234 protein-coding genes, 5 tRNA genes and 1 pseudogene (2 of these 240 running past the window's edge) are annotated in these 215,453 nt (G+C 67.9%); 123 read left to right on the forward strand and 117 right to left on the reverse strand.

All coding sequences use genetic code 11. From position 1 onward, the window contains the following. Positions 1–376: the start of a cryptochrome/photolyase family protein gene (locus ACSFBE_RS06750; protein WP_435489616.1), read on the reverse strand. Its footprint begins 1,115 nt before the window's first position; the window shows 376 of its 1,491 coding nt (coding positions 1–376); its start codon is at positions 374–376; its stop codon lies off the left edge, out of view. On the opposite strand from ACSFBE_RS06750, the gene ACSFBE_RS06755 reads away from it, so the two are divergent. From ACSFBE_RS06755 to ACSFBE_RS06780, 6 genes are read left to right on the forward strand one after another with little or no spacing between them, the layout of a single operon-like run. Beyond that, entirely contained in the window at positions 375–974 is a 600-nt protein-coding gene (locus ACSFBE_RS06755) for a YqgE/AlgH family protein (protein WP_435489617.1), read from the forward strand. The genes ACSFBE_RS06750 and ACSFBE_RS06755 overlap by 2 nt on opposite strands. Next, entirely contained in the window at positions 971–1,414 is a 444-nt protein-coding gene (ruvX, locus tag ACSFBE_RS06760; RefSeq protein ID WP_435489618.1) for a Holliday junction resolvase RuvX, read from the forward strand. Before ACSFBE_RS06755 ends, ruvX begins: the two co-directional genes overlap by 4 nt. Next, complete coding sequence (pyrR, locus tag ACSFBE_RS06765) at positions 1,411–1,905, forward strand: bifunctional pyr operon transcriptional regulator/uracil phosphoribosyltransferase PyrR (RefSeq protein ID WP_435489619.1); 495 nt, start codon at positions 1,411–1,413, stop codon at positions 1,903–1,905. The genes ruvX and pyrR overlap by 4 nt, the downstream gene beginning before the upstream one ends. A gap of 1 nt (position 1,906) precedes the next feature. Further along, entirely contained in the window at positions 1,907–2,869 is a 963-nt protein-coding gene (locus ACSFBE_RS06770; RefSeq protein ID WP_286649239.1) for an aspartate carbamoyltransferase catalytic subunit, read from the forward strand. After that, positions 2,866–4,152 (forward strand): dihydroorotase, encoded by a 1,287-nt coding sequence (locus ACSFBE_RS06775; protein ID WP_435489620.1) that lies wholly within the window; start codon positions 2,866–2,868, stop codon positions 4,150–4,152. Before ACSFBE_RS06770 ends, ACSFBE_RS06775 begins: the two co-directional genes overlap by 4 nt. 9 nt (positions 4,153–4,161) lie before the next feature. Then, entirely contained in the window at positions 4,162–4,908 is a 747-nt protein-coding gene (locus ACSFBE_RS06780; RefSeq protein ID WP_435489621.1) for a lysophospholipid acyltransferase family protein, read from the forward strand. A 10-nt stretch (positions 4,909–4,918) separates the two neighbouring features. On the opposite strand, the gene ACSFBE_RS06785 is transcribed toward ACSFBE_RS06780, so the two are convergent. The 5 genes from ACSFBE_RS06785 to ACSFBE_RS06805 all read right to left on the reverse strand — a co-directional run bounded on the left by ACSFBE_RS06785 (position 4,919) and on the right by ACSFBE_RS06805 (position 7,915). Beyond that, entirely contained in the window at positions 4,919–5,545 is a 627-nt protein-coding gene (locus ACSFBE_RS06785) for a chemotaxis protein CheB (RefSeq protein ID WP_435489622.1), read from the reverse strand. A 3-nt stretch (positions 5,546–5,548) separates the two neighbouring features. Beyond that, positions 5,549–5,962 (reverse strand): response regulator, encoded by a 414-nt coding sequence (locus tag ACSFBE_RS06790; protein ID WP_435489623.1) that lies wholly within the window; start codon positions 5,960–5,962, stop codon positions 5,549–5,551. Next, positions 5,959–6,258, reverse strand: coding sequence for a hypothetical protein (locus ACSFBE_RS06795; protein WP_435489624.1), 300 nt, complete (start codon positions 6,256–6,258; stop codon positions 5,959–5,961). Before ACSFBE_RS06795 ends, ACSFBE_RS06790 begins: the two co-directional genes overlap by 4 nt. Positions 6,259–6,389: 131 nt before the next feature. Then, complete coding sequence (locus tag ACSFBE_RS06800) at positions 6,390–7,082, reverse strand: Crp/Fnr family transcriptional regulator (RefSeq protein WP_435489625.1); 693 nt, start codon at positions 7,080–7,082, stop codon at positions 6,390–6,392. A gap of 113 nt (positions 7,083–7,195) precedes the next feature. Next, positions 7,196–7,915, reverse strand: coding sequence for a Crp/Fnr family transcriptional regulator (locus ACSFBE_RS06805; protein WP_435489626.1), 720 nt, complete (start codon positions 7,913–7,915; stop codon positions 7,196–7,198). A gap of 140 nt (positions 7,916–8,055) precedes the next feature. Here ACSFBE_RS06805 and ACSFBE_RS06810 point away from each other — a divergent pair, with 140 nt between their 5' ends. After that, complete coding sequence (locus tag ACSFBE_RS06810; RefSeq protein ID WP_435489627.1) at positions 8,056–9,255, forward strand: lactonase family protein; 1,200 nt, start codon at positions 8,056–8,058, stop codon at positions 9,253–9,255. A gap of 15 nt (positions 9,256–9,270) precedes the next feature. After that, positions 9,271–10,224 carry a bifunctional Delta(1)-pyrroline-2-carboxylate/Delta(1)-piperideine-2-carboxylate reductase gene (gene lhpI, locus ACSFBE_RS06815; RefSeq protein ID WP_435489628.1) on the forward strand — a complete coding sequence of 318 codons (954 nt, stop codon included), beginning with the start codon at positions 9,271–9,273 and terminating at the stop codon, positions 10,222–10,224. A gap of 30 nt (positions 10,225–10,254) precedes the next feature. Here lhpI and ACSFBE_RS06820 read toward each other — a convergent pair whose 3' ends face one another. The 3 genes from ACSFBE_RS06820 to ACSFBE_RS06830 form a co-directional block, all read right to left on the reverse strand. After that, positions 10,255–11,394 carry a DSD1 family PLP-dependent enzyme gene (locus ACSFBE_RS06820; protein ID WP_435489629.1) on the reverse strand — a complete coding sequence of 380 codons (1,140 nt, stop codon included), beginning with the start codon at positions 11,392–11,394 and terminating at the stop codon, positions 10,255–10,257. A 343-nt stretch (positions 11,395–11,737) separates the two neighbouring features. Further along, positions 11,738–12,706 (reverse strand): AraC family transcriptional regulator, encoded by a 969-nt coding sequence (locus tag ACSFBE_RS06825; RefSeq protein ID WP_435489630.1) that lies wholly within the window; start codon positions 12,704–12,706, stop codon positions 11,738–11,740. 16 nt (positions 12,707–12,722) lie between these two features. Beyond that, complete coding sequence (locus ACSFBE_RS06830; protein ID WP_435489631.1) at positions 12,723–13,253, reverse strand: OsmC family protein; 531 nt, start codon at positions 13,251–13,253, stop codon at positions 12,723–12,725. A gap of 206 nt (positions 13,254–13,459) precedes the next feature. Here ACSFBE_RS06830 and ACSFBE_RS06835 point away from each other — a divergent pair, with 206 nt between their 5' ends. Next, positions 13,460–14,320, forward strand: a complete 861-nt coding sequence (locus tag ACSFBE_RS06835; RefSeq protein WP_435489632.1) for a class I SAM-dependent methyltransferase — start codon at positions 13,460–13,462, stop codon at positions 14,318–14,320. 78 nt (positions 14,321–14,398) lie between these two features. On the opposite strand, the gene ACSFBE_RS06840 is transcribed toward ACSFBE_RS06835, so the two are convergent. Further along, positions 14,399–14,569 carry a hypothetical protein gene (locus ACSFBE_RS06840; protein ID WP_435489633.1) on the reverse strand — a complete coding sequence of 57 codons (171 nt, stop codon included), beginning with the start codon at positions 14,567–14,569 and terminating at the stop codon, positions 14,399–14,401. A 469-nt stretch (positions 14,570–15,038) separates the two neighbouring features. Here ACSFBE_RS06840 and ACSFBE_RS06845 point away from each other — a divergent pair, with 469 nt between their 5' ends. Both ACSFBE_RS06845 and ACSFBE_RS06850 read left to right on the forward strand, forming a co-directional pair. Further along, positions 15,039–15,224, forward strand: coding sequence for a DUF3606 domain-containing protein (locus ACSFBE_RS06845; RefSeq protein WP_435489634.1), 186 nt, complete (start codon positions 15,039–15,041; stop codon positions 15,222–15,224). Between the two features lies 1 nt (position 15,225). Beyond that, on the forward strand, positions 15,226–15,498 hold the full coding sequence (locus ACSFBE_RS06850) for a hypothetical protein (protein WP_435489635.1): 273 nt from the start codon (positions 15,226–15,228) through the stop codon (positions 15,496–15,498). A gap of 67 nt (positions 15,499–15,565) precedes the next feature. On the opposite strand, the gene ACSFBE_RS06855 is transcribed toward ACSFBE_RS06850, so the two are convergent. Genes ACSFBE_RS06855 through argH form a run of 7 tightly spaced genes read right to left on the reverse strand, consistent with a single transcriptional unit; the run spans position 15,566 to position 22,702 of the window. Next, entirely contained in the window at positions 15,566–16,963 is a 1,398-nt protein-coding gene (locus ACSFBE_RS06855; RefSeq protein ID WP_435489636.1) for an MmgE/PrpD family protein, read from the reverse strand. Continuing rightward, positions 16,960–17,868: a polysaccharide deacetylase family protein gene (locus tag ACSFBE_RS06860; RefSeq protein WP_435489637.1), complete on the reverse strand. Its 909-nt coding sequence runs from the start codon at positions 17,866–17,868 to the stop codon at positions 16,960–16,962. Before ACSFBE_RS06860 ends, ACSFBE_RS06855 begins: the two co-directional genes overlap by 4 nt. Continuing rightward, entirely contained in the window at positions 17,865–18,716 is an 852-nt protein-coding gene (locus ACSFBE_RS06865; RefSeq protein WP_435489638.1) for a polysaccharide deacetylase family protein, read from the reverse strand. The genes ACSFBE_RS06860 and ACSFBE_RS06865 overlap by 4 nt, the downstream gene beginning before the upstream one ends. A gap of 19 nt (positions 18,717–18,735) precedes the next feature. Continuing rightward, on the reverse strand, positions 18,736–19,575 hold the full coding sequence (locus ACSFBE_RS06870) for an ABC transporter substrate-binding protein (protein ID WP_435489639.1): 840 nt from the start codon (positions 19,573–19,575) through the stop codon (positions 18,736–18,738). 39 nt (positions 19,576–19,614) lie between these two features. Next, complete coding sequence (locus tag ACSFBE_RS06875) at positions 19,615–20,379, reverse strand: amino acid ABC transporter ATP-binding protein (protein ID WP_435489640.1); 765 nt, start codon at positions 20,377–20,379, stop codon at positions 19,615–19,617. 17 nt (positions 20,380–20,396) lie between these two features. Continuing rightward, complete coding sequence (locus ACSFBE_RS06880; protein WP_435489641.1) at positions 20,397–21,269, reverse strand: amino acid ABC transporter permease; 873 nt, start codon at positions 21,267–21,269, stop codon at positions 20,397–20,399. Beyond that, complete coding sequence (argH, locus tag ACSFBE_RS06885; protein ID WP_435489642.1) at positions 21,263–22,702, reverse strand: argininosuccinate lyase; 1,440 nt, start codon at positions 22,700–22,702, stop codon at positions 21,263–21,265. Before argH ends, ACSFBE_RS06880 begins: the two co-directional genes overlap by 7 nt. Positions 22,703–22,890: 188 nt before the next feature. Between argH and gcvA the strand changes: the two genes are divergently transcribed. Beyond that, positions 22,891–23,805, forward strand: coding sequence for a transcriptional regulator GcvA (gene gcvA, locus ACSFBE_RS06890; RefSeq protein WP_435489643.1), 915 nt, complete (start codon positions 22,891–22,893; stop codon positions 23,803–23,805). Positions 23,806–23,833: 28 nt separating this feature from the next. Here gcvA and speB read toward each other — a convergent pair whose 3' ends face one another. Further along, entirely contained in the window at positions 23,834–24,823 is a 990-nt protein-coding gene (gene speB / locus ACSFBE_RS06895) for an agmatinase (protein ID WP_435489644.1), read from the reverse strand. Positions 24,824–25,035: 212 nt separating this feature from the next. Here speB and ACSFBE_RS06900 point away from each other — a divergent pair, with 212 nt between their 5' ends. Further along, positions 25,036–25,311: a hypothetical protein gene (locus ACSFBE_RS06900; RefSeq protein ID WP_435489645.1), complete on the forward strand. Its 276-nt coding sequence runs from the start codon at positions 25,036–25,038 to the stop codon at positions 25,309–25,311. Positions 25,312–25,367: 56 nt separating this feature from the next. Here ACSFBE_RS06900 and ACSFBE_RS06905 read toward each other — a convergent pair whose 3' ends face one another. The 11 genes from ACSFBE_RS06905 to ACSFBE_RS06955 all read right to left on the reverse strand — a co-directional run bounded on the left by ACSFBE_RS06905 (position 25,368) and on the right by ACSFBE_RS06955 (position 37,399). Further along, positions 25,368–25,535 carry a hypothetical protein gene (locus ACSFBE_RS06905; RefSeq protein ID WP_435489646.1) on the reverse strand — a complete coding sequence of 56 codons (168 nt, stop codon included), beginning with the start codon at positions 25,533–25,535 and terminating at the stop codon, positions 25,368–25,370. Between the two features lie 126 nt (positions 25,536–25,661). Then, positions 25,662–26,057 (reverse strand): tautomerase family protein, encoded by a 396-nt coding sequence (locus ACSFBE_RS06910; RefSeq protein ID WP_435489647.1) that lies wholly within the window; start codon positions 26,055–26,057, stop codon positions 25,662–25,664. A 63-nt stretch (positions 26,058–26,120) separates the two neighbouring features. Further along, on the reverse strand, positions 26,121–27,233 hold the full coding sequence (locus ACSFBE_RS06915; RefSeq protein WP_435489648.1) for an ion channel: 1,113 nt from the start codon (positions 27,231–27,233) through the stop codon (positions 26,121–26,123). A 77-nt stretch (positions 27,234–27,310) separates the two neighbouring features. Next, a tRNA-Arg gene (locus ACSFBE_RS06920) sits at positions 27,311–27,385 on the reverse strand. Positions 27,386–27,415: 30 nt separating this feature from the next. Beyond that, positions 27,416–31,492: a translocation/assembly module TamB domain-containing protein gene (locus ACSFBE_RS06925; protein WP_435489649.1), complete on the reverse strand. Its 4,077-nt coding sequence runs from the start codon at positions 31,490–31,492 to the stop codon at positions 27,416–27,418. An 8-nt stretch (positions 31,493–31,500) separates the two neighbouring features. Then, the gene (locus ACSFBE_RS06930) at positions 31,501–33,399 is read right to left on the reverse strand and encodes an autotransporter assembly complex protein TamA (protein ID WP_435489650.1); all 1,899 of its coding nucleotides are present in this window, start codon (positions 33,397–33,399) and stop codon (positions 31,501–31,503) included. Between the two features lie 69 nt (positions 33,400–33,468). After that, the gene (locus tag ACSFBE_RS06935; protein WP_435489651.1) at positions 33,469–34,338 is read right to left on the reverse strand and encodes a 2OG-Fe(II) oxygenase; all 870 of its coding nucleotides are present in this window, start codon (positions 34,336–34,338) and stop codon (positions 33,469–33,471) included. 129 nt (positions 34,339–34,467) lie between these two features. Next, positions 34,468–35,655: a vWA domain-containing protein gene (locus ACSFBE_RS06940; RefSeq protein ID WP_435489652.1), complete on the reverse strand. Its 1,188-nt coding sequence runs from the start codon at positions 35,653–35,655 to the stop codon at positions 34,468–34,470. Positions 35,656–35,689: 34 nt separating this feature from the next. Further along, complete coding sequence (locus tag ACSFBE_RS06945) at positions 35,690–36,286, reverse strand: GNAT family N-acetyltransferase (protein WP_435489653.1); 597 nt, start codon at positions 36,284–36,286, stop codon at positions 35,690–35,692. A 2-nt stretch (positions 36,287–36,288) separates the two neighbouring features. Beyond that, entirely contained in the window at positions 36,289–36,531 is a 243-nt protein-coding gene (locus tag ACSFBE_RS06950; RefSeq protein WP_286539386.1) for a hypothetical protein, read from the reverse strand. 13 nt (positions 36,532–36,544) lie between these two features. Beyond that, positions 36,545–37,399 carry an AAA family ATPase gene (locus tag ACSFBE_RS06955; RefSeq protein ID WP_435489996.1) on the reverse strand — a complete coding sequence of 285 codons (855 nt, stop codon included), beginning with the start codon at positions 37,397–37,399 and terminating at the stop codon, positions 36,545–36,547. 151 nt (positions 37,400–37,550) lie between these two features. Between ACSFBE_RS06955 and ACSFBE_RS06960 the strand changes: the two genes are divergently transcribed. From ACSFBE_RS06960 to ACSFBE_RS06970, 3 genes are all read left to right on the forward strand, one after another. Then, positions 37,551–38,237, forward strand: coding sequence for a c-type cytochrome (locus ACSFBE_RS06960; protein WP_435489654.1), 687 nt, complete (start codon positions 37,551–37,553; stop codon positions 38,235–38,237). 242 nt (positions 38,238–38,479) lie between these two features. Further along, the gene (locus ACSFBE_RS06965) at positions 38,480–39,412 is read left to right on the forward strand and encodes a shikimate dehydrogenase family protein (protein WP_435489655.1); all 933 of its coding nucleotides are present in this window, start codon (positions 38,480–38,482) and stop codon (positions 39,410–39,412) included. Positions 39,413–39,451: 39 nt separating this feature from the next. Beyond that, the gene (locus ACSFBE_RS06970; RefSeq protein ID WP_435489656.1) at positions 39,452–40,285 is read left to right on the forward strand and encodes a shikimate dehydrogenase family protein; all 834 of its coding nucleotides are present in this window, start codon (positions 39,452–39,454) and stop codon (positions 40,283–40,285) included. Here the strand turns inward: ACSFBE_RS06970 and ACSFBE_RS06975 are convergent. After that, positions 40,282–41,061 carry an IclR family transcriptional regulator domain-containing protein gene (locus ACSFBE_RS06975; RefSeq protein WP_435489657.1) on the reverse strand — a complete coding sequence of 260 codons (780 nt, stop codon included), beginning with the start codon at positions 41,059–41,061 and terminating at the stop codon, positions 40,282–40,284. The genes ACSFBE_RS06970 and ACSFBE_RS06975 overlap by 4 nt on opposite strands. 139 nt (positions 41,062–41,200) lie before the next feature. Between ACSFBE_RS06975 and ACSFBE_RS06980 the strand changes: the two genes are divergently transcribed. Further along, positions 41,201–43,075 (forward strand): bifunctional sugar phosphate isomerase/epimerase/4-hydroxyphenylpyruvate dioxygenase family protein, encoded by a 1,875-nt coding sequence (locus ACSFBE_RS06980; protein ID WP_435489658.1) that lies wholly within the window; start codon positions 41,201–41,203, stop codon positions 43,073–43,075. A gap of 28 nt (positions 43,076–43,103) precedes the next feature. After that, complete coding sequence (locus ACSFBE_RS06985; protein WP_435489659.1) at positions 43,104–44,516, forward strand: MFS transporter; 1,413 nt, start codon at positions 43,104–43,106, stop codon at positions 44,514–44,516. A 74-nt stretch (positions 44,517–44,590) separates the two neighbouring features. Here the strand turns inward: ACSFBE_RS06985 and pcaG are convergent, their stop codons facing one another. Then, positions 44,591–45,196, reverse strand: coding sequence for a protocatechuate 3,4-dioxygenase subunit alpha (gene pcaG / locus ACSFBE_RS06990; protein WP_435489660.1), 606 nt, complete (start codon positions 45,194–45,196; stop codon positions 44,591–44,593). A gap of 17 nt (positions 45,197–45,213) precedes the next feature. Beyond that, a complete protein-coding gene (pcaH, locus tag ACSFBE_RS06995) occupies positions 45,214–45,945 on the reverse strand; it encodes a protocatechuate 3,4-dioxygenase subunit beta (protein WP_435489661.1) in 732 nt (243 codons plus the stop codon). 97 nt (positions 45,946–46,042) lie between these two features. On the opposite strand from pcaH, the gene ACSFBE_RS07000 reads away from it, so the two are divergent. Beyond that, positions 46,043–47,011, forward strand: a complete 969-nt coding sequence (locus ACSFBE_RS07000; RefSeq protein WP_435489662.1) for a LysR substrate-binding domain-containing protein — start codon at positions 46,043–46,045, stop codon at positions 47,009–47,011. Here ACSFBE_RS07000 and ACSFBE_RS07005 read toward each other — a convergent pair. Together ACSFBE_RS07005 and ACSFBE_RS07010 are read right to left on the reverse strand one after the other, a co-directional pair. Next, positions 46,998–47,429, reverse strand: a complete 432-nt coding sequence (locus tag ACSFBE_RS07005; protein WP_435489663.1) for a DUF1841 family protein — start codon at positions 47,427–47,429, stop codon at positions 46,998–47,000. The genes ACSFBE_RS07000 and ACSFBE_RS07005 overlap by 14 nt on opposite strands. Before the next feature lie 35 nt (positions 47,430–47,464). Next, on the reverse strand, positions 47,465–48,253 hold the full coding sequence (locus ACSFBE_RS07010; protein ID WP_435489664.1) for an IclR family transcriptional regulator domain-containing protein: 789 nt from the start codon (positions 48,251–48,253) through the stop codon (positions 47,465–47,467). 119 nt (positions 48,254–48,372) lie between these two features. Between ACSFBE_RS07010 and ACSFBE_RS07015 the strand changes: the two genes are divergently transcribed. The 6 genes from ACSFBE_RS07015 (at position 48,373) to ACSFBE_RS07040 (ending at position 53,717) form a co-directional block, all read left to right on the forward strand. Further along, positions 48,373–49,074, forward strand: a complete 702-nt coding sequence (locus ACSFBE_RS07015) for a 3-oxoacid CoA-transferase subunit A (RefSeq protein ID WP_435489665.1) — start codon at positions 48,373–48,375, stop codon at positions 49,072–49,074. Beyond that, on the forward strand, positions 49,071–49,733 hold the full coding sequence (locus tag ACSFBE_RS07020) for a 3-oxoacid CoA-transferase subunit B (RefSeq protein WP_435489666.1): 663 nt from the start codon (positions 49,071–49,073) through the stop codon (positions 49,731–49,733). The genes ACSFBE_RS07015 and ACSFBE_RS07020 overlap by 4 nt, the downstream gene beginning before the upstream one ends. Positions 49,734–49,786: 53 nt before the next feature. After that, complete coding sequence (gene pcaF / locus ACSFBE_RS07025) at positions 49,787–50,995, forward strand: 3-oxoadipyl-CoA thiolase (RefSeq protein ID WP_435489667.1); 1,209 nt, start codon at positions 49,787–49,789, stop codon at positions 50,993–50,995. Positions 50,996–51,009: 14 nt separating this feature from the next. After that, positions 51,010–51,738: an SDR family NAD(P)-dependent oxidoreductase gene (locus ACSFBE_RS07030; protein WP_435489668.1), complete on the forward strand. Its 729-nt coding sequence runs from the start codon at positions 51,010–51,012 to the stop codon at positions 51,736–51,738. Positions 51,739–51,897: 159 nt separating this feature from the next. Further along, positions 51,898–52,890, forward strand: coding sequence for a Bug family tripartite tricarboxylate transporter substrate binding protein (locus tag ACSFBE_RS07035; protein WP_435489669.1), 993 nt, complete (start codon positions 51,898–51,900; stop codon positions 52,888–52,890). A gap of 65 nt (positions 52,891–52,955) precedes the next feature. Then, complete coding sequence (locus ACSFBE_RS07040; RefSeq protein WP_435489670.1) at positions 52,956–53,717, forward strand: sulfite exporter TauE/SafE family protein; 762 nt, start codon at positions 52,956–52,958, stop codon at positions 53,715–53,717. Between the two features lie 13 nt (positions 53,718–53,730). On the opposite strand, the gene ACSFBE_RS07045 is transcribed toward ACSFBE_RS07040, so the two are convergent. From ACSFBE_RS07045 to ACSFBE_RS07080, 8 genes are all read right to left on the reverse strand, one after another. Beyond that, complete coding sequence (locus ACSFBE_RS07045) at positions 53,731–54,255, reverse strand: MarR family winged helix-turn-helix transcriptional regulator (RefSeq protein WP_435489671.1); 525 nt, start codon at positions 54,253–54,255, stop codon at positions 53,731–53,733. A gap of 11 nt (positions 54,256–54,266) precedes the next feature. Further along, positions 54,267–55,985: an acyl-CoA dehydrogenase family protein gene (locus tag ACSFBE_RS07050; RefSeq protein ID WP_435489672.1), complete on the reverse strand. Its 1,719-nt coding sequence runs from the start codon at positions 55,983–55,985 to the stop codon at positions 54,267–54,269. A 178-nt stretch (positions 55,986–56,163) separates the two neighbouring features. After that, positions 56,164–57,153 (reverse strand): tripartite tricarboxylate transporter substrate-binding protein, encoded by a 990-nt coding sequence (locus tag ACSFBE_RS07055; protein WP_435489673.1) that lies wholly within the window; start codon positions 57,151–57,153, stop codon positions 56,164–56,166. Positions 57,154–57,178: 25 nt separating this feature from the next. Next, positions 57,179–58,909, reverse strand: a complete 1,731-nt coding sequence (locus ACSFBE_RS07060; RefSeq protein WP_435489674.1) for a tannase/feruloyl esterase family alpha/beta hydrolase — start codon at positions 58,907–58,909, stop codon at positions 57,179–57,181. 27 nt (positions 58,910–58,936) lie between these two features. After that, positions 58,937–60,055: a porin gene (locus ACSFBE_RS07065; protein WP_435489675.1), complete on the reverse strand. Its 1,119-nt coding sequence runs from the start codon at positions 60,053–60,055 to the stop codon at positions 58,937–58,939. Positions 60,056–60,254: 199 nt separating this feature from the next. Beyond that, the gene (locus ACSFBE_RS07070) at positions 60,255–61,028 is read right to left on the reverse strand and encodes an SDR family NAD(P)-dependent oxidoreductase (protein ID WP_435489676.1); all 774 of its coding nucleotides are present in this window, start codon (positions 61,026–61,028) and stop codon (positions 60,255–60,257) included. 28 nt (positions 61,029–61,056) lie between these two features. After that, on the reverse strand, positions 61,057–62,937 hold the full coding sequence (locus ACSFBE_RS07075) for a feruloyl-CoA synthase (RefSeq protein ID WP_435489677.1): 1,881 nt from the start codon (positions 62,935–62,937) through the stop codon (positions 61,057–61,059). 45 nt (positions 62,938–62,982) lie between these two features. Next, positions 62,983–63,756: a crotonase/enoyl-CoA hydratase family protein gene (locus tag ACSFBE_RS07080; protein WP_435489678.1), complete on the reverse strand. Its 774-nt coding sequence runs from the start codon at positions 63,754–63,756 to the stop codon at positions 62,983–62,985. Positions 63,757–63,858: 102 nt separating this feature from the next. Here ACSFBE_RS07080 and ACSFBE_RS07085 point away from each other — a divergent pair, with 102 nt between their 5' ends. After that, positions 63,859–64,722 carry an amidohydrolase family protein gene (locus tag ACSFBE_RS07085; protein WP_435489679.1) on the forward strand — a complete coding sequence of 288 codons (864 nt, stop codon included), beginning with the start codon at positions 63,859–63,861 and terminating at the stop codon, positions 64,720–64,722. A gap of 18 nt (positions 64,723–64,740) precedes the next feature. Here the strand turns inward: ACSFBE_RS07085 and kefC are convergent, their stop codons facing one another. Continuing rightward, the gene (gene kefC, locus ACSFBE_RS07090) at positions 64,741–66,570 is read right to left on the reverse strand and encodes a glutathione-regulated potassium-efflux system protein KefC (RefSeq protein WP_435489680.1); all 1,830 of its coding nucleotides are present in this window, start codon (positions 66,568–66,570) and stop codon (positions 64,741–64,743) included. A gap of 1 nt (position 66,571) precedes the next feature. Further along, positions 66,572–67,288: a glutathione-regulated potassium-efflux system oxidoreductase KefF gene (gene kefF / locus ACSFBE_RS07095; protein ID WP_435489681.1), complete on the reverse strand. Its 717-nt coding sequence runs from the start codon at positions 67,286–67,288 to the stop codon at positions 66,572–66,574. A 100-nt stretch (positions 67,289–67,388) separates the two neighbouring features. Here kefF and ACSFBE_RS07100 point away from each other — a divergent pair, with 100 nt between their 5' ends. Continuing rightward, complete coding sequence (locus tag ACSFBE_RS07100) at positions 67,389–67,847, forward strand: MaoC family dehydratase (RefSeq protein WP_435489682.1); 459 nt, start codon at positions 67,389–67,391, stop codon at positions 67,845–67,847. A 16-nt stretch (positions 67,848–67,863) separates the two neighbouring features. Here ACSFBE_RS07100 and ACSFBE_RS07105 read toward each other — a convergent pair whose 3' ends face one another. Both ACSFBE_RS07105 and ACSFBE_RS07110 read right to left on the reverse strand, forming a co-directional pair. Then, positions 67,864–68,325 carry a tRNA (cytidine(34)-2'-O)-methyltransferase gene (locus ACSFBE_RS07105; RefSeq protein WP_435489683.1) on the reverse strand — a complete coding sequence of 154 codons (462 nt, stop codon included), beginning with the start codon at positions 68,323–68,325 and terminating at the stop codon, positions 67,864–67,866. 27 nt (positions 68,326–68,352) lie between these two features. Next, positions 68,353–69,081 carry a ComF family protein gene (locus ACSFBE_RS07110; protein WP_435489684.1) on the reverse strand — a complete coding sequence of 243 codons (729 nt, stop codon included), beginning with the start codon at positions 69,079–69,081 and terminating at the stop codon, positions 68,353–68,355. A 23-nt stretch (positions 69,082–69,104) separates the two neighbouring features. Between ACSFBE_RS07110 and ACSFBE_RS07115 the strand changes: the two genes are divergently transcribed. From ACSFBE_RS07115 to ACSFBE_RS07150, 8 genes are all read left to right on the forward strand, one after another. Beyond that, a complete protein-coding gene (locus tag ACSFBE_RS07115; RefSeq protein ID WP_435489685.1) occupies positions 69,105–70,022 on the forward strand; it encodes a methyltransferase domain-containing protein in 918 nt (305 codons plus the stop codon). A 139-nt stretch (positions 70,023–70,161) separates the two neighbouring features. Next, on the forward strand, positions 70,162–70,638 hold the full coding sequence (locus ACSFBE_RS07120) for a DUF2244 domain-containing protein (RefSeq protein ID WP_435489686.1): 477 nt from the start codon (positions 70,162–70,164) through the stop codon (positions 70,636–70,638). A 60-nt stretch (positions 70,639–70,698) separates the two neighbouring features. Further along, positions 70,699–71,883: a cytochrome c oxidase subunit II gene (coxB, locus tag ACSFBE_RS07125; RefSeq protein WP_435489687.1), complete on the forward strand. Its 1,185-nt coding sequence runs from the start codon at positions 70,699–70,701 to the stop codon at positions 71,881–71,883. 46 nt (positions 71,884–71,929) lie between these two features. Continuing rightward, positions 71,930–73,561, forward strand: a complete 1,632-nt coding sequence (ctaD, locus tag ACSFBE_RS07130; RefSeq protein WP_435489688.1) for a cytochrome c oxidase subunit I — start codon at positions 71,930–71,932, stop codon at positions 73,559–73,561. Between the two features lie 22 nt (positions 73,562–73,583). Next, positions 73,584–73,694: a cytochrome oxidase small assembly protein gene (locus tag ACSFBE_RS07135; RefSeq protein ID WP_435489689.1), complete on the forward strand. Its 111-nt coding sequence runs from the start codon at positions 73,584–73,586 to the stop codon at positions 73,692–73,694. Positions 73,695–73,701: 7 nt separating this feature from the next. Then, a complete protein-coding gene (locus ACSFBE_RS07140; RefSeq protein WP_435489690.1) occupies positions 73,702–74,328 on the forward strand; it encodes a cytochrome c oxidase assembly protein in 627 nt (208 codons plus the stop codon). Continuing rightward, positions 74,328–74,552, forward strand: coding sequence for a DUF2970 domain-containing protein (locus tag ACSFBE_RS07145; protein WP_435489997.1), 225 nt, complete (start codon positions 74,328–74,330; stop codon positions 74,550–74,552). The genes ACSFBE_RS07140 and ACSFBE_RS07145 overlap by 1 nt, the downstream gene beginning before the upstream one ends. A gap of 64 nt (positions 74,553–74,616) precedes the next feature. Beyond that, positions 74,617–75,498: a cytochrome c oxidase subunit 3 gene (locus ACSFBE_RS07150; protein ID WP_435489691.1), complete on the forward strand. Its 882-nt coding sequence runs from the start codon at positions 74,617–74,619 to the stop codon at positions 75,496–75,498. 77 nt (positions 75,499–75,575) lie between these two features. Here ACSFBE_RS07150 and ACSFBE_RS07155 read toward each other — a convergent pair whose 3' ends face one another. Next, the gene (locus ACSFBE_RS07155; protein WP_435489692.1) at positions 75,576–75,806 is read right to left on the reverse strand and encodes a twin transmembrane helix small protein; all 231 of its coding nucleotides are present in this window, start codon (positions 75,804–75,806) and stop codon (positions 75,576–75,578) included. 24 nt (positions 75,807–75,830) lie between these two features. Between ACSFBE_RS07155 and ACSFBE_RS07160 the strand changes: the two genes are divergently transcribed. Genes ACSFBE_RS07160 through ACSFBE_RS07180 form a run of 5 tightly spaced genes read left to right on the forward strand, consistent with a single transcriptional unit; the run spans position 75,831 to position 80,065 of the window. Beyond that, positions 75,831–76,661: an SURF1 family protein gene (locus ACSFBE_RS07160; RefSeq protein ID WP_435489693.1), complete on the forward strand. Its 831-nt coding sequence runs from the start codon at positions 75,831–75,833 to the stop codon at positions 76,659–76,661. Beyond that, positions 76,648–77,328, forward strand: a complete 681-nt coding sequence (locus ACSFBE_RS07165) for an SCO family protein (RefSeq protein ID WP_435489694.1) — start codon at positions 76,648–76,650, stop codon at positions 77,326–77,328. The genes ACSFBE_RS07160 and ACSFBE_RS07165 overlap by 14 nt, the downstream gene beginning before the upstream one ends. A gap of 7 nt (positions 77,329–77,335) precedes the next feature. After that, on the forward strand, positions 77,336–78,529 hold the full coding sequence (locus ACSFBE_RS07170) for a COX15/CtaA family protein (protein WP_435489695.1): 1,194 nt from the start codon (positions 77,336–77,338) through the stop codon (positions 78,527–78,529). Then, complete coding sequence (cyoE, locus tag ACSFBE_RS07175) at positions 78,526–79,443, forward strand: heme o synthase (protein WP_435489696.1); 918 nt, start codon at positions 78,526–78,528, stop codon at positions 79,441–79,443. Before ACSFBE_RS07170 ends, cyoE begins: the two co-directional genes overlap by 4 nt. Positions 79,444–79,459: 16 nt before the next feature. Then, positions 79,460–80,065, forward strand: coding sequence for an SCO family protein (locus ACSFBE_RS07180; RefSeq protein WP_435489697.1), 606 nt, complete (start codon positions 79,460–79,462; stop codon positions 80,063–80,065). A gap of 67 nt (positions 80,066–80,132) precedes the next feature. On the opposite strand, the gene rpoH is transcribed toward ACSFBE_RS07180, so the two are convergent. Together rpoH and ftsY are read right to left on the reverse strand one after the other, a co-directional pair. Next, positions 80,133–81,077: an RNA polymerase sigma factor RpoH gene (gene rpoH, locus ACSFBE_RS07185; RefSeq protein ID WP_435489698.1), complete on the reverse strand. Its 945-nt coding sequence runs from the start codon at positions 81,075–81,077 to the stop codon at positions 80,133–80,135. 165 nt (positions 81,078–81,242) lie between these two features. Continuing rightward, the gene (gene ftsY, locus ACSFBE_RS07190; RefSeq protein WP_435489699.1) at positions 81,243–82,520 is read right to left on the reverse strand and encodes a signal recognition particle-docking protein FtsY; all 1,278 of its coding nucleotides are present in this window, start codon (positions 82,518–82,520) and stop codon (positions 81,243–81,245) included. A gap of 29 nt (positions 82,521–82,549) precedes the next feature. On the opposite strand from ftsY, the gene ACSFBE_RS07195 reads away from it, so the two are divergent. The 8 genes from ACSFBE_RS07195 to ACSFBE_RS07230 all read left to right on the forward strand — a co-directional run bounded on the left by ACSFBE_RS07195 (position 82,550) and on the right by ACSFBE_RS07230 (position 89,499). Further along, complete coding sequence (locus tag ACSFBE_RS07195) at positions 82,550–84,004, forward strand: M16 family metallopeptidase (RefSeq protein ID WP_435489700.1); 1,455 nt, start codon at positions 82,550–82,552, stop codon at positions 84,002–84,004. Between the two features lie 11 nt (positions 84,005–84,015). After that, complete coding sequence (locus tag ACSFBE_RS07200; RefSeq protein ID WP_435489701.1) at positions 84,016–85,362, forward strand: M16 family metallopeptidase; 1,347 nt, start codon at positions 84,016–84,018, stop codon at positions 85,360–85,362. Between the two features lie 34 nt (positions 85,363–85,396). Further along, positions 85,397–86,071, forward strand: a complete 675-nt coding sequence (locus tag ACSFBE_RS07205) for an RsmD family RNA methyltransferase (RefSeq protein ID WP_435489702.1) — start codon at positions 85,397–85,399, stop codon at positions 86,069–86,071. Positions 86,072–86,110: 39 nt separating this feature from the next. After that, complete coding sequence (coaD, locus tag ACSFBE_RS07210) at positions 86,111–86,611, forward strand: pantetheine-phosphate adenylyltransferase (RefSeq protein WP_435489703.1); 501 nt, start codon at positions 86,111–86,113, stop codon at positions 86,609–86,611. Beyond that, complete coding sequence (gene pxpB, locus ACSFBE_RS07215) at positions 86,608–87,264, forward strand: 5-oxoprolinase subunit PxpB (protein ID WP_435489704.1); 657 nt, start codon at positions 86,608–86,610, stop codon at positions 87,262–87,264. The genes coaD and pxpB overlap by 4 nt, the downstream gene beginning before the upstream one ends. Next, positions 87,261–88,304 (forward strand): 5-oxoprolinase subunit C family protein, encoded by a 1,044-nt coding sequence (locus ACSFBE_RS07220; RefSeq protein WP_435489705.1) that lies wholly within the window; start codon positions 87,261–87,263, stop codon positions 88,302–88,304. Before pxpB ends, ACSFBE_RS07220 begins: the two co-directional genes overlap by 4 nt. Before the next feature lie 49 nt (positions 88,305–88,353). After that, positions 88,354–89,094: a 5-oxoprolinase subunit PxpA gene (pxpA, locus tag ACSFBE_RS07225; protein ID WP_435489706.1), complete on the forward strand. Its 741-nt coding sequence runs from the start codon at positions 88,354–88,356 to the stop codon at positions 89,092–89,094. A gap of 159 nt (positions 89,095–89,253) precedes the next feature. Then, positions 89,254–89,499 carry a hypothetical protein gene (locus ACSFBE_RS07230; protein WP_435489707.1) on the forward strand — a complete coding sequence of 82 codons (246 nt, stop codon included), beginning with the start codon at positions 89,254–89,256 and terminating at the stop codon, positions 89,497–89,499. 2 nt (positions 89,500–89,501) lie between these two features. Here the strand turns inward: ACSFBE_RS07230 and ACSFBE_RS07235 are convergent, their stop codons facing one another. Next, on the reverse strand, positions 89,502–90,209 hold the full coding sequence (locus ACSFBE_RS07235) for an alpha/beta fold hydrolase (RefSeq protein WP_435489708.1): 708 nt from the start codon (positions 90,207–90,209) through the stop codon (positions 89,502–89,504). Between the two features lie 59 nt (positions 90,210–90,268). Between ACSFBE_RS07235 and ACSFBE_RS07240 the strand changes: the two genes are divergently transcribed. Then, complete coding sequence (locus tag ACSFBE_RS07240; protein ID WP_435489709.1) at positions 90,269–90,958, forward strand: histidine phosphatase family protein; 690 nt, start codon at positions 90,269–90,271, stop codon at positions 90,956–90,958. Between the two features lie 8 nt (positions 90,959–90,966). Here the strand turns inward: ACSFBE_RS07240 and ACSFBE_RS07245 are convergent, their stop codons facing one another. Beyond that, positions 90,967–92,319, reverse strand: a complete 1,353-nt coding sequence (locus ACSFBE_RS07245; protein ID WP_435489710.1) for a tetratricopeptide repeat protein — start codon at positions 92,317–92,319, stop codon at positions 90,967–90,969. Positions 92,320–92,382: 63 nt separating this feature from the next. Next, positions 92,383–92,781 (reverse strand): tautomerase family protein, encoded by a 399-nt coding sequence (locus tag ACSFBE_RS07250; RefSeq protein ID WP_435489711.1) that lies wholly within the window; start codon positions 92,779–92,781, stop codon positions 92,383–92,385. 104 nt (positions 92,782–92,885) lie between these two features. Between ACSFBE_RS07250 and ACSFBE_RS07255 the strand changes: the two genes are divergently transcribed. Further along, positions 92,886–93,752: a LysR family transcriptional regulator gene (locus ACSFBE_RS07255; RefSeq protein WP_435489712.1), complete on the forward strand. Its 867-nt coding sequence runs from the start codon at positions 92,886–92,888 to the stop codon at positions 93,750–93,752. A 26-nt stretch (positions 93,753–93,778) separates the two neighbouring features. On the opposite strand, the gene ACSFBE_RS07260 is transcribed toward ACSFBE_RS07255, so the two are convergent. The 5 genes from ACSFBE_RS07260 to ACSFBE_RS07280 all read right to left on the reverse strand — a co-directional run bounded on the left by ACSFBE_RS07260 (position 93,779) and on the right by ACSFBE_RS07280 (position 99,070). Further along, complete coding sequence (locus ACSFBE_RS07260; RefSeq protein ID WP_435489713.1) at positions 93,779–95,269, reverse strand: ABC transporter substrate-binding protein; 1,491 nt, start codon at positions 95,267–95,269, stop codon at positions 93,779–93,781. 65 nt (positions 95,270–95,334) lie between these two features. Beyond that, a complete protein-coding gene (locus ACSFBE_RS07265; protein ID WP_435489714.1) occupies positions 95,335–96,162 on the reverse strand; it encodes an ATP-binding cassette domain-containing protein in 828 nt (275 codons plus the stop codon). Continuing rightward, a complete protein-coding gene (locus tag ACSFBE_RS07270) occupies positions 96,159–97,151 on the reverse strand; it encodes an ABC transporter ATP-binding protein (protein WP_435489715.1) in 993 nt (330 codons plus the stop codon). The genes ACSFBE_RS07265 and ACSFBE_RS07270 overlap by 4 nt, the downstream gene beginning before the upstream one ends. A gap of 90 nt (positions 97,152–97,241) precedes the next feature. Then, positions 97,242–98,123 carry an ABC transporter permease gene (locus ACSFBE_RS07275; protein WP_435489716.1) on the reverse strand — a complete coding sequence of 294 codons (882 nt, stop codon included), beginning with the start codon at positions 98,121–98,123 and terminating at the stop codon, positions 97,242–97,244. Then, entirely contained in the window at positions 98,120–99,070 is a 951-nt protein-coding gene (locus ACSFBE_RS07280) for an ABC transporter permease (RefSeq protein WP_435489717.1), read from the reverse strand. The genes ACSFBE_RS07275 and ACSFBE_RS07280 overlap by 4 nt, the downstream gene beginning before the upstream one ends. Before the next feature lie 62 nt (positions 99,071–99,132). Between ACSFBE_RS07280 and ACSFBE_RS07285 the strand changes: the two genes are divergently transcribed. Next, complete coding sequence (locus ACSFBE_RS07285) at positions 99,133–99,441, forward strand: YfhL family 4Fe-4S dicluster ferredoxin (RefSeq protein WP_435489718.1); 309 nt, start codon at positions 99,133–99,135, stop codon at positions 99,439–99,441. Here ACSFBE_RS07285 and ACSFBE_RS07290 read toward each other — a convergent pair. From ACSFBE_RS07290 to ACSFBE_RS07325, 8 genes are all read right to left on the reverse strand, one after another. After that, entirely contained in the window at positions 99,438–99,833 is a 396-nt protein-coding gene (locus tag ACSFBE_RS07290) for a hypothetical protein (RefSeq protein WP_435489719.1), read from the reverse strand. The genes ACSFBE_RS07285 and ACSFBE_RS07290 overlap by 4 nt on opposite strands. An 81-nt stretch (positions 99,834–99,914) precedes the next feature. Then, entirely contained in the window at positions 99,915–100,550 is a 636-nt protein-coding gene (gene pth / locus ACSFBE_RS07295; protein WP_435489720.1) for an aminoacyl-tRNA hydrolase, read from the reverse strand. 78 nt (positions 100,551–100,628) lie between these two features. After that, on the reverse strand, positions 100,629–101,324 hold the full coding sequence (locus ACSFBE_RS07300; RefSeq protein ID WP_435489721.1) for a 50S ribosomal protein L25/general stress protein Ctc: 696 nt from the start codon (positions 101,322–101,324) through the stop codon (positions 100,629–100,631). Positions 101,325–101,436: 112 nt separating this feature from the next. After that, positions 101,437–102,411 carry a ribose-phosphate pyrophosphokinase gene (locus ACSFBE_RS07305; RefSeq protein WP_435489722.1) on the reverse strand — a complete coding sequence of 325 codons (975 nt, stop codon included), beginning with the start codon at positions 102,409–102,411 and terminating at the stop codon, positions 101,437–101,439. A 185-nt stretch (positions 102,412–102,596) separates the two neighbouring features. Next, positions 102,597–102,673, reverse strand: a tRNA-Gln gene (locus tag ACSFBE_RS07310). 73 nt (positions 102,674–102,746) lie between these two features. Further along, on the reverse strand, positions 102,747–103,595 hold the full coding sequence (ispE, locus tag ACSFBE_RS07315; protein ID WP_435489723.1) for a 4-(cytidine 5'-diphospho)-2-C-methyl-D-erythritol kinase: 849 nt from the start codon (positions 103,593–103,595) through the stop codon (positions 102,747–102,749). Beyond that, the gene (locus ACSFBE_RS07320) at positions 103,592–104,068 is read right to left on the reverse strand and encodes a lipoprotein insertase outer membrane protein LolB (RefSeq protein WP_435489724.1); all 477 of its coding nucleotides are present in this window, start codon (positions 104,066–104,068) and stop codon (positions 103,592–103,594) included. Before ACSFBE_RS07320 ends, ispE begins: the two co-directional genes overlap by 4 nt. Positions 104,069–104,088: 20 nt before the next feature. Continuing rightward, positions 104,089–105,933, reverse strand: a complete 1,845-nt coding sequence (locus ACSFBE_RS07325; protein ID WP_435489725.1) for a tetratricopeptide repeat protein — start codon at positions 105,931–105,933, stop codon at positions 104,089–104,091. Positions 105,934–106,019: 86 nt separating this feature from the next. Here ACSFBE_RS07325 and mutM point away from each other — a divergent pair, with 86 nt between their 5' ends. The 3 genes from mutM to mutY all read left to right on the forward strand — a co-directional run bounded on the left by mutM (position 106,020) and on the right by mutY (position 109,944). Then, a complete protein-coding gene (mutM, locus tag ACSFBE_RS07330; protein ID WP_435489726.1) occupies positions 106,020–106,835 on the forward strand; it encodes a bifunctional DNA-formamidopyrimidine glycosylase/DNA-(apurinic or apyrimidinic site) lyase in 816 nt (271 codons plus the stop codon). A 78-nt stretch (positions 106,836–106,913) separates the two neighbouring features. Then, positions 106,914–108,875 carry a dynamin family protein gene (locus ACSFBE_RS07335; protein ID WP_435489727.1) on the forward strand — a complete coding sequence of 654 codons (1,962 nt, stop codon included), beginning with the start codon at positions 106,914–106,916 and terminating at the stop codon, positions 108,873–108,875. Beyond that, positions 108,865–109,944 carry an A/G-specific adenine glycosylase gene (gene mutY / locus ACSFBE_RS07340; RefSeq protein ID WP_435489728.1) on the forward strand — a complete coding sequence of 360 codons (1,080 nt, stop codon included), beginning with the start codon at positions 108,865–108,867 and terminating at the stop codon, positions 109,942–109,944. Before ACSFBE_RS07335 ends, mutY begins: the two co-directional genes overlap by 11 nt. Here the strand turns inward: mutY and rapZ are convergent. From rapZ to ACSFBE_RS07355, 3 genes are read right to left on the reverse strand one after another with little or no spacing between them, the layout of a single operon-like run. After that, complete coding sequence (gene rapZ / locus ACSFBE_RS07345) at positions 109,941–110,810, reverse strand: RNase adapter RapZ (RefSeq protein ID WP_435489998.1); 870 nt, start codon at positions 110,808–110,810, stop codon at positions 109,941–109,943. The two genes, mutY and rapZ, sit on opposite strands and share 4 nt — an antisense overlap. A gap of 47 nt (positions 110,811–110,857) precedes the next feature. Then, positions 110,858–112,537 carry a DNA repair protein RecN gene (recN, locus tag ACSFBE_RS07350; protein ID WP_435489729.1) on the reverse strand — a complete coding sequence of 560 codons (1,680 nt, stop codon included), beginning with the start codon at positions 112,535–112,537 and terminating at the stop codon, positions 110,858–110,860. Then, positions 112,537–113,436: an NAD kinase gene (locus tag ACSFBE_RS07355; RefSeq protein WP_435489730.1), complete on the reverse strand. Its 900-nt coding sequence runs from the start codon at positions 113,434–113,436 to the stop codon at positions 112,537–112,539. The genes recN and ACSFBE_RS07355 overlap by 1 nt, the downstream gene beginning before the upstream one ends. Positions 113,437–113,464: 28 nt before the next feature. On the opposite strand from ACSFBE_RS07355, the gene hrcA reads away from it, so the two are divergent. From hrcA to ACSFBE_RS07370, 3 genes are all read left to right on the forward strand, one after another. Beyond that, complete coding sequence (gene hrcA, locus ACSFBE_RS07360; RefSeq protein WP_435489731.1) at positions 113,465–114,472, forward strand: heat-inducible transcriptional repressor HrcA; 1,008 nt, start codon at positions 113,465–113,467, stop codon at positions 114,470–114,472. A gap of 44 nt (positions 114,473–114,516) precedes the next feature. Then, positions 114,517–114,593, forward strand: a tRNA-Ile gene (locus ACSFBE_RS07365). 59 nt (positions 114,594–114,652) lie between these two features. Continuing rightward, positions 114,653–114,729 (forward strand) — tRNA-Arg (locus ACSFBE_RS07370). A 30-nt stretch (positions 114,730–114,759) separates the two neighbouring features. Here ACSFBE_RS07370 and ACSFBE_RS07375 read toward each other — a convergent pair. Beyond that, entirely contained in the window at positions 114,760–115,941 is a 1,182-nt protein-coding gene (locus ACSFBE_RS07375; protein WP_435489732.1) for a tyrosine-type recombinase/integrase, read from the reverse strand. Positions 115,942–116,357: 416 nt separating this feature from the next. Here ACSFBE_RS07375 and ACSFBE_RS07380 point away from each other — a divergent pair, with 416 nt between their 5' ends. From ACSFBE_RS07380 to ACSFBE_RS07395, 4 genes are all read left to right on the forward strand, one after another. Further along, positions 116,358–116,519, forward strand: coding sequence for a hypothetical protein (locus ACSFBE_RS07380; protein WP_435489733.1), 162 nt, complete (start codon positions 116,358–116,360; stop codon positions 116,517–116,519). 4 nt (positions 116,520–116,523) lie between these two features. Then, the gene (locus ACSFBE_RS07385) at positions 116,524–116,757 is read left to right on the forward strand and encodes a hypothetical protein (RefSeq protein ID WP_435489734.1); all 234 of its coding nucleotides are present in this window, start codon (positions 116,524–116,526) and stop codon (positions 116,755–116,757) included. Between the two features lie 19 nt (positions 116,758–116,776). Beyond that, complete coding sequence (locus ACSFBE_RS07390) at positions 116,777–116,974, forward strand: hypothetical protein (RefSeq protein WP_435489735.1); 198 nt, start codon at positions 116,777–116,779, stop codon at positions 116,972–116,974. Between the two features lie 327 nt (positions 116,975–117,301). Next, complete coding sequence (locus ACSFBE_RS07395; RefSeq protein WP_435489736.1) at positions 117,302–117,526, forward strand: hypothetical protein; 225 nt, start codon at positions 117,302–117,304, stop codon at positions 117,524–117,526. A gap of 133 nt (positions 117,527–117,659) precedes the next feature. On the opposite strand, the gene ACSFBE_RS07400 is transcribed toward ACSFBE_RS07395, so the two are convergent. The 5 genes from ACSFBE_RS07400 to ACSFBE_RS07420 form a co-directional block, all read right to left on the reverse strand. Continuing rightward, positions 117,660–117,866 carry a hypothetical protein gene (locus tag ACSFBE_RS07400; protein ID WP_435489737.1) on the reverse strand — a complete coding sequence of 69 codons (207 nt, stop codon included), beginning with the start codon at positions 117,864–117,866 and terminating at the stop codon, positions 117,660–117,662. Then, a complete protein-coding gene (locus tag ACSFBE_RS07405) occupies positions 117,863–119,038 on the reverse strand; it encodes a hypothetical protein (RefSeq protein WP_435489738.1) in 1,176 nt (391 codons plus the stop codon). Before ACSFBE_RS07405 ends, ACSFBE_RS07400 begins: the two co-directional genes overlap by 4 nt. Next, the gene (locus tag ACSFBE_RS07410; protein WP_435489739.1) at positions 119,035–119,400 is read right to left on the reverse strand and encodes a hypothetical protein; all 366 of its coding nucleotides are present in this window, start codon (positions 119,398–119,400) and stop codon (positions 119,035–119,037) included. Before ACSFBE_RS07410 ends, ACSFBE_RS07405 begins: the two co-directional genes overlap by 4 nt. Positions 119,401–119,536: 136 nt before the next feature. Next, the gene (locus ACSFBE_RS07415; RefSeq protein WP_435489740.1) at positions 119,537–120,304 is read right to left on the reverse strand and encodes a BRO-N domain-containing protein; all 768 of its coding nucleotides are present in this window, start codon (positions 120,302–120,304) and stop codon (positions 119,537–119,539) included. After that, positions 120,301–120,477: an Arc family DNA-binding protein gene (locus tag ACSFBE_RS07420; protein ID WP_435489741.1), complete on the reverse strand. Its 177-nt coding sequence runs from the start codon at positions 120,475–120,477 to the stop codon at positions 120,301–120,303. The genes ACSFBE_RS07415 and ACSFBE_RS07420 overlap by 4 nt, the downstream gene beginning before the upstream one ends. Before the next feature lie 26 nt (positions 120,478–120,503). Between ACSFBE_RS07420 and ACSFBE_RS07425 the strand changes: the two genes are divergently transcribed. Next, entirely contained in the window at positions 120,504–121,226 is a 723-nt protein-coding gene (locus ACSFBE_RS07425) for an Arc family DNA-binding protein (RefSeq protein ID WP_435489742.1), read from the forward strand. A 357-nt stretch (positions 121,227–121,583) separates the two neighbouring features. Here ACSFBE_RS07425 and ACSFBE_RS07430 read toward each other — a convergent pair whose 3' ends face one another. From ACSFBE_RS07430 to ACSFBE_RS07455, 6 genes are all read right to left on the reverse strand, one after another. Continuing rightward, positions 121,584–122,273, reverse strand: a complete 690-nt coding sequence (locus ACSFBE_RS07430) for a hypothetical protein (protein ID WP_435489743.1) — start codon at positions 122,271–122,273, stop codon at positions 121,584–121,586. Between the two features lie 202 nt (positions 122,274–122,475). Beyond that, the gene (locus tag ACSFBE_RS07435; protein ID WP_435489744.1) at positions 122,476–123,267 is read right to left on the reverse strand and encodes a hypothetical protein; all 792 of its coding nucleotides are present in this window, start codon (positions 123,265–123,267) and stop codon (positions 122,476–122,478) included. 53 nt (positions 123,268–123,320) lie between these two features. Continuing rightward, complete coding sequence (locus tag ACSFBE_RS07440) at positions 123,321–124,262, reverse strand: hypothetical protein (protein WP_435489745.1); 942 nt, start codon at positions 124,260–124,262, stop codon at positions 123,321–123,323. Between the two features lie 236 nt (positions 124,263–124,498). Beyond that, positions 124,499–124,930, reverse strand: a complete 432-nt coding sequence (locus ACSFBE_RS07445) for a helix-turn-helix domain-containing protein (protein ID WP_435489746.1) — start codon at positions 124,928–124,930, stop codon at positions 124,499–124,501. Then, complete coding sequence (locus ACSFBE_RS07450; RefSeq protein WP_435489747.1) at positions 124,918–125,199, reverse strand: type II toxin-antitoxin system HigB family toxin; 282 nt, start codon at positions 125,197–125,199, stop codon at positions 124,918–124,920. The genes ACSFBE_RS07445 and ACSFBE_RS07450 overlap by 13 nt, the downstream gene beginning before the upstream one ends. 40 nt (positions 125,200–125,239) lie before the next feature. Then, complete coding sequence (locus tag ACSFBE_RS07455) at positions 125,240–125,653, reverse strand: helix-turn-helix domain-containing protein (protein ID WP_435489748.1); 414 nt, start codon at positions 125,651–125,653, stop codon at positions 125,240–125,242. Between the two features lie 78 nt (positions 125,654–125,731). On the opposite strand from ACSFBE_RS07455, the gene ACSFBE_RS07460 reads away from it, so the two are divergent. The 12 genes and pseudogenes from ACSFBE_RS07460 to ACSFBE_RS07515 all read left to right on the forward strand — a co-directional run bounded on the left by ACSFBE_RS07460 (position 125,732) and on the right by ACSFBE_RS07515 (position 133,193). Then, complete coding sequence (locus tag ACSFBE_RS07460; protein ID WP_435489749.1) at positions 125,732–125,971, forward strand: YdaS family helix-turn-helix protein; 240 nt, start codon at positions 125,732–125,734, stop codon at positions 125,969–125,971. A 250-nt stretch (positions 125,972–126,221) separates the two neighbouring features. Continuing rightward, positions 126,222–126,533 (forward strand): CII family transcriptional regulator, encoded by a 312-nt coding sequence (locus ACSFBE_RS07465; RefSeq protein ID WP_435489750.1) that lies wholly within the window; start codon positions 126,222–126,224, stop codon positions 126,531–126,533. Between the two features lie 109 nt (positions 126,534–126,642). Beyond that, on the forward strand, positions 126,643–127,086 hold the full coding sequence (locus ACSFBE_RS07470) for a hypothetical protein (protein ID WP_435489751.1): 444 nt from the start codon (positions 126,643–126,645) through the stop codon (positions 127,084–127,086). A gap of 78 nt (positions 127,087–127,164) precedes the next feature. Continuing rightward, a pseudogene (locus ACSFBE_RS07475) lies at positions 127,165–127,236 on the forward strand (hypothetical protein); the annotation flags it as partial. Positions 127,237–127,668: 432 nt separating this feature from the next. Then, entirely contained in the window at positions 127,669–128,043 is a 375-nt protein-coding gene (locus ACSFBE_RS07480) for a hypothetical protein (protein WP_435490011.1), read from the forward strand. After that, entirely contained in the window at positions 128,040–129,626 is a 1,587-nt protein-coding gene (locus tag ACSFBE_RS07485; RefSeq protein WP_435489752.1) for a toprim domain-containing protein, read from the forward strand. The genes ACSFBE_RS07480 and ACSFBE_RS07485 overlap by 4 nt, the downstream gene beginning before the upstream one ends. Before the next feature lie 48 nt (positions 129,627–129,674). Further along, the gene (locus tag ACSFBE_RS07490; RefSeq protein WP_435489753.1) at positions 129,675–129,881 is read left to right on the forward strand and encodes a hypothetical protein; all 207 of its coding nucleotides are present in this window, start codon (positions 129,675–129,677) and stop codon (positions 129,879–129,881) included. Continuing rightward, positions 129,859–130,170, forward strand: a complete 312-nt coding sequence (locus ACSFBE_RS07495; RefSeq protein ID WP_435489754.1) for a hypothetical protein — start codon at positions 129,859–129,861, stop codon at positions 130,168–130,170. The genes ACSFBE_RS07490 and ACSFBE_RS07495 overlap by 23 nt, the downstream gene beginning before the upstream one ends. 20 nt (positions 130,171–130,190) lie before the next feature. Then, the gene (locus ACSFBE_RS07500) at positions 130,191–130,439 is read left to right on the forward strand and encodes a hypothetical protein (RefSeq protein ID WP_435489755.1); all 249 of its coding nucleotides are present in this window, start codon (positions 130,191–130,193) and stop codon (positions 130,437–130,439) included. Further along, positions 130,436–131,131, forward strand: a complete 696-nt coding sequence (locus tag ACSFBE_RS07505) for a hypothetical protein (RefSeq protein ID WP_435489756.1) — start codon at positions 130,436–130,438, stop codon at positions 131,129–131,131. The genes ACSFBE_RS07500 and ACSFBE_RS07505 overlap by 4 nt, the downstream gene beginning before the upstream one ends. Positions 131,132–131,238: 107 nt before the next feature. Then, positions 131,239–132,360, forward strand: a complete 1,122-nt coding sequence (locus ACSFBE_RS07510; protein ID WP_435489757.1) for a hypothetical protein — start codon at positions 131,239–131,241, stop codon at positions 132,358–132,360. Between the two features lie 476 nt (positions 132,361–132,836). Beyond that, on the forward strand, positions 132,837–133,193 hold the full coding sequence (locus ACSFBE_RS07515) for a hypothetical protein (protein WP_435489758.1): 357 nt from the start codon (positions 132,837–132,839) through the stop codon (positions 133,191–133,193). Between the two features lie 118 nt (positions 133,194–133,311). Here ACSFBE_RS07515 and ACSFBE_RS07520 read toward each other — a convergent pair whose 3' ends face one another. From ACSFBE_RS07520 to ACSFBE_RS07535, 4 genes are read right to left on the reverse strand one after another with little or no spacing between them, the layout of a single operon-like run. Then, positions 133,312–133,608, reverse strand: a complete 297-nt coding sequence (locus ACSFBE_RS07520) for a type II toxin-antitoxin system HicB family antitoxin (protein ID WP_435489759.1) — start codon at positions 133,606–133,608, stop codon at positions 133,312–133,314. 3 nt (positions 133,609–133,611) lie between these two features. Continuing rightward, positions 133,612–133,803 carry a type II toxin-antitoxin system HicA family toxin gene (locus tag ACSFBE_RS07525; RefSeq protein WP_435489999.1) on the reverse strand — a complete coding sequence of 64 codons (192 nt, stop codon included), beginning with the start codon at positions 133,801–133,803 and terminating at the stop codon, positions 133,612–133,614. A 3-nt stretch (positions 133,804–133,806) separates the two neighbouring features. Next, on the reverse strand, positions 133,807–134,808 hold the full coding sequence (locus tag ACSFBE_RS07530; RefSeq protein ID WP_435489760.1) for a putative phage abortive infection protein: 1,002 nt from the start codon (positions 134,806–134,808) through the stop codon (positions 133,807–133,809). A 51-nt stretch (positions 134,809–134,859) separates the two neighbouring features. Beyond that, positions 134,860–135,513: a DUF4145 domain-containing protein gene (locus tag ACSFBE_RS07535; RefSeq protein WP_435489761.1), complete on the reverse strand. Its 654-nt coding sequence runs from the start codon at positions 135,511–135,513 to the stop codon at positions 134,860–134,862. 204 nt (positions 135,514–135,717) lie between these two features. Between ACSFBE_RS07535 and ACSFBE_RS07540 the strand changes: the two genes are divergently transcribed. Both ACSFBE_RS07540 and ACSFBE_RS07545 read left to right on the forward strand, forming a co-directional pair. After that, positions 135,718–136,023 carry an HNH endonuclease gene (locus tag ACSFBE_RS07540; RefSeq protein WP_435489762.1) on the forward strand — a complete coding sequence of 102 codons (306 nt, stop codon included), beginning with the start codon at positions 135,718–135,720 and terminating at the stop codon, positions 136,021–136,023. A gap of 103 nt (positions 136,024–136,126) precedes the next feature. Further along, the gene (locus ACSFBE_RS07545) at positions 136,127–136,540 is read left to right on the forward strand and encodes a hypothetical protein (protein WP_435489763.1); all 414 of its coding nucleotides are present in this window, start codon (positions 136,127–136,129) and stop codon (positions 136,538–136,540) included. 226 nt (positions 136,541–136,766) lie between these two features. Here the strand turns inward: ACSFBE_RS07545 and ACSFBE_RS07550 are convergent, their stop codons facing one another. Further along, the gene (locus tag ACSFBE_RS07550; RefSeq protein WP_435489764.1) at positions 136,767–137,054 is read right to left on the reverse strand and encodes a hypothetical protein; all 288 of its coding nucleotides are present in this window, start codon (positions 137,052–137,054) and stop codon (positions 136,767–136,769) included. A 107-nt stretch (positions 137,055–137,161) separates the two neighbouring features. Here ACSFBE_RS07550 and greB point away from each other — a divergent pair, with 107 nt between their 5' ends. Continuing rightward, the gene (gene greB, locus ACSFBE_RS07555; protein ID WP_435489765.1) at positions 137,162–137,728 is read left to right on the forward strand and encodes a transcription elongation factor GreB; all 567 of its coding nucleotides are present in this window, start codon (positions 137,162–137,164) and stop codon (positions 137,726–137,728) included. Here greB and ACSFBE_RS07560 read toward each other — a convergent pair whose 3' ends face one another. The 4 genes from ACSFBE_RS07560 to ACSFBE_RS07575 all read right to left on the reverse strand — a co-directional run bounded on the left by ACSFBE_RS07560 (position 137,729) and on the right by ACSFBE_RS07575 (position 141,851). Beyond that, positions 137,729–139,984 (reverse strand): RelA/SpoT family protein, encoded by a 2,256-nt coding sequence (locus tag ACSFBE_RS07560; protein ID WP_435489766.1) that lies wholly within the window; start codon positions 139,982–139,984, stop codon positions 137,729–137,731. A 92-nt stretch (positions 139,985–140,076) separates the two neighbouring features. Further along, positions 140,077–140,280, reverse strand: coding sequence for a DNA-directed RNA polymerase subunit omega (gene rpoZ / locus ACSFBE_RS07565; protein WP_435489767.1), 204 nt, complete (start codon positions 140,278–140,280; stop codon positions 140,077–140,079). Between the two features lie 30 nt (positions 140,281–140,310). After that, on the reverse strand, positions 140,311–140,931 hold the full coding sequence (gene gmk, locus ACSFBE_RS07570) for a guanylate kinase (RefSeq protein ID WP_435489768.1): 621 nt from the start codon (positions 140,929–140,931) through the stop codon (positions 140,311–140,313). Positions 140,932–140,936: 5 nt separating this feature from the next. After that, entirely contained in the window at positions 140,937–141,851 is a 915-nt protein-coding gene (locus tag ACSFBE_RS07575; protein WP_435489769.1) for a YicC/YloC family endoribonuclease, read from the reverse strand. Between the two features lie 90 nt (positions 141,852–141,941). Between ACSFBE_RS07575 and ACSFBE_RS07580 the strand changes: the two genes are divergently transcribed. The 7 genes from ACSFBE_RS07580 to ACSFBE_RS07610 all read left to right on the forward strand — a co-directional run bounded on the left by ACSFBE_RS07580 (position 141,942) and on the right by ACSFBE_RS07610 (position 149,653). After that, on the forward strand, positions 141,942–142,949 hold the full coding sequence (locus ACSFBE_RS07580) for a serine/threonine protein kinase (protein WP_286644335.1): 1,008 nt from the start codon (positions 141,942–141,944) through the stop codon (positions 142,947–142,949). Further along, entirely contained in the window at positions 142,946–143,851 is a 906-nt protein-coding gene (locus tag ACSFBE_RS07585) for a PP2C family protein-serine/threonine phosphatase (RefSeq protein WP_435489770.1), read from the forward strand. Before ACSFBE_RS07580 ends, ACSFBE_RS07585 begins: the two co-directional genes overlap by 4 nt. A gap of 30 nt (positions 143,852–143,881) precedes the next feature. Then, positions 143,882–144,610 carry a ribonuclease PH gene (gene rph, locus ACSFBE_RS07590; RefSeq protein ID WP_435489771.1) on the forward strand — a complete coding sequence of 243 codons (729 nt, stop codon included), beginning with the start codon at positions 143,882–143,884 and terminating at the stop codon, positions 144,608–144,610. A gap of 14 nt (positions 144,611–144,624) precedes the next feature. Then, on the forward strand, positions 144,625–145,224 hold the full coding sequence (gene rdgB, locus ACSFBE_RS07595; protein ID WP_435489772.1) for an RdgB/HAM1 family non-canonical purine NTP pyrophosphatase: 600 nt from the start codon (positions 144,625–144,627) through the stop codon (positions 145,222–145,224). Between the two features lie 8 nt (positions 145,225–145,232). Continuing rightward, the gene (gene hemW / locus ACSFBE_RS07600) at positions 145,233–146,468 is read left to right on the forward strand and encodes a radical SAM family heme chaperone HemW (RefSeq protein ID WP_435489773.1); all 1,236 of its coding nucleotides are present in this window, start codon (positions 145,233–145,235) and stop codon (positions 146,466–146,468) included. Positions 146,469–146,544: 76 nt separating this feature from the next. Continuing rightward, positions 146,545–146,632 (forward strand) — tRNA-Ser (locus ACSFBE_RS07605). 606 nt (positions 146,633–147,238) lie between these two features. Beyond that, on the forward strand, positions 147,239–149,653 hold the full coding sequence (locus ACSFBE_RS07610; protein ID WP_435489774.1) for a CHASE2 domain-containing protein: 2,415 nt from the start codon (positions 147,239–147,241) through the stop codon (positions 149,651–149,653). 75 nt (positions 149,654–149,728) lie between these two features. On the opposite strand, the gene ACSFBE_RS07615 is transcribed toward ACSFBE_RS07610, so the two are convergent. Next, positions 149,729–151,453 (reverse strand): EAL domain-containing protein, encoded by a 1,725-nt coding sequence (locus ACSFBE_RS07615; protein ID WP_435489775.1) that lies wholly within the window; start codon positions 151,451–151,453, stop codon positions 149,729–149,731. Positions 151,454–151,788: 335 nt separating this feature from the next. Here ACSFBE_RS07615 and ACSFBE_RS07620 point away from each other — a divergent pair, with 335 nt between their 5' ends. From ACSFBE_RS07620 to ACSFBE_RS07645, 6 genes are all read left to right on the forward strand, one after another. After that, positions 151,789–152,025, forward strand: coding sequence for a hypothetical protein (locus tag ACSFBE_RS07620; protein ID WP_435489776.1), 237 nt, complete (start codon positions 151,789–151,791; stop codon positions 152,023–152,025). Positions 152,026–152,142: 117 nt separating this feature from the next. Beyond that, the gene (locus ACSFBE_RS07625; RefSeq protein ID WP_435489777.1) at positions 152,143–152,460 is read left to right on the forward strand and encodes a hypothetical protein; all 318 of its coding nucleotides are present in this window, start codon (positions 152,143–152,145) and stop codon (positions 152,458–152,460) included. A 38-nt stretch (positions 152,461–152,498) separates the two neighbouring features. Continuing rightward, positions 152,499–153,335, forward strand: a complete 837-nt coding sequence (locus ACSFBE_RS07630) for a DUF6502 family protein (protein WP_435489778.1) — start codon at positions 152,499–152,501, stop codon at positions 153,333–153,335. Beyond that, positions 153,332–154,690 carry a DUF5666 domain-containing protein gene (locus tag ACSFBE_RS07635; RefSeq protein WP_435489779.1) on the forward strand — a complete coding sequence of 453 codons (1,359 nt, stop codon included), beginning with the start codon at positions 153,332–153,334 and terminating at the stop codon, positions 154,688–154,690. The genes ACSFBE_RS07630 and ACSFBE_RS07635 overlap by 4 nt, the downstream gene beginning before the upstream one ends. Before the next feature lie 155 nt (positions 154,691–154,845). Then, the gene (locus tag ACSFBE_RS07640) at positions 154,846–155,049 is read left to right on the forward strand and encodes a hypothetical protein (RefSeq protein WP_435489780.1); all 204 of its coding nucleotides are present in this window, start codon (positions 154,846–154,848) and stop codon (positions 155,047–155,049) included. Between the two features lie 59 nt (positions 155,050–155,108). Continuing rightward, the gene (locus ACSFBE_RS07645; RefSeq protein ID WP_435489781.1) at positions 155,109–155,357 is read left to right on the forward strand and encodes a hypothetical protein; all 249 of its coding nucleotides are present in this window, start codon (positions 155,109–155,111) and stop codon (positions 155,355–155,357) included. Here ACSFBE_RS07645 and ACSFBE_RS07650 read toward each other — a convergent pair. Together ACSFBE_RS07650 and ACSFBE_RS07655 are read right to left on the reverse strand one after the other, a co-directional pair. After that, a complete protein-coding gene (locus tag ACSFBE_RS07650) occupies positions 155,318–155,896 on the reverse strand; it encodes a chemotaxis protein CheW (protein WP_435489782.1) in 579 nt (192 codons plus the stop codon). The genes ACSFBE_RS07645 and ACSFBE_RS07650 overlap by 40 nt on opposite strands. Before the next feature lie 137 nt (positions 155,897–156,033). Then, positions 156,034–156,222 carry a hypothetical protein gene (locus tag ACSFBE_RS07655; RefSeq protein WP_435489783.1) on the reverse strand — a complete coding sequence of 63 codons (189 nt, stop codon included), beginning with the start codon at positions 156,220–156,222 and terminating at the stop codon, positions 156,034–156,036. 326 nt (positions 156,223–156,548) lie between these two features. On the opposite strand from ACSFBE_RS07655, the gene ACSFBE_RS07660 reads away from it, so the two are divergent. Continuing rightward, positions 156,549–156,674 carry a hypothetical protein gene (locus ACSFBE_RS07660; protein WP_435489784.1) on the forward strand — a complete coding sequence of 42 codons (126 nt, stop codon included), beginning with the start codon at positions 156,549–156,551 and terminating at the stop codon, positions 156,672–156,674. Positions 156,675–156,698: 24 nt separating this feature from the next. On the opposite strand, the gene flhD is transcribed toward ACSFBE_RS07660, so the two are convergent. After that, positions 156,699–157,010 carry a flagellar transcriptional regulator FlhD gene (gene flhD / locus ACSFBE_RS07665; RefSeq protein WP_435490000.1) on the reverse strand — a complete coding sequence of 104 codons (312 nt, stop codon included), beginning with the start codon at positions 157,008–157,010 and terminating at the stop codon, positions 156,699–156,701. 400 nt (positions 157,011–157,410) lie between these two features. Between flhD and ACSFBE_RS07670 the strand changes: the two genes are divergently transcribed. Continuing rightward, positions 157,411–158,058 carry a hypothetical protein gene (locus ACSFBE_RS07670; RefSeq protein ID WP_435489785.1) on the forward strand — a complete coding sequence of 216 codons (648 nt, stop codon included), beginning with the start codon at positions 157,411–157,413 and terminating at the stop codon, positions 158,056–158,058. 44 nt (positions 158,059–158,102) lie between these two features. Here ACSFBE_RS07670 and ACSFBE_RS07675 read toward each other — a convergent pair whose 3' ends face one another. The 3 genes from ACSFBE_RS07675 to nhaR all read right to left on the reverse strand — a co-directional run bounded on the left by ACSFBE_RS07675 (position 158,103) and on the right by nhaR (position 160,478). After that, on the reverse strand, positions 158,103–158,858 hold the full coding sequence (locus tag ACSFBE_RS07675) for a hypothetical protein (protein WP_435489786.1): 756 nt from the start codon (positions 158,856–158,858) through the stop codon (positions 158,103–158,105). A gap of 184 nt (positions 158,859–159,042) precedes the next feature. After that, the gene (locus ACSFBE_RS07680; RefSeq protein ID WP_435489787.1) at positions 159,043–159,546 is read right to left on the reverse strand and encodes a C40 family peptidase; all 504 of its coding nucleotides are present in this window, start codon (positions 159,544–159,546) and stop codon (positions 159,043–159,045) included. A gap of 35 nt (positions 159,547–159,581) precedes the next feature. Beyond that, positions 159,582–160,478, reverse strand: coding sequence for a transcriptional activator NhaR (gene nhaR / locus ACSFBE_RS07685; RefSeq protein WP_435489788.1), 897 nt, complete (start codon positions 160,476–160,478; stop codon positions 159,582–159,584). Positions 160,479–160,597: 119 nt separating this feature from the next. Here nhaR and ACSFBE_RS07690 point away from each other — a divergent pair, with 119 nt between their 5' ends. After that, positions 160,598–161,290 carry a Bax inhibitor-1/YccA family protein gene (locus ACSFBE_RS07690; protein WP_435489789.1) on the forward strand — a complete coding sequence of 231 codons (693 nt, stop codon included), beginning with the start codon at positions 160,598–160,600 and terminating at the stop codon, positions 161,288–161,290. A 45-nt stretch (positions 161,291–161,335) separates the two neighbouring features. Then, positions 161,336–161,878 carry an Rrf2 family transcriptional regulator gene (locus ACSFBE_RS07695; protein WP_435489790.1) on the forward strand — a complete coding sequence of 181 codons (543 nt, stop codon included), beginning with the start codon at positions 161,336–161,338 and terminating at the stop codon, positions 161,876–161,878. Here the strand turns inward: ACSFBE_RS07695 and ACSFBE_RS07700 are convergent. Next, positions 161,875–162,729: an IclR family transcriptional regulator gene (locus ACSFBE_RS07700; RefSeq protein ID WP_435489791.1), complete on the reverse strand. Its 855-nt coding sequence runs from the start codon at positions 162,727–162,729 to the stop codon at positions 161,875–161,877. The genes ACSFBE_RS07695 and ACSFBE_RS07700 overlap by 4 nt on opposite strands. A 134-nt stretch (positions 162,730–162,863) precedes the next feature. Here ACSFBE_RS07700 and ACSFBE_RS07705 point away from each other — a divergent pair, with 134 nt between their 5' ends. The 3 genes from ACSFBE_RS07705 to ACSFBE_RS07715 all read left to right on the forward strand — a co-directional run bounded on the left by ACSFBE_RS07705 (position 162,864) and on the right by ACSFBE_RS07715 (position 166,769). After that, positions 162,864–163,814, forward strand: coding sequence for a Bug family tripartite tricarboxylate transporter substrate binding protein (locus ACSFBE_RS07705; RefSeq protein ID WP_435490001.1), 951 nt, complete (start codon positions 162,864–162,866; stop codon positions 163,812–163,814). Between the two features lie 16 nt (positions 163,815–163,830). Beyond that, entirely contained in the window at positions 163,831–166,191 is a 2,361-nt protein-coding gene (locus ACSFBE_RS07710; protein ID WP_435489792.1) for a cytochrome P450/oxidoreductase, read from the forward strand. A 131-nt stretch (positions 166,192–166,322) separates the two neighbouring features. Further along, positions 166,323–166,769, forward strand: coding sequence for a hypothetical protein (locus ACSFBE_RS07715; protein ID WP_435489793.1), 447 nt, complete (start codon positions 166,323–166,325; stop codon positions 166,767–166,769). A 12-nt stretch (positions 166,770–166,781) separates the two neighbouring features. Here the strand turns inward: ACSFBE_RS07715 and ureG are convergent, their stop codons facing one another. The 8 genes from ureG to ACSFBE_RS07755 form a co-directional block, all read right to left on the reverse strand. Beyond that, positions 166,782–167,432, reverse strand: a complete 651-nt coding sequence (gene ureG, locus ACSFBE_RS07720) for an urease accessory protein UreG (protein ID WP_435489794.1) — start codon at positions 167,430–167,432, stop codon at positions 166,782–166,784. A gap of 23 nt (positions 167,433–167,455) precedes the next feature. Continuing rightward, on the reverse strand, positions 167,456–168,151 hold the full coding sequence (locus ACSFBE_RS07725) for an urease accessory protein UreF (protein WP_435489795.1): 696 nt from the start codon (positions 168,149–168,151) through the stop codon (positions 167,456–167,458). Then, positions 168,151–168,735, reverse strand: coding sequence for an urease accessory protein UreE (ureE, locus tag ACSFBE_RS07730; protein WP_435489796.1), 585 nt, complete (start codon positions 168,733–168,735; stop codon positions 168,151–168,153). Before ureE ends, ACSFBE_RS07725 begins: the two co-directional genes overlap by 1 nt. Positions 168,736–168,808: 73 nt before the next feature. Further along, entirely contained in the window at positions 168,809–169,288 is a 480-nt protein-coding gene (locus ACSFBE_RS07735; protein ID WP_435489797.1) for a GNAT family N-acetyltransferase, read from the reverse strand. Between the two features lie 4 nt (positions 169,289–169,292). Beyond that, positions 169,293–171,011, reverse strand: a complete 1,719-nt coding sequence (ureC, locus tag ACSFBE_RS07740) for an urease subunit alpha (RefSeq protein WP_435489798.1) — start codon at positions 171,009–171,011, stop codon at positions 169,293–169,295. After that, complete coding sequence (locus tag ACSFBE_RS07745; protein ID WP_435489799.1) at positions 171,012–171,317, reverse strand: urease subunit beta; 306 nt, start codon at positions 171,315–171,317, stop codon at positions 171,012–171,014. Between the two features lie 10 nt (positions 171,318–171,327). After that, on the reverse strand, positions 171,328–171,960 hold the full coding sequence (locus ACSFBE_RS07750) for a HupE/UreJ family protein (protein WP_435489800.1): 633 nt from the start codon (positions 171,958–171,960) through the stop codon (positions 171,328–171,330). A 46-nt stretch (positions 171,961–172,006) separates the two neighbouring features. Then, positions 172,007–172,309 (reverse strand): urease subunit gamma, encoded by a 303-nt coding sequence (locus tag ACSFBE_RS07755; RefSeq protein ID WP_435489801.1) that lies wholly within the window; start codon positions 172,307–172,309, stop codon positions 172,007–172,009. An 80-nt stretch (positions 172,310–172,389) separates the two neighbouring features. On the opposite strand from ACSFBE_RS07755, the gene ACSFBE_RS07760 reads away from it, so the two are divergent. From ACSFBE_RS07760 to ACSFBE_RS07770, 3 genes are all read left to right on the forward strand, one after another. Beyond that, entirely contained in the window at positions 172,390–175,980 is a 3,591-nt protein-coding gene (locus ACSFBE_RS07760) for a hybrid sensor histidine kinase/response regulator (protein ID WP_435490002.1), read from the forward strand. Continuing rightward, entirely contained in the window at positions 175,977–176,978 is a 1,002-nt protein-coding gene (locus tag ACSFBE_RS07765; RefSeq protein WP_435489802.1) for a response regulator, read from the forward strand. Before ACSFBE_RS07760 ends, ACSFBE_RS07765 begins: the two co-directional genes overlap by 4 nt. Positions 176,979–177,044: 66 nt before the next feature. Continuing rightward, the gene (locus ACSFBE_RS07770) at positions 177,045–177,746 is read left to right on the forward strand and encodes a hypothetical protein (RefSeq protein ID WP_435489803.1); all 702 of its coding nucleotides are present in this window, start codon (positions 177,045–177,047) and stop codon (positions 177,744–177,746) included. Positions 177,747–177,749: 3 nt separating this feature from the next. On the opposite strand, the gene ACSFBE_RS07775 is transcribed toward ACSFBE_RS07770, so the two are convergent. The 4 genes from ACSFBE_RS07775 to ACSFBE_RS07790 all read right to left on the reverse strand — a co-directional run bounded on the left by ACSFBE_RS07775 (position 177,750) and on the right by ACSFBE_RS07790 (position 181,941). Then, positions 177,750–178,739, reverse strand: coding sequence for a Bug family tripartite tricarboxylate transporter substrate binding protein (locus ACSFBE_RS07775; protein ID WP_435489804.1), 990 nt, complete (start codon positions 178,737–178,739; stop codon positions 177,750–177,752). Between the two features lie 44 nt (positions 178,740–178,783). Further along, positions 178,784–179,932 (reverse strand): mandelate racemase/muconate lactonizing enzyme family protein, encoded by a 1,149-nt coding sequence (locus ACSFBE_RS07780; RefSeq protein WP_435489805.1) that lies wholly within the window; start codon positions 179,930–179,932, stop codon positions 178,784–178,786. 40 nt (positions 179,933–179,972) lie between these two features. Beyond that, positions 179,973–180,968, reverse strand: coding sequence for an NAD(P)-dependent oxidoreductase (locus tag ACSFBE_RS07785; protein ID WP_435489806.1), 996 nt, complete (start codon positions 180,966–180,968; stop codon positions 179,973–179,975). A 163-nt stretch (positions 180,969–181,131) separates the two neighbouring features. Continuing rightward, positions 181,132–181,941, reverse strand: a complete 810-nt coding sequence (locus ACSFBE_RS07790) for a FadR/GntR family transcriptional regulator (protein WP_435489807.1) — start codon at positions 181,939–181,941, stop codon at positions 181,132–181,134. Between the two features lie 146 nt (positions 181,942–182,087). Here ACSFBE_RS07790 and ACSFBE_RS07795 point away from each other — a divergent pair, with 146 nt between their 5' ends. From ACSFBE_RS07795 to ACSFBE_RS07805, 3 genes are read left to right on the forward strand one after another with little or no spacing between them, the layout of a single operon-like run. Continuing rightward, the gene (locus ACSFBE_RS07795; protein WP_435489808.1) at positions 182,088–183,059 is read left to right on the forward strand and encodes a 2-hydroxyacid dehydrogenase; all 972 of its coding nucleotides are present in this window, start codon (positions 182,088–182,090) and stop codon (positions 183,057–183,059) included. A 26-nt stretch (positions 183,060–183,085) separates the two neighbouring features. Then, positions 183,086–184,555 carry an NAD-dependent succinate-semialdehyde dehydrogenase gene (locus tag ACSFBE_RS07800; protein WP_435489809.1) on the forward strand — a complete coding sequence of 490 codons (1,470 nt, stop codon included), beginning with the start codon at positions 183,086–183,088 and terminating at the stop codon, positions 184,553–184,555. A gap of 29 nt (positions 184,556–184,584) precedes the next feature. Next, on the forward strand, positions 184,585–185,469 hold the full coding sequence (locus ACSFBE_RS07805) for an NAD(P)-dependent oxidoreductase (RefSeq protein WP_435489810.1): 885 nt from the start codon (positions 184,585–184,587) through the stop codon (positions 185,467–185,469). 21 nt (positions 185,470–185,490) lie between these two features. Here the strand turns inward: ACSFBE_RS07805 and recJ are convergent, their stop codons facing one another. Then, the gene (gene recJ, locus ACSFBE_RS07810; RefSeq protein WP_435489811.1) at positions 185,491–187,224 is read right to left on the reverse strand and encodes a single-stranded-DNA-specific exonuclease RecJ; all 1,734 of its coding nucleotides are present in this window, start codon (positions 187,222–187,224) and stop codon (positions 185,491–185,493) included. Next, on the reverse strand, positions 187,221–188,189 hold the full coding sequence (locus tag ACSFBE_RS07815) for a hypothetical protein (RefSeq protein WP_435489812.1): 969 nt from the start codon (positions 188,187–188,189) through the stop codon (positions 187,221–187,223). Before ACSFBE_RS07815 ends, recJ begins: the two co-directional genes overlap by 4 nt. Positions 188,190–188,249: 60 nt before the next feature. Here ACSFBE_RS07815 and ACSFBE_RS07820 point away from each other — a divergent pair, with 60 nt between their 5' ends. The 3 genes from ACSFBE_RS07820 to ACSFBE_RS07830 all read left to right on the forward strand — a co-directional run bounded on the left by ACSFBE_RS07820 (position 188,250) and on the right by ACSFBE_RS07830 (position 190,919). Continuing rightward, a complete protein-coding gene (locus ACSFBE_RS07820; RefSeq protein ID WP_435489813.1) occupies positions 188,250–189,506 on the forward strand; it encodes a lipoprotein-releasing ABC transporter permease subunit in 1,257 nt (418 codons plus the stop codon). Beyond that, complete coding sequence (gene lolD / locus ACSFBE_RS07825) at positions 189,499–190,191, forward strand: lipoprotein-releasing ABC transporter ATP-binding protein LolD (RefSeq protein WP_435489814.1); 693 nt, start codon at positions 189,499–189,501, stop codon at positions 190,189–190,191. Before ACSFBE_RS07820 ends, lolD begins: the two co-directional genes overlap by 8 nt. A gap of 119 nt (positions 190,192–190,310) precedes the next feature. Beyond that, positions 190,311–190,919 (forward strand): ATP-dependent Clp protease proteolytic subunit, encoded by a 609-nt coding sequence (locus ACSFBE_RS07830; protein ID WP_435489815.1) that lies wholly within the window; start codon positions 190,311–190,313, stop codon positions 190,917–190,919. Here the strand turns inward: ACSFBE_RS07830 and ACSFBE_RS07835 are convergent, their stop codons facing one another. Further along, positions 190,920–191,306 (reverse strand): RidA family protein, encoded by a 387-nt coding sequence (locus tag ACSFBE_RS07835; protein WP_435489816.1) that lies wholly within the window; start codon positions 191,304–191,306, stop codon positions 190,920–190,922. A gap of 183 nt (positions 191,307–191,489) precedes the next feature. On the opposite strand from ACSFBE_RS07835, the gene ACSFBE_RS07840 reads away from it, so the two are divergent. From ACSFBE_RS07840 to ACSFBE_RS07885, 10 genes are all read left to right on the forward strand, one after another. Next, a complete protein-coding gene (locus ACSFBE_RS07840) occupies positions 191,490–193,076 on the forward strand; it encodes an ABC transporter substrate-binding protein (RefSeq protein WP_435489817.1) in 1,587 nt (528 codons plus the stop codon). Between the two features lie 20 nt (positions 193,077–193,096). Then, the gene (locus ACSFBE_RS07845; RefSeq protein ID WP_435489818.1) at positions 193,097–194,038 is read left to right on the forward strand and encodes an ABC transporter permease; all 942 of its coding nucleotides are present in this window, start codon (positions 193,097–193,099) and stop codon (positions 194,036–194,038) included. A 1-nt stretch (position 194,039) separates the two neighbouring features. Beyond that, complete coding sequence (locus ACSFBE_RS07850; RefSeq protein WP_435489819.1) at positions 194,040–194,879, forward strand: ABC transporter permease; 840 nt, start codon at positions 194,040–194,042, stop codon at positions 194,877–194,879. Continuing rightward, positions 194,879–195,919 (forward strand): ABC transporter ATP-binding protein, encoded by a 1,041-nt coding sequence (locus ACSFBE_RS07855; RefSeq protein WP_435489820.1) that lies wholly within the window; start codon positions 194,879–194,881, stop codon positions 195,917–195,919. Before ACSFBE_RS07850 ends, ACSFBE_RS07855 begins: the two co-directional genes overlap by 1 nt. A gap of 3 nt (positions 195,920–195,922) precedes the next feature. After that, on the forward strand, positions 195,923–196,930 hold the full coding sequence (locus tag ACSFBE_RS07860; RefSeq protein ID WP_435489821.1) for an ABC transporter ATP-binding protein: 1,008 nt from the start codon (positions 195,923–195,925) through the stop codon (positions 196,928–196,930). 2 nt (positions 196,931–196,932) lie between these two features. Further along, a complete protein-coding gene (locus ACSFBE_RS07865) occupies positions 196,933–198,264 on the forward strand; it encodes an alanine racemase (protein ID WP_435490003.1) in 1,332 nt (443 codons plus the stop codon). A gap of 2 nt (positions 198,265–198,266) precedes the next feature. Beyond that, positions 198,267–199,166: a MurR/RpiR family transcriptional regulator gene (locus ACSFBE_RS07870; protein ID WP_435489822.1), complete on the forward strand. Its 900-nt coding sequence runs from the start codon at positions 198,267–198,269 to the stop codon at positions 199,164–199,166. Next, entirely contained in the window at positions 199,159–200,625 is a 1,467-nt protein-coding gene (locus ACSFBE_RS07875; protein WP_435489823.1) for an N-acyl-D-amino-acid deacylase family protein, read from the forward strand. Before ACSFBE_RS07870 ends, ACSFBE_RS07875 begins: the two co-directional genes overlap by 8 nt. Before the next feature lie 151 nt (positions 200,626–200,776). Next, the gene (locus tag ACSFBE_RS07880) at positions 200,777–201,730 is read left to right on the forward strand and encodes an ABC transporter permease (protein ID WP_435489824.1); all 954 of its coding nucleotides are present in this window, start codon (positions 200,777–200,779) and stop codon (positions 201,728–201,730) included. Between the two features lie 49 nt (positions 201,731–201,779). Continuing rightward, positions 201,780–203,267, forward strand: a complete 1,488-nt coding sequence (locus ACSFBE_RS07885; protein WP_435489825.1) for a M81 family metallopeptidase — start codon at positions 201,780–201,782, stop codon at positions 203,265–203,267. A gap of 13 nt (positions 203,268–203,280) precedes the next feature. Here the strand turns inward: ACSFBE_RS07885 and ACSFBE_RS07890 are convergent, their stop codons facing one another. Continuing rightward, positions 203,281–204,390, reverse strand: coding sequence for a C45 family autoproteolytic acyltransferase/hydrolase (locus ACSFBE_RS07890; RefSeq protein WP_435489826.1), 1,110 nt, complete (start codon positions 204,388–204,390; stop codon positions 203,281–203,283). Between the two features lie 155 nt (positions 204,391–204,545). Here ACSFBE_RS07890 and ACSFBE_RS07895 point away from each other — a divergent pair, with 155 nt between their 5' ends. Genes ACSFBE_RS07895 through ACSFBE_RS07905 form a run of 3 tightly spaced genes read left to right on the forward strand, consistent with a single transcriptional unit; the run spans position 204,546 to position 208,686 of the window. Further along, positions 204,546–206,138 carry an ABC transporter substrate-binding protein gene (locus ACSFBE_RS07895; protein WP_435489827.1) on the forward strand — a complete coding sequence of 531 codons (1,593 nt, stop codon included), beginning with the start codon at positions 204,546–204,548 and terminating at the stop codon, positions 206,136–206,138. Between the two features lie 3 nt (positions 206,139–206,141). Next, positions 206,142–207,020: an ABC transporter permease gene (locus ACSFBE_RS07900; RefSeq protein ID WP_435489828.1), complete on the forward strand. Its 879-nt coding sequence runs from the start codon at positions 206,142–206,144 to the stop codon at positions 207,018–207,020. A 34-nt stretch (positions 207,021–207,054) separates the two neighbouring features. Further along, positions 207,055–208,686: a dipeptide ABC transporter ATP-binding protein gene (locus ACSFBE_RS07905; RefSeq protein ID WP_435489829.1), complete on the forward strand. Its 1,632-nt coding sequence runs from the start codon at positions 207,055–207,057 to the stop codon at positions 208,684–208,686. A 30-nt stretch (positions 208,687–208,716) separates the two neighbouring features. Here ACSFBE_RS07905 and ACSFBE_RS07910 read toward each other — a convergent pair whose 3' ends face one another. From ACSFBE_RS07910 to ACSFBE_RS07925, 4 genes are read right to left on the reverse strand one after another with little or no spacing between them, the layout of a single operon-like run. Next, positions 208,717–209,757 (reverse strand): VWA domain-containing protein, encoded by a 1,041-nt coding sequence (locus tag ACSFBE_RS07910; RefSeq protein ID WP_435489830.1) that lies wholly within the window; start codon positions 209,755–209,757, stop codon positions 208,717–208,719. A gap of 25 nt (positions 209,758–209,782) precedes the next feature. Then, entirely contained in the window at positions 209,783–210,778 is a 996-nt protein-coding gene (locus ACSFBE_RS07915; protein WP_435489831.1) for a DUF58 domain-containing protein, read from the reverse strand. Then, the gene (locus ACSFBE_RS07920; protein ID WP_435489832.1) at positions 210,759–211,772 is read right to left on the reverse strand and encodes an AAA family ATPase; all 1,014 of its coding nucleotides are present in this window, start codon (positions 211,770–211,772) and stop codon (positions 210,759–210,761) included. The genes ACSFBE_RS07915 and ACSFBE_RS07920 overlap by 20 nt, the downstream gene beginning before the upstream one ends. A 53-nt stretch (positions 211,773–211,825) precedes the next feature. Continuing rightward, the gene (locus ACSFBE_RS07925) at positions 211,826–212,809 is read right to left on the reverse strand and encodes a S1C family serine protease (RefSeq protein ID WP_435489833.1); all 984 of its coding nucleotides are present in this window, start codon (positions 212,807–212,809) and stop codon (positions 211,826–211,828) included. Positions 212,810–212,893: 84 nt separating this feature from the next. On the opposite strand from ACSFBE_RS07925, the gene ACSFBE_RS07930 reads away from it, so the two are divergent. From ACSFBE_RS07930 to ACSFBE_RS07945, 4 genes are all read left to right on the forward strand, one after another. Further along, positions 212,894–213,754 (forward strand): TatD family hydrolase, encoded by an 861-nt coding sequence (locus ACSFBE_RS07930; RefSeq protein ID WP_435489834.1) that lies wholly within the window; start codon positions 212,894–212,896, stop codon positions 213,752–213,754. 125 nt (positions 213,755–213,879) lie between these two features. After that, a complete protein-coding gene (locus ACSFBE_RS07935; protein ID WP_435489835.1) occupies positions 213,880–214,230 on the forward strand; it encodes a hypothetical protein in 351 nt (116 codons plus the stop codon). Positions 214,231–214,234: 4 nt separating this feature from the next. Beyond that, positions 214,235–214,822 (forward strand): DNA-deoxyinosine glycosylase, encoded by a 588-nt coding sequence (locus ACSFBE_RS07940; RefSeq protein WP_435489836.1) that lies wholly within the window; start codon positions 214,235–214,237, stop codon positions 214,820–214,822. Then, positions 214,822–215,453, forward strand: partial view of a class I SAM-dependent methyltransferase gene (locus ACSFBE_RS07945; protein WP_435489837.1) — the 5' portion only. 121 nt of this gene lie beyond the right edge of the window; 632 of the gene's 753 nt are visible here — the first part of the coding sequence; its start codon is at positions 214,822–214,824; its stop codon lies off the right edge, out of view. The genes ACSFBE_RS07940 and ACSFBE_RS07945 overlap by 1 nt, the downstream gene beginning before the upstream one ends.

A 215,453-nucleotide genomic window follows, 5' to 3' on the forward strand; every position in this document is an offset into this window, starting at 1 on the left:
CACCGAAGACCTTCGCGTCGCGCGCGACGGCGGTGGGTTCGTAGTCGCGGTTGGCAAACACCGCCTGCACGTCCAGCGCGTGCGCCAGATCGGGAATCTCCTCCTCTGCGTTCGCATGCCGGACGATCAACCCGCCGCCCAGCGCACGCAGGTCGGCGTCAAGCGCGACCAGCGATTCGCGGATGAACTCCACCCGCCGATCCGCCCGGGGCAGTCCGTCCAGGATGGCCGTATCGAAGACGAAGACACAGACCACCTCACGACAAGTCCGCAACGCCCGCCAGAGGGCCGCGTTGTCGTCCAGGCGGAGGTCGCGACGGAACCACATCAGGCCTTTGGGGTAGGTTTTGTCGACGGCCAGTAAAATCGGGGGCATGTCCTCCGATTCTGCCCCGATGAACCTCACGCATCATTTCCTGATCGCGATGCCGGGGCTGGCAGACCAGGTGTTCAACCGCAGCGTGGTCTACCTCTGCGAGCACAGCGAGCGCGGCGCGCTCGGGCTGGTGATCAACAAGCCCAGCGACATCAACCTCAAGGCGCTGTTCGAGAAGATCGAGCTGCACCTCTCGCGCCCCGAGCTCGGCGACGCGCCGGTTTTCCAGGGCGGCCCGATGCAGACCGAGCGCGGCTTCGTGCTGCACGAGCCGGTCTTCGCCGACGCCGACAAGCCCGAGGAATCGGTCTACGCGTCGACCATGACGATCCCCGGCGGCCTCGAGATGACCACTTCGAAGGATGTGCTGGAAGCCATGGCCACCGGCGCCGGTCCGCGCAAGGTGCTGGTGTCGCTCGGCTATTCGGCCTGGAGCGAAGGCCAGCTCGAAAGCGAACTGGCCGAGAACAGCTGGCTCACCGTCGGCGCCGACCCGGCCGTCATCTTCGACACACCGGTCGAGGAGCGCTACGACAAGGCGCTGCTGCTGCTGGGCCTGGAGGCCTGGAAGCTGTCGCCCGACGCGGGGCATGCATGAGCCGTGAAGGCTTGCCGGGCCCGTCGCCCAGCCCTTCGCAAGCGCCTGTCCCGACCCATTTCCAGAGCTTCCTGGCCTTCGACTACGGCCAGAAGCGCACCGGCGTCGCCACCGGCAACCGGCTGCTCGGCACCGCGTCCCCGCAGGCGACCATCAAGGCCGAAGGCGACGCTCGTTTCGTGCAGGTGGCTGCACGCATCCAGGAGTGGCAGCCCGACGCATTGGTGATCGGCGTGCCTTTCCACCCCGACGGCGCCGCCCACGACAACACCCGCGCCGCACAGAAGTTCGCGCGCCAGTTGCGCGGCCGCTTCAACCTGCCGGTGTACGAGGTCGACGAGCGCTACAGCACGACCGAGGCGCTCGCGTCCGGCGCCCGCGACGCCGACGCGGCCTCGGCCTGCATCATCCTCGAGCAATTCCTCAGGAGCCTTCCTTGAGTTCCATCCCTGAAGCCGAGTCGCTGTACCGCGCCCTGCTGCGCGGCGTGCAAGCGCTGAGGCGGCCCGACACGCACCTGGTCGGCATCACCTCCGGCGGCGCCTGGCTGGTCGAGCGCCTGCAGAAAGACCTGGGCCTGGCGGGCGCGCCCGGCGTGATCTCGTCGGCCATGCACCGCGACGACTTCGCGCGCCGCGGCCTGTCGTCCAGCGCGCAGACCGCGCTGCCCTTCGACGTGAACGGCGCCGACGTGCTGCTGCTCGACGACGTGCTCTACACCGGCCGCACCATCCGCGCGGTGCTCAACGAGCTGTTCGACTTCGGCCGGCCAGCCTGCGTGCGGCTGGCGGTGCTGGTCGACCGCGGCGGGCGCGAGCTGCCGGTGGCGGCCGATTTCGCGGCCGCGACACTCACGCTGCCCGATGCGCAATCGCTCGCCCTGGCACGCAGCGACGCGGGCGCCTTCAGCTTCGACGTGAAGGAGGCCTGAGATGCTCTACAAGCGCAACCCGCAACTCAACAAGAACGGCGAGCTGATCCACCTGCTGTCGATCGAAGGCCTGCCCAAGAGCATCCTCACGCATATCCTGGACACCGCCGCCAATTTCACCAGCGTGAGCGACCGCGAGGTGAAGAAGGTGCCGCTGCTGCGCGGCAAGAGCGTGTTCAACCTGTTCTTCGAGAACTCCACGCGCACCCGCACCACCTTCGAGATCGCGGCCAAGCGGTTGTCGGCCGACGTGCTCAACCTCGACATCGCGCGTTCGTCCGCGAGCAAGGGCGAGTCGCTGCTCGACACCATCGCCAACCTCTCCGCCATGGCCGCCGACATCTTCGTCGTGCGCCACAGCGAGTCGGGCGCGCCCTACCTGATCGCGCAGCACGTGGCGCCGCATGTGCACGTGGTGAACGCCGGCGACGGCCGCCATGCGCACCCGACGCAGGGGCTGCTCGACATGTTCACGATCCGGCATTACAAGAAGGACTTCGCGAACCTCACGGTCGCGATCGTCGGCGATGTGCTGCATTCGCGCGTGGCGCGCTCCGACATCCACGCGCTCACGACCCTCGGCTGTGCCGAAGTCCGGGTCGTCGGCCCCAAGACGCTGGTGCCCGGCGACATGGCCGGCATGGGCGTGCGCGTGTGCCACACGCTCGAAGAGGGCATCAAGGACTGCGACGTCGTCATCATGCTGCGCCTGCAGAACGAGCGCATGAGCGGTGCGCTGCTGCCGTCGAGCCAGGAATTCTTCAAGACCTACGGACTCACGCCCGAGAAGCTGCAGCTCGCCAAGCCCGACTGCATCGTGATGCACCCGGGCCCGATCAACCGTGGTGTCGAGATCGACTCGGCGGTGGTCGACGGCAAGCAGAGCGTGATCCTGCCGCAGGTCACTTTCGGCATCGCGGTGCGCATGGCGGTCATGAGCATCGTGGCCGGGAACGAAGCATGAACCTCCTCATCACGAATGGCCGCGTGATCGACCCGGCCTCGGGCCTCGACCGGCCATGCGACGTCGCCATCGCCGACGGCAGGATCCTGTCCATCGGCCGCACGCCGAGCGACTTCCAGGCCGAGCGCACGCTCGACGCCTCGGGCTGCATCGTCGCCCCCGGCCTGGTCGACCTGGCGGCGCGCTTGCGCGAGCCAGGCTACGAGCACGAAGGCATGCTCGACAGCGAGATGGCGGCCGCGGTGGCCGGCGGCGTGACCAGCCTGGTCTGCCCGCCCGACACCGACCCGGTGCTCGACGAGCCCGGTCTGGTCGAGATGCTCAAATTCCGCGCCGAGAAGTTGCAGCGCGCGCGCCTCTTTCCGCTGGGCGCCGTCACGCGCAATCTGGCCGGCGAGGTGCTGACCGAGATGGTCGCGCTGGCTGAAGCCGGCTGCGTCGGCTTCAGCCAGGCCGACGTGCCGCTGACCAACACGCAGGTGCTGCAGCGCGCGCTGTCGTATGCCGCCACCTTCGGCTACACGATCTGGCTGCGCCCGCAGGACCGTGATCTGGGCAAGGGCGTGGCCGCCAGCGGTGCGCTCGCCACGCGCCTGGGCCTGGCCGGTGTGCCGGTCGCGGCCGAGACCATCGCGCTCTTCACCATCTTCGAGTTGGTGAAAAGCACCGGCGCACGGGTGCACCTGTGCCGCCTGTCGAGCGCGGCCGGCGTGGCGCTGGTGCGCGCCGCCAAGGCCGAGGGCCTGCCGGTGAGCTGCGACGTCAGCATCAACTCGCTGCACCTCACCGACACCGACATCGGCTTCTTCGACAGCCGTGCGCGCCTGAACCCGCCGCTGCGCCAGCAGCGCGACCGCGATGCGCTGTCGGCGGCGCTGGCCGACGGCACCATCGACGTGCTGGTGTCCGACCACACCCCGGTCGACGCCGACGCCAAGACGCTGCCCTTCGCCGAGAGCGAACCGGGCGCCACCGGCCTCGAACTGCTGCTGCCGCTCGCGCTGCAGTGGGGCGAGCGCAGCGGCGCCGGCCTCGCGCGGGCGCTGCAGGTCGTGACCTCGGCACCGGCGAAGCTGATCGGTGCGCCCGGTGTCGGCGCGCTCACCGCAGGTGCTGCCGCCGACGTGTGCGTGATCGACCCGTCGCTCGAATGGCAGGTCGATGCCGACGCGCTGCGCAGCCAGGGCAAGCACACGCCCTTCATCGGCTATGCGATGCAGGGCCGCGCGCGCTTCACGCTGGTGGGCGGCCGTGTCGTGCACGAAGCCTTCGCTGCCGACTGACGGACACCCATGCGTTCGCTCCTCGCCTGCTGGAAGCTGCTGCGCGCCCTGGTGCACATGGTCGGCGGCTGGTGGACCATCCGCCGCCACTTCCATGCCATGCCGCAGGCCGAGCGCGATGCGCGGGTGCAGCGGTGGGCTGAAGGGATGCTCGCGATCATGGGCGTCCGCCTGGAGGTGCAGGGCACGCCACCGGCGGCCGGGCCGGCGCTGGTGGTGTGCAACCACCTCTCCTGGCTCGACATCGTGGCCGTCCACGCGGCGCGGCATGTGCGCTTCGTCTCGAAAGCCGGCGTGCACCATTGGCCGATCGTCGGCACGCTGGCCGTCGGTGCCGGCACGCTCTTCATCGAACGCGAGAGCCGGCGCGATGCGCTGCGGGTGGTGCACCACATGACCGAGGCGCTGCGCAACGGCGACCTCGTGGCGGTGTTCCCCGAAGGCACCACCAGCGACGGCCGCGGCGTGCTGCCCTTCCACGCCAACCTGCTGCAGGCGGCGATCGTCTCCGGCGCGCCGGTGCTCCCGGCCGCGCTGCGCTTCGCCGATGCGGCCACCGGCGAGACGAGCGCCGCGCCGCTCTACGTGGGCGACGACAGTCTGGTCGGTTCGCTGTGGCGCACGCTGACGGCACCGCCGCTGCTGGCGGTGGTGCGCTTCGGCGACCCGCAGGCCGCGGCCGACCGCGAACGTCGCGCCTGGGCGCAGAGCCTGCACGCCGAGGTCGTGGCCCTGCGTGCCGCGATGCTGCGCTAGCACGCCCGCGCTACCCCTCGGGCGGCGACTCGCCGGCGACCAGCTGCACCAGCAACGGCGCCATCTGCTCGAGCCGGATGCAATAGTCGGGATGGTCCCTGCGCAGCACGTTCAGCGGCATGTCGGCGTCGACCGCCTCGTCGGGATCCTGGACCACACAGACCCCGCCCGCCGCTTCGATCGCGATGGCGCCGCGTGTGCCATCGTGGGAGCCACCGGTCAGGATCACGCCGATCACACGTTTGCCGTAGACGGCAGCGGCCGTCTCGAACAGCCCGTCCACCGAGGGCCCGGCCTGGGACAGCGCCCCGCGCGCCTCGAGCGCGATGCGTCCAGGCTGCGCGATCAGCAGGTGAAACCGCAGCGGCGCCAGCACGATGCAGCCTCGAAGGAGAGGGGCGCCATGGGTCGCATAGCCTACCGGCAGCCGCGAGTAGTTGTCGAGGATCTGCAACACCGACGACGGCGGCTGAGAGGCGATGTCGAGCGCGATGAGGATCGAGGCCCCCAAGCTGCGCGGCAGCCCGCCTGCAAGCTTGCAGATCGCGCTCAAGCCGCCGAACGCTGCGCCGATCACGATGACATCGCGCAGTTCGGGCCGAAGTCCTTGCTTCAGGGGTGTCGCGAATGCCGCCATGGTTCAGGAGAGAGCGGGTGGCGGCCCGCCCCTCGCGGGTTCGAGCCACGGGGTGTCGAAAAGCAGGTTGCGCAGCGCAGCGACGAGCTCAACGGCGCCGGCCGTCTTCTCGATGTAGAGGTCGGCCCCGGCAGCCCTGCAGTCATGCGCCACGTCGGCAGCCGGAGACGCCGAATAGACGGCCAGGGGCACCTCGGGCGAGTGCTGCTTCACCTGGCGCACCCCGGCGCAGCCCGTGGTGTCGGGCAGGTTCAGGTCCAGGAGGATCAGGCGCGGCGGTGCCGCCTCATCCATTCGCTGCACCAGCTCGGCCAGAGATCCGAGTTCCACGACCGTCAGATCCGGATGCAGCCTGCGCATCACCATGGCGATCGCATCGCGCATCATGTGGTGATCGTCGACGACATAGATGCTCATCGCGGCGTGTGCAGATCAAGAGGCTGTGTCGCGACGCCTGGGCCTCTCGCTTCGAGCGAGGCGTGCAAGACAGCCAACCGGTGCGGCGTTGTGCCCGGATCTGCGTGAATGTCGGGCACTGTACCGGCCTGACCGTCGATGTCCTCGCACAGCGCGCGATCCAGTGCGGGCACGGTCCCGCGCGCCAGTCGCTTGCTGACCATCCAGACAGCGGCGGCGAACATGAATTCATCCATCGGCCTGCCGTCGAGGTAGGTGCTCACGAGGACCTGGGCTGCTGCATCGGAGGTGGTCATGGGGCAGGCTTTCGCCCCGCTGGAAGCGGGTGTCTCACCCTATCCCAGGCCCGCGCACCGCTCTGTACGCCGGCGAACAGAGCGAAGAAAGACTTTCGTCGAAACGCGCCGGTCGGTGCATGGGTCTCGGCTTAGTCGAGCAGGTCCGAGTAGCCCTTGCGGTCGGCGGCGTAACAGCCGCAGGCCGCCGCTTCGAGTCCGGCGCGGTCGAGCACCGTGAGATCGCCCCGCGAGTATTCGATCAACCCGTTCTGCTGCAGCACGCCCGCGGCCGCGGTGATGCCGACGCGGCGCACGCCGAGCATGTAGGCCAGGAATTCATGGGTGATCCGGAAGCTGTCGGCGTGCGCGCGGTCCTGGCTCATGAGCAGCCAGCGAGCCAGCCGTGGGCCGATCTCGTGGAAGCGCAGGCACGCCGCCGAGGTGGTCAGCTGGGCCATCAGCGCGCAGACGTAACGGTCCTGCACGCGCTGAAAGGCCTCGCTGGATGCCAGTTCTCTCTGAAAGGCCTGGCTGCCGATGCGCCATGACGCCCCCGGCCCCTGCACCACGGCGCGCAGCGGTGCGCTCAGCACGCCCAGCGCCACATGCGCGCCGACCATGCCTTCGCGGCCGACCATGCCGACTTCCAGATAGGCACTGCCGTCGGTCGTCGCGACCAGCGAGATGAAGCCGTCCACCGGGAAGTAGACGTAAGCCGTCGAGTCACCGGGCACGCACAGGACCTCGCCGAGGACCAGCTGAACTTCTTCGCAGGCCGAAAGAAACTTCAGTCGATCGGCATGCGGCAGCAACTCGATCAGGTGATTCTGGACACTGGCCATGTCGGCCTCCCATGTTGTTCGCGCCTCCGAATGACGGGGCGAACAGGAGCAGAACGCTGGGGCCGTTTCGAGTGGATGCGGCGAGTATGCGCCCCGGGGGGCCGCACTGCGGCTTATTTCGCCAGCGCCTCGGGAAGCAGTCGGTCGTACTCCTTCTTCACCACCGCATAGCACTCGCATGAGCGCTGCTCCAGCCGAAGGCGGTCGAGCACCGTGATGCGTCCGCGGGCGTAGCGAATCAGTCCTGCGGCCTGCAACTGCTGTGCGGCCTCCGTCACGCCTTCGCGACGCACACCCAGCATGTTGGAGATCAGCTCCTGGGTCATCACGAGCTCGTCGCCGGCCAGGCGGTCCAGGCTGAGCAGGAGCCAGCGGCATAGCTGCTGATCCAGGGAATGGTGGCGGTTGCAGACGGCCGTCTGCGACATCTGGGTGATCAGCGCCTGGGTGTACCGCAGCAGCAGGTGCAGCACGGGGCCGGCCCGGTTGAACTCGGTTTTCAGCGCATCGGCACTGAGCCGGAACCCCTGGCCGGCGCTCTGCACCACCGCGCGGTTGGGTGTCGATTCGCCGCCCATGAAAAGCGAGATGCCGACGATCCCCTCTTTGCCGACGACGGCGATCTCGGCCGAAGCGCCGTTCTCCAGCACGTACAGCAGCGAGACGATGGCCGTGGTCGGGAAGTACACGTGGCTGAGCGTCGCACCGGACTCGTACAGCACATGGCCGAGCGGCAGGTCCACAGGTTCCAGCCGGGGCAGCCAGCGCTGCAGTTCTGTCTCGGGCAACGCGGCGAGCAGACGATTGGCTACGGCATCAACGACTGCAACCATCTCTCGGACTCCACCATTCGGGCGCCGGGCCATCACCACATGGATGCCACGACGACGCCACGATTAGTATAGGTTTTGGAGGCGCCGTCTGTGCGCTAGCGAACACAGCGCGCCTCCACCGACAACAACAGGAGACACCCATGCCTATGCCTTCCCTTCGCTTCGCCCTGGCCACCGTGGTGGCGGCCAGCACCTTTCTCGCCGGCTGCGGCGGCATGCCCGCACCCGGCGGCCAGCGCCAGCTGATGCTGGTCGCCAACGACGAGAAGCAGTCGTGGACCGACGCCGGCGCCGTTGTGCTCGCGCCGCGCGGCCGCGACAGCCTGCAGGTGCTCGACATCGGCACCGACCCGCTTGCGCCGAAGCTCATCGGCACGCTGGCCATGGACAACACCATCGCCGGCCCGCCGACCAACCTGGCCATCACCGCCGACGAGACGCTGGCGCTGGTCGCGAATTCGCTCAACGTGGTGGAAGAGAACGGCGTGCGCAAGCAGGTGCCCGACAACCGGCTCTTCGTGGTCGACCTGAAGGCCAGCCCGCCCAGGCTGATCGACACGCTGGCCATCGGCAAGCAGCCATCGGGCCTGTCGATCAACAAGGCCGGCACGCTGGCGCTGGTGGCCAACCGGGCCGACAACTCGGTGAGCGTGCTGCGCATCGCCGGGCAGAAGGTGACGCTGATCGACACGGTGGTCATCGGCGAGTCGGTGGCCCATGTGCGTTTCACGCCCGATGGCCGCCGCGCGCTGGCCGCCAAGTTCCCGAGCCACAAGATCGCGCTGCTCGACGTCGACGGCGAGAAGGTCACGTACAACAAGGTCGACCTCGCAGCCGGCCTGTGGCCGTACAACGTCGACGTCACGCCCGACGGCAAGCTCGCGCTCACGGCCGACAACGGCAACTCGGGCGCGTCGGACGGCCAGGTCGATACCGTCAGCGTGATCGACCTCGAAGCCACGCCGCCGCGCGTGATCGACAAGGTGGTGGTCGGCGACGGCCCCGAAGGCCTGGCCGTGAGCCCGACCGGCAAGCTGGCGGTGGCCGTGCTCCTGCGCGGCAGCAATTCGTCGAAAAGCGCGTACTTCTACAACCGCAACGGCTCGGTGGTGGCGCTGAAGATCGACGGCAAGAAGGTCACGCGCGGCAACGAGGTCGTGGTGCGCGGCCTGCCCGAGGGCGCGGTGTTCAGTGCCGACGGCAAGTACCTCTACGTGGGCAACTTCATCGACCAGGACATCAGCATCCTGAGGGTCGACGGCGACACGCTGGTCGACACCGGCAAGACCTTCGGCCTGGCCGGGCACCCGGCGTCGATGCGCGGGCGTGTGACGCACTGACGTATCGACGTGACGATGCGCTTCGTCGACTGCGATTCCACCCGGCGAGCGCTCGGCTTCGACCGCCTGATCCCCGCGCTGCGCGCCATGTTCGTCGCCGGCTGCGAGGTGCCGTCGCGGCACACGCACACGCTGGCCGGCCCGGCTGGCAACACGGCCGGCACGCTGCTCATCATGCCGGCCTGGCAGCCTGGCGCGTACCTGGGCATCAAGACGGTCGGCATCTTCCCCGGCAACGCGCAGCGCGGGCTGCCAGGCCTGCATTCGACCTACCTGTTGTTCGATGCACAGACCGGCGTGCCGCTGGCGCAGCTCGATGGCAACGAGATCACGTCGCGCCGCACCGCGGCGGCGTCGGCGCTGGTCGCGTCGTCCCTGGCGCGGGTCGATGCGCGGCACCTGCTGGTGGTGGGCGCCGGCCGTGTCGCCAGCCTGTTGCCCGCGGCCTACCGCGCGGTGCTGCCGATCGAGCGCGTGAGCGTGTGGGCGCGCAACGCGGCGCAGGCCGAGGCGCTGGCGCAGCAGTGGCGCGGCGAGGGCATCGATGCGCATGCAGCCACCGACCTGCAAGCCGCTGCGGGCGAGGCCGACATCGTCAGCTGCGCCACGCTCGCGACCGAGCCGGTCGTGCAGGGCGCCTGGCTGCGCGCCGACAGCCACCTCGACCTGATCGGCAGCTTCACGCCGGCGATGCGCGAGGCCGACGACGCCTGCTTCGGTGGCAGCGCACGCCTGTACGTCGACACCGCCGAGGCCCTGCAGAAGAGCGGCGAGCTGCTCGGCCCGATGTCGCGCGGCGTGTTCGCGGCTGCCGACGTGGCCGGCACGCTGGCCGACTTGTGCAGCGGGCGCGTGCCGGGCCGGCGTGCTGGCGACGGCCGCACCGTTTTCAAATCGGTGGGCACGGCGCTGGAAGACCTGGCGGCGGCCGTGCTCGTGTTCGAGCAGGCCACGGCCGCGACGGCCTGAGCGGTTGGCTGGGGCCGCCGCGGCGCGCTCTCACCAGCCATGGAAGCGGCTCCAGGTCTGCACCGTGCCGTCGCCGGCGAGTGCGTGGTACTCGGGGAACTGCGCGCCGGTGGCACACGCGTGGTTCGGCAGGATGCGCAGGCGCGTGCCGATTGGGAAGCGTGTGGCGACGTCGGGCTCGGGCGTGCCTTCGTGCGACACGATGCCGTGTTCCTGGTTCGCGCCCGACAGCAGGTAGCGCGGCAGCAGCGCGCCGTCGACCGTGCAGACCTGGCCGTAGCCGAAGTCCTGCCCCATGCGCGCGGTGCCGCGGTCGCGGCTCATCGCCATCCAGCCGGCGTCGACGACGGCCCAGCCCTTCTCGGCCTGGTGGCCGATCACGGTGGTGAGCACGCTCAGCGCGATGTCGTCGGTGTGGCACACGCCGACGTTGTGCATCACCAGATCGAAGAAGACGTACACGCCGGCCCGCAGTTCGGTCACGCCGTCCAGGCGTGTCGCTTCCAGCGCGGTGGGCGTGGAGCCGACGCTGACCACCGGGCAGGGCAGCCCGGCTGCGCGCAGCCGCTCGGCGGCCTGCACGCAGCCAGCGCGTTCCTGTTCGGCCAACGCGGCCAAGGCGGCGGGCGTGTTCAGTTCGTAGCTCGAGCCCGCATGGGTCAGCACGCCGCCCAGGCGCATGCCGCCGTCGTGCAGCAGGCGGCCGATGTCGAGCAGCGCGTCTTCGCCGGGCCGGATGCCGGAGCGGTGGCCGTCGGTGTCGATCTCGATCAGCACCTCGAAGGCCTCGTCGTGGCGCCGGCCGAAGTCGGCGATGGCTCGCGCGCCGTCGAGGCTGTCGGTGATGATCTTCAGGTCGCAACCGCGCCGTCGCAGCGCCATCGCGTGCTCCAGCCGGTGCGCCGCCATACCGACCGCATAGAGGATGTCGGTCACGCCTTCGGCGAAGAACTGGTCGGCCTCCTTCAGCGTCGACACGGTAATGCCCCGCGCGCCGGCCGCGATCTGCGCGGCCGCCACCGGCGCGCACTTGGTGGTCTTCACATGCGGGCGGAAGCGCACGCCCAGCGCGTCGGCCTGCTGCTGCATGCGCGCGATGTTGCGCTGCATGCGCGGCAGCGCGATAAGGGCGGCGGGGGTGTCGAGGGTATGGAGCGTGGCGAGAGACATGGCGGAACTTTAGAGCCTTCCACCGGGTTGCTCCCAAAAAAAAGCGCCCCGAAGGGCGCTGTAGAACGACGCCTTGCGGCGCCGCGAGGAGGGATTCCCAACCGGCTCGGCTCAGAGGACGCCGAAGATCTTCAAGGCGATGATGGCGACGAGTGGTACGCCGCACAGCCAGAGAACGATGCTTTTCATGACAGCCTCCGCGTCTTGAATGAGTGAGGCTCCAGCCTAGGCGGGCGGCCGTCGTGCGGCCTGCGGGAAAAGGCATGTCGATGGCGTGGGCCGCTGCCTACAGCCAGCGGCCCGCTACAGCACCGCACAACGGGCGACGGCTTGAGCGATCCTTTCAGCGCGCCACCTGCAGCTGGCTGCGCCGCCACGCCGCCGGCGGCGCGCCGTATTCGCGACGGAAGGCGCGGCTGAAGGCGGTGTCGGTCTGGTAGCCGGCGTCTTCGGCGATGGCGGCCAGCGGTGCGTTGCTGCCGCGCAGCAGGTTGGCCGCGAGCACCATCCGCCACTGCGTGAGGTACAGCATCGGCGAGACGCCGACCAGCTGCTGAAAGCGCTCGGCCAGCACCGAGCGCGAGCTGCCGGCGGTGCGCGCCAGTTCCTCCAGGCTCCAGGGGTGGCCCGGCTGCGCATGCATCGCCTTCAGCGCGCCACCGACGATGCGGTCGTTCACGCCGGCGAGCCAACCGGTGCCGCCTTCAGCCTGCGCGTTCATGTAGAGCCGCAGCACTTCGATGAACAGGACCTCCGCCAGCTTGGCCAGAACGCCGGCCCCGCCCGGCCGGTCGGGCGCGCGCGCCTCGATCAGCGCATAGCGCAGCGAGGCTTCGAGCCAGGCCCCGCCGCTGGAGCCGCGCACGTTCACCTTGACCAGCGATGGCAGGCCAGCCAGCAGCAGCCGGGCCAGCCGCGCATCGCACGCCAGGTAGCCGCAGACCAGGCGCGTGGTGGGGCCGCCGCCGCCGTAGGCCAGGTGGCGCGGCCGGCGCGCCAGCACGGCGTCGAGCCGCGAGCCAGTGGCCGGCGGCAGCCCCGGTTCCGAGGCCATGCGGTGCGCATCGCCCTGCGGAAAGATCACCGCGTCGCCAGCCACCAGCCGGGTGGGCGGCGCGTCACCCAGCTCGACGAAGCATTCGCCTTCGGTGATGAGGTGGAAGATCACGACCCGCTCGGCGCCCGGCTCGAGAAAGGGCGCGGCCTGGTCGGCCGGCGGCGACTGGTAGCACCACGGCGCGGTGAAGCGGGCGCTGATGAAGATGGCGCCGACCAGGCGCACCACGCGCAGCGTTTCCGACAGGGCGTCCATCGGCGTGGCGCACGGCTCAGTCGGCGCCGGCGACGTGCAGCGCGAGCGGCAGGGCGGTCTGCACCGCACACGGCACCGGCGACTGGCGACAGGCGCGCTCGACCAGCGCGCGCAAGCGCTCGGGCGGCAGATCCTCGGCTTCCACGCGAACCTGCAGCTCGAGGTTCTGCGGCGTGGCCGGCACGGTGGCGCCGGTGTCGTCGGCCATGCCCAGCATGCCGCGCGTATCGGAGCGGCTGGCAGCCCGAACTTCGAGCGTGCGCAGCGCCACGCCCTCGCGGGCGGCGAGCAGTGCGATGCAGGTGGCGGCACAGCTCGCCAGTCCGGCGCGAAACAGCCAGCCCGGCGTGACCTCGCCGCCCCCGCCCCCGAATTCGCGCGGCATGTCGGTGGGCACCTCGGCGCCGTTCGGATGGCGCGCCACGCAGCGGACGCCGCCGTCCCAGCGAACGCTCGCCGGCGTGTCGTCGTGCACAGCCGCTTCGGGCCGGCGTTCCAGCACCGAAGCCACGCGCTGCAAGGCGCTGGCGATCTCGTGGGCGGGCATGGTCATCTCCATGGTCGACGACAAACGGCCATTCTGGAACGCGCGACGCAGGGCAGCTACGCGCGAAACGGCCTAGGCCGCATGGCGGATGCCCGCCGCCGCTTTGCGGACGATCGGGCAGGCTTCGCCGACGCAGGGACAGGACGCGCGCGGGCATTGCGCACACAGTGCGTTCTCGCCATCCACCCCTTTCAGGAGACCTCGCCATGAACACCGCCACTGCCACTGCCACCGTTCCCGCTGCCGCCGTCAGCACGCTGCCGGCCGCCGATCTCGATGCTCTCAAGACCCGCCAGAAGGCGGCCTGGGCCAGCGGCGACTACGCCGTCATCGGCACCACGTTGCAGATCGTCGGCGAGCAGCTCGCCGAAAGCTGCGACCTGCGTTGCGACGAGCAGGTGCTCGACGTGGCCGCCGGCAACGGCAATGCCACGCTGGCGGCCGCGCGGCGCGGCTGCCGCGTGGTATCGACCGACTATGTGCCGGCCTTGCTCGAGCGCGGGGCCGAACGGGCGCGGGCCGAGCGCCTCGAGGTGCAGTTCCAGACCGCCGATGCCGAGGCGCTGCCCTTCGACGACGCCCGCTTCGACGCGGTCGTGTCGACCTTCGGTGTGATGTTCACCCCCGACCATGCGAAGGCCGCGGCCGAGTTGGCCCGCGTCTGCCGGCCCGGCGGGCGCATCGGCCTGGCGAACTGGACGCCGGACGGCTTCGTCGGGCAGGTCTTCAAGCTGCTGGGCCGCCACCTGCCGCCGCCTGCGGGCGTGCAGCCGCCGTCGCTGTGGGGGACCGAGGCGCACCTGCAGGCACTGTTCGGCGAGCGCGCCGCGAAGATCGAGACGACGCGCCGGCTGTTCCAGTTCCGCTACCGCTCGGCCGAGCACTTTCTCGAGGTTTTCCGCACCTGGTACGGACCGGTGCACAAGGCCTTCGCCGCCTTGCCGGCCGACGGCGCCGCCACCTTGGAGCGTGAACTGCTCGAGATGCTGAACCGTCTGAACCGGGCGGGTCCCGATTCGCTGGTGGTGCCCAGCGAATACCTCGAGGTGGTGGTCAGCCGCCGCTGATGGCGCGACCGTAGCGTCGAGGCGCGTGGCGAGGGGACGGGCGGACCGGTGTGCGCGGCGCCCTTGGCCGGCAGGGCCTCAGCGGCGCAAGGCGCCTGGCAGCGTGCTCAGCAGTTCGGTCGACATTTTCAGTCGCTCGTCCACTTCGCGAGCGAGGCGGGTGGATTCGCGGTTGCGGAAGCTGGTGGCAAACCAGATCAGCCACACCAGTCCGATCAACGCCGCATAAAGATAAAGGTACTCGCCCATGGTCACTCCGAAAAATCAGCGAGAACCCTTGCACAGGCAAAGCGCTGCCGCAATAGGAGAAGGCGCCCAAATGGGTGCGGTGATGCACCGACGAGACACCTCGCCACATCGGTGACGTAACCGGCGGCCCGGGTCTGGGGGGTCTTCAGGGTGCGACGCTGACGGGCAACTCCCACTCCGCCGTCGCCGCGTCCGCAGGGATCAACAGGATGAAGACGGCCGCCGCAGCAAGCGAGGCGACAACGGTGGCGAGAAAGTACGTCATGGGTGCGATGTTGCGGCGCCTGGCCGTCGTTGCGTGTCAGCGGGCAGCGCCCCACGGTGCGCGTCGATGCCCACGCGCCTCGAAACGCGGCGGCCCGAGCCGCCGACCACCCCCCGACGAATTCCTGCAAGCGCTGTCGCCGATGTCCGTCTTCACTCACCTGCCAGCGCCCGGCATGCTGCTTTCTTTACGAAAGGAGATCCCATGGCAGACAACAAGAGCGAGCGTGGACCAGCCGACGCGGCCCGCATCAACGTGAACGAGGCGTACGAGATGCGCTACTGGACGAAAGCGCTCGGCGTCACTGAGCAGAAGCTGCGCTCCGCCGTCGCGGCCGCGGGGGTGATGGCCAAAGACGTGCGCAGTTACCTCGGGCTGGCCGAGCGCTGAGGTGAGCGGCACGCTGCGTTCGATCGCGGTGACGGTCGAGGAGCCGGCACCGGGGGAATTCGTCTGGCTGCTGCTCGAGCGGCATGCCGATTGGGTGGAAGTCGACCGCGCCCCGCGCGCGTCGGCGGGCTATGCCAAAGCCATGGCGGCCGGGCTGCGGGCCCTGCAGGGCCTGGCCGAAGACTTCGATGCCGGACCGCGTGTCGCCGACGCGCCGGAACCCGCGCCGACGCAGCGTGCGGCGCGCCCTTTCGGCTTCGGAACGCTGCGCTGAGCCGTGGCCGTCGGTCGTCGACGAAGTCCATCGTCTCGCGGCGCGCGGGGCGGTTGGGAGAAGGAAATCAACAGAGGAGTTCGTGCAGCGCTGCCTGGCCCGCCAGCAGCGGCAGCAGGGCGCGTGCGTCGGCGAGTCGGTCGAGGTGCAGCAGTGGTTCAGCGAGTGCGACCACGCCGTCGGCCGGCAGCACCACGCCCGCGAGTTCGGCGAACTTGCGCTGCAGGGCGGTGTCGTCCATTGGGTTGGCGGGCGCGCCGAGCGCCAGTGGCACGTGATGTGACACCGTCTCGCCAGTGGTCGACGTGATGGTCACGGTGGGCTCCTCGAGCGCCGGCATGGCGGCGTCTGCGTGCAGGTGCACCAGCGACATCGCGGCGGCCAGCCGCGCGTCGCGCCGGGCCGGCGCGAGGTAGCGCGCGAGGCCGGCGTCGCCGAAGACCCAGGCCAGCGCCACGGCGTAGGGCATGCTCATCTGCGCGCTCGACAGCGTCGACAGGTCGCGGCCGCCGCACATGCCCATCACGAAGCAGCTCAGTTGTACGTCGATGCGCGCAACCCGCTGCGCCAGCCCGGCCTGCGTGGCCATCAGGTGGCGCACCGCGTCGATGGTCGCGTGGTTGCTGCGGCACGAGGCGTACGGCTTGATCGAGCAGCGCATCAGCTTCCACACGCCGCCCAGGTCGGCCAGCAGCGCCTCGGGTTGGCGTGACTGCGGCGCGAAGGCGTTGAAGAAGCCGCCCCACACGTCGTCGAAGACCTGGCTCGGCCCGCTGATGCCACGCCCCGCCAGCAGCGCGGCGGTGAGGCCGCCTTCGGCCGCCCGGCCGGCGTGCAATCGCTTGGTCTGCGATGCATCGTGGATGAAGGCCCAGAGCCCGCCGCTGGCGCTGGCGGCGTGGCCGAGTGCGGCCATGGTCTGTGCCGCATCGAGCCGCAGCAGCTTGCTCGCCGCGGCAGCGGCTGCGAAGGTGCCGCAGGTGGCGGTGGAATGCCAGCCTTGCCCGTTGTGCGGCGAGTAACCACCGCAGGCCTCGAGCACGCGGCGGCCGACGTCGTAGCCGATGACGACGGCGGTGATCAGGTCGCGGCCGCTGACCGGCACGTCGCCCTGTCCCGGCGCGCTGAGCGCGGCGAGGGCCGCCGGCAGCACCACCGCGCCGGAATGGTCGCAGCCACCGGTGTCGTCGAGTTCGAGCGCGTGCGCGGCCACGCCGTTGGCGAAGGCCGCGTCGCGCATGCCCAGCCGCTCGGCAGTGCCCAAGACGGGCGCACTGCCGGCGCTGCGCTCGGCGCACAGCATGCCGAGCACCGCGCGCGGTTCGGCGGCGGCGCTGCCGGCCAGCGTGGCGCCGATGGTGTCGAGGATGTGGCGCTTGGCGCGCACCACCAGGTCGTCGGGCAGGTCGTCGAAGCGCGTCTCGACGCAGAAGCGGGCGAGCCGCAGGGCGGTGCTGTCGATCATGGAATGCTGGGCTGGTGGAGCGATGCGAGCACGTCGACCGGATGACTGGGCGCGTTGCCGGTGTGTTGGCTGCGCCACCAGGCGCAGACCTCGGTACCGGTGGCGAACCACACGTCCGGATGCGCCATCGCACCGACGAGAAATTCGCGCAGCAGGTCGATGCGGCCGGCCGTGCCGATCACCTCCGGGTGCAGGCGCAGCGGCAGGCACAGGCAGAAGCGGTGGAAGCCGGCGAAGTCCTGCTGCCAGTTGCCCAGCACTTCGCGGTACGACGCGATGCGGGGCTGGCCCACGGGGATCGGCGGGAACAGGTTGAAGGAAAAGTAGGGCTCGTCCTCGAGCTCGTAGTGCAGCGGCAGCTCGATCAACGGCGCCGCGTCGGCCTCGCCCGGTGCGGCCGGATGGAAATAGGGCAGGTCGTCCCCGCGCCACGACGACGACCAGTCGATGCCTGCGTCGCGCAGATGCTGCGTGAAGCCCGGTGTCCAGTTGCCGAAAGGCGCGCGGAAGCCCGTGGGCCGTTCGCCGGTGATGTCGGCCAGCACGGCCTGTGTGCGGGTCAGGCTGTCGCCCTGCTGCGCCAGCGTGAGCGTGTCGAAGTTCTCGCAGGCGTAGGTGGCGTTGCCGACCTCGTGCCCCGCGCGGTGGATGCGCTGCACCAGCGACGCCTGGGTCTGCGCCACGCGGCCGGGCACGAACCAGCTGGTGCGCAGCTTCAGGTCGTCGAAGAGGTCGAGCAGCCGGTCGACGCCGCGCTTGGCGCCGTACTGCCACACCGACAGGCTCTTCTCGCGGCCGGCCATGCGCGGCTCCTGCACGAGGATGGCGGCGTCGTCGAAGAAGTCGACGGTGACGACGAAGGCCATGCGCTTGCCATGCGGCCAGCGGCCATGCATCGCGCTCATGTGCGTGCTCCCGCAGGCGCGTGCGCTTCGCGCCACCACTGCGCGACCTCGCCGCAACGCGCGAACCACACGCCCTCCTGAGCCCGCATGTGCGCGAACAGACGCTCCAGCAGCAGGATGCGCCCGGGCTTGCCCGAGACCTTGGGGTGGAACAGCGTCGTCATGCACAGGCCGTCACGGTGCGAGCCGTCGAACTCGCGCCGCCAGTTGTCGAAGGTGGTGTCGTAGCTGGCGATGCGGTCGAGCCCGGCCGGGTAGTCGGGGTGGCGCTGGTAGGCCAGCGACGCGTAGTCGTCGAGCTCCCACTTGCCGGGGATCTCGACCAGGCGGCGGCCGCTGGCGGCATGCTCGATGACGTAGGGCCGGTCGTCGCCACGCATCGAGCTCGACCAGGTCACCCCGGCGTCGAGCAGCACCTGGATGGTGTCGTCGCCCCAGTCGCCCGAGGGCGTGCGAAAGCCGGTGGGCACCAAGCCCAGGTGCTTCTTGAACAGCGCGAGCGACTGCGCCATCACTTCTTGCTGGCGCTCGCGCGTGAGCTGCCAGAAGGCCTCGTGCTGGTGGCCGTGGTAGCCGACCTCGTGGCCGCGGTCGACGATCGCCCTGATCTGTGCCGGCCAGGTCTCGAGCACCCAGGTCGGCACGAAGAAGGTGGCGGGGATGCGGTGGTCGTCGAGCAGGTCCAGCAGGTAGCCGACGGCACGCCACGGACCGTAGGCACCGAGCGTGAAGAACGACGGATTGCGCCAGAGGGAGCCATCGAGCATCGCGCCGCCGGTGGGGCCGTCGACGTCGAACGCCAGCGCGACCGCCGACTGCACGCCCTGCGGCCAGAGACTGTCGTTCATCGCCGCCGCCGGGTCGGGATCAGTCGGCGCTGTCGATGATCAGCTTGGTGACCGCGAAGTCCGCCAGGCCCCACTTGGCGACGATCTTCGCGTAGGTGCCGTCGGCGATCAGCTTGGTCATGGCGGCGGAGAGCTCGGCGGCGATGGCCTCGTCCTTGCGGTTGGTCGCCAGGCCGACGTACTGGAAGGCGAAGGTCTTGCCCACGGTCATGTAGGTGTTCGGCTCCTGGCCCATGATGTAGGGCATGGTTTCGCCGCCCTGCACGGCGGCGTCGAGCCGGCCCTGGCGCAATTGCGTGCGCGCGTCGGCCGAGCCGTCGGTGCCGGTCACCACGATGGCGGGCTTGCCGGCCTTCACGCACTGCTCGTCGCTCCACTTCGTGATCTCGGTGGGGAAGGACGTGCGGCGGCTGGCGCCCACCTTCTTGCCGCACAGCGCGGCCATGTTGGGAAAGTCGGCCGCGCGTTCCTTCATCACGTAGAACTGGGGGCCGGTCTTCAGGTAGTCGATGAACTTGACGGCTTCGCGGCGCGCCGGCAGGTCGGTCATGCCCGACAGGATGATGTCGACGCGGCCGGTGGCCAGCGAGCTGAGCATCTGGTCGAAGCTGGTCTCTTCCCACTTGATCGTGGTGCCGGCCTTGGCGGCCAGCGCTTCGCCGATGTCGATGTCGAAGCCGGTGAGCTTGCCGGTGGCCGGGTCCTTGAACTCCATCGGTGGGTAGTTGGACACCACGGCCGCCGTGATGGGCGCGCCCTTGGCGCGGCCGGTCTGGGCCTGCGCCACGGGCAGGACGGCGGCCAGGGCCACGGCGAGAAGGCCGAGGCGGATCGAAGCGGGGGTGCTGCTGCAAGTCATGGTGGGGCTCCGGTGGGTCAAAGAAAGTGAAGAGATGGCTCAGCCGCGAACGGCGGAGATGAATTCGCGGGTGCGCGGGTGCTGCGGGTCGGACAGGACTTGTTCGGGAACGCCGGTCTCGACGACCTGGCCCTTGTCCATGAACATCACGCGCGTCGCGACGTCGCGAGCGAAGCCCAGCTCGTGGGTCACGACCACCATGGTCATGCCGCTGGTGGCCAGGTCGCGCATCACCGACAGCACTTCGCCGACCAGCTCGGGGTCGAGTGCCGACGTGGGCTCGTCGAACAGCATCAGCTTGGGCCGCATGGCGAGCGCGCGGGCGATGGCCACGCGTTGCTGCTGGCCGCCGGACAGGTCGATGGGGAAGCCGTCGCTCTTGTGCGCCAGGCCGACGCGCTCGAGCAGCGTGCGCGCTTCGGCGACGACCTCGTCGCGCGGGCGGCGCTGCACGCGCAACGGGCCTTCGATGACGTTCTCCAGCACCGTCAGGTGCGGAAACAGGTTGAAGCGCTGGAACACCATGCCGGTCTTCAGCCGCTGGCGGGCGATCTCGTTCTCCGACAGCGCATGCAGCTTGTTGCCTGCGCGCCGGTAGCCGACCAGTTCGCCGTCGACCCACAGCGCGCCGCCGGTGACGGTCTCCAACTGGTTGATGCAGCGCAGGAAGGTGCTCTTGCCGGAGCCGGACGGGCCGATGACGCACAGTACCTCGCCGGCGGCGATGTCCAGCGTGATGCCTTGCAGCGCGACGAAGTCGCCGAAGTTCTTGCGCAGGTCGACCGCGCGGACGATGGGGGCCATGGGGTTCTCCATCGTGTTCACTGCCGGGCCGAGGCGCGACCGGCGCCCCGTGCAAAGCGCGCTTCGACGCGCGATTGCAGCAGCGACAGCACCGTCACCACCACGATGTACCAGATGCCGGCGACGATCAGCAGCTCGATCACGCGGGCGTTGGCGTAGTAGATGTTCTGCGCGCTGTGCAGCATCTCGGCGAACTGGATCACGCTGGCCAGCGAGGTCAGCTTGATCATGCCGACGAACTCGTTGCCGATCGGCGGGATGATCACGCGCATCGCCTGCGGCAGGATGATGCGGCGCAGCGCCAGCAGGCGCGGCATGCCGATGGACTTGGCCGCTTCGTACTGGCCCACGTCGACCGAGAGCAGGCCGGCGCGCACCACCTCGGAGGTGTAGGCGCCCTGGTTGATGCCCAGGCCCAGCAGTGCGGCGAGGAAGGGTGTCATCACGTTCACCGTCTTGATTTCCCACAGGCCGGGGATGCCGAGCGTCGGGAACACCAGCGCCAGGTTGAACCACAGCAGCAGCTGCAGGATGACCGGCGTGCCGCGGAACAGCCACACGTAGCCGCGCGCTACCCAGCTGAGCACCGGGTTGCTCGACACCCGCATCACTGCGGTGATCACGCCGAGCGCGATGCCCAGTGCCATCGCCAGGATGCTCATGACGATGGTGTTGACCAGCCCGGTGAGGATCGACTGCGCCGTGAGGAACCGGCCAACGTAGGACCATTCGATCTTGCCGCGCGCGAAGGCGTTGAGCACGAACAGGATCGCGACCACGATCAGCGCGGTGGCGATGTAGCGGCCCCAGTAGCGGCGCGGCACATGCTCCAGTTGCGAGATGTCGGTGAAGGCCGCGGCGCCCGCCGGCGACTTGTCGGCGCTCAGCATCGGGGCCCCCGGTAGTCGGCGGCCCAGGCGGCCTGCTTTGCGAGCACGGCCTTGAGCCGCGCGATCTGCTCGGCCACGCGCGCCGGTGCGGTGCCGCCCTGGCCGGTGCGCGCGCCGATGGCGGCTTCGAGCGTGAGGTGCTTCAGCACTTCGGGCGTGAGGCGCGCATCGACCTCGACGAGCATCGCCGGCGACAGCTCACCCAGTTCGATGCCCTGTGCCTCGCAGAACTTCACCAGCGCACCGGTGATCTCGTGGGCCTCGCTGAAGGGCACGCCCGACAGCGCCAGCCAGTCGGCCACTTCGGTGGCGAGCGTGAAGCCCAGCGGTGCGTGGCGGCGCAGCTGGTCGACGTCGACCCGCATCGTGCGGATCATCCCGGCCATCGCGGGCAGCACCAGCGACAGCGTGTCGATGCTGTCGAAGGCCGCGCTCTTGTCTTCGGCCAGGTCGCGGTTGTAGGCCAGCGGCAGCGACTTCAGCGCCGACAGCATGCCCACCAGGTTGCCGATCAGCCGGCCGGCCTTGCCGCGGCTCAGCTCGGCAATGTCGGGGTTCTTCTTCTGCGGCATGATCGAACTGCCGGTGCAGTAGCCGTCGTCGAGCACCACCCACTGGAACTGCCGCGATGACCACAGCACCACTTCTTCGGAGAGGCGCGAAAGCTCCACCGCCAGCATGCTGGTGATGAACAGGAACTCGCACACATGGTCGCGCGCCGCCACCGCATCGATCGAGTTCTCGCAGGGCGCGTCGTAGCCCAGCTCGGCGGCTGACAGTTCCGGTGAACGGCAGATGGCCGAGCCGGCCAGAGCGGCAGCACCCAGCGGTGAACGTGCGCTGCGCCGGTCCCAGTCGATGAGCCGGTCGACGTTGCGGCCGATGGCCTGGGCATGCGCCATCAGGTGGTGGGCGAACACGATGGGCTGCGCCGGCTGCAGGTGGGTGAAGCCGGTGGACAGCGTCGCGATGTGCTCTTCGGACTGCGCCACCAGCGCGCCCTGCAGCTCGCCGATGGCTGTCGCCAGCACGCGCGCCTTGTCGCGCAGGTACAGCTTCAGGTCGTTGGCCGCCTGGTCGTTGCGCGAACGGCCGGCGCGCAGCTTGCCGCCGATGGGGCCGAGCCGCTGCGTGAGCACGCGTTCGAGAAAGGTGTGCACGTCTTCGTCGGCTTCGATCGGGTGCAGGTCGCCGGCGAGATATTCGCGCTCGACCACGTCGACACAGGCCAGCAGCTGCGCGAGCTCTTGCGCGTCGAGCACGCCGGCGCGCTGCAGTTCGCGGGCATGGGCGCGGGAGCCGGCCAGGTCGTAGGGCGCGAGGCGGAAGAAGCTCGGTTCGGACCGGGACAGCGCCTTCAGCGCTGCGGAGGGTTCCGACTTGAAGCGCGCGCCCCAGAGGCGTTTGGTGGAGCTTGCATCGTGGTTGTCCATGCGGAGCCTTCGTAGAGATGGGCGGATCGTAGTGAGGAACCCGAGGGCTGGAAACCGAGAATTAAGCGAGGATGGGCGATCAAAAATCTCAGCATCGTTCACCCCGTCGCGGGCCCGAAACGGTCGCAAAAACCGGTTGTGGCCTGAACCTTGCATGCGTGACGGCCCCCTCGAAAAAGAAGACACCGATGCATGAATCCGGGAAGCGACAGAACGGAAGGAACCGGCTGCCGCCCTTGAACGCGCTGCGCGCCTTCGACGCCACCGCGCGGCACCTGACGGTGGTGAAGGCCGCCGACGAACTCCATGTCACGCCCAGTGCGGTCAGCCATCAGCTGCGCACGCTGGAGGAAGCGCTGGGCGTGCAGCTCTTCAGCCGCAACAAGACGCGGCTCAAGCTCACGCCGCACGGCGAGGCGCTGCTGCCATCGGTGCGCTCGGCCTTCCAGATGATCGCGTCGGCCGCCGCCAAGCTGGGCGACCCGGTGATGGGCGGCAACCTGGTGGTGTCGACGCCGGTGGGCTTGAGCTCGCGCGTGCTGACGCGCCACATCGGCGAGTTCCTGGCGGCCTACCCCGACGTGCAGCTGAAGATCATCGCGTCGAATGACGACAAGGAGGTCTATTCGCCCTCCGTCGACCTGTGCATCCGCTACGGCACCGGCATCTGGCCCGACCGCGAGGTGCGCCTGCTGACGCATGTGGAGCTGTTCCCCGTGTGCAGCCCGGCCATGATCAACGGCCAGTTGGGCGTGCGCTCGGTCGACGAGCTGCGCAGCCACCCGCTGCTGTGCGAAGACGGCGGCACCGAATGGACGCGCTGGCTGCTGAGCGCCGGTGTGCCGGTCGAAGGCTTCCGCATGACCGAGATGGGCAATGCGCACATCGCGATGGAAGCGGCGGTGCACGGGCAGGGCGCCGCGCTGGGCGACAGCCTGCTGGTGGGCGACGATCTGGCCGAAGGCCGGCTGGTGCGGCTCTTCGAGCGCAGCGTGCCGGCCAAGCACGCCTACTACATCGTGTGCCGCAAGGAGGTGTGCGACAGCCCGCTGGTCGCGGCCTTCACCGAGTGGATCGCGGGCAAGGTGCGCAGCGACGCTTGACGTGCTGTGTGGTGCGCTGCGGCCGACTTCAGGCCCGGTACGCCACGCCCGGCATCACGCACAGCATCTCGTAGGCCAGGTTGGCGCCGACCAGTGCGGTCGTGCCCTGCGGGTCGTAGGGCGGCGAGATCTCGACGATGTCGGCGCCGACCAGGTTCAGGCCGCGCAGGCCGCGGATGATCTCCAGACCCTGCTGCACCGTGAGCCCGCCGATCTCCGGCGTGCCGGTGCCCGGCGCGAACGACGGGTCGAGCCCGTCGATGTCGAAGCTCAGATACACCGGACCATCGCCCGACAGACCTGCCACGCGTTCGACCACTTCCTTCATGAGCGGCACCAGGCTCTTGTGCCAGCATTCCTCGGCCTGCACCACGCGGAAGCCTTGTTGGCGGCACCAGTCGAAGTCGTCGGCGTGGTAGCCGGTGCCGCGCAGGCCGATCTGCACCACCCGGTTGCAGTCGAGCAGGCCTTCTTCCACCGCCCGGCGGAAGGGCGTGCCGTGCGCGATCTTCTCGCCGCCCATCGTGTCGTTCACGTCGGCATGCGCGTCGACGTGCACCACGCCGATCGGGCCGTAGCGCTTGTGCATCGCCCGCAGGATCGGCCAGGCGATGGTGTGGTCGCCGCCGATGGTGATCGGCCGGCAGCCGTTCGCGATGATCGCGTCGTACGCGGTCTCGATGCGGTCGATGGAATCGAAGATGTTGTACGCGTTGGTCGCCACGTCGCCGATGTCGGCCACCTGCAGCGAATCGAAGGGCGCGGCACGCGTTGCCATGTTGTAGGGGCGCAGCAGCACCGACTCGCTGCGCACCTGGCGCGGCCCGAAGCGCGCGCCCGAACGGTTCGAGGTGCCGAGGTCGAAGGGCACGCCGACAAAGCAGGCGTCGAGCCCTTTGGACGTTTCCTGGAACGGCAGCCGCATCATCGTGGCGATGCCCGCGAAGCGCGGCACGACATCGCCGCCCAACGGTTGGTTGAGGGGCTTCTTGTCGGTGGTGGGGAGGGCGTTCGACATCACGGTCATTTCGGTGGATGAGGTCGATGTTAGGGAGAACGCCAGGGGGCGCGGATCAAAAAACTCAGCATGCGGGCTTAGATTTCGTCCCCGCATCGTGGGCGCATCGCCGCGGTGTGCGGACCCGCCTACGCTGGTGCGCCGCATCCGCCGGCTCGCGCGTGACGCGGTGCCGGCGCAAGGTCATGACCCACGCAATGCAAGGACACGCCATGACGCCGACTCCCGAAAAGACCACGCCTCCCCCGCCCACGACGAAGAAAGACATGGACGAGGCGCTCGCGGGCGACCGCGGGTCCGCCTCCGGCCGGAACATCGAGCAGAACCGTGCCATCGGCCAGGACGACCCGATGAAGGGGAGCCGCCTCGGCCGCGAGCGCGACAAGGCGGACGGCTACCCCGGTGCAGGCGACCCGGGCGATGCCGAAGGCACCGATGCGGCGCAGGCCACGGAAGGGACGCCGCAGAAGCCTGAGTCCGACGGGTGATGCACTGCTGCGGATGTGCAGCCCAACGGCCATGACGGAGGCCGCCGAAACTGACGTTAGTCGTGGTCGTCGGGATGAGGCGAGTTCTGCGCCTTTTCTGACTGCACCGTGCCTTCCTCGGCGTGCAGTGCCGCGACACGTTCCTGTGCTTCGTGCCGGGCCTGCTCGAGCAGCGCTTCTTCTTCGGGGGTGGGTGTTGACTGCGGTGTCTGCAAGTTGCTCATGGAATTCCTTTGTAAGGAACCACGGTGCCACATCTTGCGGAAGCCAGCGGTAGGAGGCGAGCTAAGCGTCGCTGAAGCCAGTCCGGTGCGCGATCGGAGTGTGCCAATTGTCGGTCTGGTCCCGCTTCAGGCTTCGCCCGGCGTCCAGTCGGGGCTGAAGCCGCCAAGTGCCGGGTGGTACATCTCATCGCCGTCGTGTTGGGTGAACTCGACGTTGAGACGGTCCTCGCGGAGCCCCAATATCTCGACGCAATGTGCGCACAGGGCCTGGGCCACCGCCATGCGGAGTTCGGCAGAGCGGCCCTTGCGGATGTCCAGCATCATCACTGAGACCGGCGTTGGCTCTTCACCTTCTGCAGCAATCCGCCATAGGCCCCCATCGCCGAGTTCGCGCACGGCAACACTGATTCGTCGGATGTCGACGGACATCATTCGTGCGTACGTTTCGCTCATCGAAGCTGCAAGCCGGCGCTTGTCTGCAGTCGAGTACTGCCCGTTCACGTCGAGCTGAAGGTATGGCATCGAAACCTTTCCGAGGTTACCGGCGTTTGCGTTCTGGCCGTCTGCCGAACTCGACGGACCCATTCAGTCCGGGCGGCCGGCGGTGAGTTGCCGGACGACCGCGTCGCGACCGAAGCGCTCGGCTTCCGCCGCTGCGACGTCAATCCAGTCCGGCAGATGCAGCAGCAGATAGACAGCCAAGCCCTCGAGCCGGGGCTCGTAGGTTTGCCGTAGCTGACGGATGGCCTGCAGTGCGGCCTCGTCGTCACGCCAGTCCGGCAGGATCCGGCGGATCGTGGGTGTGAGCAGTTGCAGGGCCTCGGCGTCCATCCGGCGGGCAGACACCTGCTGCACCGGCGTCACGCCCAGCGACTCGCTCGCTTCGTCGAGGATGCGCCTCAAGGCCAGGAAGGTGGCGGTAGCCTGATGACGCCGCGCGTCGTCCGCCCCTGCAATGAGCAGCGTGCACACGTCAAGCACCACGGCCAGGGAAGCCAGCCATGAGTGACCCTCGTGCTGCGACCGATAAAACGCCAACATCGGGTAAACGGCTTGGCTCTCGATCAAATCGCTCGCCCAGATTTCCCAATCCCTCAGCCAGCGTTCGAGCGCCTCGGAGGTGCCATGCGCATGCCAGCCAAGCAATGCGGCAGCGGTCGGTGGCGAGCCGGCCCGCGCTGCGAACTCGATCAGTTGAAGGTCCCGACGGGTGAAGTGCTGATAGAGCACTGGCAGGTAGCCGATGGTCAGCGCGATGAATCCGAAGCCGGTGCCGGCCTCGAGGATCACCAGCAGGCGCGCCAACGAATGGTCCGGCACGTTGTCGCCATACCCAAGGGTGAAGAATGCGTCGCCGCTGATGATGATCTGGCTGACCAGCGTATGGGCGCCGGCTTGCGGCACGAGACTCAGCAGTGCCCAATGCATCAGTCCGAAACCGACAATAAGGCTCGTGCCCCACAAGGCGAACAGCATGACCATCGACAGCGGCCCGTAGACCCCGATGAAGTCCTCGCGCCGACGGCCGATGGGCCAAAGGTCGGCGCACCAAGCCCACACGGCCCAGGTGCACTTGAAGAAATATCGGTTCAGCCGTATCCGCCGACGCACTGGGCGCGGCAGCAGGACCACCTCGAAGGCGTCCACCAGGGTCGCCAGCACCAGGGCGGCGCCGAGCAGCAGGGCGGTTAGAGGCATTGAGGACGATGCAGGGGGAAAGAGCCCCATCATGCCTCGCCCAGACTCAGGCCACTCTGTGTTCAAGGGTGACTTGCTGGTGCCCTCGACAGGAATCGAACCTGTATCTGAGTCTTAGGAGGACCCCGTTCTATCCATTGAACTACGAGGACGCTGGGCAGCGACGACTTTAGCAGCAGTTGTCAGTCGTACTTCAGGGTGTAGATCAGGTCCACGCCGCTCTGGATGCCGGCCTGGCCGCGCAAGGTCAGGCGTTGCGTCAGGTCGTAGAAGATGTAGAGCGTGCCCAGCATGCCGGTCAGGCTGCTTTCGTAGGTGACGTAGAAATCGCTCGCCAGGCGCTTGCCGACGGTGACGGCCGACTCGCGCAGTTCGCCGCCGGGGTTGGGGCCCTTGAAGCCGATCTCGTCCAGACCCAGCCGGCTGGCCAGGCTGCCGCCGGAGCCGCCCTTGCCGAGGCCGCCGAGCAGCGCGAGCGCGGCCTGCTGCATGAGGATCGACTCGCCGCCGCTGCTGGCCGAAGCGCGGCCGAGCACCACCCACGACAGGGTTTCGACGTCCGACAGCGTCGGCTCGGAATACAGCTTCACGCGCGGCGACTGCGCGGTGCCGGTCACCTGCACGCCGGCGCGCTGCGCGATGTTCGGCCGGATCGCCAGGATGTCGAGTGACGGGTTGTCGACCGGGCCGTTGAAGCGCGCCAGCCCGCTCTCGACGTCGAGCTGCTGGCCGTAGGCACGGTACTGGCCCCTGACGGTGCGCACTTCGCCGGTCACGCGCGGCGGTGCGTTCAGCGAGCTGCTGCGGATCTCCAGCTGGCCTTCGAGCCGGGTGGTAATGCCGCGGCCCTGCACCGCGAAGTCCTTGCCAAGGTCGAAGCTCACCACCACGTCCGGTGGCTTGGCGGTCTGCGGCTTGGCCGCCTCCGCGGTGGCACGGGCCGCGTTGCGCTGTGCTGTCTCGGCGGCCTCGCGGGCCTTGGCGGCCGAGCGCACGACCACGTCGGTGCCGAGGCTCGGCGCGGTTTCGTCGGGCAGGATGATGACGGCGCGCTCGGTCTCCAGCTTGCCGCGGACGGTGAACTGCCCGTCGTCGAGCCGCGCCTGCAGATCGCCCGACAGCGTGACCTGGCGGTCGGAGCGCACCAGCAGGCGCAGGCTGCGCAGCTGGCCCTGCATCGCCATGCGGATGCCCGACGCGCTGCTGCCGGCCGGCACCGCGGCCCAGCTCATCTGGCCGGTGGCCGACAAGGTGCCGCCGTCGCGCGCGGCCTCGCTGGCGCTGGTGCTGATGTTGCCGCTCTGGCCTGCGATGCGTGCGCTGCTGCCGCGGCCGCCCTTGAGCGTGAATTCGGTGATATCGACCCGCGTGCCCGACAGCGTGGCGCGCAGGCGGCCGTCGCGCAGGTCCAGCCCCTCGACCAGCGCGCGCAGGGCCAATTGATCGGCCGCCAGGGTGCCGTTCCAGCGCGGCTCGGTGCGGTTGCCCGACAGTGTCGCGTCGGCCTCGAGCGTCCCGGCGATGCGCCAGCCCGGCGGCGCCAGCATCGACCAGACGCCCAGGCTCGGCATGCTGGCCTTCACCTGACCGGCCAGGGGGGCGTCGGCCGGCCATTGCCAGCCACCGTCGCGCTGCAGCACGCGGGTGCGGAGGTCGGCGTTGATGCTGCCGGCACGCAGGCTGTCCCATACCAACTGCGCCTGCACCGCCTCGCCCCGGGCCTCGATGCGCAGTTCGGCCTGCCGCAGGCCGGCGGGCGTGCTGGGGCCTTCGACGCCGCCACTGCCGGTGACCAGCTTGACCTCGCTCTTGGCACCGGTGCCGCGGCTCTCGATGCGGGTGACCAGCGCGGCTTCGCCGGCCTGCACCCGGATGTCACCGCTGCGCCGGGCGATGCGCAGGTCGGCGCGCAGCGCGTCGCCGGCCTCGATGTCCCAGTCGCCGTCGAAAATCAGGTCACCGCTCAGGCCGACGCTGGCGAGCGCGCCGTTGGCGTCGAAGGCCTCGACCCACGCCATCGGCAGCCCCTGCATCTTGCCCTTCGATTGCACGCGGAAGGCGCGCTGCCCGGCGGCGCCGGTCTGGCGGAAGCGCACCGGCGCCCAGTCGATGCGGACGGTGCCGGGCACCGGGCCCTCCAGGGTCGCACCACCGGCGGAGGTGTCGACCTCGAGTCCGGTGGGCGTGGTGCGCACATGGGCGTCGAGCGGCGCGCCGAGCGCGACCGTCCAGGGGCCGGGGCGCGTGCTGTCCTGCGCCCGCAGGCGCAGGCTGGCCAGGGCCGCACGCCAACGGCCGGCGCCCTCGAGGGCGCCGCTGGCGCGGGTGTCGAGCGTCATCTTCCGCGTGCCGCTCTGCGCTTCGCCCTGCAGCGACAGGGTGGCTTGCGCCAGGCTGCCGGCCAGTTCGGCGTGCAGGGCACGCAACTGCACCGGCGGCGCGGCTGGGAGCGGCACGCCGCCCGGTGGCGTCGTCGGCGGTGGCAGGCGCAGGTCAAGCCGCGGCACGGTGAGCGTGGCCTGGACGGTGGGTTCGGCGGTGCCGCGCGGCGCTGGCGTGGTCGCGTTCTGCAGCCGGCGCTGCACGGCCTCCCAGCCACCTTCCCAGCGGGCGTCCAGCCGGGCGCTGCCGTCGGCGTTCGCGCCGGCGAAAACCTTGGCAAGCCCGGGCAGCGCCTCGACCCAGCGCTGCAGCAGGGCGGCGTTGTCGATGTGCGCGTTGATCTGACCGCGACCCTGTGCCGGCGCGATGCGCCCGCTGACCTGCGCATTGCCGCCGGGCAGCACCAGCTTCAGGTCGCCGCTGCCGGCGCGTTCGGCGACGCGGGCCTGCAGCGTGCCGTCGACGCTGGCCTGCGCGGCTTCGACGCGCAGCGTGCGCAAGTCGAGCACCTCGTCTTTCCACCGGCCCTGCGCCACCACGCGGTCGAGCCGGAGGCCTTGCAGCGCGGCGCTGCCCGCGCTGCCTTGCGCCTGGAGGGCGACGTCGAACGCCAGCGCATCGTCGCGCTGCGCGACGTTGGCCCGGCCGCTCACCGGCGCGCCGGCCAGCTGCGTGTGAAGGGCGCCCGGCTGCACGTTGCGCACCGTGGCGCGCACGGCCCAGGGCATCGGGGCGGGGCTCCAGTCGCCTTCGGCGTCGATGCGGCCGCCGCCGGTGCGCACGGTGGCGCCCGGCACGGCCCAGGTGCTGCCGTCGAAGGTGGCGCGGGCCTCGACGCGTTCGACCGGCAGCTTGCCCTGGTCCCACGGGCCAGGCAGGGCGTTGCGGATGTCGGCGCTGGCCTGCCATTGCACGTCGCTGCCAGCGGCACCGGGTCCGGCCTGCACCTGGCCGCTCAGCAGCGTGGTCGGTGCGGTCGGCCACAGGCGCGCCAGGTCGACGTTGCGCAGGTCGGCGTTGGCGTCGATCACCGGCTGTGACTGCCAGGGCGCGATGTTCGCGCGCAGTTGGGCCTGCATCGGCGCGGCGGCGTCCTGTTCGGCCGGCTTCAGGTCGGCGGCGACGGCCAGTCGTGCATCGGCGCCAGCCAGCGTGCCTTCGGCCGTCGCGTTGGCCAGCACGTCGATGCTGCGGCCTTCGGCCAGCGGCGCGCGCACCCGGCCGTCGACGGCCAGGTCGAGCGCCATCGGCCCGTCGGCTTGCAGGGCGGCGCGCGCGCTGTAGTGGCCGTCGGCCAGGTCGACGCCATCGACCGCCAGCGCGTGCCTGCGCTGGGTGTAGGTGTAGTGGCCGGCCAGGTTCTTCGCCTCGACGACCGGCGGCCCGGCCCAGCGGACGGTGGCGATGCGAAAGGGCAGGTCGACGTCCACGGGCAGCACCAGTGGCTCGAGCGGCTGCAGCGGCTCGCTGGTTTCGGGCACGGGGCCGCGCCGCTCGATGAGCACATCTTTGGCGACGACTTCACCCAGTTGCACCTTGCGCTGGAACAGCGGCTTCAGCGTCCAGCCGATCGTGGCGTCGTGCACCTCGACCGACAGCGTCGGGCTCTGCCACTGCAGGTAGCCGATGCGGCCGCCGGTGCGCAGCGAGCCGCTCACCTCGCGGCTCTGCAGCGTCTGGCCGGGCGGCATGTAGCGCGCGGCCTTGGCGAGTGCATAGGCCAGCGACTGGTCGGAGCCCAGCCACCACCAGGCGCCGGCGCTGATCGCGAGCACCAGGACGACCAGCGCCGCCAGGCTCCAGCCCAGGCCGCGCAGCAGGCGGCGCGCGCGCGAGCGGCGGCGGGTGGATGCGATGGGCGGTGCGGGCGTCTGCATGCGCGCTTCTAGAAGCTGAAGCCCAGGCGGAGATGGAGCCTGAACTGCTTCACGTCGACGCCGTAGGCGACGTCGGCCTGGACCGGACCGACCGGGCTGCGCCAGCGCACGCCGGCACCGACGCCGACCTTGGCTTTCAGCGCACCGAACTTGTCGGCCACCGAGCCGGCATCCACGAAGGTGGCGGTTTCGAATTCGCTCAGCTTGCCCTTCCAGACGACCGGTCGCTGCCACTCGACGCTGGCCACGCCGAGGTAGCGGCCGGCCACGATGGCACCGTCGGACCGCTCGGTGCCGATCTGCCGGTAGCTGTAGCCGCGCACCGTGGTGTCGCCGCCGGTCAGGAACAGCAGCGTCGTGGGGATCTGCGCGTTGTCCCGGGCCACCATGGCGCCGCCCTCGGCACGGAACTGCAGACGGCTGCTGCGCGCGACACCGCCGTCCTTGCCCTGCACGGTGCCGATGGGCAGGATGCCGAGCCAGCGTGCATAGCTGCGCACGAAGGGCGCGCGTTCGCCCAGCAGCGTCTGGCCGACGCCCAGTTCCAGCGCCAGGCCCTGGCCGCGCGTGGGCGCGGCGTTGTCGTCGAAGTAGCGGCCGGTCCAGCCCCAGTTGGCGCTGATCGCCGACGCCGAGGGCGGCGCGCCGGTGCCCTCGTTGGTCGCGTAGTCGTACTGCAGGAACAGGCTGCGCTCGATGCGGTCGCCGGTGCGGCCACGGCCCGCGCGCACGCGGCCGCTGTTGGTGTCGTAGGTGCCCGCGGTCTCGTGCTTGAGCAGGCCGGAGCCGAACCAGCGCCAGCCGGTGTTGTCGGGGATGCCGTTCCAGTCGGTGCCGAGCGATTGCGTCTTCTGGTCGATCGACAGCTTCGACACCGCGCGCCAACCGAGCAGCGGCATCTGGTTGTGCACGTGGTCCAGCGACACGCGCGGGCCGCTGTCGGTGGTGAAGCCGACACCGAGTACCACCTTCTGCAGCGGGGCCTCGCGCACCTGCGCGATCACCGGTGCGGCCTGCGGGTCGGTGCCCTCGGTGTCGAGCGTGAGGAAGACCGAGTCGTAGTACCCGCTGCTCGCCAGGCGCTGCTGCGCATCGAGCAGCTTCTGCTGGTCGTAGTCGGAGCCGGTGGGAATGCGGGCGATGCGGCGCGTGCCGTCGGCGCTGTAGCGTTCGACCCCCCGCACGTCGAGCCGGCCGAAGCGGTAGGCCGGGCCGGAGTCGTAAGCGACGCCCAGCTTGGCCTCGCCCTTGTCGGCATCGATCTCGGCGCGGCTGGTCGCGACGTTGCCGGTGGCATAGCGCTTGGCGGTCAGGCTGCGCAGGCCGACGGTCTTGGCGTTGTCCCACGCCGGTTGCGTGAAGAGCTGGCCGGTGCGCAGCGTCCAGGCGGAGCGGATCGCCTCGCGCTGGGCGGCGGCGGCCGGGTCGTCGGCGATGGCACCGCGAAAGCCGATGTCCACCGGGCCGACGCGGGTGGGTTCGCCGGGGTCGACCGTGACCGTCACCTCGCGCGGTGCCTTGCCGGCCGGCGTTTCCTTCAGCTCGAGAGTGAGCGTGGGCGTGAAGTAACCGAGCGTGGCGAGCAGTTCGCGCGCGTTCGCCTCGGCCGCCACCATGAGCCGCGACAACTCGGTGGCGCCGAGGTCGGGGATCTTGCTGTAGCGCTGGATTTCCAGGTGCAGGGCGAGGTAATCGCGAACCGCGTCGGGGCCGCGCACCGCGAGCGTGAAGGCGTCACGGCCATCGCCGGGTGCATCGTCCGAGGCACCGCCGGCCACCGCAGTCCGGCCGGCTTCGGCGTCAACGTCTTTTTTCGGCAGCAGGCTGCATCCCTGCAGCAGAAGGACGATTGCAAAAAGCAACGCCGGCCATGACGCCGGCGTTCGGAAGGGAGCCACCCTGAGCATCGCTGCATTCTGACAGCAGTTGCTGCACGCACCCGCCTGGGGCGCGTCGGACGCAGGCGCGTCCTGCTTTCAGCGGCCGGTGATCTTCTTGGCGACACGCCAGAGAATCGGCGGCACCCACTGGCGAAGCGCGGCCTTGGCGGCGTCGACGCGGCGCGGCGCGATGAAGATGGAAATCGAGCGGTTCAGGTCTTCCTCCGGCACCGGGGTGCCGGTGTAGAAGTAGGCCGCCACCGAGCGGCGCGGCCGGCCGTCGACCGCGTTGAGCGGCGTCGGATGGCCGTGGAAGCTGTTCGGGCCGTGCGGCATCAGCAGCGTGCGGCCGAACTCGGGCTGCACGGTGGTGACGCACTGGCCTTCCTTCGCGTTCCACAGCTCGAGCGCCGAACCCCATTCGGGCTGCCAGTCGCGGTTCAGGTAGGTGATGAACACCATCTCGTTTTTCAGGCCGGTGTGCGGATGGCGGTCGAAGTCGCGGTGCACCGCGAAGCTGCCGCCGGTGCGGCTTTCATGCAGCCCGCCGCCGTGGCGCAGCGGATCGGGGATGAGGTAGGAGGTGCCGCTCACGTCCGACAGCCAGGCGGTGAACCAGCCGGAGTTCACCAGGTCGAAATACAGCTGCGACGCCGGGCCGAGCGCGGCGCCGAGCACCGAGCGCCGGGTGCGCTCGTAGTTGCTCTGCACGTCGTACCAGCCGGTCGCGCGGTGGGTGTCGAATTCCTCGAGGATCAGCTTGAGCAGGTCCGGGTTGAAGAGGCCATCGACCACCAGATGCGGGAAGGGCGCGGCGCCCGCCAGTTGCGCGCGCAGCCGCTGCCGGGCCTCCTGGGTGAAAAACGCCGCATCGACCAACTCGTCCAGCACGAGGGTGGTGCCGCGGATGGTGATGCAGTCCGCCCGCATGGCTCGGACGAGACCCAGGGTCGCGGTGTCATTCATGGCAAAGGGCTGGGCGGACATGGGCAATCTCACAGTGGCCCGGAAGCGAAAGCGCTTTTTTCATGAGGCCGATTGCCCTTAATGTAACCAAAAGCACTCGTATTGTTAAAAATCTTTTCTCAACTTGCGCTACTTTGACAACATCCGCATCGCTTCTTCCAGACCCTTCAGGGTGAGCGGGTACATGCGGTTGGACATCAGCTGCTGCACCACCGAGATGCTCTGGCGGTACTGCCACACGCCCTGTGGCTCGGGATTGATCCAGGCGAACTTGGGAAAGGTGTGGGTGAGCCGCTGCAGCCACTCGGCGCCGGCTTCCTCGTTGTTGTATTCGACGCTGCCGCCCGGTTGCAGGATTTCGTAGGGGCTCATGGTCGCGTCGCCGACGAAGATGAGCTTGTAGTCCTTGTTGTACTTGCGCAGGATGTCCCAGGTCGCGAACTTCTCGGAGAAGCGACGCCGGTTGTTCTTCCACATGAAGTCGTAGACGCAGTTGTGGAAGTAATAGAACTCCAGGTGCTTGAACTCGGTCTTGACGGCCGAGAACAGCTCCTCGACGCGCTGGATGTGCTCGTCCATCGTGCCGCCCACGTCCATCAGCAGCAGCACCTTGACGTTGTTGTGGCGCTCCGGCCGCATCTTGATGTCGAGGTAGCCGGCATTGGCGGCGGTCGACTGGATGGTGTGATCCAGGTCGAGCTCTTCCTCGTGGCCTTCGCGCGCGAACTTGCGCAGGCGCCGCAGCGCGACCTTGATGTTGCGCGTGCCCAGTTCCTGGCTGTCGTCGTAGTCCTTGTAGGCACGCTGGTCCCACACCTTGACCGCGCTCTTGTTCTTGCCGGCGCCGCCGATGCGCACGCCCTGCGGGTTGTAGCCGCCGTGGCCGAAGGGCGAGGTGCCGCCGGTACCGATCCACTTGCTGCCGCCTTCGTGGCGCTCTTTCTGCTCCTCGAAGCGCTTCTTCAGCGTTTCCATGAGCTCGTCCCAGCCCATCTTCTCGATCTTGGCTTTCTCTTCGGCCGTGAACTCGCGCTCGAGCGTCTTGCGCAGCCAGTCGAGCGGCACGTCCTTGGTAAAGTCCGTGAGCACGTCGACGCCCTTGAAGTAGCCCGCGAAGGCGCGGTCGAACTTGTCGTAGTGCTTCTCGTCCTTCACCAGCGCGGTGCGGCTGAGGTAGTAGAAGTCGTCGAGCCCGCAGGCATCGTCGGAATTCGGCCCCACCACGTCGGCCTGGAGGGCCTCCAGCAGCGTCAGGAATTCCTTGACCGACACCGGCAGCTTGGCGGCGCGCAGGGTGTAGAAGAAATCGATCAGCATGGCGGCTCCTTGCGCTCGTCGTCGGGCGTTGCGGTCAGTGGCGCGGCTTGTCCAGCAGGTACAGCAGCTGGGCCTTTACCTCCGGCCATTCGCCGACGCTCAGGCTGTACATCACCGTGTCGCGGATGGTGCCGTCGCGCCGCAGCGCATGGCCGCGGATCACGCCGTCCTTCTTGGCACCCAGGCGCTCGATGGCGCGCTGCGACGCGAAGTTGAAGTTGTCGGTGCGCCAGCCCACCACGTTGCAGCCGAGCGTGTCGAACGCGTGCGTGAGCATCAGCAGTTTGCAGGTGGTGTTGACGTGGGTGCGCTGGCAGCGTTTGGCATACCAGGTGTAGCCGACCTCGACCCGTTTCACTGCCGGAAGGATGTCGTGGTAGCTGGTGCTGCCGAGCACCGTGCCCGTGGCTTCATCGGTGACGGCAAAGGCGAAGCGGTTGCCGGCCTCCCGCATCTGCAGCGCGGTTTCGATGTAGCCGCGCGTGTCTTGCGGCTCGGGCACCGAGGTCACACGGATCTGCCAGAGCTCGCCATCGGCGGCTGCGGCGCGCAGGCCTTCTTCATGCGCCAGGGCCAGCGGCACCAGCGCAATGCCGCGCGAAGAGAGCGTCACGGGTTCGACAAATGCCAATCTCAACTCCTCGGGTCGCCGTATTTGCGCTTGTACAGGGCGCGTGCAATTTGCACACCGGCGCCGCCGCCGATGCCGATCAGCAGGATGCCGAAGATCGTGCTGTTGCCGTAGCCGGCGCCCAGCGCATCGAGGCCGAGCATCAGCCCCACCCAGCGGCCGAGCAGTGCGCCACCCAGGAACAGTGCGGCCTGTGCCACGCCAAGCAGCAGCAGCTGCTTCGTCGGATGCGGGGTTGCGCTCATCGTTTTGGCGGGTTCAACGGTTGTTGCGTTGCATGAACACGAGCTTTTCGAACAACGTCACATCCTGTTCGTTCTTGAGCAGCGCGCCCACCAGTGGCGGCACCGCCACCTTGTCGTCCCTGCTCTGCAGCGCTTCGAGCGGGATGTCCTCGGCGACCAGCAGCTTGAGCCAGTCGAGCAGTTCGGACGTGGAGGGCTTCTTCTTCAGGCCCGGCAGGTTGCGCACGTCGTAGAAGGTCTTCATCGCCGCGGCGAGCAGGTCCTGCTTGAGCGTGGGGAAGTGCACCGCGACGATGCTCCGCATCGTGTCCGCATCGGGGAACTTGATGTAGTGAAAGAAGCAGCGGCGCAGGAAGGCGTCGGGCAGTTCCTTCTCGTTGTTGGAGGTGATGAAGACCACCGGCCGGTGCTTGGCGCGAATCAGCTCCCGCGTCTCGTAGCAGTAGAACTCCATGCGGTCGATTTCGCGCAGCAGGTCGTTCGGGAATTCGATGTCGGCCTTGTCGATCTCGTCGATCAGCAGCGCCACCGGCTGCTCGGCGGTGAAGGCCTGCCACAGCACGCCCTTCACGATGTAGTTGTGGATGTCCTTGACGCGCTCGCCGCCGTCGACGTCGGCCAGTTGCGAATCGCGCAGGCGGCTCACCGCGTCGTATTCGTACAGGCCCTGTTGCGCCTTGGTGGTCGACTTGATGTGCCACTGCAGCAGCGGCAGACCCAGCGCGCTGGCCACTTCCTCGGCCAGCATCGTCTTGCCGGTGCCCGGCTCGCCCTTGACGAGCAGGGGGCGGGTCAGCGTGATGGACGCGTTGACCGCGAGCATCAGATCCTGGGTGGCAACGTAGTTGTCGGAGCCCTTGAATTTCATGGATGACATCGAGCGGGGGTGGGTGAATCGGCGCATTCGATCGGCGTTGCCGGCTGCCGGTGTCGCCAAGGCACGGGGCCGCCAGGACCCCCCGCATATAATCAAATGTTGATCTGAAAAAACTGTTTCTCCACGAGATTGTGCGCGCAAAATGAACAAGTTGTTGACCACGATGTTTGCCCTTGCTGTCGCTTGCGTGACGGTCTCCGCCCAGGCTCAGAAACTCACCGGCAGCGTTGAGAACGGTGCCAAGAAGACGGCCATGTGCGTCGGCTGCCACGGCATCATCGGCTACCAAGCCAGCTTCCCCGAAGTGCACAAGGTCCCCAAGATCGGCGGCCAGAGTGCCACCTACATCAGCGCGGCACTGGCGGCCTACAAGGCTGGCGACCGCAAGCACCCGACGATGCGCGCCATCGCCGACAGCCTCACCGACCAGGACATCGCCGATCTCTCCGCTTACTACGCGCAGCTCGGCATCAAGGAGGGCGAGGCACCACCCGCGACGCCCGCCCGGCAACCGAGCGAACGCGTCCAGGCGCTCATCACCCGCGACAAGGCGAACGCCTGCACCACCTGCCATGGCGCCAACTTCAACACCCCGAACGACGGCACCGTGGCCAAGCTGGCCGGCCAGCATGCCGACTACCTGTTCGTCGCCCTCAAGTCGTACAAGGTCGAGAGCCACGCCCAGCTCGGTCGTTCCAACGGCGTGATGGGCGGGCAGGCCAAGAAGTTCACCAACGCCGAGTTGAAGGAACTGGCCGGCTACATCAGCGCGCTGCCGGGCGACGTGAAGACGGTGCCCGAATCCCGCTTCCACACGGCCAGCAAGTAAGCCGCAGGCCGCTCCTTTCTGCCATTGCCAGGCCCGCCGCGTGCGGGCCTCGTCGTTTCCGGCGACCGGCGATCGGCGATCGAACAGGAGAAACCCTCGAACTGGTCGATCAGCGACCGATTGCGCGCGATGATCGATCGCGCTGTGCGCCCGCCGCCTCGACACGGCGGGACGCGGCCGCCTACAGTTCCGCCTGCGGTCGCCCGCAGCGCGGTCGGCCCTTTCATCGACGAGACGATCCCATGACCCCAGGCACCCACGGCATCCATCGCATCAACGGCAGCACGCAGGCCTACCTCATCCCGGGCGATCCGGTGCGCAACGTGCGGCTGCCGCGGATGTTCAACGCCGTGTTCGAGCGCTTCGACATCGACGCTGTGCTGCTGCCGATGCAGGTGCCGCGCCGTGACTTCGCCGTCTTCTTCGCGGCGGCCTTCCTGGCGCGCAACGTGCGCGGCATGCTGCTCGCGCCCCCGCACAAGGCGCTGGTGATCGACCTGCTCGATGGCTGCGGGCTGATCGGCCGCGTGGCCGGCTCGGTGAACGTGGTGCGTCGCACCGAAGACAACCGGATCGAGGGCGACCTGTTCGACGGCGAAGGGCTCGTCGGCGCGCTCGACTACTACCGCATTCCCTTCCGCGGCAAGCGCGTGCTGGTGCTGGGCGCCGGCGTGAGCGCAGCCGCCGTGGGCGTGGCCCTGGTCGAGGGCGGCGAGGTCAACGGGGTGGCGCACCTGGCCTTCTTCGACAGCGCCGCAGGCAAGGCGGCCGGCGTGGCGGCCAAGCTCGACGCCTTCTTCGATGCCGACGTGGCGGCCGTCGACAGCAACGCACCCGAAGGCTACGACCTGGTGGTGAACGCGACGCCGCTCGGGCTGAACGAGGGCGACGCACTGCCGCTCGACGTGGCCCGCATGGAGCGCCATGCCGCCGTCTTCGACATCCTGCTGCGCGGCCAGCCGACGCCGCTGGTGCAGGCGGCGCGCGCCCGCGGGCTGCATGCGCAGGCCGGCTTCGAGATGCTGATCCAGCAGATGCCGCACTACCTGCGCTACTTCGGCTTCGAGCAGGTGGCGCGCGCGCTCAGCAAGGACGCCGACTTCCTGCGCGAGCGCATCTATCCCGAGGCCATGCATGGCGAAATCCGCCAGCCGTTGCGCTACCACGCGCCCTGAGGCGCGGCATTCCGACTTCCTTCCGTTTCGACCCGCTCCATGATTTCTGGCAAGACCACCCTCATCGCCCACTTGGGCTACCCCACCGAAGCCTTCAAGGCGCCGATGATCTACAACCCCTGGTTCGACAAGCAGGGCATCGACGCGGTGGTGGTGCCGATGGGCGTCAAGCCCGATGCGTACGCCACGGTGCTGGCTTCGCTGTTCCAGTTGACGAACATCCGCGGCGCGCTCGTCACCATGCCGCACAAGATCGCGACCGTGGCGCTGATGGACGAGGTGACGCCGACTGCGCGCATTGCCGGCGCCTGCAACGCCATCCTGCTGCGGCCCGACGGCACGCTGCTGGGCGACCAGTTCGACGGCGCAGGCTTCGTGCGCGGCGTCGAGCGCAAGGGCCGGGCGTTCAAGGGCACGCGCGTGCTGGTGTCCGGCACCGGCGGCGTGGGCTCGGCCATCGCAGCGTCCATTGCGGCGGCCGGCGCGGCCGAGATCGCGCTGTTCGACGCCAGCGATGCCTCGGCCAAGGTTTTGGCTGGCCGCCTGCGCGAACACTACCCGGCGCTGACGGTGCGCACCGGCTCGAACGATCCAGCTGGCTTCGACGTGGTCGTCAACGCGACGCCGCTGGGCATGAAGGAGGGCGACCCGCTGCCCTTCGATGTCGACCGCATCGGCCCCGACACCTTCGTCGGCGAGGTCGTGATGAAGTCCGAGTACACGCCGCTGTTGCAGGCGGCCAAGGCCAAGGGCTGCGCGGTGCAGGTGGGCACCGACATGCTGTTCGAGATGATCCCGGCCTACCTGGAGTTCTTCGGCTTCGGTACTGCGTCTCCGGACGAACTGCGGGCCGCCGCGCAGTTGCGCTACTAAATGATCGGCCGCATCGCCTCGGCCACCTCGCGCAGCACCGGCAGCAGCTTCTTGCGTAAATCGTCGTCCGGGTAGACCTGCCGCTGCACGGTCACGCTCAGCGCGTACTGGCAGCGTCCCTTGCGGTCCTTCAATGCGACAGCGAGGCCGCTGAGGCCGACGTTGAGGTGCTGCTCGGCCTGCCAGTGGTCGAGCTGCCGCGCCGCCAGCACGCTCTCCCGGAAGCGGGTTGCATCGACCGGCGCCGCGCCGGTGAAGCTGGCGAAGTCGTGTTCGGCGATCCATTCTTCAAGCGCCGCGTCGTCGAAGGTCGACAGCAGCACGAAGCCCTGCGACACCACATGCGCTGGCACCCGCGCGCCGGGGTGGAAGCCGATCGACACCATGCGCGGTGCATTGCTGCGCGCCAGGTACACCACCTCGTGGCCGTCCAGCGCGCCGACATTGAGCGTCTCGCCGCACTGCATCGAGGCCCGCTGGATGTACGGCTGCACCAACCGCGGCACGCGGGCGCCCTCGAGGTAGGCCTGCCCCAGCCGCAGCACGCGCGGCAGCAGCCAGTAGTACTTGCCGTCGGTCGCCGCATAGCCGTAGTGCACCAGGCTCAGCAGGTAGCGGCGGGCTGCGGTGCGCGTCAGGCCCGCGTGTTCGCCGGCTTCGGTCGCCGTCAGGCGGGTGCGCTCGTCGGTGAAAGCCTCGATCACGCGCAGCCCCTTGCCCAGGCCTTCGATGAGGAGTTTGCGGTCGATCGGAGCGGCGTTGTCGGTGCGTGTCATGGCCTAGGTCTAACCCGAGTTTCGTGCGTATTTTGATCGCATGCGGTCGATCATCGATCGCGTCCGCGACGCATACCGTTGTCCGCGCCGCTGGGCCTTTCTAAAGTCGGTGCATGACCACCCGCCGCCACGCCTGACCATGCACCGCTCGATCGCCACGGTGTCGCTCAGCGGCACCCTGCGCCAGAAGCTCGAAGCCATCGCCGCGGCCGGCTTCGACGGCTTCGAGCTGTTCGAGAACGACTTCATCCACTTCAACGGCTCGGCCGCCGCGCTGGGCGCCATCGCGCGCGACCTGGGCCTGTCGCTCGACCTGTACCAGCCTTTTCGCGATTTCGAAGCCATGCCGGAGCCGCAGTTCCGCCGCAGCCTGGAGCGCGCCGAGCGCAAGTTCGACCTGATGCAGGCGATGGGCGCCCGGCTGATGCTGTGCTGCTCCAACACCTCGCCGATGGCCATCGACGACCCGTCGCGCGCCGCGGCGCAGTTGCACGCATTGGCCGAGCGCGCCGCGCAGCGCGGCCTGCGCGTCGGCTTCGAGGCGCTGGCCTGGGGCCGCTTCACGTCGCGCTACGGCCAGGCCTGGGACATCGTGCGACGGGCCGACCACCCGAACCTGGGCTTGATCCTCGACAGCTTCCACACGCTCTCGCTGAAGGACGACCCGGCCGGCATTGCCGACATGCCCGGCGAAAAGATCTTCTTCCTGCAGATGGCCGACGCGCCGCTGATGGCGATGGACGTGCTGCAGTGGGCGCGGCACCACCGCTCGTTCCCGGGCCAGGGCGACTTCGATGTCGTGACTTTTCTCGAGCAGACGCTGCGCGCCGGCTACACCGGCCCGCTGTCGCTGGAGATCTTCAACGACGTGTTCCGCGAGACGCCCAACCGGCGCACGGCGGTCGACGCGATGCGCTCGCTGCTGTACCTCGAGAGCCAGGTGCGCGAGCGCCTGGACGAGGCACGACCTGCCCCGGTCGCGCTGTTCAACCCGCCGCCGCTGCCGGCGCTCTCTGGCATTTCGTTCATCGAGTTCGCAGTCGACGAGGCGGCGGCCGCATCGCTCGGCGCCCTGCTGCAGCAACTCGGCTTCCGCCGTGTCGGGCGGCACCGGTCCAAGGCCGTGGTGCTGTACCGCCAGGGCGAGGTGCACCTGATCGTCAACGCGCAGCCCGACTCGTTCGCGCGCGAGCGCTTCGATGCGCACGGCGCCTCGGTCTGCGCGCTGGGTCTGCGCACGGACGCGCCGGAGGCCGCTGCGGAGCGCGCCGTCGCCATGCGCTCGCAGCCGCACCACAGCCCGGTCGGCCCGGGCGAAGTGCGGGTACCGGCAATCGTGGCGCCGGGGGGCAACCTGGTGCATTTCGTGGCGAGCGCGCTAGGTCGCGACGGTCTGTACGCCGCAGATTTCGTGCTGAACGACGCAGGCCCAGGCGAAACGGATGCGGGGCTCCTCGCCATCGACCATGTGGCTCTCGGCCTGGACATTGACCAGCTCGACACCTGGGTGCTGTTCTCGCGCGCGGTGCTCGGCATGGAACCCGGGGAGCGCCTCGAACTGGCCGACCCCTTCGGCCTCATCCGCAGCCGTGGCGTCGCCAATGCGGACCGCAGCGTGCGCCTGGTGCTCAACGTGTCGCTGAGCCAGCGCACGCGCACCGCGCGCACCCTGCGCAGGAGCGGCGGCGGCGCGGTGCACCACATCGCGCTGCGCTGCGACGACATCTTCGCGAGCGTGGCACGGCTGCGCGCCAATGGCGTGGCCTTCGTGCCGATCTCCGGCAACTACCATGACGACCTCGCCACCCGCATGGACCTCGACGAAGGGCTGATCGAACGCATGCGCGAGTCCGGCGTGCTGTTCGACCGCTCGCCCGACGGCGACTACCTCCACATCTACACCGAGAGCTTCGAGAACGGCCTGTTCTTCGAGGTGGTGCAACGCGTCGACGGCTACGACGCGTATGGCGCGACCAACGCGCCCGCACGCATGGCATCACAGGCCCAGTCATAACAACCCGATCACCGACCAGGAGACAACCATGAGCAGCATCCACTTACCCGGCGAGCCGCAAGGCAAGCACCAATCCCGAAAGGCCACCGCCAGCGGCTGGATCGGCTCGGCGCTGGAGTACTACGACTTCTTCATTTACGCCACCGCCGCGGCGCTGATCTTTCCGCAGATCTTCTTTCCGAAGGGCGACCCGCAGATCGCGATCATCGCGTCGCTCGCGACCTACGGCGTGGGCTATGTGGCGCGCCCGATCGGTGCGCTCGTGCTCGGCCACTGGGGCGACACCCACGGCCGCAAGCACGTGCTGATCGTCTGCATGTTCCTGATGGGCTTCTCGACCGTGGCCGTCGGCCTGCTGCCGACCTACGACCAGGTCGGCCTGTGGGCGCCCGCGCTGCTGGTGCTGATGCGCCTGATCCAGGGCTTCGCGGTGGCCGGGGAGATCTCGGGTGCCAGCTCGATGATCCTCGAGCACGCGCCTTTCGGGCGGCGCGGCTTCTTCGCCAGCTTCACGCTGCAGGGCGTTCAGGCCGGCCAGATCCTCGCAGCGGCGGTGTTCTTGCCGCTCGCGCACTACATGCCTGCGGACGCCTTCAACAGCTGGGGCTGGCGCATCCCGTTCCTGCTGAGCTTCCTGGTCATCGTCGCGGGCTACATCATCCGCCGCGAGGTCCACGAGACGCCTGCCTTCACCGAAGTCGACAAGAGCGGCCAGGTGCCGAAGGCGCCGGTGATCCAGGCCGTGACCGAAAGCTGGCGCGACATGCTGCGCGTGATGTGCTGCTCGCTGATGAACGTCATCCCGGTGGTCGCCACCATCTTCGGTGCGGCCTACGCGGTGCAGCCCGGCTACGGCATCGGCTTCGAGAAGGACGTGTACCTGTGGATCCCGGTCATGGGCAACATCCTGGCCGTGATCGTGATTCCGTTCGTCGGCAACCTGTCGGACAAGCTGGGCCGGCGTCTGCCGATCATCGTCGGCGCGCTGGGTTCGGGGCTGCTGTCCTTCGGCTACCTGTATGCCATCAGCATTCACAACGTGCCGCTGGCCATCGTCATGTCGCTGCTGATGTGGGGCGTGGTCTACCAGGGCTACAACGCGGTGTTCCCGAGCTTCTACCCGGAGATGTTCCCGACGCGCACGCGGGTGTCGGGCATGGCGATTGCGCAGAACATCGGCACCGCCATCACGGCCATGCTGCCGGCGCTGTTCGTGGCGGTGGCACCGCCCGGTGCGGTGAACATCCCGCTCATCGTCGGCTCGATCACGCTGGGCATCTGCGCGATCGCGGCCGTCTCGGCCTACACCGCGCGCGAAACCTCTCGCGTGCAGATGAAGGACCTCGGCAGCGTCGATGCGGTGCCCGTGCCGGCGCAGGAGTACGAGCGCCTGCGGGAACAGGCGATGAACGAGGGACGGTTGACGCGCGCCGCGGCCTGATCCTGGCGGGCACATGAAAAAGGGGCGCACCGTACGGTGCGCCCCTTTTTTTTGCTCGAGCCGTGCCGTGCTCTTCAGACGTCGAAGAACACCGTCTCGTCCGCGCCCTGCATGCGGATGTCGAAGCGGTAGAGCACCGCGCCGTCCTGTTCGACGCGCTGTGCGATCAGCGTCGGGCGGCGTGCGGCGGGCACGCTCTGCAGCACGGCGTCTTCCGCATTCGCCGCGGCCTCGTCGCTGAAATAGATGCGCGTGAAGGCATGCACCAGCAGGCCGCGCATCGTCACGATGACGTTGATGTGCGGCGCCTCGCCCGGCGCCTCGGCGCCCGGCTTGACGGTGTGGAACACGAAGCGCTTCTGCGCGTCGGTGCCGGTGCCGCAGCGGCCGAAGGCGCGAAAGCCGCGCGCCTGCGCGTCTTCCACCGATTGCGGATAGCGGCCTTCGCCGTCGGGCTGGCTGATCTCGATCATCGCGTCGAAGATCGCGTTGCCGTCGCCGTCGAACACGCGGCCTTCGAGCCGGATGCGCTCGCCCACGGCGGCGTCCAGCGCGACGGTCGCGTCGAAGGGCTGGTCGAAGTCGTAGCCGTACTGCGTGGCCGTGAGGCCGTAGGCGAAGTAGGGGCCGACCGTCTGCGACGGGGTCTGGCCGAAGTTGGTTTCCAGTGCGCTCATCATGGTGGGAGTCTCCTGCTTCAGCGGTTTTCGAAAGGCGTCTCGTCGGCACCGCGCAGCACGATGTCGAACTGGTAGCCCAGCGCGTAGTCGGGCTCGGTGATGTCGAGGCTGAAGTCGGCGATCAGGCGGTTGCGGTACTTCTCGGGCGTGCCGGTGACCATCGGGTCGTATTGCAGCAGCGGGTCGCCGGGGAAGTACATCTGCGTCACCAGCCGGCTCGCGAAGTGCTGGCCGAACAGCGACAGGTGGATGTGCTGCGGCCGCCACGCGTTGGGGTGGTTGCCCCACGGGTAGGCGCCCGGCTTGATGGTGAGGAAGCGGTAGCGGCCTTCGTCGTCGGTCAGGCAGCGGCCGGCACCGAGGAAGTTCGGGTCGAGCGGCGCGTCGTGCTGGTCGACCTTGTGCACATAGCGGCCCGAGGCGTTGGCCTGCCACAGCTCGACCAGCGTGTTGCGCACCGGGCGGCGACGCTCGTCGAAGACCTGCCCGGTGAGGATCATGCGTTCGCCGATCGGCTCGCCGTTGCGGCGTGCGTTGCGCGTGAGGTCGTGGTCGAACTCGCCGATGCTGCCGTGGCCGTACACCGGCTGCTGCAGTTCGCCGAGTGACGCCTTCAGCGGGATGAGCGGCTGCAGCGGGCCGCGCTTGGCCGTCGACTTGTAGCCGGGGTAGATGTACGAGGGGTGGCTCTTCCAGTCGCGCGGGTCGAGCGTGCGCAAGGCGGCGCCGGAGGTGGCGGGTGGGGTCATGGGTGTCTCCATCGTCGGGGGGAACTCGCACTCTATTCATGCGCGATGTTGATGTAAATTGACCATTCTGTGATTTCTCATAACCAGCGGTAATTCGATGACGACGCCTTCCGAGGTCTTCGCGCGCGGCGTGCAGCTGCGGCATCTGCGCTGCCTGGTGGCGGTGGCGCAGGAGCGCCACCTGGCGCGCGCGGCGGAGCGCCTGTCGCTGAGCCAGCCGGCCATGTCGAAGACCCTGGCCGAGCTCGAGGCGCTGGCCGGCATGCGCCTGGTCGAGCGCGGCGAGGCCGGGCGGCGCGGCATCCAGCGCTTCACCGTCGCAGGCGAACAGCTGCTGGCCCACGCGTTGCGCGTGCTCGAAGCCATTGACGCCGGCGCGCAGTCGCTGCGGCCGGACGGCGGCGAGCGCGTCGAGCGCCTGCGCGTCGGGGCGTTGCCGAGCGTCGCGCCGACGCTGCTCGTCGATGCGCTCCTGGCGCTGCGCGAACGCATGCCGGCGCTGCAGGTCGAGGTGCGCACCGGCGTCAACGCGGTGCTGTTCGATGCGCTGCGCGCCGGCGAGCTCGACCTGGTGTGCGGCCGCATGAGCGACCCGCAACGCATGGTGGGCCTGAGCTTCGAGCTGCTGTGCGCCGAGCCTCTGGCGCTGGTCGTGCGGCCGGGGCATCCGCTGGCCCGTGACGCGGCGCCCTCGGTGCAGGACGTGATGGTGCACCCGCTCGTTGTCTACAGCGAAGGCACGATTCCCCGGCACCACACCGAGAGCCTGCTGTCGGGCCTCGGGCTGCGGCTGCCGGCCACGCACACGCAGACGCTCGACCTCGCGGTCGCGCGGGCGCTGGTGCTGCGATCGGATGCGGTGTGGTTCACGCCGGCCGGCGCGGTCCGCGACGAACTGCTGTCGGGCGCGCTGGTGCGGCTGCGCGTGGCCACCGCCGGCACCGAGGAGCCGGTCGGCCTGCTGTTGCGCAGCGGCGTGGAACTGTCGGCGGCGCAGCGCACGCTGGCGGCCCTGCTTCGCGACGCGGCACCGGCCCACGCGGCCGCGCTGGTCAGTCGCGGGTAGCTCTGCGCTGCACGCAGTCGACGTACGCCTCGCCATCGGGCGGGCGCCCGGCGCGCTGGGCCTCCCACATCATCCGGCCGAGGCATTCCATCGCCGCGTGATGGGCGTCGAGCAGCGAGCTGCGGGCCGCCAGCAGTTCGACCGCCTGGCGGATGCCGCGGGGCTGGTCGATGGAGCATTGCTCGCTGATCGACAGGTGCATCGACAGATGCAGAAACGGGTTCTCCTGCCCGTCCTTGCCGTCGTACACGCGGGTCACCGCGGCGTCGGCATCGGCCAGGTCGGCGTGGTATTCGGGATGCGCGTCGATCCAGCCGGCGGCGATGGTCTCGAGCGCTTCCATCGGCAGGCCGTCGCGGTGCTTCGCGTAGACATTGCAGAAGAAGCGGCGCACTTCTTCCTGGGTGGGATTGAACATGATTCGCTCGAGGGTAGCACCGGCCGCGTGGTGCGTCAGAGCAGCCGCGAAATCTCCGCCGCCGCCGCACGCAGCCCCGGCAGCATCGTCTCCTGCATCACCTTCGCGCTGGTGCGGTTGGCCTGGCCGCTGACGTTGAGCGCGGCCACGGTGCGGCCGTTGCGGTCGGTCACCGGCGCGGCGATGGAGATCAGGCCTTCCTCCAGCTCCTGGTTCATCAGGCACCAGCCCTGGCGCCGCGCCTGCGCGACCTTCGCGACCAGCGTGTCGACGTCGGTGATGGTGTAGCGGGTGAGCGCGGTGCGCTCCGACGCCTCGAGCCGCTCGCGCACCGTGGCCTCGTCGAGGTCGGCCAGCAGCATGCGGCCGAGCGAGGTGCAGTAGGCCGGCAGCCGCGTGCCGACCGCGAGGTTGATGCGCATGATCTTGTGCGTCTGCACGCGCAGCACGTAGACGATGTCGGTGCCGTCGAGCACCGCGGCCGAGCACGATTCCTTCACCTGCCGCACCAGCGCTTCCATCACCGGCTCGGCGCGGTTCCAGATCGGCATCGACGACAGGTAGGCGAAGCCGAGCTCGAGGATGCGCGCCGTGAGCGCGAAGCGCTTGCCGTCGGTCTCGACATAGCCGAGCGATTGCAGCGTGAGCAGGATGCGCCGTGCGCCGGCGCGCGTGAGGCCGGTCGCGGCGGCGACCTCGCTGAGCGTCTGGCGTGGCGCGGTGGCGCTGAAGGAGCGGATCACCTGCAGCCCGCGCGCGAAGGACTGCACGTAGCTGTCGCCCGGCGACGGGGCGGTTTCCTCTTCTTGTCTCGTGTTTGCCATCAGTGGCCTTTGTTGTTTAGAATTCATTATAAGAACAAATGTTCGACATACGAACAAATAGAGAGCCCCCCTCCGAGTGTCATGCTCGGCTTCTCCATCCTTCACCGGAGACAGATTCCATGATCGACAAGATCGCGCCTTCGATCGCCGATGCCATGTCCGGCATCCAGGACGGTGCCACCGTGCTGATCGGCGGCTTCGGCACCGCCGGCATCCCCCTCGAACTCATCGACGGCCTGATCGAGCAGGGCGCCCGGGACCTCACGGTCGTCAACAACAATGCGGGCAACGGCGAGAGCGGCCTGGCGGCGCTGCTCAAGGCCGGCCGCGTGCGCAAGATCATCTGCAGCTTCCCGCGCCAGGTCGACAGCCAGATCTTCGACGGCCTGTATCGCAGCGGCAAGCTCGAACTCGAACTGGTGCCCCAGGGCAACCTGGCCGAGCGCATCCGCGCCGCCGGTGCCGGCATCGGCGCCTTCTTCTGCCCGACCGGCTACGGCACCGAACTGGCCAAGGGCCGCGAGACGCGCGAGATCGACGGCAAGCACTATGTGCTGGAGTACCCGATCTACGGTGACGTCGCACTGGTGAAGGCCGAGACGGGCGACCGTTGGGGCAATCTGACCTACCGCATGGCCGCGCGCAACTTCGGCCCGGTGATGGCGATGGCGTCGAAGAAGACCATCGCGACCGTGCATGAGATCGTCGAACTCGGCGCGCTCGACCCCGAGAGCATCGTCACCCCCGGCGTGTTCGTGAAGCACGTGGTGAAGATCGATCGCGTGGCCACCCAGGCCGGCGGTTTCAAGAAGGCGGCATGACCATGAGCACGACCACTGCAACTTACCAACGTCGCACCAAGGACCAGCTCGCCGCGCGCGTGGCGCAGGACATCTTCGACGGCGCCGTCGTCAACCTCGGCATCGGCCAGCCGACGCTGGTGGCCAACCACCTGCCGGCCGGCCGCGAGATCGTGCTGCAGAGCGAGAACGGCATCCTGGGCATGGGCCCGGCACCGGCTGCCGGCAGCGAGGACTACGACCTCATCAATGCCGGCAAGCAGCCCGTCACGCTGCTGGCGGGCGGCTCCTTCTTCCACCATGCCGACAGCTTCGCGATGATGCGCGGCGGCCACCTCGACATCTGCGTGCTCGGCGCCTTCCAGGTGTCGGCCACCGGCGACCTGGCGAACTGGAGCACCGGCGAAGAAGGCGCCATCCCCGCCGTCGGCGGCGCGATGGACCTCGCCATCGGCGCGAAACAGACCTGGGTCATGATGGACCTGCTGACCAAGGCCGGCGTGAGCAAGATCGTTCAAGCGTGCAGCTATCCGCTGACCGGCATCGGCTGCGTGAAGCGCGTCTACTCCGACCTCGCCACGCTCGAATGCACGCCCGACGGGTTGAAGCTGATCGATGTCGTCGACGGCCTCACGCACGCCGAACTCGAGACGCTGATCGGCCTGCCGATCGCCGCCTGACCGCACCACGCGGCACCCTGCGGCGCCACCCGACACCACCAAGGAAGAGACACATGAGCAACAAGCAAGCCTTCATCTGCGACGCCATCCGCACCCCCTTCGGCCGCTACGGCGGTGCGCTGTCCAGCGTGCGCACCGACGACCTCGGCGCGATCCCGCTCAAGGCGCTGATGGAACGCAACAAGAACGTCGACTGGCAGGCCGTGGGCGACGTGCTCTACGGCTGCGCCAACCAGGCCGGCGAAGACAACCGCAATGTGGCGCGCATGTCGGCGCTGCTGGCCGGCCTGCCACTGGAACTGGGCGGCGCGACCATCAACCGCCTGTGCGGCTCGGGCCTCGACGCGGTCGGTTCGGCCGCGCGCGCCATCAAGGCCGGCGAAGCGGGCCTGATGATCGCCGGCGGCGTCGAAAGCATGAGCCGCGCGCCCTTCGTGATGCCCAAGGCCGAGTCGGCCTTCAGCCGCGCCAACGCGGTGTACGACACCACCATCGGCTGGCGCTTCGTCAACAAGCTGATGAAGGCGCAGTACGGCGTCGACTCGATGCCCGAGACGGCCGAGAACGTCGCCACCGACTACAAGATCGAGCGCGAGGCGCAGGACCGCATGGCGCTCGCGTCGCAGCAGCGCGCCGTCGCTTCGCAGAAGTCCGGCTTCTTCGATGCCGAGATCGTGCCGGTGACGGTTCCGCAGAAGAAGGGTGACGCGATCATCGTCAGCAAGGACGAGCATCCGCGCGAGACCAGCATGGAGTCGCTCGCCAAGCTCAAGGGCGTGGTGCGCCCCGACGGCACCGTGACTGCCGGCAACGCCAGCGGCGTGAACGACGGTGCCTGCGCGTTGCTGCTGGCCGACGAAGCCAGCGCGGCCAAGCACGGCCTGACACCGCGCGCCCGCGTGGTCGGCATGGCGACCGCCGGCGTCGCGCCGCGCGTGATGGGCATCGGCCCGGCGCCCGCCACGCAGAAGGTGCTGGCGCTGACCGGCCTGACGATCGACCAGATGGACGTGATCGAACTCAACGAAGCCTTCGCGGCCCAGGGCCTCGCGGTGCTGCGCCTGCTCGGCCTCAAGGACGACGACGCCCGCGTGAACATCAACGGCGGCGCCATCGCGCTGGGCCACCCGCTGGGTGCCAGCGGTGCCCGCCTCGCGACCACCGCCATCAACCAGCTGCACAAGCAGGGCGGCCGCTACGCGCTGTGCACGATGTGCATCGGCGTGGGCCAGGGCATCGCCGTGATCCTCGAACGCGTCTGACAGAGAAAGAATCCATGAGTCCACAAGAAGTCGCCCTGGTCACGGGCGGCAGCTCCGGCATCGGCCGGGCTACCTGCGAGGCGCTGCTGGCGCAAGGCCGCACCGTCGTCAACCTCGACTACAACAAGCCGGACTGGAGCCATGCCAACCTGGTGTCGCTCCAGGCCGACCTGACGAAGGAAGCCGAAACCCAGGCGATTGCGCAGCAGATCACCTCGACCTATGCCGTCACGGCGCTGGTCAACAACGCGGGCGCCACGCGCCCCGGCACGATCGACACCGCGACGATGGCCGACCTCGACTATGTCGTGGGCCTGCACTTCAAGGCCAGCATGATCCTGATCCAGGCCGCGCTGCCGGCGCTGCGGGCGTCGGGCCACGGCCGCATCGTGAACGTGGCGTCGCGCGCGGCGCTGGGCAAGCCCGAGCGCATCGTCTACTCGGCCACCAAGGCCGGCCTGATCGGCCTCACGCGCACGCTGGCGATGGAATTGGGCGGCGACCAGATCACGGTGAATGCCGTGGCGCCGGGCCCGATCGCGACCGAATTGTTCCGCAAGAGCAACCCCGAAGGGGCGCCGCAGACCCAACGCATCATCGACAGCATCGTCGTGAAGCGCCTCGGCACAGCGGACGACGTGGCGCGCGCCACGATGTTCTTCCTCTCGCCCGACAACGGCTTCGTCACCGGGCAGGTGCTCTATGTGTGCGGCGGCACGACGCTGGGTGTCGCGCCGATCTGAACGGTCCGGGCTCCTGTCCCCTCCGCGGGCGAATCTTTCGCCAATTCTTTCCGGTGCAGCCCTCAAGTTCTCAGGGTAAGTGCCGATATAGAACCTGTTTCGTCCGCTTCGCTCCAGGCGCATGGCCGCCTGTGTTTCCATCTTTCCCGAGGATTTCCCATGTCTGCACTGAATCGCCGTACCTTCGCGCTTGCCACCGTGGCTGTCGCCAGCGCGTTGTCGCTGGCCCCCCTGGCCGCACAGGCACAGGCCGCCTTCCCGAGCAAGCCGATCACCATCATCGTGCCGTTCTCGGCCGGTGGTACCACCGACATCCTGGCCCGCGTGGTGGGCCAGTTCATGAGCACCGACCTCGGCCAGCCGGTGGTGGTGGACAACCGCGCCGGGGCCGGCGGCAACATCGGCGGCCAGGCTGCGGCACGCGCCACGCCCGACGGCTACACGATCTTCATGGGCACGGTGGGCACGCACGCCATCAACCAGTCGCTCTACAAGAAGATGCCTTTCGACCCGATCAAGGACTTCGCTCCGCTGTCGCGCGTTGCCATGGTGCCGAACCTGCTGGTGGCCAACCCGTCGCAGCCGTACAAGAACGTCAAGGAACTGATCGCCTACGCCAAGGCCAACCCGGGCAAAGTGAACTTCGGTTCGTCGGGCGCCGGCAGCTCCATCCACCTGTCGGGTGAACTGTTCAAGCAGATGGCCGGAGTCGACATGCAGCACGTGCCGTACCGCGGCAGCGCGCCCGCCGTGTCCGACCTGCTGGGCGGTCAGATTTCGATCATGTTCGACAACATGCCTTCGGCGATTCCCCATGTGAAGGGCGGCAAGCTGCGTCCCCTGGCCGTGACGACCGCCAAGCGCTCGCCGGCCCTGCCGGACGTGCCGACCATCGCCGAATCCGGCGTGCCCGGCTATGAAGCGACCTCGTGGTTCGGCCTGCTGGCCCCGGCCGGCACGCCGGCGCCGGTCATCGCCAAGCTCAACGCGTCGATCCTCAAGGCGCTGGCCAACCCGGAAGTGAAGAAGAAGCTGGCCGAGCAGGGCGCCGAACCCGCTGGCGAGAAGCCGGAGCAGTTCGCTGCCTTCATCGTGGCCGAGACCGCCAAGTGGGGCAAGGTCGTGAAGGAATCCGGCGCGACCGCCGACTGACCTTCTCCCTCTGAGCGTGTGAGCGGACGGGAGAGAATCCCCGGCTTTGTCCCAGAGACCGAGCCTTGACCTTTCCCGTCATCACCGACCCGTTCTTCTACGCGGTCGCCGTCCCCGCCGTGCTGCTGCTCGGGATCAGCAAGAGCGGCTTCGGCGCCGGCTTCGGTTCCCTGGCGGTGCCCATGATGGCGCTGGCCGTGACCGTGCCGCAGGCCGCGGCCATCCTGATGCCGGTGCTGCTGCTGATGGACCTGCTGGGCATCGCGGCCTTCCGCAAGGATTTCGACCGCCGCCTGCTGCGCTTTCTCATCCCCTGCAGCCTGGTCGGTGTGTTGCTCGGCGCCTTGCTGTTCCGCGTGCTGTCGGCGCACATGGTGTCCGGCATCGTCGGCGTCTTCACGCTGCTCTTCCTGGCGCAGCGCCTGGTCTTTCCACCCAAGCCCGGCGACGCGCCGCCGCCGCGCGCGGTCGGTGCCGTGCTGACCGCGCTTTCGGGCTTCACCAGCTTCATCGCGCATGCCGGCGGCCCGCCGCTCAATGCGTACCTGATTCCGCTGCGCCTCACGCCCGTGGCCTTCACCGCCACCGTGGCCTACCTGTTCTTCGTGGTGAACCTGGCCAAGTGGGTGCCGTATGCGTGGCTCGGCCTCATCGACCTGCGCAACATGGCGACCTCGCTCATGCTGCTGCCGATCGCGCCGCTGGGCGTGTGGATCGGCATCCGCATCGCACGGCGCATCGACCCGGTGTGGTTCTACCGCTTCGTCTACCTCGGCATGCTGCTGGCGGGCCTGAAGCTGCTGTGGGACGGCTTCATCGCACCCTGAGCGGCGGCGTATTTCAGAGGTAGATCTTCTGCAGCAGCCGGATCAGCGTGTCGCGTTCACGCTCGGTCAGGCGTGCGCTGGCATCCTGCTCGAGTTGGATGACGGCCTCTTCCGCCTGGGCCACCAGCTGGTGGCCGGCCGGCGTGAGGTGCAGGCCCAGTGCGCGGCGGTCGTGCGGATGGGGCCGGCGCTCGATGAGCCCGCGCCGATCCATGTCGGCGACGATGTTGACGAAGTTGGGCGGCAGGATCTCCAGCGTCGCGCACAGCTGGCGCGAGGTGGCGCCGGGGTTGTGTTCCAGCAGCGAGAGCACCGAGAAGTCCACCGGCTTCATGCCGTAGACCGCCATGCGTTCGGCGAAGGTCGCGCTGATGACGAGGTAGGCGCGGCGGGCGTTGTAGCCGACCAGGCCCTCGAGCACGCGGCTGTCGAGCGGCTCGGGCCCGGCGTTGCCGTTCGGCGCGGTGGCCGCGGGCGCTGAAGAAACGACGGAAGCTATGGAAGCGGCGCTCTTGCGCGGTCGGGGTGCGGTGGCCATCGGCCCCGAGCCTAGCGCATCGCCCCGGCCTGCAGCGCGATCGCCTCTTCGCAGGCGCGTTTGACGATGCCGGCCCGCATCTCGAACTCCGGCAGCACCCAGCGCCGGAACGCTGCGGCCGCGCGGGCATGGCCGTCGTCCGCGCCCGGCGCCTGGTCGATGCGCGCCCAGGCCCAGGCCAGCATCGCGAGCATCACCAGCCGCAGGTAGTCGTCGGCCACTTCGTAGGCCAGGCGCGGGCGGGCGTGCGCGGCCATCGCGAGCTGGGTGGTGAGGTAGCGCAACTGGGCCAGGCGGCGCTGCACGTCGGCGTCGGCGTCGCGCGAGGCGTCGAGTTCGTTGCGCAGCGCGAGCAGCGTCGCGGCCAGGCCGGCACCGGCGTCCGGCAGCACCTTGCGCACCAGCAGGTCGATGGCCTGGATCTCGTTGGTGCCCTCGTAGATCATCGTCACGCGCGCGTCGCGCACGATCTGCTCGATGCCCCACTCGCGCACGTAGCCGTGCCCGCCGAAGACCTGCAGGCAAGCGCTGGCGCCTTCGAAGGCCTGCTGCGTGCAGGCGGACTTGAGCACCGGCGTCACGTAGTCGCACCACTGCTGCGCGGCGGCGCGGAGGGTGGCGTCGGCGCCATGGCGGGCGATGTCCAGCTGCATCGCGGTGCGGTAGGCGATGAGGCGCGCGCCGTCGATCCAGGCGCGTTGCGTGTCGAGCACGCGCGCCACCGCCGGGTGTTCGCCGATCAGGCTCGGCTCGGTGCCGGTGTGTCCAGGCGCCCGCATCTGGCGCCGCTCGCGCGCATAGGCGTCGGCCTTCTGCCAGGCGGCGTCGAGCAGGCCGATGCCCTGCAGCGCCACGTGCAGCCGGGCGGCATTCATCATCACGAACATGGCGGCCAGGCCGCGGCCGGGCTCGCCGACGAGCCAGCCGGTGGCACCGTCGAAGCGCATGACGCAGGTCGGGCTGCCATGCAGGCCCATCTTGTCCTCGATGCGCTCGCAGTGCACCGCGTTGCGCGTCCCGTCGTCCAGCCGCTTGGGCACCAGCGCGAGCGACAGCCCCTTGGCGCCGGCCGGTGCATCGGGCAGGCGGCACAGCACCAGGTGCACGATGTTGTCGGTCAGGTCGTGTTCGCCGCCGGAGATGAAGATCTTGGTGCCGGCCACGCGCACGCTGCCGTCGGGTTGCGGCTCGGCGCGGGTGCGCACCTGGCCCAGGTCGCTGCCGGCCTGCGCCTCGGTCAGGCACATGGTGGCCAGCCATTCGCCGCTCGCGATCTTCGGCAGGTAGCGCTGCTTCAGCGCCTCGCTGCCGTGGTGGCGCAGGCACTCGAAGGCGCCATGCAGCAGGCCCGGCGCCATGGTGAAGCCGTGGTTGGCAGCGGCCAGCCACTCGTACAGCACGGCCTCCAGCACCGCGGGCAGGCCCTGGCCGCCGTCTTCGACCGGCACCGCGAGGCCGGGCCAGCCACCGGCGACGAGGGCGCGGTAGGCCTCGGGGAAGCCGGGCGGTGTCTGCACCGCGCCGCCTTCGAGCCGGCAGCCGACTTCGTCGCCAACGCGCTGAAGTGGCGCGACGACGTTCGCTACGAAAGTCGCGGCCTGGTCCAGCACCTGGCCCTGCAGTTCGGCGTCGAAGTCAGCGAAGGGCGGCAGCGCGGCCAGCTGGCGCGGCGCTTCCAGCACGGCTTCGAGCAGGAAGCGGGTGTCTTCGGTGCGGGGTCGGTAGGTCATCGGTGGGGGTGGTGGTGCGGTGAGTAGTGCGTGTCAGTTTTTCATGGTGCTGCGCGCCTTCCACGACGCATGAACCAGCACGGCCCATGCCAGGGCACCCGCGGAACTGGCTCTGCCAGACCGCTGGGTGCGCCCCCTTGAGGGGGGGCGCCGAAGGCGCATCGGGGGTGTTTCATTCCTAGGATTCGGCGGTGAAGCCGATCTGCTTGACCAACGGCGCCCAGCGCTCGAATTCCGCCTTCTGGTCGGCCGCCATCGCCTGGGCACTGCTGCCGTGCGCCAGCAGGCCGACCAGCGCGAGCGAGTCGATCACCGCCTTGTCCTTGAGCGCCTGGTTGATGGCGGCGTTGGCGTTGGCCAGCGTGGCCGCCGGGGTGCGTGCCGGCGCATAGAAGCCGAACCACTCTTCCGACGTGACGTCGGGGTAGCCCAGCTCGGTGAAGGTCGGCACCTCGGGCAGGTAGGGCGAGCGCTGCCTGCCCGAGGTGGCCAGCACCCGAACGCGGCCGGCCTTCATGTACTGCAGGTAGTCGCCGCTCGGGTTCATCGCGGCCGATACCTGGCCGCCGACCAGGTCGGTGATGCTGGGCACCGTGCCGCGGTAGGGCACGTGGCGCAGCGCCACGTCGGCGCGCAGGCCGAGCAGCGCGCCCAGCAGGTGCGGCATCGAGCCGGCCCCGGGCGAACCGTAGTTGGCCTTGTCCGGGTTGGCCTTGGCCCAGGCCAGGAAGTCCTTGAGCGTCTTCACTTCTGCGGGTACTGCCGGGCCCACGGCCAGGCCATGGAACATCACCGCACCGATCGAGACCTGCGTCACGTCCTCCGGCTTGTAGCTCAGCTTGGGGTAGATGTGCGGGTACACGGCTAGGGCCGACACCGGCGCCAGTGCCAGCACCGAGCCGTCTGCCGGCGAGGCCTTGAGCGTCTCGATCGCGATGCGGCCACCGGCGCCCGGCTTGTTCTCGACCACGCCGGGGTTCTTCGTGTAGGCGGTGCCGGCCAGCTTCTCGGCCACGCGGCGGGCCACGCTGTCGCCGGCGCTGCCGGGCGGGAAGCCGTAGAGGATCTTCACCTGGTCGAGCCCCTGGGCCCGCGCCGAGAACGGCGCCAGCGTGCCGAGGACGGCGGCGCTGCCGAGGGTGTGGAGGAAGTGGCGGCGGTGTGGCATGGCGTTGTCTCCTTGGATGAATGGTTCAGCGGCAGCTGAAGCTGGCGGCGTCTTCGAGGCTGCCTGCACCGTTGTAGCGGGCGACTTGCGGATAGGGGCACAGCGGCCGGCTGCGGTTGGGCGCCCAGCTCGCCGGCACGTCGGCATTGACGCCGCCGGCGTTGCCCGCACCGCGTGCGGTGGCGACGACCCGCTCTGGCGCCTGGCCCTGCTCGACCCAGTTCACCAGCGCGCTGAGCATGTCGAACTGTTCGGTGGCGGGGCCGCCACTGCAATGGTTCATGCCCGGCACCAGGTAGAGCCGCGCGAAGTTGGCGGCGTCGCCCGCGTTGTCCTGGCGCAGCTTCTGGTACCAGTCGACCGAGTCGTCGCTGGAGAAGATCGGGTCGGAGCTGCCGTGGTAGACCATGATCTTCGCGCCGCGCTGCTTCAACACCGGCAGCTTGCCGTAGTTGGGCGGCGTCATGAAGGAGAGCGCGTTCTCGGTGTAGACCGCGTTGGTCGCCTGGATCTTCGCCAGCATGCTGTCGAGATTGCCGCTGAGCGAGAAGGCCGGGCCGTTGAAGCCGGTCGGGTTTTCCGGCGGCACCTGCCACACGAACCCCACCGCACCCGAATCCAGGTTGAGCGAATTGGCGAACTTCCAACCGGCCCAGCCGCCCGTGGCCAGACCAGCGTCGTAGGGGAAGCTGGCGTAGATCGTCTTGCCGCTGCCGGTGGACGCGCCCTGGAAGAGCCCGGCGATGCTGCTCTTCTGCGCCGTGCTCAGGCAGCTGCCGTCGCGCGCGCCGCTGCATGTAGGCACGTCACGGGCCAGGTCGAAGCTCGCCTGACAGGCCGCCGTGTCCTGCACCAGCCCGTCGCTGGCGCCGTCGAGCGCATCGCACTTCGCCAGCACGGCCTGGCTCACCAGCGCGCGCTCGGGCTGCGTGAAGCCGGTGGCCAGGTCGCCGGGCGTGGTGGCGAGGCGGTTGTACGCCTGGGCACCGGCGATGTTGGCGACGGCGGCCAGCGGCAGGCGGGTGCCGGGGTTGCCCGCCAGCACGCCGTCGTACTGGTCGGCGTAGCGCGAGGCGGCGACCATCGCATGGCGTCCGCCGTTGGAACAGCCGCCGATGTAGGAGCGGTCGGGTGCCTTGCCGTAGGCCGCCTGGATCGCGCCCTTGGCCATCGGCGTGAGCGTGCCGACGGCGCGGTAGCCGTAGTCGAGGCGGGCCTGCGGGTCGAGGCCGAAGAAGGGGCCCAGCGCGCCGGCGTGGCCGGCGTCGGCGCTCAGCACCGCGAAGCCCATGTTGAGGGCGTTGTTCAGCGGGCCGCCGCCGCCGATGCCGCCACTGGCGACGCCGATGTTGCCGTCGAGTCCGCCGTTGGCCTGGTAGAAGAAGCGGCCGTTCCAGTTGCGCGGCAGGCGCATCTCGAAACCGATGGCATAACTGCGGCCGTCGACGGCGCTCACCCGATCGTTCATGCGGCCGGTCACGCGGCAATGCTCGCCGACGTCCTGGCCGGCGATCTTGAGCGTGCCGGCCGGCACCAGCGCGGCACCGGTCACGGTGGTCGCGGCGAAGCTGAACCGGCTCGCGAGCTCGGCACAGGATTGCAAGGTGGCCGGCGTGGCGGCCGACAGGCGCGGCAAGGGTGCCGCCTCTGCCGCCGAGGAGCTGCCACCGTCCGACCCGCCGCCGCAGGCGGCGAGCAGGGCGAGGGGCGACGCGAAAGCCCACTGACGCAGGCGCGAAGAAATCTCGATCGTCATGCTGTGTCTCCTTTTGGGGGTGAGCCCTTAGAAACTATGGTTGATACCGACCATGGTGCCGGTCTGGTTGCCGCCGGCGGTCGGGTTGCTGCCGGGGGCGCCACCGCTGACCGAGACCGCGGCCAGGCTCTGGTTGCGGATATGGCCGAGCTGGCCGTAGACCGTGGTGCGCTTGGACATCCTGTACAGCGCGCGTATCGCGAACAGGGTGGAGTCGAAGTTGTCCACGCTCTTGTAGGCCAGGCGGGCCACAGTGCCGTCCACCGTCCAGGCCGGGGTGATGGCGTAGGACGCGCCCGCGTACCAGAGATTGCTCTTGGGACGGGCGGCATTGCCTTCGTTGTCGCGGCGGATCAGGCCAGCGGCCAGCTTGGCATCGCCCAGCTTCATGTAGCCATTGACGGACAGGCGGGCGTCGGTCTTGTCGCTGCTGGTCAGGCCGCCGAATACGGCATCGGTGGCGCTGGTCAGGGTGCGGCCATGCTGCAGGTCATAGGCCAGGGCGGCACCCCAGGTGGGTGCGTCGTACTTGGCCAGCAGCGACCAGGCGCGGCAGGCCTGGGCGTCGCTGCCGCTTTCGCCCGGGCAATTGGTGCCGACGGGCGAGGGGCCGGCGTTCACCGTGTCGCGGCCCAGGCTGTAGCTGGCGCCGACGCTCAAAGCGTCGAATTTGCCGCGGTAGACGACGGCGTTGTCGTGGCGGGCATTGGGGATGTAGGCATCCAGCGAGCCGATGCCGAATACGCTCGGGCCCACGATGTCGGCATCCAGCAGTGACCAGAACAGCATGCTGTACTGACGGCCCGCGGTGACCGCACCCCAGTCGCCGCTCAGGCCCACATGCGACTGGCGGCCGAACAGACGGCCACCCTGGCCCAAGGCGCCGGTGTCGGGGGCAAAGCCCGATTCCAGGGTGAACACTGCGGACAGGCCACCGCCCAGGTCTTCCTTGCCGCGAATGCCCCAGCGGGAGGCCAGAATGCCGGTGTTGGATGGCATGCGGATGAGGGCGCCGTTGGCGGTGTTGCTCACCCGCTCGACGCCGGTATCGATGATGCCGTACAGGGTGACGTTCTGGGCGTGAACCGCGCTGGTAGCGGCCAGCCCGGCCACGGCGGTCAGGGTGAACAGGGATGCAATTTTCATATGTCTCTCTCCAAGGGTGGTGCTGTGGTGTCGGGGGTTACACGGCGCTTGTTTGCGCTCTGCATCAGCGTGGAGCCAGGCGCAATGCGCCGGCCGGGGTTAGGAGGACGCGGCGCCCACGCGCTTGTTGTTTCCGCCTAATTCAGTAGCTGCCAGCGCTGGTGCCATATGCGCTGACAGCCTTTTTCTTGCAGATTTATCAACGCGGCGCCATACGCAGCGCGCCGTCGAGGCGGATCACTTCGCCGTTGAGGTGGCCGTTGGTCACGATGTGGCAGGCCAGTTCGGCGAATTCCGACGGCTTGCCCAGCCGCGGCGGAAAGGGGATCGATGCCGCCAGCGACTGCTGCACCGGCTCGGGCAGCTCGAGCAGCAGCGGCGTGGCGAAGATGCCCGGGGCCACGGTGCACACGCGGATGCCGTGCTGCGCCAGGTCGCGCGCCATCGGCAGCGTCATGCCGACCAGGCCGCCCTTCGACGCGCTGTAGGCCTGCTGGCCGACCTGGCCGTCGAAGGCCGCGACCGAGGCGGTGAACATCATCACGCCGCGCCCTTCGCCATCCTTGCCGTCCAGCGCCTCGAGCTTGGCGCAGCGCGCGGCGAACAGCCGGCTCATGTTGTAGGTGCCGATCAGATTGACCGCGATCACCTTGCTGAAGTCCTCCAGCGGCGCCGCACTGCCGTCCTTGCCGACGATGCGTTTGGCGCTGCCGATGCCCGCCACGTTCATCAGGATGCGGGCCGGCCCGTGCGCTGCGGCGGCGGCTTCGAGCGCGGCCTCGACGCTCGCGGTGTCGGTGATGTCGCAGGCATGCGCGCTGCCGCCGATGTCGGCGGCCACCTGCTGCGCGCGTTCGATGTTGCGGTCGAGCACCGCCACCTTCGCGCCCAGCCGGGCCAGTTCGCGGGCTGTGGCTTCGCCCAGGCCCGAGGCGCCGCCGGTCACCAGGGCGGCTTGTCCGTCGATCTTCATGCGTTGTCTCCTTCGTCGGGTCCGTGGATCACTGCCATTGCGGCTTGAGGGTGAAGGGCAGGGCGTCGGCGTGCAGCGCCTGCACCTGCGCGTCGCGGTGCTGGAGCACGGCGCGCTGGTTGATGGAGCCCTTGTCGGTGACTTCGCCCTTGTCGATCGACGGCGGCTCGGCCACCAGCACCGCGCGGGCGATGCGGCTTGCGCTGCCGCCGGCGTCGGCCGCCAGGCGGTCGATCACCTTCTGGAAGTACAGCTGCACGGCCGGGCTTCCCACCACCGCATGCATCGGCGCATCGGCGGGCAACCCGGCAAGCTCGCGCACCGCCTGCGTGGGGAAGACCAGCGCGCCCACTTCCTTCAGGTTGATGCCGGTGAGCACCGCGTCCTGCACATAGGGCGCACCGAAGGCGATGATCTTGGCGCGCAGCGGCCCGACGCTCACGAAGGTACCGGTGGCGAGCTTGAAGTCTTCGGCGATGCGGCCGTCGAAGCGCAGGCCCAGGTGGATGTTGCCGGGGTCGATCCAGGTCACGGCGTCGCCGGTGCGAAAGAAGCCTTCCTCGTCGAAGGCCTCGTGCGTGGCGTCCGGCAGGCGCCAGTAGCCCGGCGTCACGTTGGGGCCGCGGTAGCGGATCTCGGTCTTGCCGTCCACCGGCACCAGCTTGATCTCCATGCCGGCCGTGGGCAGGCCCAGGTCGCCGGTCCGCACTTCGGGCCGGGTGATGTACAGGCCGAAGGGGCCGGACTCGGTCATGCCGAGGCCGGTGCCGATCACCAGCCGCTCGCCCAGCTCGGCCTCCTGGATGCGGTGCAGCTGGTCCCACAGGGCCTGCGGCAAGGCGGCGCCGGCGTAGAAGAACAGCCGGCAGCGCGACAACAGGTTCTTGCGCAACACGGCGTCCTCGGCCATCGCATGGGCGATGTACTCGAAGCCGGTGGGCACGTTGAAGTAGACCGTGGGGGCGATCTCGCGCAGGTTGCGCAGCGTCTCGGCGATGCCGCCGGGCGTCGGCCGGCCGTCGTCGATGTAGAGCGTGCCGCCGTTGTCCAGCACCAGGCCGACGTTGTGGTTGCCCCCGAAGGTGTGGTTCCAGGGCAGCCAGTCGACCAGCACCGGCGGCTCTTCGCCCAGCACCGGGATCGACGCGCGCAGCTGCGCCTGGTTGGCGCACCACATCCGATGGGTGTTGATGACGGCCTTCGGGTTCTTGGTGGAGCCGGAGGTGAAGAGGAACTTGGTGATGGTGCCGGGATGCGTCGCGTGCATCGCGGCCTCGACCGCCGGCGTCGGCTCGGTCGCGATCAATTCGCTCAACGGTGTGACGGCACGGCCTTCGAGCGTGCCGCTGCTCAGCACCACCTCGACCTCCGGCGCCACGGTGGCGGCAATGGCGTTCGCATAGCGCGTGTCGGTCGCGAACACCAGGCCGGGCGTCAGCGTCGCCATCACGTGGCGCAGCTTCTCGAAGTCCTTGCTCACCAGCGAGTACGGCGGCGACACCGGGCAATAGGGAATGCCGACATAGAGGCAGCCCAGCGCCAGCATCGCGTGCTCCAGGCTGTTCTCGCTCAGCAGCGCCACCGGCCGCTCGGCCGAAAGACCGCGTTGCAGCAGCGCCTGACCGATCGCGCGCGCGGTGTGCAGCGTCTCGCGGTAGCTGATGCGGACCCAGTCGCCGGTGCTGCCGTCGACGTTGCGCGCCCGGCGTGCGATGAAGGTGCGATCGGGCGCCACCGCGGCCCAGTGCACCAGGCGCTCGGTCATGCGGTGGGCATAGGCGCCGAGCGGCTGTTCGGCCTGCAGGTACTGCACGCCGCCTTCGCCTTCGCGCAGCACCCCGCGGGTGATGCCGAACGCAAGCGGCCGATAGCGGGGTGCACCAACACCGGCGGCTGCCGTGGTCGGCATTTTGGTTGTCTCCGGCATATTTTTTCTCCTGCGGGTTTTAGGCGGTCAGCCCTTGGCGACCTTGGCGGCCTTGCCGTCGAGGAAGGCCTTGACGCGGGCCTTCGCTTCGTGTGAGTCTTGTGCGATGCCGGCCATCAGCGCTTCGGTGAAGTAGCCGTGGTCGGCCGGCTGGTCGGCGATGCGCGGCAATGCGTGCATCAGCGCGTAGTTGGTGAGCGGCGCGTTGGTGGCGATGCGCTGGGCGAGTTCCACCGCCTTGTCCAGCGCCGCGCCTTCGGGCACCAGGTACTGCGCGAAGCCGACACGCTCGCCGTCCTCGGCGTTGTAGACCCGCCCGGTCATCATCATGTCGGTCATGCGGGCCACGCCGATCAGGCGCGGGATGCGCACCGAGCCGCCGCCCCCCACGAAGATGCCGCGGCTGCCTTCGGGCAGGGCGTAGAAGGTGCTCGCATCGGCCACGCGGATGTGGCAGGCGCTGGCCAGCTCGAGCCCGCCGCCGACCACCGCGCCGTGCAGCGCCGCCACCACCGGCACCGGGCCGTGCTGGATACTCTCGAGCGCGTCGTGCCACATGCGCGAATGGCGCAGGCCGGCGCCGGCGTCGCGCTCGCTCAGCTCCGACAGGTCGAGCCCGGCGCAGAAGTGCGGGCCTTCGCCGTCGATGACCGCGGCGCGCACCGTGTCCGGCAGGTTCTGGAAGGCGTCGCGCAGCGCCAGGATGAGCCCGTCGTTCAGCGCATTGCGCTTGGCAGGGCGCGTCAGGCGGATGATGGCAATGTCACCCTGGAGATCGATGCGGAGGTCTGTGTTCGTCATGATTGCGTTCCCGAGTTGCATCGATTATGGTTATGAAAAATAACCAATTCAACCGCCGTTCGCCCGCCAGCGGTCGGTGTTTACCCGAACCGGAGACACAGCATGGACATCGCCAACCTCGTCGCCATCGACACCCACACGCATGCCGAAATCAGCTGCTGGAACCCCTTCGACAACTACGGCGAGGAATACGACCGCGCGGCCGACAAGTACTTCCGCTCCAGCAAGCGGCCGACCATCCAGGAGAGCATCGACTACTACCGCGAACGCAAGATCGGCTTCGTGATGTTCGGCGTCGATGCCGAGAGCAATCTGGGCCGGCGCCGCATCCCGAACGAGGAGATCGCCGAGGCGGCGCAGAAGAACCCCGACGTGATGATCGCGTTCGGCAGCGTCGACCCGCACAAGGGAAAGATGGGCGCACGCGAGGTGCGGCGCCTGATCGAAGAGCACGGCGTGCGCGGCTTCAAGTTCCACCCGACGGTGCAGGGCTACCACCCCTACGACAAGATGGCCTGGCCGCTCTACGAAGTGATCGCCGAGCACAAGCTGCCGGCTGTCTTTCACACCGGCCACAGCGGCATCGGCTCGGGCATGCGCTGCGGCGGCGGGCTGCGGCTGGAATACAGCAACCCGATGCACCTGGACGACGTCGCCATCGACTTCCCCGACATGCAGATCATCATGGCGCACCCCAGCTTCCCCTGGCAGGACGAGGCGCTGTCGGTGGCCACGCACAAGCCGAACGTCTGGATCGACCTGTCGGGCTGGAGCCCGAAGTACTTCCCCAAGCAACTGGTGCAGTACGCCAACACGCTGCTGAAGGACCGCATCCTGTTCGGCAGCGACTACCCGCTCATCACGCCCGACCGCTGGATGAAGGACTTCCTCGAAGCCGGCTTCAAGCCCGAGGTGATGCCCGGCATCCTGAAGGACAACGCGGTCCGGCTGCTGGGGCTGAAGTAGCCGCGCCCCGGCCGCGCGTCAGTCCTCGGTGCGGTCCCAGTCGCCGCGCAGGCGTTTCTGGCGGTCTTCGCGCTCGCGGGCCATCTGCTCGGCGAATTGCTGCCGGCCTTCCTTCGACACCGCGATCAGCTTGGCGCGGTCCTTGTAGTGCGGATAGATCTCGGCCGTGAGCTTGAGGTTGCGCTGGCGGAACAGCATGGCGGATTCGCGCGCCTCGTGCGCCGGCCAGCCTAGCACCTCGAGCACCGAGCGGGCGCTGCGCAGCGACGACTCGAACAGCTCGCGTTCGATGAATTCCACCTTGCGGTCGACCAACTGGTAGAGATGCGCCACGTTGCGCGCCCGGGCCACGATGCGCGCCTGCGGGAAGTGCTCTTGCACCAGGTCGACGATCTCGAGCGACTGCTCCATGTCGTCGACCGCGACCACCACCGCCGTCGCGGCGCCGGCGCCGGCGGTGCGCAGCAGGTCGAGCCGTGTCGCGTCGCCGTAGAACACGCGAAAGCCGAACTCGCGCAGCCCGGCCACGGTGTCGGGGTCGTGGTCGAGCACCGTCACCTTCACGCCCTGCGCACTGACCATGCGGCCGACGATCTGGCCATAGCGGCCGAAGCCGCAGATCAGCACCTTGGGCGTCTGCTGCTCCGAGATCTCTTCCATCGGCGTCGCGGCCGCGCGGCTGTAGCGCGGCATCAGGTACTTGTCGACGATGAGCAGGAGCAACGGCGACACCAGCATCGACAGTGCCACCGCACCGGTGAGGAACGAGGCCACGCCCGGCGGCAGCACGTCGGGCCCGGCCGCCTGGAACACGACGAAGGCGAATTCGCCGCCCTGCGCCAACAGCAGCGTGAACACCGGCCGCTGCTGGTAGGGCAGGTCCATCGCCTTGGCCAGGCTGTAGATGACGACGAACTTCAGCACCAGGAAGCCCACCACCACCAGCGCCATCAGGCCCGGCTGCGCCATCAGCACGCCGAAGTCGATGCTCATGCCGACGGCGATGAAGAAGAGGCCGAGCAGCAGGCCCTTGAAGGGCTCGATGTCGGTCTCCAGTTCGCGCCGGTACTCGCTTTCGGCCAGCAGCACGCCGGCGAGGAAGGCGCCGAGCGCCATCGACAGGCCGACGAACTGCATCAGTGCCGCGATGGCCACCACCAGCAGCAGTGCGGTGGCGGTGAAGATCTCGGGCGTGTTGCTGCGCGCGATCCAGCGCAACAGCGGCCTCAGCAGCAGCCGGCCGCCCAGCACGATGCCGGCGATGACGCCGATGATCTTGAGCGCCTCGAAGGCCCGCGCACCGCCGCCCAGAGGCTCGTGCGCGCCGGCACCGGCGAGCAGCGGCAGCAGCGCCAGGATCGGGATCGCCGCCACGTCCTGGAACAGCAGGATCGAGAAGCCGGCCTGGCCACTGACGGTGGGCAGCAGGTTGCGCTCGCCGAAGACCTGCAGCGCGATCGCGGTGGACGACAGCGCCAGGCCGAGCGCCGCGACCAGCGCCACGCGCCAGCTCGCGCCGGCCAGGATGCCGACGGTGAACAGCACCGCGGCGCAGGCGAGCACCTGGGCGGTGCCCCAGCCGAAGATGGGTCGGCGCAGGTTCCAGAGCCGCGCCGGCTCGAGTTCCAGGCCGACCAGGAAGAGCATCAGCACCACGCCGAATTCGGCGAAGTGCAGCACCTCCTCGACGCTGGACACCAGCCCCAGGCCCCAGGGCCCGATGGCGATGCCGGCCGCCAGGTAGCCGATGATGGAGCCGAGGCCGAGCGCCTTGGACAGCGGCACCACCAGCACGGCGGCGCCCAGGTAGATCAGGCTGCTGATGAGCCAGGCGGGTGCGTGTTCCATCTCAGGCCACCTCGCTGTCGGCGGCGCGGTCGGTCGCAGGCTCGGCCAGTGCGGCGCGCAGCGCCAGGTCGAGGCGCTGGCCCTCCGCCATCGGCGGCGGCCGGTCTGCGTCCGGCACGGTGCAGGTCGGGCAGAGACCGAGTTCCTCCATCTCCGGCCAGTCGGGGTAGCTGGCCAGGCGCTGGGCGAAGACGTCGACATGCGCGGTGACCTCGGGCTCGCTGGCGCGGCGTGCGCCGTGCAGGATGAGCGGCGGCAGGAAGCGCATACCGCAGAGCACCGCCGTCTGCTCATAAGGCGGCAGGAAGGCGTCGAAGAAATAGCGGTTGTAGCTTTGCGGGTGGTAGCTGGCTTCCGAGCCGCCGGTGGTCGCGGTCAACCAGACGTCCTTGCCCTGCAGCGCGGTGCCGCCGCTGCCGTAGGCCCAGCCATAGCGCAGCACCTCGTCGAACCAGAGCTTCTGCAGCGGCGGCATCGAATACCACTGGATCGGGTGCAGCAGCACCAGCAGGTCGGCGCGGGCCAGGCGTTCCTGCTCGGCCTCGACGTCGATGGCGTAGTCGGGGTAGCTGGCGTAGAGATCGTTGACCTCGACCCCCTCCACCGCGCGTGCGGCCGCCAGCAGGCGGCGGTTCACGCGGGACTCGCGCCAGTGCGGATGGGCCGCGAGCAGGTAGATGCGCCGCGCCGGGGCGCGTGTGTTCGTCGTTGTCGGCATCCCGCGAACATAGCGCACGGCGGGCCGGGGCGCCCGCGCCCCCTGCGCTTGTCGCGGCGCGGACACGCGGCCGCCGTGGCCGCGTCGTACAGTGCCGCGCATGAAAAAGACCTTCCAGACCCTTCCGGATCTCGCCGCCTGCGTCGGCCAGGAAGTCGCGGTCAGCGACTGGCTCACCGTGACCCAGGCCCAGGTGAACCAGTTCGCCGAGGCGACCGGCGACCACCAGTGGATCCATGTCGACGTGGAGCGTGCCCAGGCCGGCCCCTTCGGCGCACCGATCGCCCACGGTTTCCTCACGCTCTCGCTGCTGCCGAAGTTCTTCGAGGAGGCCTTCGAGGTGGTCGAGTCGCGCATGGGCGTGAACTACGGGCTCAACCGGGTGCGCTTCATGACCCCGGTGCCGGTCGGCAGTCGGCTGCGCGCCCGCATGAAGCTCCTGTCGTCGGAACCGATCGCCGGCGAGGGGCTGCAGATGGTCTGGGAAACGACGATCGAGCTGGAGGGTGCGGCCAAGCCGGCCTGCGTGGCCGAATCGGTGGTGCGCCGCTACCGCTAGGGCGTGTCAACAGGCCCTAGGCGAAGCCGTTCTGGCGCCAGGCCTCGAACACCGTCACCGCGACGGCGTTCGACAGGTTCAGGCTGCGCTGGCCGTCGCGCATCGGCAGGCGCAGGCGCTGGTCGGGCTCGAAACGCTCGCGCAGTTCGGGCGCCAGGCCGCGGGTTTCCGAGCCGAACACCAGCCAGTCGCCGGGGCGGAAGGCGACCTCGTGCACCGGCCGGCTGCCGTGGGTGGTCATCGCGAACATCCGTTCGACGGCCGGCGTCTCGGCCGCCAGCAGGGCGGCCCAGTCGGCATGGCGTCGCACCTCGGCGTACTCGTGGTAGTCCAGGCCGGCCCGGCGCAGCAGCTTGTCGTCCATGGAAAAACCCAGCGGTTCGACCAGGTGCAGCGTGCAGCCCGTGTTGGCCGCCAGGCGGATGACGTTGCCGGTGTTCGGCGGAATCTCGGGCTCGACCAGGACGATGTGGAACATGGGGCGGATTGTCGCGGTCCGCGACCCTCAGGTCGGCAGTTCGGTGCGCGCGAGCACGAGCGCGGTGAGGTGCGCCGCGCCCGCGCCGCGCAACGTGGCGGCGGCGGTGAAGAGCGATGCGCCGCTGGTCATGACGTCGTCCACCAGCACGATGCGGCGTCCGCGCACCGCCTCGGCCCGCAGCGGCTCGATCGCAAAGGCGCCGCGCAGGTTGCGCAGCCGCTCGGTGCGGCTGAGCCCGCTCTGCGCCGGCGTGTCGCGCGTGCGCAGCAGCAGCGTGGCGTCGGTCTTGGCGGGCGCGAGCCGCCGCGCCAGTTCGAGCGCCTGGTTGAAGCCGCGCTGGCGCAGCCGCGCCGCCGACAGCGGCATCGGCAGCACGAGTTCGCAGCGCTCCAGGGCCGGCTCGGTCCAGGGCGCGCTGCGCATCAGGGTGGCGAAGGGCGCGGCCCAGCCCGCATGGCCCTGGAACTTGAATTCGCCGATCGGCCCGGGCCAGGGCCACGCATAGTCGCAGGCGGCCAGACAGGCGTCCAGCGGCGGCGGATGGCGCACGCACTCGCCGCAGCGCGCCAGGCCGGGCGGCACGGGCAGGGCGCAGGTGGTGCAGCGTGGCGTCGGCGGTGCGAAGCGCGCGACGCAGGCGTCGCACACCGGCTGCGAGGGCCAGGCGCGGCAGACCGCGCACTGGCTGGGCAGGCGGTCGAGGAGGGACGAGAAAAGGGAGGAAAAAGGCCGCGCGGCCAGCCCGAAACGCATCGCTCAATATACTGAGCTTCCCCATGCCTACCGATTCCGTCCAGCGCCCGCCGACCATCGATCCACCGGCGGCAGCGCGCTGGGCCGCCTTGCCGCCGGGGCCCGCCTCGCCCTGGCTGCACGAGGAGGTCGGGCGTCGCATGGAGGACCGGCTGCAGTGGATCACCGCCAAGCCCCAACGCTGGATCGACTGGTCTCCGCTGCGCGGTGGCCGCGAGGCGCATTCGCTGGTGGCGCGGCGCTACGGTCAGGCAGCGCCCTACGTGCTCGAACCCGCCGCTGCGCTGCTGGCGCCGACGGCCGAGGCGATCGGCGCGCCCTGGTGGAGCGCCCGGCGCTGGCAGGGCGCCCGTGTGCGCTTCGACGCGCCGCCCGAGGAGGGCGTCGACCTGTTGTGGGCCAACATGGCGCTGCACATGGCGGCCGACCCGCAGGCGCTGATCGCCGACTGGCACCGGCACCTGGCCACCGACGGCTTCCTCATGTTCTCCTGTCTCGGGCCGGACACCCTCGCCGAACTGCGCGCCCTGTATCAACGCCTGGGCTGGCCGCCGGCCTGCCACCAGTTCACCGACATGCACGACTGGGGCGACATGCTGGTCGGCGCCGGCTTCGCCGAGCCGATCATGGACATGGAGCGCATCGTGCTGACCTGGGCCACGCCCGAGGCCGCGCTGGCCGAGTTGCGCGGGCTGGGGCGCAACCTGCACGCCAAGCGCTTCCCGGCGCTGCGCGGCCGGGGCTGGCAGGCGGCGCTGCTCGACGGCTTGGCGGCGAGCGCGAAGCCCCCGGACCAGGCCGGCGGCGAGCGCCGCATCGCGATGACTTTCGAGATCATCTACGGGCATGCATTCAAGCCGCCGCCGCGGGTCGCTTTGTCCGGCGAAAGCGCGGTTTCGCTGCGCCAGATGCGCGAGATGCTGCAACGTGGGCGACCTTGATCCAGGTCAACGCCTGGAAGCGAACCGCTACAATCCGCCGCTGCGTGAACTCCCGGGGCTTTTCCCGCGATCGGCACCTGTCGGCTCCTGTTAAATCGGGCTCGGCGCGTGTCGATAAACCGATCTGCCGAACTCGTCCGTGTCGAATTTCGTGTTTCGTTTTGCCACCGTGTCAGGCCAGAGCATCCACTGGTTCCTGAAGCGCAACTGTTCGGTCACGCCGAGCCAGTTGGGGTGGCTCTACGCCTCGCTGTGCGTGGTCTCGCTCGGCGTCGGCACGGTGTTCTGGCTGCATGGCGCGCCGCTGGTGCTGCCGTTTGCCTGGATCGAACTCGTGGCGGTCGGCGTCGCCTTCGTGCTGTACGCCAGGCATGCGACCGACGGCGAGCGGATTGCATTGCAGGGCGGACGGCTGGTGGTCGAGTTGGAAAACGGCGGGCACTACGAGCGCACGGAATTCTTGCCGCACCAGGTGCGGATCGAGCCTCAGGCCAGCGACCGATCGCTGATCGAGGTGTCGGGACAGGGTCGGTCGGTCAAAGTGGGGCGCTATGTGCGCCCCGAATTGCGGGCGGCGCTGGCGCGTGAGATTCGAATGGCAGTGCGTGGCGCCTGAGCGGCACGGGGCCGGCGATGCAGCCGCCGGGGTTAAACGGAAATTGAAGAAGTGAACACGATGAAGAGCAATTGGCGCAACAAGTACAACAGGCCCGCGACGCTGCTGCTGGCCGCGGGCACGGCGTTCAGCGGCATCGCCCATGCTGTTCAGGACCTGCCAGGCGGCCCCATGGTGCGCCAGCTCAACATGCCGGTCGGCGTGACCAAGATCGCGCAAGAGCAGCACTTCCTGCACACGGTCATGATGATCCTGTGCACCGTGATCTTCATCGCCGTGTTCGCGGTGATGTTCTATTCCATCTGGAAGCACCGCAAGTCGGCCGGCCACAAGGCGGCCAATTTCCACGAGTCGGTGGTGGTCGAAGTCATCTGGACCATCGTCCCCTTCCTCATCGTCATCCTGATGGCGCTGCCCGCCACCAAGGTGCTGGTCGCACAGAAGGACACCACCAACGCCGACCTCACCGTCAAGGCCACCGGCTACCAGTGGAAGTGGGGCTACGACTACATCAAGGGCGAGGGCGAGGGCCTGGGCTTCATCTCGACGCTGGACAGCTCGCACCGCGCCATGTCCGATGCCGGCGCCAAGGGCGAGATCCCGGTCGACTATCTGTTCAAGGTCGACAACCCGCTGGTGGTGCCGGTCGCCAAGAAGATCCGCGTCATCACCACCGCCAACGACGTGATCCATGCCTTCGCCGTGCCGCAGTTCGGCATCAAGCAGGACGCCATCCCCGGCTTCGTGCGCGACACCTGGTTCCGCGCCGAGAAGGTCGGCGACTACTACGGCCAGTGCCAGGAACTGTGCGGCAAGGAACACGCCTACATGCCGATCCATGTGAAGGTGGTTTCGGCCGCCGACTACACCACCTGGGTCGACACCAAGCGCAAGGAAGCGGCTGCCAAGCTGGACGACCCGAACAAGGTCTGGGCGCTGCCCGAGATCATGGCGCGCGGCGAGAAGGTCTATGCCGCCAACTGCGCCGCCTGCCACCAGGCCAACGGCAAGGGCGCCGGCCCGATCAAGCCGCTCGACGGCTCGGCCAAGGTGCTCGATGCCAACCACGCGGTTCAGATCGACGTGCTGCTCAAGGGCCAGAACAATGGCGCGATGCCGGCGTGGAAGCAATTGAGCGACACCGACCTCGCGGCCGTGGCGAGCTTCACCAAGAACAGCTGGTCGAACAAGACCGGTCAACTGGTGCAGCCTGCCGAGGTCAAGGCCGAGCGGGCCAAGCTGTAAAAGAGGCCGCAGGCCCCGCGACGAAGAAATTGCAAGGAACATCGACATGAGTGCAGTCCTCGACCCCCACGGTCACGCCCCCGGCGACCACGCGCACGACGAGCATCACCACGCGCCCACTGGCTGGCGGCGCTGGCTGTATGCGACCAACCACAAGGACATCGGCACGCTGTACCTGCTGTTCTCGTTCACCATGCTGATGGTGGGCGGCGTGCTCGCGCTGCTCATTCGTGCCGAGCTGTTCCAGCCCGGCCTGCAACTGGTGAACCCGGAACTGTTCAACCAGTTCACCACCATGCACGGCCTGATCATGGTGTTCGGCGCGATCATGCCGGCCTTCGTGGGCTTCGCGAACTGGATGATCCCGCTGCAGATCGGCGCGTCCGACATGGCCTTCGCGCGGATGAACAACTTCAGCTTCTGGCTGATGATCCCGGCGGCCATCATGCTGGTCGCGTCCTTCTTCATGCCCGGCGGCGCACCGGCGGCGGGCTGGACGCTCTACGCGCCGCTCACGCTGCAGATGGGCCCCTCGATGGACGCCGGCATCTTCGCGATGCACATCCTGGGCGCCAGTTCGATCATGGGCTCGATCAACATCATCGTGACCATCCTCAACATGCGCGCCCCGGGCATGACGCTGATGAAGATGCCGATGTTCTGCTGGACCTGGCTCATCACCGCCTACCTGCTGATCGCCGTGATGCCGGTGCTTGCCGGCGCCATCACGATGACGCTGACCGACCGCCACTTCGGCACCAGCTTCTTCAACCCCGCCGGCGGCGGCGACCCGGTGATGTACCAGCACATCTTCTGGTTCTTCGGCCACCCCGAGGTGTACATCATGATCTTGCCGGCCTTCGGCATCATCAGCCAGATCGTGCCGGCCTTCGCCCGCAAGCGCCTGTTCGGCTACGCCTCGATGGTGTACGCCACCTCGTCGATCGCCATCCTGTCGTTCATCGTGTGGGCGCACCACATGTTCACCACCGGCATGCCGGTGACCGGCCAGCTGTTCTTCATGTACGCGACCATGCTGATCGCGGTGCCCACGGCGGTGAAGATCTTCAACTGGATCGCCACCATGTGGCAGGGTTCGATGACCTTCGAGACGCCGATGCTGTTCGCCGTCGGCTTCATCTTCGTGTTCACCATGGGCGGCTTCACCGGCCTGATCCTGGCCGTGGCGCCGATCGACATCCAGCTGCAGGACACCTACTACGTCGTGGCCCACTTCCACTATGTGCTGGTGGCCGGCTCGCTCTACGCGATGTTTGCCGGCTTCTACTACTGGTGCCCGAAGTGGACCGGTGTGATGTACAACGAGACGCGCGGCAAGATCCATTTCTGGTGGTCGCTGATCTCCTTCAACATCACCTTCTTCCCGATGCACTTCCTGGGTTTGGCCGGCATGCCGCGCCGCTATGCCGATTACCCGATGCAGTTCGCCGATTTCAATGCGGTGGCCTCGGTCGGCGCCTTCGGCTTTGGTTTGGCGCAGGTCTATTTCTTCTTCTTCGTCGTGCTGCCCGCGATGCGCGGCCAGGGCGAGCGGGCCTCGGCCAAGCCGTGGGAAGCCGCCGAAGGCCTGGAGTGGGAAGTGCCGTCGCCGGCCCCGTTCCACACCTTCGAAACGCCACCGCGCCTCGACCCGACCGCCACCAAGGTGATCGGCTGATCGGCCGCGCACTGGAACTGCGATGACACCGGAACAGAAGAAAAACAACCGACGCATGGGGCTCACGCTGGCCTCCATCGCGGTGCTGTTCTTCATCGGCTTCATCGTCCGCATGGTCTGGCTCGGCCACTGAGGCGCCCATGGGCATCGGTCAACGCATCCGCCGCGAGAACGTCCGCATGGTCGGCAAGCTGGCCATCGTGACGGCCGGCATGTTCGCGTTCGGCTATGCCCTGGTGCCCCTGTACCGCGCCATCTGCGAGATGACGGGCATCAACATCCTCGCGCTGTCCGAGCTCGAAGTGCCGGGCGGTGCCGCCGGCGGCAAGAACGTGCGGGTGCCCGACAACACGCAGGTCGATATGAACCGCACCATCACGGTCGAGTTCGACGCCAATGTGCGGGGCCTGTGGGACTTCAAGCCGGCGCAACGCTCGATGCAGGTGCACCCCGGCCAGCTGAACACGGTGATGTACGAGTTCCAGAACGTGCAGAACCGCCGCATGGCAGCGCAGGCGATTCCCAGCTATGCGCCGCAGCAGGCGGCACCGTACTTCAACAAGCTCGAATGCTTCTGCTTCAACCAGTACACGCTGGACGCCGGCGAGAAGAAGCAGTGGCCGGTCGCCTTCGTGATCGACCCCAAGATTTCCAAGGACGTGAAGACCATCACGCTGTCGTACACCTTCTTCGAAGTGGGCGGCAAGACACCGGCCGCGCCGACGGCGTCGATGGCCCCGCTGCATCCCGCGGAGCCGCGCTCGTGATGGCTGCCCGGACGCCCGAGACCCCGGAGTCGCCCCGCAAGGGCTCGCTGCTGCGTACCGTCAAGGCCGTGGCCTGGGGCTTCTTCGGCGTGCGCCAGAACAGCGCCTACCAGGAAGACATCGCCCGGCTCACACCGCTGCACATCGTGGTGGTCGGGCTGGTGGCCGTCGCGCTCTTCGTCGGCGCCCTGATCCTGCTGGTCAAGTACGTGGTGGCGGCCTGAGCCGACGCGCCGCATCGACATTGCCGCACCGATACGAAAACGAGAGAGAAAGCCAGGAGCTGATATGAGTTCAACCACCCACGGCACCACGCCCTACTACTTCGTGCCCGGGCCGTCACGCCATCCGATCATGGCGGCGATCGGACTGTTCTTCGTGATCCTCGGGGCCGGGCAGTGGATCAACGACCACCAGTGGGGCGCGTATTCGCTGGTCTTCGGCCTGCTGTGGTGGTGGGTGGTGCTGTTCCAGTGGTTCCGCGAAGCCGCGGGCGAGAGCGAAAGCGGGCAGTACAGCCACCGCATCGACCTGTCCTACCGCTGGAGCATGAGCTGGTTCATCTTTTCGGAGGTGATGTTCTTCGGCGCGTTCTTCACGGCTCTGTGGTGGACGCGCACGCATGCGCTGCCGGCGCTCGGCAGCCTGGACAACGCGCTGCTGTGGCCCGATTTCAAGGCGGTGTGGCCGAGCGTCGCGGCCGGTGCGACCGGTTCGCCGGCCGACATCGTCGAGCCCTTCCAGACCGTTGGCCCGTTCTGGCTGCCGACCATCAACACGGCACTGCTGCTGACCTCGGGCGTGACGCTGACCATCGCGCACCACGCGCTGCGCGCCGGCCATCGCGCCCAGTGCATCCGCTTCATGTGGCTCACCGTGCTGCTCGGCATCGTTTTCCTGAGCGTGCAGGGCTACGAGTACTACCACCTGTACACCGAACTGAACCTCAAGCTCAGTTCGGGGGCCTACGGCTCGACCTTCTTCATGCTGACCGGCTTCCACGGCCTGCACGTGTTCGTCGGCATGCTGATGCTGCTGTTCATCACGCTGCGTCTGCAGAAGGGCCACTTCACGCCGGAGCGCCACTTCGGCTTCGAGGGCGCGGCCTGGTACTGGCACTTCGTCGACGTGGTGTGGCTCGGGCTGTACTTCCTGGTCTACTGGCTTTGAGCGGACCGAACGGCACAACAAAAAAGCGCCGCAAGGCGCTTTTTTCATGGCGTTCGTGGACCTGGAACGAGCACGACCTACTTGCCGACGGGCAACCCACCCGGCTGGATGTAGCCGAGCTTCCACGCGAGCAGCACGCACAGGAACAAAAGCACCGAGAGGCCGATCCGAACGGTGAGGGCGCGCACCATGCCGCCGCTCTTGGCGCGGCCGTTCCGGCCGTCCTTCAGCATGAAGAACAGCGCGAAGCCGAGGCTGGCAAGAATGCCGGCGAAGGCCAGGGCGAGGACGTATTTCATGAACCCCATTATCGACCGCGGCAAGGCGCCGCGGTGCTGAACGACACCCGGCCCGGCGCTCGCCCGATCCGCCGCGGCCGCTTCTGGATCGTCACGCTGGCGGCCGTCTTGACGCTGGGCGCGACCGTCTCGCTGGGCCGTTGGCAGCTGTCGCGCGCCGCCCAGAAGGAAGCACTGCAGGCCGAGATCGAGGCCCAGCAGCAGCGCCCGCCACTCGAACAGCAGGCCTTCCTCGCCATCGACCGTCCGGCCGAGGCGCTGCATCGGCCCGTGCGGCTGCGCGGCCTCTGGCTGACGCCGCAGACCGTCTACCTCGACAACCGCCAGATGAACGGCGTGCCCGGCTTCTACGTGCTGACGCCCTTCGCCATCGAGGGGTCGGAGCAGGCGGTCATGATCCAGCGCGGTTGGGTGCAACGCAATTTCAACGACCGCACCCAGCTGATGCCGGTCGAGACGCCGGCCGGCCTGATCGAAGTCACGGCGCGCGTGGCCCTGCCACCGGCCCACCTGCTCGACCTCGGCAAGCCGGCGCCAGCGGCGTCGGCGGCGTCCGCGGCCGAGGGGGAGTCGGCGACCGAGGGTCGACAGCCCGCCGTGGGGTCTTCCCCCATCCGGCAAAATCTCGACCTGGAGGCGTTCCGCAGCGAAACCCGATTGCCACTGCGCACCGACCTCTCGCTCCAGCAGATCGGCGCGGCCTCCGAAGGCCTGCAGCGCGATTGGCCGGCGCCCGCGCTGGGTGTGGAAAAGCACTACGGCTATGCATTCCAGTGGTTCGGCCTCGCGGCCCTCGTCGTCATCCTCTATGTCTGGTTCCAATTCATCGCCCCCCGGCGCAAGGCAAGCCATGTCGGGCTCTGACGAGCCACTCGGCCTGACCGTGCACTCGATGCCTTCGCCGCGCCAGGCGCTCGCTGCGGGCGAGGGGCGCCGCACTGTCGTCGGCCGCTGGAAGATGATCGCGGTGATGCTGTGCTGCGCGGCGCCGGTGATCGCCTCGTACTTCACCTATTACGTGATCCGCCCGGAAGGCAAGCGCGTCTATGGCGAGCTGATCGACCCGCAACGGCCGCTGCCGGCCACGAGCGCGATCGCACGCGACGGCACGCCGACCACGCTGCGCGCGCTCAAGGGGCAATGGCTTCTGGTGACAGTCGCCGACGCCGCCTGCGACGCACTGTGCGAGCGGCAGCTCTACCTGCAGCGGCAGCTGCGCGAGAGCCTGGGCCGCGAGAAGGAGCGCATCGATCGCGTCTGGCTGGTCAGCGACGACGCGCCGGTGCCGCCGCGGCTCGACAACGGCCTGCATGGCGCCACCGTGCTGCGCGTGCCTGCGGCCCAGATCGCCCAGTGGCTCGCGCCCGCCCCTGGTCACACGCTGGCCGAGCACTTCTACGTGGTCGACCCACTGGGCAACTGGATGATGCGTTTCCCGGCCCGCATGGACACCGAAGGCGCCGGCCGCGCCAAGCGCGACCTCGACCGCCTCTTGCGCGCTTCCGCCTCCTGGGACGACCCCGGCCGCTGAGCCCGCCATGGAAAGCCAGTCCCTCTACGATCTCGGCCCCATCGCCTGGCTCATGGCCATGGGCGTGGTGATCGCGCTCGGACCGCTGCTCTGGGTCTGGCGCCGCAACGCCGGCGCTGGCCCGGCGCGCCGGCTGCATGCGCTCACCGTGCTCACGCTCTTCCTCACCTTCGACCTGACGCTCTTCGGCGCCTTCACCCGGCTCACCGATTCCGGCCTGGGCTGCCCCGACTGGCCCGGCTGCTATGGCAACGCCAGCCCGCTGGGTGCCCGCCATGAAATCGCGATGGCGCAGGCGGCGCAGCCGACCGGCCCGGTGACGCACGGCAAGGCCTGGGTCGAGATGGTCCACCGCTACCTCGCGACGGGTGTCGGCGTGCTGATCCTCACGCTGGCGATCGCGACCTGGGTGGTGCGCCGTCGGCAACGCAAGCTGCCTGCACGTGCGCAGGATGCGGGTGCCGCGCTCAGCGCCTGGTGGCCCGCCGTCACGTTGATGTGGGTGTGCCTGCAGGGCGCGTTCGGCGCGCTGACCGTCACGCTCAAGCTCTTCCCGGCGATCGTCACGCTGCACCTGCTCGGCGCCATCGTGCTGCTGGCGCTGCTGTGCATCCAGGCGGTGCGCTACCGCCAGGCCGCCGCGGCGCGCGCCCCGGTGCCGATGCCTGGTCCGATGCGCACCCTGCTCATCGCCACCACCGCGCTGCTGATGCTGCAGATCGCCCTGGGCGGCTGGGTCAGCACCAACTATGCGGTGCTGGCCTGCACGCAATTCCCGACCTGCCAGGGCAGCTGGTGGCCGCCGATGAACTTCGGCCAGGGCTTCCAGCTCTGGCGCGCGCTCGGGGTGGACGCCAGCGGCACGCCGATCGACTTTGCTGCGCTGACGGCCATCCACTATGCGCACCGGCTGATGGCCTATGTCGTGTTCGTTGCGCTGGGTCTGCTGGCCTGGCGGCTGCGCCGCATCGCCCCCTTGCGCGCGCAGGCCCGCTGGCTGGCGGGGTTGGCGCTGCTGCAGTTGGCCACCGGCCTTGGCAATGTGCTGCTGGGATGGCCGCTGGCGGCGGCGGTGCTGCACACCGGCGGCGCCGCGGCGCTGGCCGTCGTGCTGACCTGGACCTTGTGCGAAAGCCGGCGTGCGCCGCGCAGCGCGCCCGCAGGGGCGCGCCAGCCTTCAGGCACCATGGGGGCCGCATGAGCAGACCGATCCCCACCACGCCGCCGCAACAGGGCGCCACCACTGCCAGCGTGATGCGCCAGTTCTACGCGCTGACCAAGCCGCGGGTGGTGCAGCTGATCGTCTTCTGCGCGCTGATCGGCATGGTGCTGGCGGTGCCCGGCCTGCCGACACTGGCCGACCTGCAACGCGCGCTGCTGGCCTGCATCGGCATCTGGCTCGTCGCCGGTGCCGCGGCCGCCTTCAACTGCCTGGTCGAGAAGGGCATCGACGCGAAGATGAAGCGCACCGCCTGGCGTCCGACCGCGCGCGGCGAGCTGAGCGACCGGCAGGCGCTCGTCTTCTCGGCCGTGCTCTGCGCCTCCGGCTCGGCACTGCTGTGGTTCAGCGTCAACCCGCTCACCATGTGGCTCACCTTCGCCACCTTCGTCGGCTACGCGGTGGTCTACACCGTCATCCTGAAACCGCTGACGCCGCAGAACATCGTGATCGGCGGCGCCTCGGGCGCCATGCCGCCGGTGCTGGGTTGGGCCGCGATGACCGGCGACGTCGGCCCCGAGGCGTTGATCCTCTTCCTCATCATCTTCCTGTGGACGCCGCCGCACTTCTGGGCCCTGGCGCTGTACCGGGTGGAGGACTACCGCAAGGCCGGCCTGCCGATGCTGCCGGTGACGCACGGCAACGAATTCACGCGGCTGCAGGTGCTGCTCTACACCTTCATCCTGTTCGCGGCCTGCCTGATGCCCTTCATCTACGGCATGAGCGGCTGGTTGTACCTGGCGGTGGCGGTCGCGGTGAGCATCGGCTTCAGCGGCTATGCGTTTGCGTTGTGGCGAAACTATTCCGACGCGCTGGCGCGCAAGACCTTCCGCTTCTCCCTGATCCATCTCAGCGTGCTGTTCGCGGCGCTGCTGGTGGACCACTATCTTTTCTGAGCCCCCCATCGATCCCATGAACAAGCGCGATTTCCTCATGCTCGCAGGCGCCTCCGCGGTCGGGGGCGGCCTGGCCGGCCTGGCCGGATGTACCGAGGCCAAGCCCAGCTTCAACGCCGTCGACATGACCGGCGCCGACTACGCCAAGAACTTCGCCCTGAAGGACGCCGACGGCAAGGAGCGCACCCTGGCCGACTTCAAGGGCAAGGTCGTGGTGCTGTTCTTCGGCTATGCCCAGTGCCCCGACGTGTGCCCCACGACCATGACCGAGATGGCGCAGGTCAAGCAGCAACTCGGCAAGGACGGCGACAAGCTGCAGGTGCTGTTCGTCACCGTCGACCCGGAACGCGACACGCCCGAGGTCATGAAGGCGTACATGGGGGCCTTCGACCCGGCCTTCGTCGCGTTGATCCCGACGCAAGAGCAGCTCGCGGCCATGGCCAAGGATTACAAGGCCTACTACAAGAAGGTCGACGGCAGGACACCCACGAGCTATTCGATGGACCACTCGGCCGCCAGCTACATCTACGACACGCAGGGCCGACTGCGGCTGTACGCGCGCTACGGCGCCGGCGTGGCACCGATGGTGGCGGACGTGCAGGCGCTCATCAAGCAGGGCTGAGCCCGCTGTCGGCCACAAAAAAGCCCGGTGCATGCACCGGGCTTTTTCGCTGGAAGGACGCGCAGGCTCAGGCGTAGTCGGCCAGCGCCTTCTTCATCTTCTTCATCGCCGCGACTTCGATCTGGCGGATGCGCTCGGCCGAGACACCGTAGTCGGCCGCCAGCTCGTGCAGCGTCATGCCGCCCGAGCCGTCGTCGTTGACCTTGAGCCAGCGCTCTTCCACGATGCGGCGGCTGCGGTCGTCCAGCGCCTCGAGCGCGGTCGAGATGCCGTCGCTCGACAGCCGGTCGCGCTGGCGCGATTCGAGCTGAGCGGTCGGCTCCTGCGTGGCGTCGGCCAGGTAGGCGATTGGGCCGAAGGCGTCGTCGCCGTCGTCGGAAGGGCTCGGATCGAGCAGCACGTCGCCGCCCGAGAGCCGGGTTTCCATCTCGAGCACTTCCTCGCGCTTGACGTTGAGGCGGGTGGCCATCGCGCTCACCTCGTCCGGGCTCAGCGTCTCGCGGTGGGTGTCGGCATCCGCCGCCGCCGCGTCGGCCTTGAAGCTCTGCTTCATCGAGCGCAGATTGAAGAACAGCTTGCGCTGCGCCTTGGTCGTCGCGACCTTGACCATGCGCCAGTTCTTCAGGATGTACTCGTGGATCTCGGCCTTGATCCAGTGCATGGCATAGCTCACCAGCCGCACGCCCTGGTCGGGATCGAAGCGCTTCACCGCCTTCATCAGGCCGATGTTGCCTTCCTGGATCAGGTCGCCGTGCGGCAGCCCGTAGCCCAGGTACTGGCGGGAGATCGAGACGACCAGGCGCAGGTGCGACAGCACGAGCGCACCGGCGGATTCGAGGTCGTTGTGGTCGCGCAGACGGCGAGCGAAGCCCTGCTCTTCTTCGAGCGTGAGCATCGGCAGGCGGTTGGCGGCCGAAATGTAGGCGTCCAAGTTGCCCAGCGGCGGCACCATCGACCACGGATTGGTGACGGCGAGTTGATGGGTCGTAGAGGCTCCAGACAGACTTGTCATTGGGGAAACTCCTTTGTTGATCGACATATTAGCACTCGGTTAGAGGGAGTGCTAAGGCAAGGGTTCCCGGCGCGACAGGCGCGGCGATGCGTGCGGGATGGCGGAAAATGTTTGCTAAAGTGCCACTTTTGGTCGTCGGGCAGCGTACATTGGCGACACCCGAACTCAGCCCAGCAGCGCTTGCGCGAATTCGCGCGCGTCGAAGGTTTCCAGGTCTTCCAGCTTCTCGCCCACACCGATGAAGTAGACCGGGATCGGCCGCTCGCGGGCGATGGCGCAGAGCACGCCGCCCTTGGCCGTGCCGTCGAGCTTGGTGACGATCAGCCCGGTGAGGCCCAGCGTCTCGTCGAAGGCCTTGACCTGCGCCAGCGCGTTCTGGCCGGTGTTGCCGTCGATCACCAGCAGCACCTCGTGCGGCGCGGTGGCGTCGGCCTTGCTGACCACGCGCTTGATCTTCTTGAGCTCGTCCATCAGGTGCAGCTGCGTCGGCAGCCGGCCGGCGGTGTCGACCAGCACCACGTCCTTGCCGCGGGCGCGGCCGGCATTGACCGCGTCGAAGCTCACCGAGGCCGGATCGCCGCCCTCATTGCTCACGATCTCAACCGTGTTGCGGTCGGCCCAGACCAGCAGCTGCTCGCGCGCCGCCGCCCGGAAGGTGTCGGCAGCCGCCAGCAGCACCGAGGCGCCTTCGTTCGCCAAGTGCTTGGTGAGCTTGCCGATGGAGGTGGTCTTGCCGGCGCCGTTGACGCCGGCCACCATGATCACGGTCGGCGTGTACTGCCCGATGACCAGCGGCTTTTCCAGCGGACGCAGCAGGTCGGCGATGGCTTCGGCCAGCAGGCGTCGCACCTGCTGCACGTCGGTCGCCATCTGTCGCTTGACGCGGCCGCGCAGGTCCTCGAGCAGGAACTCGGTCGCCTTCACGCCGGTGTCGGCCATCAGCAGGGCGGCTTCGAGCTCTTCGTACAGCGCTTCGTCGATCTGCGCGTTGACGAACACCGCCTGGATGCCGGTGCCGGTCTTGCGCAGGCCGGTCTTGAGCTTGTCGAGCCAGCCGGTGCGCGACGGGGCGGCCGCAGCAGGCGCTGGTGCGGGAACCGGCGCGGGCATTGGCAAGGGCAACGCTGCCACCGGGGGCGGCTCGATGGCGGCGGCCGGCGGCGCGATCGGCGCGGTGGGCGCGACCACGGCCGGTGCCGGCGCGGCCATCGGGACAGCGGGCGCCGGTGCTGCCGGAGGAGGCGGGGGCGCGGGAGCGGGGGGTGGCGGCGGCGGCGGTGGTTCGCTCTTGAACCAACTCGACGGCGAGAACATCGACTTCGCGGGCGGCGGCGCGACCGGCGTCTCGACGGCTGGCGCGGCGGCGGGTGCTGCGGGTGCCGTGGGCGCTTCGGCCGGTGGCGGTGCGGCCTCGGCCGGTTTTTTCTTGAAGAAACTGAACATCAGATGGTTTTTACAATCGGACCCATTCTATGAAACACCCCTCGCCACGCCGCACAGCGTCCGGTGCGGTGCTGGCCCTGGCGCTCGTCGCGCCATGGACGCTCACCGCCCTGGCCCAAACGCCCGCCCCCTCCACCACCGACGCCCGGGCACCTGTGCCCAGTGCGTTGACCCAGGCGCGCCAGTTCACGCTATCGAATGGCATGACGCTGATCGTGCAGCCCGACCGCCGCTCGCCCACCGCGGTCCACATGCTGTGGGTGCGCGTCGGCTCGATGGACGAGGTGGACGGCACCTCCGGCGTGGCGCACGCCCTGGAGCACATGATGTTCAAGGGCACCCAGCGCATCAAGCCGGGCGAGTTCTCGCGCCAGGTCGCGGCGCTGGGCGGGCAGGAGAATGCCTTCACCACGCGCGACTACACCGGCTACTACCAGCAGATCCCCAACGGCAAGCTGGAAGACGTTATCAAGCTCGAGGCCGACCGCTTCGCCGACAACCAGTGGGCCGATGTCGAATTCCAGCGCGAGATCGAGGTGGTCAAGGAAGAGCGTCGCATGCGCACCGAAGACCAGCCGCGCGCGCTGCTGGGCGAGCAGCAGAGCGCCACCGTCTTCGTCGCGTCGCCGTACCGCCGTCCGGTGGTCGGCTGGATGAGCGACCTCGACGCCATGACGGCCGACGACGTGCGCAACTTCCATCGCCAGTGGTACGTGCCGGCCAACGCGGCGATCGTCGTGGCGGGCGATGTCGACGTCGAGCGCGTGCGCGCGCTGGCCGAGAAATACTACGGCCGCATCCCGGCCCGTGCCGTGCCGGCGCGCAAGCCGCGGACCGAGCCGGTGCAGCGCGGCATTCGTCGCATCGAGTTCAAGGCGCCGGCCGAGCAGTCCTATGTGTCGCTCGCCTTCCGCGCGCCCCGGCTGGAGAGCCTCGACGGCGAGAGCGATGTCTGGGCGCTGGTCGTGCTGTCGGCCCTGCTCGACGGCTACCCCGGCGCGCGGCTCGACCGCGCGTTGACGCAGGGGCCGGACCGCGTCGCCGACGAAGCCGGCTCCTACGCCGGCCTCACCGGTCGCGGTCCGCAGCTCTTCGAACTCGACGGCGTGCCGGCCGCCGGCAAGACGCCCGAGGCGGTCGAGGCCGCGCTGCGCGCCGAAGTCGCCCGCGTGGCCCGCGACGGCGTGGGCGCGGCCGAACTGGCCCGCGTGAAGACGCAATGGGTCGCCAGCCAGACCTACAAGCTCGATTCGGTGATGGCGCAGGGCCGCGAGCTCGGTGCCAACTGGGTGCAGGGGCTGCCGCTGGACGCCAGCGCCCGCATCGTCGCGCAGTTGCAGAAGGTCACGGCCGCGCAGGTGCAGGCTGTCGCCGCGAAGTACTTCGGCGACGACCAGCTCACGGTCGCGACGCTGCGTCCGCTGCCTCCCGAAAAGAACCCGCGCCCGCGCGGCTTCGCCACGCCCGCCGGACCGCTGCGCTGAAAGACCGCCCCATGCTGACACTGAAGAAGATCGCCGGCGGTGCCGTCATCGCGAGCACCGCCCTGTTGGCTGCGCTGAGCGCGCAGGCCGCCATCCCCATCCAGCACTGGACGCTGGCCAACGGCGCCAAGGTGTACCTCGCGTCCACCGACGCGCTGCCGATCGTCGACGTGCAGATCGACGTCGACGCCGGCAGCCGGCGCGACCCGGCGGCGCAGGCTGGCCTGGCGGGCGCCAGCGCCGGCATGGTCGAGAAGGGCGTACGTGCCAGCGACGCCGGCCCCGCGCTGGACGAGAACGCGCTGGGCGAAGCCTGGGCCGACCTGGGCGCGAGCTTCGGCGCGGGCGCGGGCGCCGAGCGCACGACCTTCTCGCTGCGCAGTCTGTCCGACCCGGCGCTGCTCGACAAGGCGGTGACGCTGGCTGCGCGCGAGATCGGCGAGCCGTCCTTCCCGGCCGATATCTGGCAGCGCGAGCGCGAGCAGATCGCGGCGGCCTTGAGGGAGGCCGACACCAAGCCCGGCACCATCAGCAGCCGCAGCTTCTCGCAGGCCGTGTACGGCACGCATCCGTACGGCCAGGAGACGACCGAGGCGACGCTCGCGAAGATCGACGTCGAGGCGATGCGCACGCGCTATGCGCAGCTGATCCTGCCGTGCCGCGCCAAGGTGAGCATCGTCGGCGCCGTCACGCGCGCGCAGGCCGACGCCATCGCCACCCGGCTGCTGGCGCGCCTGCCGGCGCAAGACGGCCGCTGCGAGCCGCTGCCGGCCGTGCCCGCCATCGCGTCCCTCACGGCGCCGAAGGAGGAGCGCGTGCCCTTCGCCTCGGCGCAGGCCCATGTCGTGATCGGTCAGCCGGGCTACCTGCGCACGGACCCGGACCACTTCGCGCTCACCCTCGGCAACTACATCCTGGGCGGGGGTGGTTTCGTCTCGCGGCTGATGAACGAGGTGCGCGAGAAGCGCGGCCTGGTCTACGGCATCTACAGCGGCTTCTCGCCCGGCCTGCACGCCGGCGCCTTCCGCGTCGGCTTCCAGACGCGGCCCGACCAGGCCGACGAGGCGGTCAAGGTGTCGCGCGAGGTGCTGGCCAAGTTCGTCGCCGAAGGCCCGAGCGAGGCCGAGCTGAAGGCCGCCAAGGACAACCTGATCGGCGGCTTTCCGTTGCTGCTCGACAGCAACCGCAAGCTGCTGGGCAACGTGTCGAACATCGCCTGGAACGACCTGCCGCTCGACTACCTCGACACCTGGACGGCGCGCATGAACGCGGTCACCGTGACCGACATCAAGGCCGCCTTCGCGCGCAAGCTGCAGCCCGAACGCATGGTGACGGTGGTGGTCGGGGCCAAGCAGTGACGACCCGGGCGCGTTCGCGGGCTATGCTCGCCCCATGAAGAAGGTTCCCACCAAGACACCTGCCAAGGTGCCGCAACACGACAAGCGCCCGCACGAAGTCCGCATCATCGGCGGCCAATGGAAGCGCACCCGCCTGGCCGTGGCCGACAAGCCGGGTCTGCGCCCCACGCCCGATCGCGTGCGCGAGACGCTGTTCAACTGGCTCGCCAGCCTGGCCGGCGTGGGTGGCGGCGAGCTGCCGGGCTGGCACTGCCTCGACGCCTTCGCCGGCACCGGGGCGCTGGGCCTCGAAGCCGCCTCGCGCGGCGCCGCCTCGGTGCTGCTGTGCGAGCAGGACGCCGATCTGATCGCGCAGCTGCAGAAGGCCAAGGCCAAGCTGTCGGCCGACGCGGTGCGCATCGAGCGCGGCAACGGCGTGACCGCGCTGGAGCGCGTGCCCGCCGGCAGCCTGCAGCTGGTGCTGCTCGACCCGCCCTTCGAGAGCCCAGCGCTGTACGAGCCCGCACTGCGTGCGGCCGCGCGCGCGCTGCATCCCGACGGCGCGGTCTACCTCGAGGCACCGCGCCTCTGGGCCGACGACGAGCTCGCCGCCTTCGGGCTGGCCGCCTTCCGCCATCTGAAGGCCGGCGCCGTGCATGCGCATCTGCTGCGGCCCCTCGCGGCCGTACCTGCTTTAGCCCCTGCAGACCCCGGACATGCCCCTGCATAATCCGCCGACCCCGGCCGCTGCGGCCGACAAGGAGTCTCTATGTCCAGCGTGATTGCGGTCTACCCCGGCACATTCGATCCCATGACGCTGGGCCACGAAGACGTGGTGCGGCGCGCCACCCAGCTCTTCTCGAAGGTCGTCGTCGCGGTCGCGGCGGGCCACCACAAGAAGACCCTCTTCACGCTGCAGGAGCGCATCGAGATGGCGCGCGAAGCCGTCGCGCCCTACAGCGACCAGGTGGTGGTCGAGAGCTTCTCCGGCCTGCTGCGCGACTTCGTCGTGGCACGTGGCGGCAAGGCCATGGTGCGCGGCCTGCGCGCCGTCACCGACTTCGACTACGAATTCCAACTGGCCGGCATGAACCGTTCGCTGATGCCCGACGTCGAAACGGTTTTCCTCACGCCGAGCGACAAGTACCAGTTCATCTCCAGCACCTTCGTGCGCGAGATCGCGATGCTCGGCGGCGAAGTCGACAAGTTCGTCTCGCCCTTCGTGCAGGACAAGCTCGTTGCCAAGGTGCGCAGCCTCGGCCGCGAATGACGCCTGCTCCCCGACTCCATTCGCTGGGCGACGCCGCCCTGCTGTGCGAGCTGCCGCCCCCCGCCACCCTGGCGCAGCAGCAACAGATCTGGGCCCTGGCGACCGAGGCGCTGCAATGGCCGGCGGTGCTGGAAGCGCTGCCGGGCATGAACAACCTGACGCTGGTGTTCGACCCGGCCCGCATCGATGCCGCCGAGATCGAGATGCAGGTGCTTGCGGCCTGGCCGCAACTCGCGGCGGCAGCCATCGAGGGCCGCACTGTCGAGATCCCCGTGGCCTATGGCGGCGAGCATGGCCCCGACCTGGCCGACGTTGCCGCCCACACCGGCTTCACGCCGGCCGAGGTGGTGCGTCGCCACGCCGCCGGGGAGTACGTGGTCTACCTGCTGGGCTTCCTGCCTGGTTTCGCCTTCATGGGTGGCCTGCCGCCCGAACTCGCCACGCCGCGCCGGGCCGAGCCACGGGTGGCGGTGCCGGCCCGTTCGGTCGGCATCGGCGGCGCGCAGACCGGCGTCTACCCGCTGGTCTCGCCCGGCGGCTGGCAACTCATTGGCCGCACGTCGCTCGAGATGTTCGACCCGACGGCTGCCGAGCCCACCCTGCTGCGGCCCGGCGACCGGGTGCGCTTCGTCGTCGAGAGCGTGCAGACATGATCGTCGTCCTCAAGCCCGGCATGCTGGCCTCGGTCCAGGACCTGGGCCGCCACGGCCATCGCGAGCGCGGCATCTGCCCCGGCGGCGCACTCGACACGCTGGCGCTCACGACGGCCAACCGCTTGGTCGGCAACCCCGACGAAGCGGCCGGCCTCGAACTCACGATGGGTGGCTGCGAACTGCGCTTCGACATCGCCACCCGCATCGCGCTGGCGGGCGACGACTTCGGTGCCCAGCTCGGCGGCGTGCCGATCTGGCCGTGCTGGAGCGTGCCGGTGCAGGCCGGCCAGACCCTGAAGCTCGTCGGCGCTAACGTGGCCGCGGGCAAGAAGGGCCTGCGCACCTGGCTGGCCGTGGCGGGCGGCATCGACGTGCCGCCGGTGCTCGGCTCGCGCAGCACCGACCTCAAGGCCGGATTCGGCGGCCATCAGGGCCGGGCGCTGAAGAAGGGCGACCGGCTGCCGCTCGGTGCGCCGGCCCTGAACAGCGCACAACTCGCACGGCGCCGCTTCGGCGTGCGCCCGCCCGACTGGGCGATCGATGGCCGCGACTTCGGCGAGGCGATCCCGCTGCGCGTCATGTTGGGCCCCGAGTCCGGCCTGTTCACCTCGGCCTCGGTGGCCGCCTTGTGGCGCGAGCCCTGGCGCGTGACGCCGCAGAGCAACCGCATGGGCAGCCGGCTCGAAGGCCCGGTGCTGGAGCGCAAGCGCGCTGGCGACATGCTGTCGTCGGGTGTCATCCCGGGCACGATCCAGGTGCCGCCCTCCGGCCAGCCGATCATCCTGATGGGCGACGCGCAGACCACCGGCGGCTATCCGCGCATCGGCGTCGTGATTCGGGCCGACCTCTGGAAGCTGGCACAGGCGCCGCTCGGCGGCATGCTGCGGCTGGTGCAGGTCGACGCGGCCGAGGCACTGCAGGCCTGGACCTTGCAGCAGCAGCACCTGGCGCAACTCACACAGGGCCTGGCCACCAGCGGCTGGCCGGTGCCCGCGGCGCGGGCGCAGGCACCGGATGCGTCCGCGGCAGCATCCGACTGAGCGGCGGGCCCATCGGGCGCAGCGCAGAATGTCATGAAGGAGTGACCCCATGCAGATCGATCTGAACGCCGACCTCGGCGAAGGCGCCGGCAGTGACGAAGAATTGCTCAAGCTGGTGAGTTCGGCCAACATCGCCTGCGGTTGGCACGCCGGGGATGCAAGCACCATGCGCCAGTGCGTGCGCTGGGCCATCGACAACCAGGTCGCGATCGGTGCGCATCCGAGCTTTCCCGACCGCGAGAACTTCGGCCGCAGCACCATGAACCTGCCGCCCGAGGACATCGTCGCCGGCGTGCTCTATCAGATCGGTGCGCTGGCGGCGATCGTCAAGGCCGAGGGCGGCACGCTGGTGCACGTCAAGCCGCACGGCGCGCTCTACAACCAGGCGGTGAAGGAGCCGGCGCTGGCTGCCGCCATCTGCGATGCGGTGCGCCATTTCGATTCCAACCTGCGCTTTTTCGGCTTGGCCGGCAGCGGCATGATCAGCGCCGCCGAGCGGGCCGGCCTGAAGCCAGTGGAAGAGGTCTTCGCCGACCGCGGCTACATGCCCGACGGCAGCCTGGTGCCACGCAGCCAGCCCGGCGCGCTGATCGAGGACGAAGAGCAGTCGCTGGCGCAGACCCTGTCGCTGGTGCGCGACCACCAGGTCACGGCCATCGATGGGAGCATCGTGTCGGTCAACGCGCAGTCGGTGTGCCTGCACGGCGACGGCGCGCATGCGCTGGCCTTCGCGCGGCGCATCCGCTCGACGCTCGAGCGCGAGGGTATTGCCGTCATGGCACATACCTGAGCCCGAAGCCGCATCCGCGGCTTTTTTTATCGCCCGCGCAGACCGCGGGTCTTCCTGATCCGATCGGCATGCGCCGCGCGAGAGCGTGACAGATGCCCTTGGTGGCGCCGTACCCAGCGGCTAAAAGTGCGCCACAAGAATCAGACAGGGAGTCGTCACATGGGTCATCTCGAATTGCGAGACCTCGCGCTGAGCGTGCGCGAGCTGCCCGACCGCAGCTTCGGCTGGGTCATCCTCGAAGGCACCGGCGAGAAGAGCGTCTTCGCCAACTACACCGTGATGCAGGGCGCCGAACAGGGCTACGCGAGCTATGCCGATGCGCTGCTGGCGGGCTTCGTCGCCCTGCGCGGGCTCACCGGGCGAAACGGGCCCCGCGGCGTGGGTCGGCTGCACCTCGACGCGTGACATCAGGCGGGCTGCAATTCGCGCAGCCAGTCGACCAGGGCCGCGTTCACCGCAGCGGGTTGCTCCATCGTGAGCATGTGGCCGGCGCGTTCGATCCACAGCAGCTTGGCGTGCGGCACCAGCGCCGCGATCTCGCTGCTGCAGTCGGGCGGCGTCAGACGGTCGGCATCGCCGCACAGCACCAGCACCGGGCAGCGGACGTGCGGCAGGTGTTGGCGTGCATCGGGCCGCTGCATCACCGCACGGTTCTGGCGGATGAGCTGCGCCGCGCCGCCGTGCAGCACCATCTCGACGTAGCGCCGCATCAGCGCCTTGTCGGCTGCCTGGTCGGGATGAAAGGCGAAGACCGCGTTGAACTCGATCAGGTCGCGGGCCTCGCCGCGTTCGAACAGCTCGATGGCCGACTCGCGCAGCTTGAACATGTCGGGCGTCTCGGGCCGCGGGTTGGTGCCGAGCAGCGCGAGGCCGACGATGCGCTCCGGCGCCTGGCGCGCGGCCTCCATCGCGATCATGCCGCCCAGCGACGCGCCGCAGAGGATCAGCGGGCCGTCGTTCTCGGCCAGCACCGCCGCGGCCATGCCTTCGATGCGGTCGTGCCGTGCATGGACATCGGCCACGCGGATGTCGAGGTGGGGTGGCAGGGCAGGCCGCTGGGCCTGCCAGAGGCGCTCGTCGCAGGCGAGGCCGGGCAAGAGGACAAGTCGGGACATGGCGCCATTGTGTTGCATGGACTGCAGCGCGGTCGATGCGGGGACAATCGGTGCCAGCCATGACCACATCCCCCTCCGCTCCTACCGAATTCATCCTCATCCGCCACGGCGAAACCGACTGGAACCGCGAACTGCGCTTTCAGGGCCACGTCGACATCCCGCTCAACGACACCGGCCACGAGCAGGCGCGCCGCCTCGGCCTGCGGCTGGCGGGCGAGGCGGTCGACCAGGTCTACAGCAGCGACTTGATGCGCGCGCAGCAGACCGCCACCCCCGCGGCGCAGCAACTCGCCCTGCCCATCGTCACGCAGGCGGCCCTGCGCGAGCAGCACTTCGGCGTCGTCGAGGGCATGAAGGCCGAAGAGATCCGCGAGTTGCATCCGCGCGCCTGGGAGCAATGGCTGGAGTTCCGCGAAGACCACGCCATGCCCGAAGGCGAGTCGCCCCTGCAGTTCCACGCGCGTATCCTGGCCGCGCTCGCTGCGCTGGCGACGGCGCACAACGGACAGCGGCTGCTGGTGGTGACGCACGGCGGCGTGCTCGACATGGTCTGGCGCACCGCCCGCGGGCTGGGCCTCAACGGACCCCGGCAGAGCGACATTCCGAACGCCGGCATCAACCGCATCCGCATCGCCGACGCCGCCGACCCGACCCGCATCGAGGTGCTCGACTGGGCCGACGCAGGGCACCTGGCCGACCTGCCGGCGCAACCGAACTACGACCAGAGCCGGCACCTGAAGAAAGACTGAATCGCGCCTCAGCCGTGAACGGCCGGCAGGTGCAGGCCGGCGTACACGCGGTCGAGCTGCCGCTTCAGCCGCAGCGATTCGGGCTGGCCGTTGACCTGCTGCTGCAGCACGCCCTGTGCCGCGCCCAGCGTGCGCTCAGTGCCGCAGCGCACCAGTGCATCCAGATGGACCTGCTCGAAAAGGTCGCGCTGCGCGTGGCTGCCCCCGATCTCGACGAGGCGCGGAAGCGCCAGGCCGAGCCCGTCGATGGCGCCTTCCATGTCGCCGCGTGCATGCGCGAGCAGCCCGTGCGCGGCCGGCACGCAGACGCGCACCCACGCATCGCGTGCGCCCACCGGTGCGGTGGGCGCGAAGGCCTCGATGCGCTGCTGCAGCACGTCGGCCTCGGGCCGGCCGGCACGGGCCAGGCCATAGAGGTACTGCAGGTCGAGGAAAGGCAGCACATGGTCGTCGAGCCGGGTGACGAGGCGGTCCGCCACATCCTGCCAGCGTGCACCGACGTCGATGCCGGCGAGCTCGAAGCGCGCCAGCAGCGACACGGCGCCGATCTGGTCCTGCGTGTAGTCGGGCACCACGCCCCAGACCTCGCGGTCGTACACGGCGAGTGCTTCTGCGTCGTGGCCGAGGTCGATGAGGAACAGCGCCACGTGCCACCAGTTGTGCGTGACCATGAAGGAGTTGAGTCCGGTCCAGGTGCCGCTCACGCTGCGCATGAAGTCCAGGCCTTCGGCAAGCCGGCCTTCGGTCAGCATGACGTGGCCCAGCGCGTGGTGCGCCCACGGTTCCTTGCGGCACATCGCGATGGCACGCCGCGCGCTGGCCTCGGCCTCGCGCATGCGGTGGCATTGTTCGTGGCCGAAGGCGACCATTCCGTGCAGGTAGGGCACGTCGGCCGTGTGCGGCAAGGCGGCCAGGGCGAGTCGCAGCATGCCGGGCCCGTCGCCACCGTTGAAGCAGTGGTACTGGCCGAGCTTCACCGACACCAGGTCGCGCGGATGGGCCCGCGCCTGCTCTTCGTGCAGGGCGATCGCACCGTGGATGTCGCCGTCGATCCAGGCGGCAACGGCGGCGATGAAGCGCTGTTCGCGCGCCGTCGCGCGTGACGCACCTTCTTTTGCGCGCGCGATGAAGGGCCGCGCGTTCGGCACACCTTCGCGCGATTCGGCGAACATGTGCAGCGCGGCGCAGTAGGCCTGCACCAGCGGGCTGGTGTCCTCGGCGGCGTGGAGCACGTTCGCAGCACGCGCCTCGCAGGCGATGAAGCCGCCGACGAAGTCGTCGACCGCTTGCAGGCTCGCCGGATCATCGAGCGTGACGGGGTTGCCGAGGCTGTCGGTCAGGGGGCGGGGCGCTGCGCTCACGGAAGGATCCTCGAAGGTAGTGGCTCCCGCCATGGTGCCACGCCCTCGCTGCACCCGTCGCCGCTACACGCCGGCCTGCTGGTGGCGGTGCTCCTGCGTCAGCCCGCCATAGCCGTAGGCCGCGGCCCGCGCGTCGATCACGTGCACGTACGACACCTCGTGAAGATCGGGCATCAACGCTGCCATCGCGGCGTGGATCTCGCGCAGGTAGCGCGCCTTCTCGGCCTTGGTGTTGGTTTCATCGGTGATGCTGATGTCGAGCTGGAAGGCGCTGCGGCCGAGCGACGCCAGTGTCTCGCCACCGATGAACCACTGGTCGGCGGCGAGGTGCTGAACCGCGACGGCGATCACCGGCAGCTTCTTGCCGAGCACCGACTGCGTGAGGCGCACCACGGCGTCGACGGCCTGGTGGGTGCGGGTGGCATCGGGTGCGCCAGAAAGGTGAAGGACGATGTGCGGCATGAGGGCTCCTGGATGTGAATGACGACGGGTGATTTTTCGTCGTTACGCATCATCGGAAAAGCGGGAAGATAAGATATATGTCATCGGATTAACGGGTGGATGCAATGGCGACCTTCGACATCGAACAGCTCCGCACCTTCGTGGCCGTTGCCGAGGCCGGGAGCCTCACGGCGGCGGCACCCCGCGTCTTCCTCTCGCAGTCGTCGGTCAGCGAGCAAGTGCGCAAGCTGGAGGAGCGCGCTGGTCGGTCGCTTTTCACCCGAAGCAAGGCGGGCGTGGCGGTGACGGAGGCCGGCGCGCGCCTCTTGGGCCATGCGCGCGCCATCCTCGCGCTCAGCGAGACGGCCTACCGGGAGATGCGCGACGAACAACTGCAGGGCGAGTTGCGCTTGGCCATCACCGACTATTTCCGGCCGGCCGAACTGACGGGCCTGCTGGCGCGGCTGGGGGAACGCTACCCGCAGGTGCGCCTGCACGTGAGCGTCATGAAGAGCGGCGACGTCGAAACCGCGTATGCGCGCGGCGACGTCGATGTCGGCGTGGCGATGCGCATCGCCCAAACCGGCACCGGTACCGGCGCCGTGGCGCGCGGCGCGTTGCTGCGCCGCGAAGCGCTGGTCTGGATGGGCACGCGGGGCCTGTCATGGCAGAAGGGCGCACCGTTGCGGCTGCTGGTGCTGCCCGACACCTGTGCGCTTCACCAGTTCACCGTGAAGCTGCTGCGGCAGCGGCGTGTGCCTTACGAGGTGGCGCATGTCGCGTCGGGTGTGGCGGGCCTGCAGTCGGCATTGGCCGCGGGCCTGGGCGTGGCCTGCCTCAATGAATCGGCGCTGTGCAACGGTGTGGTGCCGTTGCGGCTGGCCGGACTTCCGGCGCTGCCCCGCGTCGCCTTCCATGTGTTGCCGGCCCGCCAGGGCGAAAGCGACTTCGTGGCGCGGGCGCGCGAACTGCTGGTGGCGCAGTTCGCCTGAGCGTCGATTCGCCGGCGGCGGCTTGCTCAGCCCCAGGACAGGGCGGACAGGTCGTTCGCGAAGATCGGCAGTTCCTTCCACAGGCCCTTCACGTTCTTCTTCGCGATGGTCGGGAACTGCGGCTGGAACAGGAAGCCGTTGGCCGCGTCGGTGGCCAGCATCTTCTGCGCATCGCCGAGCAGCTTGTTGCGCTCTGCGATGTTGCCGGTGTTCTTGATCTTGTCGAACAGCGCCACGAACGGCTTCGACTGGTAGCCCCAGTAGTAGTCCGACTTGGCATAGTTGCCCAGGTCGAAGGGCTCGACGTGGGACACGATCGACAGATCGTAGTTCTTGTTGCCGTAGGTGCCGCTGAGCCACTGCGCCCACTCGACGTTCTGCACCTTCACCACGATGCCGATCTTGGCGAGCTGGGCCACGACCATCTCGCCGCCCTGGCGCGCGTAGGGAGGTGGCGGCAGCGTCATCGTGAGTTCCAGCGGGGTTTTCACGCCGGCTTCGGCCAGCAGTTTCTTGGCCTTCTCGATGTCGAAGGGGTTCACGGCCGTGGTGTCGACGTAACCGGGCGCGCCGGGCACGTAGTGGCTGCCAATCGGCGTGCCGAAGCCGTCGGCCGCGCCTTCGATGATCGCCTTGCGGTCGAGCGCGGCCAGGATGGCGCGGCGCACGCGCACATCGTCGAGCGGCTTCTTGGCGTTGTTGATGGACAGGATGGTCTTGCCGCGCGAGCCGGCCAGGATGGTCTGGAACTGCGGGTTGGCCTTGAACTGCGCCACGATGCGAGTGGCCGCGCGCGGGAACACGTCGACGTCGCCGGCCAGCAGCGAGGCGGCCTGCGCGGCCGGGTCGGAGATGAAGCGGAAGGTGATCTTGTTGATCTTGGCCTGCGCCGGGTTGCGAAAGCCGTCCCACTTGCTCAGGGTGAGCGATGCGCCCTTGTTGTACGCATCGAGCTTGTACGGGCCGGTGCCCACGGGCTTGGTCGCGTTCGTGTCGGCGCTCTTGGGCTCCACGATGATCGACGTGGCCTGACCGAGCACGAAGGGGAAGTCGGGATCGATCTCCTTGTTGAGCAGCACGACGGTGTAGTCGTCGATCACCTGCACGCCGATGTTGGCGAAGGTCCGCTTGTCCTTGTTGACGCTCTTCTCGCCGCCGGCGCGTTCGAAGGCGAACTTCACCGTCTGCGCATTGAAGGGCTCGCCGTTCTGGAACTTCACGCCCTTGCGCAGGCGGAAGGTATAGGTCTTCAGGTCGGGCGAGATATCCCAGCTCTCGGCCAGCAACGGCGTCACGCTGCCGTCGGCGTTGATCTTGGTCAGCGTCTCGTAGATGTTGTAGAGCGTGACTTCGCTGATCGACACGGCGGCGGAGGCCGTCGGATCGAGTCCCGTCGGCTCCAGCGTCATGCCCAGCACCATCGCGTCCTTGCGGTTCTGCGCGAGCGCGAACGACGGAAGGGCCGAGGCGACTGCGGTCGCGGCGGATGCGGTGAGAACGGTGCGGCGTTTCAACATGGTCAGGCTCCTGGAAAGGGCGTAGGGAAGACGGAGGACGTTATAGCAAGCGTGATCCGGGGTAATCAGACAGAAATCGGCTGCGCACGCGCGGGCGGCTCCGCGCGCGGCACGGCCGCGAGCAGGGCCTGCGTGTACGGGTGCTGCGCATGCGCGAAGAGTTCCTGCGGGTCGCCGCGCTCCACCACCAGCCCGCGGTGCAGCACGCAGACCGCATCGCACAGGTGGTTCACCACCGCGAGGTCGTGGCTGATGAGCAGGTAGCTGATGCCGAACTGCTGCTGCAGGTCCTGCATGAGGTTGAGCACCTGCGCCTGCACCGACACGTCGAGCGCGCTCACCGGCTCGTCGGCGACGATGAGCTTGGGGCGGGTGATCAGCGCGCGGGCGATGGCGATGCGCTGGCGCTGGCCGCCGGAGAACTCGTGCGGGTACTTGTCGAGGTCGGTGCTGCGCAGGCCGACGGCGGCGAGCGATTCGGCCGCGCGCTCGCGCTGTTCGCGGCGGCTGGTTTCGGCCAGCGCCTCCAGCGGCTCGGCCACGATGCGCGCCACCTTCTGGCGCGGGTCGAGCGAGCCGTATGGGTCTTGAAACACCATCTGCACATCGCGCCGTGCCGCACGCAGCTCGGCCCGCGGCAGCTGATGCAGGTCGCGGCCGAGCAGCTTCACGGTGCCGGAGGTCGGCGCGTCGAGCGCCATCACCAGCCGGGCGATGGTCGACTTGCCCGAACCCGATTCGCCGACGATGCCCAGGCTGCGGCCGGCCTCGATGCGAAAGCTCACGCCGTTGAGCGCCTTGACCTGCGGCGGCGGTGCCAGCAGCTTCTCGCGCGGCAGCGCGTAGTGGCGGACCAGGTCGGTCACCTCGAGCAATGGTGGGCTCGTCGTCATGCGCGGGCTCCTGCGACGGCGGCGGACACCGCGTCGAGCCGTATGCAGCGCACCTGGTGGCCGTGCGGCATCGGCGTAGCCGGGGGGCGGGTGCTGTGACAGTCGTCGATGGTGAAGGCGCAGCGGCCTGCGAAGGGGCAGCCCGGCGGCAGGTCGACCAGCTCGGGCACGCTGCCGCGGATGGTGGCGAGCCGGCCGCCGCGCCGCGCGCCCAGTGCGGGCCGCGCGGCGAACAGGCCTTGTGTGTACGGGTGCGCGCGCTCGGCGAAGACGGTGCCGGTCGGGCCGCTCTCGACCACGCTGCCGCCGTACATCACCAGCATCTTCGAGACGCTCTGCGCGATCACGCCGAGATCGTGAGAAATCAGGATGAGCGCCATGCCGCGCTCGGCCACCAAGCCCTGGATGAGGTCGAGGATCTGCTTCTGGATCGTCACGTCGAGGGCGGTGGTCGGCTCGTCGGCGATCAGCAGGTCGGGCCCGCAGGCCAGTGCCATCGCGATGCCGATGCGCTGGCGCTGCCCGCCGGAGAACTGGTGCGGGTAGGCATCGAGCCGCGAGGCCGCGTCGGGGATGCCGACACGGTCGAGCAGCGTCAGCACTTCCTTGCGAGCATCGGTCGCCGACAGCCCGCGGTGCAGCCGCAGCGGCTCGCCGACCTGGCGGGCGATGGTGTGCACCGGGTTCAGCGCCGTCATCGGCTCCTGGAAGATCATGCCGATGCGGTTGCCGCGGATATCGCACATCGCGCGCTCGTCGAGCCCGACGAGTTCGGTGCCGTCGAAGCGGATGCTTCCGTCGACCTGGGCGCTGGCCGGCAGCAGGCCCATGAGCGACATCACGGTGATCGATTTGCCGCAACCGGATTCGCCGACGATGCCCATCGTCTCGCCGCGCTCCAGCGAAAAGCCGATGCCGCGCACGGCTTCGGCCGAGCCGCGCTGGGTCTGCAGGCCGATGTGGAGGTCGTTGACTTCGAGCAATGCCATGGTTCAGCGCCCGCCCGGCCGCCCAAAGGACGCTGAGCGCCCCCTCGGGGGGCAGCGATACACGAAGTGATGAGCGTGGGGGTTCATGGTTCAGCGTGCCCTTGCCAGACGGGGGTCGAGCAGGTCGCGAAGACCATCGCCCAGGAGATTGAGGCCGAGCACCGCCAGCGCGATCGCCATGCCGGGGAACACCGCCAGCAGCGGCGCCTGGAACATCATCGTCTGCGCCTCGCTCAGCATGCGGCCCCACGAGGGCTGCGGCGGCTGCGTGCCGAGGCCGAGGTAGGAGAGGGCCGCTTCGGCCAGGATGGCGATGGCGAAGCGGATGGTGATCTGCACGATCAGCACGGCTGAGATGTTGGGCAGCACGTGCTGCATCGTGATCGCGAAGCCGCCCTTGCCGCAGGCGCGCGCGGCGGCGATGTACTCGCGCGACCAGATCGCGTTGGCCGAGGCGCGGGTGATGCGCGCGAAGGTCGGAATGTTGTAGATGCCGATCGCGATGATCGCGTTCACGATGCCTGGGCCGAACACCGCCGTCATCATGATCGCCGAGAGGATCGCGGGGAAGGCCAGCGAGAAGTCGCTGAAACGCATGATGGCTTCTTCGACCCAGCCGCGCCGCGCCGCAGCGAGCAGGCCCAGCGCGGTGCCGACGGTGAGGCCGATGCCCACCGCGATCAACCCGACCAGGATCGACGCTCGCGCACCCACCAGCAGCAGCGACGCCACGTCGCGCCCGAAGGGGTCGGTGCCCAGCCAGTGCGACCCACTCGGCTTCTGGAGCTTGATCGCCATGTCCATCTCGTAGGGCGACCAGGGCGTCCACACCAGCGACACCGTGGCGGCCAGCAGCAACAGCAGGGTGAGCACCGCGCCGATGACGAAGCTGCGGTGCTGCAAGGCGCGGCGCCAGAAGCCCGGCACCGTCAGGGCGGCGGCACTCGGCACGGCCGTGGGAAGCGCGCTCATATGTCGGACGCCTTGATGCGCGGGTCGATCACGGCATAGAGCACGTCGACCACGAAATTCACAATGACCACCAGCGCCGCCAGCAGCATCACGCAGTTGCGCACCACCACCAGGTCGCGGTTGCTGATGGCCTGGAAGATCAGCCGGCCGAGGCCGGGCAGGTAGAACACGTTCTCGACCACGATGGTGCCGGCCAGCAACTCGGCGAACTGCATGCCCATCACGGTGACTACCGGGATCATCGCGTTGCGCAGCACGTGGGTCCAGAGTACGGCGCGCTGCGACACGCCCTTGGCGCGGGCGGTGCGCACGAAGTCTTCGCGCATCACCTCGAGCACGGCCGAGCGCGTGATGCGCGCGAGGATCGCGGCCTGCACCACGGCCAGCGACAGCGCGGGCAGCAGCAGCGACTTGATGCCGGCGAACACACCTTCGCCCCAGCCGTCGAAGCCGCCGGCCGAGAACCATTGAAGCTGCACCGAGAAGACGAGGATCAACAGGATCGCGAACCAGAAGTTGGGGATGGCGATGCCCACCTGCGTGAGGCCCATCAGCCCGACGTCGCCCAGCTTGTTGTGGCGCGCCGCGGCGGTCACGCCCACCAGCAGCGCCAGCACGGCGGTGAGCGTCATCGCCATGAGGGCCAGGGGCACGGTGAGCGCCAGACGTTCGAGGATGAGGTCGAGCACCGGCGAGCCGTAGGCGTAGCTGTCGCCCAGGTTGCCGGTGAGCAGGCCGCCGATCCAGTGCCAGTAGCGTGTCCAGGCTGGCTGGTCGAGCCCGAGCTTGGTGGCGAGCGCGGCCACGGCGTCCGGCGACGCGTCGGGGCCGAGCAGCAACTGCGCGGCGTTGCCGGGCAGGATCTCGAGAACGAGGAACACGATGACCGAGGCACCGATCAGGGTGCCGATCAGCGTCGCGAAGCGCTTGAATAGAAACAGACTCATGGGGCGGGGCGCAGCATAACCCGACTGTCGCAGCAAGCATGCCTGCGGCGGATAATCGCGCCATGGCCCTCATGATCACCGACGAATGCATCAACTGCGATGTCTGCGAGCCGGAGTGCCCCAACGACGCGATCTACATGGGCGTGGACATCTACGAGATCGATCCGCGCAAGTGCACCGAATGCGTCGGCCACTTCGACGAGCCGCAATGCGTCCAGATCTGCCCGGTGGCCTGCATCCCGGTGAGCCCCGACCATGTCGAGACGCGCGAGACGCTGTGGCAGAAGTTCGAGCGACTGACGGCGGTCAAGAAAGACGCCGCCGGCCAGCCGCCAGCCGACGCGTCCGCCCCGCCGGTCGGCGTCGCCTAACTGTCGGCGTCAGTCTTCGCTGCCTTCTTTTTCTTCGACGTGCCCGGTCCGGCCGCGGTGAAGAATTCCGGCTCCTTGCGGACCTTTTTCTTTTTCGCCGTCGGATGCCCGGCTTCGGTCGGTGAGACGGCGTTCGTCGGTTTCGGAAGATGGATGAGCGGGGAGGGCGTGGCCCTTTCCTGGCGCAGTCGATCGCGTTCCATCCGCTCGGCCGCAGCCTGGGTACGCCGCGTGTTGCGCTCTGCCTCGCGTGCCTGGTCGGCGCTTGGCGCCTCGTCGAGCGCCAAGGCCTTGCCGCCGTTGCAGGGCTGGTCGGTGTAGGTGTTGCCGCAGCGCCAGGCGCCGGACGCATCCTGCGCCTGGACGGTGCCGATCCACGTGCAGAGCGCCATGCAGACGATGGCGATGCGTCGATGTCCTGTTCTTTTCATTCGTCGCTCCCTTTCGCTTCTTCCCGGTCGGCGCCGCCCTGACTAAGGGGCGGCGGGCTCGCCGCCGCCCTCGTCCGGTTCACGCCGAGGCGGTTTGGGGCGGGGCGGCTTGCTCGTGTGGATCTGCAGCGTGGCTTTCTCCATCTCGCCGGCCAGCAACGCCGGCACGGCATGCAGCGTGCGGACGATGGCGTCGTCGATGGCCTCGCGCTGCTCCTTCAGTGGTTTCTTCAGCACCCAGTTCACCACCTCGGCCTTGACGCCCGGGTGGCCGATGCCGATGCGCAGCCGCCAGTAGTCGGCGGTGCCCAGTTGCGCGTGGATGTCTCGCAGGCCGTTGTGGCCGGCGTGGCTGCCGCCGAACTTGAGCTTGACCTGACCGGGCACCACGTCGAGTTCGTCGTGCACCACCAGGATTTCCTGCGGCTCGATCTTGAAGAAGCGTGCCAGTGCCGAGACCGACTTGCCCGACAGGTTCATGAAGGTCTGTGGCTCGAGCAGCCAGACCGGTTGGCCGTGCACGTTCGCGCGTGCGGCCAGGCCGTGGTAGCTGCGCTCCGGTGCCAGCGAGACCTTGAGGTCGCGTGCCAGCGCGTCGATCCACCAGAAGCCCGCGTTGTGCCGCGTGGCTTCGTACTCCGGGCCCGGATTCCCCAGGCCGACGAACAACTTGATCATGTCTGGATTATCGAGGCGTCGGAAAAAGAAACGGCCCGCACGAGGCGGGCCGTTGGCCGGATAGCTGCGAGAAGTGAATTACTTCTTGGCGGCAGGCGTCTTGGCAGCGGGCGTCTTTGCAGCCGGGGTCTTGGCGGCGGGCTTGCCACCCTTGCCGGCTGGCGCGGCCGCGGCGGCGACTTCAGCGCCTTCGACCGGTGCATCGACTTCTTCGGCGGCCGGGGCGGTGGCCGAGGCCAGCACCAGGTTCACCTTGCCGTGGCTGACCCACTTCACGCCGCGCGGCAGCTTGATGTCCTTGAGCGTGACGGTGCCGTTCTTCTTCAGACCCGACAGATCGACCTCGATGAATTCCGGCAGCTCGGCCGGCAGGCAGTTCACTTCGAGTTCGGTGGTCACGTGGCTGACCAGGTTCAGCTCGATCTTGACGGCTTCGGACTCTTCTTCACCCTTGAAGTGCAGCGGCACCTTCATGGTCATGCGGGTCTTGGCGTCGACGCGCTGGAAGTCGATGTGCTGCACCAGCGGACGGAACGGGTGGTACTGCACGTCGCGCAGCAGCACTTTGCTCACGGCGCCGCCGAGTTCCATCTCGAGCACGGAGGCGTGGAACGCTTCCTTCTTGAGGGCGTGCCACAGGGCGTTGTGATCGATCTCGATCATTTGCGCGGCGGCTTCGCCACCGTACACGATGCCGGGCGTCTTGCCGGTGATGCGGAGACGGCGGCTCGCACCCGTGCCCTGCTTGGCGCGCTCAAAAGCGACGAATTTCATAGTTAACTCCTTGGAGCGAAGGCGCAATGCCGTTTCGCTTCTTGAGCGCCGACCGCGACCAGTGCGGCGCCGGTTTCAAAATGGCTTCCCGAAAAGGAAGCCGGCTCTTTGCTCAGAACAAGTTGTCTTGGTCCGAGAACAAACTCATCACCGACTCGCCCTTGGCAATGCGCTGGATCGTTTCGGCGATCAGCGGTGCCACGGAGAGCTGGCGGATCTTTCCGCAGCCCAGGGCGCTGTCGGAAAGGGGAATGGTGTTGGTCACGACCACCTCGTCGAGGGCCGAGCCCTGAGCGATGCGCTCGATGGCCGGGCCCGAGAAGATCGGGTGCGTGCAATAGGCGTAGACCTTTTTCGCGCCGCGTTCCTTCAGCACCTCGGCCGCTTTGACCAGCGTGCCGGCGGTGTCGATCATGTCGTCCATGATCACGCAGTTGCGGCCGTCGATCTCGCCGATGACGTTCATCACTTCGCTCACGTTCGCCTTGGGGCGGCGCTTGTCGATGATGGCGAGGTCGGTGTTCAGTTGCTTGGCCAGCGCCCGTGCGCGCACCACGCCGCCGACGTCCGGCGAGACGACGATCAGGTCGTCGTAGTTCTTCTGGCGCAGGTCGCCGAGCAACACCGGCGAGGCGTAGATGTTGTCGACCGGAATGTCGAAGAAGCCCTGGATCTGGTCGGCGTGCAGGTCCATCGTCAGAACGCGGGACACACCCACGGTCTGAAGCAGGTCGGCCACCACCTTGGCGGAGATCGGCACCCGGCTCGAACGCGGCCGGCGGTCCTGGCGGGCGTAGCCGAAATAGGGGATGACGGCACTGATGCGCTCGGCCGATGCGCGCTTGAGCGCGTCGACCATGATGAGCAGTTCCATCAGGTTCTCGTTGGTCGGTGCGCAGGTGGACTGCACCACGAACACGTCGCGGGCACGGACGTTCTGGTTGATCTCGACCGTGACCTCACCGTCGGAGAAGCGGCCCACGCGGGCGGCGCCCAAGCTGGTGCCCAGGTGCTGCGCGATCTCGGCGGCAAGGCCCGGGTTGGCATTGCCGGTGAAAACCATGAAGTCCGGGGCTTGAGCCTGCATGAGCGCGTCCAGCAATGGGAAATGGCTCTTTAGTGAGCCGCCAGTGATCTCGTGGTGTGTACAGCCGGGCAGCTGCAACGCTTGGGGTCGCGTGGCCGGCGGGCCGCGTGACCTGTTTTCAGGTCGGTATTCGGGTCGGTTTTCGCAAAAACGCACGGCCCCTTCGGGCCGCGCGTCGTGTGTTTTGGCAGGGGAGAAAGGATTCGAACCTTTGCATGCTGGAATCAAAATCCAGTGCCTTAACCAGCTTGGCGACTCCCCTACACGGGTCGGTGGCTTGCGCCCCCAACCGATATATGTCGCATCGAACCGCCGAGCGATTCGATCCATTTTCTCTAGACCGCCCAACCGCCGAGCGGATGGATGGCCAGATTGCTGCATTTCCGGAGTTGCCAACCCTCCGGGGGTTCTGGCAACACCGCTTCCTGCGGCATTGCTGCAAACACAGCACTCCCAGAACCGGTCATTCGTGCGGTGAGCCCTTGGTGACCGAGCCAGTCGATGGCTTCGGTGACGTCCGGGCAGAGCCGCTGTGCAACCGGCTGCAGGTCGTTGTGACCAAAGTCGAAGACTCCAGATCCGCGATGTGCAGCAAAGCCCGTGATTATAGCAGCGGCTGTGGCGCGTTGGAGATCAGGCGCTGCAAAAATAAGACGCGTGTCGAGCCCGCTCTGCGGTTTCAGCACCGCAAAGCGGGCTGCCGGCAGATCGATCGGCGTGATCTGCTCCCCGATGCCTTCGACCCACGCGTTGTGACCGCGCAGGAAAAAGGGCACGTCGGCGCCCAGCGAAAGTCCGACCTCTTCCAGAGTTGCAAGCGGCAGATCGAGGCCCCACAGGCGGTTGAGCGCCAGCAGGCAGGTGGCGGCGTCGGACGAGCCGCCGCCCATGCCGGCCTGCGCCGGCACGTGCTTGGCCACGCCGATGTGCGCGCCCTGCCCGGGCCCGGCGCGGGCCTGCAGGGCGCGGGCGGCGCGCAGCACCAGGTCGTCGGGCGGCAGCGCCACCGTGAGGTCTTCGCGGCTCAGCTGGCCGTCGCTGCGCAGTTCGACGTGGAGCGTGTCGCACCAGTCGATCAGCATGAACACCGACTGCAGCAGGTGATAGCCGTCCGCCCGCTGGCCGGTGATGTGCAGGAACAGGTTGAGCTTGGCCGGTGCGGGCAGGTCGTAGAGCGCCTTCATGAGCGCTCGAACACGATGCGCAGATCGCTGCGCGGCAAGGGCGATTCGCGCACCGCCTGCAGCTTGCCCGCGGACCACTGGCTCAGGTCCGGTCGCCAGCCGGTGACGGTCTCGTTGCGGCCGGCGAGCCAGCCGAACAGGGCATCGACCGGAATGGCCGCGCCGGTCGCGGCCTGGATCAGCGCGTCGACGGAGCCGTAACGCCGTGTCTCGCTGCCGTTCTTCAGAAGCGCCTCGTCGGGCGACCACTGCAGTTCGGCCAGTGTGCTGCCGATCGGCGTGGTCAGCGTGAGCGTGCCTCGCTCCGGTGTACCGCGCAGGTCGAACAGGGCGGCAAAGGTCTGCACCGGTTCGCTGTCGACGCGCAGCGACAGCCGCCCGCTCCAGCTCTGTGCGCCTGTCGCTTCCCCGCCCGACGCAAGCGACGCGGCGCAACCGGCGAGCCACAACGTGCCACCGAGGGCGACGGCCATGAGCGCCCGTCGCGGCGGATTCACAGCTTGATGCGCAGGCGCTTGAGCGTTTCCTGCAGCGTTTCGTTCTCGGCGTCGACCAGTGCGGATTCGCGCCAGATCGCGAGCGCCCGGTCGCGATCGCCGGCGGCCCACAGCACTTCGCCGAGGTGGGCGCCGATCTCTGGGTCGGGGCGTCGCTGGTAGGCCGCTTCGAGGATCTTGCGTGCCTCGGCGATTTTGCCCAGGCGGAACTCGACCCAGCCGAGGCTGTCGGCGATGAAGGGGTCCTGGGGCGCCAGATCGACGGCCTTCTGGATCAGGGTGCGGGCTTCGTCCAGGCGCACCTTGCGATCGGCGAAGGAGTAGCCCAGTGCGTTGTAGGCGTTCTGGCTCTCGGGCTTCAGGCTGATCTGGCGGCGCAGCAGGCGTTCCATCTCGTCGAGCCGGTTGAGCTTTTCGGCCATCATGGCTTGGTCGTAGATGAGGTCGGTGTCCTCGGGCGCGGCGGCACTCGCCTTGGCGAGCATGTCGTAGGCCACCTGGTATTGCTTCGCATCGCGCAGCAACTGCAGCTCGGCCTGGAACTTCTGCTTGGCATCGTCGGGCGTGCGCTCGGGCAGCGCACGCACCAATTCGCGCGCCTGCTGCACCTTGCCTTGGCGCGCCAGCAGGGCCGCGCGGCGGAAGGTGGCGGCCTGCGGTTCTTCCGCGCTGTCGATGCGCGCCAGCCAGCTTTCGGCTTCGGCGAAATCCTTGCGGCGCTCGGCCAGTTGCGACAGCAGCAGATAGGCCTGCGTCATGCCGCGTCGACCTTCGTCGTCCGCCGGCAACGCATCGGCCAGCGCCAGATAGCGCTTGACCGACGCCTCGGCCGCGGCGTCCTGCCGGCTCTGCGCCTGCAGGCTGCCGAGCAGAATCCACGGGCCGGGAAGCTCCGGCTTGTCACGCGTCAACGTGGAAAGCTCGCGGGTCGCTTCCGGATAACGGCGCGCTTCCATGAGTTCGCGCGCATAGGCGATGCGAATCTCGGGCACCGGGTTTGCTCCGGTGAGATAGCGCTTGACGAGCGGTTCGGCCAGCGGCCGGTCCGGGTCCATGAGTTCGAGCGCCAGGAGTGGTGGGCCTTCGGACGACGGGTCGAGCTGCTGCCCCTGAATGGCGGCCTCGAGCGCGCCGGTCGAATCGCCGGCCCCCAGCCGCAGCCGGCCGACCGTGCTCCAGGCGAAGCCGGCGGTGGACGGATTCTTCAGCTCATCGACCAGCGCTCGCTCCACCACCGAGGCGGCCAGCTTCTTGTCGGCGGCACGGCCATAGGTCCGCCCGATGACGGTCATGAGGAAGGGGCGCTCGGGCAGCGGGGTGGCGGCGATCTCGGCGCGCAGCGGCTCGGCGGTCTCGTCGATGCGGTTGAGCGCAATGAGGATCTGCAGCTCGAAGCGGCGTGCCTCGCGCGAATCGGGCAGGCTTTCTTTCCAGGCACGGGCGGCCGCCAATGCGGCGTCGCCCGAGCGTGCCTGCAGTGCGATCTCGACGGCGCGCTGGAACAGTTCGCCGTCTTTGGCGCGACGCGCGGCATCGAGTACCAGCGAATAGCCGCCGCCCGGATCGCCCGAGCGGGCGGTGATTTCGCCAACCAGCACTTCGTAGAACAACTCCGCGCTCAGTGCCGACGCCCTGGCTTCGGCTTCGGCGGCCGCCTTGCGGGCCGAAGGACTCGCGGGCCTTGCCGGACTGGCCGGGCGAGGCTGGATCAGGGGCGCGGGGCTGGTCGGCTCGGCGGCCGGTGGCGTGGCGGAAGGTGCCGTCTGGGCGTGGGCAACGGCAGCGACCAGGAGGGCGGAGATGGCCGCCGCAAGGCGGAGTCGGCGAGGCGGTGGGGTCATCGAACTCATAATAAAGCAAGGCTTTCGGTGTGAGTGCCTGCGGGTCATCCGGTTCCCCGCCCTTGCTTTCATGGCACGCTCGCGCCATGCCAGAACTCCCCGAAGTCGAAGTCACCCGCCGCGGTTTTGCCGACCGCATCGTCGGCGCCCGCATCGAAGCGGTGCGCGTCGGCAAGCCCTTGCGCTGGGCGCTCGGCGTCGCACCCGAGAGCCTGGTGGGCCGCACCGTGCGGGGTGTTCGACGCCGCGGCAAGTACCTGCTGGTCGACCTCGATGCGGGTCTTCTGCTTCTTCACCTGGGCATGTCGGGCAGCCTGCGTTTCGATGCGGTGCTGCCGTCGCCGGGCGCCCACGACCACTTCGATCTGGTGACCAGTCGCGGCGTTCTGCGCCTGAACGATCCGCGCCGTTTCGGCGCGGTGGTGCATGTGGACGACGAAGCATCGCCGCTGGCGATCAAGCTGCTGGGCGGCCTGGGCATGGAGCCGTTGGACGACGGCTTCGATTTCGAGGCCTTCCACGCCGGGCTGCGCCAGCGCCGCGCGGCCATCAAGCAGGTGCTGCTGGCCGGCGACGTCGTGGTGGGCGTGGGCAACATCTATGCCTCCGAGGCGCTGTTTCTTGCCGGCATTCGCCCCAGCGTCGCCGCATCGCGCATCAGCCGGCCCCGCGCGCTGCGCCTGCATGCGGCGGTGCGGGACATCCTCGCGCGAGCGGTGGAACGGGGTGGCAGCACCTTGCGCGACTTCTCCAACGTCGACGGCCAGAGCGGCTATTTCCAGCTGGATGCGACGGTGTACGGCCGCGCCGGAATGCCCTGTCGGGTCTGCGCCACACCCATCCGCCAGATCCGGCAAGGACAACGTTCCACTTACTTCTGCCCGATTTGCCAGAAATACTGACGCCCTGTCGACCGCCGGACAGGGCATGCTGTCGAGCCCGATGCTATATTTTGTAAGCTCCACTTACAGCTTCCTCTTTTGACCCCTTCCTTCAATCAGCAGTTCGATCAGCACGGCGTCTGGCGTCGCAGCTTTGCGAAGCGCCTCAAGTGGCTGTCCGGCTGGCTCGACGAGAACGAGCTGCTGGACCACGCCGTCGCCGAACGGCTCAAGGAACTCGAGGCGCAGATGCGCACGAGCAAGGTGATGGTCGCCTTCGTGGCAGAGTTCTCCCGGGGCAAGTCGGAGCTCATCAACGCCATCTTCTTTGCCGGTTATGGTCGCCGCATCATGCCGGCGAGCGCGGGCCGCACGACGATGTGCCCGACCGAGCTCGGCTACGACCCGGCCCAGCCGCCGTCGCTGCGGCTGCTGCCGATCGAGACGCGGCTGGAGCCGCATTCGCTGATGCACTGGCGCGACGAGCCGGCGCGCTGGACCGACGTGCCGGTCGACGTCGAGGACGCCGAGAGCCTGTCCGTGGCCATGGGCAAGGTGGCCGAGGTTCGCTGGGTTCCGCTCGCAGAAGCGCGGGCGCTGGGCTTCTGGAGCGATGACGCACCCGACGACAACCCGATGCCGGACGGCAACGGGCGGGTCGAGATACCGCGCTGGCGGCATGCGGTGCTCAACATGCCGCATCCGCTGCTCGAGCAGGGCCTGGTCATCCTCGACACGCCCGGCCTCAACGCGATCGGCGCCGAGCCCGAACTCACCGTGAGCCTGATCCCGCAGGCGCATGCGGTGGTCTTCATCCTCGGTGCCGACACCGGTGTGACCCGCTCCGACCTGTCGATCTGGCGCGAGCACCTGATCACCGAAGGCCCGGCCAGCGAGACCCGCATCGTGGTGCTCAACAAGATCGACACGATGTGGGACACGCTCAGCACGCCGGCCCAGATCGATGCGCAGATCGAACGCCAGCGCCAGGGCGCCGCCGAACTGCTTGGCGTGCCGTTGCCGCAGGTGTTGCCGGTGTCGGCACAGAAGGGCCTGCAGGCGAAGATCCGGCGCGACGGGCCGTTGCTGCAGGCAAGCCGCCTGCCGGGGCTCGAGGCGGTGCTGGGCGAAGGCCTGCTCGGCAAGCGCGAAACCATGCTGCGGCTGGCGGTCGATGCCAGCATCGGCGCGCTGCGCGCCGAGGCGTCGCGCATCATCAACGTGCGCCAGCGCGACCTGTCCGAGCAGGCCCTGGAACTGCAGGGCCTGCGCGGCAAGAACGTCTCGGTGATCCGCCACATGCGCTCGCGCATCGAGCAGGAGCAGACCGAATTCGAGACCAGCAACGTGCGCATCCTGGCGGTGCGCTCGGTGCAGGGCAAGCTGTTGCGCGAGGTGTATGCGGTGCTTGGCAGCACGGCGCTCAAGGCCGACATGGCCCACCTGGCCGCAGCGCTGAAGCGACCGGGCATCAAATTCAATGTCCGCAAGGTGTACGCCGAGACCTTCGATGCGCTGCGCAACAACCTGCGCGAAGTGCAGGCCACGACCGGCGAAATCCAGTCGATGCTGCACGCCACCTTCCGCCAGCTGAACGCGGAGCACGGCTTCACGCTGCAGGCACCGGCCGAGCCCGACCTGAGCGATTTCGAGCAGCAGCTCACGCAGATCGAGCAGAGCCACATCCACTACCTCGGCGTCGGCAACCTGCTGAAGCTGGCACAGGCCGACTTCTGCGACAAGCTGGTGCGGGCGCTGTCGAGTCGGCTGCGGGTCGTCAACGAAGCGGCCATGACCGAGGTCGAGCGCTGGAGCAAGGGCGCGGGCGCGCAGCTCGATGCGCAGCTCAAGGAGCGCCGTCGCAATTTCGGTCGCCGGCTGGAATCGGTCGAACGCATCCAGGGTGCGGCCGGCAACCTCGACGAGCGCCTGGCCGAGATTGCCGCGCAGGAGAGCGGACTGACCGAGCTGCAGCAGCGCCTCAACGAACTTACCTCCCTGCTCACCAGCAACGACGCCCCAGTGGCGGTGAACACGCACGGCGCTGTCAGTGCGGTCTGAGGTCGTCGGCGCCCCCAGGGCACCCGAGGCCGGCGAACGCGATGACTTCTCGGCGCAGATCGTCGCCTGGCAGCAGACGCATGGGCGCAGCACGCTGCCGTGGCAGAACACGCGCGACCCGTACCGCGTGTGGCTTTCCGAGGTGATGCTCCAGCAGACACAGGTGAGCACCGTGCTCGGCTACTTCGCCCGGTTTCTCGCGCGCTTTCCCGATGTGCGGGCGCTGGCCGAGGCCAGCGAGGACGAGGTCTTCGGCCTCTGGAGCGGCCTGGGCTATTACAGCCGCGCACGCAACATGCATCGCTGTGCGCAGGAAGTCGTGGCGCGTTTCGACGGGCTCTTTCCGCCGACGGCGACCGAGCTTGCGACGCTGCCCGGCATCGGGCGCTCCACGGCCTCGGCCATTGCGGCCTTCTGCTTCGGCGAACGCGTCGCGATCCTCGACGGCAACGCCAAGCGGGTGCTGACCCGGGTGCTCGGTTTCGCGGGCGACCTGGCATCGAGCGCCCAGGAGCGCGCGCTGTGGGACCGTGCCACCGCATGCTTGCCACCGGTGGGTCGGCATGCCGACATCGCCCGCTACACCCAAGGCCTCATGGACCTGGGCGCGACCGTCTGCCTGCCGCGCAAGCCGAGCTGCACGATCTGCCCGGTCAACCGGATGTGCGTCGCCGTGCGAGAGGGCGAGCCCGAGCGTTATCCGGTGAAGACGCGCAAGCTGCGCCGCACCTCGCAGTCCCTCTGGATGCTCCAGGCCGAAGACGGCCAGGGTCGGGTGTGGCTCGAGAAGCGGCCCGCGCGCGGCATCTGGGCCGGGCTCTATTGCCTGCCGGTGTTCGACAGTCGCGCCGCCCTGCTCGCGACCTTGCAGCCGGCCGAGCGCGAAACAGCGGTGGACGCGCCGGCGTTCCTGCATGTGCTCACGCACAAGGACCTTCATCTGCACCCGCTGCGTGTGCCGACGGCCGGGCGAAAGCTGAGCGATGCGGGTGGCTGGTTCGCGCCCGACGATTGGGCTGTGCTCGGCCTGCCTGCACCGGTGCGCAAGCTGCTGCTCGTACGCGCTTAGTTTCCGTCCAGTTCCCGATGCCGCTTGAGCGCGGCCCAGCGCGCGCCAAAGCCGCGCGCCAGCTGCTCGACCAGGAACACCGACCGGTGCTGGCCGCCGGTGCAGCCGATGGCGACCGTGACATAGCTGCGGTGGTCCTGCGCCAGCGCATCGAGCCAGCGCGCGAGGAACTGCTCGATGTCGCCGTACATGCGCGCCACGTCTTCGTGCCCGCGCAGCCAGTCGATCACTGGCTGGTCGCGCCCGGTCAGCGGCCGAAGCGTCGGCACGTAGTGGGGGTTGGGCAGCATGCGCACGTCGAACACATAGTCGGCGTCGAGCGGCACGCCGCGCTTGAAGGCGAAGGACTCGAACACCAGCGTGAGGGCGCTCTCCGGCGCCGAGATCAACGCCTTGACATAGCTCTGCAGCTGCGCCGGCCGGATGATGCTGGTGTCGATCACGTCGGCGCCGTCGCGCAAGTCGGCCAGCAGCTCGCGCTCGAGGTCGATGGACTGGATCAGCACGCGCTGCTGCTCGGGCGCGTCGGTACGGTTCTCGCCGCGCGACAGCGGATGGCGACGTCGGGTCTCCGAATAGCGCCGCACCAGCGCGTCGGTGGTCGAGTCGAGGAAGAGCGAACGCAGGGCCACGCCGCTACGTCGGAGCGCCTCCAACTGCTGTGGCACCAGCGGCAGCGACACGCCGCTGCGCACGTCCATCGCGATAGCGACGTGCGTGGCGCCCTGCTGCTGCTGCAGGGTGATGAAGGGCATGAGCAACTCGGGCGGCAGGTTGTCGACGCAGTAGTAGCCCGCGTCTTCCAGCGCGTTGAGTGCCACCGATTTGCCGGAGCCGGACATGCCGGTGATCAGCACGAGTGCCAGCCCTTCGGTCGCAGCCGTCTCGGTGGCGGTGGCTTGCGCTTCGTCGCTCACTCGGCCCCCACGCGCTGCTGGCCCAGCATTTCGCGCGCGTGCGCCAGCGAGGTGGCCGACGGGCGCTCGCCGCCGAGCATGCGCGCGATCTCCTTGGTGCGCGCATCGGCCTTCAGTGCGGACACGCCGCTTTCGGTGCGGGGCGTCGCATCGCCATCGGCTGCCGTCTGGCGCTTGGCGACCAGCAGGTGGTGGTCGGCGCAGGCCGCCACCTGCGGCAGGTGCGTCACGGCGAGCACCTGGCGGTCGCGCCCCAGCTGTTGCATCAGCCGGCCGACCGTTTCGGCCACCGCGCCACCGACGCCTGCATCCACCTCGTCGAAGATGAGCGTCTGCGCGGTGCCGAGTTCGCTGGTCGTGACCGCGATGGCCAATGCCACCCGCGAGAGCTCGCCGCCCGATGCGACCTTGCCGATCGGCCGCGGCGTGCTGCCCGGATGGCCGGCGACGAGAAACGCGATTTCTTCGAGGCCCGCGCGCCCGGGCTGCGCCAATGGCTGAAGCGTGACTTCGAAGCGACCGCCCTGCATGCCGAGGCCCTGCATCGCTTGCGTGACCGACTGCGACAGTTTCGGCGCGGCCTGCTTGCGCAACTTGCCGACCGCCTTGGCTTCTCTCTGGTAGGCCTGCTGTGCGGCCTGCTCGTTGCGTTCCAGCGCGTCGAGATCGCTTTGTGCGTCGAGCGCCTGGAGTTCGGCCTGCCAGCCGACCCACAGCGCCGGCAGCTCGGCCGGCACGCGCTTGTAGCGTCTGGCCAGCGACATCCAGAGGCCCATGCGCTCGTCGAGCTCGGCCAGGTGCTGCGGATCGGCGTCGGCATGCCGCAGATAGCCGTGCAGCGAATGGGCAGCATCGGCGGCCTGCGCAATGCTGGACGCCAGCACGTCGGCCAGCGTCTTGAATTCGGGTTCGATGTGCTCGCAGCCTTGGAGCAGGCCGAGCGCGCGGTTGAGGCCGGCGAGGGCGCCCTGGTCGTCGTCCTCGAGAGCGGCCCGCGCCCCTTCAGCGGCATCGATGAGCGCCTGGGCATTCGAGATGCGCGTGTGGTTGGTCGACAGTTCGTCCCATTCGTCCTCGCCCGGTGCGAGCTTGGCGACTTCGGCGATCTGCCACTGCAGGCGTTCGCGCTCCCGCTGCAGCGAATCCTGTGCCGACCGTGCGCTGTCGTGGGCGCTCTGGGCCCGGCGCCAGGCATGCCAGGCGGCATCCAGCGCGTCAGTGCGCACGCCGCCGTAGGCGTCGAGCAGGCCGCGCACGGCGTCGGGCCGTGTCAGGCTCTGCCAGGCATGCTGGCCATGGATGTCGAGCAGGTGGTCGCCCAGCTCGCGCAGCTGGGTGGCCGTGGCGGGGCTGCCGTTGATCCAGCCGCGGCTGCGACCTTGCAGGTCGACCGTGCGGCGCAGCAGCAATGAATCGCCGGCCTCGAAACCGCCTTCGTCGAGCCAGCTCGCCAGGGCCGGGTCGGCGTCGAACTCGGCGCTCACGTCCAGCCGCTCTGCACCTTCGCGCACGGCGCCAGCGTCGGCACGGTTGCCCAGTGCGAGCTGGAGCGCGTCGATGAGGATCGACTTGCCGGCGCCGGTTTCACCGGTGAGAACGGTGAAACCGGTCGCCAGATCGATGTCGAGCGTGCGCACGATCACGAAGTCGCGCAGCGCGATGCGTCGCAACGCCATCAGGAACCTCCTTCGTTCCAGTGCAGTTTCTTGCGCAAGGTGTCGAAGTAGCTCCAGCCTCTCGGATGCAGGAAGCGCACGCGGTAGTCGGAACGGCGCACCACCACGCGGTCGCCGATCTCGACCGACGCCAAGGACTGCATGTCGAAGTTCGCGCTGGCGTCGCGGCCCGCGACCAGCTCGATCGAGATCTCGTCGGCATCGGGCAGCAGGATGGGCCGGTTGGACAGCGTGTGCGGCGCGATCGGCACCAGCACCCAGCCCGGAATCGACGGATGCATCAGCGGCCCGCCGGCCGACAGCGAGTAGGCCGTCGAACCGGTAGGCGAGGCAATGATCAGGCCGTCGGCCCGCTGGTTCGCCACGAAGTGCCGACCGACGGAGACGCGCAGCTCGACCATGCCTGTGGTCGCGCCGCGGTTGACCACCACGTCGTTCATCGCGAGCGCATCGAACACGCAGGCGCCGTCGCGCATCACCTGCGCATGCAGCAGGCTGCGGTGGTCTTCTTCGTATTCCCCGGCCAGCATCGGGATCAGCGTGGCCTGGTAGTTGTCGAGCGGGATGTCGGTGATGAAGCCGAGCCGGCCGCGGTTGATGCCGATGAGTGGCACGCCGTACGGCGCAAGCTGCCGGCCGATGCCGAGCATGGTGCCGTCGCCGCCGACCACCAGGCCCAGATCGCAGCGTTCGCCGATCTCCTCGACCGTCAGGGCCGTGTAGCGGCTGCTGTGCAATTCGTCGGCGGTGAAGCGCTCGACGGCCACTTCGCAGCCCTCCGATTCGAGGAAGGCGCCGATCTCCGCCATGATGTGGTCGTCCGGTGCGCCGGACGACGCCCGTCGGCCGGACGCCTGGTACTTGCCAATGAGGGCGACATGCCGAAAGCGCGAGGTCATCTACAAATTACAACACTAAAATCGAACGATGCTGGACGACCGTGCCAAGTTGCTGCTCAAGACGCTGGTTGAGCGCTACATCGCCGAGGGGCAGCCTGTGGGGTCGCGCACGCTTTCGCGCGCATCGGGGCTCGAACTCTCGCCCGCCACCATCCGCAACGTCATGTCGGACCTCGAGGCGCTGGGGCTCATCACCAGCCCGCACACCTCGGCCGGGCGCATCCCAACGGCGCGCGGCTATCGTCTCTTCGTCGACACCATGCTGACGGCGCAGCGTGACCAGTTGCCCGCACCCAGCCTGCCGCCCGATCAGCCGCAGAAGGTGATCGCGAACGCGGCGAACCTGCTTTCGAGCCTCTCGCAGTTCGTCGGCGTGGTGATGGCACCGCGTCGCACCTCGGTGTTCAAGCAGATCGAGTTCCTGCGTTTGTCGGACCGGCGCCTGCTGGTCATCATCGTCTCGCCCGATGGCGACGTGCAGAACCGCGTCATCTTCCCGGAGTCGGACTACTCGCAGTCGCAACTGGTCGAGGCGGCCAACTACATCAATGCGCACTACGCCGGGCTCACCATCGAGCAGGTGCGCGACCGGCTGCAGTCCGAAGTCGAGAAGCTGCGCAGCGAGATCGCATCGCTCATGCAGGCGGCGGTGCAGGCCAGCTCGGAAGTCATGACCGAGTCGCAGGACGACGTCGTCATTTCGGGCGAACGCAACCTGCTGTCGGTGAGCGACTTTTCCAGCGACATGGGGCAACTGCGGCGCGCCTTCGACCTGTTCGAGCAGAAGGCGCAGCTCATGCGCTTGCTCGACGTCTCGAGCAAGGCCGAAGGGGTGCGCATCTTTATCGGCGGCGAGAGCCAGGTCGTGCCCTTCGAAGAGCTGTCGATCGTCAGCACCAATTACGAGGTGGATGGGCAGGTGGTGGGCACGCTCGGTGTGATCGGGCCGACTCGCATGCACTACGACCGGATGATCCAGATCGTCGACATCACGTCGCGGCTGGTGACCAACGCGCTGAGCCACCGCAAGACCTGATGCGCCGGTGGCCAGGGCGCGGCGCCACTAGAATTCCGGCGCGTGGGCCGTTAGCTCAGTTGGTTAGAGCAGCGGACTCATAATCCGTTGGTCGATGGTTCAAGCCCATCACGGCCTACCACGCGAAATTTGCGATGCATCCGGGAGAGGTCGAAAACGGATGCTATAATCGCAAGCTGTGCGGCTGTAGCTCAGTTGGATAGAGTACTTGGCTACGAACCAAGGGGTCGTGGGTTCAATTCCTGCCAGCCGCACCACTCTTCAAATGGCCTAGAGGTTTATCCCCTCTAGGCCATTTTCTTTTGGGGGACTTCTGGGGGACTCGCATCCACCCGCCGCCCCTCTTCTTGCTCCCGCCGCAGCGTCGCCAGGCTCTTGTTCCAGCGGCCGCTGTCTGCTTTTACCTTCTCCAGCGCGCCGTGCAGCTCCTGCAACTGGGCCACGCTGTAATGCCGCGTCATCGATCCCGTCGAGTGCCACAGCAGGTCGGAGATCGTTCCCTCGGCGACGCCGGCCTCGCGCAGGCGCATGCCCACGGTGTGGCGCAGGTCGTGGACGTGCAGATCTCCGAGCCCGGCTTCCTGCCGCGCACGCTGCCAGGCCGTGTTATTCATCGTCCTGATCGGCCGGTAGGCCATCAGCGGCGCCTGGTCCACGTTCTTGACGCGTTCCCGGCGGTAGACGAACACGAATTCGGCATGCTGTCCGCGCACCGCATCGACCACCGACTGCGCCACGCTGTTACAAACCACGACCCGCGACTGCTTCTTCCCTTTGACGTGCTGGCGCGGCACCTCGAAGACCGAAATCCCGAGTTCCGGCACCTTGATCTCCCACTCCCACCGCAGGCTGCAGGCCACGTCGTCACGCACACCGGTGTTCAGGACGAACAACGACATGCGGGCCAGGTGATCCGGCAGCTTCGGCAGCAGCGCGCGCTGTTCACCCCAGGTGATGGGGCGGGGCTCGCGCTGGTGACCGACGAGCGGCAGCATGGTGATCTTCGGCGCCTGCGGCAGCCAGGTCCGGCCGTCCTCATCCCGCCAGCTCGTGGCCGCCAGGTTGAGGATCCGCCGCACCACGCCCAGGGCCAGGTTCACCGTCTTGTGCGCCCGGCCGCCAGCCAGCCGCGCCGAGATGTACGGCGCGAGCGTGCTGTCGTGCACTTGGTGCAGCTCGAGTGACCCTATCGTCGGCATGACGCTCTTGAGCATGAAGATCTCAGTTTCGATCGACGCTTTGGCTTGGTGGGTCGTCAGGTAGTGCGCCGCGGTGGCTTTGAAGGTACGCACCGCGCGCGCGCCGTGTATCACGACCTCGCGCTTGGCCGCCAGCTGAGCGATCAGCCAGCGTTCCGCTTCTTCAAAACTGACGCAGCCACGCTGTCGAAATCGAGTTCCGCGCCACCACTTGTCGACCTGCCAGGTCCCGTCCTTGTCGGGGTAGATGCCCCTTGTTCTTTGGCCCATGTGAAAACTCCATTTCCGTGAGTGGGCCGTCCGTTCCGGGGGCCATTGTGGGGCAGGGCGGGCGCATCGTTGGCGGCCGGATCCTCGCCAGCGGCTTGGCGCTTGAACTCCTCGAAAAGGCGATCCAAGTCCTCGCGGTCGAAGATCACGCAACTGCCCTGCCGCATACCGACCAGGCGCGGGCGCCAGACATCGTCGAAGGTCCGGCGCTTGATGCAGACGTACTCGATCGCCTCGGCGTGGGTGAGGCCGCGCTTCATGGGCGGTGCTCCCCGACCACCACAGCGCTTCTGACTTTCGAGGCCTGCCGGGCGCCACCTGCGGCGCTGCGGCTCGCAGAGGTGCGAGGATTTCCTACATGCTGACCAAGTGCCTGCGCTGTAGGGTGTTCGAACACATCACCACGAAGGAACGCCATGAACGAACTGATCCGACCAGCTTCGAAGCCTGCGCTGGTGCCCGACCCAAACGCTCGGAAGGAAGCCGAAGAGCCGGAGCTTGACGACGGCGAGCCAGGCGTCGACGAGAACGCCGCCGGCTTCCTGAAGAACACGACCGACAAGCCAGCCAAGGAGTAGCGCGATGCGACTCTCTCACCTGGCGCTGACCGTGATCGACGATCCGGACCATGAAGGCGCGTATCTCTGGCTTCTGCTCGAAGCTCAGGGCGACGACGTCGTGCATGCGCACTCAGCGTCCGAGGAAAGCTACCCGTCGGCCCTGGAAGCATTCGATGCAGGAACAGCCCGCTGGAAACAGCAGATGCGGAAGGAAGACGAAGACGCTGACCCAGTGGGCGACAACGTAAACCCTTAGCTGAGAAAGGAAGAGCGAGATGCCCACCCCTGACAAACTGAACGAAGCCTTTGAAGCCTGGCATCGTGCGATAGATGAACACGTGGACATGATGCGCGCCGTCACGACTGGCCAGCCCCTCGATGTCCAGGCGATGACGCAAAAGGTCGGAGAGATCGACACCCTGCATGCCACCTGGATGGAGATGGTGATGCGGCGTGATGAAGAGCCTGCCTGACCATGGGACCGAGCACCCCGATGGATTCGATGGAGGAGTTTCAGCACAAGGGCTGGACGTTCCTCTGCAGTGCGGAACAGCTACCTGATGGCCTTTACCAGCCAGTGGTGAGGTATCGATGCCCGCCGAGCGATGCCATTCGCACAATATCGATCGGACGTGACTTGTTCGGCACTGCCTCAGAGGCGCTGCTGTCGGCGAAAGAGCGCGCCGCGGCTTGGTCGGATGAGCGGGAAGGGGATGGCCGCAGCACTGAATAAGTGGCGTTGACCCCTGCAAAGCGCTTCGCGCGGTTGAATACCTGAACCCACGAGAAGGACAAACCCCATGAGAGCCAAGACACACCGCGGTCGTTTCTACGACGCAAGTTCCAAGGTCGAATCGCCAGACGTATACCGCGGCGTGTTCGATATCGACAGCTCGAGCCCAGAGGTTGCGGATGGCGTCATCAACGAAGTGACGAGCGACACCTACCCGACGCGAGAGGCCGCCGAGGAGGCCGCTGATGCCGCGGCAGTGCGCTGGATCGACGCAGAGTGCAAGGATGCCTGACGGCTTGATTTCGGGGATTCCGGGTCGGGCGCTGCAGGTCACGACGGCTTTCACATCGCCCACCCGTGCGCGATCTCCATCGCGAAGATGAACACGACGGCACCGGTGCCGACGGCGTACCAGAGGTCGCGGATCATCGGCCGTTCTCCTGGGTTCGCACTGCGCTGACGATGGCGTTGCGGATTTGTACTCTCGCCGTCGTTGGCAGCACGCGCCAGATGGCCGGGAAGTTCTTGTCGATGAACTCCATGATGGTGAAGGCAACCATGTCGGCGTCGATGGTGCTGGTGGGCGTGGGCACCAGCCGCAGAAGCCGTGCCTGTGGAGTTCGCGTGTTCACGCGATGGCCTCTTGGCACTTGTCGTCAATGAGCTGCTTTGCCGTCGTGAGTAGCGATGCACCCGCATGCAGCAGCATGCAATCCAGAGCGTCGCCGTTTACCTTCTCGAGCAAGGCCAGCACCTGTTCGAGCATGGCGCTTGCGTCCTCGAGGACCTCAAGATCCGCCTGATCTGTCGAATCGAGGGTGCTCCCGATGAGCTTGGCCAAGGAATGCACCCCCCAGACCTCCGGCCGGTTCTGTTCCCGCGAGGCCGCGAGGATCACTGCCGTTGCTTCGGTCACGAGGTTGCGATGGTCCGGTCCAGCAGTCGCGGTGCGCGCACCGGTGCTCTCGGCCACAGCCACTTCCGGAAGCAATGCACCCAGCAGGGCCGAGTCGCACTCGGTTTGCGCCCAGTCCATCAGGTTGAAGATCTCCGCGACCGTCGCATAGATGACGCTGTCGACGGACAGAGCCATGACGCCTTCAAGGGCTGCCAGCAGCGGAAAGAACCCCTCGTAGGCCACCGCAGCGTCAGCCTTCGTGACGGGCTGGTGCTGCTCGTCTTCGTTGCGCAGGAGCGGCTGCCAAGCGCCGCGGGTCAGCTTGTTGTCGATCAGGTCCAACAGCACGGCGGCGGGGCTCCCGAGTTCGGCCGCCGCGCGAGCGGTCTGCAGCTTTTCGTCGGCCTCGTAGATGGCGGCGCGCAGGGTTTCGATGCGTTCGGTGGGCGACGCGTCCGTGTTGGGCTTGTATTCCTGCACTGGCCGACGGTACTGGCGCGCGGCCCACTTAGCGCGCGCCTCCTTGTCCGGCTGCAGGCAGTCGTCGGAACCCGTGAGCAAGACGAGGTTTGCGCGCGCCGCATCGATCTGCGCCGTGCGTTCCGCCGACTCGGCATCGCCGGGCACCAGGCGCGCCGCCTTGATCTGCGCCGCGATGTCGAACGCGATGAACTGGGCCGTCTCGGCGTCGCTCGTGCGTTGCGATTCGCGCTCAGCTATCGCGGCGCCGGCGCGCAGCAAACGGTTTGAATCACCCGACAAGTTGTGCGGCTCGTCAGTCATGGCTGCCGCGTGAAGCGCCACGGCCATGCTGCTGAAGGCGTTCTTGATCTCGGTCGGGCCGAACTTCTTCTCAGCGCGTGGCGATGCCTTGGCGCGCGGCCGGGTGAGCGTTGCGGCGGTCATGCGGAATACTCCGTGCCGTTCGCCACAGCGCGGGCCTGCTGGTACTGTTCCCAAAGTTGATCGCTGGCCTGGCGGGCCTCGCGTGCCAATCGCATCATCACGTCGGCGAGCAGCGGCATGGCATCGTCGATCATTTCGTAGCCGCTGACGTTGTCAGTGGCGCGCTCCATAGCTGCCAAGCACATCGAGCAGGAGGCGAGGGCCTCAATCTCCGCCGTGCGGGCGATGAGGACGTCGATTGCCGTCGAGTCAAACTCGATCGCCGGCTTCTTGTCGGCGGCATCGATGAGCCGCGGTGGGAGCGAGCGTGGCGGCTGCGCGGAATTTGCGTCCACTTGTGGGCGCGTGCTAACCTTCGTCATGATTCGTTCCTTGTAAGGGTTTCGGGTCACAGAAGCCGGTCTGCGGGTCCAAGCGCATTCCGGCTTCGCCTTTTCTGAGGCTTGATACTGCTGATGTCGGTCCGGTTCGTATATGAAAGCGCTTTACCAAACGCTTTCAAGCGGCCTCCTTCTCTGTGCCGAGCAGCGGCAGAACGCTCGGCGACCACTTGATCTGTTGGATGGGCACGCCGCTGCCATGGCGCTTGCCGGTGTCGAGGATCCGAGCGAACTCGCGGCCGGCCTCGGTCACTTCCCACACGTCGCCTCTCTTCATCTGCATCCCAGCTTCGGCGAGCAGCAGGTTTACGCCGCGCGCGCTGGCGCCGATGCGTTTGCCCAGTTCGGTGGGCGTGAAAAACTGCGTGTCCTGCTTCTCGGCTTCGAGGTGGATTTGGCCCAGCCCTGCCATGAGGTCCACGTCGGTGAGCTTGGTCACCATCTGGTTGGCGCTGATCGCCGCCGCGTTCTTGTCGCAGCCCAGCAGTCGGGCAACTCGGAACAGCGGCGGGAACGCCTTCGCAGCGTCGTAGGCCAGGCGCACGGGCGAGGGCGCAGCCTTGGGCGCGGTGTAGCTGCCGGTCTTGCGGATCGCCGACAGCACTTCTGCCGTCACCCACTTCTTGAATTTGGCCGCTTCGGGCTTGCGGCTGCTGAGGATGGCCGAATACAGGCCAGACTCGTTGATGACCGTGACGCCACGGGGACCAAAACCGACGATCTGTAGGTTTTGCTTCTCGTCATCGTCCAGCTTGCGGGTCATCGCCTCGGCGTCGGAGTAGTCGAGGATCGCGGCTATCTCCATCGCCACAAACCAAGGCGAACCCTCCAAGTCCAGCAAACGGATCGAGGATCCCTCGAAGTCGAAGGGGATGATGTTGTTCATAAGGTTCCTTTCGAGGTGGCGGGTTGCTGTGAGCGGGTTTGTTCAAGGCGATGCACGATCTCGCTCGAAAGCGACCGGTGGTTTGCCGCGGCCTCCCTCTTAAGCGCGCTCTTCAAGTCGTCGGGCATTCGGACTGGCGTGGGGGCTTGCTGATGGCGATTCGGGGTAGTCATGGTGGATTAGATTCTGAAAGAGTCGCATGAAAGAGTCAACAAGAATCTTTGAAAAAGGATCAAAAAGAGTCGATGATTCGGGGATGGAACCAAAACAGCAGCCGCCGTACCCGCTGCGTATAGCCCCGGAGCTTCGTGAGCGTCTTGAGCGAGAAGCGGCCAGTGCAAAGCGGAGCCTCAACGCTGAAATATCCGCTCGCCTTGAACGATCCTTTGAATCGAAGGACCGCGATGCTGTCGCGGTCGCCGTCAGCTTGGCCAGCGCCGAGCGACAGGCCGCCATGAACGAATTGCTGCTTAGTGGTGCCGTGTTTTCGCATGCATCCTCCGCAGCATCGCTGCTGCAACTCCTGCTTGACGCTCCTGAAGCCTGCGCGAGAGTGTTCGGAGAAGAGGAGCTTCGTGATGTTCGTGAAGAGGCAGAGGCTGCGATCGCCGCCGCTGAGGCCCAAGACAAGCAAGTGAGCATTGATGACCTGAGCCGGCGTTTTCTGGCTGCAGGAGATCGGCTCGCCGAAGCCAGACGGTCTCTCCGTCAGTCGGCAGCTTACGAGTCCGAATCGGGCGGATCGCCGATTCCCAATCGCGGCTTGAAGCCTCCCGTGCGAAAGATCTTGGTAGGGAATATTGGGGCCGACCAGGGGTCGATCTACGACAAGGGGGTCGCCCAAGCCGATCCCATGCTTGCGAAGAAGCCTGCAAATAGGGGCCCGACGCGCAGCGCGAACGCACGCAAGCCCAAGCCCTGATAGACAGTAAGTACTGAGTAACTTCAGCCGATCAGCAGTTTGTCCGCCGCATGTGTGCATAGGCGGTAGTCTGCTCGTCGACCCGAAATATTGCGACGGACTAACAAGTGCCTTTTGAGTGACTGAGAAGTCACTGTGCCCGGGGCAACGTTGGAGGCAGCTCATGCCCGCCAGTCTCCCGGCCGCGGCACCGCCCGTCATGGTGAAACGCTTCACCAAGCCCCAGCATCCCATCGCACGCCCCAACTGACCCGCCCTGCATCCGGTGTGCTGCGGTATGGGATGGATTGGACTAGACTGTCGCTATCTAATCTATAGCACTGCGCCGGGTGGATGCGCATCCTGGCCGCAGGGTAGCTACTCTGCCGGTTCAGTCGTATTCTTCTGCGCCTTCCACTGCCGGCTCCATCGCCGCGGGCTCTCGATGTTCTGAATCACTTGTTCTTCCGGCAGATCGCTCTCTGGGCCGAACTTGTTCATCATGTCCTTGGCGTATGCCTCTGGGCCGACGTACAGCCCCGGATCTTCTTGCCAGCGCAACCAGTACTGTTTGGCCTTGTCCTTCGTCCGCTGCTTGGGATCCTGCGCAACCTTTGCTAGGCCACCGCGTTGCGCGACGGAACGCACTGAGTCCTGTGAATAGGACGCACCCGCTTGTACAAACGCCATGCCGAGATGCATATGCGCACGACTGCACGAGGTAAAACAGGCCGAGACGCTGCCTCGTTGCAGGTACTGTGCCGCCAGATCTATCGATAGGATTCCAGCGAGGATCTCGAGCTGACCCAGTCGTTCAGAATGGGAATAGCAATGGCTGTGGTCGTTGCTTACCAGGTCCCATAGATCCTGTCTTAGCGCATCGGGCTTACTTTCTGGGAATTCATCCGCGTGCTCTATGCCTTGAAGGGCATCGATCTGGGCTTCGGTTTCCTCTGGTGCAAGGGGGAGGGTTTTGATGAGCCTATGGAGATCCTCCTCCTCCAGAAAGAGGATGCCCTGGGCCACCGGTGAACCCAAGTGCCAGAAGAGCTCGATCTGCTCGTCCACCAAGCATCCGACGCATACGTCGACCTGCTTATGACCGTGTTCATCGGCCGTCGTTGGTGTGAGCGCGGCAGGAGGGTGCGTGTTATTGATCACACCCGTGATAGTGCCACCAACAGGGGCGAGCGACGACGAGCAACGGTGGCAGCTCGACGGCGGCAAAAAAGCCGCCTTAGTGGCGGCTATGGGACGGTAGTGCGATCGTCTATTTCAGCGCCGCCACGAGATCTGCGGCTTCGAAAGCTGAGGCAGACTGAAGAATTTCAAGACCACTTGATTTCGCGAGGAGGGTGAGGCGGTCCAGCATCGTCCGCGCTTCGTCTTCAGCGCTCGTCGTCGGCAGGTTGTAGAGCACGTCTTCGTTAATCAGCAGGACGGGCATGATCATATTGCCCTCCATGTTCTTACGAATCACATCAATTTCGTACAGCTTGCTTTGAGATTCACGAAGAGCATGAACGGCCTGCCTGGGCGTTGCCGGAAGGCTAGTGATCTGCACCATCCAACGACGAAATGCATAGTCGACCGTAAGTTCGGGCAGTTCTTGACTGGGTTTCAAAGTCATCTCAAACCTGGACTTGATGTCGGCATCATCGCCGGCGACTTCCCGTTTGAGCGTCTTCAGGAACTCTGCCGTCCTCACGGTATGGCGAGGTGCCTCTCTCGCCTCTTCGTCGTTGACCAAGTCAGTTGCTTGCCCAAAAGCGCTAACGCTGCGGACGGCAGCATTCACCAACTGATCGAGATCGTAGCCTCTCGCCACTGAGGCCGGGCCGAGCGTGAAGCCATGAAACTGAGCTTGCAATTGCTCCATGGGTACGCCGGCTTGTTGTCGATGGGTTAGAAACTCCGCAACCTCTCGCAGGATCCCGTGTGCAGAATTGCCGCGCTGCCGCCCCAGCATGGCGCGAAGGCGCTCAATCGGCAAAATGCTGTGCGTCCCAGGAGACAGCTTGATCTCGCTGCTCGGATGACCTTCAAGGGCAACGAGCGCCACGATGCGTTCTGCCGTCCCTGGGATCGGCTCCCAGAAAATCGGGCTGTAGCGGGCTACGCAGGGCGGCGCGGCGTAGCTTTGCTGGGGACGGGTTGGCGAGGCTTGCTGTAGGAGGTCCACAATGACACTTTTTCCGGTTGCTCCAAACGCTTTTGTAAGTGCATGGCGAGTGCGGGAAGGCGCAAGTCTATGCTCCTCAGGTAAACGTGGGTCATCATTAGCACGGTGTCGACTTGGTCCATACCCGTATGCCAGTTCTGCGCCTGATCAGCAAGCCATTGCAGACGTACCCGCAGCGACGCCCAAGCAGGGGGCAGCGTGTTCATCTGATGGTCCTTGGAACGGCGCCGCACCACCTCAGCGGCCAAGACATTTTCCTTGGCTACGTGGTCGATCAGGCTTTGTCGAATGACGTGCTCGGCAAACCGCTTCATGACCTTCGCCACGCTCGGAAGCGTGTGCTCGTGGTCGATCAGCCACCATCGATGTCCATCGAACACAACGTTCTCGCAGTGCCTGTCTTCGTTCGCGACTAGTTCATCCCAGACTGCGCCGCTCGGGCCTTGCGGGGTATCACAAAGTTGCTGCCAGATGCGTTCCTCTGCTGCGTCACTATGTACTGGACGCGCAAAGGCGTCATCTGGCCATTGGAGTTCACTTGCGAAGCACATTACCAGGTCGGTGCTTGCTCCACGAACCCGATTCGGAAGGCCTGGGAGGTCGCCTTTTTCTGCCAACGCGAGAACTCCGGCGGGAACTTGAAGCTTGAGGGCTTTTCCCGCGAGTGAGCATGCCAACTCCGCGGCAAGAACCTCCTTTTTATCAGTCCATTTGAGGATATGCGGAACCGCAGCTTCCGTAGTTCCAAACCTCTGCACCATGCCACGCCACACCTTGTTCAGATGTGAGCCTTCGAGTAATAGCCCGGTGCTGAGCACTCGATGGACGGGCGGTGGTCTCCATCGCTGCAAGTCGGCGGCGCCTGAGGTGCTCATAGTTGCCATCGATGGTTGACGATTCGCCGAGTAAATCACAACCGTGATCGTTCAACTCACAATCGTTGGTGATCGACCAATTTCTCAGGTCGGATCAGCACGAATATCACAGATACCGGCGAAACCAGTGTAATTAAACTTCCGCGATCTCCGGTAGAGCGCGCCGGTCTTTAGCGCCTGCGCTTCGACGGCCAGCTTTCGGCTGGTGGCCAATTGGTTATGCCGTCAGCGAGCGCTCAAGCTCCTACGAAGGAAGCGACAGGAACAGAAAACCGCCCCGCAAGCGCGCGCATCTGCCGCAGGTTCAGCTCGCGCTTACCGTTTAGCACCTCCGAGACGATCCCCTGCGATCCGAGTTCGTCCGCTAGATCGGTTTGCTTCAGTCCATGCTGGCCCATGAGGAAGCGAAGCATCTCGCTCGGAGCCACATCCTTGCCGGGGTAGTGCACCTCGTCGTAGTCGCCGATCAGTTCCCCCAGCGTCGCAACGAGGTCGGCCAGCGGGTGCGCTTCGTCCGCGGCACCAGCGTCCAAGAGAGCATTCAAGGAGGCGACAGCCGCGTCGTATTCGCCCTCTGACCTGACGGGATGCAGGGGAACATGCTTCGAGATGGCGGCGAAGTGGCCTGCCAGTTCGTCAGCGGCTTGGCGGTCGATTACGGCTTCCATTTGTCGTACTCCTGGTGAGTGAAGACGTGGCGGATGAACACCATCTGGCGATTGAAGTGGATGGCCGAGATCACGCGGTACTTGTTCCCGCCGATATCGAACACGTAGTAGTCACCCACTTTATCGGTCGCGTTGAAGCTGTTCTTCAACTCTGCATAGTTCGAGAAAGCACCTGTCTCGATGATCTTGCGCCACGCTTGCAAGGGCGCATCCGCCTCGATGTGCTTGGCCGCGAACTCGGTCAGGGCCTTGTTTGAGATGAGGCGCATGAGCTGAATCATATCTCAATTTGAGATATTGTGCTTGCCCCTACTCCTTGAAGAACCGCTCGATGTCCGCGATCGTCTGCTCGACGACGCTCTGGTCGTCTGGATGCTCGACGAGTTCCACCAACAGGTTGCCAAGGTTCTTCCGCAGCGTCGGGCGTTGCTTCGTCGCGATGCTGGACAGGTACTCGACCAGCGCTCTCACCGTTGGCTCGGCGTCGGCTCCCACCAGCGTGAGAGACGCACGCTCTGTTCTCGGGCCCTTACCCGTTTCCAGCCACTCTGGGGAGACCCTAAGCGCTCTAGCGATTGAGACGAGTTCCCGCGGGCGCTGTCTGAAGCCTGATTCGATGTTCCCGATGGAACTCTGAGACACGCCCACCTCTTCCGCCAGTTGAACCTGGCTCCAGCCCAGTTCCTGGCGGACGGCCTTCACTCGTTCTGCGATGGTCTTCACGAACGAAATTCTCCCACAGCTTTTAAGTGCGTTCGTGTTAGCATTTGGGCTTCTATCGTGTTTGGATGTGGGGTTCTCATGCAAGGCTTCTGGCAAGCAGTGTTGGCTGCAGGTGGGATCGGGCAACTGGCGCGCCGCATCGGCGTTGCCAACAGCACGCCGAGTAATTGGATCTGGCGAGGCAGAGTGCCGGCCGAGCACTGCCCGGCGATCGAGCGCGAGACGGGTGTGCGATGCGAAGTCATTCGCCCGGACGTGCCTTGGGGCGTGCTGCGGCGCCACGATTGCCCGGCGTCCGCGAAGGCGAAGAAGAAGTGATTGCGATCGTGTTCGACGGTGTAGAGCGCTCGCGCCGAGCCGGTGTGGCGCGCGGCGTCACATCCAGCTCGTTGGCCGTGAACCGCATGACCACCTCGTCGTCGAGCACCCGAATTTCCAGCTTCGTGACCCGGAACATCACTCGATTGCGCCAGGTGGTGCCATCCCTGTTTGTGGTGAGGGTCGTCCTGGTGCTTGAGTGCAGCAGGGCGGGATCGTTGGCGGCTGTCAGGGGAGGGCGGTGAGTCATATGTCTGCAGTCTCGCCAACCCCTGCTGAAAGGGCACGCAAGGCGCACGTCACGATCTTGCGCGCGCTGCAAGAGCCTGGAAGGCAGGTAGCGCTGGCGACTGCGATGGGAATCAGCGAGAGCACGGTGTCGCGCTTCAAGACCGATCAGCTCGAGCAGCTGTGCACGTTCCTCGCGCACCTGGGCCTCAAGGTCGTTCCGACCGAATTCCAGTGCGTCGACCAGAAGACCTTCGCCGCCTTCCAGATCCTGTGGGAGCGGGCGATGAGCCAGACCTCGGCCGCGAAGCTGATCTTCGAGGACGCCGACTGATGGCGCGCCCGGTGAACCGCGTGATCTACGTCGCGCACCTCCTCTATTACCTCCGCGTGCACCGCTCCTGGTCGAGCGCGGTGTGGTGCATGCAGCACGAAGGACGAGCATGGAACTGAACGTTTTTGATATTGGCCCTATGGTCGACGGCATCAGCGTTGATCTGGGATTCATCCCAGATGCTGCCGGTACGAGGTACATGGTGCTTCTCCAGTTCGGTGGCAGGGTCCCGTCCACGATCCGCACTGCGTCGTGCGTGGATGGCTTGTGGGTGAAGAACCCACCGCCTCCACCGAGGACCCATCCCGTGGTGACGCTTGCGCCCGCGCAAGGTGGCCCGCGCGCCACGTTCGATGCCGCCGGCTTCATCGAGAACGCTCGCTGCCGGCTGGGGTTCTTGATGTGCAACCTCTGGGACGACGGCAAAGTCATCTCCTTTTCTGCGGAGGACATGGCGCACTTGGGCGCCGCCATCGAGCAAGCGATTCCAGAGCCCCTCGGTGGATTCGAGGTGCGCTGGGTGCCCGTGACCGACGACGGCCTGCCGTTCTGAAGCCGAGGCCGCGTGAGCAACATCGTGACCAACCTCTGCCGGCCTCTTCAGCTGTCGCCGGCGCAGAAGGCCGTACTGATGGCTTTGGCCGATCGTTCGGACGATGCTGGTGTCGCCTGGCCTTCCGTCGCATGGGTGTCGGAGTGGACCTGCCTGGGCCGATCGACGGTCATTCGCGCTGTCAACGCCTTGGAGGCGCAGCAGTTGATCGTCATGAGCCGGGCCGAGGGGCGTACCAGCCGGTGCACGATCATCATCGGGAACATCGTCGCAGTGACGGCCAACCCGTCCCGCATCGGGACACCTACCTGTCCCGATGCGGCACCGGGTGATGAATCTGACCCGTCCCGATGCGGCACTGGTTCGGATGGATTCAGCGATGCCCACCCGTCCCGCTCTGGCACCGGTCCCGGTGCGTCACCCGTCCCGGATCGGGATACCCCCCCGTCCCGCAGCGGTACACCTACCCGTCCCGCTCTGACACCACCCCGTCCCGCAGCGGGACCCGAGACATCAATAACCACCAATAAGACATCAGATAAGACAAAGACAGCGCGCGCAAAGAATTCAACCTTCGATCCGATGACCGTGGAACTACCGGAGTGGTTGACGGCCGAGACATGGGCGATGTGGGTCAAGTACCGCCGCGAAAGCAACAAGTCGATCACCGAGGAAGCCGCTCGACTGCAGATCGGGAAGTTGGCGAAGTTTCGAGCCGACGGCCACGACGTGCGGCTGGTCATCGAGGCGGTGATCGAAAACAGTTGGCAGGGCCTGTACCTGCCGAAGGACGGCAGCACCAAGCTGCGCGGCTCGGCGGTGAACACTGGCGACAAGACCTGGCTCGTCGAGGCCGGCTTCACGCACATCGCCGAGGCGCAGAACGCTCGCTGCCACATCGGCAACTACCGAGAGTTCCGTGATGGCAAGCGCATCCCGTCGGAGGTCACCGCTTGAACGCCGCCGAACTCAGCATGCAGCTCGCGGGTCGGGCGCAGGACGTGGCGGAGCACCTGCTGCCGCACGGCAAGCGCAAGGGTGCGGAGCTGAAGGCGGGCAACACCAGCGGCGAGCCCGGTGACAGCCTGTCGGTTCGCCTGACCGGTGCGAAGGCTGGCGTCTGGAAGGATTTTGCGAGCGGGGAGGGCGGCGATCTGATCGACCTCTGGATGGCCTGCCGCGGGCAGTCGATGAGCGAAGCGCTGAAGGACATCAAGGCGTACCTTGGCGTGCGCGACGACTCGCCGAGGCCCCCGGAGCGCGTCTACACGCGGTCGGAGAAGCCACGGTGTCACAAGCCGAAGGGCAGGGTGGCCGAGTGGTTGCAGGGCCGCGGCCTTACCCCGGCGACGCTGGAAGCGTTCCGCATTGCCGAGCAGGTGCGCGGCGAGAAGGTGTATGCGGTGTTCCCGTACCTCGACGAGGCCGGCGAACTCGTCAACGTGAAGTACCGCAATGCCGACGAAAAGAAGGACATGCGGCAGGAGGCCGGGGCCGCACCGTGCCTGTTCGGCTGGCACCTGATCGACCCGAAGGCGCGGAGGGTGACCCTCACGGAGGGCGAGATCGACGCCATGACGCTGCACCAGATGCGCATCCCTGCGCTTTCGGTCAACCAGGGCGCCGGAAACCACCAGTGGATCGAGACCGACTGGGAGCGCCTCGAGCGCTTCAGCGACATCCTCGTGTGCTTCGACAACGACGAGCCGGGCGAGAAGGGCGCCCGCGAAGTCATCAAGCGTCTGGGCATCGAACGTTGCCGCAGGGTTCGAATCCCTGCCAAGGATTCGAACCAATGGCTGCAGGATGGGGCGGAGGCTGTCGACTTCCAGCAGGCCATGGACGATGCCCGCCCGCTCGATCCCGAGGAACTGCGGAGCGCCGACGACTACACCGCTGCTGTGGAAGAGCTCTTCTATCCGCTTCCGGGTTCACCGGTGGACCCTGCGCTGCAGCTCGACAAGCAGGTGGACTGGTTCTACTTCCGACGCGGTGAGTACACCTGCTGGAGCTGGACGGGCATCAACGGGCACGGCAAGAGCTTGATGCTCGACCAGATCCTGCTGGGCCTCATGAAGCACGGCGAGCGCGTCGCGATCTTCTCCGGGGAGATGCCCCCGGCCAGGCACCTCAAGCGCATGCACAAGCAGGCCACCGGTCTCGACAGGCCGACTCGGGAATACATCCGTGCGGTTGGCGAGTGGCTGCGGGATCGCTGCTGGATCTTCGACCTGGTGGGCACGGCAAAGCTGGATCGGCTGCTGGAGGTGTTCGCTTACGCCGCTCGCCGCTATGGCGTCCGGCACTTCGTCATCGACAGCTTGATGATGATCGACGTGCCCGCGGACGGCCCGGGAGCTATCAGCAAGCAGAACGAGGCGGTTCAGAAGATCGTCGCGTTCAAGAAGACGCACGACGCACACGTCCACCTCGTGGCTCACCCGCGCAAGGGCAAGGACGAGTCCGAGGTGCCCGGGAAGATGGACGTGGCCGGTGCCGGCGGCATCGTCAACGGCGCCGACAACGTGTTCTCCATCTGACGTGCCCAGAAGGACGAGGCACCAGTCAACACCAGCGACCCGGACGCAGTGGCCGCCTGGCAGGCCCAGCAGGAAGACATCGACGCCAAGCTGGTGCTGAAGAAATGTCGCTACGGCGAGCACCAGGAATACACCTGGCGCCTCTGGTTCGACCGCGGCTCGATGCAGTACCGGTCGCAGCCCAAGCGCTACCCCTTTCACTACGTCGACTTCACCACTCAGGAGGCCCCACATGCAGACAGATCTCAAGGCTGACCGGCCGCTCATCGGCGCTCTGCCCACCTTCCGGCCTTCGAAGGTCTGGGTGCTGCTCTGGAACAAGAGCCAGAACGCGCTGCACATCGAGACCCTCGACAACACGCTGCGCTCCGACATCGACGCATTCCTGGAGAACCGCCGCATGGATTACGTGCCCTTGATCGTGGGGGACGAAGACGTGATCGACGCCATGGCCGACAGCGTCAGGGAGACGGTGCTTGTGCGTGCGTCCGAGCAGTTTCTGGGCAGGCTCGACCGCAAGCTCGTAGCAATTAACGGCCGCTAATACCGGGAGAAACTATGAGCATGCGAGAGTTCGAACAGTACTTGAAGGCCTCGGATCACTTCGCGGATGTGATCAACACGCACCGTGCTGCCACGGCGGAGATCATCGCGAGCTTTGCGGCCATGCTGCAGGACAGCGGCATCGTGTCGGAGGCGGCCATCAAGGTGCTGCTGGCACGCCTGGACGAGCCCACCGGCCGGCGGTCCATCGACGGGAGTCGCCGCGTGCTCGTCGCGCGCGTGGGTGACGCGCTGAAAGCTCGCCGATGAGCGCCGAGCACACCTCGGTCGACGAGCGCCTGGCTCGAGCAGCAAACACGTCTGATCTCTCGGTCAGGCCTGACCGTCGCGGCGATGGTTACACGCTGATCGCCGCCGGCAAGACCCCGCGCGTGGTTGGTCGGCATCTGATCGCGCTGCATGGCGAATGGGACGGCTGTGCAAAGCCGCGGCGCATCCTGGACCACGACATCGCCGCAATTGCCAAGGCCATGCCGCTCGAGCGTCCGAGGCTGGTGCTGGCCCACGCCTATCTGGACGGCTGGCCCAAGATGGAGCCGAAGCTGCGGGAGGGGAATGCCAGGGCAATCGCACGACGTTGGCATGAAGCCGAATGCCTCAATGCTTACTCCCGGCTCAAGAGCCTGCATCGCGTGCGCGACGGCTTGGTCGACGTGCTGAACGGGCGCGTCAAGGATCCAGTGCCCAAGGTGATGGCGCTGCTTGCCTGGTGGCTGGATCACATCTGCCCGACATGCAATGGCACGAGACGGGAACTGATGCCGGGGCAAAAGCGGTTGTCGGATCGTGCGTGCAGGTCTTGCGGAGGCACTGGCGAACGCGTGCTGCCCTATGGCGCGGACGGCCGGGTGATCGAGCGCGCGATCGACGACTGCATAGGAAAAGCGCGGCAGCAGATCGATCAGTTTCGGCGGAGCCTCGAGCGGCACCTGAAAGGCTAGATCCACGCCGCAATCTCTACGGCGGCGACGATCCATGGTCACTTCTGATGATTAACGGCGGGTCATCCCTCTCTACATTCAACGAACACAACAAGTCGAGGTGGAGCATGAAGAGATGGGTAGTGTGGGTGAGCTGCGTCGCCGCGGCGTTTCTGTCTGGCTGCGCAAACTTCAACAGCATCCATCGCATGCTAGACACCTCGACCGGTAAAGGTGCGTTGGTCGATGCAAAACAGCGGGCGATTCTGGTTGGCAACCGTGTTGAGGCGAGTTCGTCCGGCGTTGCAATGCAGCGGGTTATTTGCCCCGAACCAAGTCCAGATGCGCTAGCCGCTTACGCCGCGGAGATTGCTGCGACCTCCGAAAAAGTCGGGGCTCAACTTGCGGCCTCATTCCAGGAAAGCGCTGCTTCCATCGGCGTTCGCACGAGTTCAATCCAACTCCTTCGCGATCAGATCTCGTACAACTGCATCGACTACATGAATGGGGCAAGCTCGAAGGAGCAACACGATCTTCGTGCACGCCGAGCGCAAAAGCACACTGTCGCACTGATGGCGATTGAACAGCTCACTGGCGCAGTTCGTGCGCCGAGCGTCACTATTAGTACGATCGGCAGCGCTGAGACATCGCGATCGTTGACCGAAATGTCCAGCCAAGTTGCCGGAATCGACGCCTCCCTTGCAGAACTCGCTGCGAAGAAGGCGGCCACCACTGATGCGGCAGCTAGCAAGGCGATCGATGACGAAGTTGCGCGTCTCACTTCAGTGAAGGGCGCCACCCTCAAGGCGATCGAGAGCGCTCGCGGATTGCTTGCGTCGGGTAGCGCAACTTCGGTCATCAGCGCTGTTGGAATGCCCACTGCCTCCACCGCACCACAAGAGAAAGTTGTAGAGGCGGTCAGACTCATCGTTCAAGACATCATCAATGCCGATGACACGCCGCAGCTCTGCCTTTCGCGCCTTGCTGCGGGATCTGATCGGTCGGACGGGTTTGGGCGGATCTGCGTCCGATACTTCGAACAAGTTGCGGAGATGACAGATCTCAAGCTTCGAGAGGTAAGGGCGCGCATCGAGCAGAGTGCTGGGCTGAAAGCCTCGGACTCGAAGAGAAGTGCAAACGAGCTGAATACAGCCAGACAAGATCTGGACCTTCTCTTCCAGCAATCTAAGTCGGTTAGCCGAGCTGCCCCGAATTTCCCCTTGCCTCCGCTGCCAGCTCCGCCTGATTGACAGCACCTTCGCTTGAACTCTTAGATAGGGCCTGCTACCATCAGCACGCGACGCCGAGCGTCAACGTCAACCATCGAGGCTGTCAAGGCCTAATAGAACGCCCCGGGGTTCACGTCCCGACCGGCTGCCCTCAAGGGAGAGCCGACGCTAAATCCAAGCCGCCTTGCGACCACCGTCCGGCGGCTTTTTCGTTTCAAGAGTGCGCCTTCGTCTGACATCAGCGCGATCTGCGAACACTAGGCTTGTGGAATGAACGAAAGAGCCAAACAGCGTATTTCCAACCGCGCCACCCGGTGGATGCTGGTCTTCCTTCTTGTATAGGCGTCAGCGCTGCGGGCGTCCTCGCGTACTTCAAGTTTTTTCCGGAGACGGTCGTTGAGGCTCCGTCGGCGCCCAAACCCCCGATGCACAACGCTCGGAAGTAGCGCACCCAGAGCGCAGCCGCGACAGCACATCGACCCGCGACACAATGGCGCATGCTGCGCACACTTCTCCGGGTCGCCGTGCCCTTCTTAGCCAGTCTCATCGGTACATATTTTCTGGGGCAATTCCTATACCCTGCCGCGGTGCTCACGGGTTGGTTTGCAGCGATCCCGTACTGGGTGTTCGGCGCAGCGATAGGTTTCTTCTGCGGTGTGCTATTTCCGCAAGGTCACCGATGGGCCTTGAAGTCGGGAGGCTTTATCGCTTCTGTGTGGCTCGCGCTGCCGCTGATCGCAAACAGCTTGGGATTCGCCTTCTTTGTTCTTTTTCCGTTTTTCGTGGTCTATGCCGCGGTCCAAAGCGCAGCGCACCGATACGGCATGAGGTACGAAATGCGACTCATGCGTTGATGAAGGGCGCCAGTCGCGCTCTCCTTCCGCGTCCGCTTTAGTCGAGCCACGGGCAGCTGTTCCTTATAGGTCGAGCACCAACCCACGTCATCCCACCCGCTCAGCCCGTCAGCACTCGTTATGGTGATTGGGCAGGCTGATGTTGGCGCGGATCGCCTTTGCTGATCTTTGATAGATCGATGTCGACCAGCATCCAGTAGCCGCCCTGATAGCGTTCGTCATTGGTCCACTTCTCCGGTGCGCTGGGCTTCGGGATGGGCAGCTCCTCGCCGTTGAAGTGAACCTCAACCGCTTCTTGCGCTGCCTTAGGCAGATCGGCCAATTCGTCGGCCGCAGAGAAGCAACCCGGAAAGTCCGGGAAGCTCACCCCATAGGAGCTGTCGGCGTCCCTGTGGATATATGCGGGATAGAACATCTCTTACCTCCATGTCCAACCGGCTTGCCGGTAAGTGTTGCGCAAGGTGCCGATGGCTGTGTCCTTGCGCGGGTGTGGAATGACAACGTGACCTGGCTTCGTCGGGTGCTTGAAGTCGCGTTGTCGCCCTTGCCGCCCTGGGGCTGATTCCCGGGGCGCGCAGGCCCTCAGGCGATTTGGTGACCGAAGGGAGATCGGTTAGTTGGGCTCCTGCTCCAAGCCGAGGTTTGCGCGCGCGAGCTCTGGTTCGAACGCTGCGCGTTGTAGCGGCCACGGTTTAGGAGCTGGCAAACGGCCGGTGAAAGAGAGTGGAGGCCGCTCGGTGAGTTCGCTGGCGATCATGACGATCAGCGCATCGTCCGTGTCCACAGCGTGCAGCAATGAGTACTTGTTAGCGAGCGCTCCAAACCATGAAGGCGCTGATCCAAGGGCGTAATAGAGCATGTACACCTGTTCGATCCACGACAGCTGCGCGCTTACCAGGCTCACGTAGTGCCACTTCTCGGTGGTTGTCAGGGGTGATGTATCAATCCATCGGAAGAGGCGCGAGAGCGTCCTAAAAATCGGGTCGAGCCCAACGCGATTCGTGCTTGAGATCTGCGTGAACTCAGACTGCGCTTCTAGAAAGATCTGCTCCAATAGCGTCCGGTGGGATAGCTTTTCAGGCTCCAGCATCAGCTGCGTGAAACCCTCGGATGGGGTTGCCACGCGGAGGTCGGCAAGGCCCATCAACGCCTCAGGCGAATGCAGCCAGGCACTCTCGCCGGAGAAGCGCGATTCATACCAATGGACGAGCGCTTCTCTGCCTGTTCGCCCGCGTCCATCCTTGACGTTGTTTAGCAGCAGTTGGTAGTTTGCCAACCAGGCGAAAAGTGACTGCTCGAAGCTCATCCTGGAGGTGCTGGCGTTGGCTGCCTTCATCTCTTGGACGGATGCCTTGAGTTCCTTGCGTTGGATGGAGACTGACATCAAGACCAAGAAGGCGGTCACGAGGCCAACGATCGGATTGATAACCCCGCCGACGAAGTCGCCGAACTGTCCCCATACCTCTTGACTGTCGGACCAGCCGAGCTTCGCAAACCGAGCGACGTAGGCAAGAACTGCACCGCACGCCAGAAATAGTGCGAAGACGAACGTCTTGCTCAGGTAGTCGGCGAACTGCTCGTCGGTGAAGGTTTTCTCATCTTCCTTGGTTGGCATGGCACCTCCTGTCAGGAGTGCACAGCATAGCGACTGCCAAGCGATAGCAGGTCAGGAGCTGAGCCCTTCAGAACCATCTCTTCTTGCCCGCGCCGCTTGAATTTGATTGGGCAGGGTGTACAGATATATCAAAAGGAACTGAGCCAGATGGTGCATCTGCTCTGTCATTTCTTCCGTGGCATCTGCATCGCCGTGAAGGGCCTCGTTGCCATCGAGTCGGAGTTCATGGGCCCATGTCTGCATGTCCGCGGTAATGCGATGCTCCGCAGCCAGTTTGTCGATGCGTTTCTCGAGCTTCCATGCCTCTACGTCAGGCGCAAACTCCTTGAGGGACAGCTCCATCGCGCGTCTATACATGCCGCACGCGGCATTCCAAGAACGGCGATGCCGCGCCTCCGCAGCTTCTATGAAAGTCCGTGCCACCTTGTCCGGTACGGCGTCTGGAGCCGAAACAGTCACTGGCTTTGGCCAGACGGCACGTGTCTGCAGATCGCGATGGTGTAGTAGATCGCCCTCAAGCTTCGCGGCGTCCCAACCCTGCAGGTTCGGGTTCTTTAACTGCGCTACGACGGGCTTGTGACATGCATTGCACGAAGCAAGAACCATCCGCTCGTTAGGCGACGGGCTGTATTGATACTGGCCCCGGTAGGTGAAGCCCATGTTGTTCGCCAGACAATGCGGGCAGTTCAAGACTAAGGTAGGCATGAAAGATCTCCTCCATCTCATTGTCAGCGAGGACGCCACTGTGCGTGCGATCGAGTGCTCCGATGACGCCGACCGTCTCTCGAAGATATTCCGGCTCTACACCAACAGCTCGGAGCCAGATCGATTCGTCTTGTGCCTCATCTCTCGGCTGCTGTTGATGAGCGACGCGTTGCGCATGACGGGGGACTCAGGGCCCAGAGGCTAATGCAGGGCTTCGACAACACCGATGGCCGCATGCGTGGCCGCAAGCTGCAGGAACGACGCTTCCGCCTGTGGAAAAAGGCCAAGGGCTGCTGCGCTCTTTGCAGTTCCCTGACGGCATATCCCGAAGGCTTCCAGCTAGATCACAAGGTGCCACTCTTCAAGGGTGGCGAGGACGCGGACGACAACTGCCAGGTGTTATGCGTCACCGTGAAGGGCAAGGTCGGATGCCATGACCGCAAGACGGCCGACGACATGAGGCAGAGGCTGCACGTCGCAATTGGCGAGGACGGTTGGCCGGTCGGGTAGGGGGGGTGAGCGCCCAATTTGGGGCGGACCTTCTGGAAACCGGGCGTCAAGTCTCTTTTTCACGCGTGCAGTTCAGTAATTTGGTTCTTCCAAGAGGTGCCCCATGGCCAACCCAAAGAAGCCGCGAGCGCTGAAGGTTGTCTCCGGCACCGTTCAGCCGAGTCGCGACACGAAACCTGCTGTCGACCTTCCCGTGGTGGGCGAAGTGCCTGGTGCGCCCGACTGGCTGCCCAACGCACATGCGGTCAAGGAGTGGGAGCGGTTTGCCCCTATTCTGGTGGCGAACAAACTGCTGACGGAGGCGGGTACAAGTGCACTGGGCATGCTGTGTGCCCTGCATGGGAAGCTGGTCCAGTTGTGGGCCGCGGGGGAGGCGCCGGTCGCGTCGATGGTCGCGCAGTACCGGAACCTGATCAACGATTTCGGCCTGACGCCCGTGGCGCAGGGCAAGGTCAAGCCGGTGGGAGGAGAGCCGGCCGGGAACAAGTTCGCGAGCCGTGGCAAGCGAGCCGCGTGATTTCGTTGCCGTAGCGAAGGACTACGCGAAGAGGGCAGCGAACCCCAAGAACAAAAAGCACTTCGGGATCTGGATGCGCTTCGCGGCGCAGCGGTTCCTCGACGACCTCAAGCGGGCGGTGGTTAGGACGTTCACGCGTCCTAACCCTTTTTCTTTGGGGCTGTGGCGTTGACTTGTCGCTCGGATCACCGTGCCCGTGCGCTGAACCTTGGACCTGAGATGGCGTTCAGCGTAGCGCCAAAGAGATCAGCGACAGGACCAGCGCAAACATCAAGCCGATCGTCAGCAGCGCATCGCGCCAGATGGAGGATGGGCGCGACGTCGTAGCCGGCCGTGGACTGGGTCGCAAGCGCCGCGTCGGCTTTTCCGGCTTCTCGGTCCACCAGCCGAGGTTGGTGTCCCATTCGTGATCCTGATCGGCGCCGGTTTTCATGTCGCCAATTTTAATCAGGATGAATACCAAAGTTAACAATTGCGCGACGGTTTGGCCGATGCTTTCTGCGTGATATGTCACGCAAGCTGCTCTCTGCCGGAGCCGCAGGACGTCCGCTCTAGAATGATTTTTCCGGGCCCCGCGCTCATTTCCGCGCTGATCGGCCCCCGGCAGACAACGCATCCTGTATGAGCAAGGCCTTCACCAAAGAAACAGATACCGAAGACGACGACGCCTCGGACGGTGCGACGCCGCCTTTGCCTGCTGGCACCAAGAACTACATGACGCCAGGCGGCTATGCGCGGCTTCGGGACGAGTTGCTGGCGCTGATGGACGTGGAACGGCCGAAGGTGGTCGAGGCGGTCCATTGGGCCGCGAAGAACGGCGATCGGTCCGAGAACGGCGACTACCTCTATGGCAAGAAGCGCTTGCGCGAAATCGACCGGCGCATCCGTTTCCTCACCAAGCGGCTCGAGGTGGCAGAGGTCACCGACCCGTCGGTGCACCACGGCCGCGACCAGATCTTCTTTGGTGCCACCGTGCGCTACGCCGATGCCGCAGGCGCCGAACGCGCGGTGACGATTCTGGGCATCGACGAGGCCGAAAGCGCCAAGGGACAGGTGAGCTGGATCTCGCCGATCGCACGCGCGCTGCTCAAGGCACGCGAAGGCGATGTCGTGAAGCTCGCCACCCCCGGTGGACTGCAGGAACTGGAAATCCTGTCGGTCGCGTACCCGGCGCCTGCCGCGGCCTGATCAGGCCGCCGGCACGGTACGGGTCGCCAACAGGACCGATGGACTGCGTTTGACGGCGCGCAGCACGGCGTCCAGGTGTGCACGGTCGCGCACCGCGATCACGAAGCGCAGGTCCGTCGAGTCCTGCGGCGTTTCCTCGGTCATCTCGACATGCGTGATGTCCGCTTCGGCATCGGACAGGGTCGATGCCACCTTGGCCAACACACCCTTGTCGTTGCGGACCGTGACGACGATGCCGGTTTCGAAGGTGCGCACCGGGTCGTCGGCCCACTCGACGGCGAAGAAGCGCTCGCTGTCCTTGTAGCGCAAACGCTGGCCGACGCCGCAGGCCTCGGTATGAACGACCAGGCCTTCGCCGTGGCCGAGGTAGCCAACGATCGGATCGCCCGGGATCGGCCGGCAGCACAGGGCGAAACGCACCGAGGAGTTCTCGCTGCCATCGAGCGTGACCGCGCCTTGCGACACGGTTTCATGGGCGGTGAAGCGCTCGCGGCTGAGCATCAGCGCGTCGGGCTTCTCGCCGCGCTCGGCCAGCAGCGCCATCAGCCGTTTCGCGACGATGCTCGCAATGCGCTTGCCGAGGCCGATGTCCGTCAGCAGTTCGGCGCGGCTGCGGTTGCCGGTGAAGCGCAGCAGTTTTTCCCACACCGCCTGGTATTCAGCGTCGTCGGCCGGCAGCTTGCCCAGCCCTTCGGCGCGCAGTGCCTGCGCCAGCAGCTTTTCGCCCAGGCCTTCGGATTCGACATGCGCCAGGGTCTTGAGGTAGTGCCGGATCTTGGACCGGGCGCGTCCGGTCCGCACGAAGCCCAGCCAGGCCGGGTTCGGTGTGGAGACCGGCGCGGTAATCACTTCCACGACGTCGCCGTTCTTGAGTTCGGTGCGCAGCGGCACCTGGTCGCCATTGATGCGTGCGGCGGAGGTGTGGTCGCCGATGTTGCTGTGGATGGCGTAGGCGAAGTCGACCACCGTGGCGCCGCGGGGCAGTGCCATGATCTGGCTCTTCGGCGTGAACACGTAGACCGCATCGGGGAACAGGTCGACCTTGACGTGGTCCCAGAATTCAGCGGCGTCGCGGGTCTCGTCCTGGATGTCGAGCAGCGACTGCAGCCACTTGGCGCCCAGCCGTTCGCCGTTCGCCGCGCTCTGGTCGGCGGCCTTGTAGAGCCAGTGCGCCGCCACGCCGGATTCCGCCACCACGTTCATGGCCTCGGTGCGCAGCTGAAATTCGACGTTCACGCCGGCCGGGCCCACCAGGGTGGTGTGCAGCGACTGGTAGCCGTTGAGCTTGGCGATCGCGATGTGGTCCTTGAACTTGCCGGGCAACGGCTTGTACATCTGGTGCAGGATGCCCAGGCCGGTGTAGCAGGCGATCACGTTCGGCACGATGAGGCGGAAGCCGTAGATGTCGGTCACCTGCGCAAAGCTCAGATGCTTCTCGTCCATCTTGCGATAGATGGAGTAGAGCGTCTTCTCGCGTCCGGCAAGGCGCACGATCATGCCGGCTTCCCCGAAGGCGCTCTCCACCTCCTTTTGCACCTTCTGGATCAGGTCGCGGCGTCGGCCGCGCGCCTTCGACACCGCCTTCGACAAGATGGCGTAGCGCCAGGGCCGCAGGTGCCGGAAAGACAGCTCCTGCAGTTCGCGGTAGGTCTGGTTGAGCCCGAGCCGGTAGGCGATCGGTGCATAGATTTCCAGCGTCTCGCCAGCGATGCGTGCCCACTTCTCGCGTGGCGCATCGGCCAGCGTGCGCATGTTGTGGGTGCGGTCGGCCAGCTTGACGAGGATGACCCGCACGTCGCGCGCCATCGCCAGCAGCATCTTGCGGAAGGATTCGGCCTGGTTTTCTTCCCGGGTGTTGAATTGCAGCTTGTCCAGCTTGGTGAGGCCGTCCACCAGTTCCGCCACGGGCGCACCGAAGCGTTCGATCAATTCGGATTTGGTGACGCCGCAGTCCTCGATCGCGTCGTGCAGCAGCGCGGCCATCAGGGCCTGCGCATCGAGCTTCCACTCCGCGCACTGGGCGGCGACGGCGATCGGGTGGGTGATGTAGGGCTCGCCGCTGTTGCGCAGCTGGCCGAGGTGGGCCTCATCGGCGAAGCGATAGGCGCGCCGGACCAGTTCGGTGTCCTCGGCGCTGAGGTAGTCGAGCCGCGCCGTCAGCGCGGCAAAGCTCGCCGCTGCCGCGTTCAAGGCCGCCGGGCTGGGCCTTGGCGCGCCTCGAGGTGCATTGGACTTGGGCTTGACGACCGCGCTCATGAATGCCACTTTAGCGCGAGGCCCGCGACACCGCGTTCAGGCATAAAAAAAGCACCGCGCGGCGGTGCTTCTTTGTTGCAGCGCAACGTCAATCAGCCCGGGACTTTCTTGAGCATTTCGATGCCGATCTTGCCCTCGGCGATCTCGCGCAGTGCAGTCACGGCCGGCTTGTTCTTGCTTTCGATCTTGGGTGCATGGCCCTGGCTCAGCATGCGTGCGCGATAGGTCGCGGCGAGCACGAGCTGGAAGCGGTTGGGGATCTGCTGCAGGCAGTCTTCGACGGTGATGCGGGCCATGAGGATCTTTCGTTTCGGACGGTGGGCGATTCAGGGGATATTCAGAGCGGCAAAGGTGTCGGCACGGGCACGGCGCTGGGCGGAATACCGCAGCCGCTGCGCGTGGACGATGGCTTTCAAGTCGAAAAGCGCGCGCTCAAATAACTCGTTGATTATAACGAAGTCGAATTCGTTGGCGCGCGCCATCTCGTCGGCAGCGTTGCGCAGGCGCAGTTCGATGACTTCGGCGCTGTCCTCGCCGCGCCGCTCGAGGCGCGAGCGCAGTTCTTCCCAGCTCGGCGGCAGGATGAAGATCAGCACGGCGTTCGAGAAGGTCTTGCGGATCTGCACGGCGCCCTGGAAGTCGATTTCGAGGATGACGTCGACGCCTTGTGCCATGCGCTCTTCGACGGCCTTCTTCGAGGTGCCGTATCGCTGGCCGTGCACATGGGCCCACTCGATGAAGGCATCACTTTCGACCATGGCATCGAACTCGCTGGCCGACGCGAAGAAGTATTCGCGGCCGTGCTTTTCCTGGCCGCGCGGCGCACGGGTGGTGTGCGAGACCGAGGGCTGGACGGCCGAGTCGAGCTCCATCAGCGCCTTCACGAGGCTCGACTTGCCCGCGCCGCTCGGCGCTGCGACCACAAAGAGATTGCCGGGGTAGTCCATAGTACTTATTCGATGTTCTGGACCTGCTCGCGCATCTGCTCGATCAGGACCTTCATGTCGACGCCGATGCGCGTCATGTCGAGCGCGGCCGATTTCGAGCCGAGCGTGTTGGCTTCCCGATGCAGTTCCTGGATCAGGAAGTCCAGGCGTTTGCCGATCTCGCCGCCCTTCTTCAGCAGGCGCTCGATTTCGTCCAGGTGCGAGCCGAGGCGGGTGAGCTCCTCGGCCACGTCGATGCGGATGGCGAAGGCCGTGGCCTCGTTCAGGGCCCGGTCCTGGGCCGCTTCGGGCAGTGTGCCGCCGGTCAGCCCCATGGCATCCTGCCAGCGCTCGAGAAAGCGGGTGCGCTGCTGCTCGACCAGTTGCGGCACCAGCGGGACGGCCTGTGCGACCAGCTTGCGCAACTGACCAAGATGGTCTTTCAGCATCGCGGCCAGGCGGGCGCCTTCGCGTTCGCGTGCTTCGACGAGGCTGTCGAGCGCCTTCTTCGTCACGTCGGCCAAGGCGCTGCCCCAGTCGCCGGCCGAGGTCGAATCGCCGGCCGCGATGCGCAGCACGTCGGCAACGCTCAGTTCGCGCGCGCTCGGCAGCCAGGCGCGGATGCCGTCCTGCACGCCGTTGAGCCGTTGCAACAGGCGGGTGGATGGCTCGGCGACACCGGCCTGCGCCGTGCTTTCGACCGCGGCACGCAGTTCGACCTTGCCGCGCTTGAGCCGGCCGGTGAGCATTTCACGCAACACCGGCTCGTATTGCCGAAGGTCTTCCGGTAGCTTGAAAGTCAGGTCGAGGAATCGGCTGTTGACCGAGCGAATTTCGACCCCGAGCCGGCCCGTCGCCAGAGGGCGCGGGTCGGTTTCTGGCGGGGTGCCGGCAGGGCCGTTCTGGCCGCTGGCATAGCCGGTCATGCTGTAAACTGACATTGCGCCTCACTGTGGATTTGTTGCTCGCACGGAGGCGACGGCACAGCGTTCGCTTGCCGCCCCATTGCCTTCGGGCGAAACTCCCGGATTATGTCAAAGGTCAAACCTTCGCCCCTGCTGCCGGACACCGTCATCGGAGGCTATCGCGTCGTGCGCCGTCTGTCGGCGGGTGGTTTCGGCGTGGTGTACCTGGCGGTCGACCACAGCGGCCAGCAGGTCGCGATCAAGGAATACCTGCCTTCGTCGCTGGCCACGCGGGGCACCGGTGAACTCGCGCCGCAGGTGCCGCCCGAGAAGCTGTCTCTCTACCGATTGGGGCTCAAAAGCTTCTTCGAGGAAGGGCGTTCCCTGGCCCAGATCTCGCACGCCTCGGTGGTCAGCGTGCTCAACTTCTTTCGCGAGAACGAAACCGTCTACATGGTGATGAACTACCTGGAGGGGGCCACCCTGCAGGACTTCATCGTCACTGCCCGCGACCTGAAGAAGCAGAAGGTCTTCCGCGAATCGACCATCCGCTCGCTGTTCGACGAAATCCTGCGCGGCCTGCGCATCGTCCACCAGCACAAGATGCTGCACCTGGACATCAAGCCGGCCAACATCTTCGTGACCGACGACGACCGCGCCGTGATGATCGACTTCGGCGCCGCCCGCGAGGTGCTGTCGAAGGAAGGCAACTTCATCCGCCCGATGTACACCCCCGGCTTCGCGGCGCCCGAGATGTACCGCCGCGACTCGTCGATGGGCCCGTGGACCGACATCTACGCCATCGGCGCCTGCATCTACGCCTGCATGCAGGGCTACCCGCCCAACGACGCGCCGCAGCGCATCGAGAAAGACCGGCTGGGCCTGTCGCTCTCGCGCCTGCGCGGCATCTACTCGGACAACATGATCGAGGTGGTCGAGTGGTGCATGTCGCTCGACCCGCTGTCGCGCCCGCAGTCGGTGTTCGCGCTGCAGAAGGAGCTCAGCCGCGAAGGCGAGCGCCGCTACACCAAGCTCACGGTCGGGGAGAAGGTGCGCCTGTCGATCGACAACATCCGTTCCTTCGACAAGAAGGGGCTGCCCAAGGCGGCGGCGCCCACGACCCGACCGGCATGAAGTTCTCCGTTTTCCAGGTCAGCCGAAAGGGCGGTCGCCTCAAGAACGAAGACCGCATGGGCTACTGCTACACCCGCGAGTCCGGCCTGTTCGTGCTGGCCGACGGGATGGGCGGGCACCCCGAAGGCGAGGTGGCGGCGCAGATGGCGCTGCAGACCATCGCCGCGCTGTACCAGCGCGAAGCCCGCCCGGTGCTGAAGGACGTGAAGGCCTTTCTCACCTCGTCCGTGATGTCTGCGCATCAGCAGATCATGCGCTACGCCGGCACCAAGGCCATGCTCGACACGCCACGCACCACCGTCGTCGCGGCCGTGCTGCAGGGCCCGACGGCGCATTGGGTGCATTGCGGCGATTCGCGCTTGTACGTCGTGCGGGACGGCGCGTTGTTGACCCGTACCCGCGACCATTCGCACGCCGAGCGCCCGCGCCCCGGCGGCGGGCCGGAGCCCGTCAACCGCAACCTGCTGCTGACCTGCCTGGGCTCGCCCACACCGCCCCTGATCGATGTCGCCGCGCCGTTGCAGCTGCAACGCGGCGACCGCATCATGCTGTGCTCCGACGGTGTGTGGGGCGTGCTGGACGACGCGCTCATCGTGCACACGCTCTCGTCCGGCAAACCGGTCTCCGACGCCGCACCCGACCTGGCCGAAATGGCGCTGCGCAAGGGCGGCCCGCACAGCGACAACGTGACCCTCATCGCGCTCGAGTGGGAAACGCCCGATGCCCCCGGCATCGAGCGGGGCATCTCGACCGACAGCATCAGCGATGGCGTGTTCGCCTCCACCATCCAGGCCGGCATGCCGTCCGAGACCGAGCACGACGACCTGGACGAGGACGCCATCGAGCGATCCATTGCCGAAATCAACGAGGCCATCCGCCGCTCTGCGGCGCGCAAGGCCTGACCCGCTTCTCTCTTTCCTCTCTTTCCGCCCATGACCGATTTCATCCGTAGCGGCGCCCGCGCCGCCGACCAGTTGCGCCCCGTGCGCATCACCCGTGGCTTCACCATCCACGCCGAAGGCTCCGTGCTCATCGAGTTCGGCCAGACCCGCGTGCTGTGCACCGCCTCGGTCGAAGAGAAGGTGCCGCCGCACAAGAAGGGCAGCGGCGAAGGCTGGGTGACGGCCGAATACGGCATGCTGCCGCGCGCCACCCACACCCGCAGCAGCCGCGAGGCGGCCAAGGGCAAACAGACCGGCCGCACGCAGGAAATCCAGCGCCTCATCGGCCGCTCGATGCGCGCCGTCTTCGATCTGAAGGCCCTGGGCGAACGCACCATCCACCTCGACTGTGACGTGCTCCAGGCCGACGGTGGCACGCGCACCGCGGCCATCACCGGCGCTTTCGTGGCGGCGCAGGACGCGGTCGGCAAGCTGCTGGCCAGCGGCGCCATCACGGCGTCGCCGATCCGCGGCCAGGTCGCGGCGATCTCGGTGGGCATCGTGCAAGGTACGCCGCTGCTCGACCTCGAATACATCGAAGACTCGGCCTGCGACACCGACATGAACGTCGTGATGACCGGCGCCGGCCACTTCGTCGAAGTGCAGGGCACGGCCGAGGGCGCGGCCTTCTCGCGCGAAGAGATGAACCTGCTGCTCGGTCTGGCCGAGAAGGGCATCGGCGAACTGGTGCTGCTTCAGCAGCAGGCGCTGGCCGCCTGAGCGACGGGCAGGGCATGCGACTCGTTCTGGCATCGAACAACGCCGGCAAGCTGGCCGAGCTGCAGAACCTATTCGCGCCGCTCGGCGTTGAGTTGGTGCGGCAGTCCGAACTGGGCGTCGGCGAGGCGGGAGAACCCTTCCGCACCTTCGTCGAGAACGCCCTGGCGAAGGCGCGTCATGCCGCCGCAGCCACCGGCCTGCCGGCCATTGCCGACGACGCGGGCCTGTGCGTCAACGCCTTCGGCGGGCTGCCGGGCGTCGACACGGCCCACTACGCCACCCAGTTCGGCTACCCCAAGGGGGACGCCAACAACGTGCGCGCGCTGCTCGAGCAGATGGCGAACATCGACGACCGCCGCGCCGCGCTCGTCAGCACCCTTGTGGCCGTGCGCAGCGCAGACGACCCCGAACCGCTGATCGCCGTCGGCCGCGCGCCGGGCGAGATCACGCGCGAACCGATCGGCGACAACGGCTTCGGCTTCGACCCCGTGATGTTCCTGCCCCCCCTCGGCAAGACCTTCGCGCAGCTTTCGCCCGACGTGAAGAATTCGCACAGCCACCGCGGCCAGGCCGCGCGAGCCATGCTGGCGCTGATGCGCGCCCACTGGATGTGAAAGCGTCGATGCCCATCGCCGCGGCCGTCGAGCCCGGCGCGCCGCACGCCAACGACGTGCTGCACCTGATGCGCGCCGGCCCGCTGCAGCTGGCCGCGCTGCCGCCGCTGTCGCTCTACGTGCACCTGCCCTGGTGCCTGCGCAAGTGCCCGTACTGCGACTTCAACTCGCACGAGTGGCGCGCCGGTGGCGAGCCGCTGCCCGAGCAGCGCTACCTCGATGCCCTGGTGGCCGACCTCGACGCCGCACTGCCGCTGATCTGGGGCCGCACCGTCCACACCATCTTCATCGGTGGCGGCACGCCCAGCCTGTTCTCACCCGAAGCCATCGACCGCCTGATCGGTGACCTGCGTGCACGCCTCAAGCTGACGCCGGACTGCGAGATCTCGCTCGAGGCCAATCCCGGCACCTTCGAGCGCGACCGTTTCCGCGCCTACCGCGGCGCGGGCGTCACGCGCCTGTCGGTCGGCGTGCAGAGCTTCAACGACGCGCACCTGCAGGCGCTCGGCCGCGTGCACGACCGCGCCCAGGCTATTGCGGCGGTGGAAGAAGCGGCCAGCGCCTTCGATACCTTCAACCTCGACCTGATGTACGCGCTGCCCGGCCAGACGCCGGCGCAGCTCGAGGCCGACCTGGCACAGGCCCTGGCGCTCGCGCCGCCGCACCTGTCGGTCTACCACCTCACCATCGAGCCCAACACCTACTTCGCCAAGTTTCCGCCCGTTGTGCCCGAAGACGACGATGCTTACGCCATGCTCGACCGCATCACCGAGGCGACGACCGCGCTGGGCATGACGCGCTACGAGGTGTCGGCGTATGCGCGCGAGGGGCACCGCTGCGCGCACAACCTCAACTACTGGCAGTTCGGCGACTACCTGGGCATTGGCGCGGGTGCGCACACCAAGCTGAGCTTCGCGCACCGGGTGGTGCGGCAGGTGCGCTACCGCGAGCCACAACGCTACATGGCCCAGGCGCTCGCCGGCGCCGCCGTGGCGCAGAGCGACGAAGTCGCCATCGCCGAACTCCCCTTCGAATTCATGCTCAACGCGCTTCGGCTGCGCGAAGGCTTCACCCTCGCGCAATTCACCGAACGCACTGGTTTGTCGATCACCGCGATCCAGCGTGGGCTGGAAGAGGCCGAAAAGAAGGGGCTGCTGCTGCGCGACCTGTGGCATGCCTGGCCAACCGAACGCGGGCTCGACTTCCTGAGCGATCTGCAGACGCTCTTTCTGCCGGACGCGTAGATTCTTCAGGCGCCGCCCCATCCCCGGGCGAATGCCCGCATAAAATCACAGCGCTGCGTCGCAAAGACGCAGCCTTGGAGAGTTGGGTGAGTGGTTTAAACCAGCAGTCTTGAAAACTGCCGACGTGAAAGCGTCCGTGAGTTCGAATCTCACACTCTCCGCCAGAAAGACGGCTTGATCTTGAATCGCGCCCGCATCAAGGCCGTCTCGGCCGCAACCTCATCCCATCCGCTGCAATACCGCTTTCAATGATTTCGCCAAGCGCGGATCACCCACCGCTCCGACGTTGAAGCGCGACCACTTCGAGCCGTCGCTTCGGTGATGCGTTCACGCAGGCGCGCGACGTGGCGCTGGCAATTCCCCTCGCTGAGGATGGCGGCTTCCGTAGCGAAAGAGCGAGCCCCGTCCGCTCCGCACGACCTTGTGGTGGTACTTGTCCAAACGCGCGCCGGCCAGCCATTCGACCGGCGGAAAACCATCGCCCCCTCGAGCCTTCGGGCCGACGGTGCCGGTCTGGGCCTGGCCTCGTGAAGACGGTCGCGTCCCGGCGGCGGCAAGAGCCCTTTTCGACAGCACACCGGGTTCAGGCGCGTCCTGCCGCGGGCCGCCTCGCCCCGGCATGAAGTTTGCTGGCCTGACGTACAAAATTGGGATTTCTATGTTGCATACAAGATTGATGCACTGATTTGTACACGTCGCACCTCTTGAAGGTGCATCCCTGAGATGACGAGCTTCACGGCCTGCGTCTTTTGCGACGGCCCCGAACTCATATGTACGCGACTCCTCCAGCTTTCAGCAACCGCTCGTCCCCCCAGCTCTCGACCCTGAACACGTACGGCCATGACTGGTGCGCACGCTGGATCCGCTGGGCTGCACTCGCAAGCTTTGCCCTCGCGCTCGTCATCGGCCTGGATGTCTCGGGGCTGGTACTGCGGCCCAATCTCATGCTGCAAGACGCGCTGGTCAGGTCGCAAGGCCGCGACGTGCGCCAGAGCGACGTGATCGTGGTTGCCATCGACGAGCCCAGCCTTGCCGCGCTGGGCAACTGGCCGTGGCGCAAGACGACGCATGCCGCTCTGATCGATCGCCTCATGCAAGACGCGCCGCGCGTGATCGGGCTGGACATCCTGTTCGCGGAACCCGACGAGCGATTCCCCGACGACGGCAGGGTGCTCGCGGGCGCGCTCGAGCGAAGCGGCCGCGTCGTCTTGCCAACGACGATGGCGCTCCAAGGCTACGGCCACAGTCCGTTGACCCTCGGTCCGGTCTGCAGGCTCGCAGGAAGCGCGAAGCGCCTGGGCCTGGATCGCCTGCCCGTGGACCAAGACGGCGTTTTGCGCAACGTCTACCTGCGCGAGGGATTGCGCGACTTCGAACTGGATCACTTCAGCCTTGCCATGCTGCAGGTCGGGGCACCGGACCGCTTTTCCGCGGATGTGCCGGGCAGCCTTGACAAGGAGGTGCCGCCTCACACGCCGCCTTCGGGCCGGTGGCTCGACTGGCGACGCTCGCACAAGATGGTCGTGCCATTTGCCGGGCCGCCCGGGCACTTTCGCCGGATCTCGTACATCGATGTGATCACGGGCGCGGTGCCGCACGACACGTTCCGTGGCAAGTACGTGCTGGTGGGACCCACCGCCGCGGAACTGGGCAGTCTGTATGCAACACCGGCTGCCGACCGCGAGCAACCCATGGCGGGTGTCGAGGTCAACGCCAACGTGCTCGACAGCCTGCTGGGCGAGCACGAGGTGGCAATCGCGCCGCCCTGGCTGAACACAGGCCTGAACGTGTCGGTGGTAGTGCTGGCGCTGGTCGGCATGGCCTTCATCGAGCCGTTGTCCGCGTTGCTGCTGACCGTTGCACTGGCACTGGCGCTGCTGGTGATCTCCACGGTCGGCAGAACGCTGCTGCATCTTCAGTTCGGTCCGATGGCAGGGCTGCTGGGTTTGAGTGCCTCGTATGCGCTGTGGAGTTGGAGCCGCCTGAATACCGCCGCGCGCTACCTGATCGAGGCTTCCATGCATTTGCGCGAGAGCGCGAACATCGCGCCGGCGCCCTGGAAGGAAACACGCCCGTCCGGCGACTTTCTCGACCGGCGCATCAAGACGCTGTCCCGCGCCACGCGACAACTGCGCGATTTGAACCGCCTCGTGAGCGACACCCTCGACAGCCTGCCCGACGCAACACTGGTGTGCGATCGGCAAGGAAGCGTGGGCCTGGCCAACGCGGCCGCGGCGCGCTATTTCCATGCCGCATCGAGCGAGGCGATGAGCAACATGTCGGTGATCGAACTCTTGCAGCGCGTGCACTCGACCGAAAACCAGCGGCCGGTGGTCACACCCGAATCGCTGTCGCAGAGCCCTTGCGCGGGGACGGTGTCCGCCCGAGACCACGAGGGCCGCGACCTGCTGGTCAAGCATGCGCCTTCGCTCCGTGCCGACGGGTGGCACGCCGGCTGGATCCTGAGCCTTGTCGACGTGACCGAGATAAGCCAGGCCCAGCGGCAGCACGATGAAGCCATCCACTTCATGAGCCACGACATTCGCGCGCCGCAATCGGCCATCCTGACGCTGCTGGAGCTCGACCGGCACGACCCCGCAACCATGTCGCCGGCGCAGTTCAGGGAGCGGATCGGGCGGCACGCCCAGAAGGCGCTGGCATTGTCGGAGGGCTTTATCCAGCTGGCTCGGGCGCGTTCGCAGCCCTATCGCCTGGGGCGCTGCGATCTTGCGAGCATCCTGGTCGAATGCATCGACGACACCTGGGAGGCACGCCAACGCCGTCGAATCCAGGTGATCCTGGCATCGGCAAGCCTGCCAGAAGCGCACGGCCGAGTCGACAGGGATCTGGTCTCGCGAGCGATCGACAACCTCCTGGGCAATGCGCTCACCCATGCACCCATGCACTCGGCGATCATTTGCGCGGTCGAGCCGCATGAAGATGGCTGGGCGATCCGTGTGCAGGACCAGGGGCCTGGTATCAGCCCGGACAAGCAGGCGGCGATCTTCGAGCCCTTCGAGCGTGGTGCAAGCCCACCTGGCTGCACCCCAGGTGCGGGGCTCGGCCTGGCGTTCGTCAAGGCCGTTGCGGTGCGCCACGGCGGCCGAATTTCGCTTCAGAGCGCGCCGGGATGCGGCTGCACTTTCCGGCTTGTTCTGCCGAAGATGCTTGAGACCGCTGCGTGACTTTCTCCTGCTGTTCGGCGCGGGCCAGAAAGGAGAGAGCGAGCCGACCTTCAATCGATGGTGTAGCGACGATGCTTATGCAGCCGGGCCGCCGACCTCGCGCACCGTCAGTCCGGTGGCCCCCAGCTTGGCCTCATGCTTGGCGAGTGCGGCCGCGTTCGCCACGTCCTGCGCGTCTTCGAAGTCGCCCGGTGCGACCAGCAAGGCGCCGATCGACAGTGTGGTGAAGCCGAAGAATCGAAGCACGCCATGGCGGTCTTCGCCTTCGATGCCGCCGGCCTCCAGTTCGCTGTCGTCGTAGAGGCGCATCGCGGCACTTTCGAATTGGTCGATCATGCGCAGGCAGCGCTGCTTCCAGTCGTCGCTCTGGAAGAGAACCAGGAAATCGTCGCCGCCGATGTGGCCGACGAAGTCGCGCTTCGGGTCGGCGTTGCGCACCGCGATGCGGGCGAGCAGGCGGATCATCTCGTCGCCGCGCCAGTAGCCGTAGTGGTCGTTGAAGGCCTTGAAGTTGTTCAGGTCGCCGTAGCAGGCAACGAAGGCGATGTTCTCGATCAGCAGGTGCTCGATGTGGATGCTGATCGGAATGTTGCCGGGCAGAAAGGTCAGCGGGTTCGCATGCCGCGCGGCTTCCACGCGCAACTCGGTCACCGCGCGAACCAGCTGGTCGGCACGCCCCAGCCCGGCATAGCGGCCGTCCTCGGTCACGATGAAGCCTTCGGTCAGGTAGCGCTGGTCCGAGGCCATGAGCGTGGCGACCAGTTCCTGGACCTCGGCGTCGAGTTCCACGATGTGCGGTGACGGGTTGGCCAGCGCCCGGCAAGACGCGCGGCCCGCGGTGTCGCGAAAGGTCGGATGGGCATAGGCATTCATGAAGGCCAGCCGGCCGATCAGCGCGACCGGCTGCTCGCCCTCGACCACCGGCAGCGCCTGCAGGTCCATGCGCGACTCGAAGAGGGCGAAAACCTCGTCGTTGGCGGTGTGCCACTGCACCGTGGGCGCGTGCACCACCGGCAGGTTGCGCAGCACCGTCTTCAACGATTCCTGTGCCGCGGGGGAGCCGATGTCGGGCGCGGGCCCGTGCAACGCATCTTGCACCGCGGCGTCCAGGGCCGCCTTGGTGGGTCGCGACGTGGGCACGCCCAGCAGCGGCCCTTGTGCGTAAGACACACCGATGTCGCGCAGGGCGGCCAGGTCGTCGAGAGCCGCCACTTCGGTCGCGATCAGCGTGCTGCCCATCGCGTGCCCGAGCGCCACCACCGCGCGAGCGATCTCCAGGCGGCGCATGGACCGGGCCACGCCGCGCGTCAAGGCACTGTCGATCAGCAGGTAGTCGGGGCCGAGCTCCGACCACAGCCCGAGGTGGGAATGTGCGTCGCCGAGCTGCCCGACGGCCCATCGGATGCCTTGCCGCCGCAGGGCTTGAACGATTGTCCCGAGGTCGGCACCTGCGTCCGGGCGGGCGGCAGCGCTCACATCGAGGACCAGCGTGCTGTGAAGGGCGTCCAGTTCGGCGAGCAGCCGCTGGGCCCACCGCGCGGCCGGGCAGGCCGCCGCATCGTGCAGCGCCCGCGCACCGAGTGCCACGATCAGCAGCGGGGCGGTGGTCTCTGCATCGAAGGCCGGCCACCCTGCGGCGGGGCCGCCCGATGCGGCACCCGCGCGCAGGCGCTCGCCCCACCGATCCGGCAGGCGCAAATGGTGGCCCACCACCGCGACCCGATGCAGGTCGCCGATGGGTTGGAAGCGGAGCGCGAGGCGATCCGTGTCGGCCTGATGGGGCAGAGTTTCAATGGACATGGTGTGCCGGATTTCTGAAGCCAGCCCCTGCATATCGGCTGCGCGCGCCAGTTCTGAAGCGCGGAGCCTGCCCCCCGGCGGACGCGGGCATTCGCGCAGGGGTGTTCAAGCACATCACCGATGCGTGCGTTCACGGTGATTGACCGAGCGCGACGGCCATCGCCGCCGAGATGATTTGCAAAACACAACAAATGTCACACGAGTTTCAACGCGATGGCGTCCTCTCCGATTGTTGAATGTGATCTTTTCCCATAGGGTGTTTGCATGTTGAATGTCCCTTTCTTTTCCTTCGCTGTCCGACCGCGACGGTCTGCTGGCGCCCGGAGTTGTGCGCGATGAGCGTCGTTCAGACCCTGGATGAGCTGCGCCAAGCCCTGGCGCGCTGCGCTGCGTTGCTCACGGAACATCGCACCGATCTGATCGAGTCGCTCGGCGACCGGTTGTGCGGCAGCGGCGATGGGCCCAGCGCAGAGGAGGTGGATCGGCTGCACACGCTCGAGCAGATGCACGACACCCTGCGCGTGGCCTACGGCGAACGCCTCCTAACTATGGCGGTGGGCGAGCAGGTGTAGCGCCACGTGTGCGCGGCTGGGCGCCGCGGCGAGGCCTCGAATGTCATCAGATGTGAAATATTCACATAGAATCTGACAGCGAGACATTGCCGTATAAGCCACAGCCAGAAAGGCACGATGCACACCGATCAACTCACCATGGGGGCCGCCTTCAGCGAGTGGGCCCATCTGACGCACGAGTACGCGGCCGCCCTGGACGCCCTGCGCCGTCTGGAGCCCGGTGCTTCGCTGAGGCTGGTTCAGATTGGTCGCCGGATGGAGAGCTGTCGCCGAGCGGTACTCACCGGCCCCGAAGCCGTCGACGTCGAGACCGTGGCTCTGCCAGCGCAGCCCCGGCGCCTCACAGAAAAGCCTGCAACGTCCTGGTTCGCCAGCGCCTTCTCGCCCTTGCTGGCAAGCCGCTCCAAGGCCGCGCGGCACCACGCGTCGGCCTGACGCGTCGCGAGCCGCGGCTGTCTTCGCATCGGCATGGCATGACCCAGCAACGCACCCTGACGCTCGCCGCCTGCGGCCGGATCCTTCGTCCGATCGTTCGGCTGGCGCTCGCAATGGGCGTCAAGCATGCCGAACTGCAGGGCCTGCTGGTTGATCTCCTGCTCGACGAGGCGGGCCGGTCCTGGCACGCCCGGGGCATCCGCCCCAACATCAGCCAGCTCTCGGTCACCACCGGCCTCAACCGCAAGGCGGTCACCGCCCGGGTGAGGGCGCCTTCGGATGTACTGCCGGCCACCGAGTCTTCGCCGGCTGCGCGCACCCTCACCTTGTGGCTCCAGATGGTCGCCGACGACCCGGCGTTGCGCCGGCTGCCGGTGACGGTGGAGGGCAAGACACCGTCTTTCGAATCGATGGCGTGGTTGGCGAGCCGCGGCAATCTGCACCATCGCGCCATCCTGGACGAGCTGGTGCGACTGGGCATGGCCACCGAGCACGACGGCCAGGCCGAACTCCGGGCCGAGGGCTTCGTGCCGGCCAACGACCTGCGCGGCATGCTGGCCTATCTGGCTGACAACGGACGCGACCACCTCCAGAGCGCCGTGGCGAACGTGCTGCGCGAAGGGTCGCCGATGCTCGAACGTGCTGTCTACGCCGACGGGTTGAGTCTGGAAGACTGCGAAGCCATCCACCAGCTGGTGCGAAGGCGCTGGGGCCACCTGCACCATGAACTGGCCCACGAGATGCGGCAGGCGGTCGACCGTGGCGGCGACGCCGCGACCGGGCGCATCCGCGTGGGGATCTACACCTACTTCGAGGACGCGTCGCCCGATACCGCCGGCGTCGCGGTCCCCGAGCCGACGAGCGCACCGACATGAAGACCTTTCTGCAGCGGGCGTCGCTCGCCATCTCGATCGCCCTGCTCCTTTCCTGCGGCGGGGGCGGGGGCGGGGGCGGCGGCGGCGGCGACGGGGGGCTGTCGGCCACGTCGACGCAGGGAAGTGACGGCTTCTCGGGAGGCGCCACCCTCGACGGAGGTGGCTCGGGCGGCGGCGGCGGATCGTCGGCCAGCAGCAGCGCAGGCAGTAGCGACGGCGGCACGTCGACGGCGTCGGCCGGCGACAGCTCGGGCGTCGGCTCCGGCGGCACTGGCGCGTCGGCGTCGGCCGGCGATGCGGGCGATTCGGGCGATGCCGGGGTCGGCGGGGTCGGCGGCGTGGGCAGCATCATCGTGAACGGCGTGCGCTACGACACCGACAGCGCGCTGGTCCAGCTGCAGGACGCCAGCACGCTGCAGATAGGCATGACGGCGCGGGTGATCGGCCCGACCAATGCCGACTTCACGCTCGGCGTGGCCCAGCGGATCGACTCGGCGGCGGAACTGCGCGGCCGGCTGTCGGCGGTCGACCTGGGCACCGGCCGCTTCATCGTCGCCGGTCAGACCGTCCTCAGCGACGACGGGACCGTCTGGGGCGATGCGGCGGGCTTGTCGGCCGTGCCTGCCGGCACCATCGTCCAGGTCTGGGGCCTGCCGGCCGGCCCGGGCCGGCTGCGGGCGACGCGTGTCGAGCAACGGAGCACCGAGCTGCCGATCGTCACCGGAGCGCTGGAGCAGCTCGATCCGGTCCGGCGCAGCTTCGTGCTCGGCGGTCTCACGATCGACTATCGCGCGATTCCGGTGGCCCAGTTGCCCGGCGGTGTGGGCGACGGCGCGCTGGTCCGGGTGCGTGCCGCAGCGGCGCCGGCGGCCGGGGTGCTGAGCGCCACGTCGATCGAACGCTGGTATCCGGTCTCGTTGCGCGATGGCGTGCGCCGGGAGCTGGGCGGCGTGGTGACGGACTTCAGCGCGCTCGGCAGCTTCCGCTTGCTCGGTCTGCCCGTCGATGCCTCGGCCGCCCGAGTGACCGGCGGGCCGATGGCGTCGCTCGGCAACGGTGTGGAGGTCGAAGTCGCCGGCACCGTGTCGGGTGGTGTGCTGCGGGCGGCGACGCTGCGGATCAAGCAGATTCCCGGCACCGGCGGCCCATCGTCCTTCACACTGATCGGGCCTGTCGGGCGCTTCGTGTCGGTCGCCGATTTCCGCGTCAAAGGGCAACCGGTGGATGCGAGCGGTCCGACCGTCACCTTCGTGAATGGCACGGCCGCCTCGCTCCGCGAAGGCGTGTCGGTGACAGTGACCGGGGGGCAGGTAGTACGGGGTGTGCTCCTTGCAACGCGCGTTCAATTCGATTGAGAACGCCCGCCAAGTGCAGGGCCGCAAGGCGGTAAAAAGTCCCACGACGAGTCAACAATGTGTTGACCATCTTGTGACGGCAGGAAAGTGTAGGCACAATGTATTACATGACGCCTACATGCTCTCCCTCCTGGTCTTCCAAAGGACTGACTGCGGTGCTGCGCGACGCGCTGCCCGAGCACGAACTTCTGTCGGCCAACGCCTCCCAGGCACCCGCTGAAGATCTGTCCTTCGGGTTCGTCGACGACGCGACCGCCGCTGCCCACGCCAAACAGGCGCGCGTCGAACGCATGGGGCGACGCCTCAAGCAACTGGTGCAAGCGGCTGACGTGCCCTGCGCACCAGCGGTGGCAGCATAACGCTGCAAGCAGGCTCCGGAGCCTCCGGGGCAGCGCTCAACTTCCCGAGGAGCCCTCCCATGAAAACTCAAGCGGAAGCCGTTCGCGACGGCTACTCTGTCGACCTTTCCGGTCCTGGCCGTCCCCTGGGCGCGCGGGGCCAATATCCCCACTACGACTTGATCCCCCTGCTCACCGACATGGAGGCCGAACTCCTTCACACGCTGTCGCTGATCCGGGCGCTGCTCACCGAGGGCGCGGCCACCGAGGATTCGAAGCACGGGGTGGTTCAGGCCATCGACGGCCTGTTGTCCGTGGCACGCCACTGAACCGGGCCTTCGCCGCTTCTGGCTGCGTGCGCCCCTGCCAGCGAGCGGTCGGTGTCTGGCACCGTTGTGAAGGCGTCAAACGCATCGGCTGCGAGAATCCGGTCGAGGTGCAGCAGTCTGAGCGTGTCGTCGTCGGTGGTGCGAAGGTCCAGGGTGAGCGCGTCCGCGCTGGACGGGTGTTGCATCGGATCGCTCCAGCGCACCCCGAGCACACCGTCGGCAGTGAAGCACAGCAGGCGCGCATCCAGTGCCGCCACTACCACCACGGTGGGCGTCTTGTCGGCCACTGGCAGCGCCAGGGCGCGACGCAGGTCGATGCACGGCACCATCGCACCGCGCAGCTCGAGCCAGCGCTGCCGCTGTGGGGTCGGGCATCCCAGGCTCGCCACCGCGCCGTAGCCACGCAGTTCCTGCACTTGTCGCATGTCGATTCCGTAGGCCCGCTCGTCCAATCGGAACGCCAGGCATTCGGACGGCAACAGGGCGACGGCGTGTTGCCCTGGGCGGGACGCGTGCGTGGCAGGGAAGGCTGCTCTCATCAGGTTGTTGCTCCGGACAGATGAGAGGGCCGCGCCATCTCGCTTCTGTTTTATCGGCACTTCCGGCAAGAAGTTGAGCGCCGCCGGCTACTGGCCCGTGGTGACGCGTCCACGGGCGCCCGGACCGGCCCCCCCGGTCAACGCAGCAGAAAGGTGAGCACCAAGGCGCCGATCAGCACCAGTGCAATGATCGAGAGGTTGCGGCGCCAGCCGTCGCGGTACTGCTCGCGCTGCTCGAGGCGGCTGTGCAGGGTGAGGGCGTCGAGCCGCGACGGCACGGTGTCGGGTTCGTCGTCGTAGCGGCCCCGGGGAAAGAACTTGGACATTCGAATGGCTCAGCAGGCAGCCCTGCGCGCCAAAGGACACGCCGGGCAGTTCGTTGAATGCACGCCGCTTGCACGGCGCGGATAAGAATTCGATGACAAGCGTCACCGGCCCGGATTCTGTAACAACTCGGCAAGAATGTAGTTCTTAGGTTTGCATTTTCGACGGTGATTGCTCGTTTTCGTGAATTTCTGCACGTTTGAAGTGCGTGGCGACCATGAAGTGAGAGGTCTTCCAGCCGCTGATGGCGCGATGCGTCCGGCCCTCTGCGTGGGATGCTTCGAACGCGCCGCCACGCCGCATCGCTCACCCTCCGGAGTCCCGCCCCATGAACACCAGCCACGCCTCGTTGCAGCCTCAGGATCCGTTCGCCGCCAAGCTCGGCCGCTATGTGATCCGCGTGGGTGTCGCGCTGACCGTCGTGTTGGTCGCCGCGTCTTTCGTGCGAGGTTGAGGTCAGGCGCCGCCAGCGCGACGGTCAAACGAAGCGGACGGCGGTCTCGCGCATCTGGCGCGCAGCCATCAGGATTGACATGTGCGCTTGCTGCAAGCCGCTGCTCTTGTCGTCGGCGGCCACCGTCAGCATCGGCTTGTTCTCCAGCCGGAAGCTGCACAGCAGCAGGTTCGACGCCGCCAGCTTGACGATCTGCGAGAGGGACATGCTGCCCAGCAGGTCGGCCAGTTCGCGGCCGATGCCGAGCCGGAACATCGCGGCCGCCTTGTCCTGCTTCACCAGCTTCTGGGCCAGCAGCATGTAGGCCAGATTGATGTCGCCGATCTCCTTGTGCATGTCAGCCACGGCACCGTCGTTGCTCGATTCGATATCCACTTGAAAACTCCGTTGTTGGATCACTTGAAGTAAGTAGACCATGGGAGTTTTACATTTGTTAACCATCTGGTAAGCACTCCGGCAAAGCGTGCGAAACAGCACGTTCTCCGTCAGTTTGGTCCTACAAGTTCGCGCCTGGGCTGCCGAAAAGTAGTGCATACGGGTTACGTCTTCGCACAATTGTGTAACCGGTTTCAATCTTTAGCCAAGCCAGGCGCATGGTTTTATCGATGCAGAAGTAGTCGTTCGCAGTGCCGGCGCGCCAAGTTGCTGTCGACCGGTCTGCTTTGCTTGCGGCCCCGCGCGGTTGGGCCGACGTGCGGTCACTGCAAACGTCCGATAGCGAATCACAATCAAACGCATGAGGCATGACATGAGAAGCGATTTTCAATTGGTAGCAGGGCTGTGGATCTGTCCGGAGCTGTCCGAGCCGATGGCGTGGTGCGGCCGGGTGCGGCACCGCGTCGACCACGACGCCATCGACTACGGGGCGCTGGGCGACTTCCTCGAACGTCACTTCTATTGCGGTGAGCCGGTGGCGCTGCGGATGCCGAACGACACCGTCGATCACGTCACCGTGCATCCTCGGCTGCGGAGCGCACAGCCCGAGTCGGCGAAATGCAACGACTTCGCAGAGCAACTGCTCCATGCGGCAGGGGACGACCAGAGCCCGATTCCGGTGCGCCACGCCTGGGACGCCCTGCACCGCCACAAGGACCGGCGGCGCGCTCCGCCGCCGGTTCTGCTGATGTTCCTGATCGAAGGTACGTTCGAAGCCGTGACGATCTGGCACGCCCAGGCGTCGATGCGGCTGGGCATCCGCGCGGCCGATCTCAGCGTGCTCCTGTCGGGCGAGATGAAGGACAGCGACCACGCCGGGCAGCTCACCGACGAATTGGCCGCAGAGCTCGAACGCCAGTTCGGTGTGCCGTATCAGCGCGGTTGCATGCTGGCGAAGATGGTCTCCACACCGCCGCCGGCGTGGGCCACGGGGTCGGCTGAGAGCTGAGCCCTTCGGTCGCGGCGTGCGCCTGCGAGCGACTCCCGGCCCTGCTATCGCTGCGCCAGGGAGTAGGCCTTCAGCACGCTGGCAGCCGACTCCACCGCAGCGACGTGCTGTCGAACATGCTGGCTGACGGTGGTGAGCAACTCGTACTCCCCGCACACCAGCCTCCGCGCGGAGCCCGGTGCGCCGTCCGTCAGGTCCTGCGGGAAGGCGATGCTCCAGTAGGGCCAGTCCGCCGGCAGCAGGTCGATGTCGTAGGCCTCGGCCAGCGCATAGGCGGCGATGGCGGTCGCTTCCAGGAAGCCGTGATCGGGTTGCGCCAGCGGCACATCCACCCGCGCCACGAAGCTCAAGGCGAAGACGACCCGGGCCTCGATGTCGAGCCGCCGGTCGACGATCTCCATGGCCAGGGCCCGCGGTGCCGAGCACTGCGCGCCGGAGAGCCGTTGGCCGCAAATGGCGTGCACTACACCGTCCTCCTGCACGACCAGCAGCTTTTCCGGCGCGTTCCCGGGCGTCCCGGCGTATGCGGCCAGGACGTCGCCCAGTCGGCTCCGGCGGTTGGCGTCGCAGTAGAGCCGTGAGGGCGCATGGCCGAAGCGCAGCAACGCCAGGTGCGCGGCGTCCTCGATGGACGTGGGGCCGGTGCGCCGGGTGAGCCGCTTCAGTGTGCTGTCGGCGTCGCGCAGCACGCGCTCGACCGCGCTGAGCGGCTGGCCCGTCATCGCCGCGAGGGCGGCTGCGAGGGGATGGGGTTCTCCCGCAACATCACGAATGATGGGGTGAAGTGAAGGTGCGTTCATCGGGTCGAAAGTGCGAAGGCGCCGGCCATCGGGGCAGGCGGTGGACGTGCATGTCTGTGTGGCCTTGTGTCGGCATCAAGGCTAACGCGAAGAGGGTGCGTTCAAACGTCCGAATAGACAGCACATCGCCTCTGCCAACGCTCGATGGCCAAACGCCGCGCGCGGCGTCCCCGGCCCAGTCGCCTCAGGGGCGGCGCACGGCCAGCGCCTGTCGCGACCAGTACGGTCCGCTGAGCGTGTCGAGCCGCACATCGCCGCCGGACGACGGCGCGTGCACGAACTGGCCGTTGCCGACGTAGATGCCGGCATGCGTCGGGCGGCCTCCGCCGAAGAGCACCAGATCGCCGGTGCGCAGTTCGCGGGTGTCGATCGGCTGCCCGAAGCCGGCGAGCTGTGCCACCGTGCGCGGTGGCGAGACACCTGCGCTGGTGCGGTAGACGTAGCTGATGAGGCCGCTGCAATCGAAGCCGCCATCGATCGTGTTGCCGCCGTAGCGGTAGGGCGTGCCGACCAGGCCCAGTGCGTGGATCGCGATGTCCTGCGCCTGGGTGGGCGACAGCGCGCGGTAGCTGATGGGCGCCGGCTGCCGCGGCGGCGGCGGCCCGCTCGCGCAGCCGGCCAGGGCCAGGCCAGCACTGAAAATGAAGAGGCGAAGAAGCACCGACGGCGGCGTGCGGCAGGAGACCATGGGCGGATGGTAAGCCGCAGCGCCTGGCGCCGGAGTCACTTGCGCGGGAACTGCACCCGCGCCGCGCGCGTGATGGCCGCCAGGCAGGGGTGCGTGATGCGTCGTTCCACCGAGATGCCGAAGAATTCCTCGACCAGTTCCGAGGCGCGCCCCACCACCTCGACGCCGTACTGCACGCAGGTTTCCTCTTCCAGCACCGTGGGCGACATGAAGACGCCGCGGCCTTCGCCGCCGAAGGCTTTAAGCAATGCGGCATCGTCGAACTCGCCGATCAAGCGGGGGCGCAGGGCGTGCTCGGCCAGCCAGAGGTCCAGCCGCTGGCGCATGGCCGAGCCCGAGCCCTGGATCAGCATCGGCGCGCCGTCCAGGCACTGCGGAAAGGGCTGCGTCAACGTCTGGCGGAGTGCAGGCGCGGCGAAGAAGCTCATGCCGGTGATGCCCAGCGTGTGATTGAAGGCCTTCACGCTGGTCTGCTTGCCCATCGGCTCGTTGGCGATCACCAGGTCGAGCCGCTGCACCGACAGTTGGCCCAGCAGATCGCGGAAGTGGCCTTCGTGGCAGATCAGCCGCACGGGTTCCGACACGGAGAGCGCCGGCTCCAGCAGGCGGTAGGCCATCGCCTTGGGCACCGCATCCGCGATGCCGACGCGGAAGTGCAGGGTGCGCCCGCCGCCGCGCTTGTTGCCGACGGCCGCTTCGAGCTCGGCGCCGAGCGTGAAGATCTGCTCCGCATAGCTCAGCGCGGTACGGCCTTCGGCCGTGAGTTCGACGCCGCGCCCGTGCTTCTGGAACAGGTGGCAGCCCATCGATTCCTCCAGCAGCTTGATCTGGGTCGACAGGGTCTGCGGCGTGATGTGCAACTGTTCGCCGGCGCGCACGATGCCGCCCGCCTTGGCGGCCGCCCAGAAGTAATAGAGGTGCTTGAAATTCATGGTTCAGCCTTGATACTAAGCTTTAAGCGAAGTAATGATGCCGAAAATTCTACTTTTCTCGAAGGCTCGATAGGCCTACAGTCCACTTCGACTCTTTCCCTTTCCATCAAGGACATAACATGAACGAGACCCTCTCCAGCTACGGCGCCCATGGCGCCCTGGCCACCCCGGCGCAGCGCAACCAGGTGCTGCGCAACACCTACTGGCTACTCGCCCTGTCGATGGTGCCCACGGTGCTGGGCGCCTGGGTCGGCGTCGCCACGGGTATCACCCGCGCCATGTCGCCCGGCATCGGCATGGTTGTCTTCCTGGCCGGCGCCTTCGGGTTCATGTTCGCCATCGAGAAGACGAAGAACTCGGCCGCCGGCGTGCCGGTGCTGTTGGCCTTCACCTTCTTCATGGGGCTGATGCTCTCGCGTCTGGTGGGCTCGGTGCTCGGCCTGACCAACGGTGCTGGACTGATCATGACGGCCTTCGCCGGCACCGGCGCGGTGTTCCTGGGCATGGCCACGCTGTCGTCGGTGATCAAGCGCGACCTCTCGTCCATGGGCAAGTGGCTCTTCATCGGCGCCATCCTGCTGCTGGTTGCGGGCATCGCGAACTTCTTCATCCAGTCGAGCGCGCTGATGATCACGTTGTCCGTGCTGGCCATCGGCATCTTCTCGGCCTTCATCCTGCATGACCTCAAGCGCGTGAAGGACGGCTACGAAACCAACTACATCAGCGCCACGCTGGGCGTGTACCTGAGCCTCTACAACGTCTTCCAGTCGCTGTTGATGCTGCTGGGCATCGGCGGCAGCCGCGAAGAGTAAGCCGCGCTTCCATCCATCGACCCCGCGCCAGAAAGGAACAACACCATGCGCCTCAGTACCAAGGGCCGCCTTGCGGTCGTTGCCATGATCGACGTCGCCCTGCATCGCAAGATGGGCCCGATCTCTCTGGCTGTCTTGAGCCGTCGTCAGCGCATCTCGCTGTCGTACCTCGAGCAGATGTTCGCCGACCTGCGGCGCCATGGCCTGGTCTCGTCGACCCGCGGCCCGGGCGGCGGCTACGGCCTGGGCCGCGACGCCGCGTCGATCACCGTCGCCGATATCCTGTTCGCGGTCGATGGCCCGGCGGACGACGCCGGTGCCAAGAGCCGCACGAAGGCCGCAGACGACGCCCAGCGTTGCGCCACGCCCGAACTGTGGGATTCGCTCAGCCGCAAGGTCGTCGAGTTCCTGGACTCGGTGAATCTGCAGAAGCTGGTCGAGGACCAGATCGCGCTGGGCGTGCAGCTGCATTCGCAGGAAGAGCCCGCGGCCAAGCGCCCCGAGCCGCTGCGCGCGGCCGTCAAGCCATCGCGCCCCAACGCGCCCAACTCGGTGTTCGAGCTGGCGCGCTTCGGCATCGTCGGCTAGGCGCCGGCGCCCGTCGACGCCGCGGTGCCGTGCCCGAGCAGAGCACTGGCCGCCGCGGCTTCGCGCCGCACCGCCGCGGCGATCGGCCCCCCTGCCGATGGGTCGAAACCGCCGCTGGCCCCCAGCGCGGTGAGCACGGCGCAGACGCGACCGTTGTAGTCGTAAACCGGCGCGGCCACCGCGCTGATGCCGCGCAGGTAGGTGTCCTGCACCGGCGCGCACCGGGCGGCCAGGATCTCCGAACGCAGTACGCCCAGCGGGTCCTCGGGATCGAGCTGGCGGCGCAGTTCGGCGGGTGCCGCCATCAGTTCCTCTTCCGCCATCGCACGCACGCGCGATTCGTCCAGGAAGCCCAGGAACGCCCGGCCCGTGGCCGACCACAGCATCGACAGCACCGACCCGACCCGCACGTTCACCGTCACCGGCAGGCCGGGCTCCTCGAAGCGCACGATGGTCGGCCCCTTGTTGCCCATCACCGCCACGAAGCAGGTCACCTCCAGCGCTTCGCGCAGGCGGATCAGCGCTGGCTCCGCCACGCGGATCGGGTCGGCCTGCCGCATGGCGGCCAAGCCGATCTGGATCGCCTCGGCGCCGAGGTGGTAGTGCTGCGAGCCGCTGTCCTGCACGACGAGCGCCTCTTCCACCAGGCTCGCCAGGTAGCGGTGGACCTTGGCGGGGCTCTCGCCGACGTGGGCCGACAGCGCCGTCAGGCTCGCACGGCCACCGAGGCGCGCCAGACCCTTGAGCACCGCCATGCCCATTTCGGCGGATTGCACGCGCTGGCGCCTTTCGCGGTCGCGCGGGGGTGCGGGGTCGAAGGGCAGGGCGGCGGGTTTCTTCGTAGTCGGCATCGGACGAACGGGTGGCATCAGGGTTGGCACGGAGGCTCGAATTACGCACTGCGTACTACGATTACGCAAGAGTTCTTCCCCCAAGACCGTACAACGCCGAAAGAGACACGATGAAGAAATACCTCGCCTGCGCCATGCTTGCCCTGCCGCTGTGGGCGGCCACCCATGCCGTTGCTCAGCCCGCCACGTTTCCCGCCAAGCCGATCCGCTGGATCGTGCCGTACGCGGCCGGCGGTGGTTCCGACTTCCTCGCACGCACCATTGGCCAGACGCTGTCGACGCAGGTCGGCCAACCGGTGCTGGTGGACAACAAGCCGGGTGGCAACACGGCGCTGGCCGCGGCCGAAACGGCGCGCGCGCCGGCCGATGGCTACACGGTGCTGTCGGCCGACAACGGCACGATGGTGTTCAACCCCGCGCTCTACAAGTCGCTCAGCTACAGCCCGACGAAGGACCTCGCGCCGGTCGCGCTGATGGGCCGCTTCCCGATGATCCTGGTGGTGGGCGCCAACAGCGGCATCGCCAGCGCGCAGGACTTCATCGCGCAGGCGCGCGCCAAGCCCGGCAGCATGAACTACGCATCGGCCGGCGCGGGCAGCCCGCACCACCTGGCAATGGAACTGCTGAAGGTCCAGTCGAAGGTGTTCATGGTCCACGTGCCCTACCGCGGCGCAGCGCCCGCGCTGGCCGACGTGGCCGGCGGCCAGGTGCCGGCGATGATGGTCGACATGGCTGCGGGCGCCGGCTTCATCAAGGGCGGCAAGGTCAAGGCGCTGGCCGTGGCCAACGCCACGCGCCTGCCGCAGCTGCCCGACGTGCCGACCTTCGCCGAACTCGGCATCAAGAATGTCGAAGCTGCCGCGCTGGTCGGCATGGTGGTGCCGGCCGCCACGCCGCCGGACGTCATCAATGCGCTGAACAAGTCCGTGGTCGCGGCCATCAACGAGCCGGGCGTGCGCAAGCGCCTGATCGACTTCGGTGTCGAGCCCGTGGGCAACACGCCGGCGCAGTTCGCCGAACTGCTGCGCAACGAGACGACGCGCTGGCAGAAGCTGATCACCGATCTCAAGATCACCCTGGATTGAGGACGGAGCAAACGGCATGACGACGGTCACCGACCCTCGCGCCCCGGCGGCCACGGGCTGCCCGGTGGACCATCGCGCGCTGTCCGCGCCGGCGGCGCCCAACGGTTGCCCCGTCAGCCATCGCGCCGCTGCCTTCGACCCCTTCGAGGACGGCTATCAGCAGGACCCGCCCGACTACGTGCGCTGGGCGCGCGAGCAGGAGCCGACCTTCTACAGCCCGAAGCTCGGCTACTGGGTCGTCACGCGCTACGAGAGCATCAAGGCGATCTTCCGCGACCACCACACTTTCAGTCCCTCGATCGCGCTGGAGAAGATCACGCCGACCGGCCCCGAAGCCAACGCGGTGCTCGCGTCGTACGGCTTCGCGCTCAATCGCACGCTGGTCAACGAAGACGAGCCGGCGCACATGCCGCGCCGCCGTGCGTTGATGGACCCGTTCACGCCCGCCGAACTCGAGCACCACGCGCCGATGGTGCGTGCGCTGGCCCGTGAATACGTCGACCGCTTCATCGACGACGGCCGCGCCGACCTGGTCGACCAGATGCTGTGGGAAGTGCCGCTCACCGTCGCGCTGCATTTCCTCGGCGTGCCCGAAGAAGACATGGACACGCTGCGCGAGTATTCGATCGCGCACACGGTCAACACCTGGGGCCGGCCCAAGCCGGAAGAGCAGGTCGCCGTGGCGCATGCGGTCGGCAACTTCTGGCAGTTCGCCGGGAAGGTGCTCGACAAGATGCGGCAGAACCCCGAGGCAGCGGGCTGGATGCAATACGGCATCCGCAAGCAGCGCGAGCAGCCCGAGGTCGTGACCGACTCCTACCTGCACTCGATGATGATGGCCGGCATCGTCGCCGCGCACGAGACCACCGCCAATGCCACCGCCAATGCGATGAAGCTGCTGCTGCAGCACCCCAGCGTGTGGCGCGAGATCTGCGAAGACCCGAGCCTGATTCCCAACGCGGTGGAAGAGTGCCTGCGCCACAACGGCTCGGTGGCGGCCTGGCGGCGCCTGGCGACGAAGGACGTGCAGATCGACGGCGTCGACATCCCGGCCGGCTCGAAGCTGCTGATCGTCACGTCATCGGCCAACCACGACGACCGGCACTTCGCCGATGCCGACCTGTTCGACATCCGCCGCGACAACGCAAGCGACCACCTGACCTTCGGCTACGGCGCGCACCAGTGCATGGGCAAGAACCTCGCGCGCATGGAGATGCAGATCTTTCTGGAGGAGTTCACCCGGCGACTGCCGCACATGCGGCTGGCCGAGCAGCGCTTCAGCTACGTGCCGAACACGTCCTTTCGCGGGCCGGAGCATCTGTGGGTCGAATGGGACCCGCGGCGCAACCCCGAGCGAACGCGTCGTGGAGTGCGCGACGTGGAGGTACCAACGCCCGTGCGCATCGGCGAACCGTCGCGCCATGCGATCACGCGGCCGGTGGTGGTGGAAAGCATCACGCCAGTGGCCGACGGCATCGTCCAACTGCGGCTGGTCGCGCCCGATGGCCGCGCGCTGCCGCGCTGGGCGCCGGGCTCGCACATCGACCTCGAATGCGGCTCGCCGGACCGGTCGCGCCAGTACTCCTTGTGCGGCGACCCGGCCGATACCAACGCCTTCGAGATCGCCGTGCTGTGCGAACCTGACGGCCGCGGCGGCTCGGCCTGGATCCACGCGAACGTGCGCGTCGGCGACCGGCTCAAAATCCGTGGCCCGCGCAACCACTTTCGCCTCGACGAGGAGCGCCACCAAGTGATCTTCATCGCTGGCGGCATCGGCATCACGCCCGTCAGCGCGATGGCGCGTCGTGCGCAGGTGTTGGGCATGGACTACGAACTGCACTACAGCGGTCGCCGGCGCTCGGCGATGCCCTTCATCGACGAACTGGGCGCGCTGCACGGCGATCGGCTCCATCTGCACATCGGCGAGGAGGGCGGCCGAAACGATCTCGCCGCATTGCTCGCCACGCCGCAGGCCGGCACGCAGATCTACGCCTGCGGCCCGGTACGCATGCTGCAGGCGCTCGAAGCGGGCTGCGCCTACTGGCCCGAAGACACGCTGCGCGTCGAGCACTTCGAATCCACCCTCGGTGCGCTCGACCCGTCGAAGGAGCACGCCTTCGAGGTCGAGCTGAAGGACTCGGGCATCGTCCTCACGGTGCCGGCCGACCAGACCCTGCTGACCGCTTTGCGCGCCGCCAACATCGACGTTCAGAGCGACTGCGAGGAGGGCCTGTGCGGCTCGTGCGAGGTGCGGGTGCTGGCCGGCGAGGTCGACCACCGCGACGTGGTGCTCACACGCGCCGAGCGCGACGCGAACCAGAAGATGATGACCTGCTGCTCACGCGCCCGCGGCCAGCGGATCGTGCTCGAACTGTGAGCTTCGGCAACAGCGGCTGAACTTCGTGCGGCCTGGCCGGTCACATCTGGCTCGCGCTACGCTTGCCGCCCATGTTTCCGTTTCGACGTTCCTTTGCTCTCGGCGCTGCGGCGCTTTTCATCTCTGGTGCCGTGTCCGCGCAGTCGCTGCCGCCCGGCGTGCAACTGGGCATGAGCCCCGCGGAACTGCAGGCCGCGCTGCCCGATGCGCAACGCGTGGCCCGGCCGCAGCGCCTGGCCGGCGGGCTGGCCGGCACCTGGCGTGGCGCGTCGATGGCCATTGCCGGACTCGGCTTCGAGCCGACGTTCTATTTCGCCGGTGCTCAATTGCGGCGCGTCGAATGGGCAGCCGTAGCCGACGCGCAGCCGGACCGCGGTGCCGCAGCTTTCGATGAATTGCTCGCCTGGGGCCGCGGCCGCTTCGGCAGCGAGATGGCATCGCGCGACCCCGGCAGCCGCTATGCCGCCTGGGTCGCCGGCGACACCGATGTCTACGCGCAACTCGTGGATGGCGAGCGCGGGGCCAGCGTGCGCCTGGTCTACAAGGCGCGCCAGCTCAGGGACGCGAGCGAACTCTGAGACGACTGCGGATCAGTCTTCCTTCAACATCCCGCGCTCTTCGATGAAGGCCACGACCTGGGCCAGGCCAGTGTTGGTCTTCAGGTTGGTCATCACGTAGGGGCGCTGCTTGCGCATGCGCTGCGTGTCGGCTTCCATCACGCCCAGGTCTGCGCCCACGTAGGGTGCGAGGTCGGTCTTGTTGATGATGAAGAGGTCGCTCTTGGTGATGCCGGGGCCGCCCTTGCGTGGGATCTTCTCGCCCGCGGCCACGTCGATCACGTAGATGGTGAGGTCGCTCAACTCGGGGCTGAAGGTCGCGGCCAGGTTGTCGCCGCCGCTTTCCACGAACACGATGTCGGCGTCGGGATGTTCGACCAGCATGCGGTCGATGGCTTCGAGGTTGATCGAGCAGTCTTCGCGGATCGCGGTGTGCGGGCAACCGCCCGTTTCCACACCCATGATGCGCTCGGCCGGCAACGCGCCCGAGACGGTCAGCAGGCGCTGGTCTTCCTTCGTGTAAATGTCGTTGGTGATGGCGATGAGGTCGTACTTGTCGCGCATCGCCTTGCAGAGCATCTCCAGCAGCGTGGTCTTGCCGGAGCCGACCGGCCCGCCGATGCCGACGCGCAGGGGCGGCAGTTTCTTGGTGCGGTTGGCGATGTGGTGCAGGGGGGAAGCCATGGTGCGTCTCGTTCTGAAAAAGGTCAGCTTCTGAAGAGCCGGGAATACTGGGTTTCGTGCCGCGCCGAATGAATGGCGAGCATTGGTGAGAAGGCCTGGCGCTCGTCGCCGTCGAGCGCGATGGCGCGGTCGACGGCGGCGGGGATCTCTGCCGACAGGCGGCGCAGCATGCGCTGGCCGGCGCTCTGGCCAAGCGGCACCGACTTCACTGCGGCGCCGATCATGTTCTCGGCCCAGCCGAAGGCGAAGGCCAGGCAGCCGTCGCGCACGCTGGCCTGCGTGCGGCTGGCCGCGAAGGCGAAGGCCACCGGGTAGGTGATGGTGATGGCCAACCCCTCGAACTGCGCGGCGACGTCGTCATGGTGCAGCTTCAGCCACTCGACGAAGGAGCGACCCATCTGCTCGGTCTGCAGGAGGAATTCAGTGGACTCGCGCGTCTGCAGCACCCAGGCGTTGAGCGCCGCGATGCGCTCGGCATCGGCATTGCGCCACGCGGCGATCGAATGCGCCACCACCGGCAGGTCGCCGCGCGCGAGGCCCAGGTGCAGCTGGTCGACGATCCAGTCGGAGGCGCGTGCCTCGCTGTCGATGCCACCCCACTCGACGCCCGCTTCGATGCCTTCGGAGTACGAGAAGCCACCGATCGGCAGGGCCGGCGAGGCCAGCCAGATCAGCTGCAGGAGGGCGGCGGCGGGCATTGCGCCCGCGGTGTCGGTCATCAATGCGCGTGGTCGTGACCGTGCGAATGGTCGTGCGCACCGCCGTAGGCGTCCGGGTGCAGCACCGGACCGACCGGTGCCGCGTCATGCGAATGGCCATGACCGTGATCGTGCCCATGGCCGCCGCCATGCGCACCGTAGGCGCCGCCCTCCGGCTCGAAGGCCTCGTCGGCTTCGCGCACGATCAGGTGCATCGAGCGCAGCATGGCGGCCAGCACGTGGTCGGGTTCGATCTTCAGGTGGTCGGGCTTGAGCTCGATCGGCACATGCCGGTTGCCCAGGTGGTAGGCCGCGCGCGTCAGGTCGAAGGCCGTGCCGTGCTGCGTGCAGTGCGTGATGACCAGCACAGGCTGTGGCGCCGCGGTCACCTTGATCAGCGAGCCGTCTTCCGCCACCAGCACGTCACCACCGCGCACGGCCGTGCCACGCGGCAGGAACACGCCGATGCGGCGGCCCTGCGAATCGACCGTGTCGAAGCGGCTCTTCTGGCGCACGTCCCAGTCGAGTTCGACGGTGGCGGCACGCTTGAGCAGCACGGCGGCGAGGCCGCCGCCCTGGGGCATGAGTTTGTTGGCGTTGAGCATGGAAGACTTCAGAGGGCGGCGATGTTCACCGGTGGAGCGCTGCGGTGCAGAGATGACGTATTGTCGATCGCGATCAAAGCACACGCGTCATGAAGCGGCTGTTCGGATCGTCGGTGTAGGCGCCAAAAGGCGCACACGCTTCAAAGCCATGTTTTTCATACAGCGCATGCGCAGGTGAAAAGAAGGGCTGGCTGCCTGTCTCCAGGCTCAGCCGCGCATGGCCCTGCGCCCGCGCTTCGGCAATCACATGCGCCAACATCCTGCCCGCGATGCCCTGGCCGCGCAGCGAGCCGGCCGTGCGCATCGACTTGAGCTCGGCGTGCCCCTCGTCGAGGCGCTTCAGGGCGGCCGTCGCGACCAGCGCCTCGCCCGTCGGTGCATCGATCCACCCGGTCCAGAACCGGATGTCCGGCTGGCGCAGACCCTCCAGATCCAGCGCATGCACGCTCTCGGGCGGTGAGACACGACGCATATCGACCAGGTGTTCCTCGAGAAACGCGGCGATGCGCGGGTCTTGCAGTGCGTCGAGGCGAATGCGCAGGTCTGTCGGCATCGAGTCAGAACAGGAAATACCGCTGCGTCATCGGCAGCGAGGTCGCCGGCTCGCACACCAGCAGATGCCCATCGGCGCGCACCGCATAGGTCTGCGCGTCGATCTCCATCCTGGGCGTGTAGGCGTTGTGCACCATGTGCTGCTTGCGCACGCCGCGGATGTTCTTCACCGCCGACAGCGTCTTGTTCAGCCCGTAACGTTCACCGATGCCGGCATTCAAGCCCGCCTGCGAGACGAAGGTGAGCGAGCTCCGATGCAGCGAGCCGCCGTACGCGCCGAACATCGGCCGGTAGTGCACCGGCTGCGGCGTCGGGATCGATGCGTTCGGGTCGCCCATGGCCGCCATCGCGATGGTGCCGCCCTTGATGATGGTGAAGGGCTTCACGCCGAAGAAGGCGGGCTTCCACACCACCAGATCGGCCCACTTGCCGACCTCGATGCTGCCCACCTCGTGCGCGATGCCGTGCGCGATGGCCGGGTTGATCGTGTACTTCGAGACGTAGCGCTTGGCGCGGAAGTTGTCGTTGCGTGCACTGTCTTCCGGCAGCGTGCCGCGTTGGCCCTTCATCTTGTGCGCCGTCTGCCAGGTGCGGATGATGACCTCGCCCACGCGGCCCATGGCCTGGGAGTCGGAGCTGAACATGCTGATCGCGCCCAGATCGTGCAGGATGTCTTCGGCCGCGATGGTTTCCTTGCGGATGCGCGACTCGGCGAAGGCCAGGTCTTCCGCGATGCCGGCGTCGAGGTGGTGGCACACCATGAGCATGTCGACGTGTTCGTCGAGCGTGTTCACCGTGTAGGGCATCGTCGGGTTGGTCGACGAGGGCAGGAAGTTGTCTTCGCCCACCACGCGCAGGATGTCGGGTGCGTGTCCTCCCCCCGCGCCTTCGGTGTGGAAGGCACAGATGCCGCGACCCTTCACGGCCGCGATGGTGTTCTCGACGAAGCCCGATTCGTTCAACGTGTCGGAATGGATCGCCACCTGCGTGTCGGTGGCGTCGGCCACGTCCAGGCAGTTGCTGATGGCCGCGGGCGTGGTGCCCCAGTCCTCGTGCAGCTTGAGGCCGATCACGCCGGCGTCGATCTGCTCGTGCAGCGCGTCCGGCAGGCTGGCATTGCCCTTGCCGAGGAAGCCCAGGTTCATCGGAAACGCGTCGGCCGCCTGCAGCATGCGCTCGATGTGCCAGGGACCGGGCGTGCAGGTCGTGGCGAAGGTGCCGGTGGCGGGGCCGGTGCCGCCACCGAGCATCGTGGTCACGCCCGAGGTCAGCGCCTCTTCGATCTGCTGCGGCGCGATGAAGTGGATGTGGCTGTCGATGCCGCCCGCGGTGACGATGTTGCCTTCACAGCTGATCACCTCGGTGCCCGGGCCGATGACGATGTCGACGCCCGGCTGCACGTCGGGGTTGCCGGCCTTGCCGATGGCGACGATGCGCCCGCCCTTCAACCCGATGTCGGCCTTCACGATGCCCCAGTGGTCGAGGATCAGCGCGTTGGTCATCACCGTGTCGACGGCCCCTTCGGCGCGCATCCGCTGCGATTGCGCCATGCCGTCGCGAATCGTCTTGCCGCCGCCGAACTTCACTTCTTCGCCGTAGCCGCCGGCGCGCAGCGTGTAGTCGGCCTCGACCTCGATCACCAGGTCGGTGTCGGCCAGGCGCACGCGGTCGCCCACGGTCGGGCCGAAGATTTCGGCGTAGGCACGCCGTCCGATGGTCGCCATTTAGAGCTTTCCTTGAACGAGGCCGCGAAAGCCGTAGACCACCCGGTCGCCGGCGAAGTCGCACAGTTCCACGGTGCGCTGCTGTCCGGGTTCGAAGCGCACCGCTGTGCCCGACGCGATGTTCAGCCGCATGCCGTGCGCCGCTTCGCGGTCGAAGCCCAGGGCACCGTTGGTTTCGGCGAAGTGGTAGTGCGAGCCGACCTGGATCGGCCGGTCGGCGGTGTTCTGCACGACCATCGTGAGCGTGCGGCGGCCGGGGTTGAGGGTGTGCTCACCCTCGTCGGTGAAGAGTTCGCCGGGGATCATGGCGATGGCCTCAAGCGAGCTGGGTGAGCAGGGCTGCGCCGAACAGCGCGACCGCCGCACCGGCCACGCGCGAGAACCACGTGCGCCAGCCGCTGCGCTGGCGCAGCGCCCAGCCGATGGCGATGCCGCCGGCATGCAGCAGCGCGGTGGCGAGCACCATGCCGGCGATCGCGAAGCCCGCCCCCTGGGCGCCCGCCAGTTCATGGCCGTGAGCCACGCCGTGGAAGACCGCGAAGGCGCCGACCACCGCCGCAGCGACGGGGCCGTGCAGGCGCAGCCGCGTGACGACCAGCAGGCCGATCACCAGCAGCGACACGGCGATCATCGGTTCGGCCGCCGGCACCTGCACACCCGCCAGGCCGACCGCCGCACCGACCAGCAGCATCGCCGCGAAGCCGACGGGCGCCCACAGCACGTCGCGGGCGCGGCGCGCGATCAGTGCGCTCCACAGGCCGACGGCGACCATCGCGGCCAGGTGGTCCATGCCGGTGAACGGATGCAGGAAGCCTTGCGCGAAACCGATGTCGTGGTGCGCCGCACCGTCCGCGCCGACGTGGGCCGAGGCCAGCAGCGGCAGCGCGCCGAGGGCGACTGCGGCCAGGGAGGGCAGCAGTGCTGCGAAAAAGGAACGCGTCAGGCGCATGAAGGTCTCCGCTCGGGAAGGGTGAAGAAGGGCGGTGAAAAGGGAGTCAGACGATCGGCTGGTGCACGGTGACCAGCTTGGTGCCGTCGGGGAAGGTGGCCTCGATCTGGATGTCCGGGATCATCTCGGGCACGCCGTCCATCACGTCGGCCCGGGTCAGCACGCTGCGGCCTTCGCTCATCAGCGCGGCCACGCTCTTGCCGTCACGCGCCCCTTCCATCACGGCGGCGGAAATGAGCGCGATCGCTTCGGGGTAGTTGAGCTTCAGGCCGCGGGCCTGGCGGCGCTCGGCCAGCAGCGCTGCCGTGAAGATCAGTAGCTTGTCTTTTTCACGCGGTGTGAGTTCCATGGGCGGTCGGGGGGTGCAGGAAGAGGCCCGATTATGGGCAGCTGTTCCGCCGATGCAACACTCGTGCCGTGGCACAGAACCTGCACCGAAACGGTGTGAACGACGCCGCCACGCCCCCCTTGCCCGACGACGCGCCGCAGCGCATCGTCAAGGTCCGGCGCGACTACAACAGTTGGGTGGCCCGCGAGACGCTGGAGGATTACGCACTGCGCTACACGCCGCAGCGTTTCCGCAAGATGTCGGAATGGCGGGTGGCCAACACGGCCTTCGGTGGCGCGGCGTCCTTCCTCATCCTCGAGGCGGTCGGTGCCACGCTGCTGGTGCAGTACGGCTTCATCAATGCCTTCTGGGCGGTGTTGGTCACCGGCCTGATCATCTTCCTGGCCGGCCTGCCGATCAGCACCTACGCCGCGCGCTACGGCGTCGACATGGACCTGCTCACCCGCGGTGCCGGCTTCGGCTACATCGGCTCGACGCTCACCTCGCTGATCTACGCGTCCTTCACCTTCATCTTCTTCGCGCTCGAGGCCGCCGTGATGGCCTATGCGCTCGAGCTGGCGCTGGGCATTCCGCCGGCCTGGGGCTACCTCATCTGCGCGCTGGTGGTGATCCCGCTGGTGACGCATGGCGTGTCGGCGATCAGCCGGCTCCAGATGTGGACCCAGCCCATCTGGCTGCTGATGCTGGTCGTGCCCTTCGGCTATGTATTGGTGCGCGACCCTGGTGCGTTTGCGGGTCTGACGCACTACGACGGCGCCTCGGCGCGGTCGACGGGCTTCAATTTGCACCTGTTCGGTGCTGCGCTGACTGTCGGCATCGCACTCATCACGCAGTTGGGCGAACAGGCCGACTACCTGCGCTTCATGCCCGCGCTCACCCCGGCCAACCGCAAGCGCTGGTGGGGCGGGGTGCTGATGGGCGGCCCGGGCTGGGTCGTGATGGGCGTGCTCAAGATGGTGGGCGGGATGATGCTGGCCTACCTCGCCATCGGCCACATGGTGCCGCCGGAGCGCGCGGTCGACCCGAACCAGATGTACCTGGCGGCCTTCGAGTACGTCTTTCCGAACTACGGATGGGCGGTCGCGGCCACGGCGATCTTCGTCGTCATCTCGCAGCTGAAAATCAACGTGACCAACGCCTACGCCGGCTCGCTGGCCTGGAGCAATTTCTTCTCGCGCGTGACGCACAGCCACCCGGGCCGGGTGGTGTGGGTGGTGTTCAACGCGCTCATCGCCTTCATGCTGATGGAGATGAACGTGTTCGAGGCGCTGGGCGACGTGCTGGGCCTCTACGCCAACATCGCCATCGCCTGGATGATGGCGGTGGTGGCCGACCTGGTCATCAACAAGCCGCTGGGCCTGTCGCCGCCGGGCATCGAGTTCAAGCGCGCGCACCTGTGGGACATCAACCCGGTCGGCGTCGGCGCGATGGCGTTGGCGTCGGTGCTGTCGATCACGGCGCACCTGGGCGTGTTCGGGCCGCTGGCGCAGGCCTTCTCGGCGCTCATCGCCATGGGTACGGCGCTGATCACCGCGCCGATCATCGCCTGGGCCACGCGTGGCAAGTACTACCTGGCCCGCGGCCCGGTGCAGCGCACCGCCGACGCCGGTGCGAAGGGCATCCACTGGATCCAGTTCGAACCCGACGCCGGCCCCTACCAGCGACTGCAGGTGCAGCGCTGCGTGATCTGCGAGCGCGAGTACGAAGGCCCGGACATGGCGCACTGCCCCGCCTACCAGGGCGCGATCTGCTCGCTGTGCTGCACGCTCGACGCGCGCTGCGGCGACCTGTGCAAGCCACAGGCGAGCCTGTCGACGCAGTGGTCAGGCGCGCTGCGCTGGTTGATGCCACGCCGCGTGTGGCCGTACCTCGACACCGGGCTCGGCCACTTCCTGCTGCTCACGCTCGTCATCGTGCCGCTGCTGGCCACGGTCTTCGGCGTGCTCTACCAGCAGGAGCTGCGTGCATTGGGCGAAGGTGCGCTGGGCCTGATGCCCTCAGGCGAGGTGGCCACGGCCGTGATGAGGGCGCAGCAGGCTTCGCTCAAGTCGGGTTTCCTGAAGAGTTATATGGCGCTTCTGCTGATCGCCGGCATCGTCGCCTGGTGGCTGGTGCTGGCGCACCAGAGCCGCAAGGTGGCGCAGGAAGAATCGAACCGGCAGACGCGGCTGCTGATGCGCGAGATCGAACTGCACAAGGAAACCGACCGCGCGCTGCAGGCCGCCAAGCAGAGCGCCGACATCGCGCGCGAACAGGCCGACCATGCCAACCAGGCCAAGAGCCGCTACATCAGCGCCATCAGCCACGAACTGCGCACGCCGCTCAATTCCATCCTCGGCTATGCGCAGTTGATGGGCGAAGACGCCACCGTGCCGCCGCACCGCCAGCAGGCCGTGGCCGTCATCAAGCGCGGCGGCGAGCACCTGTTGTCGCTCATCGAGGGCACGCTGGACATCGCCCACATCGAGGCCGGCAAGCTCACGCTGCATGCGCGGCCGATGCCCTTCGCCGAGGCGATGCGCGAGCTGGCCGACATGTTCGAGCTGCAGGCCGCCGAGAAGGGGCTGGCCTTCCGCTTCGACGCGGCGGGCGACGTGCCGGAGGTGGTGCGCGCCGACGAGAAGCGGGTGCGGCAGATCCTGATCAATCTGCTGGGCAACGCCATCAAGTTCACCGCAGCAGGCACCGTCACGCTGCGGCTGCGCTACGCGCGCGAGTTCGCCACGCTCGAGGTCGAGGACACCGGCCCCGGCATGTCGGCCGACGAGATCGACCGCATCTTCGAGCCCTTCGCGCGGGGCGACGCCGCCGGTGTGAGCACACGCGCGGCGGCGCCCGGTGCCGGGCTGGGCCTGACCATCGCCAAGATGCTGACCGACCTGATGGGCGGCGAGATGTCGGTGCAGAGCACGCCCGGCGAGGGCTCGGTGTTCCGCGTGCGGCTGTTCCTGCCGCGCGTCCACGAAGTCGCTTTGACCGGACGCACGGCGGCGGTGCCCGCGGTGGCGGCGCGCCCACGTCGCGGCTACCCGGGGCCGCGCCTGCGCGTGCTGGTGGTCGACAACGAGGAGGCCGACCGCGAGCTGCTGGTCGACGTGCTGGTGCCGCTCGGCTTCGAACTGCGCACGGCGGCCAGCGGCCACGATGCGCTGGACCTCGTCGCGGCCGGCTTCCGGCCCGACGCGATGTTCGTCGACCTCGCGATGCCCGGCATCGACGGCTGGGAGACCATCCGCCGCGCACGCGGGTTCGACGCCGCGCTGGCGCCGCGCTGCGTGGCCATCGTCTCGGCCAACGCCTTCGACAAGCGCCTGGAGAACGATGTAGGCATCGCCCCAGAGGACTTCTTCGTCAAGCCGGTGCGCCACAGCGAACTGCTCGACTGGCTGGAGCGCCAACTGGCCATCCGATGGACCGACACCGCCGTTGCGCCGGCCGAGGCACCCGCGGCACCCGTCGCGCTCGTGCGCCCGTCGCCCCCGCATCTGCGCGCGCTGGGGGATGCGGTCGGCCTGGGTTACTTTCGCGGCATCATGAATCAGCTTGACGCCATTGACGCCGCCCAACCCGAATGCGCCGCCTGGACAGCCGCCCAGCGTGCGCTGGCGCGCCAGTTCCGTTTCGAGGCGATGGACTGCGGTACGGCCGCATCGCCGGAGGGCTCGGCATGAACGCTTCGACACCACCGCCGACCCGCGAATTCGCCCGCAACGCCGACCTGGTGCTGATCGTCGACGACGTGCCCGACAACCTCGCGGTGCTGCACGACGCGCTCGACGAATCCGGCTACACCGTGCTGGTCGCGACCAGCGGCGAGGCCGCGCTGGCCCGCGCCGCGCAGGCCCGGCCCGACATCGTGCTGCTCGACGCGATGATGCCGGGCATGGACGGCTTCGAGGTGGCGCGCCGCCTGAAGGCCGATGCCGCCACCGCGCACATCCCGATCGTCTTCATGACCGGCCTGACCGAGACCGAGCACCTGGTCGCCGCGCTGGAGGCCGGCGGCGTCGACTACGTCACCAAGCCGATCAAGCCGAAGGAAGTGCTGGCGCGCATGAACGTGCACCTGCAAGGCGCCCGCCGCGCACGGCAGGAGGCGCAGCAGGCCGGCCAGGCGCGCAACGCGCTCGACGCCTTCGGCTACGCCAGCATCACCGTGCGCCTGCCCGAGGGCCGCATCATCTGGCAGACCGCGCTGGCGCGCGAGATGCTGCAGCGCTACTGCGACACCGTCGCGCCGGCCACGCCGCCGGCGGTGCTCGACTGGCTGCGGCGCCACCTGCCCGACGTGCAGCGCGCGCAGACCGAACCGCCCGCCCTGTCCATCGTGCAGGGCGCGCGCACGCTCACCCTGCGCCTGCACCAGCAGACCGGCCATGACGACGGCGGCGATGACTGGCTGATCATCATGCGCGAGGTGTCCGACACCTCCGTCATCGAGGCGATGAGCCTGAGCCTGAAGCTCACCGCGCGCGAGGCCGAGGTGCTGTACTGGGTGGTCAAGGGCAAGACCAACCGCGACATCGGCGAGATCCTCGGCAGCAGCCCGGCGACGGTGAAGAAGCACCTCGAGCGGGTCTACGTGAAGCTCGGCGTCGAAACCCGCACGGCAGCCGCCGGCGTGGCGACCAAGCGCATCCGCGAGTTGCAGCCGCAGTTCGAGATCTGAGTGCGGTGTCATCGGCCCGGCATGCCGCGGCCCTAAAGTCGGGGCCTCCACGACCGATAACCCTTTATGAACTTCCGCTGCCGGGCTCCGCGATGGCCTGCTTTCGTCTGCGCCCTGCTCCTCGTCGCGGAGGCGGGTGCCGCTGGCCATTTCGACGTCGACGACCCCGGCACGCTAGACCCCGGTCAGTGTCAAATCGAGGCGTGGGCCGGCCGGCTGCGAAGCCCGGCGGGCCTGAACTTCCAGCATGTGGGCGGGGCCTGCGGCGTCGGCCCGGTAGAGCTGGGTTTCAACACCGACCGCGCCTCGCAGCCGGGCGCGGGCGCTGCCGTGTCGTCCGGTCCGCAGATCAAATGGAATTTCTGGGGCCGCGAGCCCGACGCGAGATGGAGCGCCGCCGCGTTGCTGGCCGCGAGCGTCGACCTGCGCCATGGCGGCCGCGCCGGAGGGCAGTTCCTCGTGCCGCTTGGCTGGCGTGCAAGCGATCGTCTGAACGTGCTGGTCAATGCCGGCGTCGACTGGACCACCGGAACCGGTGCGGCCACGGCCCGCGGCGGTGCTGCGCTGGAGTGGGCTTTGACCGATCAGCTCACGCTGATCGCGGAGCGCAACCGCGCCTTCGAACTGTGGACATCGCGCCTGGGCGCGCGCCTCACGGTGGCGCCGTTGACGACGATCGAGCTCAGCGCCTCGCGCAGCGGTCGCACCGGCGACGGCCGCCTGCGGGGCGTGGTGATTGGGCTGAACCGCGAGTTCTCGCGGCACTGAGGCCTATTCGACCTTCACGCCCGCGTCGTTGACCACCTTGGTCCACTTCGGCACCTCCTTCTGCAGCAGCTGGCCGAAGGCCTCGGGCGTGCTGGCCACCACTTCCACACCCTGGTCGCGGAATTGCTTGACGACGTCCGGGTCCTTGAGGATCGCGACGATGTCCTGGTTCGCCCGGTCGACGATCGGCTTGGGCACGCCGGCCGGCATCTGCATGCCGAACCACACCACCACCTCGTAGCCCGGCACGCCGGCTTCCTGCACCGTCGGCGTGTCGGGCAGCAGGCCGGCGCGGCTGGTGCCGGTCACGGCGATGGGCTTGAGCTTGGCCGCCTTGATCTGCTGCATCAAGTTGGGCACGTTGTCGAACAGCACGTCGATCTCGCCGCCGAGCATCGCCATCACCGCCGGCGCGCTGCCCTTGTAGGGCACGTGCGTCATCTTCGTGCCGGTCATGCTCATGAAGAGCTCCATCGACAGGTGGTTGGACGAGCCCGAGCCGGTCGAGCCGTAGTTCAGCTTGCCCGGGTTCTTCTTCGCGTAGTCGATCAGTTCCTTCAGGTTGGTCACGCCCGGCAGGTCGGGGCGGATCACCAAGGCGTTCTGCGTGTAGCCAGCCCACACCAGCGGCTGGAAATCGGTCAGCGCGCTGTACGGCAGCTTGGCGCCGTAGAGGGCCGGCAGCGCCGAGAAAGGCAGCGGCGTGATGAGGATGGTGTAGCCGTCGGCCGGCGCCTTGGCCGCGATGTTGTTGCCCAGCACGGTGTTGCCGCCGGGGCGGTTGTCGACCACCACCGACTGTTTCCAGAGCTTGCCGAGCCGGTCGCCCACCGTGCGCGCCAGCGTGTCGTTGAAGCCGCCCGGGGTGTACGGCACGATGATCCGCACCGACTTGCTCGGGTAGTCGTCGGCCAGGGCCGACGTGGCGCCCAAGGCCAGGCCGAGGCACAGCGGCGCTGCGAGGCGGCTGAGAGTTCGTTTCGTGAAAGGCATGTCTTGTCTCCGTTGGTTTTGTGGGGCACCCGTCGGGGTGGGCTTTAGAACTTCACGACATAGCCGGGGCCGTCGACCATCGGGTACTTCTCGAAGATCGATTCGTCCACCTCGATGCCGAGGCCGTGGCCCTTCGGCGGTTCGACGCAGCCGTCGGCACCGATCTGGAAGGTGCTGCCGAACATGTCGCGGAAGGGGTTGAACTTCGACACGCAGGCCTCGAAGTAGCCGGCGTTCTCGGTGGCCGCCAGGAAGTGCAGCGTGGCCGCATGGTTGAGCCCGGTGGCCGAGCTGTGCGCATGCACGGGAATGCGAAAGGCCGAGGCCATGGCCGCGATGCGCACGCCTTCGGTGATGCCGCCGCTCTTGGACAGGTCGGGCTGCCACACCTGCACCGCGCCTGCGTCCAGCATCTGGCCGAATTCGAAGCGGGTGAAGTGGTTTTCGCCAGCGGCGATCGGCACCAGCGGCGTGATCTTCGCGGCCTCGCGGTACGACGCGAAGTCGTTGCAGGCGAAAGGCTCTTCCAGCCAGCCGGCGTGGATGTCCGCCAACGCTGGCAGCACGCGTCGCACATCGGCGATGGTGTAGGCGGTGTTGGCGTCGGTCAGGATGTCGATGTCCTCGCCCAGTACCTCGCGAACCTTGCGCACGCGGGCGATGTCGCTCTTCACCGTGTCGCCGATGCGCAGCTTGACGGCCTTGTAGCCCTGCTCGACATACGACTGCGCCTCCTCGGCCATCGCCTCGGCCGGCTGGTAGCCCAACGCGATACCGCCCGCGTAGGCCGGAATGCGGCGGTGCGAGCCGCCCAGCAGTTCGTACAGCGGCATCTTGGCAGCCTTGCCGCGGATGTCCCACAGCGCCATGTCGATGCCCGACAGCGCCAGGCAGGTGCCGGCCCCCAGGCCGTGGCTCGACAGTTGCATGCGGTGCACGCGCTGCCAGGCGCCCACCACGTCGGTCGCGTTCATCCCCACCAGCAGCGGCTGCAGCGTGTTGTGCACCAGCGCCGTGATGGCGCCGGGGCTGCGGCCGGGGTGCGCCTCGCCATAGCCGGTGATGCCTTCGGAGGTCTCGACGCGGATGATGATGCAGTCGCGCTTGAGCGTGCTGCCGATGCCCATGGTCACGGTCTTGCCTTCGGGCAGACGGTAGGACAGCGGCACGGCGGTGATGCGGGTGATCTTCAAGGGATGTCTCCTGTGCGTTGAAAGAGAGAAAAGAACGGGGTCAGGCGCCCGCCGCGGGTGGCGTGGCGAAGACCTCGGGGTTGACGATGTTGGGCGGCCTTTCGCCGCGCAGCAGCAGCGCCGCCAGCGTGTCGACGGCCAGCAGGCCCATGGCGCGCTCCGCCTCCTGCGTGAGGCCGGCGAGGTGCGGCGTGAGCAGCACGCCGGGGTGCTGGCGCAGGACGCTGTCGTCCGGCAGCGGCTGGGTCTCGAACACATCGAGCACCGCGCCGGCGAGTCGGCCCGTATCGAGGGCGGCCGCGAGATCGTCCTCGCGCAGCACGGCGCCGCGCCCGACGTTGACCAGCACCGCCGTCGGCTTCGCATGCGCGAGCACCTCGGCGTTCACCATGCCGCGCGTCTGCGGCGTGAGCGGGCAGGCGATCACGAGGAAGTCGCTGGCGGCGAACAACGCCTTGAGCGACAGCGTCGCGATGCCCGCAGGCACCTTCGACGGCGTGCCGGTGCACACGGCCAGCGTCATGCCGAAGCCGCGCTGCGCGATGCTGCCGATGCGCTGGCCGATGGCGCCGAAGCCGACCAGCCCCAGCATGCGGCCGCGCAGCTCGAAGGTGCGGGCGCCGGCCTGCGTGCGCGCCGCCCAGTCGCCAATGCGCACGCTCATGTCGAAGGCGGCCAGCTGACGGCTGTGTGCCAGCAACGCCGCGAATACGTACTCGGCCACCGCGTTGGCATTGACCGCCGGCGTGTTGCCCACCGGGATGCCGTTGGCCGTGGCGCGGTCCACCGGGATGAAGTCGAGCCCGACACCCTGGCGCATCACGCCGCGCAGCGCGTTCGGGCGGTCAAACAGGTCGGGCGGCAGCAGGCGCCGCACGACCAGGCCCTCCGTGCTCTCCATGGCGTCGCGCAGCGCCGCGTCGCTCTGCGCGTGCGTGAGCCCGTCAGGCAGTTGCGACACGGTTGCCCATTCGTCGAGGCAAGCCTGCGCATCGGGGTGCAGTGGGTCTGTCAGAAGAACACGAGGAGGAGGCATGGCGTGGGTCGGTGGCCGGTCGACCTGGACGCGAGCCCGTTCGACGGCGGCAGGTGTCGCCTGCCGTCGCTTGTCTCGGTCGTTCAAGGGTGCATTGCCAATGAAGTTGTGTGATGAATCTATCACACAACTTTCGCGCTGACGACCGGGTTTCTGCCGAGCGTCAGCGCTTGGACGTCGCCGTGCCGCCGAGCTTGGCGCGCGCCACGCGCTGCGCCGCCGCGCGGCTGTCACCGGTCCAGAAATCTTTGCCGGCCTGTTCGATGCGCTGGCCGGTGTTGTGCATGTGCAGGAAGGCGGCGGTGCGCGCGGCGGCGGGGTCGCGTGCCTTGATGGCGACGCAGATCGCTTCGTGCTCGGCCAGCACTTGGGCGGCGAGGTCGGCGCGCCGCGCCTCGTTGGCGCGCGTCAGGCGGATCGCATCGTGCAGCGCCCGCGTGAGCATGCCCAGAAGCTCGGTGTAGTGCGGGTTGTGCGCGGCGCGCGAGATGGCGATGTGGAAGGCCAGGTCTTCGGCCACGCCGTCGCCGCCGTCTTTCACGGCGCGGGCGATAGCGCGCAGCGACTGCTGGATCAGGGTCATCTCGGCACCGGTGCGGCGCTCGGCCGCCAGCGCCGCCATCTCGGCCTCGATGCCGCGTCGCAGTTCGAGGATGCGCAGCACCCCCTCGGCCGGGTTCTCGTGCGGCTGGCCGAGGCGGAAGGCGTCCGACACCTTCGGGTCGCGCACCACGGTGCCGCTGCCCTGGCGTGTTTCGACCAGGCCTTCGGACTTGAGCCGCGAGATCGCTTCGCGCACCACCGTGCGGCTCACGCCGTACTGCTCGGTCATCGATTGTTCCGTCGGCAGGCGCGTGTTGACCGGATAGACGCGCGCCCGGATGTCGGCCGCGATGAGCCCCGTCACGCGATCGGCCAGGGTGCCTTCTGTGGCGATGCGGGCGTTCGGTTCGTCGGTGGTGGAGAAGGCCATGGCGGTCGGTGATGCGGGCGGTTCGGAGGGAGCGAAGAATACCACCGGCATTCGTGCCCTTGACAAAGTGATATGACGTATTTGTAATACGACCTGAGACAACGCGGCGCTTTCCGGGCTGCGAGAAAACCCTGATCGCCTCCGTCATGACCCTTTCGCCACGGCCCCGCGCCTTCCTGTGCCGCCGCTTCACGCCCGCCGTCGAGTCCGCCCTGCAGGAGCGCTTTGCGCTGCAGGTGAACGACGACGATTCGATCCTGCCTTCGGCCGAGATCGCGCGCCGTGCCGAGGGCTGTGAGGTGCTGTTCGTCAGCGCCACCGAAGCCATCGATGCCGCCACCATTGCCCAACTCGCGCTCACGCTGCGTGTGATCGCCACCCTGTCGGTGGGCTACGACCACATCGACATGGCGGCAGCGCGTGCGGCCGGGGTGCGGGTGCTGCACACGCCCGACGTGCTGAGCGATGCCTGCGCAGAGATCGCGGTGATGCTGCTGCTCAACGCCTGTCGCCGTGGCTTCGAAGCCGATCGCTTGGTGCGCAGCGGTGCATGGGCTGGCTGGGCACCGACGCAACTGCTGGGCATGGGTCTGGTCGGCCGCCGGCTCGGCATCTTCGGCATGGGCCGCATCGGCCGTGCCATCGCCGTGCGCGCCCGCGCCTTCGGCCTCGCTGTCCACTATCACAACCGGTCGCGGCTCGACGCTGCGCTGGAAGAGGGCGCGACCTACCACAACACGCTCGACGGCCTGCTCGCCGCAAGCGACATCCTGATGATCGCGGCGCCCGGTGCGCCGTCGCTGCGCGGCACCTTCGACGCCGAGCGGCTGGCGATGCTCCCTGCAGGCGCCGTCGTGGTGAACATCTCGCGCGGCGATCTGGTCGACGACGAGGCGCTGCTCGCCGCGCTGAAGAGCGGCCAGGTGCGCGGCGCCGGGCTCGACGTGTTCGCCAACGAGCCGCACGTGAACCCGGGCTATCGAACGATGGACAACGTCTTCCTGTCGCCGCACATCGGCAGCGCCACGCACGAGACCCGCGATGCGATGGGCTGGCTGCTGATCCACGGCGTCGAGGCCCTGGCGCGTGGCGAGACGCCCGACAACCTGCTTTCCTGATTTCCACCCCCCCAACGACCTTTGCCATGAAGCTCCAGCACCCCGATCTCTTCCGCCAGCAATGCCACATCGATGGCCGCTGGGTCGACGCGTCCGACGGCGCGACCATCGCCGTCACCAACCCGGCCGACGACAGCGTGCTCGGCACCGTGCCGCGCCTCACCGCGGGTGATGTGCGCAGCGCCATCGATGCGGCGCACCAGGCGCTCCCCGGCTGGCGCGACACCAGCGCGAAGGAGCGCTCGCGCCTCATGCGCCGCTGGTACGACCTCTGCATGGCGAATCAGGACGACCTCGGGATGCTGCTCACGCTCGAGCAAGGCAAGCCGCTGGCCGAGGCCAAGGGCGAGATCGCCTACGGATCGAGCTTCATCGAATGGTTTGCCGAAGAGGCCAAGCGCGTGTATGGCGACGTGATCCCGGCCGCGACGATGGACCGCCGCATCGTGGTGCTGAAGCAGCCGGTCGGCGTGGTCGCAGCGATCACGCCGTGGAACTTCCCCAACGCGATGATCACGCGCAAGGCGGGTGCCGCGCTGGCGGCCGGCTGCACCATCGTCATCAAGCCGGCGTCGGCCACGCCGTACTCGGCGCTGGCCCTGGCGCAGCTCGCGGCCGAGGCCGGCATTCCCGCCGGCGTGCTCAACGTGGTGACCGGCGCGGCATCGACCGTCGGCGGCGAACTCACCGGCAGCCCGATCGTGCGCAAGCTGTCGTTCACCGGTTCCACCGAGGTCGGAAAGAAACTCATGGCGCAATGCGCGGGCACCGTGAAGAAGGTGTCGATGGAGCTGGGCGGCAACGCGCCCTTCATCGTGTTCGACGACGCCGACCTCGACGCCGCGGTGGCCGGCGTGATGGCGTCGAAGTTCCGCAACGCGGGCCAGACCTGCGTGTGCGCCAACCGCATCTTCGTGCAGGCCGGCATCTACGACCGATTCACCGAAAAGCTCAAGACCACGGTCGAGGCGCAGGTGGTCGGCAACGGCGTGGAGAAAGGCGTCAACCTCGGCCCGCTGATCGACGACGCCGCCGTGGCCAAGGTGCGCGAGCACATCGAAGACGCCGTGTCGTTGGGCGCGCAGATCGTGACCGGCGGCCAGGCGCACGCGCTGGGCGGTCGCTTCTTCATGCCGACCATCCTGGCGGACGTCTCGCCCCAGTCGAAGCTGATGCAGGAAGAAACCTTCGGCCCGGTGGCGCCGCTGATCCGCTTCGACACCGACGAGCAGGCGGTGGCGATGGCCAACGACACGCCCTTCGGCCTGGCCGCGTATTTCTACACGCAGGACTACGCGCGGGCCTGGCGCGTGGCCGAGGCGCTGGAGGTTGGTATCGTCGGGCTCAACGAAGGGTTGATCTCGACCGAGCTCGCCCCTTTCGGCGGTATCAAGGAATCGGGTATCGGGCGCGAAGGCTCCAGGTACGGCATCGACGACTACCTCGAGATCAAGTACGTCTGCGCCGGCGGCCTCGGCCGTCCGATACGGGCATAGGCACCACAGTTTCAGAGCAGGAGATACGAATGGAAAACATCGGACTGGTCGGCGTCGGCCTCATGGGCCACGGCATCGCGAGCAACATCGTCAAGCACGGCCACCCCTTGTCGGTGCTCGAGCACCCGGGCAACCAGCCGCTCGATGCGCTGAAGGCGGCGGGCGTCAGGACCTTCGCGACGGCGAGCGAACTCGCCGCCGCGGTCGACGTGCTGATCCTGTGCGTCACCGGCACGCCGCAGGTCGAAGCGGTGCTGCTGGGCGACACCGGCGTGCTCAAGGGCATCCAGCCCGGCACGGTCATCATCGATTGCTCGACCGCGCTGCCCGATTCGACCGAGCGCCTCGCCAAGATCGTCGCCGATGCCGGCGGCCGCTTCATGGATGCCGCGATGACGCGCACGCCCAAGGAAGCCGCCGAAGGGCGCCTCAACCTGCTGGTGGGCGGCGATGCCGAACTGTTCCGCGACTGTCGGCCGCTCTTGGCCTGCTTCGCCGAGAACATCACGCACGCCGGCCCGGTCGGTGCCGGCCACCGCATGAAGCTGCTGCACAACTATGTGTCGCTCGGCTCCGTCGCGCTGATCGCCGAGGCCGCCGCCTGCGCCGAGCGCGCCGGTGTCGACCCCGAAGTCTTCATCGACGTGCTGGTCAAGGGCGGCGGTGGCGGCACCGCGCTGGAGCGGTTGCGGCCCTTCCTGATGAACCGGGACCCGAACGGGCTGCGCTTCGCGATGTCGAACGCGCTGAAGGACCTGGGCTACTACACGGCCATGGCCGAGGCCAGCCATTCGGCCCGCACCATCGCCGAAGGCGTGCGCCAGACCTTCGACAGTGCGGTGCAGGCCGGCAACGGCGACGCGCTGCTGCCGGAACTGGTGGCCGTACTGGCGAAGCGCGGCGACGGCGCCTGAGCGCAGCGGCCCTCAGCGGCCTCAGTGGCCGTCTGCGCCTTCGGCCCCTTCGATCAGGAAGCGCACGCGGCGCACACCCTGCCATTCGTCGGCGTCGAGCCGGAAGGCCAGCACCACCTTCGGCGGCAGCGGCTCGGTGTGGCCGAACCAGATGCCGTCGACCGGCTTGCCCTGGTGCTTGAGGCGCAGCGCCAGGTGCTTCTCGCCGACCAGGCGCTGCGAGATCACCTCGACCTCTTCGCTGAAGGTCGGCGGCGCGAAGCCCTGGCCCCAGACCTCGCGATGCAGCGTGTCGACCAGGTCGACGCGCATGTACTCGGCGGCGATCGGGCCGTCGGTGTCGATGCGGCGCGTGAGCGATGCAGCGTCGAGCCATTCCAGCGCGACCTGCGCGAGCGCGCGCTCGAAGGTCGGGAACTGCTCGCGCGCCACGGTGCAGCCCGCCGCCATCGCATGGCCGCCGAAGCGCAGCAGCACGCCCGGGTGCCGCTTGGCGACCAGATCGAGCGCATCGCGCAGATGGAAGCCGGGGATGGAGCGGCCCGAGCCCTTCAGCTCCTGCTCCTTGCCCGGCGCGCCGCTGGCGGCGAAGACGAAGGTCGGGCGATGAAAGCGGTCCTTCAGGCGCGAGGCGACGATGCCGACCACGCCTTCGTGGAAGGCCGAGTCGAACACGCTGATGGCCGCCGGCACCGATTCGCCGCCGGCGCTGTCGACGTCGAACAGCGACTCGGCCAGCAGCAGCGCCTGCTCGCGCATGCCGCCTTCGATGTCGCGCCGTTCGCGGTTGATGCCGTCGAGCAGGCGCGCCAGTTCGTCGGCGCGGCCCGCGTCGTCGGTCAGCAGGCATTCGATGCCCAGCGTCATGTCGGCGAGCCGGCCGGCGGCGTTGATGCGCGGGCCGAGCGCGAAGCCGAAGTCGAAGGTGGTGGCGACGGGCGCCTTGCGGCCGGCCGCACTGAACAGGGCGGCGATGCCAGCGGGCAGCGCGCCCGCGCGGATGCGGCGCAGGCCCTGCGCGACGAGGCGGCGGTTGTTGGCGTCGAGCTTCACCACATCGGCCACGGTGCCCAGTGCCACCAGCGGCAGCAGCGCGTCCAACTTGGGTTGCGTGGCCGCATCGAACACGCCGCGCGCACGCAACTCTGAACGCAGCGCCAGCAGCACATAGAACATCACGCCCACACCGGCGATGCTCTTGCTCTGAAAGTCGCAGCCGGGCTGGTTCGGGTTGACCAGCACGTCGGCGTCGGGCAGTTGCGGGCCGGGCAGGTGGTGGTCGGTCACCAGCACCTGCAGGCCGCGCGCCTTGGCGGCGGCCACGCCGTCGACGCTGGCGATGCCGTTGTCGACGGTGACGAGCACGTCGGCACCGCCATCGGCCACGCGCTCGGCGATCGGCGGCGTGAGGCCATAGCCGTCGACCACGCGGTCGGGCACCAGGTAGGCGACGTGCTTCGCGCCGAGCAGCTTCAGCCCGCGCACGGCCACCGCGCAGGCGGTGGCGCCGTCGCAGTCGTAGTCGGCCACGATGCACAGGCGCTTGTCGTCACGGATCGCGTCGGCCAGCAGCACGGCGGCGTCGCGTGCGCCCTTGAGCGTGTCGGGCGGCAGCAGGCGCGCCAGGCCGTCGTCGAGCTCTTCCTTGCCGAGCACGCCGCGCGCCGCGTACAGCCGTGCCAGCAACGGGTGCACGCCGGCCTGCTCCAGCGCCCAGACGCTGCGCGGCGGGATGTCGCGGGCGACGATCTTCACAGCGCGGCCAGCACAGTGGTGGCCTGTGTGCGGCTGAAGAGGTTCTTCACCCAGCCCAGGGCACCGCGCGGCTGCGGCGCGAAGCGGCGCGCGCTGCGGTCGCCGCAGAGCGTGAGCTGCACCGACTCGCCGCGGCGGTAGGCCGCGAGCAGTTCGGCGATCGGGCCGGCGTCGAGCGCCTGCCAGGCGGTGGTCCAGGCCGCGGCGTCGTCGCGCAGGGCCGGAGCGCGCAGCGTGTCGAGCACCGTGGGGGCATCGGTGGCCGGAGGCGTCGTGGTCGACAGCACGCCGGTGCCGCTCAGCCAGAAGGAGTTGATCGGCTGCAGGCCGCGCGCGATGCGCTCGTCGTTGACCCGCTGCGTGTAGAGCAGCATCTGCATCTCGTTCTGCAGCTTGCGCACCGGCTTGAGCGCGTCCGACAACGGCGCCCAGGCCGAGATCGGCCCGCCGGCGGCGCGGTCCAGCGATGCGGTGGGCAGGCCGCGGAACAGCTCGCCGCGTGCCAGCCAGCGACCGGGTGCGGTCGATCGCCGCAGCACGATGCCGTCTTCCTGGAAGAAGGGGCGGGCGGCTTCGAGCAGCGCCTGCGATTCGGCGGCGTCTATCGCCATGTCGCCCGGGTCGTGGAGCACCACTTCGTCGATGGCGACTTCCCAGTGGCACAGCGTGAGCACGGCCCAGGGCTCGTCGGCGCCGGCACGCGAGAGGCCGGTCTGCTGCGCTTCGCGCGCGCCCCAGGCGATGCAGCCGTCGGCGGCCTCGATGTCGAGAGCGCGGGCCAGCGCGCGCTCGTGCGGCGGCGTGAGGGAGGTGTCGGCCTGCGTGTCGTCGTGGGCCACGGCGAGGCGGGTGAGCAGGGCGTCGAGATTCGGGAGTTGCAGCGTGGCCAGCGCGGCGGAACAAGCGGAAGACCCGCGGCCGGCAAAGGGGATCAGCAGGTGCGTCGAGGAAGAGGGAAGGGGCATAAGGCCTATTGTCGGGCCGCGCCCCGGCGCGTTCAGGCGGGATGCCACAATTCCGCCCCTATGCCCCTCCCCTACGAACTGCAACTCGGCTGGCGCTACACGCGTGCGGGCCGGGCGACGCGGCGCAACGGCTTCATCTCCTTCATCTCCGGTGTCTCGATGCTCGGCATCGCGCTGGGCGTGGCGGCGCTGATCATCGTGCTGTCGGTCATGAACGGCTTCCAGAAAGAGGTGCGCGACCGCATGCTCGGCGTGGTGTCGCACATCGAGATCTTCTCGCGCGACGGCCAGGCGCTGCAGGACATCGGCCCGATCATGGACGCGGCGCGCAAGAACCCGGAGGTGATCGGCGTGGCCCCCTTCATCACCACCCAGGCACTCATCGCACGCGGCGAGGACATGAAGGGCGCGCTGGTGCGCGGCATCGAGCCCAAGCTCGAACCCGAGGTGACGGACTTCGCCAGCACCGCGCAGAAGGGCGCGCTCGACAAGCTGGTGCCCGGCGAATTCAGCATCGTGCTCGGCGGCGAGCTGGCGCGATCGCTTTTCGTGCGGGTCGGCGACCAGGTCACGCTCGTCGCCCCGGGGGGCCAGGTGACGCCGGCCGGCGTGGTGCCGCGGCTCAAGCAGTTCACCGTGGTCGGCACCTTCGATTCGGGGCACTACGAATACGACTCGGCGCTGGCGATGATCCACGAGCAGGATGCGGCGCGCGTGTTCCGCCTCGAAGGGCCGAGCGGCGTGCGCCTGAAGCTCAAGGACCTGAACCAGGCGCGCCAGGTGGCCGACGAGCTGGCGGTGACGCTGCCGGGCTCCTTCCTCATCCGCGACTGGACGCGGCAGAACAAGACCTGGTTCGCCGCGGTGCAGGTCGAGAAACGCATGATGTTCATCATCCTCACGCTGATCGTCGCGGTGGCGGCCTTCAACCTGGTGTCGACGCTGGTGATGACCGTGACCGACAAGCGCGCCGACATCGCCATCCTGCGCACGCTGGGCGCGAGCCCGAGAAGCATCATGGGCATCTTCGTCGTGCAGGGCGCCATGGTCGGCGTGATCGGCACGCTGGGCGGCCTGCTGCTGGGGCTGGGCATCGCCTACAACATCGACGTGATCGTGCCGGCGCTGGAGCGGCTCTTCCAGGCCAGCTTCCTGCCCAAGGACATCTACCTCATCAGCCGGATGCCGAGCGATCCGCAGCAGTCGGACATCATGCCCATCACCCTGATTTCGCTGGCCCTGGCCTTCGTGGCCACGCTGTACCCGAGCTGGCGCGCTAGTCGCGTGAATCCCGCGGAGGCACTTCGCTATGAGTGAAGCCAACACCGGCAAGGTCGTCCTCAAGGTGCGCGGCCTCACCAAGCGCTTCCACGAAGGCCGCATCGACCTGACCGTGCTGCACGGCGTCGACCTCGATGTGCATGCCGGCGAAACGCTGGCCATCGTCGGCGCCTCGGGCTCGGGCAAGAGCACGCTGCTGCACCTGATGGGCGGGCTCGACGCGCCGACCGCGGGCAGCGTCGAACTGCACGGCCAGAACATCGCGAAGGCAGACGCCGCCGAACAGGGCCGGCTGCGCAACCAGCACCTGGGCTTCGTCTACCAGTTCCATCACCTGTTGCCGGAGTTCAGTGCGCTCGACAACGTGGCGATGCCGCTGAAGATCCGGCGCGCTCCGCCGGCCGAGCAGGCGGCCGCCGCCGAGCAGATGCTCCGGGCCGTCGGCCTGGGCGAGCGCCTGCAGCACCGGCCGGCCGAGCTGTCCGGCGGCGAGCGCCAGCGGGTGGCGATCGCACGCGCGCTGGTCACCCAACCCGCCTGCGTGCTGGCCGACGAACCGACCGGCAACCTCGACCGCAACACCGCGGACAAGGTGTTCGAACTGATGCTCGACCTGGCGCGCCGGCACGGCACCGCCTTCGTGATGGTCACGCATGACCAGGACCTGGCGAAGCGTTGCGACCGGGTGCTGCAACTGGTGGCGGGGCGCCTGGCCGGTTGAGGCGGTCGCGGGCCACCCGGGTCACCCGCGTCACCCGGATCTAGGCGCGCGAGTTCGCAAAGCGCTAGGCTTGCGCCTCGACCGACCCTCCAGACCGTTCAACCACAGGAGCTCTCCCCATGCTGCCCATGCACTCGATGGAATCCGACGACCCGCGGCCGGCTGCCACGGCCGAGCCGCGCAATGCCTACCTGGAAGAAAAGGCGTTCAAGTCGCGCACCCTGCTGATCTTCGGCACCATCACCGATTCGGTGGCCGCCGACGTGACGCGTCGGCTCATCGCGCTGGACGCCGACAACGCCGAGAAGCCGATCGACATCCTGGTGAGCTCGCCCGGCGGGCATCTGGAGTCGGGCGACGCCATCCACGACATCGTGCGCTTCATCAGCGCGCCGGTGAACATGATCGGCACCGGCTGGGTCGGCAGCGCCGCGACCCACCTCTACCTGGCGGCGCCGCGCGAGCGCCGCGTCTGCCTGCCCAACACCCGCTTCCTGATCCACCAGCCGAGCGGCGGTGCCGGCGGGCAGGCCACCGACATCGCGATCCAGGCGCAGGAGATCATCAAGGCGCGCCAGCGCATCGCGCACGAGATCGCACGCGAAACCGGCAAGGCGCTCGACCTGGTGCTGGCCGACATCGAGCGCGACCGCTGGCTGTCGGCCGAGGAGGCGGTCGAGTACGGGCTGGTCTCGCGCATCATCCAGCGCAAGACCGAGCTGCTGTAGTCAGCGGGGCTTGTAGGCCACGACGTCGACCTCGACCTTCGCGTCGACCATCAGCCGCGCCTCGGTGGTCGAGCGGGCCGGCTTGTTCTCACCGAAATAGCCCATGTAGATGCGGTTGAAGGCACCAAAGTCGCGCGCGTCCTGCAGCCAGACGGTGCTCTTGCAGACGTCGTCGAGCGTGGCGCCGGCCAGCGCGAGCACCGTCTTGAGGTTCTCCATCACCTGGCGCGTCTGGGCTTCGATGCCACCGGCCACGATCTCGCCGTCCTTGTTGGCCGGCACCTGGCCCGACACGTAGATGAAGTCGCCGGCGCGCACCGCCGGGGAGAAGGGGCGGACCTGACGGTCGGAGGCGAGGGGCGGGGCGCCGAGGTATTCGAGGGGCATGAGGACTCCAGGGGACGAAGGATGATCGGAAGAGGAGCCCGAAGTATCTCTCCAAAGTGAAAATATCTTTCATGGGCGCGTCAAACCGCGGGTAAACGCGGATGATTTGGCATGGATAGTGCTTCAAAGTCCGGGCCGGAAAGAAAATTTCTTTCAACCCTCGCCCCTTCTTCAGGAGTCCCCATGCCCCACCTCGGTCGCGTCCCACGCCTGTCCTTGCCCTTGATGTCCAAGCGCAGCCTGCTGGGCGTTTCCTTGCTCGCGCTGCTGTGTGCCGCGCTGCCGTCGCACCACGCCCACGCCCAGGGCCAGGGGTCGCGCAACTTCGCGACGCTGGCGATGGTGGCCGAGCCGCAGACGCTCGACCCGATGGCCTCCACCGCCGACCTGGTCGGCACGATCATGCAGCACGTCTACGAGCCGCTCTACACCTTCGACGCCAAGTGGAACGTGGTGCCGATGCTGGCCGAATCGATGCCGAAGATCTCGGCCGACGGCAAGAACTATGCGATCACGCTGCGCAAGGGCGTGATGCTGCACAGCGGCCGCGAACTGACGGCCGACGACGTGGTCGCCAGCCTGCAGCGCTGGATCGAGCAGTCGCCGCGCGGCAAGGCCCTCGGCAAGGTGGTCGACAGCCTGAAGGCCAAGGGGCCGCTCGCCGTCGAGATGGTGCTGAAAGAGCCGTATGCGCCGCTGCTGGCCCAGCTGGCCCTGCCCAGCGGCATGGCCGCGATCATGGCCAAGGAGACCAATGCCTCCCCGCTGAAGGACTTCGTCGGCACCGGCCCCTACAAGTTCAAGGAGCGCAAGCCCGACCAGTACGTGCTGCTGAGCCGCTTCGACAAGTACAGCGCGCGCAAGGAAGCGGCCAACGGCTACGGCGGCAAGCGCGAGGCGGCCATCGAAGAACTGCGCTTCGTGCCGGTGCCCAACGCCAGCACCCGTGTCGAGGGCGCGCTGGCCGGCCAGTACGACTTCGCCGACCTGCTGCCGGTCGAGGCCTTGTCGCGCCTGGAGAAGGCCGCGGGCAAGACGGTGCCGATCATGACCCCGGCCTTCGGCTTCCCCTACCTGGTGCTCAACACCAAGGAAGGCGTGGCTGCCAGCCAGCCGATGCGCCAGGCGATCCAGATCGCGCTGGGCGAGGGCGAGATGCTCGCCGCCGGCTTCGGCGACACCCGCTTCTTCGTCGCCGAGGGCAACCACTTCCCGAAGGGCTCGCCCTTCTATGCGACCGCCGGCACCGAGCAGTACAACCAGCGCAACGCGGCCAAGGCCAAGGAGGCTGCGGCCAAGGCCGGCTACAAGGGCGAGCCGATCCGCGTGCTGACCAGCCGCCAGTACGACTTCCACTACAACATGTCGCTGCTGATGGCCGAGCAGCTCAAGCGCGCCGGCTTCAAGGTCGACTTGAACGTGGTCGACTGGGCCACGTTGGTGCAGCGCCGCAACGATGCCAAGCTGTGGGACATCTACGTGACCCACTCGGGCCAGTTCCCCGAGCCGATGCTGTCGCCGCCGCAACTGGGCGACGGCGCACCGGGCTGGTGGGACACGCCGGCCAAGAAGGCGGCGCTGCAGGCCTTCAATGTCGAGAGCGACCCCGCCAAACGCGGCGCGCTGTGGGGCAAGGTGCAGCAGGTTGTCTACGACGAGGTGCCCTACATCAACGTGGGCAAGTTCAACGGCCTGTCGGCCAGGAGCCCCGCGCTCGACAACTACCAGCCCGCGACCTGGCCCTTCTTCTGGAACGCCCGCATCAAGTAAGACCGACGACTGCAGCGCACATGATTCGTTATCTCGCTTCCCGTGCCGCCGGCATGCTGGTCGTGCTCGCCCTGGTCGCGGTGCTGGTGTTCATCCTCACCCGCGCGGCCTCGGGCGACCCGATCTCGGTGCTGCTGGGCGACCAGGCCACGCCCGCCGACATCGCGCGGGTGAAGAAGGACTACGGCCTCGACAAGCCGCTGCCGGTGCAGTTCGGCTACTGGCTGCGCGAGGTGCTGCAGGGCAACCTCGGCCAGTCGATCTTCCTGCAGCGACCGGTGACGCAGGCGCTGTGGGAGCGGGCCGAGCCGACCACGCTGCTGTCGCTCATGGCGGTGGGCATTGCGGCCTTGATCGGGCTGCCGTGCGGCATCGTCTCGGCGGTGTTCCGGGGCCGCTGGATCGACCAGTTCTTCACCGGCATCGCGATGCTCGGCGCCAGCATCCCGAGCTTCTGGTTCGGCATCGTGCTGATCCAGTTCTTCGCGGTGTCGCTGGGCTGGTTCCCGGTGTCGGGCTACGGCGCGCCCGACGCGCCGCTGGCCGAGCGGGTGCATGCGCTGATCCTGCCGGCCACGGTGCTCGGCATCCTGAATTCGGCGCTGATCATCCGCTTCGCGCGGGCCTCGATGCTCGACGTGCTGGGCGAGGACTATGTGCGCACCGCCCGCTCCAAGGGGCTGTCGGAAACGGTGGTGGTGCTCAAGCATGCGTTGCGCAATGCGCTGGTGCCGATCGTCACCGTGCTGGGCCTCACCGCCGCGCTGATGGTCGGCGGCGCGGTCGTCACCGAGACGGTGTTCGGCCTGCCCGGCGTCGGCAGCCTGGTGGTCAATGCGGTGCTGCGGCGCGACTACCCGGTGATCCAGGGCGCGCTGCTGGTCATCGCGGCCATTTACGTACTCATCAACTTCTCGATCGACCTGCTGTATGCGGTGGTCGACCCGCGCGTGAAAGTCTGACATGCCGATGCCCCGACTCCTGCGCCAGCTGATGCACCGTCGCATCGTCATGCTGTCGGCCGTCGTGCTGCTGGTGATCGCGGTGCTCGCCATCGGCGCGCCCTGGTTCGCCTCGGCCGACCCGAACGACACCGCGGTGCTCGAGCGCCTGAAGGCACCGAGCGCCCAGCATCTGATGGGCACCGACGAACTCGGCCGCGACCTCTATGCGCGCATCGTGCACGGCGCGCGCTATTCGCTCGCCATCGCCGCGCTCACCGCGCTCGGCTCGGTGGTGTTCGGCACGCTGCTCGGCCTCATCGCCGGCTTCTTCCGCCGGCTCGATGCGCCGCTGATGCGGCTGGTCGACGCGATGATGTCCTTCCCCGACATCCTGCTGGCGATCGCGCTGGTGGCCATCCTCGGCGCCTCGCTCGGCAACGTGGTGCTGGCGCTGGTGCTGGTCTACACGCCGCGGGTCGCACGGGTGGTGCGCGCGTCCACGCTGGTGGTGCGTGAGCTGCTCTTCATCGAGGCGGTGCGGGCGCTCGGCGTGCGCACCTCGCGCATCCTGTGGCGGCATGTGTTGCCCAACCTGCTCTCGCCGATTCTGGTGCAGGTGTCCTTCATCTTCGCCTACGCCATCCTCGCGGAGGCCGGCCTGTCTTTCCTCGGCGTCGGTGTGCCGCCCGAGATCCCGACCTGGGGCACCATGGTCGCGGGCAGCCAGCAATATGCCAACCGCGCCTTCTGGGTGGTGCTGTTCCCCGGCCTGGCCATCATCCTGACCGCGCTGTCGCTGCAACTGCTGGGCGACGGCGTGCGCGACCTGCTCGACCCCAAGCTTCAGAAGACCGTCTGATGACCGCGAACACCGAAACGCCGCGCCTCGCGGTCCACAACCTCAGCACCTGCTTCCCCACCGAGGCCGGCCTGGTGCGCTCGGTGGCCGACGTGAGCTTCTCGATCCTCCCGGGCAAGACCACCGCGCTGGTGGGCGAGTCGGGGTCGGGCAAGTCGGTCACCAGCCTCACGCTGATGGGCCTGCTGCCCAAGACCGCGAATGCGCAGATCCACGGCCAGACCGCCTTCGTCACGCGCGAGGGCAAGACGGTCGACCTGCTGACGCTCGGCGGGCGCGACATGCGCGCGCTGCGCGGCAACCAGCTGTCGATGATCTTCCAGGAGCCGATGACCAGCCTGAACCCGGTCTTCAAGATCGGCGAGCAGATCGCCGAGAGCGTGCGGCTGCACAAGGGGCTCGACCGCACGGCGGCGCTGGCGCATGCGCGGCGCATGCTCGACCTGGTCGAGATCCCGGCGGCCGGCCAGCGGCTGCACGAGTACCCGCACCAGCTCTCCGGTGGCATGCGCCAGCGGGTGATGATCGCGCTCGCGATGGCCTGCGACCCGACGCTGCTGATCGCCGACGAGCCGACCACCGCGCTCGACGTGACCATCCAGGCGCAGATCCTGGCGTTGATGCGCCGCCTGCAGCGCGAGACCGGCATGAGCATCCTCTTCATCACCCACAACCTCGGCGTGGTGGCGCACCATGCCGACGACGTGGTGGTGCTCTACGCCGGCCGGGTGGTCGAGCATGCGCCGGTGCGGCCGCTCTTCGCGGCACCGCGGCATCCCTATACGCAGGGCCTGCTGGCCTGCCTGCCGGGCCATGCGGTGCGCACCGGCGGTGTGCGGCCGCGCCGGCTGTTCGCGATCCGTGGCCAGGTGTCGAGCCCGCTGGCACCGCCGCCGGGCTGCGCCTTCGAGCCGCGCTGCGACCAGGCGATCGCCGCCTGCCGCGACGCGATGCCGCCGCTGATCGCGACCGAGGCTGGGCGGCAGGCGCGCTGCATCCGCGTGCCGGCCGCCGTTGAATCCTTCGAGAAGGCCGCCTGAGCCATGACGACTTCCATCGCCTCCTTTCCCGACACGAACGCCGAGGTGCCGCTCATCGAGGTGCGCCGGCTGAAGAAGTACTTCGGCTCGGGCGCCCGGCCGGTGCGCGCCGTCGACGACGTGTCCTTCGCGATCCGCGCCGGCGAGACGCTCGGCCTGGTCGGCGAATCGGGCTCCGGCAAGAGCACCATCGGCCGCACGGTGCTGCGGCTGCTCGAGCGCAGCGGCGGCGAGGTGCTCTACCGCGGCGACGACATCGGCCAGCTGTCGGGCGAGCGCATGCGTCGCCTGCGCAGCAAGCTGCAGATCATCTTCCAGGACCCCTACGCCAGCCTCAACCCCAAGATGCGCATCGGCGCCATCCTCGGCGAAGCGCTGGCAACGCACGGCCTGCACAAGGGCGCCGCGGCCCGCGAGCGCCGCATCGCCGAACTGCTGGAGACGGTCGGCCTGCGGCCGGAGCACGCCAGCCGCTTTCCGCACGAGTTCTCCGGCGGCCAGCGCCAGCGCATCGGCGTGGCCCGCGCGCTGGCGGTGGAGCCCGAGTTCATCGTTGCCGACGAGCCGCTGTCGGCGCTCGACGTGTCGATCCAGGCGCAGGTCATCAACCTGCTGGCCGACCTGCGCGAGCGGCTGTCGCTCACCATGCTCTTCATCTCGCACGACCTCGACGTGGTGGAATACCTCTGTGACCGGGTGGTGGTGCTCTACCTCGGCAAGGTGATGGAAGTGGCGACGACGGCCGAGCTTTTCGAGCGGCCGCTGCACCCCTACACGCGCGCCTTGCTGGCGGCCAGCCCCAAGCCCGATCCGCTGCAGCCGAGCGAGCACGTCGCGCTGAAGGGCGACATTCCGAGCCCGATGGATCCGCCCTCCGGCTGCGTCTTTCGCACCCGCTGTCCGCATGCCATCGACGCCTGCGCAGAGACGGTGCCGCCGCTGGAGGCCCGCGCCCCCGGCCGCTTTTCCGCCTGCATCCGAACCGACCTGCTTCCGACCGCCTTCCAATGACCATGACCGACCACGCGACCGACCACGCCATCTCCGCCACCATTGCCGTCGACGACATCGACGACCCGCTGCTGAGCAGCGCGCTCAAGGGCTTCCCCCGCACCGCTGCACCGCTGCGCCGCAGTGCCCTCCGGCAGACCGGCTGGAACCTGCTGGCCGGCGACCTGCCGCTGCCGGTGGCGCTGCTCAAGCGCGAGGCGCTGGAGCACAACCTGAGCTGGATGCAGCGGCGCGTCGATGGCTGGGGTGTCGAGCTGGTGCCGCACGGCAAGACCACCATGTCGCCGCAGCTCTTTCGCAAGCAGCTCGAGGCCGGCGCCTGGGGCATCACCTTCGCCACCGTCACCCAGCTCGCCGTCGGCGTGGCCGCGGGCGCGCGCCGCACGCTCATCGCCAACCAGGTGGTGAGCGAGCAGGACCTGGCCGGCATCCAGTTGCTGCTGCGCACCCATGCCGACCTGCGCATCGTGTTCCTGGTCGACTCGGCGGCGCAGCTCGCGCTGATCGAAGACTGGGCCGGCCGCCACGCCGACAGCGTGCCCTTCGAGGTCATGGTCGAGATCGGCGTGGAAGGCGCCCGCACCGGCTGCCGAACCCACGCGCAGGCCGTGGCGCTGGCCGAGCGGCTGCATGCGAGCACCGCGGTGCAGCTGGTCGGCATCGAATGCTACGAAGGGCAGGGCGCCACCGGCGAGAGCGGGCCCGACACCGCCTACACCAACCAGCTGATGGACCGGGTCGAGGCGGTGGCGCGCCACTGCGAAGCGCAGGCGCTGTTCGACGGCGACGAGGTGCTGGTCTCGGCCGGCGGTTCGGCCCTGTACGACCTGGTCGCGGCGCGGTTGAAGCCGGCGCTGCGCATGCCGGTGCGCGGGCTGCTGCGCTCGGGTTGCTATGTCACCCACGACCACGGCACCTACCAACGCCTGCAGGTCTCGATCGACGCGCGCATGGGCTGCGCGCAGGGCGAGAGCCTGCGCCCGGCCATGGAGGTCTGGGCCACGGTGCAGTCGTGCCCGGAGCCGAATCTGGCGATCGTCGCGGTCGGCAAGCGCGACATCTCCTTCGACCTCTCGATGCCGACGCCGATCGCGCGGGCCGCGCTCGGCGCGCGGGCGACCTCGCCGGTGCCGGCCAGCTGGCAGGTCAGCGCGCTCAACGACCAGCACGCCTACCTGCGCTGGAGCGCCGCCGACGACGCGCTGGCGCCGGTGGTCGGCGAACGCATCGGCTTCGGCATCTCGCACCCCTGCACCACCTTCGACAAGTGGCACTGGATGCCGGTGGTGGACGACGACTACCGCGTCGTCGATGCGGTGTCGATGCACTTCTAGCCATGGCGTCCTCCCTGCTTCAGCGCGTGGCCGAGATCCGTGCGGCCGCGCCCGCCACCCGGCGCGCCATCCTCGACCTGATCCTCGAAGACCCCGACCGGGTGCTGGAGGAAAGCTTCGAGCTGATGGCCGAGCGCTCGCGCAGCTCGGTGCCGACCATCATGCGCACCTGCCGCGACCTGGGCTTTGCGGGCCTGCGCGAATTCAAGCTGGCGCTGGCCCAGGAACTGGCGCTCGGCGGCTCGGCGCTGCACCGGCGCGTCAACATCGCGGACGCGGCCGACGAGGTGGTCGCGAAGATCGCGCGCAGCGCCGCGGCCTCCGTCTCGGGCGTGCGCAGCCAGCTCGACATGGGCGTGCTGGAAGGCGCGGTCGCGGCCATCGCGGCGGCCCCGCACGTCGATCTGTACGGCGCCGGTGCGACCTCCTGGTTCATGGCCAGCGACCTGCAGGCGCGGCTGTTCCGCCTCGGCCTGTCGGCCAACGCCTGGTCCGACTACCACCTGCAGCAGGTGGCGGGCGCGGCGCAGCGGCCCGGCGGCGTGGTCATCGCCATCTCGCACGTCGGCGGCATGCCCTCGCTGCTGGATGCGGTCGACATCGCGCGCGGACAGGGCGCGAAGGTCGTGGCACTGACGCGGCCCGGCACGGCGCTGGCGGCCAAGGCGGACTTCGTGCTGGGCCTGTCGGTGCCCGATGACGCGGTGATGCACGTCGGCATCGATGCCTACCTCACGCACCTGACGGCGATCGAGATCCTGACGGTGCTGGTGGCGCAGCGCCGCGGCGAGCCCGCGGTGCAGCGGCTGCAGCGCGCGCGCGAAGCCTTCCAGCGCCACGGCATCGACGCCACGACGCATCCGCTGCAGAGCTGGGACGGCGGCGGGGTGACGCATGGCTGAGCCCCGCACGCACACGCTGCTCGAAGGCGGCCTGGTGATCGACGGCAGCGGCGGCCCGTCGTGGCCGGGCGACGTGCTGCTCGGCGGCGACCGCATCCTCGCGCTGGGCGAGGGCCTGCGGCAGCGCCTGCCGGCCGGCGTGGCGATCGGCGATGTGGACGTGGTGCCCTGCGCCGGCCAGGCGATCGCGCCGGGCTTCATCGACGCTCACACGCACGACGACGCCATCGTGCTGCGCGACCCGCTCTGCCTGCCGAAGGTGTCGCAGGGCATCACCACGGTGGTGACCGGCAACTGCGGCATTTCGCTGGCGCCGTACCGCACGGCGCAGTCGAAGCCGCCGCTCACGCTGCTGGGCGCCGATTCGTTCCGGCATGCCTCGATGGCGGACTACCGTGCCGCCGTGGCCGAGGCCCGGCCTGCACTCAACGTGGCGGCGCTGGTCGGCCACACCACACTGCGTTTCGCGACCATGAAGGCGCTCGACCGGCCGGCCGACGCGGACGCGCTCGCACGCATGGCGGCCCTGCTCGACGACTGCATGGTGCAGGGCGCGCACGGCCTGTCGTCCGGCCTGTTCTACGAGGAGGCCATGGCGGCGCCGGCCGACGAGGTCACCGCGCTGGCGCGCGTGGTCGCCCGGCACGGCGGCGTGTACGCGACGCACCTGCGCAGCGAGATGCAGCAGATCATCGAGGCGATGCACGAGGCCGGCGACACCGCCTTCGCGGCCGGCGTGCCGCTGGTCATCTCGCACCACAAGTGCGCCGGCCCGGCCAACTGGGGCCGCACGAAGGAAACCCTGCCGCTGATCGAGGCGCTGGCCGAGCGGCAGAAGATCTCGATGGACGTCTACCCCTATGTGGCCGGGTCGACCGTGCTGCGCGAGGACCTGGTCGACGGCGTCATCGACGTGCTGCTCACCTGGTCCGACCCGCATCCGGAGATGACCGGCCGGCTGCTGTCCGACATCGCGCGCGAATGGGGCGTCGGCGAGCAGGCGGCCTGCCTGCGGCTCAAGCCCGGCGGCGCCTGCTATTTCCAGATGCACGAGGAGGATGTCGAACGCGTGATCGCGCATCCGCTCACGATGATCGGCAGCGACGGCCTGCCACACGACCGGCATCCGCATCCGCGCCTGTGGGGCGCCTTCCCGCGCGTGCTGGCGCGCTACTGGCGCGACCGTCGGCTGTTCACGCTCGAACAGGCGATCCACAAGATGACCGGCATGACCGCGCGCAACCTGCGCATCGCCGACCGCGGCCTGCTGCGCCTGGGCGCGATGGCCGACGTGGTGGTGTTCGACCCGCAGACGGTGGCCGACACCGCCACCTACGACCGGCCGCACGGCGTGAGCGTGGGCATCGAGCAGGTCTTCGTCAACGGGGTGCGGGCCTACCGTGGCGGCGAGGCACGGGTGCTGGCGCGGGCCGGCCGGATGCTGACGCGCGGTCGCTGAGGGCCGCGCTGGCGCGGTGCCGGGGCGGTGCCTCAGGCGGCGGTGGCCGGCTTTTTGCTAGAGACCCCGCATGTCTGTACCCGGCCGTCCCGCGCTTGCCCACGCTGCCTTTTCAGGTGCGCAAACCTGAGGCCGCCGGCGCACTTCATCCATGCTCAGATTCCTTTTCCAACGCCTTCTGGCCGTCATCCCGGTGCTGCTGGTCGTGACGGTCATCGTGTTCCTCATCCTGCGGCTGACACCCGGCGACCCCGCGGCGGTGATCGCCGGCAACAACGCCACCAACGACGACATCGCCCGCATCCGCGAGCAGCTCGGGCTCAGCAAGCCGCTGCTGACGCAGTTCGGGATCTGGTTTTCCAACGCGCTGCGCGGCGACCTGGGCTATTCGTTCTACGTCGGCAAGCCGGTGGTCGAACTGGTGCTCCAGCGCATGGAGCCCACGCTGTCGCTGGCGGCCGGCACGCTGCTGCTGTCGGTGCTGATCGCAGTGCCGCTGGGCACGCTGGCGGCATGGCGCATGGGCGGCTGGCTCGACCGCGCGCTGTCGGGGGTGTCGGTGGCCGGCTTTTCCGTCCCGGCCTTTGTCGTGGGCTACGTGCTGATCTACCTGTTCGCCATCAAGCTCGGCTGGCTGCCGGTGCAGGGCTATCGCCGGCTCTTCGGCCCGTCGAGCCAGGGCCTCGGCGCCTGGGCCGCCCAGCTGGTGCTGCCGTGGCTCACGCTGGCCACGGTGTACGTCGCGCTCATCGCGCGCGTCACCCGCGCCAGCGTCTCGGAAGCGCTGACCGAGGACTACATCCGCACCGCGCGTGCCAAAGGCATTCGGGAATCGGCCGTGCTGCTGCGCCATGCGCTGGCGAATGCCGCGGTGCCCATCGTCACCGTGATCGGCATCGGCGTGGCGCTGCTGATCAGCGGTGTGGTGGTCACCGAAACGGTGTTCTCGATCCCCGGGCTGGGCTCGCTCACGGTCGACGCGGTGCTCAACCGCGACTTCCCGGTGATCCAGGGCGTGGTGCTGCTGTTCAGCGTACTCTACGTGCTGATCAATCTGCTGGTCGATGTGAGCTACCTGTTCCTCGACCCGCGAATCCGCTACTGACCTGCACCCTCCGCGCGGCCCCAGCTCGCGCGTGCACCAAGGACGCCCATTGAAGATCCTCGTCGCCGGCTACCAGCACGAAACCAACACCTTCGCACCGACGCGCGCCGATTGGGCCGCCTTCAACCGCGGCGACTCGTTCCCTGCCTTCGTGCACGGCCAGCCGATGCTCGACCGGCTGAGCGGCATCAACCTGCCGATCGGCGGGTTCATCGACGCGGCGCGCACCCACGGCTGGCAACTGCTCCCAAGCAGCTGGGCCGGCGCGATCCCCTCGGCCCACGTGACCGAAGATGCCTTCGAGCGTATCAGCGCATCGATCCTGGCCGATGTGCACCAGGGCGGCTTCGACGCGGTGTACCTCGACCTGCATGGCGCGGCGGTGGCCGAGCACGTCGACGACACCGAGGGCGAACTGATCGCGCGCATCCGTCGCGTGGTCGGTACCGACGTGCCGATCGTCGCCAGCCTCGATCTGCATGCCAACGTCACGCTGCGGATGCTGGCCGAGGCGGATGCGCTGGTTTCCTACCGAAGCTATCCGCACGTCGACATGGCGGCCACCGGCGAGCTGGCGGCCCAGCTGCTGGCGCGGCGCTTCAGGCTCGGGCGCCGCGAGCCGATGCACCACCGGCGGCTGCCCTTCCTGATTCCGCTCAATGCCCAAAGCACCTGGATGGCGCCGGCCCGCGGCCTCTACGACGAACTGGTCGAGATGGACCGCGACTTCGGCACCGTGCTGAGCTTCTGCATGGCCTTCCCCGCCGCCGACTTCGACGAATGCGCACCCATGGTCTGGGGCTACGGCGAGCACGCCGAGCCCGCGGTGCAAAGGCTCTACGCGCGCGTCGCCGAGCCGACCCAATGGCGGCCCGACTACCTCGACGCGGCCGCGGCGGTGCGCAAGGCCATGGCGCTGGCGGAGACTGCCAGCGCGCCCGTGGTGCTGGCCGACACCCAGGACAACCCCGGCGCGGGCGGCGACAGCAACACCACCGGTCTGCTGCATGCGTTGCTGCAGCAGGGCGCGGGCCGGGCCTTCCCGGGCCAGGTGGCGCTGGGCCTGATGGCCGACCCGCGCGCGGCCGAACGCGCCGCCGCGGCCGGCGTGGGCGCGACGCTGACACTCGCGCTCGGCACCGCGGTGCCTACCTTCACCGGCCAGCCCAGCGACCCGCCGGTGCAGGGCGAGTTCAAGGTGCGCGCCATCAGCGACGGCATCGTCACCCTGAAGGGTCCGATGATGACCGGCGTCACGGTGCACCTGGGCGCCTGCGCCTGCCTCGAGATCGACGGCATCCTGGTCGCGGTGACGAGCGGCAAGAAGCAACTGCTCGACCGCGAGCTGTTGCGCATGGTCGGCATCGTGCCCGAGGCGATGAAGATCCTGGTGGTCAAGAGCTCCAACCACTTCCGCGCCGACTTCACGCCCATTGCCAGCGAGATCATCGTCGCCAAGGCCGCCGGCCCGATGGCCGCCGACCCGGCCGACCTGCCGTGGAAGCGGCTTTCGCCGGCGACGCGGACGCGCCCCTGAGGCCGCGCGGCGCTCAAACCAGGTCAGCGCAGGTCACCTCGCTGAAGTCGACGCGGCTCGGCACGCCGGGCGCGATCCACATTCGGCGTGCCTGCGGGTCGATGATGATGCCGGCCACGCTTTCCATCCGGCTGTCCGCCGGCACCTGCGGATCGGGCGAGCGGCAGATGCTGAGGTAGCCGTCCGACTCGTCGCGCAGAAAGCACTGCAGCTCGGGCAGGCCGAGGCGGGGACGCGCCGCATCGCGCTGTGCATGGTGCGCCGCCGTGGCCAGGCGCGGCGCACTCGAGGTGACGGCGCCCAGCGGCGCCTGGTGCGGCAGCAGCGCCTCGCACAGGAAGTGGTTGGTGTGCACCACGGTGCCATCGACCGGCTTCAGCTCGGCCCAGCCCGCGGGCGCGACTTCGAAGCAGGCCACCTCGCCGGCCGCATCGGCACACGGGATGTTCGACGCCGAGCCGAAGCCCAGCGGCAGCAGCGCCTGCAGGCGCTCGCGCACCGCGGCCAGCGAGCCGCACGACAGCAGGTGCCGCAGCAGCGCATGCACCGGTACGCCGGGCTGCTGCCCGTCCTCGCGCGAGCGCACGATGTTCAGGCCCAGCGCGAAGCCGGCGTCGTTGAGGCCGATCTTGGCCAGCATGCCGGCCTCGGTCAGCGTGGTGATGCGCCGGCCGCGGGCGTCGATCGTCTTCAGGATCACCAGCGCCTCGCGCTGCGACCCGAGCCAGTCCCAGTTCTGCGAGAACCAGGCGTGCCCGGTGGCGCTGGCTTCAGGCGCGACGCACATCGCGGTGCACTCCGACACCTCCTGCCCGGCCGGGTCGAGGTAGTTGGACGGCAGGATCTCGGTGCGGCAGTTCAGCGCCAGGATGGCGGCGAAGGGCTGGCCGCTGCCTTCGGCGATGCCGCGCAGTTCGTCGACGAGCTGCGCGTCGAGCGCCTCGATCACCGGCAGGTAGCGTGCCGCCCGGCGCTCGGCGTCGTCCCAGCCGATGCCGCAGGCGGCGAACAGCCGGGTGTAGGTCGCGATGCTGCGCGCCACCTGCGTGGCGGCGGTGCGGCCGTAGGCGCGGCCACGCGCATGGGCGTCGGGATGCTGAGACACGTCGAGGACAGGGAACATGGCGATGGGCTCGGGGAGAGGGTGAAGAGGCCCCGGGGCTGGATGCAAGTTGCCTGCCCGGCGCCCGCGATGGCCGCGTTGCCGTCCGCGGGCGCGCTTGTTGCTAGACCGTTCGGCCCGATCCATCCCCCCGATCCACCGCTGGAGCCTTCCCGATGATGCCGAGATCCCGTTCACTGCTGTCCACCCTCGTACCCGCAGCGGCCCTTGCGGCGGCGATGCTGCTGGTGCCCGCGGCGCAGGCCCAGGTGAAGACGCTGCGCGTCGTGCCGCAGTCCAACATCACGATCCTCGATCCGATCTGGACCACGGCCTACGTCACGCGCAACCACGGCTACATGATCTACGACACGCTCTTCGGCACCGACGAGGAAGGCAAGATCAAGCCGCAGATGGTGGACAAGTGGAGCGTGTCCAAAGATGCGCTGACCTGGACCTTCACGCTGCGCGACGGGCTGGAGTTTCACGACGGCAAGCCGGTCACCAGCGCCGACGTGGTGGCCTCGCTCAAGCGCTGGGCCAGCCGCGACACCTTCGGCAGCGTGATGGCCCGGAGCGTGTCGGCCTATGAAGCGCCGGATGCGAAGACCTTCGTCCTCAAGCTCAGCCAGCCCTTCGGCGTGATGCTCGAGGCGCTCGGCAAGCCGTCGTCGAACACGCCCTTCATCATGCCGGCACGCGTGGCGGCCACGCCGGGCAGCGAGCAGGTCAAGGAGCAGGTCGGCTCCGGTCCCTACAAGTTCGTCGCCGAGGAATACAAACCCGGCGAGCGCGTGGTCTACGCCAAGAACGAGAAATACAAGCCGCGCGCCGAACCGCCGAGCGGTACCGCGGGCGGCAAGAACGTCTACGTCGATCGGGTCGAGTGGGTCATCATCCGCGACCCGCAGACCCAGATGAATGCCCTGGTGGCGGGCGAGGTCGACATCGTCGAGCAGCCCACCTTCGAGCAGTACGCGACGCTGAAGGCCACGCCCGGCGTCCAGCTGGTCGATGCCCAGCCGGCCGGGCTGCAGTTCATCTTCCGCTTCAACCATCTGCATGCGCCCTTCGACGACGTGAAGATCCGCGCGGCGGCGATGGTCGCGATGGGCCAGGAATCCTTCCTCAAGACCCAGGTCGGCGCGCCGGGGATGTTCAAGTTCTGCAAGAGCATGTTCCCCTGCGGCACGCCCTTCGCGAGCGAGAACACCGGCATCTACACCGGCACCGCCGACCCGAAGAAGGCGGCGCAGATGCTCAAGGACGCGGGCTACAAGGGGCAGCCGGTGCTGCTGATGCGCCCGACCGACCTGACCAGCATCGCCAAGCTGCCGCTGGTGGCCAAGCAGCAGCTGGAGGCCGCCGGCTTCAAGGTCGACATGCAGCAGATGGACTGGGCCACGCTGGTGGCCCGGCGTGCCAAGAAGGACGCGCCGGACAAGGGCGGCTGGAATGCCTTCATGACCTCGTGGACCGCCGGCGACATTCTCAACCCGCTGACGATGGCGATGATGAACGCCACCGGCGACAAGGGTTGGTTCGGCTGGCAGGACGACAAGACCATCGAGGAGCTCAAGGTCAAGTTCGCCCAGGCCGGCACCGATGCCGAGAAGAAGAAGTTCGCCGAGCAACTGCAGTTGCGTGCCTTCGAGACGGTGAGCCACGTGCCGCTGGGCCAGTACAACAACCCGGCGGCGCTGCGCTCGAACATCAGCGGCCTGGTGCCGGGCGGTGCACAGGTCTACTGGAACATCAAGAAGAACTGACCGGTGGCAGCCCTCTGGCGGCGCCTCTGGCGCAATGGCGCGTTCCGCTTCGGCGCGGTGGTGCTGGGCCTGTTGCTCGCGGCGGCCCTGGCGGCGCCGCTGCTCGGCACGGTCGATCCGTCGGCGATGGATTCCGCCCACATCAACACCGCGGCCGGCGAGCACGGCGAGTTCGCACTGCTCGACGGCAGCTCGGTGCCCCACACCTTCTGGATGGGTTCCGACAACTTCGGCCGCGATGTCTACAGCCGGGTGCTCTACGGCACCCGCACCTCGTTGCTGGTGGCGGGCTTCACCGCGAGTGTCGCCATCGCCATCGGCGCGCTCCTGGGCATGATGGCGGGCTACTTCCGCGTCGTCGACGCGGTGCTGATGCGCGCGATGGACGGGCTGATGGCAGTGCCGTCGATCCTGCTGGCGATCGCGCTGGTGGCAGCGCTCGGCGCGACGCTGTGGACGGTGGTGGTCGCGATCGCGGTCCCCGAGATTCCGCGCGTGACCCGCCTGGTGCGCTCGCTGGTGCTGAGCCTGCGCGAGGAACCTTTCGTCGAGGCAGCGCGTGCGCTCGCCACGCCGACGTCGGTGATCCTGGCGCGCCATATCCTGCCCAACGCGCTGGCGCCGCTGATCGTGCAGGGCACCTTCATCGCCGCGTCGGCGGTGCTCACCGAAGCGATCCTGAGCTTCCTGGGCCTCGGTCTGCCGGCCGATGTGCCGACCTGGGGCAACATCATGGCCGAAGGCCGGGTGCAGTTCACCCAGTACCCCGGCAACGTGCTGTTCCCGGCCCTGTTCCTGGTGCCGATGGTGCTGGCCATCAACCTGCTCGGCGACGGTCTGCGCGACGTGCTCGATCCGAAATTCGCGAAGAGGTCCGCATGAACGCCGTCCAGCATTGGAACCTGAGAGGCGGCGCATGCCGATGAGCCCGCCACCGGTTCTCGTCATCGACCGGCTGCATGTCGCGTTGCCGCCGGGCGCCGACCGTGCGCATGCGGTGCAGGGCGTGAGTCTTCGCATCGAGCCCGGCCAGACGGTCTGCGTGGTCGGCGAGTCGGGCTCCGGCAAATCGGTCATGGCCACGGCGGTGATGGGCCTGCTGCCGAAGGAACTGAAAGTCTCCGAAGGCAGCATCCGGCTGCAGGGCGAGTCGCTGCTCGACGCTTCGGCGCTGCGCCTGCGCCAGCTGCGCGGCAAGGCGATGGGCATGGTGTTCCAGGAGCCGATGACGGCGCTCAACCCGGTCATGACCTGCGGCGAGCAGATCGACGAACTGCTGAAGGAGCACACCGACTGGAGTGGATCGCGCCGCGAGCAGGAAGTGCTGCGGATCCTGGCGCGCGTGAAGCTGCCCGAGCCCGCACGCATGGTGCGCAGCTATCCGCACCAGCTCTCGGGCGGGCAGCGCCAGCGCATCGTGATCGCGATGGCGGTGGTGCTCCAGCCGGCCCTGCTGATCTGCGACGAGCCCACCACCGCGCTCGACGTGACCACGCAGAAGGAGATCCTCAAGCTCATCCGCGAACTGCAAGCCGACGCCGCCGCGGGCGGGGCCGGCGGCCTGCAGAGCGGGGTGCTGTTCATCACCCACGACATGGGCGTGGTGGCGGAGATCGCCGACGAGGTGCTGGTCATGCACCAGGGCGTGGGCGTGGAATACGGCCCGGCCGACGCCGTGCTGCGCCGCCCGCAGGCCGACTACACGCGCATGCTGCTCGGCGCCGTTCCCAGCATGACGCCACCGCCCGCGCGGCCCACACCGACGGGCCCCGACCTGTTGATGGCGGCCGCGGTCGGCAAGACCTACACCAGCCACGACTGGCTGGGCCGCAAGCGCCGAACAGACGCATTGAAGGCCGCTTCGTTGCGGGTCCGTGCCGGCGAAACCGTCGGCATCGTCGGCGAATCGGGCTCGGGCAAATCGACGCTGGCGCGTTGCCTGATCCGGCTGATCGAACCCAGCGAGGGCAACATCGTCTGGGGCGACAACGATGTGGCCCGGCTGCGCGAAGCCGACCTGCGCCGGCTGCGCTCGCAGGTGCAGGTGGTGTTCCAGGACCCGAACCGCTCGCTCAACCCGCGCCTGAAGGTCGGCGATTCGATCGTCGAAGGCGCGATGAATTTCGGCGCCAGCCGGGCCAATGCGGTGGCGCTCGCGGCCGATCTGATGGACAAGGTGCGCCTGCCGCGCGAAGGGCTGGAGCGCTACCCGAGCCAGTTCTCGGGCGGCCAGCGCCAGCGCATCGCGATTGCGCGCGCCCTGGCCTGCAGGCCGCGCGTGCTGGTGGCCGACGAGGCAGTCAGTGCGCTCGACGTGAGCGTGCAGGCGCAGATCCTGACGCTGCTGCGCGAGGTGCGCGACGAACTCGGGCTGGGGCTGCTGTTCATCACCCACGACCTGCGGGTGGCGGCCCAGCTGTGCGATCGCGTGATCGTGATGCACCAGGGCGAGATCATCGAGGAGGGCCTGACGGCGCAGCTCTATGCGCAGCCGCAGCAGGACTACACGCGCCGGCTGCTGGCGGCCGCGCCGGCCGGCATCGCCTGAAGCGGTGATGCACGCTCGTGGCGCGGCGCTTCAAAGAATGCGGTTGAACCAGAACAGCGACAGCCCGGCCGACAGCAGCGCCAGCGCCGCGGCCGCCAGTGCGAACAGCGCCGAGACTTCGGTTTCCTTCTTCTCGACCGTCAGCCGCGAGCTCAGCGTGTCGTAGACCTTCTTCAGGTCGGCCGCGGTGCCGGCGTAGAAGTACTCGCCGGAGGTCTTGTTGGCCACGGCCTTCAGCGTCTCTTCGTCGAGGCGCACCCGCATCGACCAGCCCTCGAAGCCGATGGTCTCGCCGTCGACCGTGCCGATGCCCACGGTGTACACCCGCACGCCGCGGTCGGCCGCCACCTTGGCCGCGTCCAGCGGATCGACGCCGGTGGTGCGCTGGCCGTCAGTCAGCATGATGATGGCGGCCGACGTGTAGGAGCCCGGCGCCACCGGCGTGAATTCGGGCGCCGGCGCCTTGCCGGCCTGCTCGATCGGCACGCCGCGCTGGCGGCTCTGCGGGCCGAAGTTGGAGATGTCGATGCCGGCCTGCGGGAACAGCGTGGCGAGCGACACCACGATGGCGTTGCCGGTGGCGGTGGCGCGCTGCAGCTGGAAGGCGTCGATGGCGGTGACCAGGTCGTCGCGGTTGACGGTGGGCAGCTGCGCCACCTGCGCGCTGCCGGCGAAGGCGACGATGCCGACCTTCACCGTGCGTGGCAGGTCCTTGATGAAGGCCTTGGCGGCCTCCTGCGCCGCGACCAGGCGGTTGGGCAGCACGTCGGTGGCCCGCATGCTGCCGGAGACGTCCATCGCGAGGATGATGGTCTGCTGGTTCGACGGCAACGTCACCACGGCCACCGGCCGCGCGGCGGCCACCAGCATCGCGGCCATGGCCAGCAGGAACAGCAGCGGCGGGATGTGGCGCCGCACGCTCTGCCCGGCGCCCATGGCTTCCCGCACGATCGACAGGCTGGCATAGCGCAGCGCCAGCTTCTTCTTGCGCCGCATCAGCCAGGCGTACAACAGCACCAGGAGCGGCACCGCGGCCAGCAGCCAGAGGAATTGAGGCCATAGGAAATTCATGGGGCGCTCCGGGGTTTCGCAGAAGTCATGCCGCCACCACCTTCATCGCGCCGCTGCCGGCGCGCACCCGGCGCTTGCGCAGATCGGCGAAGCGCAGGATGGCAGCGGCCAGGTCGTCGTCGGTCGACAGCTCGAGCGCGTCGACGCCGGCCTTGGCCAGCGCTTCGCGCAGCGTGTTCTCGCGTTCCGCCGCGATGCGGGCGAAGCGTTTACGAAAGCCCGGGTCGTGCGTGTCGACCCAGAGCTGTTCGCCGGTCTCGGCATCGCGCAGCGGCACCAGGCCGAGGTCGGGCAGCTGGCGTTCGAGCGGATCGAACAGCCGCACCGCGATCACCTCGTGCCGCTGGGTGAGCTGGGCCAGCGGCTTCTCCCAGCCGGGCTCGCTCAGGAAGTCGGAGACCACGAAGACGGTGGAGCGGCGCGGCATCAGCACCGTGGCCGACTTCAGCAGGTCGGCCAGGCGCGTCATGCCCTGAGCGGCCTTGCCTTCGGCGCCGCGCTTGTCCATCGCGTGCAGCAGGCGCAGCACATGCGAGCGCCCGCTGCGTGGCGGGATGACGGCCTCGAGCGCGTTGCCGTAGACCAGCGCGCCCACCCGGTTGCCATGGCGCGTGAGCAGCCGCGCCAGCACGCCGACGAAGCCCTGGGAAATCTCGCGCTTGGCCCTCACGCCGGAGCCGAAGTCGACCGAACGGCTGAGGTCGAGCACGAACCAGGCGGCCATCTCGCGGTCTTCGGTGAAGACGCGCACATGCGGCGTCTGCAGCCGGGCGGTGACGTTCCAGTCGATATGTCGAACGTCGTCGTGGTGCTGGTATTCGCGCAGGTCGGCCAGGTCGAGCCCGGTGCCGCGCATCAGCGTGCGGTAGTCGCCCTGCAGCAGGCCGTCGAGCCGGCGGATCACCGTCCACTCGAGGCGGCGCAGCACGCGCTCGGCAGCCCCCGCGGCGGTCTCGGCGACTGCTGCGACCTGCGCGTCGTTGGCAGCGCGCGAGCGCTTGCTAGGCCACCAGCTTTTCATGTTCGAGCGGCTTCGGCGGTGCGGGGATGGCGCGCATGATCTTCTCGATCAGCCCGTCGGCCGTCAGGCCTTCGGACAGGCCTTCGTACGACAGCGTGACGCGGTGGCGCAGCACGTCGGGCACCAGCGCCGTCATGTCCTCAGGCAGCGCGTAGCTGCGGCCGCGCAGCAGGGCCAGTGCCCGGGCGCCTTCGGTCAGGTTGATGGAAGCGCGCGGGCTGGCGCCGAAGGTGATGAAGCGGCGCATGTCCTTCAGGCCGTGCTTCTCGGGCGTGCGCGTGGCCGACACCAGCTTCACCGCGTACTGGATGAGGGAAGGGTCGACGTAAACGCGGCGCGTCTCGGCCTGCAGCGCGGCGAGCTGCTCGGTGGTGGCCACCATCGACGGCTGCACCGGCGCACCGATCACGCGCTGGACGATCACGAACTCTTCCTCGTCCGTCGGGTAGTCGACCAGCACCTTCATCATGAAGCGGTCGACCTGCGCCTCGGGCAGCGGATAGGTGCCCTCGGTCTCGATCGGGTTCTGCGTCGCCATTACCAGGAAGGGGCGCGGCACCTTGTGCGTCTCGCCGGCGATGGTCACCTGGCGCTCCTGCATCACCTCGAGCAATGCGCTCTGCACCTTGGCCGGTGCGCGGTTGATTTCGTCGGCCAGCAGCAGATTGGCGAACACCGGGCCGAGCGCGGTGGAAAAGTCGCCGGTCTTCTGGTTGTAGATGCGCGTGCCCACCAGGTCGGCCGGCACCAGGTCGGGCGTGAACTGGATGCGCTTGAACTGGCCACTCACGGTGTCGGCCAGCGTCTTGATGGTGAGCGTCTTCGCCAGGCCCGGCACGCCTTCGACCAGCAGATGGCCGCCGGCCAGCATGGCGACCATCACGCGTTCGAGGAAGCGGTCCTGGCCGACCACCACGCGCTTCACCTCGTAGAGGATCTGCTCCATCAGTTCGGCGGTGGCGGGCGTGTTCGAGGGAGGTGTCTCGGGGCTCATGCGCGGGCTTTCTCGAAGGAGTGTGGAAGGGCCGTCGGACGGAGGACGGAGGGTCAGAAGGGCGGCGAGCCCAGGGCCGAGGCGGCGTTCTCGATCGGCACCGCGAAGCCGATGCCGATGAAGGTGCGCTGCTGCGTCGGATTGAGGATGGCGGTGACGATGCCGAGCACCTCGCCGTCCATGTTGATCAGCGGCCCGCCCGAATTGCCCGGGTTGGCGGCGGCGTCGAACTGGATCAGGTTGCCGAGCTCCTGCTTGCCCTCCGGCGAGCGGAACGAGCGCTTCAGGCCCGACACCACGCCGGCCGACACGGAAGGGCCGATGCCGAAGGGGAAGCCGACAGCGGCGACCTGGTCGCCCGACTGCAGGTCGCCGGTGGAGGTCATGGTGGCGGCGATCAGGTCGTCCGGAATCTTCTTCGCCTGCAGCACGGCGAGGTCGTTCTCCGGCTGTACGCCGGTGATGGTGGCGATCGACTCCAGCCCGTCGGAGAAGGTCACCTTGATGGTCTCGGCGCCGGCAACCACATGCAGGTTGGTCAGGATCACGCCCTTGTCGACGATCACCACGCCGGTGCCCACGCCGCGTTCGACCTCGGTGCCCGGCGGCGGGTCGGCTTCCGGCGCCTTGCCGCGCGCCATGTTGCGGCCGCGCTTTTCGGTCTTGGCCTCGGGGGTGGCGCGCTCGGTGCCGTAGCCGACCACGCGCACGACGGAGGGCCGCACGATGGCCGCGGCGCGTGCCGCCGGCGAGGGCAGGGTGTTGGTCTGGAGCGTGCGCAGCACCGCCGCGTCGATGTCCTTCTGGGTCAGCGTGTGGCCTCCCTGGCGCGACCAGAGCGCCGCGCCGCCTGCGCTGAGGGCGAGCACCAGGACCAGCAGGCCGGCGAAGGACTTGCGACCGGGCTCCCAGCGCCCCTTGGCCGCCGCCACAGGCGCCGGTGGCGCACCCGCGTCGGCGGGCGCAGGGTCCTCGCGGGGCGCGTCGGCGTCTTGCGACCCTTGCGGCGAGCGGCTGTAGAAAGCAGTCCTGCGCATCGACATCTCCGGCGAAGAGTGACGTGAAGAAATCACGGTAGCACGCTTTGTGCCGCCTTGCATACGTTCGGGCATCATCGTGCGATGGCGTCCTTCATCGATACACACTGTCACCTGGATGCACCTGAATTCGGCGACGAAGCGGCCGCCGTGCGCCAGCGCGCCAGCGCCGCGGGGGTGGCGCTGTGCGTCATTCCCGCGGTCGCCGTCTTCAATTTCGACACCGTCCGCACGCTGGCGCATCGGCAGGGCGATGCCTATGCCCTCGGCGTCCATCCGCTGTGCACCGGCGATGCGCAGGAGGCCGACCTGCAGACGCTCGATGCCGCGCTGGCTGCCCGGCGCGACGACCCGCGCCTGGTGGCCGTCGGCGAGATCGGGCTCGACTACTTCGTGCCCGGGCTCGACGGACCGAAGCAGGAGCATTTCTTTCACGCGCAATTGCAGCTGGCTCGGGCATACGACTTGCCGGTGGTGATCCATGTGCGCCGCTCGGTCGACAAGGTGCTCAAGCACCTGCGGCAGGTCGGCGCGGGGCGCCCGTGGCGGGGCATCGCTCATGCATTCAACGGCAGCGAGCAGCAGGCCAAGGCGTGCCTGGACCTCGGGCTGAAGCTGGGCTTCGGCGGCACGCTGACCTTCGAGCGTGCGCTGCAGGTGCGGCGCCTGGCAACCGTGCTGCCGCTGGACGCGATCGTGATGGAAACCGACGCGCCGGACATCCAGCCGCACTGGCTCTACCGCACGCGCGAGGCCCGCGAAGCCGGCGTGGCGCAGGGACGCAACGAGCCGGCCGAACTGCCGCGCATCGCGCAAGTCCTGGCCGAGCTGCGCGGCATCACGCACGACGAACTCGCGCAGGCGAGCACGCGCAACGCGTTGGACGCATTGCCTCGCCTGTCTTCGTTGTTGATACCGTCAGGCGGTGGTCAGGTGCACGTGTAGGTCGACAGCCCGTTGCGGAAAAAATTACTTCGCGATCGGGCACGGGTTGTCATCCGCACTTTCGCGTCGCCCGTTGTTCTCTCGGTGCGGCATAACCGTAACTACAACGCAACAAGGAGCTTTCCATGACCTCGTCCCTCTTCCGTTCCATCCCTGCTGTCCTGGCACTGGGCCTCGCCTCCATCGGCTTCTCCGCGGCTGCGCAAACGCCGGCTCCGGCACCTGCCGTGGCACCTGCTGCCGCACCCGCACCCACCGTGACCGAGAAGGTCGGGCAAGGCACCAAGAAGGCCTACCACGCCACGAAGCGCACCGCCAAGAAGGCCGGTCATGCCACGGCCAACGGTGCTCGCAAGGCAGGCGGCGCGGTTGCGAACGTCGGCCACAAGACGGCTGATGGCATGCGCAGCGCCGGCCACAAGATCGGTGAGAAGATCCCCGGCACCGCCGAGAATGCAGCCGCCAAGAAGCCCTGATCGCGTGACCGGCTCCAACCGGCCCGACCCCTTGAAAAACCCGCCGCGGCGGGTTTTTTCTCGTTCGCCTTTCGACGCCCCACTCGAGGGCCTGGTGCCGATCGTCTCGCGCCGGACGGTGGTGCTGGTGCTGGGCAGCTTTCCGAGCGCCCGTTCGCTGGCGGAGGGGCGCTACTATGCCCACCCGCAGAACCACTTCTGGAAGATCTTGCAAGCCCTCTGGCCCTCCCATCCCCTGCCCCCGGACACTGCATCCGCCGAGCGCGCCGACTGGCTGCTGCAGCACGGCCTCGGCCTGTGGGACGTCTACGGCAGCTGCCAGCGCGAAGGCAGCCTCGATGCGTCGATCCGCGACGCGGTGCTGAACGATTTCGCCGGCCTCGACGTGCCGCGGCTCGCCGCCATCGCGCACAACGGCGCCGAGAGCTTCCGCCACGCGCCGAAAGTGATCGACGCCTTGCGCGACAGCGGCCACGGCATGCTGCCGGCCTACAAGCTGCCGTCCACCAGCCCGGCGCATGCGGCGATGTCCTTCGAGCGCAAGTGCGAGGCCTGGCACGACGTGTTCGCACGGCACGGGCTGGTCGCGTGATGGCGGCGCGCACGCCGGCCCTGCCCGAGGTCAACTTCTCCGATTGGGGCGACGTCCGCTACCTGCACCTCGGCACGGAGTGGGTGCAGGGCTCGATGAAGATCGATGCGCCCTTCGAGATCGAACTGGAATATGTGCAGCGCATGATGGCCTGGCTGCTCTTCGTCGAGCCCTCGAGCGTCATGAACCGCCATGCGATGCAGCTGGGCCTGGGCGCGGCCACGCTCACCAAGTTCAGCCGCAAGCCATTGCGCATGCGCACGACGGCCGTCGAGCTCAATCCGCAGGTCGTCGCGGCCTGCCGCGGCTGGTTCAAGCTGCCGGCCGACGACGCCAAGCTGCGCGTGGTGCTGGCCGATGCCGGCACCGAGATCCGCAAGCCCGAGTGGCAGGGCACGGTCGATGCGCTGCAGGTCGACCTGTACGACCACGAGGCCGCCGCACCGGTGCTCGACAGCGAAGCCTTCTACGCCGACTGCCGCGCGCTGCTGACCGAGGACGGCTGCATGACGGTCAACCTGTTCGGCCGTTCGTCGAGTTACGAACGCAGCCTGGAGAAGATCGCCGCCGCCTTCGGCACCGAGGCCGTCTGGGCCTTCAAGCCGACGCGCGAGGGCAACACCGTCGTGCT

Origin of the sequence: Variovorax sucrosi, assembly GCF_051216635.1 — a bacterium.
In the GTDB taxonomy this organism is placed as follows: domain Bacteria; phylum Pseudomonadota; class Gammaproteobacteria; order Burkholderiales; family Burkholderiaceae_C; genus Variovorax.

Excerpts from the sequence above, each read along its gene's own strand:
- ACSFBE_RS07750 (WP_435489800.1), bottom strand. The coding sequence starts at position 171,960 with ATGCGCCTGACGCGTTCCTTTTTCGCAGCACTGCTGCCCTCCCTGGCC.
- ACSFBE_RS07045 (WP_435489671.1), bottom strand. The coding sequence starts at position 54,255 with ATGGCCACCGCACCCCGACCGCGCAAGAGCGCCGCTTCCATAGCTTCC.
- rdgB (WP_435489772.1), top strand. The coding sequence starts at position 144,625 with ATGCGACTCGTTCTGGCATCGAACAACGCCGGCAAGCTGGCCGAGCTG.
- ACSFBE_RS06860 (WP_435489637.1), bottom strand. The coding sequence starts at position 17,868 with ATGAGCGCGATGCATGGCCGCTGGCCGCATGGCAAGCGCATGGCCTTC.
- ACSFBE_RS07770 (WP_435489803.1), top strand. The coding sequence starts at position 177,045 with ATGAACTTCCGCTGCCGGGCTCCGCGATGGCCTGCTTTCGTCTGCGCC.
- ACSFBE_RS07355 (WP_435489730.1), bottom strand. The coding sequence starts at position 113,436 with ATGACCTCGCGCTTTCGGCATGTCGCCCTCATTGGCAAGTACCAGGCG.
- ACSFBE_RS06775 (WP_435489620.1), top strand. The coding sequence starts at position 2,866 with ATGAACCTCCTCATCACGAATGGCCGCGTGATCGACCCGGCCTCGGGC.
- ACSFBE_RS07675 (WP_435489786.1), bottom strand. The coding sequence starts at position 158,858 with ATGAACGCACCTTCACTTCACCCCATCATTCGTGATGTTGCGGGAGAA.
- ACSFBE_RS07325 (WP_435489725.1), bottom strand. The coding sequence starts at position 105,933 with ATGACCCCACCGCCTCGCCGACTCCGCCTTGCGGCGGCCATCTCCGCC.
- ACSFBE_RS07635 (WP_435489779.1), top strand. The coding sequence starts at position 153,332 with ATGAAGACCTTTCTGCAGCGGGCGTCGCTCGCCATCTCGATCGCCCTG.
- ACSFBE_RS06795 (WP_435489624.1), bottom strand. The coding sequence starts at position 6,258 with ATGACCACCTCCGATGCAGCAGCCCAGGTCCTCGTGAGCACCTACCTC.
- ACSFBE_RS07655 (WP_435489783.1), bottom strand. The coding sequence starts at position 156,222 with ATGTCCAAGTTCTTTCCCCGGGGCCGCTACGACGACGAACCCGACACC.
- argH (WP_435489642.1), bottom strand. The coding sequence starts at position 22,702 with ATGGACAACCACGATGCAAGCTCCACCAAACGCCTCTGGGGCGCGCGC.
- ACSFBE_RS06935 (WP_435489651.1), bottom strand. The coding sequence starts at position 34,338 with ATGAATGACACCGCGACCCTGGGTCTCGTCCGAGCCATGCGGGCGGAC.
- cyoE (WP_435489696.1), top strand. The coding sequence starts at position 78,526 with ATGAGCAGACCGATCCCCACCACGCCGCCGCAACAGGGCGCCACCACT.
- ACSFBE_RS07300 (WP_435489721.1), bottom strand. The coding sequence starts at position 101,324 with ATGAAATTCGTCGCTTTTGAGCGCGCCAAGCAGGGCACGGGTGCGAGC.
- ACSFBE_RS07280 (WP_435489717.1), bottom strand. The coding sequence starts at position 99,070 with ATGAGTCTGTTTCTATTCAAGCGCTTCGCGACGCTGATCGGCACCCTG.
- nhaR (WP_435489788.1), bottom strand. The coding sequence starts at position 160,478 with ATGAATTTCAAGCACCTCTATTACTTCTGGGCGGCCGCCAAGGCGGGC.
- ACSFBE_RS07660 (WP_435489784.1), top strand. The coding sequence starts at position 156,549 with ATGAACACCAGCCACGCCTCGTTGCAGCCTCAGGATCCGTTCGCCGCC.
- ACSFBE_RS07005 (WP_435489663.1), bottom strand. The coding sequence starts at position 47,429 with ATGTTCAATCCCACCCAGGAAGAAGTGCGCCGCTTCTTCTGCAATGTC.
- ruvX (WP_435489618.1), top strand. The coding sequence starts at position 971 with ATGAGCCGTGAAGGCTTGCCGGGCCCGTCGCCCAGCCCTTCGCAAGCG.
- ACSFBE_RS07935 (WP_435489835.1), top strand. The coding sequence starts at position 213,880 with ATGACCTCGTCCCTCTTCCGTTCCATCCCTGCTGTCCTGGCACTGGGC.
- ACSFBE_RS07545 (WP_435489763.1), top strand. The coding sequence starts at position 136,127 with ATGGCCAACCCAAAGAAGCCGCGAGCGCTGAAGGTTGTCTCCGGCACC.
- ACSFBE_RS07205 (WP_435489702.1), top strand. The coding sequence starts at position 85,397 with ATGAAGAAGGTTCCCACCAAGACACCTGCCAAGGTGCCGCAACACGAC.
- ACSFBE_RS07895 (WP_435489827.1), top strand. The coding sequence starts at position 204,546 with ATGATGCCGAGATCCCGTTCACTGCTGTCCACCCTCGTACCCGCAGCG.
- lolD (WP_435489814.1), top strand. The coding sequence starts at position 189,499 with ATGAGTGAAGCCAACACCGGCAAGGTCGTCCTCAAGGTGCGCGGCCTC.
- ACSFBE_RS06780 (WP_435489621.1), top strand. The coding sequence starts at position 4,162 with ATGCGTTCGCTCCTCGCCTGCTGGAAGCTGCTGCGCGCCCTGGTGCAC.
- ACSFBE_RS07385 (WP_435489734.1), top strand. The coding sequence starts at position 116,524 with ATGCGACTCTCTCACCTGGCGCTGACCGTGATCGACGATCCGGACCAT.
- gmk (WP_435489768.1), bottom strand. The coding sequence starts at position 140,931 with ATGGACTACCCCGGCAATCTCTTTGTGGTCGCAGCGCCGAGCGGCGCG.
- ACSFBE_RS07920 (WP_435489832.1), bottom strand. The coding sequence starts at position 211,772 with ATGAGCCCCGAGACACCTCCCTCGAACACGCCCGCCACCGCCGAACTG.
- ACSFBE_RS07620 (WP_435489776.1), top strand. The coding sequence starts at position 151,789 with ATGAGCGTCGTTCAGACCCTGGATGAGCTGCGCCAAGCCCTGGCGCGC.
- ACSFBE_RS07800 (WP_435489809.1), top strand. The coding sequence starts at position 183,086 with ATGAAGCTCCAGCACCCCGATCTCTTCCGCCAGCAATGCCACATCGAT.
- ACSFBE_RS06800 (WP_435489625.1), bottom strand. The coding sequence starts at position 7,082 with ATGGCCAGTGTCCAGAATCACCTGATCGAGTTGCTGCCGCATGCCGAT.
- ACSFBE_RS07390 (WP_435489735.1), top strand. The coding sequence starts at position 116,777 with ATGCCCACCCCTGACAAACTGAACGAAGCCTTTGAAGCCTGGCATCGT.
- pxpB (WP_435489704.1), top strand. The coding sequence starts at position 86,608 with ATGACGCCTGCTCCCCGACTCCATTCGCTGGGCGACGCCGCCCTGCTG.
- ACSFBE_RS07840 (WP_435489817.1), top strand. The coding sequence starts at position 191,490 with ATGCCCCACCTCGGTCGCGTCCCACGCCTGTCCTTGCCCTTGATGTCC.
- ACSFBE_RS07265 (WP_435489714.1), bottom strand. The coding sequence starts at position 96,162 with ATGACGACGAGCCCACCATTGCTCGAGGTGACCGACCTGGTCCGCCAC.
- ACSFBE_RS07875 (WP_435489823.1), top strand. The coding sequence starts at position 199,159 with ATGGCTGAGCCCCGCACGCACACGCTGCTCGAAGGCGGCCTGGTGATC.
- ACSFBE_RS06875 (WP_435489640.1), bottom strand. The coding sequence starts at position 20,379 with ATGGCCCCCATCGTCCGCGCGGTCGACCTGCGCAAGAACTTCGGCGAC.
- ACSFBE_RS06925 (WP_435489649.1), bottom strand. The coding sequence starts at position 31,492 with ATGCAGACGCCCGCACCGCCCATCGCATCCACCCGCCGCCGCTCGCGC.
- ACSFBE_RS07610 (WP_435489774.1), top strand. The coding sequence starts at position 147,239 with ATGTACGCGACTCCTCCAGCTTTCAGCAACCGCTCGTCCCCCCAGCTC.
- rpoZ (WP_435489767.1), bottom strand. The coding sequence starts at position 140,280 with ATGGCCCGCATCACCGTCGAAGACTGCCTGCAGCAGATCCCCAACCGC.
- ACSFBE_RS07135 (WP_435489689.1), top strand. The coding sequence starts at position 73,584 with ATGACACCGGAACAGAAGAAAAACAACCGACGCATGGGGCTCACGCTG.
- ACSFBE_RS06955 (WP_435489996.1), bottom strand. The coding sequence starts at position 37,399 with ATGAAATTCAAGGGCTCCGACAACTACGTTGCCACCCAGGATCTGATG.
- ACSFBE_RS07830 (WP_435489815.1), top strand. The coding sequence starts at position 190,311 with ATGCTGCCCATGCACTCGATGGAATCCGACGACCCGCGGCCGGCTGCC.
- ACSFBE_RS07070 (WP_435489676.1), bottom strand. The coding sequence starts at position 61,028 with ATGAAGATCGACGGACAAGCCGCCCTGGTGACCGGCGGCGCCTCGGGC.
- ACSFBE_RS07645 (WP_435489781.1), top strand. The coding sequence starts at position 155,109 with ATGAAAACTCAAGCGGAAGCCGTTCGCGACGGCTACTCTGTCGACCTT.
- ftsY (WP_435489699.1), bottom strand. The coding sequence starts at position 82,520 with ATGTTCAGTTTCTTCAAGAAAAAACCGGCCGAGGCCGCACCGCCACCG.
- ACSFBE_RS06985 (WP_435489659.1), top strand. The coding sequence starts at position 43,104 with ATGAGCAGCATCCACTTACCCGGCGAGCCGCAAGGCAAGCACCAATCC.
- ACSFBE_RS07795 (WP_435489808.1), top strand. The coding sequence starts at position 182,088 with ATGACCCTTTCGCCACGGCCCCGCGCCTTCCTGTGCCGCCGCTTCACG.
- ACSFBE_RS07075 (WP_435489677.1), bottom strand. The coding sequence starts at position 62,937 with ATGCCGACCACGGCAGCCGCCGGTGTTGGTGCACCCCGCTATCGGCCG.
- mutM (WP_435489726.1), top strand. The coding sequence starts at position 106,020 with ATGCCAGAACTCCCCGAAGTCGAAGTCACCCGCCGCGGTTTTGCCGAC.
- ACSFBE_RS07530 (WP_435489760.1), bottom strand. The coding sequence starts at position 134,808 with ATGCCAACCAAGGAAGATGAGAAAACCTTCACCGACGAGCAGTTCGCC.
- ACSFBE_RS07165 (WP_435489694.1), top strand. The coding sequence starts at position 76,648 with ATGTCGGGCTCTGACGAGCCACTCGGCCTGACCGTGCACTCGATGCCT.
- ACSFBE_RS07925 (WP_435489833.1), bottom strand. The coding sequence starts at position 212,809 with ATGCGCAGGACTGCTTTCTACAGCCGCTCGCCGCAAGGGTCGCAAGAC.
- ACSFBE_RS07865 (WP_435490003.1), top strand. The coding sequence starts at position 196,933 with ATGACCGACCACGCGACCGACCACGCCATCTCCGCCACCATTGCCGTC.
- ACSFBE_RS07285 (WP_435489718.1), top strand. The coding sequence starts at position 99,133 with ATGGCCCTCATGATCACCGACGAATGCATCAACTGCGATGTCTGCGAG.
- ACSFBE_RS07200 (WP_435489701.1), top strand. The coding sequence starts at position 84,016 with ATGCTGACACTGAAGAAGATCGCCGGCGGTGCCGTCATCGCGAGCACC.
- ACSFBE_RS07700 (WP_435489791.1), bottom strand. The coding sequence starts at position 162,729 with ATGCCGACTACGAAGAAACCCGCCGCCCTGCCCTTCGACCCCGCACCC.
- ACSFBE_RS07030 (WP_435489668.1), top strand. The coding sequence starts at position 51,010 with ATGAGTCCACAAGAAGTCGCCCTGGTCACGGGCGGCAGCTCCGGCATC.
- ACSFBE_RS07910 (WP_435489830.1), bottom strand. The coding sequence starts at position 209,757 with ATGAATTTCCTATGGCCTCAATTCCTCTGGCTGCTGGCCGCGGTGCCG.
- ACSFBE_RS07445 (WP_435489746.1), bottom strand. The coding sequence starts at position 124,930 with ATGGAAGCCGTAATCGACCGCCAAGCCGCTGACGAACTGGCAGGCCAC.
- ACSFBE_RS07560 (WP_435489766.1), bottom strand. The coding sequence starts at position 139,984 with ATGAGCGCGGTCGTCAAGCCCAAGTCCAATGCACCTCGAGGCGCGCCA.
- ACSFBE_RS07320 (WP_435489724.1), bottom strand. The coding sequence starts at position 104,068 with ATGGCCGTCGCCCTCGGTGGCACGTTGTGGCTCGCCGGTTGCGCCGCG.
- speB (WP_435489644.1), bottom strand. The coding sequence starts at position 24,823 with ATGTCGAACGCCCTCCCCACCACCGACAAGAAGCCCCTCAACCAACCG.
- ACSFBE_RS07035 (WP_435489669.1), top strand. The coding sequence starts at position 51,898 with ATGTCTGCACTGAATCGCCGTACCTTCGCGCTTGCCACCGTGGCTGTC.
- ACSFBE_RS07155 (WP_435489692.1), bottom strand. The coding sequence starts at position 75,806 with ATGGGGTTCATGAAATACGTCCTCGCCCTGGCCTTCGCCGGCATTCTT.
- ACSFBE_RS07180 (WP_435489697.1), top strand. The coding sequence starts at position 79,460 with ATGAACAAGCGCGATTTCCTCATGCTCGCAGGCGCCTCCGCGGTCGGG.
- ACSFBE_RS07465 (WP_435489750.1), top strand. The coding sequence starts at position 126,222 with ATGTCTGCAGTCTCGCCAACCCCTGCTGAAAGGGCACGCAAGGCGCAC.
- ACSFBE_RS07855 (WP_435489820.1), top strand. The coding sequence starts at position 194,879 with ATGACCGCGAACACCGAAACGCCGCGCCTCGCGGTCCACAACCTCAGC.
- ACSFBE_RS07105 (WP_435489683.1), bottom strand. The coding sequence starts at position 68,325 with ATGTTCCACATCGTCCTGGTCGAGCCCGAGATTCCGCCGAACACCGGC.
- ACSFBE_RS07115 (WP_435489685.1), top strand. The coding sequence starts at position 69,105 with ATGCCTACCGATTCCGTCCAGCGCCCGCCGACCATCGATCCACCGGCG.
- ACSFBE_RS07425 (WP_435489742.1), top strand. The coding sequence starts at position 120,504 with ATGAAAGAGTCAACAAGAATCTTTGAAAAAGGATCAAAAAGAGTCGAT.
- ACSFBE_RS07450 (WP_435489747.1), bottom strand. The coding sequence starts at position 125,199 with ATGCGCCTCATCTCAAACAAGGCCCTGACCGAGTTCGCGGCCAAGCAC.
- ACSFBE_RS07260 (WP_435489713.1), bottom strand. The coding sequence starts at position 95,269 with ATGTTGAAACGCCGCACCGTTCTCACCGCATCCGCCGCGACCGCAGTC.
- ACSFBE_RS07270 (WP_435489715.1), bottom strand. The coding sequence starts at position 97,151 with ATGGCATTGCTCGAAGTCAACGACCTCCACATCGGCCTGCAGACCCAG.
- ACSFBE_RS07915 (WP_435489831.1), bottom strand. The coding sequence starts at position 210,778 with ATGAAAAGCTGGTGGCCTAGCAAGCGCTCGCGCGCTGCCAACGACGCG.
- ACSFBE_RS07860 (WP_435489821.1), top strand. The coding sequence starts at position 195,923 with ATGACGACTTCCATCGCCTCCTTTCCCGACACGAACGCCGAGGTGCCG.
- ACSFBE_RS07460 (WP_435489749.1), top strand. The coding sequence starts at position 125,732 with ATGCAAGGCTTCTGGCAAGCAGTGTTGGCTGCAGGTGGGATCGGGCAA.
- ACSFBE_RS07805 (WP_435489810.1), top strand. The coding sequence starts at position 184,585 with ATGGAAAACATCGGACTGGTCGGCGTCGGCCTCATGGGCCACGGCATC.
- ureG (WP_435489794.1), bottom strand. The coding sequence starts at position 167,432 with ATGGCTTCCCCCCTGCACCACATCGCCAACCGCACCAAGAAACTGCCG.
- ACSFBE_RS07250 (WP_435489711.1), bottom strand. The coding sequence starts at position 92,781 with ATGCCGCACATCGTCCTTCACCTTTCTGGCGCACCCGATGCCACCCGC.
- ACSFBE_RS07630 (WP_435489778.1), top strand. The coding sequence starts at position 152,499 with ATGACCCAGCAACGCACCCTGACGCTCGCCGCCTGCGGCCGGATCCTT.
- ACSFBE_RS07085 (WP_435489679.1), top strand. The coding sequence starts at position 63,859 with ATGGACATCGCCAACCTCGTCGCCATCGACACCCACACGCATGCCGAA.
- ACSFBE_RS07575 (WP_435489769.1), bottom strand. The coding sequence starts at position 141,851 with ATGTCAGTTTACAGCATGACCGGCTATGCCAGCGGCCAGAACGGCCCT.
- ACSFBE_RS07695 (WP_435489790.1), top strand. The coding sequence starts at position 161,336 with ATGCGCCTCAGTACCAAGGGCCGCCTTGCGGTCGTTGCCATGATCGAC.
- ACSFBE_RS07790 (WP_435489807.1), bottom strand. The coding sequence starts at position 181,941 with ATGGCCTTCTCCACCACCGACGAACCGAACGCCCGCATCGCCACAGAA.
- ACSFBE_RS07520 (WP_435489759.1), bottom strand. The coding sequence starts at position 133,608 with ATGTTCTATCCCGCATATATCCACAGGGACGCCGACAGCTCCTATGGG.
- ACSFBE_RS06980 (WP_435489658.1), top strand. The coding sequence starts at position 41,201 with ATGCACCGCTCGATCGCCACGGTGTCGCTCAGCGGCACCCTGCGCCAG.
- ACSFBE_RS06940 (WP_435489652.1), bottom strand. The coding sequence starts at position 35,655 with ATGCTGATCGATTTCTTCTACACCCTGCGCGCCGCCAAGCTGCCGGTG.
- ACSFBE_RS07535 (WP_435489761.1), bottom strand. The coding sequence starts at position 135,513 with ATGCCTACCTTAGTCTTGAACTGCCCGCATTGTCTGGCGAACAACATG.
- ACSFBE_RS07410 (WP_435489739.1), bottom strand. The coding sequence starts at position 119,400 with ATGACGAAGGTTAGCACGCGCCCACAAGTGGACGCAAATTCCGCGCAG.
- ACSFBE_RS07195 (WP_435489700.1), top strand. The coding sequence starts at position 82,550 with ATGAAACACCCCTCGCCACGCCGCACAGCGTCCGGTGCGGTGCTGGCC.
- ACSFBE_RS06915 (WP_435489648.1), bottom strand. The coding sequence starts at position 27,233 with ATGCCTCTAACCGCCCTGCTGCTCGGCGCCGCCCTGGTGCTGGCGACC.
- ACSFBE_RS07110 (WP_435489684.1), bottom strand. The coding sequence starts at position 69,081 with ATGCGTTTCGGGCTGGCCGCGCGGCCTTTTTCCTCCCTTTTCTCGTCC.
- ACSFBE_RS07735 (WP_435489797.1), bottom strand. The coding sequence starts at position 169,288 with ATGCCGACAGACCTGCGCATTCGCCTCGACGCACTGCAAGACCCGCGC.
- ACSFBE_RS07725 (WP_435489795.1), bottom strand. The coding sequence starts at position 168,151 with ATGACCGACACCGCGGGCGCAATGCCCGCCGCCGCCCTCCTGCAGCTG.
- ACSFBE_RS07050 (WP_435489672.1), bottom strand. The coding sequence starts at position 55,985 with ATGACCTACCGACCCCGCACCGAAGACACCCGCTTCCTGCTCGAAGCC.
- ACSFBE_RS07510 (WP_435489757.1), top strand. The coding sequence starts at position 131,239 with ATGAAGAGATGGGTAGTGTGGGTGAGCTGCGTCGCCGCGGCGTTTCTG.
- ACSFBE_RS06900 (WP_435489645.1), top strand. The coding sequence starts at position 25,036 with ATGACGCCGACTCCCGAAAAGACCACGCCTCCCCCGCCCACGACGAAG.
- ACSFBE_RS07850 (WP_435489819.1), top strand. The coding sequence starts at position 194,040 with ATGCCGATGCCCCGACTCCTGCGCCAGCTGATGCACCGTCGCATCGTC.
- ACSFBE_RS07845 (WP_435489818.1), top strand. The coding sequence starts at position 193,097 with ATGATTCGTTATCTCGCTTCCCGTGCCGCCGGCATGCTGGTCGTGCTC.
- ACSFBE_RS06785 (WP_435489622.1), bottom strand. The coding sequence starts at position 5,545 with ATGGCGGCATTCGCGACACCCCTGAAGCAAGGACTTCGGCCCGAACTG.
- pxpA (WP_435489706.1), top strand. The coding sequence starts at position 88,354 with ATGCAGATCGATCTGAACGCCGACCTCGGCGAAGGCGCCGGCAGTGAC.
- ACSFBE_RS07905 (WP_435489829.1), top strand. The coding sequence starts at position 207,055 with ATGCCGATGAGCCCGCCACCGGTTCTCGTCATCGACCGGCTGCATGTC.
- ACSFBE_RS07145 (WP_435489997.1), top strand. The coding sequence starts at position 74,328 with ATGGCTGCCCGGACGCCCGAGACCCCGGAGTCGCCCCGCAAGGGCTCG.
- pcaH (WP_435489661.1), bottom strand. The coding sequence starts at position 45,945 with ATGACCCCACCCGCCACCTCCGGCGCCGCCTTGCGCACGCTCGACCCG.
- ACSFBE_RS07745 (WP_435489799.1), bottom strand. The coding sequence starts at position 171,317 with ATGATCCCCGGCGAACTCTTCACCGACGAGGGTGAGCACACCCTCAAC.
- ACSFBE_RS07710 (WP_435489792.1), top strand. The coding sequence starts at position 163,831 with ATGACGACGGTCACCGACCCTCGCGCCCCGGCGGCCACGGGCTGCCCG.
- gcvA (WP_435489643.1), top strand. The coding sequence starts at position 22,891 with ATGCATGAATCCGGGAAGCGACAGAACGGAAGGAACCGGCTGCCGCCC.
- ACSFBE_RS07140 (WP_435489690.1), top strand. The coding sequence starts at position 73,702 with ATGGGCATCGGTCAACGCATCCGCCGCGAGAACGTCCGCATGGTCGGC.
- ACSFBE_RS06820 (WP_435489629.1), bottom strand. The coding sequence starts at position 11,394 with ATGTCTCTCGCCACGCTCCATACCCTCGACACCCCCGCCGCCCTTATC.
- pcaF (WP_435489667.1), top strand. The coding sequence starts at position 49,787 with ATGAGCAACAAGCAAGCCTTCATCTGCGACGCCATCCGCACCCCCTTC.
- ACSFBE_RS06810 (WP_435489627.1), top strand. The coding sequence starts at position 8,056 with ATGCCTATGCCTTCCCTTCGCTTCGCCCTGGCCACCGTGGTGGCGGCC.
- ACSFBE_RS06965 (WP_435489655.1), top strand. The coding sequence starts at position 38,480 with ATGACCCCAGGCACCCACGGCATCCATCGCATCAACGGCAGCACGCAG.
- ACSFBE_RS07150 (WP_435489691.1), top strand. The coding sequence starts at position 74,617 with ATGAGTTCAACCACCCACGGCACCACGCCCTACTACTTCGTGCCCGGG.
- ACSFBE_RS06825 (WP_435489630.1), bottom strand. The coding sequence starts at position 12,706 with ATGGACGCCCTGTCGGAAACGCTGCGCGTGGTGCGCCTGGTCGGCGCC.
- ACSFBE_RS06805 (WP_435489626.1), bottom strand. The coding sequence starts at position 7,915 with ATGGTTGCAGTCGTTGATGCCGTAGCCAATCGTCTGCTCGCCGCGTTG.
- ACSFBE_RS06755 (WP_435489617.1), top strand. The coding sequence starts at position 375 with ATGTCCTCCGATTCTGCCCCGATGAACCTCACGCATCATTTCCTGATC.
- greB (WP_435489765.1), top strand. The coding sequence starts at position 137,162 with ATGAGCAAGGCCTTCACCAAAGAAACAGATACCGAAGACGACGACGCC.
- ACSFBE_RS07625 (WP_435489777.1), top strand. The coding sequence starts at position 152,143 with ATGCACACCGATCAACTCACCATGGGGGCCGCCTTCAGCGAGTGGGCC.
- rpoH (WP_435489698.1), bottom strand. The coding sequence starts at position 81,077 with ATGACAAGTCTGTCTGGAGCCTCTACGACCCATCAACTCGCCGTCACC.
- kefC (WP_435489680.1), bottom strand. The coding sequence starts at position 66,570 with ATGGAACACGCACCCGCCTGGCTCATCAGCAGCCTGATCTACCTGGGC.
- ACSFBE_RS07395 (WP_435489736.1), top strand. The coding sequence starts at position 117,302 with ATGAGAGCCAAGACACACCGCGGTCGTTTCTACGACGCAAGTTCCAAG.
- ACSFBE_RS07785 (WP_435489806.1), bottom strand. The coding sequence starts at position 180,968 with ATGCCTCCTCCTCGTGTTCTTCTGACAGACCCACTGCACCCCGATGCG.
- ACSFBE_RS07495 (WP_435489754.1), top strand. The coding sequence starts at position 129,859 with ATGCAGACAGATCTCAAGGCTGACCGGCCGCTCATCGGCGCTCTGCCC.
- flhD (WP_435490000.1), bottom strand. The coding sequence starts at position 157,010 with ATGCACAAGGAGATCGGCGACATCAATCTGGCCTACATGCTGCTGGCC.
- hrcA (WP_435489731.1), top strand. The coding sequence starts at position 113,465 with ATGCTGGACGACCGTGCCAAGTTGCTGCTCAAGACGCTGGTTGAGCGC.
- ACSFBE_RS07680 (WP_435489787.1), bottom strand. The coding sequence starts at position 159,546 with ATGGTCTCCTGCCGCACGCCGCCGTCGGTGCTTCTTCGCCTCTTCATT.
- ACSFBE_RS07405 (WP_435489738.1), bottom strand. The coding sequence starts at position 119,038 with ATGACCGCCGCAACGCTCACCCGGCCGCGCGCCAAGGCATCGCCACGC.
- ACSFBE_RS07100 (WP_435489682.1), top strand. The coding sequence starts at position 67,389 with ATGAAAAAGACCTTCCAGACCCTTCCGGATCTCGCCGCCTGCGTCGGC.
- ACSFBE_RS07880 (WP_435489824.1), top strand. The coding sequence starts at position 200,777 with ATGCTCAGATTCCTTTTCCAACGCCTTCTGGCCGTCATCCCGGTGCTG.
- ACSFBE_RS06960 (WP_435489654.1), top strand. The coding sequence starts at position 37,551 with ATGAACAAGTTGTTGACCACGATGTTTGCCCTTGCTGTCGCTTGCGTG.
- ACSFBE_RS07690 (WP_435489789.1), top strand. The coding sequence starts at position 160,598 with ATGAACGAGACCCTCTCCAGCTACGGCGCCCATGGCGCCCTGGCCACC.
- ACSFBE_RS07380 (WP_435489733.1), top strand. The coding sequence starts at position 116,358 with ATGAACGAACTGATCCGACCAGCTTCGAAGCCTGCGCTGGTGCCCGAC.
- rph (WP_435489771.1), top strand. The coding sequence starts at position 143,882 with ATGACCGATTTCATCCGTAGCGGCGCCCGCGCCGCCGACCAGTTGCGC.
- hemW (WP_435489773.1), top strand. The coding sequence starts at position 145,233 with ATGCCCATCGCCGCGGCCGTCGAGCCCGGCGCGCCGCACGCCAACGAC.
- ACSFBE_RS06855 (WP_435489636.1), bottom strand. The coding sequence starts at position 16,963 with ATGATCGACAGCACCGCCCTGCGGCTCGCCCGCTTCTGCGTCGAGACG.
- ACSFBE_RS07255 (WP_435489712.1), top strand. The coding sequence starts at position 92,886 with ATGGCGACCTTCGACATCGAACAGCTCCGCACCTTCGTGGCCGTTGCC.
- lhpI (WP_435489628.1), top strand. The coding sequence starts at position 9,271 with ATGCGCTTCGTCGACTGCGATTCCACCCGGCGAGCGCTCGGCTTCGAC.
- ACSFBE_RS07275 (WP_435489716.1), bottom strand. The coding sequence starts at position 98,123 with ATGAGCGCGCTTCCCACGGCCGTGCCGAGTGCCGCCGCCCTGACGGTG.
- ACSFBE_RS07890 (WP_435489826.1), bottom strand. The coding sequence starts at position 204,390 with ATGTTCCCTGTCCTCGACGTGTCTCAGCATCCCGACGCCCATGCGCGT.
- ACSFBE_RS06865 (WP_435489638.1), bottom strand. The coding sequence starts at position 18,716 with ATGAACGACAGTCTCTGGCCGCAGGGCGTGCAGTCGGCGGTCGCGCTG.
- ACSFBE_RS07055 (WP_435489673.1), bottom strand. The coding sequence starts at position 57,153 with ATGCCACACCGCCGCCACTTCCTCCACACCCTCGGCAGCGCCGCCGTC.
- ACSFBE_RS07835 (WP_435489816.1), bottom strand. The coding sequence starts at position 191,306 with ATGCCCCTCGAATACCTCGGCGCCCCGCCCCTCGCCTCCGACCGTCAG.
- ACSFBE_RS07515 (WP_435489758.1), top strand. The coding sequence starts at position 132,837 with ATGCTGCGCACACTTCTCCGGGTCGCCGTGCCCTTCTTAGCCAGTCTC.
- ACSFBE_RS07765 (WP_435489802.1), top strand. The coding sequence starts at position 175,977 with ATGAACGCTTCGACACCACCGCCGACCCGCGAATTCGCCCGCAACGCC.
- ispE (WP_435489723.1), bottom strand. The coding sequence starts at position 103,595 with ATGAAGGCGCTCTACGACCTGCCCGCACCGGCCAAGCTCAACCTGTTC.
- ACSFBE_RS07240 (WP_435489709.1), top strand. The coding sequence starts at position 90,269 with ATGACCACATCCCCCTCCGCTCCTACCGAATTCATCCTCATCCGCCAC.
- ACSFBE_RS07220 (WP_435489705.1), top strand. The coding sequence starts at position 87,261 with ATGATCGTCGTCCTCAAGCCCGGCATGCTGGCCTCGGTCCAGGACCTG.
- ACSFBE_RS06770 (WP_286649239.1), top strand. The coding sequence starts at position 1,907 with ATGCTCTACAAGCGCAACCCGCAACTCAACAAGAACGGCGAGCTGATC.
- ACSFBE_RS06880 (WP_435489641.1), bottom strand. The coding sequence starts at position 21,269 with ATGCTGAGCGCCGACAAGTCGCCGGCGGGCGCCGCGGCCTTCACCGAC.
- ACSFBE_RS07755 (WP_435489801.1), bottom strand. The coding sequence starts at position 172,309 with ATGGAACTCACACCGCGTGAAAAAGACAAGCTACTGATCTTCACGGCA.
- ACSFBE_RS07815 (WP_435489812.1), bottom strand. The coding sequence starts at position 188,189 with ATGCCCCTTCCCTCTTCCTCGACGCACCTGCTGATCCCCTTTGCCGGC.
- ACSFBE_RS06830 (WP_435489631.1), bottom strand. The coding sequence starts at position 13,253 with ATGCCCGCCCACGAGATCGCCAGCGCCTTGCAGCGCGTGGCTTCGGTG.
- ACSFBE_RS06840 (WP_435489633.1), bottom strand. The coding sequence starts at position 14,569 with ATGGGCGAGTACCTTTATCTTTATGCGGCGTTGATCGGACTGGTGTGG.
- ACSFBE_RS07540 (WP_435489762.1), top strand. The coding sequence starts at position 135,718 with ATGCAGGGCTTCGACAACACCGATGGCCGCATGCGTGGCCGCAAGCTG.
- ACSFBE_RS07060 (WP_435489674.1), bottom strand. The coding sequence starts at position 58,909 with ATGACGATCGAGATTTCTTCGCGCCTGCGTCAGTGGGCTTTCGCGTCG.
- ACSFBE_RS07375 (WP_435489732.1), bottom strand. The coding sequence starts at position 115,941 with ATGGGCCAAAGAACAAGGGGCATCTACCCCGACAAGGACGGGACCTGG.
- ACSFBE_RS07480 (WP_435490011.1), top strand. The coding sequence starts at position 127,669 with ATGACCGTGGAACTACCGGAGTGGTTGACGGCCGAGACATGGGCGATG.
- ACSFBE_RS06950 (WP_286539386.1), bottom strand. The coding sequence starts at position 36,531 with ATGAGCGCAACCCCGCATCCGACGAAGCAGCTGCTGCTGCTTGGCGTG.
- ACSFBE_RS07775 (WP_435489804.1), bottom strand. The coding sequence starts at position 178,739 with ATGCCTTTCACGAAACGAACTCTCAGCCGCCTCGCAGCGCCGCTGTGC.
- ACSFBE_RS07015 (WP_435489665.1), top strand. The coding sequence starts at position 48,373 with ATGATCGACAAGATCGCGCCTTCGATCGCCGATGCCATGTCCGGCATC.
- ACSFBE_RS07820 (WP_435489813.1), top strand. The coding sequence starts at position 188,250 with ATGCCCCTCCCCTACGAACTGCAACTCGGCTGGCGCTACACGCGTGCG.
- recN (WP_435489729.1), bottom strand. The coding sequence starts at position 112,537 with ATGGCGTTGCGACGCATCGCGCTGCGCGACTTCGTGATCGTGCGCACG.
- ACSFBE_RS06975 (WP_435489657.1), bottom strand. The coding sequence starts at position 41,061 with ATGACACGCACCGACAACGCCGCTCCGATCGACCGCAAACTCCTCATC.
- ACSFBE_RS07235 (WP_435489708.1), bottom strand. The coding sequence starts at position 90,209 with ATGTCCCGACTTGTCCTCTTGCCCGGCCTCGCCTGCGACGAGCGCCTC.
- pth (WP_435489720.1), bottom strand. The coding sequence starts at position 100,550 with ATGATCAAGTTGTTCGTCGGCCTGGGGAATCCGGGCCCGGAGTACGAA.
- ACSFBE_RS07585 (WP_435489770.1), top strand. The coding sequence starts at position 142,946 with ATGAAGTTCTCCGTTTTCCAGGTCAGCCGAAAGGGCGGTCGCCTCAAG.
- ACSFBE_RS07415 (WP_435489740.1), bottom strand. The coding sequence starts at position 120,304 with ATGAACAACATCATCCCCTTCGACTTCGAGGGATCCTCGATCCGTTTG.
- ACSFBE_RS06905 (WP_435489646.1), bottom strand. The coding sequence starts at position 25,535 with ATGAGCAACTTGCAGACACCGCAGTCAACACCCACCCCCGAAGAAGAA.
- pcaG (WP_435489660.1), bottom strand. The coding sequence starts at position 45,196 with ATGATGAGCGCACTGGAAACCAACTTCGGCCAGACCCCGTCGCAGACG.
- ureE (WP_435489796.1), bottom strand. The coding sequence starts at position 168,735 with ATGCTCAACGCCAACAAACTCATGCCCCAGGGCGGCGGCCTCGCCGCC.
- ACSFBE_RS07650 (WP_435489782.1), bottom strand. The coding sequence starts at position 155,896 with ATGAGAGCAGCCTTCCCTGCCACGCACGCGTCCCGCCCAGGGCAACAC.
- ACSFBE_RS07170 (WP_435489695.1), top strand. The coding sequence starts at position 77,336 with ATGGAAAGCCAGTCCCTCTACGATCTCGGCCCCATCGCCTGGCTCATG.
- ACSFBE_RS07305 (WP_435489722.1), bottom strand. The coding sequence starts at position 102,411 with ATGCAGGCTCAAGCCCCGGACTTCATGGTTTTCACCGGCAATGCCAAC.
- ACSFBE_RS07020 (WP_435489666.1), top strand. The coding sequence starts at position 49,071 with ATGACCATGAGCACGACCACTGCAACTTACCAACGTCGCACCAAGGAC.
- ACSFBE_RS07080 (WP_435489678.1), bottom strand. The coding sequence starts at position 63,756 with ATGACGAACACAGACCTCCGCATCGATCTCCAGGGTGACATTGCCATC.
- ACSFBE_RS06835 (WP_435489632.1), top strand. The coding sequence starts at position 13,460 with ATGAACACCGCCACTGCCACTGCCACCGTTCCCGCTGCCGCCGTCAGC.
- ACSFBE_RS07670 (WP_435489785.1), top strand. The coding sequence starts at position 157,411 with ATGAGGCATGACATGAGAAGCGATTTTCAATTGGTAGCAGGGCTGTGG.
- ACSFBE_RS07290 (WP_435489719.1), bottom strand. The coding sequence starts at position 99,833 with ATGGCGCTCTGCACGTGGATCGGCACCGTCCAGGCGCAGGATGCGTCC.
- coxB (WP_435489687.1), top strand. The coding sequence starts at position 70,699 with ATGAAGAGCAATTGGCGCAACAAGTACAACAGGCCCGCGACGCTGCTG.
- ACSFBE_RS07065 (WP_435489675.1), bottom strand. The coding sequence starts at position 60,055 with ATGAAAATTGCATCCCTGTTCACCCTGACCGCCGTGGCCGGGCTGGCC.
- ACSFBE_RS06970 (WP_435489656.1), top strand. The coding sequence starts at position 39,452 with ATGATTTCTGGCAAGACCACCCTCATCGCCCACTTGGGCTACCCCACC.
- ACSFBE_RS07470 (WP_435489751.1), top strand. The coding sequence starts at position 126,643 with ATGGAACTGAACGTTTTTGATATTGGCCCTATGGTCGACGGCATCAGC.
- ACSFBE_RS07500 (WP_435489755.1), top strand. The coding sequence starts at position 130,191 with ATGCGAGAGTTCGAACAGTACTTGAAGGCCTCGGATCACTTCGCGGAT.
- ACSFBE_RS07420 (WP_435489741.1), bottom strand. The coding sequence starts at position 120,477 with ATGACTACCCCGAATCGCCATCAGCAAGCCCCCACGCCAGTCCGAATG.
- ACSFBE_RS07930 (WP_435489834.1), top strand. The coding sequence starts at position 212,894 with ATGGCGTCCTTCATCGATACACACTGTCACCTGGATGCACCTGAATTC.
- ACSFBE_RS07580 (WP_286644335.1), top strand. The coding sequence starts at position 141,942 with ATGTCAAAGGTCAAACCTTCGCCCCTGCTGCCGGACACCGTCATCGGA.
- ACSFBE_RS07440 (WP_435489745.1), bottom strand. The coding sequence starts at position 124,262 with ATGAGCACCTCAGGCGCCGCCGACTTGCAGCGATGGAGACCACCGCCC.
- ACSFBE_RS07230 (WP_435489707.1), top strand. The coding sequence starts at position 89,254 with ATGGGTCATCTCGAATTGCGAGACCTCGCGCTGAGCGTGCGCGAGCTG.
- ACSFBE_RS07705 (WP_435490001.1), top strand. The coding sequence starts at position 162,864 with ATGCTTGCCCTGCCGCTGTGGGCGGCCACCCATGCCGTTGCTCAGCCC.
- ureC (WP_435489798.1), bottom strand. The coding sequence starts at position 171,011 with ATGGCGACCATCGGACGGCGTGCCTACGCCGAAATCTTCGGCCCGACC.
- ACSFBE_RS07010 (WP_435489664.1), bottom strand. The coding sequence starts at position 48,253 with ATGGCAAACACGAGACAAGAAGAGGAAACCGCCCCGTCGCCGGGCGAC.
- ACSFBE_RS07615 (WP_435489775.1), bottom strand. The coding sequence starts at position 151,453 with ATGTCCATTGAAACTCTGCCCCATCAGGCCGACACGGATCGCCTCGCG.
- ACSFBE_RS06790 (WP_435489623.1), bottom strand. The coding sequence starts at position 5,962 with ATGAGCATCTATGTCGTCGACGATCACCACATGATGCGCGATGCGATC.
- ACSFBE_RS06870 (WP_435489639.1), bottom strand. The coding sequence starts at position 19,575 with ATGACTTGCAGCAGCACCCCCGCTTCGATCCGCCTCGGCCTTCTCGCC.
- kefF (WP_435489681.1), bottom strand. The coding sequence starts at position 67,288 with ATGCCGACAACGACGAACACACGCGCCCCGGCGCGGCGCATCTACCTG.
- ACSFBE_RS07000 (WP_435489662.1), top strand. The coding sequence starts at position 46,043 with ATGACGACGCCTTCCGAGGTCTTCGCGCGCGGCGTGCAGCTGCGGCAT.
- ACSFBE_RS07870 (WP_435489822.1), top strand. The coding sequence starts at position 198,267 with ATGGCGTCCTCCCTGCTTCAGCGCGTGGCCGAGATCCGTGCGGCCGCG.
- ACSFBE_RS06910 (WP_435489647.1), bottom strand. The coding sequence starts at position 26,057 with ATGCCATACCTTCAGCTCGACGTGAACGGGCAGTACTCGACTGCAGAC.
- coaD (WP_435489703.1), top strand. The coding sequence starts at position 86,111 with ATGTCCAGCGTGATTGCGGTCTACCCCGGCACATTCGATCCCATGACG.
- ACSFBE_RS07505 (WP_435489756.1), top strand. The coding sequence starts at position 130,436 with ATGAGCGCCGAGCACACCTCGGTCGACGAGCGCCTGGCTCGAGCAGCA.
- ACSFBE_RS06930 (WP_435489650.1), bottom strand. The coding sequence starts at position 33,399 with ATGCTCAGGGTGGCTCCCTTCCGAACGCCGGCGTCATGGCCGGCGTTG.
- ctaD (WP_435489688.1), top strand. The coding sequence starts at position 71,930 with ATGAGTGCAGTCCTCGACCCCCACGGTCACGCCCCCGGCGACCACGCG.
- ACSFBE_RS06845 (WP_435489634.1), top strand. The coding sequence starts at position 15,039 with ATGGCAGACAACAAGAGCGAGCGTGGACCAGCCGACGCGGCCCGCATC.